Source organism: Saccharospirillum salsuginis (assembly GCF_014651855.1).
In the GTDB taxonomy this organism is placed as follows: domain Bacteria; phylum Pseudomonadota; class Gammaproteobacteria; order Pseudomonadales; family Natronospirillaceae; genus Saccharospirillum; species Saccharospirillum salsuginis.
In genome coordinates this window covers 402890-604630 of record NZ_BMXR01000001.1, presented here as the reverse complement: position 1 = coordinate 604630, position 201741 = coordinate 402890, and the positions used below count along the sequence as shown (strand labels likewise).

Annotated in this window: 166 protein-coding genes, 1 tRNA gene and 1 riboswitch (1 of these 168 running past the window's edge); of the genes, 100 read left to right on the top strand and 67 right to left on the bottom strand. The window is 60.3% G+C overall.

Going from position 1 to position 201741, the window contains the following annotated elements:
* From IE111_RS02565 to IE111_RS02545, 5 genes are all read left to right on the top strand, one after another.
* On the top strand, positions 1 to 879 hold an 879-nt coding region (locus IE111_RS02565), incomplete at its 5' end, for an amino acid ABC transporter substrate-binding protein (RefSeq protein ID WP_229805153.1).
* Between the two features lie 135 nt (positions 880 to 1014).
* Positions 1015 to 2205 carry an amino acid ABC transporter permease gene (locus IE111_RS02560; RefSeq protein WP_189606910.1) on the top strand — a complete coding sequence of 397 codons (1191 nt, stop codon included), beginning with the start codon at positions 1015 to 1017 and terminating at the stop codon, positions 2203 to 2205.
* A 1-nt stretch (position 2206) separates the two neighbouring features.
* Positions 2207 to 3295: an amino acid ABC transporter permease gene (locus tag IE111_RS02555; protein ID WP_189606909.1), complete on the top strand. Its 1089-nt coding sequence runs from the start codon at positions 2207 to 2209 to the stop codon at positions 3293 to 3295.
* 15 nt (positions 3296 to 3310) lie between these two features.
* Complete coding sequence (locus tag IE111_RS02550; protein ID WP_189606908.1) at positions 3311 to 4075, top strand: amino acid ABC transporter ATP-binding protein; 765 nt, start codon at positions 3311 to 3313, stop codon at positions 4073 to 4075.
* A gap of 61 nt (positions 4076 to 4136) precedes the next feature.
* Positions 4137 to 4910, top strand: coding sequence for a fructosamine kinase family protein (locus IE111_RS02545; protein WP_189606907.1), 774 nt, complete (start codon positions 4137 to 4139; stop codon positions 4908 to 4910).
* Positions 4911 to 4949: 39 nt separating this feature from the next.
* Here IE111_RS02545 and IE111_RS02540 read toward each other — a convergent pair whose 3' ends face one another.
* Positions 4950 to 5948 (bottom strand): D-cysteine desulfhydrase family protein, encoded by a 999-nt coding sequence (locus IE111_RS02540; protein ID WP_189606906.1) that lies wholly within the window; start codon positions 5946 to 5948, stop codon positions 4950 to 4952.
* A gap of 275 nt (positions 5949 to 6223) precedes the next feature.
* On the opposite strand from IE111_RS02540, the gene IE111_RS02535 reads away from it, so the two are divergent.
* Complete coding sequence (locus IE111_RS02535; RefSeq protein WP_189606905.1) at positions 6224 to 6988, top strand: substrate-binding periplasmic protein; 765 nt, start codon at positions 6224 to 6226, stop codon at positions 6986 to 6988.
* 181 nt (positions 6989 to 7169) lie between these two features.
* Here IE111_RS02535 and IE111_RS02530 read toward each other — a convergent pair whose 3' ends face one another.
* A complete protein-coding gene (locus IE111_RS02530) occupies positions 7170 to 7736 on the bottom strand; it encodes a DJ-1 family glyoxalase III (protein WP_189606904.1) in 567 nt (188 codons plus the stop codon).
* Positions 7737 to 8175: 439 nt separating this feature from the next.
* Here IE111_RS02530 and leuS point away from each other — a divergent pair, with 439 nt between their 5' ends.
* From leuS to holA, 3 genes are all read left to right on the top strand, one after another.
* On the top strand, positions 8176 to 10758 hold the full coding sequence (leuS, locus tag IE111_RS02525) for a leucine--tRNA ligase (RefSeq protein ID WP_189606903.1): 2583 nt from the start codon (positions 8176 to 8178) through the stop codon (positions 10756 to 10758).
* A 112-nt stretch (positions 10759 to 10870) separates the two neighbouring features.
* The gene (locus IE111_RS02520; RefSeq protein ID WP_189606902.1) at positions 10871 to 11416 is read left to right on the top strand and encodes an LPS-assembly lipoprotein LptE; all 546 of its coding nucleotides are present in this window, start codon (positions 10871 to 10873) and stop codon (positions 11414 to 11416) included.
* Positions 11413 to 12441 (top strand): DNA polymerase III subunit delta, encoded by a 1029-nt coding sequence (holA, locus tag IE111_RS02515; protein WP_189606901.1) that lies wholly within the window; start codon positions 11413 to 11415, stop codon positions 12439 to 12441. The genes IE111_RS02520 and holA overlap by 4 nt, the downstream gene beginning before the upstream one ends.
* Here the strand turns inward: holA and IE111_RS02510 are convergent, their stop codons facing one another.
* A complete protein-coding gene (locus IE111_RS02510) occupies positions 12442 to 13323 on the bottom strand; it encodes an energy transducer TonB (RefSeq protein ID WP_189606900.1) in 882 nt (293 codons plus the stop codon).
* 50 nt (positions 13324 to 13373) lie between these two features.
* Positions 13374 to 13602: riboswitch (cobalamin riboswitch) on the top strand.
* A gap of 116 nt (positions 13603 to 13718) precedes the next feature.
* On the opposite strand from IE111_RS02510, the gene IE111_RS02505 reads away from it, so the two are divergent.
* Together IE111_RS02505 and IE111_RS02500 are read left to right on the top strand one after the other, a co-directional pair.
* Positions 13719 to 15569 carry a TonB-dependent receptor plug domain-containing protein gene (locus IE111_RS02505; RefSeq protein WP_189606899.1) on the top strand — a complete coding sequence of 617 codons (1851 nt, stop codon included), beginning with the start codon at positions 13719 to 13721 and terminating at the stop codon, positions 15567 to 15569.
* A gap of 8 nt (positions 15570 to 15577) precedes the next feature.
* Positions 15578 to 16837 (top strand): hypothetical protein, encoded by a 1260-nt coding sequence (locus IE111_RS02500; RefSeq protein WP_189606898.1) that lies wholly within the window; start codon positions 15578 to 15580, stop codon positions 16835 to 16837.
* 41 nt (positions 16838 to 16878) lie between these two features.
* Here the strand turns inward: IE111_RS02500 and IE111_RS02495 are convergent, their stop codons facing one another.
* The 3 genes from IE111_RS02495 to IE111_RS02485 all read right to left on the bottom strand — a co-directional run bounded on the left by IE111_RS02495 (position 16879) and on the right by IE111_RS02485 (position 18991).
* Positions 16879 to 17406 carry a GrpB family protein gene (locus IE111_RS02495; protein ID WP_189606897.1) on the bottom strand — a complete coding sequence of 176 codons (528 nt, stop codon included), beginning with the start codon at positions 17404 to 17406 and terminating at the stop codon, positions 16879 to 16881.
* Between the two features lie 94 nt (positions 17407 to 17500).
* On the bottom strand, positions 17501 to 17974 hold the full coding sequence (locus IE111_RS02490; RefSeq protein ID WP_189606896.1) for a Dps family protein: 474 nt from the start codon (positions 17972 to 17974) through the stop codon (positions 17501 to 17503).
* Between the two features lie 138 nt (positions 17975 to 18112).
* Positions 18113 to 18991, bottom strand: a complete 879-nt coding sequence (locus IE111_RS02485) for a LysR family transcriptional regulator ArgP (protein ID WP_189606895.1) — start codon at positions 18989 to 18991, stop codon at positions 18113 to 18115.
* A gap of 95 nt (positions 18992 to 19086) precedes the next feature.
* Here IE111_RS02485 and IE111_RS02480 point away from each other — a divergent pair, with 95 nt between their 5' ends.
* Positions 19087 to 19683, top strand: coding sequence for a LysE/ArgO family amino acid transporter (locus IE111_RS02480; protein WP_189606894.1), 597 nt, complete (start codon positions 19087 to 19089; stop codon positions 19681 to 19683).
* Positions 19684 to 19705: 22 nt separating this feature from the next.
* Here the strand turns inward: IE111_RS02480 and IE111_RS02475 are convergent, their stop codons facing one another.
* The 3 genes from IE111_RS02475 to IE111_RS02465 form a co-directional block, all read right to left on the bottom strand.
* Positions 19706 to 19969 carry a hypothetical protein gene (locus tag IE111_RS02475; RefSeq protein ID WP_189606893.1) on the bottom strand — a complete coding sequence of 88 codons (264 nt, stop codon included), beginning with the start codon at positions 19967 to 19969 and terminating at the stop codon, positions 19706 to 19708.
* A gap of 272 nt (positions 19970 to 20241) precedes the next feature.
* Positions 20242 to 22992: an aconitate hydratase AcnA gene (gene acnA, locus IE111_RS02470; protein ID WP_189606892.1), complete on the bottom strand. Its 2751-nt coding sequence runs from the start codon at positions 22990 to 22992 to the stop codon at positions 20242 to 20244.
* A gap of 94 nt (positions 22993 to 23086) precedes the next feature.
* The gene (locus tag IE111_RS02465) at positions 23087 to 24346 is read right to left on the bottom strand and encodes a glycosyltransferase (RefSeq protein WP_229805151.1); all 1260 of its coding nucleotides are present in this window, start codon (positions 24344 to 24346) and stop codon (positions 23087 to 23089) included.
* Positions 24347 to 24453: 107 nt separating this feature from the next.
* Between IE111_RS02465 and IE111_RS02460 the strand changes: the two genes are divergently transcribed.
* Positions 24454 to 24954 carry a hypothetical protein gene (locus IE111_RS02460; RefSeq protein WP_189606891.1) on the top strand — a complete coding sequence of 167 codons (501 nt, stop codon included), beginning with the start codon at positions 24454 to 24456 and terminating at the stop codon, positions 24952 to 24954.
* Between the two features lie 39 nt (positions 24955 to 24993).
* Here IE111_RS02460 and IE111_RS02455 read toward each other — a convergent pair whose 3' ends face one another.
* The 7 genes from IE111_RS02455 to queA all read right to left on the bottom strand — a co-directional run bounded on the left by IE111_RS02455 (position 24994) and on the right by queA (position 33637).
* A complete protein-coding gene (locus tag IE111_RS02455; protein ID WP_189606890.1) occupies positions 24994 to 26394 on the bottom strand; it encodes an MATE family efflux transporter in 1401 nt (466 codons plus the stop codon).
* Between the two features lie 123 nt (positions 26395 to 26517).
* The gene (locus tag IE111_RS02450) at positions 26518 to 27531 is read right to left on the bottom strand and encodes a tryptophan--tRNA ligase (protein ID WP_189606889.1); all 1014 of its coding nucleotides are present in this window, start codon (positions 27529 to 27531) and stop codon (positions 26518 to 26520) included.
* A 511-nt stretch (positions 27532 to 28042) separates the two neighbouring features.
* Entirely contained in the window at positions 28043 to 29005 is a 963-nt protein-coding gene (gene secF / locus IE111_RS02445; protein WP_189606888.1) for a protein translocase subunit SecF, read from the bottom strand.
* A 10-nt stretch (positions 29006 to 29015) separates the two neighbouring features.
* A complete protein-coding gene (gene secD, locus IE111_RS02440; protein WP_189606887.1) occupies positions 29016 to 30869 on the bottom strand; it encodes a protein translocase subunit SecD in 1854 nt (617 codons plus the stop codon).
* An 89-nt stretch (positions 30870 to 30958) separates the two neighbouring features.
* Positions 30959 to 31306 carry a preprotein translocase subunit YajC gene (gene yajC, locus IE111_RS02435; RefSeq protein ID WP_189606886.1) on the bottom strand — a complete coding sequence of 116 codons (348 nt, stop codon included), beginning with the start codon at positions 31304 to 31306 and terminating at the stop codon, positions 30959 to 30961.
* A gap of 142 nt (positions 31307 to 31448) precedes the next feature.
* The gene (gene tgt, locus IE111_RS02430; RefSeq protein ID WP_189607048.1) at positions 31449 to 32567 is read right to left on the bottom strand and encodes a tRNA guanosine(34) transglycosylase Tgt; all 1119 of its coding nucleotides are present in this window, start codon (positions 32565 to 32567) and stop codon (positions 31449 to 31451) included.
* A 14-nt stretch (positions 32568 to 32581) separates the two neighbouring features.
* Positions 32582 to 33637, bottom strand: coding sequence for a tRNA preQ1(34) S-adenosylmethionine ribosyltransferase-isomerase QueA (gene queA, locus IE111_RS02425; protein WP_189606885.1), 1056 nt, complete (start codon positions 33635 to 33637; stop codon positions 32582 to 32584).
* A gap of 198 nt (positions 33638 to 33835) precedes the next feature.
* Here queA and pyrC point away from each other — a divergent pair, with 198 nt between their 5' ends.
* Both pyrC and IE111_RS02415 read left to right on the top strand, forming a co-directional pair.
* Positions 33836 to 34867: a dihydroorotase gene (gene pyrC, locus IE111_RS02420; protein ID WP_189606884.1), complete on the top strand. Its 1032-nt coding sequence runs from the start codon at positions 33836 to 33838 to the stop codon at positions 34865 to 34867.
* Positions 34868 to 34953: 86 nt separating this feature from the next.
* Positions 34954 to 35040: transfer RNA gene (locus tag IE111_RS02415), tRNA-Leu, on the top strand.
* 393 nt (positions 35041 to 35433) lie between these two features.
* Here the strand turns inward: IE111_RS02415 and IE111_RS02410 are convergent.
* The 4 genes from IE111_RS02410 to IE111_RS02395 all read right to left on the bottom strand — a co-directional run bounded on the left by IE111_RS02410 (position 35434) and on the right by IE111_RS02395 (position 37925).
* Positions 35434 to 36186 (bottom strand): hypothetical protein, encoded by a 753-nt coding sequence (locus IE111_RS02410; protein ID WP_189606883.1) that lies wholly within the window; start codon positions 36184 to 36186, stop codon positions 35434 to 35436.
* Positions 36187 to 36192: 6 nt separating this feature from the next.
* Entirely contained in the window at positions 36193 to 36588 is a 396-nt protein-coding gene (locus IE111_RS02405) for a hypothetical protein (RefSeq protein ID WP_189606882.1), read from the bottom strand.
* Positions 36585 to 37394, bottom strand: coding sequence for a ParA family protein (locus IE111_RS02400; protein WP_189606881.1), 810 nt, complete (start codon positions 37392 to 37394; stop codon positions 36585 to 36587). The genes IE111_RS02405 and IE111_RS02400 overlap by 4 nt, the downstream gene beginning before the upstream one ends.
* Positions 37395 to 37622: 228 nt before the next feature.
* A complete protein-coding gene (locus IE111_RS02395; protein WP_189606880.1) occupies positions 37623 to 37925 on the bottom strand; it encodes a hypothetical protein in 303 nt (100 codons plus the stop codon).
* 524 nt (positions 37926 to 38449) lie between these two features.
* Between IE111_RS02395 and IE111_RS02390 the strand changes: the two genes are divergently transcribed.
* The 10 genes from IE111_RS02390 (at position 38450) to IE111_RS02345 (ending at position 53497) form a co-directional block, all read left to right on the top strand.
* Entirely contained in the window at positions 38450 to 43561 is a 5112-nt protein-coding gene (locus IE111_RS02390) for a DUF6531 domain-containing protein (RefSeq protein ID WP_189606879.1), read from the top strand.
* Between the two features lie 14 nt (positions 43562 to 43575).
* Complete coding sequence (locus IE111_RS02385; RefSeq protein ID WP_189606878.1) at positions 43576 to 43956, top strand: hypothetical protein; 381 nt, start codon at positions 43576 to 43578, stop codon at positions 43954 to 43956.
* A 230-nt stretch (positions 43957 to 44186) separates the two neighbouring features.
* Entirely contained in the window at positions 44187 to 44783 is a 597-nt protein-coding gene (locus tag IE111_RS02380; protein WP_189606877.1) for a hypothetical protein, read from the top strand.
* 114 nt (positions 44784 to 44897) lie between these two features.
* Complete coding sequence (locus IE111_RS02375; RefSeq protein ID WP_189606876.1) at positions 44898 to 46706, top strand: hypothetical protein; 1809 nt, start codon at positions 44898 to 44900, stop codon at positions 46704 to 46706.
* Positions 46707 to 46950: 244 nt separating this feature from the next.
* The gene (locus tag IE111_RS02370) at positions 46951 to 47550 is read left to right on the top strand and encodes a GbsR/MarR family transcriptional regulator (protein WP_189606875.1); all 600 of its coding nucleotides are present in this window, start codon (positions 46951 to 46953) and stop codon (positions 47548 to 47550) included.
* 38 nt (positions 47551 to 47588) lie between these two features.
* Positions 47589 to 48350: an HAD family hydrolase gene (locus IE111_RS02365; RefSeq protein ID WP_189606874.1), complete on the top strand. Its 762-nt coding sequence runs from the start codon at positions 47589 to 47591 to the stop codon at positions 48348 to 48350.
* 112 nt (positions 48351 to 48462) lie between these two features.
* On the top strand, positions 48463 to 50055 hold the full coding sequence (locus tag IE111_RS02360; protein WP_189606873.1) for an ABC transporter substrate-binding protein: 1593 nt from the start codon (positions 48463 to 48465) through the stop codon (positions 50053 to 50055).
* A gap of 17 nt (positions 50056 to 50072) precedes the next feature.
* Positions 50073 to 51032 carry an ABC transporter permease gene (locus tag IE111_RS02355; protein ID WP_189606872.1) on the top strand — a complete coding sequence of 320 codons (960 nt, stop codon included), beginning with the start codon at positions 50073 to 50075 and terminating at the stop codon, positions 51030 to 51032.
* 10 nt (positions 51033 to 51042) lie between these two features.
* The gene (locus IE111_RS02350) at positions 51043 to 51867 is read left to right on the top strand and encodes an ABC transporter permease (RefSeq protein WP_189606871.1); all 825 of its coding nucleotides are present in this window, start codon (positions 51043 to 51045) and stop codon (positions 51865 to 51867) included.
* Positions 51860 to 53497: an ABC transporter ATP-binding protein gene (locus IE111_RS02345; protein ID WP_189606870.1), complete on the top strand. Its 1638-nt coding sequence runs from the start codon at positions 51860 to 51862 to the stop codon at positions 53495 to 53497. Before IE111_RS02350 ends, IE111_RS02345 begins: the two co-directional genes overlap by 8 nt.
* Before the next feature lie 68 nt (positions 53498 to 53565).
* On the opposite strand, the gene IE111_RS02340 is transcribed toward IE111_RS02345, so the two are convergent.
* From IE111_RS02340 to IE111_RS02330, 3 genes are all read right to left on the bottom strand, one after another.
* Positions 53566 to 54468 (bottom strand): helix-turn-helix transcriptional regulator, encoded by a 903-nt coding sequence (locus IE111_RS02340; RefSeq protein ID WP_189606869.1) that lies wholly within the window; start codon positions 54466 to 54468, stop codon positions 53566 to 53568.
* A 100-nt stretch (positions 54469 to 54568) separates the two neighbouring features.
* Complete coding sequence (locus IE111_RS02335; RefSeq protein ID WP_189606868.1) at positions 54569 to 56776, bottom strand: sensor histidine kinase; 2208 nt, start codon at positions 56774 to 56776, stop codon at positions 54569 to 54571.
* Positions 56769 to 57431, bottom strand: a complete 663-nt coding sequence (locus IE111_RS02330) for a response regulator (protein WP_189606867.1) — start codon at positions 57429 to 57431, stop codon at positions 56769 to 56771. The genes IE111_RS02335 and IE111_RS02330 overlap by 8 nt, the downstream gene beginning before the upstream one ends.
* Before the next feature lie 279 nt (positions 57432 to 57710).
* Between IE111_RS02330 and IE111_RS02325 the strand changes: the two genes are divergently transcribed.
* The 5 genes from IE111_RS02325 to IE111_RS02305 all read left to right on the top strand — a co-directional run bounded on the left by IE111_RS02325 (position 57711) and on the right by IE111_RS02305 (position 62747).
* The gene (locus IE111_RS02325) at positions 57711 to 58694 is read left to right on the top strand and encodes an SIS domain-containing protein (protein ID WP_189606866.1); all 984 of its coding nucleotides are present in this window, start codon (positions 57711 to 57713) and stop codon (positions 58692 to 58694) included.
* A 63-nt stretch (positions 58695 to 58757) separates the two neighbouring features.
* The gene (locus IE111_RS02320) at positions 58758 to 60029 is read left to right on the top strand and encodes an ABC transporter substrate-binding protein (protein ID WP_189606865.1); all 1272 of its coding nucleotides are present in this window, start codon (positions 58758 to 58760) and stop codon (positions 60027 to 60029) included.
* Positions 60030 to 60083: 54 nt separating this feature from the next.
* Positions 60084 to 60971 (top strand): carbohydrate ABC transporter permease, encoded by an 888-nt coding sequence (locus IE111_RS02315; RefSeq protein WP_229805147.1) that lies wholly within the window; start codon positions 60084 to 60086, stop codon positions 60969 to 60971.
* Positions 60968 to 61879, top strand: coding sequence for a carbohydrate ABC transporter permease (locus IE111_RS02310; protein WP_189606864.1), 912 nt, complete (start codon positions 60968 to 60970; stop codon positions 61877 to 61879). Before IE111_RS02315 ends, IE111_RS02310 begins: the two co-directional genes overlap by 4 nt.
* Before the next feature lie 4 nt (positions 61880 to 61883).
* Complete coding sequence (locus IE111_RS02305) at positions 61884 to 62747, top strand: PfkB family carbohydrate kinase (RefSeq protein WP_189606863.1); 864 nt, start codon at positions 61884 to 61886, stop codon at positions 62745 to 62747.
* Between the two features lie 25 nt (positions 62748 to 62772).
* On the opposite strand, the gene IE111_RS02300 is transcribed toward IE111_RS02305, so the two are convergent.
* From IE111_RS02300 to IE111_RS02280, 5 genes are all read right to left on the bottom strand, one after another.
* A complete protein-coding gene (locus IE111_RS02300) occupies positions 62773 to 63537 on the bottom strand; it encodes a GntR family transcriptional regulator (protein WP_189606862.1) in 765 nt (254 codons plus the stop codon).
* A 254-nt stretch (positions 63538 to 63791) separates the two neighbouring features.
* On the bottom strand, positions 63792 to 64787 hold the full coding sequence (locus IE111_RS02295) for a cellulase family glycosylhydrolase (RefSeq protein WP_189606861.1): 996 nt from the start codon (positions 64785 to 64787) through the stop codon (positions 63792 to 63794).
* A gap of 60 nt (positions 64788 to 64847) precedes the next feature.
* The gene (locus IE111_RS02290) at positions 64848 to 66137 is read right to left on the bottom strand and encodes an extracellular solute-binding protein (protein ID WP_189606860.1); all 1290 of its coding nucleotides are present in this window, start codon (positions 66135 to 66137) and stop codon (positions 64848 to 64850) included.
* A 52-nt stretch (positions 66138 to 66189) separates the two neighbouring features.
* Positions 66190 to 67029, bottom strand: a complete 840-nt coding sequence (locus IE111_RS02285) for a carbohydrate ABC transporter permease (protein ID WP_189606859.1) — start codon at positions 67027 to 67029, stop codon at positions 66190 to 66192.
* 2 nt (positions 67030 to 67031) lie between these two features.
* Complete coding sequence (locus IE111_RS02280) at positions 67032 to 68102, bottom strand: carbohydrate ABC transporter permease (protein ID WP_229805145.1); 1071 nt, start codon at positions 68100 to 68102, stop codon at positions 67032 to 67034.
* Between the two features lie 174 nt (positions 68103 to 68276).
* Here IE111_RS02280 and IE111_RS02275 point away from each other — a divergent pair, with 174 nt between their 5' ends.
* Positions 68277 to 69242: an ArsR/SmtB family transcription factor gene (locus IE111_RS02275; protein ID WP_189606857.1), complete on the top strand. Its 966-nt coding sequence runs from the start codon at positions 68277 to 68279 to the stop codon at positions 69240 to 69242.
* A 99-nt stretch (positions 69243 to 69341) separates the two neighbouring features.
* Positions 69342 to 69932, top strand: coding sequence for a carboxymuconolactone decarboxylase family protein (locus tag IE111_RS02270; protein WP_189606856.1), 591 nt, complete (start codon positions 69342 to 69344; stop codon positions 69930 to 69932).
* Between the two features lie 3 nt (positions 69933 to 69935).
* Here the strand turns inward: IE111_RS02270 and IE111_RS02265 are convergent, their stop codons facing one another.
* Positions 69936 to 70718, bottom strand: a complete 783-nt coding sequence (locus IE111_RS02265; protein WP_189606855.1) for a methyltransferase domain-containing protein — start codon at positions 70716 to 70718, stop codon at positions 69936 to 69938.
* Positions 70719 to 70912: 194 nt separating this feature from the next.
* Here IE111_RS02265 and IE111_RS02260 point away from each other — a divergent pair, with 194 nt between their 5' ends.
* Entirely contained in the window at positions 70913 to 71941 is a 1029-nt protein-coding gene (locus IE111_RS02260; protein WP_189606854.1) for an AraC family transcriptional regulator, read from the top strand.
* 128 nt (positions 71942 to 72069) lie between these two features.
* Here IE111_RS02260 and IE111_RS02255 read toward each other — a convergent pair whose 3' ends face one another.
* Positions 72070 to 72450 (bottom strand): DUF2237 family protein, encoded by a 381-nt coding sequence (locus tag IE111_RS02255; RefSeq protein WP_189606853.1) that lies wholly within the window; start codon positions 72448 to 72450, stop codon positions 72070 to 72072.
* Between the two features lie 103 nt (positions 72451 to 72553).
* On the opposite strand from IE111_RS02255, the gene IE111_RS02250 reads away from it, so the two are divergent.
* Positions 72554 to 73171, top strand: a complete 618-nt coding sequence (locus IE111_RS02250) for a hypothetical protein (RefSeq protein ID WP_189606852.1) — start codon at positions 72554 to 72556, stop codon at positions 73169 to 73171.
* A 9-nt stretch (positions 73172 to 73180) separates the two neighbouring features.
* Here the strand turns inward: IE111_RS02250 and IE111_RS02245 are convergent, their stop codons facing one another.
* Positions 73181 to 74512: an MATE family efflux transporter gene (locus IE111_RS02245; RefSeq protein ID WP_189606851.1), complete on the bottom strand. Its 1332-nt coding sequence runs from the start codon at positions 74510 to 74512 to the stop codon at positions 73181 to 73183.
* 22 nt (positions 74513 to 74534) lie between these two features.
* A complete protein-coding gene (locus IE111_RS02240) occupies positions 74535 to 75110 on the bottom strand; it encodes a PsbP-related protein (RefSeq protein ID WP_189606850.1) in 576 nt (191 codons plus the stop codon).
* A gap of 280 nt (positions 75111 to 75390) precedes the next feature.
* On the opposite strand from IE111_RS02240, the gene corA reads away from it, so the two are divergent.
* Positions 75391 to 76350: a magnesium/cobalt transporter CorA gene (gene corA / locus IE111_RS02235; protein WP_189606849.1), complete on the top strand. Its 960-nt coding sequence runs from the start codon at positions 75391 to 75393 to the stop codon at positions 76348 to 76350.
* A 19-nt stretch (positions 76351 to 76369) separates the two neighbouring features.
* On the opposite strand, the gene IE111_RS02230 is transcribed toward corA, so the two are convergent.
* Positions 76370 to 77236 (bottom strand): ion transporter, encoded by an 867-nt coding sequence (locus tag IE111_RS02230; protein ID WP_189606848.1) that lies wholly within the window; start codon positions 77234 to 77236, stop codon positions 76370 to 76372.
* A gap of 3 nt (positions 77237 to 77239) precedes the next feature.
* Positions 77240 to 78304: a BamA/TamA family outer membrane protein gene (locus tag IE111_RS02225; protein WP_189606847.1), complete on the bottom strand. Its 1065-nt coding sequence runs from the start codon at positions 78302 to 78304 to the stop codon at positions 77240 to 77242.
* Positions 78305 to 78451: 147 nt separating this feature from the next.
* Between IE111_RS02225 and IE111_RS02220 the strand changes: the two genes are divergently transcribed.
* Positions 78452 to 79039, top strand: a complete 588-nt coding sequence (locus tag IE111_RS02220) for a GDSL-type esterase/lipase family protein (protein WP_189606846.1) — start codon at positions 78452 to 78454, stop codon at positions 79037 to 79039.
* Positions 79036 to 79644, top strand: coding sequence for an IMPACT family protein (locus IE111_RS02215; RefSeq protein WP_189606845.1), 609 nt, complete (start codon positions 79036 to 79038; stop codon positions 79642 to 79644). The genes IE111_RS02220 and IE111_RS02215 overlap by 4 nt, the downstream gene beginning before the upstream one ends.
* On the opposite strand, the gene IE111_RS02210 is transcribed toward IE111_RS02215, so the two are convergent.
* Positions 79568 to 80350, bottom strand: a complete 783-nt coding sequence (locus tag IE111_RS02210) for a lysophospholipid acyltransferase family protein (RefSeq protein WP_229805186.1) — start codon at positions 80348 to 80350, stop codon at positions 79568 to 79570. The genes IE111_RS02215 and IE111_RS02210 overlap by 77 nt on opposite strands.
* 99 nt (positions 80351 to 80449) lie before the next feature.
* Complete coding sequence (gene queG, locus IE111_RS02205; protein ID WP_189606843.1) at positions 80450 to 81541, bottom strand: tRNA epoxyqueuosine(34) reductase QueG; 1092 nt, start codon at positions 81539 to 81541, stop codon at positions 80450 to 80452.
* A gap of 149 nt (positions 81542 to 81690) precedes the next feature.
* Between queG and tsaE the strand changes: the two genes are divergently transcribed.
* The 15 genes from tsaE to IE111_RS02130 all read left to right on the top strand — a co-directional run bounded on the left by tsaE (position 81691) and on the right by IE111_RS02130 (position 101656).
* The gene (gene tsaE, locus IE111_RS02200; protein WP_229805142.1) at positions 81691 to 82164 is read left to right on the top strand and encodes a tRNA (adenosine(37)-N6)-threonylcarbamoyltransferase complex ATPase subunit type 1 TsaE; all 474 of its coding nucleotides are present in this window, start codon (positions 81691 to 81693) and stop codon (positions 82162 to 82164) included.
* Complete coding sequence (locus IE111_RS02195; RefSeq protein ID WP_229805140.1) at positions 82161 to 83498, top strand: N-acetylmuramoyl-L-alanine amidase; 1338 nt, start codon at positions 82161 to 82163, stop codon at positions 83496 to 83498. Before tsaE ends, IE111_RS02195 begins: the two co-directional genes overlap by 4 nt.
* Before the next feature lie 50 nt (positions 83499 to 83548).
* Positions 83549 to 85402, top strand: coding sequence for a DNA mismatch repair endonuclease MutL (gene mutL / locus IE111_RS02190; protein ID WP_189606841.1), 1854 nt, complete (start codon positions 83549 to 83551; stop codon positions 85400 to 85402).
* Positions 85403 to 86374, top strand: a complete 972-nt coding sequence (gene miaA / locus IE111_RS02185; protein WP_189606840.1) for a tRNA (adenosine(37)-N6)-dimethylallyltransferase MiaA — start codon at positions 85403 to 85405, stop codon at positions 86372 to 86374.
* 320 nt (positions 86375 to 86694) lie between these two features.
* Entirely contained in the window at positions 86695 to 86937 is a 243-nt protein-coding gene (gene hfq / locus IE111_RS02180) for an RNA chaperone Hfq (RefSeq protein ID WP_189606839.1), read from the top strand.
* A 58-nt stretch (positions 86938 to 86995) separates the two neighbouring features.
* Complete coding sequence (gene hflX / locus IE111_RS02175) at positions 86996 to 88309, top strand: ribosome rescue GTPase HflX (RefSeq protein WP_189606838.1); 1314 nt, start codon at positions 86996 to 86998, stop codon at positions 88307 to 88309.
* A 56-nt stretch (positions 88310 to 88365) separates the two neighbouring features.
* The gene (hflK, locus tag IE111_RS02170; protein ID WP_189606837.1) at positions 88366 to 89568 is read left to right on the top strand and encodes an FtsH protease activity modulator HflK; all 1203 of its coding nucleotides are present in this window, start codon (positions 88366 to 88368) and stop codon (positions 89566 to 89568) included.
* An 11-nt stretch (positions 89569 to 89579) separates the two neighbouring features.
* Entirely contained in the window at positions 89580 to 90539 is a 960-nt protein-coding gene (gene hflC, locus IE111_RS02165) for a protease modulator HflC (RefSeq protein WP_189606836.1), read from the top strand.
* Positions 90540 to 90723: 184 nt separating this feature from the next.
* A complete protein-coding gene (locus IE111_RS02160; protein WP_189606835.1) occupies positions 90724 to 91908 on the top strand; it encodes an ATP phosphoribosyltransferase regulatory subunit in 1185 nt (394 codons plus the stop codon).
* 20 nt (positions 91909 to 91928) lie between these two features.
* Positions 91929 to 93224 (top strand): adenylosuccinate synthase, encoded by a 1296-nt coding sequence (locus tag IE111_RS02155; RefSeq protein ID WP_189606834.1) that lies wholly within the window; start codon positions 91929 to 91931, stop codon positions 93222 to 93224.
* 315 nt (positions 93225 to 93539) lie between these two features.
* Positions 93540 to 95228 (top strand): methyl-accepting chemotaxis protein, encoded by a 1689-nt coding sequence (locus IE111_RS02150; RefSeq protein WP_189606833.1) that lies wholly within the window; start codon positions 93540 to 93542, stop codon positions 95226 to 95228.
* Between the two features lie 265 nt (positions 95229 to 95493).
* Complete coding sequence (rnr, locus tag IE111_RS02145) at positions 95494 to 97902, top strand: ribonuclease R (RefSeq protein WP_189607045.1); 2409 nt, start codon at positions 95494 to 95496, stop codon at positions 97900 to 97902.
* A gap of 29 nt (positions 97903 to 97931) precedes the next feature.
* Positions 97932 to 98696 carry a 23S rRNA (guanosine(2251)-2'-O)-methyltransferase RlmB gene (gene rlmB / locus IE111_RS02140; RefSeq protein ID WP_229805139.1) on the top strand — a complete coding sequence of 255 codons (765 nt, stop codon included), beginning with the start codon at positions 97932 to 97934 and terminating at the stop codon, positions 98694 to 98696.
* Between the two features lie 889 nt (positions 98697 to 99585).
* Positions 99586 to 100506 carry a DegV family protein gene (locus IE111_RS02135; protein WP_189606832.1) on the top strand — a complete coding sequence of 307 codons (921 nt, stop codon included), beginning with the start codon at positions 99586 to 99588 and terminating at the stop codon, positions 100504 to 100506.
* A 310-nt stretch (positions 100507 to 100816) separates the two neighbouring features.
* Positions 100817 to 101656: an alpha/beta fold hydrolase gene (locus IE111_RS02130; RefSeq protein ID WP_189606831.1), complete on the top strand. Its 840-nt coding sequence runs from the start codon at positions 100817 to 100819 to the stop codon at positions 101654 to 101656.
* A gap of 305 nt (positions 101657 to 101961) precedes the next feature.
* Here IE111_RS02130 and IE111_RS02125 read toward each other — a convergent pair whose 3' ends face one another.
* Genes IE111_RS02125 through deoC form a run of 3 tightly spaced genes read right to left on the bottom strand, consistent with a single transcriptional unit; the run spans position 101962 to position 105317 of the window.
* Positions 101962 to 103197, bottom strand: a complete 1236-nt coding sequence (locus IE111_RS02125; protein ID WP_189606830.1) for a phosphopentomutase — start codon at positions 103195 to 103197, stop codon at positions 101962 to 101964.
* 25 nt (positions 103198 to 103222) lie between these two features.
* Positions 103223 to 104542: a thymidine phosphorylase gene (gene deoA / locus IE111_RS02120; RefSeq protein ID WP_189606829.1), complete on the bottom strand. Its 1320-nt coding sequence runs from the start codon at positions 104540 to 104542 to the stop codon at positions 103223 to 103225.
* 1 nt (position 104543) lies between these two features.
* Positions 104544 to 105317, bottom strand: a complete 774-nt coding sequence (gene deoC / locus IE111_RS02115; RefSeq protein WP_189606828.1) for a deoxyribose-phosphate aldolase — start codon at positions 105315 to 105317, stop codon at positions 104544 to 104546.
* A 708-nt stretch (positions 105318 to 106025) separates the two neighbouring features.
* Between deoC and IE111_RS02110 the strand changes: the two genes are divergently transcribed.
* On the top strand, positions 106026 to 107042 hold the full coding sequence (locus tag IE111_RS02110) for a sensor histidine kinase (protein WP_189606827.1): 1017 nt from the start codon (positions 106026 to 106028) through the stop codon (positions 107040 to 107042).
* 68 nt (positions 107043 to 107110) lie between these two features.
* Here the strand turns inward: IE111_RS02110 and IE111_RS02105 are convergent, their stop codons facing one another.
* Positions 107111 to 110023, bottom strand: a complete 2913-nt coding sequence (locus IE111_RS02105) for an insulinase family protein (RefSeq protein ID WP_189606826.1) — start codon at positions 110021 to 110023, stop codon at positions 107111 to 107113.
* 153 nt (positions 110024 to 110176) lie between these two features.
* On the opposite strand from IE111_RS02105, the gene trxA reads away from it, so the two are divergent.
* From trxA to IE111_RS02090, 3 genes are all read left to right on the top strand, one after another.
* Positions 110177 to 111043 carry a thioredoxin gene (gene trxA, locus IE111_RS02100; RefSeq protein ID WP_189606825.1) on the top strand — a complete coding sequence of 289 codons (867 nt, stop codon included), beginning with the start codon at positions 110177 to 110179 and terminating at the stop codon, positions 111041 to 111043.
* 61 nt (positions 111044 to 111104) lie between these two features.
* A complete protein-coding gene (locus IE111_RS02095) occupies positions 111105 to 112568 on the top strand; it encodes a TrkH family potassium uptake protein (protein ID WP_229805138.1) in 1464 nt (487 codons plus the stop codon).
* Positions 112565 to 113230 carry a potassium channel family protein gene (locus IE111_RS02090; RefSeq protein WP_189606824.1) on the top strand — a complete coding sequence of 222 codons (666 nt, stop codon included), beginning with the start codon at positions 112565 to 112567 and terminating at the stop codon, positions 113228 to 113230. Before IE111_RS02095 ends, IE111_RS02090 begins: the two co-directional genes overlap by 4 nt.
* 49 nt (positions 113231 to 113279) lie before the next feature.
* On the opposite strand, the gene IE111_RS02085 is transcribed toward IE111_RS02090, so the two are convergent.
* Positions 113280 to 114419, bottom strand: coding sequence for a beta-ketoacyl-ACP synthase III (locus IE111_RS02085; protein WP_189606823.1), 1140 nt, complete (start codon positions 114417 to 114419; stop codon positions 113280 to 113282).
* 290 nt (positions 114420 to 114709) lie between these two features.
* Between IE111_RS02085 and IE111_RS02080 the strand changes: the two genes are divergently transcribed.
* Entirely contained in the window at positions 114710 to 115186 is a 477-nt protein-coding gene (locus IE111_RS02080; RefSeq protein WP_189606822.1) for an MbcA/ParS/Xre antitoxin family protein, read from the top strand.
* Here the strand turns inward: IE111_RS02080 and IE111_RS02075 are convergent.
* The 3 genes from IE111_RS02075 to IE111_RS02065 all read right to left on the bottom strand — a co-directional run bounded on the left by IE111_RS02075 (position 115183) and on the right by IE111_RS02065 (position 119835).
* Positions 115183 to 116748: a cation:proton antiporter domain-containing protein gene (locus IE111_RS02075; RefSeq protein WP_189606821.1), complete on the bottom strand. Its 1566-nt coding sequence runs from the start codon at positions 116746 to 116748 to the stop codon at positions 115183 to 115185. The genes IE111_RS02080 and IE111_RS02075 overlap by 4 nt on opposite strands.
* A 130-nt stretch (positions 116749 to 116878) precedes the next feature.
* Entirely contained in the window at positions 116879 to 118261 is a 1383-nt protein-coding gene (gene pntB / locus IE111_RS02070) for a Re/Si-specific NAD(P)(+) transhydrogenase subunit beta (protein WP_229805136.1), read from the bottom strand.
* Positions 118261 to 119835, bottom strand: coding sequence for a Re/Si-specific NAD(P)(+) transhydrogenase subunit alpha (locus tag IE111_RS02065; RefSeq protein ID WP_189606820.1), 1575 nt, complete (start codon positions 119833 to 119835; stop codon positions 118261 to 118263). The genes pntB and IE111_RS02065 overlap by 1 nt, the downstream gene beginning before the upstream one ends.
* Positions 119836 to 120493: 658 nt before the next feature.
* Here IE111_RS02065 and IE111_RS02060 point away from each other — a divergent pair.
* The 6 genes from IE111_RS02060 (at position 120494) to IE111_RS02035 (ending at position 129974) form a co-directional block, all read left to right on the top strand.
* Positions 120494 to 121588 carry a TRAP transporter substrate-binding protein gene (locus IE111_RS02060; RefSeq protein WP_189606819.1) on the top strand — a complete coding sequence of 365 codons (1095 nt, stop codon included), beginning with the start codon at positions 120494 to 120496 and terminating at the stop codon, positions 121586 to 121588.
* Between the two features lie 263 nt (positions 121589 to 121851).
* A complete protein-coding gene (locus IE111_RS02055; RefSeq protein ID WP_229805134.1) occupies positions 121852 to 122817 on the top strand; it encodes a TRAP transporter small permease subunit in 966 nt (321 codons plus the stop codon).
* 3 nt (positions 122818 to 122820) lie between these two features.
* The gene (locus IE111_RS02050) at positions 122821 to 125481 is read left to right on the top strand and encodes a TRAP transporter large permease (RefSeq protein ID WP_189606818.1); all 2661 of its coding nucleotides are present in this window, start codon (positions 122821 to 122823) and stop codon (positions 125479 to 125481) included.
* 314 nt (positions 125482 to 125795) lie between these two features.
* Entirely contained in the window at positions 125796 to 127802 is a 2007-nt protein-coding gene (locus IE111_RS02045) for a methyl-accepting chemotaxis protein (protein ID WP_189606817.1), read from the top strand.
* Entirely contained in the window at positions 127802 to 128401 is a 600-nt protein-coding gene (locus IE111_RS02040) for a 1-acyl-sn-glycerol-3-phosphate acyltransferase (RefSeq protein WP_189606816.1), read from the top strand. Before IE111_RS02045 ends, IE111_RS02040 begins: the two co-directional genes overlap by 1 nt.
* 235 nt (positions 128402 to 128636) lie before the next feature.
* Positions 128637 to 129974, top strand: a complete 1338-nt coding sequence (locus IE111_RS02035; protein WP_229805132.1) for an MFS transporter — start codon at positions 128637 to 128639, stop codon at positions 129972 to 129974.
* A 99-nt stretch (positions 129975 to 130073) separates the two neighbouring features.
* Here the strand turns inward: IE111_RS02035 and IE111_RS02030 are convergent, their stop codons facing one another.
* A complete protein-coding gene (locus tag IE111_RS02030; RefSeq protein WP_189606815.1) occupies positions 130074 to 130259 on the bottom strand; it encodes a hypothetical protein in 186 nt (61 codons plus the stop codon).
* A gap of 679 nt (positions 130260 to 130938) precedes the next feature.
* Between IE111_RS02030 and IE111_RS02025 the strand changes: the two genes are divergently transcribed.
* The 3 genes from IE111_RS02025 (at position 130939) to tdh (ending at position 133807) form a co-directional block, all read left to right on the top strand.
* On the top strand, positions 130939 to 131460 hold the full coding sequence (locus IE111_RS02025) for a DinB family protein (protein WP_189606814.1): 522 nt from the start codon (positions 130939 to 130941) through the stop codon (positions 131458 to 131460).
* A 137-nt stretch (positions 131461 to 131597) separates the two neighbouring features.
* Positions 131598 to 132785 carry a glycine C-acetyltransferase gene (locus IE111_RS02020; protein ID WP_189606813.1) on the top strand — a complete coding sequence of 396 codons (1188 nt, stop codon included), beginning with the start codon at positions 131598 to 131600 and terminating at the stop codon, positions 132783 to 132785.
* Positions 132782 to 133807, top strand: coding sequence for an L-threonine 3-dehydrogenase (tdh, locus tag IE111_RS02015; RefSeq protein ID WP_189606812.1), 1026 nt, complete (start codon positions 132782 to 132784; stop codon positions 133805 to 133807). The genes IE111_RS02020 and tdh overlap by 4 nt, the downstream gene beginning before the upstream one ends.
* A 32-nt stretch (positions 133808 to 133839) precedes the next feature.
* On the opposite strand, the gene IE111_RS02010 is transcribed toward tdh, so the two are convergent.
* Entirely contained in the window at positions 133840 to 134355 is a 516-nt protein-coding gene (locus tag IE111_RS02010; protein WP_189606811.1) for a hypothetical protein, read from the bottom strand.
* Between the two features lie 230 nt (positions 134356 to 134585).
* Here IE111_RS02010 and IE111_RS02005 point away from each other — a divergent pair, with 230 nt between their 5' ends.
* The 4 genes from IE111_RS02005 to IE111_RS01990 all read left to right on the top strand — a co-directional run bounded on the left by IE111_RS02005 (position 134586) and on the right by IE111_RS01990 (position 136962).
* Positions 134586 to 134990, top strand: coding sequence for a VOC family protein (locus IE111_RS02005; protein ID WP_229805130.1), 405 nt, complete (start codon positions 134586 to 134588; stop codon positions 134988 to 134990).
* A gap of 27 nt (positions 134991 to 135017) precedes the next feature.
* A complete protein-coding gene (locus IE111_RS02000; RefSeq protein WP_189606810.1) occupies positions 135018 to 135269 on the top strand; it encodes a hypothetical protein in 252 nt (83 codons plus the stop codon).
* Positions 135266 to 136264 carry a questin oxidase family protein gene (locus IE111_RS01995; protein WP_189606809.1) on the top strand — a complete coding sequence of 333 codons (999 nt, stop codon included), beginning with the start codon at positions 135266 to 135268 and terminating at the stop codon, positions 136262 to 136264. The genes IE111_RS02000 and IE111_RS01995 overlap by 4 nt, the downstream gene beginning before the upstream one ends.
* Positions 136265 to 136398: 134 nt before the next feature.
* Positions 136399 to 136962 carry a hypothetical protein gene (locus tag IE111_RS01990; RefSeq protein WP_229805122.1) on the top strand — a complete coding sequence of 188 codons (564 nt, stop codon included), beginning with the start codon at positions 136399 to 136401 and terminating at the stop codon, positions 136960 to 136962.
* 89 nt (positions 136963 to 137051) lie between these two features.
* On the opposite strand, the gene IE111_RS01985 is transcribed toward IE111_RS01990, so the two are convergent.
* A complete protein-coding gene (locus IE111_RS01985; protein ID WP_189606808.1) occupies positions 137052 to 137504 on the bottom strand; it encodes an Lrp/AsnC family transcriptional regulator in 453 nt (150 codons plus the stop codon).
* Positions 137505 to 137642: 138 nt separating this feature from the next.
* Between IE111_RS01985 and IE111_RS01980 the strand changes: the two genes are divergently transcribed.
* Positions 137643 to 139049 (top strand): aminotransferase class V-fold PLP-dependent enzyme, encoded by a 1407-nt coding sequence (locus tag IE111_RS01980; RefSeq protein WP_229805119.1) that lies wholly within the window; start codon positions 137643 to 137645, stop codon positions 139047 to 139049.
* On the opposite strand, the gene IE111_RS01975 is transcribed toward IE111_RS01980, so the two are convergent.
* Together IE111_RS01975 and IE111_RS01970 are read right to left on the bottom strand one after the other, a co-directional pair.
* Complete coding sequence (locus IE111_RS01975; protein WP_189606807.1) at positions 139046 to 140161, bottom strand: aminotransferase-like domain-containing protein; 1116 nt, start codon at positions 140159 to 140161, stop codon at positions 139046 to 139048. The two genes, IE111_RS01980 and IE111_RS01975, sit on opposite strands and share 4 nt — an antisense overlap.
* A 70-nt stretch (positions 140162 to 140231) precedes the next feature.
* On the bottom strand, positions 140232 to 141452 hold the full coding sequence (locus tag IE111_RS01970) for a multidrug effflux MFS transporter (protein WP_189606806.1): 1221 nt from the start codon (positions 141450 to 141452) through the stop codon (positions 140232 to 140234).
* Positions 141453 to 141760: 308 nt separating this feature from the next.
* Between IE111_RS01970 and IE111_RS01965 the strand changes: the two genes are divergently transcribed.
* The 10 genes from IE111_RS01965 (at position 141761) to IE111_RS01920 (ending at position 153233) form a co-directional block, all read left to right on the top strand.
* The gene (locus IE111_RS01965; protein ID WP_189606805.1) at positions 141761 to 143056 is read left to right on the top strand and encodes a ferredoxin reductase family protein; all 1296 of its coding nucleotides are present in this window, start codon (positions 141761 to 141763) and stop codon (positions 143054 to 143056) included.
* The gene (locus IE111_RS01960; RefSeq protein ID WP_189606804.1) at positions 143053 to 143826 is read left to right on the top strand and encodes a cytochrome b5 domain-containing protein; all 774 of its coding nucleotides are present in this window, start codon (positions 143053 to 143055) and stop codon (positions 143824 to 143826) included. The genes IE111_RS01965 and IE111_RS01960 overlap by 4 nt, the downstream gene beginning before the upstream one ends.
* A gap of 155 nt (positions 143827 to 143981) precedes the next feature.
* On the top strand, positions 143982 to 145940 hold the full coding sequence (locus tag IE111_RS01955) for a methyl-accepting chemotaxis protein (RefSeq protein ID WP_189606803.1): 1959 nt from the start codon (positions 143982 to 143984) through the stop codon (positions 145938 to 145940).
* A 45-nt stretch (positions 145941 to 145985) separates the two neighbouring features.
* Positions 145986 to 146942 carry a DMT family transporter gene (locus tag IE111_RS01950; protein WP_189606802.1) on the top strand — a complete coding sequence of 319 codons (957 nt, stop codon included), beginning with the start codon at positions 145986 to 145988 and terminating at the stop codon, positions 146940 to 146942.
* Between the two features lie 17 nt (positions 146943 to 146959).
* Positions 146960 to 149536: an EAL domain-containing protein gene (locus IE111_RS01945; RefSeq protein WP_189606801.1), complete on the top strand. Its 2577-nt coding sequence runs from the start codon at positions 146960 to 146962 to the stop codon at positions 149534 to 149536.
* Positions 149537 to 149657: 121 nt separating this feature from the next.
* The gene (locus tag IE111_RS01940; RefSeq protein ID WP_189606800.1) at positions 149658 to 150221 is read left to right on the top strand and encodes a DJ-1/PfpI family protein; all 564 of its coding nucleotides are present in this window, start codon (positions 149658 to 149660) and stop codon (positions 150219 to 150221) included.
* 370 nt (positions 150222 to 150591) lie between these two features.
* Positions 150592 to 150951, top strand: a complete 360-nt coding sequence (locus tag IE111_RS01935) for a ribbon-helix-helix domain-containing protein (protein WP_189606799.1) — start codon at positions 150592 to 150594, stop codon at positions 150949 to 150951.
* 80 nt (positions 150952 to 151031) lie between these two features.
* Complete coding sequence (locus IE111_RS01930) at positions 151032 to 151427, top strand: hypothetical protein (protein WP_189606798.1); 396 nt, start codon at positions 151032 to 151034, stop codon at positions 151425 to 151427.
* A gap of 67 nt (positions 151428 to 151494) precedes the next feature.
* On the top strand, positions 151495 to 151917 hold the full coding sequence (gene arfB, locus IE111_RS01925) for an alternative ribosome rescue aminoacyl-tRNA hydrolase ArfB (RefSeq protein ID WP_189606797.1): 423 nt from the start codon (positions 151495 to 151497) through the stop codon (positions 151915 to 151917).
* A gap of 110 nt (positions 151918 to 152027) precedes the next feature.
* Positions 152028 to 153233, top strand: coding sequence for a BaiN/RdsA family NAD(P)/FAD-dependent oxidoreductase (locus IE111_RS01920; protein ID WP_189606796.1), 1206 nt, complete (start codon positions 152028 to 152030; stop codon positions 153231 to 153233).
* Positions 153234 to 153284: 51 nt separating this feature from the next.
* Here the strand turns inward: IE111_RS01920 and IE111_RS01915 are convergent, their stop codons facing one another.
* The gene (locus IE111_RS01915) at positions 153285 to 153866 is read right to left on the bottom strand and encodes a class I SAM-dependent methyltransferase (protein WP_189606795.1); all 582 of its coding nucleotides are present in this window, start codon (positions 153864 to 153866) and stop codon (positions 153285 to 153287) included.
* 128 nt (positions 153867 to 153994) lie between these two features.
* On the opposite strand from IE111_RS01915, the gene IE111_RS01910 reads away from it, so the two are divergent.
* Positions 153995 to 154828: a helix-turn-helix domain-containing protein gene (locus tag IE111_RS01910; RefSeq protein ID WP_189606794.1), complete on the top strand. Its 834-nt coding sequence runs from the start codon at positions 153995 to 153997 to the stop codon at positions 154826 to 154828.
* A 42-nt stretch (positions 154829 to 154870) separates the two neighbouring features.
* Here the strand turns inward: IE111_RS01910 and rimO are convergent, their stop codons facing one another.
* Entirely contained in the window at positions 154871 to 156226 is a 1356-nt protein-coding gene (rimO, locus tag IE111_RS01905) for a 30S ribosomal protein S12 methylthiotransferase RimO (RefSeq protein WP_189606793.1), read from the bottom strand.
* 894 nt (positions 156227 to 157120) lie between these two features.
* On the opposite strand from rimO, the gene IE111_RS01900 reads away from it, so the two are divergent.
* Genes IE111_RS01900 through IE111_RS01890 form a run of 3 tightly spaced genes read left to right on the top strand, consistent with a single transcriptional unit; the run spans position 157121 to position 160204 of the window.
* The gene (locus IE111_RS01900) at positions 157121 to 158179 is read left to right on the top strand and encodes a TRAP transporter substrate-binding protein (RefSeq protein ID WP_189606792.1); all 1059 of its coding nucleotides are present in this window, start codon (positions 157121 to 157123) and stop codon (positions 158177 to 158179) included.
* A gap of 3 nt (positions 158180 to 158182) precedes the next feature.
* Positions 158183 to 158788, top strand: coding sequence for a TRAP transporter small permease subunit (locus IE111_RS01895; protein WP_189606791.1), 606 nt, complete (start codon positions 158183 to 158185; stop codon positions 158786 to 158788).
* Positions 158789 to 158842: 54 nt separating this feature from the next.
* Entirely contained in the window at positions 158843 to 160204 is a 1362-nt protein-coding gene (locus IE111_RS01890; RefSeq protein WP_189606790.1) for a TRAP transporter large permease, read from the top strand.
* Positions 160205 to 160445: 241 nt separating this feature from the next.
* On the opposite strand, the gene srmL is transcribed toward IE111_RS01890, so the two are convergent.
* Positions 160446 to 161564 (bottom strand): PheS-related mystery ligase SrmL, encoded by a 1119-nt coding sequence (srmL, locus tag IE111_RS01885; protein WP_189606789.1) that lies wholly within the window; start codon positions 161562 to 161564, stop codon positions 160446 to 160448.
* Positions 161565 to 161788: 224 nt separating this feature from the next.
* Positions 161789 to 164299, bottom strand: a complete 2511-nt coding sequence (locus IE111_RS01880; protein ID WP_229805185.1) for an EAL domain-containing protein — start codon at positions 164297 to 164299, stop codon at positions 161789 to 161791.
* 265 nt (positions 164300 to 164564) lie between these two features.
* On the opposite strand from IE111_RS01880, the gene IE111_RS01875 reads away from it, so the two are divergent.
* Positions 164565 to 164996, top strand: coding sequence for an oxidoreductase (locus tag IE111_RS01875; protein WP_189606787.1), 432 nt, complete (start codon positions 164565 to 164567; stop codon positions 164994 to 164996).
* A gap of 67 nt (positions 164997 to 165063) precedes the next feature.
* On the opposite strand, the gene IE111_RS01870 is transcribed toward IE111_RS01875, so the two are convergent.
* Positions 165064 to 166092 carry an AraC family transcriptional regulator gene (locus IE111_RS01870; RefSeq protein WP_189606786.1) on the bottom strand — a complete coding sequence of 343 codons (1029 nt, stop codon included), beginning with the start codon at positions 166090 to 166092 and terminating at the stop codon, positions 165064 to 165066.
* Positions 166093 to 166230: 138 nt separating this feature from the next.
* Between IE111_RS01870 and IE111_RS01865 the strand changes: the two genes are divergently transcribed.
* The 3 genes from IE111_RS01865 to IE111_RS01855 are packed head-to-tail and all read left to right on the top strand — an operon-like array spanning position 166231 to position 170992.
* The gene (locus tag IE111_RS01865) at positions 166231 to 167841 is read left to right on the top strand and encodes an FAD-binding oxidoreductase (RefSeq protein ID WP_189606785.1); all 1611 of its coding nucleotides are present in this window, start codon (positions 166231 to 166233) and stop codon (positions 167839 to 167841) included.
* A complete protein-coding gene (locus tag IE111_RS01860) occupies positions 167838 to 169439 on the top strand; it encodes a glycerol-3-phosphate dehydrogenase/oxidase (protein ID WP_189606784.1) in 1602 nt (533 codons plus the stop codon). Before IE111_RS01865 ends, IE111_RS01860 begins: the two co-directional genes overlap by 4 nt.
* Positions 169436 to 170992 carry an FGGY-family carbohydrate kinase gene (locus tag IE111_RS01855; protein WP_189606783.1) on the top strand — a complete coding sequence of 519 codons (1557 nt, stop codon included), beginning with the start codon at positions 169436 to 169438 and terminating at the stop codon, positions 170990 to 170992. The genes IE111_RS01860 and IE111_RS01855 overlap by 4 nt, the downstream gene beginning before the upstream one ends.
* A gap of 32 nt (positions 170993 to 171024) precedes the next feature.
* On the opposite strand, the gene IE111_RS01850 is transcribed toward IE111_RS01855, so the two are convergent.
* The 4 genes from IE111_RS01850 to IE111_RS01835 form a co-directional block, all read right to left on the bottom strand.
* On the bottom strand, positions 171025 to 171876 hold the full coding sequence (locus IE111_RS01850) for an HDOD domain-containing protein (protein WP_189606782.1): 852 nt from the start codon (positions 171874 to 171876) through the stop codon (positions 171025 to 171027).
* A gap of 94 nt (positions 171877 to 171970) precedes the next feature.
* The gene (locus IE111_RS01845; RefSeq protein WP_189606781.1) at positions 171971 to 172771 is read right to left on the bottom strand and encodes a response regulator; all 801 of its coding nucleotides are present in this window, start codon (positions 172769 to 172771) and stop codon (positions 171971 to 171973) included.
* Positions 172772 to 172785: 14 nt separating this feature from the next.
* Entirely contained in the window at positions 172786 to 174543 is a 1758-nt protein-coding gene (locus tag IE111_RS24705; RefSeq protein WP_189606780.1) for a sensor histidine kinase, read from the bottom strand.
* 150 nt (positions 174544 to 174693) lie between these two features.
* Positions 174694 to 176580: a putative bifunctional diguanylate cyclase/phosphodiesterase gene (locus IE111_RS01835; RefSeq protein ID WP_189606779.1), complete on the bottom strand. Its 1887-nt coding sequence runs from the start codon at positions 176578 to 176580 to the stop codon at positions 174694 to 174696.
* 296 nt (positions 176581 to 176876) lie between these two features.
* Here IE111_RS01835 and IE111_RS01830 point away from each other — a divergent pair, with 296 nt between their 5' ends.
* The 7 genes from IE111_RS01830 (at position 176877) to IE111_RS01800 (ending at position 187085) form a co-directional block, all read left to right on the top strand.
* Positions 176877 to 178634 carry an IucA/IucC family protein gene (locus IE111_RS01830; RefSeq protein WP_189606778.1) on the top strand — a complete coding sequence of 586 codons (1758 nt, stop codon included), beginning with the start codon at positions 176877 to 176879 and terminating at the stop codon, positions 178632 to 178634.
* Positions 178635 to 178644: 10 nt separating this feature from the next.
* Positions 178645 to 179889, top strand: a complete 1245-nt coding sequence (locus tag IE111_RS01825; RefSeq protein ID WP_189606777.1) for a type III PLP-dependent enzyme — start codon at positions 178645 to 178647, stop codon at positions 179887 to 179889.
* The gene (locus tag IE111_RS01820) at positions 179886 to 181310 is read left to right on the top strand and encodes a DHA2 family efflux MFS transporter permease subunit (protein ID WP_189606776.1); all 1425 of its coding nucleotides are present in this window, start codon (positions 179886 to 179888) and stop codon (positions 181308 to 181310) included. The genes IE111_RS01825 and IE111_RS01820 overlap by 4 nt, the downstream gene beginning before the upstream one ends.
* Positions 181311 to 181527: 217 nt before the next feature.
* On the top strand, positions 181528 to 183390 hold the full coding sequence (locus tag IE111_RS01815; protein WP_189606775.1) for an IucA/IucC family protein: 1863 nt from the start codon (positions 181528 to 181530) through the stop codon (positions 183388 to 183390).
* The gene (locus IE111_RS01810; protein WP_189606774.1) at positions 183387 to 185300 is read left to right on the top strand and encodes an IucA/IucC family protein; all 1914 of its coding nucleotides are present in this window, start codon (positions 183387 to 183389) and stop codon (positions 185298 to 185300) included. Before IE111_RS01815 ends, IE111_RS01810 begins: the two co-directional genes overlap by 4 nt.
* A 77-nt stretch (positions 185301 to 185377) precedes the next feature.
* The gene (locus IE111_RS01805; RefSeq protein WP_189606773.1) at positions 185378 to 186325 is read left to right on the top strand and encodes an ABC transporter substrate-binding protein; all 948 of its coding nucleotides are present in this window, start codon (positions 185378 to 185380) and stop codon (positions 186323 to 186325) included.
* Between the two features lie 169 nt (positions 186326 to 186494).
* Entirely contained in the window at positions 186495 to 187085 is a 591-nt protein-coding gene (locus IE111_RS01800) for an RraA family protein (protein WP_229805117.1), read from the top strand.
* A gap of 26 nt (positions 187086 to 187111) precedes the next feature.
* Here IE111_RS01800 and IE111_RS01795 read toward each other — a convergent pair whose 3' ends face one another.
* Positions 187112 to 188110, bottom strand: coding sequence for an NADP-dependent oxidoreductase (locus tag IE111_RS01795; RefSeq protein WP_189606771.1), 999 nt, complete (start codon positions 188108 to 188110; stop codon positions 187112 to 187114).
* Positions 188111 to 188161: 51 nt separating this feature from the next.
* On the opposite strand from IE111_RS01795, the gene IE111_RS01790 reads away from it, so the two are divergent.
* Positions 188162 to 188629 (top strand): MarR family winged helix-turn-helix transcriptional regulator, encoded by a 468-nt coding sequence (locus tag IE111_RS01790; RefSeq protein WP_189606770.1) that lies wholly within the window; start codon positions 188162 to 188164, stop codon positions 188627 to 188629.
* Between the two features lie 112 nt (positions 188630 to 188741).
* Here IE111_RS01790 and IE111_RS01785 read toward each other — a convergent pair whose 3' ends face one another.
* Positions 188742 to 189182 (bottom strand): YtoQ family protein, encoded by a 441-nt coding sequence (locus IE111_RS01785; protein ID WP_189606769.1) that lies wholly within the window; start codon positions 189180 to 189182, stop codon positions 188742 to 188744.
* Positions 189183 to 189383: 201 nt separating this feature from the next.
* On the opposite strand from IE111_RS01785, the gene IE111_RS01780 reads away from it, so the two are divergent.
* Both IE111_RS01780 and IE111_RS01775 read left to right on the top strand, forming a co-directional pair.
* Positions 189384 to 189752, top strand: coding sequence for a cupin domain-containing protein (locus tag IE111_RS01780; protein WP_229805116.1), 369 nt, complete (start codon positions 189384 to 189386; stop codon positions 189750 to 189752).
* Positions 189753 to 189797: 45 nt separating this feature from the next.
* Positions 189798 to 190421, top strand: coding sequence for a LysE family translocator (locus tag IE111_RS01775; protein WP_189606768.1), 624 nt, complete (start codon positions 189798 to 189800; stop codon positions 190419 to 190421).
* Positions 190422 to 190591: 170 nt separating this feature from the next.
* Here the strand turns inward: IE111_RS01775 and IE111_RS01770 are convergent, their stop codons facing one another.
* The 5 genes from IE111_RS01770 to aceA all read right to left on the bottom strand — a co-directional run bounded on the left by IE111_RS01770 (position 190592) and on the right by aceA (position 197405).
* Positions 190592 to 191671 carry a lipase family protein gene (locus tag IE111_RS01770; RefSeq protein ID WP_189606767.1) on the bottom strand — a complete coding sequence of 360 codons (1080 nt, stop codon included), beginning with the start codon at positions 191669 to 191671 and terminating at the stop codon, positions 190592 to 190594.
* A gap of 132 nt (positions 191672 to 191803) precedes the next feature.
* Positions 191804 to 193000 (bottom strand): hypothetical protein, encoded by a 1197-nt coding sequence (locus tag IE111_RS01765; RefSeq protein ID WP_189606766.1) that lies wholly within the window; start codon positions 192998 to 193000, stop codon positions 191804 to 191806.
* 174 nt (positions 193001 to 193174) lie between these two features.
* The gene (locus IE111_RS01760; protein WP_189606765.1) at positions 193175 to 194368 is read right to left on the bottom strand and encodes a M24 family metallopeptidase; all 1194 of its coding nucleotides are present in this window, start codon (positions 194366 to 194368) and stop codon (positions 193175 to 193177) included.
* A 228-nt stretch (positions 194369 to 194596) separates the two neighbouring features.
* Positions 194597 to 195736: a HupE/UreJ family protein gene (locus IE111_RS01755; RefSeq protein WP_229805108.1), complete on the bottom strand. Its 1140-nt coding sequence runs from the start codon at positions 195734 to 195736 to the stop codon at positions 194597 to 194599.
* Positions 195737 to 196070: 334 nt separating this feature from the next.
* Positions 196071 to 197405, bottom strand: coding sequence for an isocitrate lyase (aceA, locus tag IE111_RS01750; RefSeq protein ID WP_189606764.1), 1335 nt, complete (start codon positions 197403 to 197405; stop codon positions 196071 to 196073).
* Between the two features lie 201 nt (positions 197406 to 197606).
* Here aceA and IE111_RS01745 point away from each other — a divergent pair, with 201 nt between their 5' ends.
* Positions 197607 to 198557, top strand: coding sequence for a LysR family transcriptional regulator (locus tag IE111_RS01745; RefSeq protein ID WP_189606763.1), 951 nt, complete (start codon positions 197607 to 197609; stop codon positions 198555 to 198557).
* Here the strand turns inward: IE111_RS01745 and IE111_RS01740 are convergent.
* A complete protein-coding gene (locus IE111_RS01740; RefSeq protein ID WP_189606762.1) occupies positions 198554 to 200275 on the bottom strand; it encodes a bifunctional protein-serine/threonine kinase/phosphatase in 1722 nt (573 codons plus the stop codon). The genes IE111_RS01745 and IE111_RS01740 overlap by 4 nt on opposite strands.
* A gap of 5 nt (positions 200276 to 200280) precedes the next feature.
* Positions 200281 to 201741, bottom strand: partial view of a NarK family nitrate/nitrite MFS transporter gene (locus IE111_RS01735; RefSeq protein ID WP_189606761.1) — the 3' portion only. The gene runs 12 nt beyond the window's last position; only the last 1461 of its 1473 coding nucleotides appear in the window; its start codon lies beyond the right edge, outside the window; its stop codon occupies positions 200281 to 200283.

The following is a 201741-nucleotide window of genomic DNA, read 5'->3' as shown; positions in this document are numbered from 1 at the left end:
GGCTTCTCCGCCGCCACCGGCGGTGAATGGGAAGGTCTGGACGTGGACGTCTGCCGCGCCGTGGCCGCCGCCATGTTCGGCGACGCCGACGCCGTTCGCTTCACTCCGCTGACCGCCGCCCAGCGCTTTACCGCGTTGCAGTCCGGCGAAGTCGACGTGCTGTCCCGGAACACCACCTGGACCACCACGCGCGACACCAGCCTGGGCCTGAACTTCGCCGGTATCAACTACTACGACGGTCAGGGCTTCATGGTGCGTAAGGACCTGGGTGTCACCAGCGCCAAGCAGTTGAGCGGTGCCGCCATCTGCGTCGAGCCGGGTACCACCACCGAGCTGAACCTGGCGGACTACTTCCGCGCCAACAACATGGACTTCGAGCCGGTGGTTATCGAAAACACCACCGAAGTGACCGCGGCCTTCTTCTCCGGTCGTTGCGACGTCTACACCACGGATGCCTCCGGTCTGGCGTCGGCGCGTAACGTCTCCGCCGAGAACCCGGAAGACTACGTGATCCTGCCGGAAATCATCTCCAAGGAACCGCTGGGCCCTGTGGTCCGTCACGGTGACGACGAGTGGCTGGACATCGTCAAATGGTCGCACATCGCCATGATCCAGGCTGAAGAGTTCGGCATCACGTCCGACAATGTCGACGACATGATGGACACCGACAACCCGGGCATCAAGCGCTTCCTGGGCGTCACGCCGGGCATGGGTGAAGCTCTGGGTCTGGACGAGAAGTGGGCTTACAACATCGTTAAGCAGGTGGGTAACTACGGTGAATCCTACCAGCGTAACGTCACCGAGAAGCTGGGTCTGGAGCGTGGTCTGAACGCGCTGTGGACCGACGGTGGCCTGATGTACGCCTTCCCGATCCGTTAAAGACGGGCAGCAAACGGAAAGGCCCTTCGGGGCCTTTCCCCTTCGCCCGGTCTTTGGATTGCGTGACATCACAGCGGTGCCATCGTGCATCGACCCGGGCGGTACTGTGGCTAAACTTTCACGGAGATCCGGGGAATGAGTTCAACACAGTCTTCCTCCAGCGGTACCCAACCTTTACTGGCACTGATCTACGATAAAACCTTCCGCTCCATTCTCTATCAGGTTCTGGTGTTCGGCGGCGTCTTTCTGCTGGGCTGGTATCTGGTCAACAACACCCTAACCAACCTCGAACAACAGGACATCGCCACCGGTTTCGGCTTTCTCGAACGCGAGGCCTCCTTCGGCATCAGCGAAAGTGTCATCGAATACTCTCCGGCGGACACCTACGGTCGCGCCCTGGTGGTCGGCATCCTCAATACCGTCAAAGTCTCCGCCCTGGGTATTTTCCTCGCCACCATCCTGGGCACCCTGATCGGTATCGGGCTGGTGTCGCCGAACTGGTTATTGCGCTTTATGGGCAAAACCTACATCGAAACCTTCCGCAACGTCCCCTTGTTGCTGCAACTGTTCTTTTGGTATTCCGTCGTCACCAATGCGTTTCCGGGCCCCCGACAGGCGTTGAACCCTATGGCCGGTGTCTTCGCGTCCAATCGTGGGCTTTATCTTCCGGTACCGGCGGACCATCCCGCCTGGACGGCGGCGCTGATCGCCTTGATTCTGGGGTTGATCGGCGCTTTTCTGGTCCGCAAATGGGCGCTGAAACGACTGGAAGCCACCGGCGAGGTTTTCCCCTACCTCAGCGCCGGCATCGGTGTCGCCATCGGTCTGCCGATCCTGGCCTGGCTGGTATTCGGTGCGCCGACAGAGATGAACACACCCTCGTTGCAAGGGTTCAACTTCCAAGGCGGTATCAGTCTCTCGCCCGAATTCTTCACCTTGTTGCTGGGGCTGACGATCTACACCGCGACCTACATCGCCGAGATCGTACGTTCCGGTATTCAGTCGGTGCCCAAGGGGCAGAGCGAAGCCGCCACCTCCCTGGGCCTGAAGCCGAGTTGGGTCATGCGCCTGATCATCCTGCCGCAGGCCTTGCGCGTCATCATTCCACCGATGACCAACCAGTACCTCAACCTGACCAAGAACAGTTCACTGGCGGTGGCCATCGGGTATCCGGATCTGGTCTCGATCTCCAACACCACGATGAACCAGACCGGCCAGGCGGTCGAAGCGGTGACGATCTTCATGACCATCTATCTCAGCATCAGTCTGCTGATCTCGTTCTTCATGAACTGGTACAACAAGCGCATGGCGCTGGTGGAGCGTTGAGATGACGAATTTGATCCCGAACCAGAACCGTCCCACCACCGGCTCCGCCACGCATCGCAGTTGGCGCTGGGTGCGCGAGAATCTGTTCTCCACGCCGTTGAATTCGGTCATCACCATATTCTGCCTCTACATCATCTGGCAGGTGTTGAGTACCGTCGTGGGCTGGGCGCTGATCAATGCCAGTTTTGCCTCAACCAAAGACGCCTGCGAAGCCGTCAGCGGTGCCTGCTGGGCCTATGTCCATCAAAACTATCGCTTCGTGCTCTTCGGCACCTACCCGCTCGATGAACAATGGCGCTCCGTCCTGGGGTCCGTGATGCTGATCGTGGGGATGCTGGTCAGCATGAACCGCCGGTTCTGGAGCCCCTGGCTCGCGCTGGCCTGGCTGGTCTGGCTGGCGCTGCTCTACATCATTCTGGCGGGCGACGTCTTCGGTCTGACCCGGGTCGACAGCGCGCAATGGGGCGGTTTGACCCTGACGCTGCTGCTGGCCGTGGTCGGCATCGGTTTCGCGGCACCCCTGGCTCTGTTGCTGGCACTGGGGCGGCGTTCCGAGATGCCTTTCGTTAAAGTGGTGTGTGTGGTCTTCATCGAAGTCTTCCGCGGCGTACCGCTGATTTCGGTGCTGATCATGGCCTCGGTCATGTTCCCGCTGTTCCTGCCTGAAGGCGTGACCATCAACAAGCTCCTGCGCGCCCAGGTCGGCATCATCTTCTTCCAGGCGGCTTACCTCGCCGAGGTGTTTCGCGGCGGGATGCAGGCCATCCCGTCCGGGCAATATGAAGCGGCCGATTCGCTCGGGCTCGGTTATTGGCAGAAGATGGGCAAGATCATTCTGCCCCAGGCGTTGCGACTGGTGATTCCGCCGACCATGAGCACCTTTATTTCCCTGCTCAAGGACACCTCGCTGGTGGTCATTATCGGCCTGTTCGATCTGCTGGGGGCAACCAAGTCCGCGATCAACGACCCGGCCTGGCGCCAGCAATTCATCGAGGGCTATGTGTTCATCGCCCTGATCTTTTTCTGTTTCTGTTTCTTCATGTCTCGCTACAGCCTGCACCTGGATCGCGAACTGAAGAGAGGCATGTAACCCGAGGAGTTCAGCATGAGTGAACAAAACCGACTGTCCGACCGTGAATCGGTGATCCAGGTCACCAACATGAACAAATGGTTCGGCGACTTTCACGTCCTGCGCGACATCAACCTGGACGTGAAACAGGGCGAACGCATCGTGATTTGCGGGCCTTCCGGGTCCGGCAAATCGACCATGATCCGCTGTTTCAACCGACTGGAGGAACACCAGCAGGGCAACGTCATCGTCAACGGTGTCGAGCTGACCGACAACGTCAAGAACATCGAAGTGATCCGCAAGGATGTCGGCATGGTGTTCCAGCACTTCAATCTGTTCCCGCACCTGACGGTGATCCAGAACCTGACACTGGCGCCGATGTTCGTGCTCAAACATCCGAAGAGGGAAGCCGAGGAAACGGCGATGAAGTACCTGGAACGGGTCAAAATCGCCGAGCAGGCGCAGAAATATCCGGGCCAACTCTCCGGCGGCCAGCAACAGCGTGTCGCCATTGCCCGCTCCCTGTGCATGAACCCCAAGGTCATGTTGTTCGACGAACCGACCTCGGCACTCGACCCGGAAATGATCAAGGAAGTGCTCGATGTCATGGTCGAACTGGCCGAAGAGGGCATGACCATGTTGTGCGTGACGCACGAGATGGGCTTTGCCAAACTGGTCGCCGACCGCGTGATCTTCATGGACGCCGGTCAGATCATCGAGCAGAACGAGCCGAATGAATTCTTCGACAATCCGAAGAACGACCGGACCAAACTCTTCCTCAGTCAGATTCTGGGGCATTGATCTTCAAGGAGGCCCCGCGACGGTCCGCCGACCGTTCCGGGGCGTGTCGGCCCAACCTGTTATGAATTCAACCCAGACATTGACCTTGCCGGACGGGCGCAAGGCACTTCAAAAGACCAACCACACCGCACCGGCCGGTTTCTTCGAAGCCGAGGCGGCGGGGCTGAGTGCGCTCGCGGACAGCGATTTTCGGATACCGGAGGTCATCGACGTAACCGACCGGAGCATTGTAATGGAGTACATCGAATCCGGTCGTCCCGACGCCGCGGCCTGGGAGGCCGCCGGCGAGGCGCTGGCGCGGTTGCATCGGCACTCACGGGATGAGTTCGGTTTTCACTGCGATACTTACTGCGGCGATTCCCACCAGGATAACCGCTGCCAGCGGGACGGTTTCCGGTTCTACCGCGAGCAGCGCTACGGACCGCAAATCCGTCGGGCCCGCGACGCCGGTCTGGTCGACCGGCACGAGGTCACGCAATTGGAGCGCATCGCCGAGCGCTTGCGGGACTGGGTGCCGGAGCAGGAACCGGCTCTGCTTCACGGTGACTTGTGGTCGGGGAACCTGATGTTCGACGAGCGGAAACGCCCGGTTCTAATCGACCCGGCGAGCTACCAGGGCTGGCCCGAGGCGGACCTGGCCATGACGCACGCGTTCGGTGGGTTCGATAAGCGGTTTTACCAAGCCTATGAGTCCGTGAACCCATTACCGGCCGGGTTCAGCGAACGGGTAGAGTTGTACAACCTGTACCACTGGCTGAACCACCTGAATCTGTTCGGTGGGATGTACCACGGCCAGGTGGCGGAGGGTATCCGTAGATTTGGCTCAGCATCCTGAATAAGTAGGGTGGGCACTGCCCACCATTAACGACCCGACCTACCCGACCAATACCGATTCATACGCAAACAACGCCGGCGCCCCACCGGTGTGTAAAAACAACACCCGCTCATCCGGGCTGATTTTTCCCAACCGGTAGTAATCGATCAATCCATTCATCGCCTTCCCGGTATACACCGGATCCAGCAAAATCCCCTCCTGTTCGGCCACCACCCGAACCGCCTGGCGCATGCCATCGGTGGCGACCCCGTAACCCGGGCCGACATAGCCGCCATCGGTCACGACCCGATCGCGGTAATCCAGCGGTGAACGATCCAGGGACTGATGCAGCCGCTGCGTCAGATCCAGCACCAGGGTGTGCTGGTCTTCCGTACTGCGGCTGACGCAAAAACCGAGAATCTCCGCGTTCACGTCATACAGCCGGGCGCCAACCAACAAACCGGCCTGGGTACCGGCACTGCCGGTGGCGAGCACGATGCGGTCGAATTCCACATCGGCGTCGTACTGCCACTGGGCGATTTCCTCCATGCAGCGCACATACCCCAGCGAACCGATCTCGTTGGAACCGCCGACGGGCACCACATAGGGCACCTCGCCCGCGTCCCGGTGCGCCTGGGCGCGTTGTTGCAGCAGCGCGTCCAGATCCTCGCCGGCCTGGGCCCGCGTGACGGCGGCGCCGAACAAATGATCCAGCAACACGTTGCCGCTGTGGTCGTACAGGGACTCGGGCGTACCGGCCACCGGTTCCAGCACCAGTTCGCACTGCAGCCCCAGCCGGGCCGCCGCAGCGGCCGTCTGGCGCGCGTGATTACTTTGCAGACCGCCCACCGTCAGCACCACGGTGGCGCCCTGATTCCGGGCATCCGCCATCAGGTATTCCAGCTTGCGGGTCTTGTTACCGCCCAGCCCCAGACCGGTGCAGTCATCGCGTTTGATGTAGAGATGCCGGGTACCCACCTGTTCACCCAGGCGATCCATCCGCTCAATGGGTGTCGGCGCATGCGCCAGAGAGAGACGGGGAATATCAGCTATGGCCATGTAACTATCGAACTATATTGCGAGCGTTAACGAAACTCTGTCGGATTTTCGCCAACAGGGCAAGCGTGTCCGCCCGCCGTCGACGGTTTACCGGCGCATATCGCGGCTGAGGGAGTTCAATTGAGAACTGGTCGACATAAATAGTGAGAAACGGCTACCGGTTGGGTAGCGATGCAGGCAGAATGCGTCGTCTTAAAAATAAGTCGATCGGTGACCCCGGGGCGCCCGAACCGCCTCCGAAACGGTCACACTACTGTCAGAGGAGATGTCCCACCATGCGATCCCGGGTGTTGAAATGGGTTCTGTTGTTGACCGTAAGTACCGCCGCCCTGGCCGAGAACCCATCGATGCGAATCGGCTGGGAAGACTGGCTGCCCTACCAATACCGTGACACCGCCGGCGAACTCACCGGGCTCGACATCGAACTAATGAACGCCATCGCCGAACGCGCCGGCTACAACCTCTTCTGGCACAAACTGGCCTGGAAAAAACACCTTTGGGAAGTCGCCGCCGGCAGCATCGACATCGCCCCCGGCGCCTCCAAAACGCCCGAGCGCGAAGAATACGCCCACTTCTCCGTACCCTACCGCACCGAACCGGTCAGCCTGATCACCGTCAAGGAAGCCAGCATCTCCGACCTGAACCGCGACACCCTGCTCTCGCTGCTCGACCGCGGCTTCACCATCGGCTACGTCACCGGCTACTCCTACGCCCCCTGGGTCAACGAACTGATCGACGCCGGCACCCCCGGCCTCAAAGCCGCCAAGAGCGAAGAATACCTCTCCGGCGCCCTGCTCGACGGCATCTTCGACGGCTTCTTCGCCGACGCCTTCTCCGCCGTCGCCAACCTCAAGGAAGCCCGCGAACAGCGCGGCGGCGACCAACTGATCTACACCTACACCCTCGAAGAAGCCGACATATACATGATGTTCAGCAAATTCGCCGTCGGCACCGACGTCGTCGACCGCTTCAACCAGACCATCACCGCCATGCACAACGACGGCAGTATCGACCGCATCGTCGCAGGTTACCTACAGTAGGGCAGATTCCCTCGGGGCTCGTCGGCATCGCGAGTCCCAGGTAGGGTGGGTCGGTCCGACGTTTCGGCTGCCCACCAAGAATGGTGCGTGTCGGCCTCCCTTTCATGGTGGGCGATGCCCACCCTACGAGTTCCAATGCGGGCTGATAGCATAGAATCACCAACCGTTATAATGCCTGAGCCTACCGGCCGCCAATCCCCGGCCGCTGCAGCGGGCCCTCCACCTCCTTGCGATGCGCCTTATTCCACAACGTCTCGATCAGCAGCAGTGTGAAATCCATCGCCACACCCGGCCCCTTCGCCGTAATCAGATGCCCGTCCACCTCCATCGGATTCTCCGTCACCGTCGTACTGGCCGGCGCCAACCCATCCAGCGCCGACGGAAAACACGTCACCGTCCGGTTCTCCAACACACCGGCCGCCGCCAACGCACGCGGCGCCGCACAGATCGCCGCCACCCAGCGACCGGCCTCAAACTGATTCTTCACCATATCCCGCAACACCGCGCTTTCCGCCAGATGATCCGCCCCCGGCCGGCCACCGGGCAACGCAATCATATCGAAGGTATCGTTCTTCACACACTCCAACACCGTATCCGGCAACATCCGCGCACCCCGACCGGCGGTCACCTCGCCCGGTTTCAACCCGGCGCGAACCACCTCGGCTCCGGCACGGACCAGCAGATCGGTAATGGTGATGGCTTCCAGATCCTCGCAGCCATCGGCGAGGGGGACGAGTACGCGTTTCATTGAAGCCTCCTATTGTTAAGAAACGGAATACAATGACCGGGAGCGGTATCCGGTTGTCAGATTACGCGCTGACGCGCTAATTCGACCTACTCATTCAGGAATAGGAAATGACGCCAAGCCACCGTTGGCCAGCGCCGGGTGCCGGGTAGACCTATTCGGGGATGTCGGCCGCCAGGACGGCGGCCGTCAAGCCCCCATGGACGGGTTCATGGCGACCCCGAATAGGTCTACCCGGCAGCCGGTGCGGGTTCCCGCCGCCATAGAATTTAGCCCAGGATCCAAATTACGCCTCTGTCCCAAGGCTTTGGGTGCAGTCGTTCAAATTCAACGCCCTGGCAGGATAGTCGAAATCCAGTCGCCGGTCGGTTATCCTGTGTCACCCGGGCTCCGCCCGGCACCCGTGACCTTTTCACCACTCTCACAACCGAACAGGAAACCGATGGACGCTACGTATTCCCCGGCCGCCATTGAGCGCCAAGTGCAGGACACCTGGAACGAAAAGCAGGTCTTCAAGGCCAAAGTCGACCCCGGTAAAGAGAAATTCTACTGCCTGTCGATGCTACCGTACCCCAGCGGCCGACTGCACATGGGCCACGTGCGTAACTACACCATCGGCGACGTCATCAGCCGCTACCAGCGCATGCTCGGCAAAAACGTCCTTCAACCCATGGGCTGGGACGCCTTCGGCATGCCCGCCGAAAACGCCGCCATCCAGAACGGCGTCGCCCCGGCCAAATGGACGTTCGAAAACATCGACTACATGCGCCAGCAGCTGAAAATGCTGGGCTTCGCCTACGACTGGGACCGCGAAGTCACCACCTGTACGCCCGAATACTACAAATGGGAACAGTGGTTCTTCACCCGCCTGGTCGAGAAAGACCTCGCCTACAAGAAAACCTCCGCCGTCAACTGGTGCCCGGTCGACCAGACCGTCCTCGCCAACGAACAGGTTCACGACGGCTGCTGCTGGCGCTGCGACACCCCGGTCGAGCGCAAGGAAATGGACCAGTGGTTCATCAAAACCACCGCCTACGCCAAAGAACTGCTCGAATCGCTCGACAACCTGCCCGGCTGGCCGGACGAAGTGAAGGCCATGCAGCGCAACTGGATCGGCCGCAGCCAGGGCGTGAACCTGACCTTCCGGGTCAAGGACAGCGACGAGGTCCTCGAGGTCTACACCACCCGTCCGGACACCCTCTACGGCGTCACCTACGTCGCCGTGGCGCCCCAGCACCCGCTGGCTGCCCAGGCCGCCAAAAGCGATACCGCTTTGGCCGCCTTCATCGAAGAATGCAACCACATGACCACCAGCGAAGCCGACATGGCGGTTATGGAGAAGAAGGGGCAACCGACCGGATTCACCGCCATCCACCCGCTGACCGGCGAGGAAATCCCCGTCTGGTCCGCCAACTTCGTACTCATGGACTACGGCCACGGCGCCGTCATGGCCGTGCCCGGCCACGACCAGCGCGACTGGGAATTCGCCACCAAATACAAACTGCCGATCCAGCAGGTGATCAAGCCGACCGACGACAGCGAGACCGAGCTCGACCTGGCCAAAGAAGCCTTCGTCGAAAAAGGCATTGTGGTCAACTCCGGGGAATTCGACGGCCTGAGTTCCGAAGAAGCCTTCATCAAAATCGCCGAGCGCCTGAACAAAGAAGGCAAGGGCGAAGTGACCACCAACTACCGCCTGCGTGACTGGGGCGTCAGCCGCCAGCGCTATTGGGGCGCACCGGTACCCATGGTCTACGTCGACGGCGAAGCCCGACCGGCGCCGGAATTCCCGGTGGTGTTGCCGACCGATGTCACTTTCGACGGCATCAGCTCGCCGATCAAGAACAACCCCGAATTTGAAGACATCACCGTCGACGGCAAGCCGGCCAAGCGCGATACCGACACCTTCGATACCTTCATGGAGTCGAGCTGGTACTACGCCCGCTACACCACGCCACATCATGACGACGGCATGCTGGAACCGAAAGAGGCCAACTACTGGCTGCCGGTCGACCAGTACATCGGCGGCATCGAGCACGCCACCATGCACCTGATGTACTCGCGCTTCTTCCACAAGGCGATGCGCGACGAAGGTCTGGTCGATTCCGATGAGCCCTTCACCAACCTGCTGTGTCAGGGCATGGTGCTGGCTGAAACCTGGTACAAGGAAGTCGGCGAACATGGCCGGGAGTGGATTTCGCCCACGGACGTCGAAGCCGAGCGCGACGACAAGGGCAAGGTGATTGGCGGCCGCCAGATCTCGACCGGCGAACCGGTCATCTACGCCGGTATGGCCAAGATGTCCAAGTCCAAGAACAACGGCAAAGACCCGCAACAGGCGATCGAGGAATACGGCGCCGACACCGTGCGACTGTTCTCCATGTTCGCCGCACCGCCGGAGCAGACGCTCGAGTGGACCGAATCCGGTGTCCAGGGCGCGCAGAAGTTCCTGCAGCGTCTGTGGCGGGCGGTTCACACCCTGGTGGACGGCGGCGACATTCCGCTGCTGGACGTCGATACACTGAACGACGACCAGAAAGCCCTGCGCCGCAAGACGCACGAAACCATCGTCGGCGTCACCGCCGATTTCGGCGAGCGCAAAACCTTCAACACCGCCATCGCCAAGGTGATGGAACTGCTGAATGCCGTGAACCGCTTCGAGGGCGACGACGCCCAGGACCGCGCCGTGGTCAAGGAAGCCTTGCAAACCGCCGTTCTGGTACTGGCACCCATCGCCCCGCACGTCACCCAGGCGCTGTGGAACGAACTGGGCCACGACGGCCTGGTGCTGGATGTCGCCTGGCCGAAGGCGGACGAATCCGCTCTGGTCAAGGACACCCTGGAATACGTCGTTCAGGTCAACGGTAAGGTGCGTGGCCGGGTCACCGTGCCGGCCGGTGCCGACAAGGAGACCGTCGAAGCCGCCGCCCGGGGCGACGAGAACGTTCAGCGCTTCATCGCCGACGCCCCCATTCGCAAGGTGATCGTCGTGCCCAACAAGCTGGTGAACATCGTTGCCAAGTAACGGGATGAATCTGCGTTACAGGTTAGCGCTGGCTGCCGGGTTGATCCAGGCGGGGATGTCGGCGCGCAGGACGCGCGCCGTCAAGCCCCCAGGGAAGGGTTCATGGCGAGCGATGTGTCGCACCACCCGACTGGATCAACCCGGTGGCCAGTGCGGGTTCTGGCTACTGCGCCTTGGGAGCCTGATGGTCGCCGTCGGCTTGCTGGCCGGCTGTGGCTACCAGTTGAAAGGCCAGTTCAGTTTCGCCGAAGGGCTCAGCCCGATGGTCTGGCAGGAAGACGTGGATGCCGAAGATCTCTACTACACCATGCGGGACACCTTCGCCCTCTATGGTCTGGTGCTCGGTACCCGTCCGGCCGACACTCTGGTGCGCGTCCACAGCCTGCAAACCAGTGACGTCGAACTGAGCGATGCGAACGTACTCGGCCTGGAAGTCACCTGGAGTCTGGTCAACGCCTATGGCGTGTCGGTGATCTCCTATCGCAGCACCCGGGTCGAAACGCGTTTGTCACTGAGCCCGGAAGTCGACGAGGACGAGGCCCGCGCCGAGCGCTTCGGCTATCTGCGCAACCGCATCGCCCTGCGCGTTCTCGACCAGCTCGAAGCCTTGAGCGACGAAGAACTGAACCGCACGCCCGAGGACACCCCGGCCGAATGAAACTCTCGCTGCAGCAATTGGATAAACAACTGTCACAGGGTTTGCCGTCCATCATCTGGATCAGCGGCGACGAACCCCTGTTGGTGCTTGAAGCCGCCGACCGGGTGCGGGCCGCCGCCCGTAACGCCGGCATCTCGGAGCGTCAGGTGTTCCACGCCGACAATCAGTTCGACTGGAACCAGCTGACCGACGCCAACCAGTCGATGTCCCTGTTCGGCGACCGGGAGATCCTCGAATTGCGCCTGCCCGGCAAGCTGAACGACGAAGGCCGCAAGACCCTGGTCGCCTACGCCGAGTCCGCCAACCCGGACAACCTGCTGATGATCGTTTCCGATCGCATCGAAGCGGCCCAGTCCAAAGCCAAGTGGTTCGGCAAGGTCACCGACGCCGGTTGGTGGGTCCCGGTCTGGCCGATCGAACGCCATCAGTTGCCCGCCTGGCTGCGCCAGCGCCTGCAACAACAGGGCTTGACCATCGACGACGATGCCCTGGCCTTGCTCGCCGACCGGGTCGACGGCAACCTCCTGGCCGCGCGTCAGGAAATCGACAAACTGTTGTTGATGAACGAAGGCGACAACACCGCCATCAGTCTCGATACCGTTATCCAGTCCGTCGCCGACAGCGCCCGTTTCGACATCTTCGATCTATCCGACGCCTTCCTGAGTGGCGACCTGGCCCGCAGCCAGCGCGTCCTCTCCGGTCTCGCCGCCGAGGGCATCGAAGCACCCATCGTGCTTTGGGTGCTGGCGCGGGAACTGCGCCACCTGGTGCAACTGTCCGAAGCTCAGGCTCAAGGCCAGATCCTGGCCGGTGTATTCAAGCGGCTGCGCATCTTCGACAAACGGCAGGGGCCCTATCAAACCGCCCTGAGGCGCGCACCGGGCGCGCACTGGCAACGCTGCCTGATCCGCTGCGGCGAGATCGACGCCACCATCAAGGGACGCCGCGAAGGCAACCCCTGGCACAAGTTGAGTGTGTTGGTGAGCGAAGTGGCGCAGCCGGGGTTGGTGCCGGCGGAGTTCTGATCAACGCAGGCGGAACTGCACCGGTATTCGCACCCACTCTTCCCGATTACCGGGTGCGCGGTACTGCCATTCCAGGGCCTGGCTCAACGCGCTTTCATCCAGCGACGCATGGCCCGAGCTCTCCAGGATCTCGGCGTTGTCCAACCTTCCCTGTTCATTGACCCGACCACGAATGATCACTGTTCCCTGTTGGCGACGCCGTTTGGCCAGCGCTGGATAATCAAGATCCGGCGCGTTCAGCGGCTGAACCAGTGGGAGGGCCTGCGTCGCCTGGACTTCCCCGGTGGGCATTGGATTCCCGGTCGATGTCGACTCCGGATCCGGTTCGATGGCTGTATCCGAAGGGGTCGACTCCGGGTCGGGCTCGGATACTTCTGGTTCGGTCATCACTTGGGATGCCGGTTCGGAAGAGGTCGATTCGGGCACCGGTTCCTCTGCGCGATGGCTCAGACTTTCCGCTTGCCGATCCGTTTGAGCGTGCGGAGAAGGAGTCGGTTCGGAATCGCTCGTTGTCGATGGTTCCACCGCCGTATCGGTTTCGGTCGATACCACATCCCGATTATCGGTGACCGGTTCTGGCTTGGGCTCTGGTGCGGATGATGACATCGTTTCGGGCTCGGGCTCGGGCTCGGGCTCGGGCTCGGGTTCGGGTTCGGGTTCGGGTTTCGGAGCCGGGTCAGGCGGTGTCGGCGCCTCCGCTGCATCCGTGGCGTTAGCTGATTCGGGACGACTGCGTCCCTGATGGGTTAATTGAAACGGTACCGATGTCGGTGCCGAAGATGTCTGACGTTCCGGCCAGTGCGCTGTCAGCCAAAGCACCAACACCGCGTGGATCAATAACGATAAAACGACACTGAATGACAGTGGCAGGGCGTTTTTCATGGTGGCCTTATTCGGGGAGGTCCGCTTGACTCGCTCGGTGAAACTCATTAGGTTGTACGGCCTGTTCAGGTGACCGTCAAGGTTTAAACGGGAAATTGGTGGTTCGGGTAAGTCCGATCAGTCCAATGCTGCCCCCGCAACGGTGATCAGAGGCGGCCTAATAGGCCGAGAAGCCGTGTCGAATACCCACTGAGTCAAAGGCTCGGGAAGGGGACCGGTATTCAGCAACGTCCTTGCTCCTCTGTCAGCCCGGATACCGGCCTGAAGTAATTTGCTGTGCACGGTGGGTGCTGTTCCGAATGCGATATCGACCTTGTTTCAGGCTGTTGCCGTTATCCCTGTTGGCTGCCAGTGTTGTCTCTCTTGCCGAAGAGAACACGGGTTCGGAAACAGTATTGTCGCCCGTTCTCGTCGAAGACACCCTACCTCCCGCCTTTCAAACCTATCCCGAGTTGTCCACCGGTCAGGTCACCGTCATCGGGCGTGATGCCTTTCAGGCCGACCATCACAGCGTCGCCGACGTTTTGGAAATTACGCCCGGTGTGCAGATTCAATCGACCGGCGAGTTGGGCAGTTACTCGACACTGTCGGTACGCGGAGCGACCGGACAACAATCCCTGGTTTTTGTCGATGGTATTTTACTGACCGGTTCGGGCGGCGGTTCGGCGGACCTGGGCCAGATTCCGCTGGATCAGGTCGAATCCATCGAGATTTACCGAACCGCCGCCCCGCCTCAGTTTTCTCAGGATGCCATGGGCGGTGTGATCAACATTGTCACGCGCGAGGACTCGCAGGATGGATCCCGAACCCAAATGGGAGTAAAGCTCGGCAGCTTCGGCTTGCGTGAAGCGCGCGGCGCTCACCATTGGACATGGGGCGGTGCTCGACTGAACATCCGTGCGTCGGCATTGAGTGCCGAAAATGACTTTCCGTTTCTCTACGATGCCGGTACGCCCGATGTATCCGAAGATGATGTCGAACAGCGTCGCAACAACGCCGATTACGAACGTTACTCGGCATCGGCCGATGTGACACGACAGGTCGGCCATCATCAATGGCTGGCTGCCGTCAATGGACAATGGTCGACCAAATCGCTACCCGCCTGGAACAACAATGACGTTCAGGATACCTATTACCGGGAACGGAAAATGGGAGGCAGTTTGGCGTGGTCGGCCACTGGAATGGCGGACGGCCGCCTGGATCAATCGATTCGGTATCGGGCTAACTCTCATGAAGGGCATCTGAACGACCCCGCTTCCATCATCGGTCTGAACCAAAACGACAGCTATGACTCTATGACCGATCAGCGTTTGCAGCATTTGGGTGCCTGGTACTGGGGGACGCACATCACAACCCTGGTCAATGAAGCATCCCATGCAGACCTGAGCTTTAAGGACAAGATTACTGATCGTGGGTATCAGTACGATGAATGGACCTGGCTGACCTCTTTGACTGATGAATGGGTTTTGATGTCGGACCGTCTCAGCCTGACAGGAACGGTGAGAAGTCTGTCCAATCTGGACGATACCCAATTATGGGGTGGGTTGTTGGGGGTTCGATATCAATTAACCGATGAATGGACCCTGAAAGCCAATGTCAGCCAGACATTTCGGCAACCGTCGCTGTTTGAGCGATATGGAGATCAGGGATATTTTCAAGGCAACGAAGAGCTGGTGCCCGAGACCGGACAATTGGTGGAAGGTTCGATTGAATACCAGCGCAGCGATCTTGAAGGCGCACTAACGGTCTATAACCGTTATGCCTTCGACAACATCGCACCGGTATACGATTCACAAGGTGTCGGACGCTACGTCAATATCGGCCAGGTTCAGTATCAGGGTGTGGAATGGGATCTCAAATGGCGAATCCACAGTTGGACCCTGTCACAGCAAGGCGCCTATCAGCCGAGCCTGATTACATCGCCCGTCGTCTCCTACGATGGAAACCAGGCACCCGGGTATTACCGCTGGTCCCATCAGTCCCGGATCACGGCCGATTGGAACCCCTGGCGACTTCATGGCGAATGGCGCTTTGAAAACGGGCTTTTCTACGATCGCGCCAACTCCACCCAGGCACCGCAACGTTCAGAGTTCGACATCGGCTTGAGGCGATTCTGGCAGTGGCGATCTTTACAGCAAACCGTCGAAGTGAGCGTGATCAATGCGTTTGACAACCGCTCGATGGACATCAGCCGAAAACCCCTGCCGGGACGTCAATTTGTAGCCGGCTATTCCCTGACCTTTTAGGAGTTACCATGAATAAGCTTGCACTGAGTGTGCCTTTTGCCGCTTTGTCTCTCGCCGGATGCATCAATGGCGCGGATGGCGAGTCCGACATCTCCACTAATACGTTCGATGTAGGAGAAATGATTGCCGATACGGATCGCACTGTCGTGGTCGCAACGGCAAGTCCGGACTACTCCACCTCGGACGTGGCGTTCATTCGAAGCGCAACCGATGGTTCCGCTTATGTGTCCGAAAATGCACTGGCGACAACCTCTCCTAACGATATTGGCATTTCAGTCTATAGCGATTCCCTGTATCGCTCAGGGCGTTTTGGATTCGACAATTTGACCAAGTACAGTCTCAGCTTCGGTTTTGTTCCGACCCAAGAATGGCAATACTCAGTTACTGAAGGCGATGCCTCCGCGAATCCATACAAGGTGGTTTTTGAGAGCGAAAGTCGAGCCTTTATCGTTCAGTATGGTCTGCCCAATATGTGGGTTATCGATCCATCCGTCAGTGACAGCGGAGAAACCGGCTTTAAACTGGGAGAAATCGATCTGTCAGCCTATGCTCACGCCGATACCAACGGCACACCGGGCATGACGGACGCGCTGATCGCTGACGGCAAACTCTATGTCTTGATGGATCGTCTTAATGCCGACTTCAGTGCGACCGAGCATTCCTATCTGGCGGTGATCGATCTGGCTACGCTGGAAGAAATCGATACCGGGAAGGGTGCGGGTGACCTGAAAGGGATTGATCTGGGGATAAAAAATGCGGGCAATATCGACTTGCACGACAACACCCTGTATATCGCCGGCCAGGGTAATTCGGCCTTTGGCGCGACAGCGGGCAAATATGACGGCGGCATTGTCACGGTCGATACGTCAAGCTATGCGACATCCATGTTGGTCGATGACGGTGATGACGCCAGTCACCCCTATGGACAAATCCAGAAAGTGGAAGTGGTCAACGACAACCAGGCCTTTTTCGTAGGCCGTGCAAATTGGGGGGACGATACGCTGTACCACTTCAATCCGACTCAAGCCAATCCGGCGGGTTCAGCGGTCAGCGATATTCAGCACCTGAACATTGCCGATATTCAACACGAGGCATTGGATGACAGCGCCGCACGGTACAGTGATCTCGTCTATGTGGCTGTTCAATCCGCCACATCGGATCCGGAATCCCGTGGTCGGATCGACGTGGTCAATGTAGCGGACCAGTCTCTGATTGGAACCCTGGAGTTGATTTATAACCCTACCGATATTGAAGTCATGGATCGGTAAGGTGTTTGTAGCTCCCGATGATTGCGATCATCGGGAGCTCATCACAAGGTGTGTGTTCGATTGGAAAACCAAGCAAGCGCCAGGTATTCATGATGAACGACAAAGTCATTCTTTGCACCGCAATACCCGTCTGAATCAGTGCGGTATTCGTCCGCAATCTTCCGCTTCAGTCGGTCGTACTCATCCGCCACCTCCGGATGCGCGATCAGATAATCCCGAAACGCCAAATGCCGCGTGACATGTTCATCTCCCGCGGGAAAGGCATGCACATGATGGGTTCGCTGGTCACCGCCTTTGCGGTAAAAGCGGCGCCGTTCAATGCCGAATTCGCCCATGACCTCATAGCCCAGCCTTGCCATGGCGCTATCGTACGTGTCCAGCTCCTCCAGATCCCGCACTTCCAGCAAGATATCGATGACTGGCTTCGCCGCTAATCCCGGAACCGAGGTGCTGCCGATGTGATGGACCGCCACCAGGCATTCGCCCAATGTGGACGTCAGTCGTCCTTCCTCATGCCGATACTCGTTTGGCCATTCCGGCCGATAGTCCACCACGTCGATGCGTCTCACAATCCGTCCCTCTAACGTAAAAAAGCCCGGTCTGGGTTCAGACCGGGCGGTTAGGATAGTACAACTGGGAGGGAGGGTTAATCCCGCCGGGCGATTACTCGCCCAGGTAGGACCGATACATCCAAACGGCTTTTTCCTGCTCGCGAATGTAATCGCTCATCAAGGCGGCTGTGCCTTCGTCTTCGGCTTCGGACGCCAGGGCCAGCAGGGAGCGCTGCTTGCCGATCAGCGCCTGGAAGTCTTCCAGGATGTGGCCGATGGCGACGCGGCCGTCGCGGACCTTGGTCTTTTCCTCGATGGACGCCAGCTTGATGTACTCGCTGTAGCTGTGAATCGGCTCGTGGCCGAGCGTCTGAATGCGTTCGGCGACTTCGTCGATCTTGGTCAACAGGTCGGTGTACAACTCCTCGAATTTCACGTGCAGCTCGAAGAAATTGGCGCCCTTGATGTTCCAGTGGAAGCCGCGCGCGTTCATGTAAAACAGTTGATAGTTCGCCAGCAAATCGTTCAGGCCCTTGGCCAACCGTTCAGCACTGGCTGTGTTCAAACCGATCGCATTGGTACTCATGGATGTGCCTCCTTTCGTAGGCATCAATGAATGATGGCTTTATCTTCGTACACTACAGACGTGTGGTCGAATGAAGGGATTTAAACTCCCTCATAGCTTCCCTGTATTGACCTGGATCAAACCATTATCGTTTGCTATTTAATCAGCCGGGCGAAGAATGCGCCGGGCATGACGGGTGACGGACTCGCGCAAGGCGGCCATCGCCGGACTTTCGGTCTGCCAGTAGTGCCAGTACAACGGCACATCCAGGTGATAGCCGGGCTGGATGTCGATCAGATGACCGTCTGCCAGCGCCTCCTCGACCTGAAGTTCCGGCATCATGCCGTAGCCCAAACCAGCCTGCGCCATGAACATGAACCCCGATGATGACGGGCAACGATGCGTACGCCCCGGTTCGGTCAGACCCAGGTCTTTCAGGAATCGATGCTGCAGTCGATCGTCGTGGTTGAAGATCAAACAGGGGGCGTGCAGCAAGGCGTCCCGATGTCGACGCAGGTTGTGGCGCTCGATAAACGCCGGGCTGGCGAGGGCGCGATAGCGCAGCAGGCCTAACGGAATAGCCAGGCTGCCGTTGACCGGTTGTGACTCCGCGCAGATGCAGGCCATGACCTCACCGTTCTTCATGCGGCGCAGACCGATTTCCTGATCCTCCACCACCAGATCGAAATCCATACGCTCGCTCAACGGGCAGTCGGCCAGGGCGCTGGCGAGCCAGGTGTCCATGGTGTCGGCGTTTACGGTCAGCCGGACCGCCATGGATGAATCAGAATCGGTGTCGTCGATCAGCCCGTGTTCCAGTTGCCGGACCTGTTGCAGGTGGTTGAGCAATCGGCGTCCCAGGTCCGTCGCCCGCGGCGGGGTGGTGCGCAGCAACACCGGCTGACCCAGACGGTGTTCCAACTGCCGGATGCGTTGGCTCACCGCGCTCTGGGTCAGATAAAGCCGGTTCGCGGCGCGTTCGAACCCGCCGGTCTCGATGACGGCGGACAGGGCTTCCAGCAAACGATAGTCGAGCATAAGAATCTCTAATGAAGCATGAAAGTTATTCGTTGGATTAATGATAGCGCCGCACTTTAAGGTAACGCCACTGTTTGATTTGGGGAGAAAACAACATGTGGTCGTTCCTGACCGGATTTGGCGTCGCCATCGGCCTGATCGTGGCCATTGGCGCGCAAAACGCCTGGGTGTTGAGCAAGAGCCTGCGTGGCGAGCACCCGGCGGTCATCGCCGTGGTCTGCTTCAGTATCGATGCGGTGTTGATCACGCTCGGCGTATTCGGCCTCAGCACCGTCCAGGCCTGGATTCCGGGACTGGTACCGCTGCTGACTTGGCTGGGTGTCGGCCTGCTGTGTTGGCTGGCGGCCCAGTCTTACTGGCGTGCGTGGCAGGGCAATGGCGGGTTACAGGCCGCTGAAGAGGGAGGTCGAGGCAGTGCCTGGCGCATGGCGGGGCAGGCGATGGTCATTTCGCTGGTCAATCCCCACGTCTATCTCGATACCGTGGTCCTGATCGGCAGTGTCGGCGCCCAACAGGCGGTGCCGGCGTACTACGCTCTCGGCGCCTCGCTGGCGTCGGTGGTCTGGTTTTCCAGCCTGGCGGGGCTGGGCCGACACCTCGGGGGGTGGTTGCGGTCACCGCTGCATTGGCGGGTATTCGATGCGGGAATCGGGTCGGTGATGTTATTGGTGGCGGTGTCGCTGGTGGCGTGAGCGAGGACGTCGGCGGTGGACCTCAGGCGAGGTTCTTGCCGGCGCGGGTGCGGGGTTCGTCGTAGGCGAGCCCAGGGCCTACCCGCTGCTTGCCGTAGAGGGATTCGATGGCGAGATCCAACACCTTGAGGTATTTGAGATCGATGGGGTGTATGTCCAGTCCCCGTCGTTCACATTGAGCGGCCGCATGGGCATGCTTGATGACCATGAAGGGGGTGTGTTCCTGCTCCCGCAGGTACTGGGCGAGGTTGTGTTTCTCGCTGTCGGATAAGCCGTCTATGAACATTGATGTGCGTAAGGACCTGAATGGATGAGAACAGCCTATTATGGGGGAGGAGCGATCCCAAACTCTGTGATGGAATCGTAGTGCAAAGTGTGACGTAGTTCAAATTATTGGCAAAAGTACGTCAAATAAATGACTGCTCGTCACTGGATTAGACGTTTTTGCGGGGGTGATGTCAAAAGTTTTGGTCTGATTTGCGGCGCAGTTCCGGTACGGGAGGTGTGGAAACACGGTCGAACCCCCGCAATTGAACCGGGGTTCGACCGTCCAGGCGGTCAAGCCGCCTCGCCGCCAGCCAGCTCGCGCAGCACATAGTGGAGGATGCCGCCGTGGCGGAAGTACTCCCATTCCACGGCAGTGTCGATGCGGACCTTGACGTCGAACCGGGTCTGTTTGCCGTTGTCGTCGGTCGCGGTCACGCCAAGCGTTTCGGGTTCGCCCTGGACCGGCTCGATGTCGAACGTCTCCTGTCCGGTCAGGCCCAGGCTGTCGATGCTGTCGCCGTCCTTGAACTGCAACGGCAGGACGCCGAAGCCGACCAGGTTGGAGCGGTGAATGCGTTCAAAGCTCTCGGCGATCACCGCTTTCACACCCAGCAGGTTGGTGCCCTTGGCGGCCCAGTCGCGCGACGAGCCGGTGCCGTATTCCTTGCCGGCCAGGACGACCAGCGGTACGCCCTCGTCTTTATACTGCATGGCGGCGTCGAAAATGCTGGTCTGCTTGCCGCTCGGGAAATGCGTGGTCCAGCCGCCTTCGGTGCCCGGCGCCAGCTGGTTGCGCAGGCGCACGTTGGCGAAGGTGCCGCGCAGCATCACTTCGTGGTTGCCCCGGCGCGAGCCATAACTGTTGAAGTCTTTCGGGTCCACGCCCTGGTCCTGCAGGTATTGCCCGGCCGGGCTGTCCGGTTTGATGGCCCCGGCGGGTGAGATGTGGTCCGTGGTGATGGAATCGCCCACCTTGACCAGGCAACGGGCTTTCTCGATCGGCTCCGGATCGTGCGTCGCCATCGTCATGCCGTCGAAATAGGGCGGCTTCTTGACGTAGGTGGAATCCGGCCAGGAGTAGATCTCGTCTTCCGGAACCGGCAGCTTGCGCCAGGCGTCGGTGCCGGAGAAAACGTCCTTGTACTTGTCCTGGTAGAGGCCGGACGACAACGCCTTGGTGACGTGATCGGCGATGGTCTTCTGGCTCGGCCAGATGTCTTTCAGGTAGACCGGTTTGCCGTTTTTATCCTCGCCCAGCGGTTCGTTGATCAGATCGACGCACATGGAGCCGGCCAGGGCATAGGCGACAACCAGCGGTGGCGACGCCAGGTAGTTGGTCGGCACGTCCTGGTGGATGCGGCCTTCGAAGTTCCGGTTGCCGGAGAGCACCGAGGCGACTTTCAGACCGCCGGCACGGATGGCGTTCTGGATCGACGGATGCAACGGGCCGGAGTTGCCGATGCAGGTGGTGCAGCCGAAGCCGACGATGTTGAAACCGAGCGATTCCAGGTCGCCCAACACGCCGGCGTTCTTCAGGTAGGCCGGCACGACTTGTGAACCCGGTGCCAGCGACGTCTTCACCCAGGGTTTGACCGTGAGCCCGAGTTCGTTGGCTTTTTGCGCCATCAGGCCGGCGGCCATCATGACGTCCGGGTTGGAGGTGTTGGTGCAACTGGTGATGGCGGCGATGACCACATCGCCGTGATTGAGAAAGTGCTTCTCGCCGTCCATCTCGAATTCCACGGCACCGCGCTCGTGCAGGTTGGTGTTGTTGACCGCCGTCTGGCCGCCCTCACCGGCGAAGCGCTCCTCGTCCTTCTGAATGCCGTCCCGGGCGAGGATCTGCTCGTCCTCTTCCAGCAGCTTGTAGAATTCGGCTTTGGCGTTTTTCAGCGCGACCCGGTCCTGCGGGCGTTTTGGCCCCGCCAAGCTGGGCTCGACCGTGCCGAGGTCCAGCTCCAGATGGTCGCTGTAATCCGCTTCCACCGCGCCGGTATCCCGCCACAGGCCTTGCTGGCGGGCATAGGCTTCGACCAGATCCAGGTTCTGCTGGTCTCGGCCGCTCAATTCCATGTAGCGCAGGGTTTCCTTGTCGATCGGGAAAATCCCGCAGGTGGCGCCGTATTCCGGCGACATGTTGGCGATGGTGGCCCGGTCCGCCAGCGGCAAATCATCCAGGCCGTCGCCGTAAAACTCGACGAACTTGCCGACCACGCCTTTCTGGCGCAGCATCTGGGTGACTGTCAACACCAGGTCGGTGGCGGTCGCGCCCTCGGGCAGCTTGCCGGTGAATTTGAAGCCTACGACCTGCGGTATCAGCATGGTGATCGCCTGGCCGAGCATGGCCGCTTCGGCCTCGATGCCGCCGACGCCCCAGCCGAGCACGCCCAGGCCGTTGATCATGGTAGTGTGGGAGTCCGTACCCACCAGGGTATCCGGCAGGGCCCAGGTTTCGCCGTCTTTCTCGTACGCCATGACCACTTCGGCCAGATACTCGAGGTTCACCTGGTGCACGATGCCGGTGCCCGGCGGCACCACACGGAAATTGGAGAAGGCCTGCTGACCCCAGCGCAGAAACTGGTAGCGCTCGCTGTTGCGTTCGAATTCCTTGTCGGTGTTTTTCTTCAGTGAGTCGGCATGACCGTAGTAGTCGACCATCACCGAGTGGTCGATGACCAGGTCCACCTGCGAACGCGGGTTGATCAGAGACGGGTCGCTGTCGAGGTTGCGCATGGCCGCGCGCATGGCGGCCAGGTCGACCACGGCCGGTACGCCGGTGAAGTCCTGCAGTACGACGCGCGCTGGTGAAAAGCCGACCTGGTGATGCGGCTTGGCCTTGGGTTGCCATTGGCACAGCGCCTTGATGTCGTCCGCCGTCACGTTCTTGCCGTCTTCCTTACGCAGCAGGTTTTCCAGCAGAATCTTCAGCGAAAACGGCAGTCGGTTCAGATCGTATTGGTCGGCCAGGGCTTGGAGGTTGTAGTAGCGGTAGGATTGCCCCCCTACGTCCAGGGTGTCCAGGGCGTTGAAACTGTTGCTCATAGGTCCTCCTTCTCGAAGCGAATCTGTCGGATAACCTTGGCACAGCCCGGGTCAATGTCCACTCGACTTTCGATTGGATTTTACTATGAGCGGATCACGCGTTCCGGTTCTTGGCCTCGATCCAGCGGCTCATGTATTCAGTGGCCCGGTATTGATTGTGCCAAAGGAGTCGCCCCCAGATGTTGCGGTGCCGATGCTCGGATAACCGGCCAGCCACCGTCCGCAGGCGTTGAATGAATCCTCCGGAATGATGTTGATGCGAAAAGCCGCTTTTCAATGCATCCAGCCCTCGTCCCTGTACCTCAGTCCAGCGTTGTTTGTCCCGATAGAGCGACACCAGGGTCTCGGCCATGCGGTCCGGACGGTCGCTGATCGGGTATCCCCAGTCACCCGGCGGGGCCATGGCCTCGGCGCCGATCGGCGTCGTCACCGTCGGTGTGCCACTCAGCCAGCCCTCCAGTATCTTGCCTTTCTGGCCGGCGCCGAAACGCAACGGCGCCAGGTTGATGCGGTAGCGGGACAGGGTCTCCAGCGCATCCGCAGCGCGGCCCTTGATCAGAAAGCCGGTTTTCGGGCTGTGCCATTGCTGCACGGCGTGGTCGGCGTAGGCGCCGTAGACATGGCACTCCACTTCCGGCAGTTGTTTACGAACCCGGGGCCAGACCGCCCGCTGGAACCACTGCACGGCATCCCGATTGGGGGCGTGTTTGAAACCGCCGATCATCACCAGATGCGTTCGGTCCTCGAACCGTTGCCAGTCGGCCGGTTCCGGCAGTGTCCTGACCAGAAAAGGCAGATAGAGCAGGCGGTCCGTCGGGATCTGGAATTCGCGTTGCAGTAACTCGATCTCGACCCGGGAAATCATCAGCACCAGATCGCACCGGGCCATGGCGGCCACTTCGCGCAGCGCCGTGTCGTTGAACAGGTCGAGCGGTTGTCCGGTTTTGAGCGCCCGGTGCCGGGCTTCGCGCAGGCTGTGGAAATCGCTGGTGTCGAGCAGCGTCATCGCCTCCGGGCATTCGGCGCGAACCCGCCAACCGAACTGTTCCTCCATGACGAAACGGTCGTAGATGACCAGAGCCGGATCGAGTGCACGCACCCAGGCATCGAAGCCGTCGTCGTTCACCTCGATGGAATGAGTCGGATAACCCAGGGCGTTCAGATCGGCCTGGAACGGTGTCGATTCGGCGGGGCTTGCGATCTCGACCCGGTAACCGCTTTCCCGGATCAGGTCGAGCACATCCAGGGTTCGACGCCCGGCCGCGGTTGACGCGGGCTCCGGCCAATTCTTGGCGATCAGCAGGGCGGTCGGCGCTGTTTTAGGGGTGGCGCTATCGGTAATCAATGGTGACATTCGCTAACGTTTTATAACGGATTCGCAAGCTTAAAGAGGGTATAGATGGAGGTCCAGATTTTCGGGGGTCACTTCCGCACTCCCGGACAATCGACCGGAGGGCCGCGATGAAACGACTTTATTATCTCACCGATGATATTGATCGAGCCGAGCACATCGCCAGGGAATTGGAACACAACGACATTCAGGACCGTCACATACACGTACTCAGCCAGGACGAAGTCGGCCTGATGACCCGCCATTTGCACGGCGCCACCTATCTTGAACGCCTGGACATCCTGCGACGAGGGTTGCAGGGCCTGATCACCGGTTTGATAGCCGGCCTGGTCATGCTCTACATCATGGCGTTCGCCTTCAACTACACCCTGGCCCCCTCGGGGCAGGTCGCTCTGGTCGCCCTCACGACCCTGCTCGGCAGTTGGGTCGGCGGTCTGGTGGGGTTCGCCCACGAGAACCACCGCCTGGAGCGCTTCCACGAGCAGGTCGAGAACGGCCAGCACCTGATTATGATCGATGTGCCGCCCCAGGAGGTGAACCGGGTGCGCGCCATTCTGGACATCCTGGACGAAGCCATTTACATGGGCGAGGAACGCCGCGTCGCTTTTTGAGGTCAGACACGGAGCACCTCCACCATGTTCAAAGCAGGTTTAGGCCGTCTCAGCCACCGGCTGGGCCGGGGCGGGTTCCGCCAGCGACCGCACCCAACGGTCGCGACGCTGAACGATCAGCATGATGATCGACTTGGCGACTTCGTCGGCCAGAAAGCCGGCGAAAACGCCCCAGACGCCCAGATCCAGCACCAAGGTCGCGATCAAGGCCGTCGGCGCCCCGACCAGGGCGAAGCCGGCGGCGGTAATGGCTAATACTGCGCGGGTTTCACCGCCCGCGCGCAGGATCCCCGGCACCGAGACCGTCACCGCACCGCTGGCACTGAACACAAAGAAACTCACCACCATGACAATGACCAGGTGCCGGGTGGTGTCCGAGATGTCGTAGAGCGACAGGATCAACGGTGTGAGCAGGGCGATGATCAGCCCGATGGCCGGCAACACCACCAGCACCAGTTTCAACCCCTCCCGCCGCAACACGCGCGCCCGCTTGAACGCATTGCGTCCCAGGGCCTGACCGAGCGCGATCGCCAATGCTTGCTGAATGCCCACACCCGGCACGATGAAAAACGCCCGCAACGTCATGGTGATGACAAAGGCCGCGTACGCTTCGGTGCCGGCGAAGTTGAACATCATCACGTAAAACAGGGTGGCGCTCTGCCAGAGCAACCCGTCCAGCGACAGCGGATAGCCCAGCCGCACGATCTTGCCCAACCGGTGCCAGACCGGTCGGAACAGATCCCTAAAGCTCAACCGGATAGCCGAATGCGCCAGCAGGCGACGCAACATCAGAACCGCCATGAATGCCCAGGCGAAGGCGGTGGCTATGGCGGCGCCCTTCAGACCCAGGGGAGTGAACAGCGGTTCGGTGACGTTGGGAATGGCGCCGCCGAAAATCAGAATGAAATTGCCGATGGCATTGAGCACCACACCGGCCAGGGTGATCTGCATCGGTCCGCGTGTGTCGCCCAGGCTTTGCAGTATGCTCTGGGAAATGAAGCTGGGCACCTGCATGATCAACAAGGGCCCGACGATGCCGAGGTAAACCGCCGCCAGTTCCGGAACCCCGCTGGACGTCTCGCGGATGACATCCAGCGTGATCAGCGAGACGAAAAACCCGCCGAAGCGATGCAAGCCGAACCCCAGGATGGCCCCGACCAGAACGCCCACCAGCAGCAGCGAGGCGATGCTTTCCCGCAGCGCCACATATTGCCGGGCCCCGAAATACTGGGCGACGACGATGCCGCCGCCCTGGCTGAGCATCGAATAGGTCAGCACCAGAAAGAACAGCAACTGCATGGAGTTGCCCATGGCGGCGATCGTGGTTTCGCCCAACTGACCGACCATCAGGTTGTCGGTGAAGCTGGTCAGGGTGAAACCGAGCGATTGCAGGATCATCGGCCAGGCCAGGCCGAGCAGGCGTTGATGAGCAGCGCGCATCCGGGCTCCGACACGGGAATGAATGCTGCAAGTTTAGGGGAGGCGGCTGTCGCTGGGGAGCACTAAAGGTGGGGGAGGTGGAGTTGGGAGCCCGAAGACCGGGCTCCCGAAACCGATCGACGATTAACCGGCGATGGGGCCGATGCCGACCTTTTTACGGATGTCCGCCATCAGCGGCGCGGCGTAATCGCGGGCTTTTTCGGCACCCTGTTTCAGGATGGCGTCGAGCTGGGCCGGGTCGTCCATCAGGGTGTTGTAGGTTTCGCGCTTTTCGCGCAGCTCTTCGTTCAGGAACTCGAACAACACCTTTTTCATTTCGCCCCAGGCGATGCCGTTTTCGTATTGCTTGCGCATGTCGGCGATCTGTTCAGGCGAGGCGAAGGCCGAATAGATGTCGAACAGGGCGGAGTCGTCCGGGTCTTTCGGGTCGCCGGGTTCCAGCAGGTTGGTCTTGATCTTGTTGATCAGCTTGCGGAACTTCTTCTCGCCCTCGAACAACGGAATGGTGTTGTTGTAGCTCTTCGACATCTTGCGACCGTCGAGACCGGGCAGGATCATGCCGGACTCCTCGATCACCGCTTCGGGCAGGGTGAAGGTGTCGCCGAACAGATAATTAAAGCGCTGTCCGATGTCGCGCGCCATCTCGATGTGCTGGATCTGGTCCTTGCCGACCGGGATTTTCTCGCCATTGAACATCAGGATGTCGGCGGCCATCAGGATGGGGTAGGAGAACAACCCCATGGTGATGCCCCGGTCCGGATCGGCGTTGTCGTCATCGATGTTTTCCTGCACCGCTGCCTTGTAGGCGTGGGCCCGGTTCATCAGACCCTTGGCGGTGACCGTGGTCAGCACCCAGGTCAGTTCGGTGATCTCAGGGATATCGGTCTGGCGGTAGAAAGTCACCCGTTCCGGGTCCAACCCGCAGGCTAGCCAGGTCGCCGCGATGGCGCGCACGGATTCACGAACGCGTTCCGGTTCCTGGCACTTGATCAACGCATGGTAATCGGCCAGGAAGAAAAAGGATTCGGTGTTCGGGTTCTGGCTGGCGGTGATGGCCGGGCGGATTGCGCCGGCGTAGTTGCCGAGATGGGGGATGCCAGTGGTGGTAATGCCGGTCAGTACGCGCGTCGTGCTCATGGTTTCCGTGGGCTGCTGTCGAATCGAAAGCGAACCTTACCGAAAAGGCGGGGGAAAATCGAGGGATGGTGGTGGGGGAGGGTGTTGGATTACGCGCTGACGCGCTAATCCAACCTACTGTAAACTCGGACTTCCCCGAATGGGCATCCCGGTCATCCGGCGCTGACCATCGGCGTTAACACTCGTAGGGTGGGCACCGCCCACCATGGAATTCACCATCGTTCCGGGTGCAAACGACGGGCAACCAACGCCACGTTATCCTCCCATGGTGGGCGGTGCCCACCCTACGGGGCTCAACATTGTTCCGGGATGAAACATGGGCAACCAACGCCACGTTATCCTCCCATGGTGGGCGGTGCCCACCCTACGGGGCTCAACATTGTTCCGGGATGAAACATGGGCAACCAACGCCGCGTTATCCTTCCATGGTGGGCGGTGCCCACCCTACGGGGCCACAGTCCGTAGGTTGGATTAGGCCGAAGGCCGTAATCCAACAATTCAACCCAGGGGCCTACTTCTTCTCGTTCTCTTCTTCCTCGGGATCCGTCAACCACGCCGGAATCTCTTCGGTATCGACGTCGTCTTTCTTCTCCGGCGGCATGAGGTCCTCTTTGGACAACTTCATTGCCAACAACACATTGGCGGCCACATAGATGGAGGAGTAGGTCCCGATCAGAACACCCACGGTCAACGCAACCGAGAAACCGCGAATCAATTCACCGCCGAACACACCCAGGGCGATCAACACCAACAGGGTGGTCAATGAGGTGATCAGCGTCCGCGCCAGGGTTTGCGTCAGCGACACATTGACCAGGTACACCGGGTCATCCCGACGAATGGTGCGGAAACTTTCCCGGATCCGGTCGGATACAACGATGGTGTCGTTCAACGAGTAACCGATCACCGCCAGCACGGCCGCGAGAACGGTCAGGTCGAACGCCATCTGGGTCACGGAGAAGAAACCGATGACGATGACGACGTCGTGGGCCAGGGCGGCGACGGCGCCGACGGCGAACTTGAACTGGAAGCGTACGGCGATGTAAACCATCACCAGACCCAGCGCCACCAGCATGCCGATGCCGCCTTTCTCGCGCAGTTCCTCGCCGACCTGCGGGCCGACGAATTCGTTGCGGCGCAGGGTGACGTCGCTGCGTTCCTCGGACAACAACGCCAGTACCTCGTCACCGAGGCGCGGGTTGTTGTCTTCCTGCATGCGGATCAGCACGTCGGTGTTGTTGCCGAAATACTGAACCACGACGTCGCGATAACCGGCTTCGGTCAGCGTTTGCCGAATGTCTGAGACATCGGCCGGGTCTTCGTAGCCGACTTCGATCTGGGCACCGCCGGTGAAATCGAGGCCGAAGTTCAGGCCCTGCACGGCCAGCGAGCCGATCGAGATGACCAACAGCACAATGGAGATGGCCGCCGCGATGCGGCGGGCGCCCATGAAGTCGTAAATTTTCGGTTCGGACATGATGGGCTCCTTAAATGGGTAGCTTCTTCAGCTGCTTGCCACCAAACGTCAGGTTGGCCAGCGCTCGGGTCAGCATGATGGCGGTGAACATCGAGGTCAGAATGCCCACCGAGAGTGTGACCGCGAAGCCCTTGACCGGACCGGTGCCGATGGCGAACAGGATCACCGCCACGATCAGCGTGGTGATGTTGGCGTCCATGATGGTCACGAAAGCGCGGCCGTAGCCGGCGTCGATCGCCGCCTGCGGGGGTCGGCCTTCGGCCAGCTCCTCGCGTATTCGGCTGTAGATCAGCACGTTGGCGTCCACGGCCATACCCACGGTCAGTACGATACCGGCAATGCCGGGCAGGGTAAGCGTGGCGCTGAGCATGGACATCACGGCGACGATCAGCACCAGGTTGGCGGTCAGGGCGACGCTCGCGAACACGCCGAACACCTTGTACCAGGCCACCATGAACAGGATGACCAGGGCGAAACCGATGATCACGCTGTTCACGCCCAGGCGAATGTTCTCCGCCCCCAGGCTTGGGCCGATGGTGCGTTCCTCGACGAACTGCATCGGCGCCGCCAGTGCACCGGCGCGCAGCAGCAACGCCAGGTCGGAGGCTTCCTGGGCACTGTCGAGACCGGTAATCACGAAGTTGTTGGAGAAGGCGCCGCGAATGGTCGCCAGCGAGATGATCTCTTTCTCTTCGACGGTGTCGTAGATCGGTACCGGCTCGCCGTTCACGTCTTCGTAACCCTGCAGCAGGGATTTCTGCTCGATGAACAGCACGCCCATCGGCCGGCCGATGCTGCGCCGGGTCACCTGACCCATGCGCGAACCGCCTTCGCCGTCGAGGCTGACGGCCACCTGCGGCAGGCCGTTTTCGTCGTAGGAGACGCGGGCGTCGGTGACGTTGTCGCCGGTGACGATGATGTCGTCTTCCAGCATGGCCGTGCCGCGTCCACCCTGGCGATTGCGCAGCGGGAAGACTTCGCCTTCGTTGCCCCGCGCTTCCAGACGGAATTCCAGGTTGGCGGCCTTACCGAGAATGTTCTTGGCCTGGGCGGTGTCCTGCACACCCGGCAGTTCCACCACGATGCGATTGGCGCCCTGGCGCTGAACCAGCGGCTCGGCCACACCCAGCTCGTTGACCCGGTTGTTCAGCGTCGTCTGGTTCTGGCTGATGGCGTAGTCCTGCAGCTCGGCCCGACGCTGCTCGCTCAACGTCAGCTTCAGGCCCGGCAGGCCGCGCTGCTCGACGTCTTCGGTCAGGAATTCGCCCTGAAGGTTGCGGCGCAGCCAGGTTTCGGCGGCGTCGCGCGTGTCTTCGTCGGCCAGCAACATCTGGATGGAGTTGTCGTCCATCACATCGATACTGCGATAGCGGATGTTCTCTTCACGGAAGTTACGCTTGAAATTGGACGAGTAGCTGTCCAGCCGGCTTTCGATGAAGCGCTCCATGTCCACTTCCAGCAGGAAGTGCACACCGCCGGACAGGTCCAGGCCGAGCGACATGGGCTGCGCGCCCAGTGAACTGAGCCAGTCCGGTGTGGTCGGCGCCAGATTCAGCGCGACGATGTAGTCCGTTCCGAGACCGCGTTGAACCGCCGCCTTGGCACGCAGTTGGGCTTCGTTGCTGGGCAGGCGGATCAGGGCGGACTGGCCGATGATCTCGGCGCCGAAATAATCAATGTTTTCGGCTTCGAGCAGATCGGTGGCGCGGTTCAGCGTGGTCTGGTTCATTTCCAGGCCGGCGTTGGCGCCGCGAATCTGGATGGCGGAATCGGCCGGGAACAGATTGGGCAGGCTGTAGATAACGCCAAATAACATCACCACGACGATGAGGGCGTATTTCCACAGGGGATATTTATTGAGCATGAGGCAATCCTGAGCGTGATGCAGCGAAGGTCCGGGCGGTCTGGCGGTGCGGGATGCCGCCGATCACCCGGCGGCACCCACCGTCCCGATCAGATGGCCTTCAGGGTTCCTTTGGGCAGGGTGGCGGTAATGGCCGTCTTCTGGAACGTCAGTTCGACGTTGTTGGACACTTCCACCTGAACGTAATCGTCGGTCACCTTGGTGACCTTGCCGGTGATGCCGGCGGCGGTGACGACTTCGTCGCCCTTGCTCAGGTTGGAAATCAAGTTCTTGTGCTCTTTGGCGCGCTTGCTCTGCGGGCGCCAGACCATCAGCCAGAAAATCAGGAAGAAGATACCGAGCATGATCGGCAACTGCCAGGGGCTCGGCTGGCCGGCCGGAGCGGCCAGGGACAAGGCCGGGGTCAGGGCCAGCAGGGCGATAAACAGCTTTTTCATGGTGTTACTCCAAACTATAGATGATGAGGTTGCGAATTCGATAACCCTGCCGTGATGGGGCCAGTTGCCGGAGCCTCAAGCCCCGGTGTGACGTTTTTTCCTGGCCGGCACAGTGACGACGGGTCCGGGTTATTCATTGTATTTATGCGGCCAGCGGGGGCGTTGGCAGGCCGCGCCGCTGGTAGAAGTCGTCCACAAAGGCCGACAATTTACCCGCTTCAATAGCCTCACGCAAACCGGCCATCAGGTTCTGGTAGAAGCGCAGGTTGTGCAGCGTATTGAGCTGGGCGCCGAGCATCTCGCCGCATTTGTCGAGATGGTGTAAATAGGCGCGGCTGAAGTTCCGGCAGGTGTAGCAGTCGCACTCGGCGTCCAGCGGGCCGGTGTCGTGCCGGTGGCGGGCGTTGCGGATCTTGATCACACCGTCGTTGACGAACAGATGCCCGTTGCGGCCGTTGCGGGTCGGCATCACGCAATCGAACATGTCGACGCCGCGACGCACGCCTTCGACCAGATCTTCCGGCGTACCGACGCCCATCAGGTAACGCGGCCGGTCATCCGGCATCTGCGGGGTCAGGTGCTCCATGATGCGCATCATGTCTTCCTTCGGCTCGCCGACGCTCAGCCCGCCGATGGCGTAACCATCAAAGCCGATGTCGGTCAGGCCCTTCAGGCTGACATCGCGCAGGTCCTCGAACATGCCGCCCTGGATGATGCCGAACAGGGCCGAGGGGCTGTCGCCGTGCGCGTCTTTCGAGCGCTTGGCCCAGCGCAGGCTCATCTCCATCGATTTGCGGGCCTGGTCATGGGTAGCCGGGTGGGGCGTGCACTCATCGAAAATCATCACAACGTCGGAACCGAGGGCGCGTTGTACTTCCATGCTGCGTTCCGGCGTCAGCTCCACCTTGGCGCCGTCGACCGGCGAGCGGAAGGTCACGCCCTGTTCGGTGATCTTGCGCATCTTGCCGAGCGAGAACACCTGGAAGCCGCCGGAGTCGGTCAGGATCGGCTTATCCCAACCCGCAAAGCCGTGCAGGCCGCCGTGTTCTTCCACCACCTGGGTGCCGGGTCGCAACATCAAGTGGAAGGTATTGCCGAGAATAATATGCGCGCCGATCTCCTCGACCTGCTGAGGCGTCATGCCCTTGACCGTGCCGTAGGTGCCGACCGGCATAAAAGCCGGTGTTTCCACCGCGCCGCGCGGGAAGTTCAGAGTACCGCGCCGGGCCTGGCCGTCGGTGGCCTTCAATTCGAAATTCATGAAACAGGTGCGGCTCATTCGGCCTCCTCTTGGCTCGTGACTGCGTCGTTACGGGTGATGAACATGGCGTCGCCGTAACTGAAAAAACGATAGCGGTGTTCGATGGCGGACTGGTACGCCGCCATGACGTGATCTTTCCCGGCGAAGGCGCTGACCAGCATGATCAGCGTCGACTGCGGCAGGTGGAAGTTGGTCACCAGCGCGTCCACCACCCGGTAGCGATAACCGGGGTAAATGAAGATGTTGGTGTCGCCGGTGAACGGTTGCAGCTCGCCGGACTGGGCGGCGGTTTCCAGCGAGCGCACACTGGTGGTGCCCACCGCGACGACCCGGCCGCCCCGGGCGCGGGTGCGCTCGACGGCCTCGACCACGGCGGGCGGCACCTCGATCCACTCCGAATGCATGATGTGGTCTTCAATGCGGTCCGCCTTCACCGGCTGGAAGGTGCCGGCGCCGACGTGCAGGGTGACGTAGGCGGTTTCGACCCCCTTGTCCGCCACCTTCTGCAACAAAGCCTCATCGAAATGCAGCCCGGCTGTCGGCGCCGCCACGGCGCCTTTGCGCTGGGCGTAGACCGTCTGGTAGCGCTCGCGGTCGCTGGCATCGTCCGCCCGCTCGATGTAAGGCGGCAATGGCATGTGGCCATGCTCTTCCAGCAGATCGACCAGGGGCCGGTCGTTGTGACTGCGGATCTTGAACAGATTCTCCTCGCGCCCGGTCACCTCCAGCTCGATGCCGCCTTCCATCGACAGCACCGTACCCGGCTTCGGGCTCTTGTTCGCCCGCACATGCGCCAGGGCTTCATGGTCCCCGGTCATCCGCTCGACCAGCACCTCGACCTTGCCGCCGCTGGTCTTCTGACCGAACAACCGCGCCGGGATCACCCGCGTGTTGTTGAACACCAGCAGATCGCCGGGTTCGAGCAGATCCAGAATGTCCGGAAACTGCCGGTGGGCGAGGGCGCCGGACGGCCCGTCCAGGTGCAACAGACGGCTGCCCGTACGCTCGGCGGCCGGGTGACGGGCAATCAACTCTTCGGGGAGTTCAAAATCGAAATCGCGGACGTGCATGCAGGTTCAAGGGTTCCAATAAAGGGCGCGACATTCTACCGGAAACCCCACGCCACCTCCATTCCGCCGTTACCTGTAGGGCGGAAGAGCGAAGCGACATCCGCCGAGCGGGCGAAGCCCGCCTAACCTCTCCAACCCACACTTGCCATTTCTGTTAAAATCGCCTCAAACGATCCCCTTCATAATCAAGAGGCCCGCATGAACGAACTCACCCTGCGCACCCCGGACGACTGGCACCTCCACTTCCGCGACGGCGACCTCCTGCAAGAGACCGTCCCCGCCACCGCCCGGTGCTTCCAGCGCGCCATCGTCATGCCCAACCTCGTCCCGCCGGTCACCACAGCCGAGATGGCCGTCGCCTACCGCGAGCGCATTCTCGCCGCCCGCCCCGACGGCAACACCTTCGAACCGCTGATGACCCTCTACCTGACTGACCGGACCAGCGCCGAAGACATCAAAGCCGCCAAGGCCGCCGGCGTGGTCGCCGCCAAACTCTACCCGGCCGGCGCCACCACCAACTCCGCCTCGGCCGTCTCCGCCGTGGACGCGCTCGACCCCGTCTTCGAAGCCCTGGCCGAGAACGGCCTGCTGCTGCTGGTGCACGGCGAAGTGACCCGCGCCGAAATCGACATCTTCGACCGCGAAAAAGCCTTCATCGACGAACACCTGAGCCGCATTGTCGAGCGCCACCCGAGCCTCAAGGTCGTGTTCGAACACATCACCACGATGGAAGCCGCCCAGTTCGTCACCGAAGCCCCGGACCGCGTGGCCGCCACCATCACCCCCCAGCACCTGATGCTGAACCGCAACGACCTGCTGGTGGGCGGCATCCGCCCGCACAACTACTGCCTGCCCGTGCTCAAGCGCCGTACCCACCAGGAAGCCCTGCGCGCCGCCGTCGCCACCGGTTCGCCCAAATTCTTCCTCGGCACCGACTCCGCCCCGCACGAGCGCCACAAGAAAGAAACCGCCTGCGGCTGCGCCGGCTGCTACAGTGCCTGGAGCGCCATCGAACTCTACGCCCAGGTGTTTGACGAACTCGACGCCCTCGACAAACTGCCCGCCTTCGCCAGCGAACACGGCGCCGACTTCTACGGCCTGCCGCGCAACGAGGGCACCATCACCCTGAAGCGTGAACCCTGGCAGGTGCCGGAAGTGATTAAACTGCCGAACGGCGACGACATCGTGCCCTTCCACGGCGGCGAGACGGTCAACTGGAAGCTGGCCTAACGGCCATAAGGCGAGAGAAAAACACCGTTCAGGGCACGGAAGCCATTGACGAACAAGGATTTTTCGATAAAATGCCGCACCACTGAGCCAGAGTGGCGAAATTGGTAGACGCAGGGGATTCAAAATCCCCCGGTGGCGACACCGTGCCGGTTCGAGTCCGGCCTCTGGTACCAAGATTTAGAGAAAGCCCGATCACGAGAGTGGTTGGGCTTTTTTGTTGTCTGCGGTGCCGGTTCGCGAGCCGGACTCGAATCGACAGTCGACCACTATGCTAGTCCAGTAGATTCAGTCTCTGCTAGCAAGTTTCAAATTTCGCTCAGTTGCCGAAGGGTAGTGAACTGCCACATGGAGCTCTGAGGCTTAGCTAACACAGAGTTTTGAACACTCTCAACTTTTTTGTTGTATATTAAGAACGCTATTTAAATATTGATGCCCATAAGAAATTTAAAAACAATGACATATGAAAAATATACAATTGGTCCTGGCTGAAACTAGTTAGTGTGGTTTCAATGTTCTAGTTGCTCGAGTAGGTCTTTTTTGCAATGGCGCTGTATCAAATGAAGTTGTTAGTGTTGGCTTGGGATTTTAACTCCAGTTAGAGATTTGATGTTCTCTGATTTCTTAGTGTTGGTGGTAAGTCCTATCGATTTTCTGAGATTTCGCTTCGCGGCTCCTTGCAGAAGGTTTCTGAAGAAAAATAAAAGGATTAAATTAAGTGCACAAATAGTTATTCGCTCTCTTGTATTCCAAGCACCAAGTTCCTGTTCTGTGAAAGAGTTTAGTCCACTTATGGTGCCTCCCTTTGTCATTCTGAAGGACTTAGTAGAGCCGTGTACGGCCTTAGAAAGGGTTTCGTACTCACGCTTCAGTTCTGAGAGTCCATTTTCTGTTTCCTTTGTGCCCTCGAAATTGGGATGTGCAGCCAAGTACTTGACCAAATCGGAGAATCCAAGTCGATGTTTGCCCTTTGACCATTGATTAAATTCTACAGGATGATCGATATAGTAGAGCGTTAGTAAAGTATTTTCTATGCAACTTCTCAGTGACATTAAAGATGGCCGCCACGCTCCTTGTCTTGCTAGCGAGTGCGAAATTAAAGCATCATTTTGAGCTTCTTTAAAGAACTGGCATGCCCCATCGGGTGAGTTTTGTTCAACTATTTCTGTTCGCCAAGCTTGGATTGAAATAATTCTTTTAAAGCTTTCTGAAAATACTTCTTTAGACTTCTCGCTTTCTTTCATCGAATCATTTATATCAATAAGTAACTTATCAAAAAAAATATCAAAGTTATAGTCGATCTCTTCAAGGTATCCACTCATTTGCCGTTACCTTAGCAATAGACTGAGAGCATCAGCTAGTTCTGAAGATTTATTGCTCTTTTTGATGACTTTTTTACCACTAAGTTTCTCTCTCTCATCTGGGTTTTCAGATAAATACTTAAGTAGTTTTCCTATAATATCTCTGTTGGCATCTCGAGGTCTGGTAGGGACATCGAAATCATATTCACTTATGAGCGATAGCCATTGGTTTTTGCTTACTTGATTTAGCTCTACCATCATGCTTAATGCTTTCGGGAGTTCTTTTTCATCAAGATAATTGGTGTTTTCTGTAGAGTTTTTTGAAAGATTCGAGAAATTCAAGTTCTCCAGCTCTACATTTGGTCCAGACCTTAAAATGTTAGCCATTGCGACTAAGTTTTTTGCAAAGTCATGTGATTTCATAATAAACCTACCCTCTTCATCAGTTCTTGGCAAACATTTTCAAACTGTTCTTTAGCATCTCTGTCATTGGTTTCAAATATCGAATTTCCCTGTTGAGCTGCATTGCTAACGGAAACACGCTCTTTGATTGTATGCTCTACTATAGCATCTCCAAATTGTTCACGCAGTGTGGCTTCAGTTTCCTCTCGATGAATAGCAGGTCTACCTACGCGAGTAATTACAATCCCAGCTTGGATGAGCTCATGATCCAGGTCACTGCTAAATTCCTCTACTCTTTTAACAAGCAGCCCAACGCCGATTGCAGATAGAAAGTCTAGCGTAACTGGAACAATATAGTGTGTGCTAAATGCAAGTGCATTTTGAGTTGGAATAGTTAGGTTTGGTGGGCAATCACAAATGATAGCGTCATATTCATCTTGAATGGGTTTTAAGGATTTTCTTAGTCTGGTTTCTCTGAAGCTAGCTGAAGCTAAGTCTAAATCTACAGTAAATAAGTCAATGTGTGACGGTATTAGGTCTACATTTGTAAAGACATTTTTAACAATTACTGATTGAGCATCTTTGTTTGATCCTGTTGCATTTGAATGGTTTCTCGCACCAAGTAAATCTGCTACAGTGCCTTTGGCTGTTGTTTCTTTTGTCCAGCGGCTAACTCCCATTGTAGAAAATGTAGCATTTGTTTGTGGATCCAAGTCGATTAATAGAGTTTTGAAACCCCTTTGTCCACAGTAGGCGGCCAAGTTGACAGCTAGTGCTGTCTTTCCTACGCCACCCTTTAAATTGATGCAGGAGATTACTTCAGGCATTTTCCTCTCCTTTTCGGAAAAAAGTGTATGTCTGGTTACCCGTTTTAGTTGCTTACACTTAGCATATTTTTTTTGTTATTTCTAATCGAATGTTGCGTTTAATACACGATTTAAAAGCCCACAATGTAAGGTGCGACTCTGGAACAGTCAGTTTTGTCAGAACGTGATTGTTAACTTGCATTTGCTACTTATAATTATGGGCCTATCTTGTTGTGATCGAACCGATTATTATTTGCAGGGCCAGCCCCTATCAGGTGAATTGTCCGCGTGGTTGACTATTATCATGTTTATGAGATCAGAGTTTCCTCTGAGTTGCCAGACAAGATTGGCAAGCGTCACGTCTTTTAGGATAAAAGGCCGCTCGTTCGCGGGTGTAGAAAAGTAACCGGTCAGAACATCCAGCAACGCATTGGAACGGTTGACGATGGCCTCAAGCATATCTGAGTTCATGGGTTCAGCATCTGGACGGATCATCAAGCCCTCTTCTGGGCTGGATGGGGCGAAGGTCTTTTTTTGAGGGTTGGTTGTCATATTGGCGTGTCCTATGTGTTCGAGATAAACAGCCACCAGCTTGAGAGGCAGGTAGCCGGGCGTCACTCTCCGCACATAGACGGCTGGGCTTATTCCCCTTGCGGGTGTTGTATTCGGCCCTATCCACCCGGCCATAACGATCATGTCCGCACGAAGGTACGAACATGTATCGGCTTGATAGGCCGGTTTTGTGACCCACGCATGAGCTTGAGAGGCCCAAGCGACAGGCACAAAAAAACCGCAAATCTGACGGGTGCGGATACCGCTATGTGTTTTGAGAGTGGGGTGGAGAATACCTGCAGTGCGCCCACCACGCAATGACGGTAAGAAATGATCAAAGCCGATGGTGACGGGTCACAGGGGTGTATCTTCGCTCGTTCCATGTGAGAACCATCACAAAAGCAGCCACAAAACCCCCAACCACCTTGCCTTCTGAACGCCAGTCGATATCGTTCGGCCCCAACAACCACTAATCACCCCGCAGAAAGCAGTCGCAAGGAAACCATCAGAAGGACGCTGCCCCGATGTGTGCGCACACCGTCGGTGCCGATGCATGGCACCCAGAATCTCCCCAGCATTCCGATCACGCTGTCTCCCGCTCACCCGCACCCGCATCGGATGAGACAACCACAACCGCAAGAGGAGACCGGGAAGCCGTAGGTCGCCTGCCGGTCTCCCTCCGCAACCGGCTGCTGCCTCACTGGCGGGACTGGGCCTTGCTGAGCGCGGAGGAAGCCCGCTATGTGGTGGCGGATGAGCGCCACCGGTTCTTCGCCTTGAACCGGCGCGGGGAATGGGAGGCCACGCGCGGGCCCGTGGTCGGGTCGAGCCGGTGGATCTGTCTGGAACGGGTCGATGCGTCAGTGCGGTCGTCCTCGGTCCGCGCTGGCGGTGCGGGTCGGCCGGGCGCCGCGCAGGCGGCGGCTTCGGTGTCGGAAGAGATGCCGCCGGAAGTCGCCGAGTCCTTGAACCGTTATCAACCGGAAGGCACCCGTACGGAGCACAGCCTGACGCTGGAATACCTGGACGACCAGGGTGAGCCGGTGCCGGATATCCGGTACACCCTCACCGTCGCCGGGGATACCCGAACGGGCCGTTTGAACGAGTCCGGCCGGGCCACGGAACAGTATCTGCCGGCGGGCGACGCCAGTGTGACGTACGAGGCGGACCACACCCGGTTGCCGCAGTTGCGCGATGAACTGCGCACCCTGCTCGATAGCATCATCAACGAGCGGATGGACCGGAAAGACCGGCTGGATGATCTGCTCGCCGAGAGCGATTTCGTGGAGCAGGGGCTCATCCTCACCGGCGCGGTCATGGTGTCCATCTGGGACAGCGCCAGGGATTTGGTCTCCAGCACGGCGGACGCCATTACCGGTGCCGCCACCGGCCTCACCGCCGCCAGCAGCGCCCTCTACGAAAAACTCGCCGATGGCTATTCGCTGTCGGAACTGGAAGAGGATTTCGCCTACGTCGCCCAGGAAGCCGGCCACGCCTGGGACCAGGCGCAACGCGCCTACACCGTGCTCAGTTGGCTGGCGACGGACGAAGACACCTGGTCGCTGTTGGTCGACTTTCCGAAACGCTTTTTCGACTCGATGAGCACCGTCGAAAAAGCCGAAGCCCTGGGGGCGTTGGCGTTCGACATCTTGTTCGCCATCGCCCTGGCCGTCGCCACCGCCTTGACGGCGGGTGCAGCGGCGGCGGTGGCCGGTTCGGCCGCCGCCATCAAATATTCCCGCTATTTCGCGGAAACCATCGGCACCCTACGTCGCATTTACCGCGTGCTGCCGACCGGCGCCATCGAAAAACGATACGACCGGGTGCGAATCGGCCGTCGCGAGCAAAGCCATACCGGTCAATACCAGACGCCGGCGGCGGAACTGCGCCGCCGCGAGGCGGACCGAACCGAGTCCGAAAGCACCACCGATAACGGCCGCTGCACGCAGAGCGAAGCGCACAGCACCACCTGCGGCGACCCGATCAACATGCTGACCGGGGAAGAGCTGTTCTCTCAGGTCGATTTCGAATTGGGCGGCCCGCTGCCGCTGGTCTGGAAGCGCCTCTACCGTAGCACCGCCAGCGCCCGTCGCTCGTTACTGGGCCACGGCTGGAGCCACCCGTTCGATCAGAGCCTGGTCCTGCGTGACGGGCAGTTAATCCACTGCGATGCCGAAGGCGCGTCCATCACCTATCCGCTGCCCGCCAGCGGCCGACGGGTGCGGAACCAGTTCGGCGTTGTGTTGAGCCGCTACGAGGACTGGTTCAGCCTGCAACAGGACGGTCTGGTCTGGCATTTCGAGCCGGACCTGGGCCAAGCCGAGCGCTGGCGTCTCAGTCAGTTGAGCACGCCGGACCGTCGCCACCACTGGCAACTGTGGTATGAGCGTTCCGACCGGGTGGATGTGAGTGAACCCGAACGGCTGACCCACGCCACCAGCAGTTGGGGCGCGGAGGTGCGCTTTGAACCCGGCGTTCATGGCTGGCGTGTCATTCGCGGCAAAGCAAAGCCGCACCAGCCCGAACGCACCCTGGCTCACTACCGGGTCAACCGCGACGGGGACCTGATCGCCGCGCGGGACCAGAGCGGCGGCCTTGAGCAATACCGCTACACCCGTCACCTCTTTCATCGCCGCCGCACCGCCACCGGCCTGGTGTTCGGGTTCGAGTGGGACGGTACCGGGCCGGACGCCCGCTGCACGCGGCAATTCGAGGCCTCGGGACACTACGATTATCGTTTTGAATGGGACCCGGCCAAGAACACCAGCCGCGCCACCGACGGCCGGGGCCATGTCGAGAGCTTTGTCTTCGACGCCGCCGGTCATCTGACCGAACGCACCCGACCGGACGGCGGCCGGGAGCACTGGGAATACGACAGTCAGGGGCGCCTGCGTGCCCACACCGACGGCGCTGGCCACATCACCCGGTACGACTACGACCACAACGATCGCCTGGTGCGCCGAACCGATGCCCTCGGGCAGACATTCGAGCTGCACTACTGGCAGGACAGCGACCAACCGAGCCAGGTCATCGACCCGCTCGGCCAGCGCACCCAATACGACTACACGCCGGAAGGGCAACTCAGCGCCTGCCGCCACCCGGACGGTACCGAGGAGCGTTGGACCTGGCACGGCGACCGCCTGAGTCACCATCGGGATCGTCAGGGGCGGGTTCACCGTTACCACTGGGACGACACCCTGGGCACCCTGAGCCGCTACGAATGCCTCACCGAAGCCGATGCCGAACCGGACAGCCTGGTGACACTCACCGACCTGCGGTTCGATTACGACGACCAGGGTCGCCTGCACCGTCAGGTCGATCAGCATGGCCAGGAACAGCATTACCACTACGACGACCTGGGTCGGCTGACGACCCAGTTGAATGAACACGGCCAGGCCTGGAAGTTCGAATACGACCGAGCCGGACGCCTGATCGCCCAGACCGACCCGGGCGGGCGCACCACACAGCTGCGCTACGGTGCCTTCGCCCAGCCGGAGGCTCGCATCCTGCCGAATGGCCAGACGATCGGTTACGAGTACGACGCCGAACGCAACCTGACGGCGGTGGTTAACGGCAACGGCCAGGCGCACCGGTTCGAGTACGACGGCTGCGAGCGACTGACCCGGGAAGTCGGCGTCGATGGCCGCACCACGGATTACCGCTACAACGAAGCCGGCCACCTGACCGGCCTGACCGAAGGCCCGATCCGCGCGACCTTCGAACGGGACCCGCTCGGTCGCCTGATTCGGGAGCACTACGACCACGCCGACCGCGCGGAGGCCGTCACCTGGACCGAGTTCGGTTACGACCCGCTGGGCCGTCTGACCCGGGCGCGCAACGAACACGCCGAACACGAACTGCAATACGACTCCGGCGGCCGTTTGCTCGAAGACCGCATCCGTCAGGACTTCCCTGGCTGGATGAACCGCGTCCGCCCCTACGATCACCGACAGCAGTTTGCATACGACTCGCAAGGCCGCCTGCGCGGTGTCCGCCACAGTGCCATCATCGCCCGGCCGCCGAACCAGAAATGGCCCAGCCTGCACCACGATTTCCACCAACCGGGCTGGACCCACAGCTACGACTGGTACCCGAACGACACCCTGAAACGCATCGGCATGGGCCTGCCCGACGACCGGGACCCGTGGAACGTGCTCGATACCCCGGTGCTGGAACAACACCTCAACGCCAGGGGCCAACTGCAGCAACGCCAACAGGGACAGCACACCAGCCAGTGGGAATACGACCCGCAAAACCGACTGCAACACTACCGCCGTCTGAACCGGCATGACCCGGACCGGCCGCTGCAGGAACGCCACTACGGCTACGACACCCAAGGCCGCATCAACCACATCCGCGACCTCAAACACGGCGAGCGCCACTACCGATACGACGCGCTGGATCAACTGGTCGAAACCCAAACCCGACACCCCGGCCAACCGACCGCGGACATCGAAACCCATCGACAGGACGCCGCCGGCAACCGGCTACCCGATGGCCTCGAGCAATTACTCGACAACCGTCTGCCATTCCACGGCGACCGCCATTTCGACTACGACGACCACGGTAACCTCGTGCGTATTCGAAAGGGCAAGGACAAGAAACTCGAACAACACCTCGTCTACAACGCCAAACACCAACTGATCCGGCTGGACGAGCGCAAGAACGGCAACCTGACACAACGCCTAACCTTCCGTTACGACGCCTTCGGCCGCCGCATCGACAAGGTGGTGTTCAAGCCGGAGCCGACGGAAGAGGGCACCGAGGCTCTGAAACGACAGTACGCCGAAGCCTACGTCTGGCAGGGTCATACCCTCGTTCAGGTACGGCACCTCGACGCGAAGTACCAGCCCAAGAACCGCCGTGTGTACGTGTATGAGCCCGGTACGCATGTGCCGGTGGCGCTGTGGGATCAGGCGTTGGGGTTGATGCAGTTTGATACGGATCATGCTGGGACGCCAAAGGCACTTTATCAACATGAATCCGGCGACTTAGTGTGGAGTATTGACCACGAGGTATATGGTAAAACGAAGGACAATTGGGCGGCTATTGTTCATCCGGTGACGGGGTTGGCATTTGATGCAGGACTTCGGCTGCAAGGTCAGTATGAAGATCTTGAAACTGGTCTACATCAAAACTTGTGCCGATACTATGAACCTTCGAGTGGTCGTTTCGTGACGCAAGACCCCTTGGGTATCCGGGGTGGGCTAAATGTTTACCAATATTGTCCCAATCCTGTACTCTTTGTTGATCCTCTGGGTCTTCAGGCCAAAGAATGTGTGCCATGGAGCAATGCCACAGTAAAAAGTGCGGCAGAAGCTCTATTAAGAGGTGATACGAGTGTAACAGTGAACAGTCGTTCGGAAGCCGAGGAACTTTTTCTCGGGCTGTTTGCAGGCCAAGGTTATCGAAATGCAGAGGCATTTAATTCGGTTACGGCTAAAGACTATTTTAGAACTGTGAATGGAAAAGAGCCATACTACCATTGGGATGACACGCCAATAAGTGATATTGAAACTAGAAAGGTGTATATGGCAAACCATAGTCCCGAAGATCCGCATGCAGCAAGTCCTCACTTGCAACTTCATCCTGTTGCGGGGAACGTCACTCGAATATATTGGCCAGGTAACTATTAGAAGAAGGGTAAGTGATGAGTGAATTCTCGCCAAGTGTTTGGAACGGAATCAAGCATGGCTCCTATTTGGTTGTGGCTCAAGAGGTTGGGCCTTCTTCAATCAATTTTCGAAGATGGATTGCGATCTACCCTATATTCAAGCTGCCAAAAGATCCCATGTTCGTAGCTACTGCTTTTAGTTTTTTAAAGAGTTCATTGGAGCACAAGTACTGTATCGTGGACTTTGAAGTAGACAAAAAGGTTTTGGAGGTGTCTGATGGTGTTAATGAGAATGACCTTATAAATGTGAATCATTGGAGTGCTTCATCTGACGAAGACCTGTTTAGACAACTAAAGTCAATGGGCATAGATATGGCTCTATTTGTTCCGGACTGGAAGTGTGAGTTTCCCCTGTAGCTTGAACCTATTGAGGCGACTTGGAGGCATGTACAGAAACGTGTCGATTGTTGCCGTGGGGAACGATTTGACATTTTGAGTCGCATGGCTGCTGAGCTTCGGAAATCATCACCCTCATAATGGACCATACGTATAGACCAGCTTGAACTATAGTGACCTCCAATTAACCGCTCAGACCACCAGGTGTCGGTTTGAACGGTGGTCTGTGAATCCACTGGAGGGAAACTACCATGACCAGGACGATCATCCTCTTTCTGCTCACGCTCAGCGCCGCCTGGGCCCACCAACCCGTCCACGACAAAAACACCACCGACTGGACGTTCGACAACCCCTACGTCATCGAAAAGCCCGAAGTCTCCAAGGCCATATACGCGGAACTCAATGGCGCGCCCGATGTGTACCGCATTACCATCGACCGGGCTTTTGATTTCTATGCCGGCATCACCCAACCCAAATGGGAGGGGTGCGCGCGGGCGCACTGGTTCTCGGTCGATATTCTCGATGAAAACCGCGATCTCATTTCCTCGCTGGATGGCGAGCGTTTCGAGTGGTGGGCCTGGTACGAGGAGTATGGCAAACAGTGGTATTGGATCGGCCCGGAATCCGGCGAGGATTTTCTCAGTACGGACCGCTTTCCCGCCGGTACCTATTACCTGAAAGTGTACAACCAGGCCCAGCAAGGCCTCTACGTGCTGGCCGTGGGCGATGACGAGCAATTCGGACCCATCACCATAACCCGAACCCTGATCTCGTTGCCCGGTATCGAAAAGCGCTTCTGGGAAGAGCCGGAGGCGCGGTGTCGGGCCGAACAGGAAACCTCCCGATAGTGCATTTGCACCATTCTCTTTGCGAACCAGGGCTCATAGAGTCATAACTCGATTCATGTTTCGTTCCCGGGCTCGGTTATCCCTCCCGGGCTCGGGTTGAGCAAAGAGGTGTGCATGGCGGTTTTAACGTCCGAATTCAAAGCGTACAGTCTGGCGCTGGTAGTGGCTCTTGCCGCAGGTTGTAACAGCAGTGGCGGGGGAGGCGATGACGGAGAAGACGGAAATGACGGTGGCAACGGCAGTGACGGTGGCGGCTCGAGCTCCGTCGGCGGCGATACTCTGCCCAAACTGAACGGTTTGACGGGCGTGCCGGACAACGACAACTGGTTGTACTTCACCTCGGACGCGGACGGTAACTCGGGGCTTTTCGCCTACAACCCTCAATTGCCGGACGATGGTGCGGTACTGGTGGATGGCGATGCCTATCTTGAAGGCGCCATCTATCTGTTTCGGCCCATCGCACAGGCCAGCATCACCGGCAACGATCTGACGGATTACCGGGCGCAACACCTGTTTTATCGATCCCAGAAGGAGCGCACCATTACTGGGTCGGACGTCACCTATATGGTACCGGATGCCTTTCAGCGGGTAGAGGCGACCCAGAGTGTCACGCCACCTGCGCCGCAGCAGGTGTCTTCGGAAGCGGACAACAGCAATCTGAACAGTACCCGACTGTATTTCCAATACGATCTGGATCAACCGGCCAACACGGCCGTCGCCTATCTGGGCGGGACGACCGGATGGCAACAACTTCGAATCGGCGATTCAGTCAGCCAGGCGCCGCTGGCATTCAGTAACGATCACAATCCCGTAGTGCCCCTCGGCGACGGTAATCCGAATGGCTGGCTAGTGATCGATGAAAGCAACAACAACCGCCTGGCCCAGGTCGACCTGAACCTCGCATCCGAAGGCGCCGTCCTGGATGCCCAGGGTAATCCGGTCGAGAATGTTCGCTTTGTGGATATGTTCAGTCACCTGGGGCGGGACCAGCAACTGCTGGTGCTCACCTTCGAGGACCTGGATACCAGCGACGAGGAAGTGCCACCTTCGGAACTTTGGCTCTACAGCGCGGGCAACCCCGGTACAATCAAACCGTTGCTGAATGACCAGGGCGAAAAGCTGACCTTCCTCCAGAACCTGTTGGGCACCGGGGCCATGCTGCCTACGGCCGATCAGCTGGCCATTCGCGACCAGACGCTGTATTTCGCCTTTCACGAACGCAGTGAATTTTCCATTCTAGGCGCCTTCAACCCGATGCTGTACCGCGTCGACAGCAACGGCTGGTCGCTGGAGATCGACTACGCCAGCCGTAACCCAGACAGCGTGGCCCAAACACTCGCCAGCCCCTTCCTGATCGATGGCGGCAATGAATTGATCTGGCTGATCGACGACACCCTGACATCGGTGGATCTGTCGGATTACTCCGAATCCGCCTTGTACGAAGGCAGCATCGAGACGCCCGTCGTCGATAGCGTCAACGGCTGGTTCTTCTACAACGATACGCGGAACATCGACACGGCCGTCGCTGCCCGCGTGGACGGCAGCGAGCAAATCCGGCTCGAACAGGCGCAATGGATCGGCGCTTCAGGAACGGGCGAGGGCAATGTCGCCATCCGCCTGGCCAGGGCCAACATCAGCGAGGTCTTTCTGCTGAAGGACGACAGCACTCTGGCGGCGGTCAGTGCGGGGTCGCCGGACCAGGGGCTGGTCGAACTGGGTCGGTTGGACCCGGCGCCGGAGACGGTGCGCGTGTTCGGTATTCGTTCCGGTCCGCACCAGTTGCTGCGGGTCGGGTATGAAGACGACAGCTATGAGGTCGTTTACGTGAATACGGAAGAGGCCGATTCCCTGAAACACCTGATGGCGGCACCCTCATCGCAAGCCAACGCGGCGGCTTGGACCCGCCCGGTGTACGGGCGGTGATACGCCCGTAAACCTCCCTCCCTTACCCTTCTCTCCCCACCGCCCCATGCCGCCACAGCGGCATTTGGGGCGGTATCCAGCCCCGTTTTTAATGCCCATTCGCTGAACAAAGCCCCTTTTAACCACCGTTACAAGACAATCACAGCCATTCACTTCTGCCCCCAATCTGGTAAGGTACAAAACGTTTAAAAAATACTAAATATTCGATACACGCTAAAAACAGACCCGTTCGCAGACTGAACCGATGCCTTCAAGCCAGAACAAATACCGGCCAGACGCGCCGACAACCGAGCCCTCAGACGCCGAGGATGCACTGCGACAGGTGCGCTCGCTGGTGGTCAATTCCATTGCCCAGACCATGGACCACTACGGGGTCAATTCGACCACCGGCCTGCTCTACGGGCTGATGTACTTCCACAACGACCCGATCACGCTCGATGAAATGTGCGCCAAGATGGGGATGAGCAAAGGCAGCATGAGCACCGGGGTGCGCAAGCTTCAGGAAAACAAGATGGTGCATCGCATCTTCCGGCCGGGCTCGCGCAAGGACCTGTATCGCGCCGAAGAAGACTTCCACAAGAACTTCATCAACTTTTTCTGCCGGCGCTGGGAAGACGAGGTCACCATCAACATGAAGGCCATCGAGGCCGCCGAAACCGAGTACCAGGCGCTGCTCGAGCGAGACGATTTGCCCGCGGACATTGCGCGGGAAATCGAGATCGATCTGGCCAAGATCGACGAATCGAAAGACTACTACCGGTTTCTGGAAAAGCTGATCGCACGCTGCGAATCCGGCGAGCTGTTTCGCTGGCTGGCCGACGACAACGACGACTCAACGCCATAAACCGGACAAGGAGAGGGTGAAGCACCCGGTATGACGCCATGACGACAATAACAATAAATCAGCAGTCCTATGACGTGGACGCCATCCTGTTCGACAAGGACGGCACGCTGCTCAATTTCGGGGATCTCTGGCTCGGCTGGCTCAGTGCGCTGCTGCGGCAGGTCAACGGTCGACTGGAGCCCAACCGACACATTCCACCGCACGACATCGCCGGCGCCCTGGGCGTCAGCCCGGATTTTCAACAGTGGGACCCGACCGGCCCGCTGACCATCGGATCGATGGACGACATCGTCAGCATCCTGTCCCTGCATCTGTACCAGCACGCCGACCAAGCCTGGAACGACGCCAGCCGGCTGGTGCGCGACAGCATGGCGAATCTGGAATCCGAAACGGACCCGGCGCTGCGCGTCACCGCCGTGGCCGGCCTGACCGAGTTTCTGGTCCGCGCCCGGGAGCAGGGGGTGGTGATGGCCGTCGTCACCTCGGACGACACCTCGAGCGCGCACCAGCATCTCCGGCGGCTGGAGATCGACGGCTATTTCCCGGTGGTGCTCGGCCACGACCAGGTCGCCCGGGGCAAACCCTACCCCGATATGGCGCTGACCGCCTGCGACAAACTGGGTGTGGCCCCGCACCGAACACTGCTGTTCGGGGATTCCAACGGCGACATGAAAATGGCCCGCGAAGCCGGGCTGGTGGCCGGTATCGGCCTTACGCCCGCCCCGCACCTGGGAACGCGGCATCTGGCCGATGCCGATCAGATCATTCGGCACTACGGTGAGGTCAGCTTCCCGACCTGACCCGCTCGACCCACGACTTTAACATCGCGGCCCACCGAGGACCGCCTTATGCCGCTCGTCAGGCGCTGTTCAGCCACGAGTGCGCTCATAAAAAGAAAGAGGAGAACGACCCATGTCCAACGAGTTTCAGTTTCTAACCGACCAGGCACGCAAAGGCCAAATTTCCCGACGCGACTTTCTCGGCCGTGCGTTGGCGCTGGGCATTGCCTTGCCCTTCGCCAGCTCTGTCTTTGCCAGTGCCGTAACCTCGGGCCAGCCGCGCAAGGGTGGCGTACTGAAGGCCGGCATGCAGGGTGGCAGCTCCACCGACAGCATGGACCCGGCGACCTGGACCAGCCAGGTACAGCACTCCTTCGGCCAGTCCTGGGGTGAGCCGCTGACCAATGTGGCGCCCAACGGCGACCTGGTGCCGCGCCTGGCCGAGGAAATCGGCTCCAGCAGCGACGCCAAGACCTGGACCTTCAAGCTGCGCCGGGGAATCCTGTTCCACAACGGCAAGGAAATGACCGCCGACGATGTGGTGGCCACCCTGGAGCGTCACTCCGATGAGGACTCCGAATCCGGCGCGCTGGGTATCATGCGCGGCATCGAATCGGTCAAGGCAACGGGCAAATACGAAGTGGTGGTCACCACCACCGAAGCCAACGCCGACCTGCCGTACCTGATGTCCGACTACCACCTGATCATCCAGCCGAACGGCGGCAAGGATGCACCCGACGCCGGTATCGGGACCGGTCCGTACAAGGTTACCGAGTTCCAGCCGGGTGTGCGCCAGAGAGCCGAGCGTTTCGAAGAGTACTGGAACCTGGAGGAGTTCGGTCACGCCGACGAGATCGAAATCACCGTCATCAACGATCCGACCGCCCGTACCGCCGCGCTGCAATCCGGCCAGATCCACATGGCCAACCGCATTGAGCCGCGTGTCGTCGACATGGTCAAACGCTTGCCCAATGTCCAGGTGCGCAACGTCTCCGGTCAGGCGCATTATGTGTTCCTGATGCACTGCGATACCGCTCCGTTCAGCGACAACGACCTGCGCCTGGCTCTGAAATACGCCATGGACCGTGAAGACATGGTCGAGCGCATCCTGCGCGGCTACGGCTCGGTGGGCAACGACTACCCGATCAACTCCGCCTACCCGCTGCACCCGACCGACATCCCGCAGCGTGAGTTCGATCCGGAGAAAGCGGCTTACCACTACAAGAAATCCGGTCACGATGGCCCCATAGTGCTGCGCACCTCGGATGTCGCCTTCCCCGGCGCCGTCGACGCCGCTCAGTTGTATCAGCAGAGCTGCGCCCAGGCCGGCATCAACATAGAAGTTCGGCGTGAACCCGGCGACGGTTACTGGTCCGAAGTCTGGAACAACCAGCCGTTCTGCACCTCCTACTGGAGCGGACGCCCGACCCAGGACCAGATGTATTCCACGGCCTACATCTCCAACGCCGACTGGAACGACACCAACTTCTACCGTGACGATTTCGACAAGCTGGCCCGCCAGGCGCGCGGTGAGCTGAACGATGAGAAACGGGCCTCGCTGTACCGCCAAATGGCGATGATGGTGCGCGACGAAGGCGGTCTGATCCTGCCCATGTTCAACGATTACATCGAAGCCCACACCAACGAAGTACAGGGTTGGAGCGATCACCCCATGGGTGAAATGATGTCCGGCTTCGCCCTGTCGCGGTGCTGGCTCAGCGCCTGATCGCTCGGGGTCATGTAATGAACACGATTGTTGTCAAACTGATTGCCCAGCGCCTTGCGCTGGGCATTCTGCTGTTATTGGCGGTATCCGTACTGATTTTCGCCGGTACCCAGATCCTGCCCGGCGATGTCGCCCAGTCCATTCTCGGCCAGTCGGCCACGCCGGAAGCACTGGCCAATCTGCGCCGCGAGATGGGGTTGAACGACCCGGCCTGGCAGCGCTACCTGAGCTGGTTGGGCGGCCTGCTGCAAGGGGACCTGGGCACAGCCTTGTCGAACGGCCAGGACATTGCCGATTCGCTCGGCGGGCGTGTCGCCAATACCTTTTTCCTCGCCTTTTGGACCGCCGTGGTGGCGGTGCCGTTGGCGATTCTGCTTGGCCTGGTCGCGGTCCGCTATCAGAACCGCTGGCCGGACAAGGTCATTTCAGGGTCGACGCTGACCGCAATATCGCTGCCGGAGTTTTTCATCGGTTATCTGCTGATCTACCTGTTCGCGGTCAAGCTCGGCTGGTTGCCCAGCGTCTCCACGGTCTACGACGGCATGCCCTTTATCGACCGGATGCGCGCCATCGCACTGCCGGGCGCGACCCTGACGCTGATCATCCTGGCCCACATGATGCGCATGACCCGGGCCGCCATTTTGAATGTCATGCAATCGGCCTACATCGAGACCGCCGAGCTCAAGGGTCTGGGCGGGCTGAAAATCATCTGGCGTCATGCCTTTCCCAACTCGGTCGCGCCGGTGGTCAATGTGGTCATGCTCAACCTGGCGTTTCTGGTGGTCGGGGTCGTGGTGGTCGAGGTGATCTTTGTCTACCCGGGTATGGGGCAGTATCTGATCGATCACGTCGCCAAGCGCGATGTGCCCGTGGTGCAGGCCTGCGGCCTGATCTTCGCGGCGGTCTACATCGGTCTGAACATCGTCGCCGATGTGGTGTCCATTCTGTCCAACCCGCGTTTGCGACATCCGAAGTGAGGGAGTTTCGATGAAGTTACGCAACATACCGGTCACGGCCCTGATCGGGCTGGCTTTGACCACCTTCTTCGTCATCGCCGCCGTGTTCGCCCCCTGGATCGCCCCCTACAGCATGTCCGAAACCGTCGGCGAAATGTGGGCGTCCAGTTCCGCCACCCATCTGATGGGCACCGACAACCTCGGTCGCGATCTCTTTTCGCGCATGCTCTTCGGTGCGCGCACCACCATGATGATTGCTTCGCTGGCGACGGTGGTGGCGTTCACGCTGGGCTCGGTGCTGGGCATCCTCGCTGCCGTGCTGGGCGGTTGGGTCGACCAGCTGATGTCACGAGGCATAGACCTGCTGATGTCGATTCCGACGCTGATTTTCGCCCTGGTCGTGCTGTCGGTCATGCCCAGTACCATCACCGTGTTGATTCTGGTGATGGGCATTCTCGATTCCACCCGGGTGTACCGCCTTGCCCGCGCCGTCGCCGTGGACATCAACGTCCAGGACTTTGTCGAGGCCGCCCGACTGCGCGGCGAAGGCCGGGCCTGGATCGTGTTCCGCGAAGTCCTGCCCAACGCCCTGTCGCCTTTGGTGGCCGAACTCGGGCTGCGCTTTATCTTCGCGGTCCTGTTCCTGTCGTCGCTGTCCTTCCTCGGTCTGGGTGTACAGCCTCCGGAAGCCGACTGGGGCAGCATGGTGCGCGAGAACCGCCAGGGCATCGTCTTCGGTGTGCCGGCGGCCCTGATTCCGGCGGCGGCCATCGCGCTTCTGGCGATATCCGTCAACCTGGTCGCGGACTGGATCCTGCGCCGCACCACCGATCTCAAAGGAGGCCGAGGTGGCTGATAACCTGCTGGATATTCACAACCTCAAAATCGAGGCCACCGTCCGCCCGCCGGGCGAAAAGCCCCGCGACATCACCATCGTCGAAGACATCAATCTGTCGCTGGAAAAAGGCAAGGTGCTGGGTCTGATCGGTGAATCGGGCGCTGGCAAATCGACCATTGGCTTGTCGCCGGCCGGCTATGGCCGGGGCGGGGTGCGCATCACCGGTGGAGAAGTCCGGGTCAACGGGCGCGACATTCTCCAGTCCGGCGCCCGGGGTTTGCGCCAGTTGCGCGGCAAGGAGGTGTGCTACGTGGCCCAATCGGCTGCGGCGGCCTTCAACCCGGCCCATCGGCTGATGGATCAGGTGATCGAAACCACGCTTGAACACAAGCTGGCGACCCGCGAGGAGGCCGAGGCGCGTGCCGTGGCCCTGTTTCGAACGCTCGGTCTGCCGGACCCCGAGCACTTCGGCGACCGCTACCCGCATCAGGTGTCCGGTGGCCAGTTGCAACGGGCGATGACGGCCATGGCGCTGTGCCCCCAGCCGGACCTGATCATATTCGACGAACCGACCACGGCGCTCGACGTCACCACGCAAATCGATGTGCTGGCGGCCATCAAGGATGCCATCCGGGAGACCGGAGTGGGTGCGCTCTACATCACCCACGACCTGGCGGTGGTCGCCCAGATCGCCGACGAGATCATGGTGCTGCGCGATGGTGCCATGGTCGAGTATGGCGAGACCCGACAGATCATCGAATCGCCACAGCAGCCCTATACTCAGGCGTTGGTGTCGGTGCGCTCCATTCAACATCGACAGCAAACACCGGCCGAGTCGCCGTTGTTGTCCGCCCGCAACATCACCGCCGCCTACGCCACAGGGTTGCCCGATGTGCTGTCCGACGTATCGATCGGGCTGTCCGAAGGGCAGACGCTGGCCGTGGTGGGCGAGTCCGGTTCCGGCAAATCGACCCTGGCGCGGGTGATCACCGGTCTGTTGCCGCCGCGAGAGGGCGACATTGAGTTCGACGGTCGTACCCTGTCCGCCGCCCTGAAAGGGCGCAGCAAGGAAGACCGGCGCCAGTTGCAGATGATCTACCAGATGGCGGATGTCGCCATGAACCCGCGTCATACCGTCGCCACCATTATCGGTCGACCGCTGACGTTTTATTTCGGCCTGCGCGGCGAGGCACGGCGCAAGCGCGTGCTGGAATTGCTCGATGAAATCGAGATGGGTCCGGAATTCTACGACCGCTACCCAGCCGAGCTCTCCGGCGGCCAGAAGCAGCGCGTCTGCATCGCCCGGGCGCTCGCCGCCGAACCCAAGCTGATTATCTGCGACGAAGTCACCAGCGCCCTCGACCCATTGGTAGCCGACGGCATTCTCAAACTGCTGTTGCGATTGCAGCAAACCGAGAAGGTGGCCTACCTCTTCATCACGCACGATCTGGCCACAGTCAAGGCGATCGCCGACTCCATCGCCGTGATGTACCAGGGGCGGGTGGTGCGCTACGGCACCAAATCGGAGGTGCTGACGCCGCCGTTCGACGACTATACCGACTTGCTGCTGTCCTCGGTTCCGCAAATGAAGGTGGGCTGGCTGGAAGAGGCCATCGACAGCCGACGGATGGCGAGCCAGGGCCATTGAAGCCATAAAGCGGCGTTGACTTCAGCGGACAACGCCGCCGTGCTGACAATCCGCCTGTGGACCTTCAGTCAGCCGGCGAGCAACAAGGACAGGGCGACCTTGTTGCGCACCTCGGTCTTGCTATAGATGCGGGCGATGTGATTGCGCACGGTGGCCGGGGAAATGGAGAGTCGCAGCGCCACTTCCTTGTAGCTGTAGCCCTGGGTGAACAGGTGCGCGATGTCCTGCTCGCGAGGGGTAAGCTGCTCTAGGGCATTGACCGGAGTGGACTGCAGGACGAAGAACGGCCCCAATGGCTTGGCCGAATACTGAACCCGGGCACCGCGCCATTCCCCCTGCTTCGCCAGAGACGTGGTTACCGTGCCGGTCAGGCGGTGGCTTTGATGGTCCGAACCGTCGCTGAGCGCATCGGGCGAGCCGACCCGGGCCCACACCAGGCCGTTGCGGTCGACCAGGGCGACCGTCTCTTCGGCCTGTTGCAGGCGTTTGAGGTAGTGGTTCTGGTTCAGACGCAGCGCCTGAACGACATGCGGCATCCAGCAACGCAGGCCGTCGATGGCTGCGTCGTTCAACCCCCGGGGGCCGGCCGGGCCCGAGACCATCAGGCTGAACTCGGCCTGCTCCGCGTAGCAGCGCAGTTCGTCCAGGCTGTCGTGGTCTTCGGTGCGGGTGGTCAGGTGCCCATCGCCATTCGTGGAGAGCCATTCGGCGTTGTTCGGTTCGCGTACGGCTTTCAGGTGCCGAATCGAGGAGGCCAGGGAAGAGCAGCTTGCCTGCGGTCGGTTGTGGGGCGGGTGCGCAACGCAGGTGCGTTTGAGCTTCAGGCGGGTCGGCTCAACCCCCAGCCAGTGGGCGGCCCGGTCAATCGCCTGGGCCAGAAACCGGTCCGGTCGTTCGGTTTGGGCGTCGTCGTACAGAGCCAGTAAAACCGCGTTTAATTCATCCAGTGATTCGCTGAGTTGTTGTGTCATCCATCTCCACCTGTTCGGTCTCTCGACTGCAAGTGGAGAATCAGTGTAAAGCGTGGGTGACTTTCGACCAGACCCCGGTCGGGGCCCCCCAAACGGGGGGTTAGGCCAGAAAGGTGGACCGCGTTGACAAGACGTCGGATTTGGGGTGGATCGGGACCCGGATCTCCACGCCGTACCAGGACGCCTCGCCGTCCATGAACGGGCCGGTCGTGATCGTGCCGTCGATCTCCTCCAGACGCGTGCGCATGTTGTGCAACCCCCGGCCCGAAGAGGGCTCCAGAGGGGCGTCGTCGCACAAACCGTCATTGCGCAGGGTCAGAATCAGATGGTCCGCCTCGGATCGGATGCGGGCCTTCACCACCGTGGGACGGGCATGCTTCAGGGCGTTGGTGGTGGCTTCGTCGATAACGCGCTGGATATTGATGAACTGGCGGGGGCTCAGTGTCGGATCGGCGTCCTCGATTTCATCTTCCCAGCGCAGCGCGACGCCGGATACGTCCAGTCGTTCCTCCAGATGGGCGCGGCAGCGGTCCAGCAGGTCGGCCAGGGTATAGCGCTGATTATCGTCGAGCGCATTGGTGACCTCGCGCAGGGCGGCCATCGCCATGCGGGCCTGGGTGCGCTGTCGGTCGTCGTCGGTGCTGTGAATCAGCGTCAGCAGGCGTCCGCCGACATCGTCGTGCAGGTCGCGCTGGATGCGTTGCCGTTCCTGGCGGGCGCCGGCCTGTTGCGCTTGTCGCACACTGCCGATGCGCTGGGCGATGGTGACCAGGGCGGCGGCGATTTCCCGGTCGCGGTTGGAAAACAGCCGGCGGCCGGCCTGGCTGTAATGCAGGCGCAGACCGGGTCCGTCGAGCGTGAACGCCGGCACGTCCATACGCGAACCGTTGGTGTGCAGGCGCGCCTCGGAGACCGGAGCCGTCGTGTCGATCGCCAGCGGCTGGTAGATGCGCTGCAACAGGTTCTTCCACACCGCTTCCAGGTTTTCTTCCCGTTCGGTGTACATGGTCTGCACGAATTCCGGCAGGTACTGCTCCATGCGAATCTCGACCGATGCCGTCAGTTTGCGCCACAACCACTGGCGGATCGGGAAATACACCCAGCCGACCAGAATCAGGGCGATGCCCAGGGCATAGAGGGTGTCCATGCCGAACAGGGAGATCACCAGCCAATCGACCAGGATGACCACCAGGCCGCCCAGAAACCAGGCCCAAGCCATGAACCACCAGCGTTCCAGATCGAACAACCGGTAGCGCAATACGCCTAATACGAACCCCAAGTACATCAAGGTAGCGAGGCCGACCATGGTGGTGATGCCGGTGAACGGTGGTACCTCGAACAGCAGGGGCAGGAAATAACTGGTCATGCCCGCGCCCATCGCCAGCAGGATGGACAGCAGTACCCAGCGCAGGGCGCCCCGGTCGAGCGGGCTGTAGCGGGCCCGGCGCCACTGGATGACGGCCAGTGCGATGCCGATCAGGTAGTACACCAGCAAGGGCGTATAAAAACTGTGGCCGGGCCAGTCAAGCCATTGCAGGTTCTCGTTCAATTGCACCAGCGCCACGAAGACCGCCACGCCGCTGGCCGTCCAGCGTCCGACCTGTTGCGGGTATGTCGCGATCAGCATGGCCAGGGTGGACAACATCAGGTGCAGGCCCAGGTGATTCCCCCGCAGCATGACATCCAGCCAGGGGGCCGGTACGGCCCACTCGCGGACGTGCCAGATGCTGTGGAACCAGGTCGCGACATAAAAACCGAGACCGGAGAGGGCCAGCAGCCCGGTCGCCTTCTGGGTTTGCTGAAACGCCCAGACGGCGACACCGACCGTGGCCGCCAGAAAACCGAAGGTGTGCAACAACCAGAAACCGCTGGGAATGGTGTGCCAGGGGCGCCGCTTGGCCGGTTCCAGGGCGATGCGCCGGCCGTCGTCCAGTTGCACCCGGAATGCGTCGGCATACACCAGTCGGGCCAGGCGGTCCTCGAAGGCCAGATAGGCGTTCAGCGAGGCATAGGTGGGGTGTTCGTGCGGGTTGGTGTATCGGGCCTGGCCGGCAAGCGTCACGGTATCGCCGTCGGCGTGGACCGACCGGACCACATCGCCGATGGCCAGAAGCCCGTCGGCGGGCGAGCCGGACTGAACCGACACCACCTGCCAGCCGGCCTCATGCGTGACCAGTTCGACCCCGGTCCAGGGTTCGTGGATCTTGATCCAGACCGACATCACGATCGACAACAGCAAGGTCAGCGCCACCGACAGCAGGATCTGCAGCGGCGCCCATTGCCGACCGGTGGTCACAACATCAGTCATCCCGGTCGATCAGCCCCATTTTCACGGCTTGAAGCGTGGCTTCCGAACGCCCGGAGATATTGAGTTTGCGGTAAATGGTTTTCACGTAGCCGGCGACGGTGTTGGCGGTGATGCCCAGCCGCTCGGCGATCTCGTTGCGTTTCAGCCCCCGCGCCAGCAATCGCAGCACCTCGGTTTCCCGATTTGTGAGGTGGTTCTCGTTTTGAGCGTTTTCTTCCAGAGATGAACCGGTCGATGGCTGGAAATACCGAAGGATGCGTCGGGCCACGCTGGGGGACAATGGCGGTTCGCCCCGGCTGATGCCCTTCAACTGGTCGCACAGTCGCTCGCGCGGCTGGTCCTTCAACAGATACCCCTTGGCGCCGGCTTCCAGTGCCGAAAACAGGTGCTGGTCGTCGTCGTAGATGGTGGTAACGACCGGATAACACTCCGGTTCGGTCTGCGTCGCCAACTCCCGAATCAGATCGATGCCGTTGCCGTCGGGCAGGCCGATATCGACCAACGCCAGGCTGAAACGCCGGGTTTCGAGGTGCTTGCGCGCCTGGCCCAGGGTGCTGGCTGTGACGACCTCTGCGTCGTGGAAGGCCATTTCAGCGACTTCACGCAGCCAAGCCTGCATCTGCTCATGGTCTTCAACGACCAGTATCGTCTCCATTCCGTGTGAACCTGCGAAGCGTCGAGTGGGTGTTCGGGGGTAATCCGAAAGAGAGATTGAGTGTATCGGCTGGTCAGCGTTCAAACAAGCGAGCCTAAGTATCGGGGCTGGAACCGTGTTCAAGCATCAAGAAAAGCTGTCTTTGAAATCTGCAACGAACAAAAAACACAATAAGACGTATTGACACGTTATATTTTGAAGATTATGGTTTCAGCAGCTCTGGAGCCAAAAAATTTTTATTTACAGATATGACGTTATATAACGTCACTTGGAGAAGCTATGAGTACCTCGGAAATCGACCAACAAATCGAGCAGGCCATTGGTGCCATTCAGGCCATAGAAGGCCTGAAGGACATCTACTTTGTCGCCTGCGGCGGATCTTACGCCCTGATGACCCCAAACAAATACCTGATCGACCGGGAATCCACGACTTTAACGTCCGACGCCTACAATTCAGCCGAGTTCGTGCAACGGGCGCCGGCCCGGCTGGGTAAAGACAGTCTCGTTGTGGTGTCTTCCATGTCCGGTAACACACCCGAAACCGTGGCCGCCGCTGAATTCGCCCAGTCGAAGGGCGCCTTGACGGTCGGTCTGACCACGGATCCCTCATCTCCTCTGGGAACAACGGTGGATCACTGCATTGAGTACGAACTGGCACCGAGCGAAGCCAATGACCGCGCCGCCGCCTGCGTGTTCAATAAACTGCTGTTCAAATTATTGGAAACCCGGGAAGGGAACAGCAAGTATCCCGCCATTGTCTCGGCGCAGAAGAACATTGCCGGAGTGGTGGAGCGAGTCATTCGATCCCATGCGGAACGCATCGTGTCATTCGGGCAGGCCTACAAGCGGGAGCCGGTGATTTACACTATGGCCAGTGGCTCCAACTACGGGCCGGCTTACTCATTCGCAATCTGCATTCTCATGGAAATGCAGTGGATTCATTCGAACGCCATTCATGCGGGAGAGTACTTTCACGGCCCCTTCGAGGTGACGGATTTCGATACGCCCATCATTACTCTTCTGGGTCTGGACTCGACTCGCCCCCAGGAAGAGCGTGCTCTGGCGTTCAGCAAGAAGTTCTCCCAGAAAAATATTGTGCTGGATGCGAAGGAGTTCGACTTCAGCGATGTTCCCGAACAAGCGCGGGAATATATCACTCAAATCGTATTCGGCTATCTGTTGCGCGCGTATGCCAACCGATTGGCGGAAGACCGCGGTCACCCTCTGACGGTGCGGCGGTACATGTGGAAAATGGATTATTGATTGGTAGCCCGGCCGGGTAATTCCGGCCATCAACCCTATTCGACAAATCATGAGGTAAGCAGGATGTTTAAGCGTACAACAATAAGCAATGCGATCCTGGTCATGGCCGTCACCGGATCCAGTATCGCCAATGCGGAAACCATCGAGCTGGATCTGTTCCACCGCTGGCCCAACGAACCGATACGGTCCTTCATCGAAGCGCGTGTCGAGGCTTTTGAGCGTCAAAATCCAAACATCGAAGTCAATATCGATCAGGTACTGAACGATTCCTACAAGGACAAGTTGCGTGTCATTCTTGGCAGTTCCAATGCGCCGGATGTCTTTTTCTCCTGGAGCGGGGAGTTCGGCGACAATCTGGCTCGAAACGGCAATGTGCTGAGCCTGGAGAGCTTTATCGACAGCGACCGGAACTGGTTGGAAGACAATATCCTCCTGTCCCAGGTCGAACCGTTCCGATACGACGGAGAGGTTTACGGTTTGCCCTGGCAAATGAACGGAAAGGCATTGTTCTACAATGTGGATCTTTACGAACAGGCCGGATTAGCGCCTCCACAAACGTTCGACGACTTGCTGGCATCCTGCGAAACCTTCAAGGACATGGGTGCCATTCCCGTGGTGTTCAGTTCCAAGGAGCATTGGGCTATCAGTCATTGGGTCGGTACGTTCAATGAACGCATTGTCGAACCGAGTGTCATCGAATCCGACTACCAGCGTTCATCCGGTCGTTTCACCGATCCGGCTTACGTAACAGCCCTCGAGGAGCTGAAGCGCATGGTCGACAGTTGTTCGAACCAGTTTACGAACGCAACGGATCACTCCACCGAACGCAGCATGTTCATCGCCGGCCGTGCCGCCATGAACTATCTTGAGTACGGTGAAATTCGTTATCTGGAAGAAGACGCTGGTTTCGACTGGGCGTCAACCAACTTCCCGGTCTTTGAGAATGGCGATGGTCAGCAGCGGACCATGCAAGGCGCTCCTGAAGGTTACATGGTGTCGGCCAAAACTCAGCACCCGGAGGCGTCCTATCGACTGATCAAATTTCTGGTCGCGGGTGAGACGGCCGAGCAACTGACCGCCACCACCGGATTCATCAGCTCCGCTGTCGGGGCGGTGACCGATGAAACCGCGAGTTCGAGTCAGGTGGCAGCCGCGGAACAAATCGCAGACGCCGACGGCATGTACCTGTGGCTCGACAACGCTTTGGATATCCGCATCGTGAATGCTTACATGAACGGCGTGCAGTTGATGCTGGAAGGATCCAAGACGGCCGAGCAGGTTATGCGGGACGTTCAGCGGGTAGCCGCGGAAGTTCGTCAGGACGCGACGAGCTAAGTATTGAAAGCCGGCCGGGGTATGCCGGTCGGCTTTCAATCTGTTGGAGGCTTGATGATGACCCGATCAAATCGATACAGTCCATTGATTTTCGTGGTACCGGCTGCGGCCTTGACGGTTGTGTTCGTGTACTACCCATTGATTCTGAATTTCGTTTACAGTTTCTATGAGTTTTCGGCTATTTCTCCTGGAAAGGTATATGTCGGATGGGAGAACTTCAAAGAGCTGATTCAGGATGAAGCCGTCCGGATATCACTGATCAATAACCTGAAGTATGCCGCTATTTCGGTGTTTTTTCAGGTGATCTGCAGTTTTATCATAGCGGCGATACTGGAAGATCGCTTTTTCCGGAAGATCGCTCCCTTGTTGCGTGTCTTGTATTTTGTGCCGGTGTTGCTCTCTGTCACCATCGTCGCCTTTGTATTTCAGTTTTTCTATGATCCGATCACCGGATTGTTCAACCAGATACTGGCCGGTATCGGACTCGAGCATTTACGTCAGCCTTGGCTCGGCAGCTCCGACACCGCCATCTATGCGGTGATCGCGATATCTCAATGGCAGAGCATGGGCTATACCGCACTGTTGTTCATTGTTTCCATCCAGACCATATCGAAGGATCTCTATGAAGCGAGCTCTCTGGATGGCGCTTCGAAGATTCAGCAGTTCATCCATGTCACCTTGCCTCAGTCGAAAGAGATCCTGCTGGTGGTCTTCATTGTTACGGTAGCCCAATCGTTCACCGTGTTTGGAGAACCCTACATCCTGACCGGTGGTGGCCCGGGTTATTCCAGCTCGGTATTGGCGACCTATCTTTACGAGTCGGCATTCAATCAGGATCGGATGGGATATGCCTCTGCGATCGCGGTGGTTGTGTTCGCCATGACTATGACCGTGTTGGCTGTGCAGCTGCGGATGTCCAAAACCGGGAGGCAATCACGATGACATCACATGAGAATACGTTGGCGCGGACCGCATCCGAACACGATCGGTCGACTTCGAATACGCGATTCAAACCCCTTCTTGGACGGGCACTGAGTGTAACCGGCTATTCGGTCAGCTCGATAGTCCTTCTGGTGTACGTGCTGGTGGTGACTTATCCGTTGTTCTGGACGGTGATCAACTCATTGAAGTCCACCCAGGAAATCTATACGTCAAGCTGGTCGCTCCCGTCCGAATGGATGTTCAGCAATTATGTCGACGCATGGAACGGCGGTGTCTCCAGCTACTTTCTAAACAGTTTTATTGTCTCCGCCAGTTCGGTCGGTCTCACGGTCTACATATCGGCTCTGTGTGCCTATGGGCTGATTCGGTACAAGGGGCCGGCCGGCAACGCCTTGCTGTTGTTCCTGATCGGAGGTTTGCTGGTGTCGCCCGAGGTCAGCCTGGTGCCTCTGTATGAACTGATGCAGGTCACCCGTTTCCACGACAGCTACCTGGCGTTGATCGTCCCTTACGTCGCCTATCGTCTGCCCATCACCATTTTATTGGTCAGGGCGTATTTCCTGACGATTCCTTCGGAACTGGACGAGGCCGCCTACATTGACGGGTACAGCTCCTGGAAAATATTTCACAAGATCTATTTGCCGCTCAGCAAGACCATCCTGATCACCGCCGGGGTTCTTACCGCCTACTATACGTGGAACGAGTTCCTCTTCGCGATCATCTTTATCGACTCCGACTCGTTAAAAACTATCCCGTCGGGCCTTATGGCGTTTCGGGACGCCCTGCAAACCAATTGGGGTGTATTACTGGCGGGCTTGGTCATTTCCGCCATTCCACTGATTGTCGCGTTTATTTTCCTGCAGAAAAGCTTCATTCGAGGCATGATTTCCGGATCTGTAAAGGGGTAACCAGATGAAAGATTTGAACGGTTCGAAGTACACGCTCATCGGCGTGGGTGACAATGTCGTCGACAACTATGTCGATCAGAATCTTTTTTACCCGGGCGGGAATGCCCTGAATGTAGCGGTTCTGGCGAAACGGTACGGACTCGATCGCGTGGGCTACATGGGTATCATCGGAAATGATAGGGAAGGAGAGCACATCCAGGCATCGCTGATCAAAGAAAGCCTTGACGTCTCCCGGTTAAGAGTGGCCCACGGAGACAGCGGTAAGGCCTATGTCAGTTTGAACGAATCTGGAGACCGAGTATTTGGCCAATCCAATAAGGGGGGCGTTCAGTCCCAGCTGAAACTGAACTTCAATCAGTCCGATCTCGACTATATCGAGCGATTCGGCTTGCTGCATACCAGTGCCTACAGTTATCTGGATTCGGAACTTGAAGTACTCAGCCGATGCATTTCACTGTCTTACGATTTTTCGACGTTCAAGGATGTTGACCGTCTCGACCGTGTATGTCCCTTTATCACATATGGATTCTTTTCCTGTTCGGAGATGTCTCATTCGCAGGCGATTCGTTTCGCGGAGCATATTCGTGATCGGGGAGTCGCACACATATTACTGACCCGGGGCGATCAAGGGGCCATCTATTTGGGTGATGAGGGTGTTTTGACTCAAAGCATCGAAGCCGTCAATGCACTGGATACCCTGGGTGCCGGCGATTCCTACATCGCTGGCTTTCTGGCATCCAGGATCATGGGCGCGTCGGCGGCCGAGAGCATGGCATTTGGTGCGAAAGCGGCTGCCACCACATGTTTGCACTACGGTGCCTTCGGCTATCCTCATGAGATGACCGATTACGCCGCTTCATGTGGCTAGCCTTGGGCATGACGCGAAGTGGCATTTACATTCTCAGTTTCAGGCTGACGCGGCTGCTGGGGGTCAGAAGTACGGATCGATGTAGTGGTTCGTCGTCATCCAGTACCAGTTTCTCCATCTTGAACAAGGGTTCGGTCATGTCGCACTCCAATAGCTGACATTCCCGTTCGGTCGGAGTCGCGATGGTAATGGTCCGATCGGCGTGAAGGGGTGATATATGAAAGTGTTTCTTCATGATGTCGTAAAGTGAATCGTCCTCCTTGAGAAACTCGAACAATCCAGGGAACTTCGACTCCGGAAAGTATGAGGTGTCCAGGCTGAACGGGCTTTCGTCCAGATAGTGAAGCCGCACAATTTTCAGTACCTTCTCGGATTTTTCGATTTGCAGTTGTTTGCGGGTGACGAGGTCGGCGGGTTCGATGCTCTCTTCTATGATGTGGTGACTGACCCGGATGCCTTTCTTGCCAAAGGCTTCGGTAAAGCCACTTAAATTCAACAATTCTTGTTCGAAGCGGCGATATTTGACGAACGTCCCTTTCCCATGAACTTTCTCCAGGAAACCGTCGTCGACCAGTTCGCTGATGGCCCTTCGGATGGTGATACGGCTTACGTCATATTCTTCACACAGCTTGGTTTCAGAAGGAAGTGCGCTGCCGTAGGTGTACAAGCCATCCTGAATACTGGCTTTGATCTGGCGGGCTATCTTTTCGTAAGCAGGAACGCTGCCATTCGACGTAATGCGCAAAGAGGGGCCTCCAAGGAAAGTGGTTATGATGTTATAGGATGTCATTCTAATGGATCTGAGCAGGAATAAAACCCTGTAGTTGAATAACCAGTCAAGTACCCCTAATACGCTGTTCGCTATTCTCAGCCGCTCGGGCTGAGGAGGTAACGACCTGAAAGCTAATAGATTAGGGCAATCGTCCATCGACCGTGTGATGGTGGATACAACGGGTAAACGTCTTTTGCGGCTAAAAAAGCGGCCCCCGAAAGGGCCGCGAACTTGCCACGAGGTATGGCCTGAAGAAAGGGTGATTGAAGGTGTTACCGCCCGGTCAATGAACGAATCAGTTCGACTTCTTCCGATCGATAGGGCGTGTGGTCACTCCGGAATATGTCGTGAAACCACAGCGGCGGCTCACCGGCGCCCGGGTGGGCTTCCCAGGCGAAGTTGGTCTGGATGCGGCCGGCCACCAGGCCCCAGTTGAACGCGCCGATGCCCTGGTCCTTGAAATACGGCAGGTGGCTTTGGAAGGTGCAGTCGGCGGTACGCGCCATGTATTCGGTGCACAGCAGCGGGCGACCGAGCGGCTTCAGCCGGTCCACGACGGTTTGCGTGCTGGGCAATGGTTCGTAATCGTGAAAACTGATCAGGTCCGCGTTGTTGAGGTGGATCTCGTTGATGGTGTCGAACGGTTCGGTCCAGCGGAACGGTGCCGTGGTGAGCGGCTGGCTCGGGTTCACAGCGCGGGCCCAGTCATAGACGGCGCTGAGCAGGTCGGCCGAGTTGCCGAGCAGGCCTTCATTGCCGGGTTCGTTGTACAGGTCCCAGCCGAAAATGCGCGTGTCGTCCCGGAAGTGGTCGAGCACGCTTTTAACGTAGGTTTCCAGCCTCGGCCATACGGCCGGATTGATGACGTGCCGTGCGCCGGGCGATTGCAACCACTGGGAGTTGTGCACGCCGGGGCGGGGTTCGGGCTGTGGCCCGGGAAAGGCGTAGTTGTTCCAGCAGTCGTCGAAGAAGACGAACAACACTTTGATATCGCGCGCGTCGGACCAACCCAGGAAGCGGTCCATCCGATCCAGCAAGCCGTCCGCATCCGTTTCCCAGAGCAGATCGTGCAGGTAGACCCGCAGCACGTTGAATCCCAGTCCGGCGGCGAGGTCCAGCTCGGCGGTGAGCGTCGCTGGATCGAAACTGTCGGCCTGCCAGAATTCCAGTTGGTTGCAAGCGGAACTGGGGGTGAAGTTGCATCCCACCGGCCAGCCGAACTGGTTGATCCAGTCCCAGGCGGCCTCGGGGCTCCATCGGTTCGACATGAATGTACCTTCTGTCTGGGTGAAAAGGGCGGGGGCGCAGCAGCGACCCCGCTGGATGACTTACAACAAGCGATCGATTTCGCGCTCGGCGTCGGCCAGGGCGTCGTCGATGGACTTGCCTTGCAGCCAGATGGACTGCAGTTCCCGGTTCAACACGTCCTGGATCGCGCTGTAGCGAACGCTCGGCGGGTTGTCCCGGGCGATGTTGACCGTGTTAGCGTATTCATCGCGGTGCGGCAGGTTTTCATACTCGGCCGAGTTCAATACGGACTCGCGAACCGCGAGGTGGCCGGTGCGCGCCCAGTCGACGTTGTGGTTGTTCAGCCAGGCCAGGAAGTCGAGGGCGGCTTCGTATTTTTCCGGTTCGCTTTGCAGGGTGACCGGCAACGCCCACAGGTGGGAGTCGGCCCAGGTTGCCGGTTGCTCGAACAGGGTCGGGAAGTCGGCCGTGTAGTAGCGCTTGAGTGCGACGTTCTCGTCTTTGGCCTGGTTGTCGTAGAAGTCGACCACCCAGGTGCCGTTGATCTGGATCACGGCCTCCCCGGCGAGAAACGCCTGCTGGGAATCGCTGTAGTTCAGGTTCGGGTCGGCGTAGTCGCCGTCGAACAGAGCGACGATGGCCTCGACAGCGCGTTTGGCTTCCGGCGTGTTGACCGTGGCTTCGTCACCGGAGAAGACATTGCTGTCCTGCTGCCACAGCATGGCGAGTACGAGACGAACGCCAATGGGGAACTGGGCGAAGTCGGCGGTCAGGTAGTCCTTACCGGTGGCCTCTTTCACTTGTTTGGCGTGGGCCAGCATTTCTTCGGGCGAGCCGGGCAGGATGGGTTGGCCGTTTTCGTCGACCAGGCCGGCTTCGGACAGAATGTCCAGATTGACGTGCCAGAGGTTGGCGTGGAAATCCATCGGCACGCCGTAGTACTGACCGTTGTAGCTGACGGCTTCGCGGGCCCGCGGTACCCAGTCGGCCGGGTCGATGCCGGCGGCTTTCAGGTCCGCTTCGGGCAGCGGCAGCAGGGCGCCGAGGGAGGCGAATTCGGCGATGCGGTGCTTGTGAATCACATGTACATCGGGGGCGTTGCGACCGGCGTACATCGCCTTCAACTGGTCGTAATAGTTGCCCCAGTCGGTCGGCAGGGTCTTGACGGTGACGTCGTTGTCCTCGGCCGAATAGGCGTTGATGATGGTCTGGATGATGCAGGCTTCGCCGACAGCGGTGTCGATGTCGGTGCCGGCATCGGCGCAGTCGCCGAAGAAGCGGGCCAGTTCCAGTTCGGTTTCGGCGTGTGCGGTGCCGAGACTGGCACAGGCGGCCAGGGTGCCTGCGGTGATGAGTTTGAACAGTTTCATGAGTCTCTCCGTCTTGTTGTTGTAGGGCTCGGTGGCGGCCTTGGCCGCCGGTTTATTTATCCGTCGACAGGGCAATGCCGCGGAGGATGTATTTCTGGAAGATCAGGAACAGGGCGATCACCGGCAACGAGGCCAGAACACCCGAGGCCATCAGTTGGCCCAGGCCCTGGGATTGGGCGAAATTGCCCTGAATCTTGGCCAGACCGACGGTGATGGTGAACACTTCGCGCTGCTGGGCGGACACCAGCGGCCAGAGGTAGTCGTTCCAGCTGTACAGGAAGGTGATGATCGCCAGCGTCATCAGCATCGGGCCGGCCAGCGGCAGCATGATCGACCAGAAAATCCGGCCGTGGCCGCAGCCTTCCAGCCGCGCCGCTTCTTCAAGCGACATCGGGATGTCCTTGAAGAATTGTGTCATCAGGAACACGCCGATCGGTAACGCGACCCGTGGCAGGGCCAGGGTGGGCAGGGTGTTGTGGGCGCCCAGGTCCGAGAAGAAGACGTAGAGCGGGATGAACACCACCTGTTCCGGCACCATCAGACCGGCCAGCACCAGGGGGTACACAATATTGCGGCCCCGGAACGGCACCCGGGCAAAGGCATAGCCGGCCAGCGTGGATGTCACCAGCACCAGGGCGGTGGACAGGCCGGCGACGATCATGGAATTCAGGAACCAGCGCGGGGTATCCCCGATCGCCAGAATCGCCTGGAAGTTCTCCAGCGTGAACGGCCAGGGCACCAGGCCCAGCAGGGTATTGGCCGTGGTGCGGCTGAGCAGTTCGTTCGGCTGCAGCGACAGTGAAAACATCCAGATCACCGGGATCAGCCAGACAAAGGCGGCCAGGGTGACGGTGATCAGAATCCATAACGGGGTTTTGCGATCGGATTGCATGCTCAGGCCTCCTGGCGCTTGGTGACGGCGTACTGGACGATGGAAAACATCAGCATGAAGACAAACAACAGGGTCGCCATGGCCGAGGCGTAGCCGACTTCCGAATCGCGGAAGGCCGACTGGTAGATGTAACGCACCCAGACATTGGTGGAGTCGCCCGGCCCGCCCTGGGTCATCAGGTGGGATTGGCCAAAGACCTGAAAGTGCAGCACGATCTGCATGATCATCACGAACTGCACGGTGCGGATGATCGACGGCACGATGATGTGCACCACCTTGCGCCAGCCGGTGGCGCCATCCAGGGTCGCGGCTTCGAGCCGGTCGCCCGGAATCTGCTGCAGGCCGGCCAGGAACAGAATCAGCGCGAAGCCGACCGACCACCAGACGGTGGCGACCACGATGGCGCCCATGGCCAACTGGTCGTCCGTCAACCAGTTGGGCGATTCCAGGCCGAACGGAGTCAGCAGGTTGGCGATGAAACCGTTGCGCACGCCGTAGACCAACTGCCAGATCAAGGTGACCACCGTGACCGAGAGAATCTGTGAAAAGAAGAAGACAGTGCGCATGATCGCGGCCCAGCGACCTTGGCGGTTCAGCGCGATGGCCAGCAGCAATGCGGTCAGCGTGGTCAGCGGCACCACCCAGGCGACGAAAACCACGGTGTTGCGCACGACGATCCAGAAGCGCGGGTCGTACCAGTCGCCCCGAATGCCGAGCAGCAACCACAGAGTGGCCAGCCCGGCCAGTGTCCAGACATAGCCCCGGTCAAAACGGTTGTGGCGACGAGCACGCAGGAACATCGTCACGCCGCCGACCAGCAACACGGTGCGGAACGGCCAGAACTGACTCAGAGACCAGCTCAGATTATCCCCGCCGATCAATTGGGCGTAATTGCTCAGGCCGATGAACTGCTTGGCGTCCGGGTTGAAGGTGACCGCCAGCAGGTTCCAGTCGTGCAGGCTCATCCAGAGGCCCTGAAAGAAGGGCCAAAGCAGGAGCGGTATGAAGGCGATCAGATAAGGACTGATGAACGCCCAACCGGAGAAGGTGTCGCTTTGCCAGAAGGAACTCATGCGCATCGTGCTTGCCTTGGTTGTTATTTTTGTAAAATAATGGCTCAGGGATTGGATTCCGGCAAGTGGGTGTTGAAATCCGAATAATGCTCGTAAGCTACTGAAAATAAAGGATTTTAATAAAAGATAGCTTCGTCAAATCCAGTGCTTTGACTTAATAAAGGTTTCAATAATATGGAAGTAAATGCGCGAGACCAGTCCGACCCCACCCATGTATCGCCGACATTGGTACTCCGATCGGACCGTGGGCGGGATCTGGCGATCATCAAAGCGCTGGCCAACGAGACCCGGGTTCAGATCCTCAGCGAGCTGGCTGAGGGGCTGCACAGCGTGGGCGATCTGGCGCAGTCACTGGCGTTGCCGCTGTCCACCGTCTCCCAGCACGTCAAGAAACTGGAACACTGCGGGTTGATTCACATCGAAGAGAAGCCGGGCGAGCGGGGCACCCAACGCATATGCCAGCGGGTATACGACCGAATCGTGATCGACCTGCCGACACACGAGGCACCGTCGCACGAACACCCGATCTGGGAGTTCACCTGGCCGGTGGGGGCCTACAGCGATTTCGAGGTTACGCCGACCTGCGGGCTGACCAGTGAGCTCGGCCTGATCGGGCTGACCGACGACCCCAGTTCCTTTTACGAGCCCAATCATCCCCAGGCGCAGTTGATCTGGTTCAAATGCGGCTATCTGGAATACAGAATTCCCAACCGACTGCCGGCTCGAGTCAGCCCGCGCAACCTCTGGCTGACGATGGAAATCTGTTCCGAGGCGCCGATGTATCATCCGGACTGGCCATCCGACATCACGCTCTGGATCAACGGCATCGAAATCGGCACCTGGACCTCCCCGGCCGACTTCGGCGACCAGCGCGGTCTGCTCAACCCGTCCTGGTGGGAAGACCGGAACACCCAGCACGGTTTGCTGAAAGGGTGGCGGGTCACCGAACGCGGCAGCTATATGGACGGCATTCATCTATCCGGTATTACCTGCAAGGATCTGAACCTGATGGACCATCCATACATCAGTGTGCGTATCGGTGTGAAATCGGATGCGCGGCACGTTGGCGGCATCAATCTGTTCGGGCGGAAATTCGGGAATTACGAGCAGGATATCGTGTTGCGGGTGGAGTACATCTAACGCAACACCTGGCAGGGGTAAAAAGAATGATCGAAGCCATCCCGGCTGCTTCCGAGTTACAGTAGGGTATCGGGGTTCAAACAACAAAAAGGAAAGACCATGCCATTGGTATCACCACTCGATCCCAATCACGATTCCGAAGTCGCCGAGCTCGCGGCCTTCTTCAACGAAACCCTGGGCTTTTGCCCCAACAGCGTGCTCACCATGCAGCGCCGCCCGGCCATCGCCAAGGCGTTCATCGAACTCAACAAAGCCGTGATGGAGAACCAGGGTCAGGTCACCAGCGAACAAAAACGCCTGATCGGCTACCTGACCAGCGCCAACACCGGCTGCAATTACTGCCAGGCTCACACCATTTTAGCCGCCCATCGCTACGGCGGGAGTGATGAACGGTTGAACGCCATCTGGGAATTCCGCAGCAGTGATTTGTTCACACCGGCCGAAAAAGCCGCCTTTGAATTCGCTTTGGCGGCTTCATCGGTTCCCAACGCCGTGGACGAGACGATTCAATCCGAATTAAGAGCTCATTGGGACGAAGACGATATCGTCGAGATCCTCGGTGTGGTCTCGCTGTTCGGTTACTTGAATCGTTGGAACGACAGCATGGGCACGACGATGGAATCCGGCGCGGTCGATGCGGGTGAAACCTATCTTTCCAATACGGAGTGGTCGGTGGGTAAACACCGATAGGGGTTATTGTTTTCGAGCCGTGACCAACAGGGACGGCATCGTGAAGGTTACCTGGCCGTTTGCATCGATAAAGGGGGCAAGTGATTCCCCAGCGGCCAGCTTGAGTCGGTCGAACTGGGCATCGTTCAATAAGCCACCGAGTGTCCAGGCACAGGCTCGTTCAGTGGCGACCAGATCGTCAACGGAGTCGAAGTGGACACGGCCGTCCTGTCGACGAAGGGTTGCGTCGGGGATGTCGGCTTTATTGAACCAATCTCGAAGTTGGTCCCGGTCCCCGCAACTGAATGGCGCCCGAAACGCATTGGCGATGTCGTGTCCGAACAGTCGGTGCAACAGCTCGGTCAGAACAGCGTATCCCGGTGAATGATCCAGGCCGTCGCATACCGCCAGCGCGAGACGGCCACCCGGTTTCAGCACCCGCATCATTTCCCGCAGTGCGACCTCTTTGTTGTCGAAGAACATAAAACCGAACTGGCTGACAACAGCATCGAAGGTGGCGTCGTCAAATGGCAGTTCTTCAGCAGCGCCTTCTTGCCACTCAATGTCCGGTTGTTTGCTCCTGGCTACGGTCAACATCTCATCGTTCGGGTCGAGACCGGTCACCGAGCCTTCCGGGCCGACGCGTTCATTTACCGCACAGGCCAGTGCGCCGGTGCCGCAGGCGACATCCAGGACTTTGTGCCCGGCGTCGACCTGGGCGGCTGCAGCGACAATGGGGCCCCATTGCCCGAACAGGGCCGGGACGAAGCGGCGATCATATATTTCCGCATTGGACAGTGTGGTCATGGTATCGGCCTCCTTGGACGGTGGGTCTGTGATTGGCTTGGAGCGGCCTGGAGGTTTGGGCTATTCTCAAACCAATGACGAGCCCCTTGCGTCTGCTTGATTGAAGATTGTAGGTAGGTGGCGTGTTGTGTCGCCATGTCCGAGCGTCCGAATCGCTTGTCACAACGTCCATCATTTCCAAGAGCGGAATGTTCATGGAGGCTGATACCGAGTCAGTGCATCTTCCGTCGGATGGGGATCCATTGTCCGATGTGTTGGAAGCCGTGCGTCTGCGCGGCGCCGTCTTTTTTCTGTGGGAACCTGGCTGGCCCTACGCCACCACGGTGACCGACGGTCGGCGGTTTGCACCTATGATCGTGCCCGGTGCGGATCAGATCATTTCCTACCACATTGTCACCGAAGGGCCCTGCTGGGGGGCGGTGTCGGGTGAGGAACCCGTTCGACTGGAAACCGGTGATATTCTGTTGATTCCCCGGGGCGATGCTTATGTCATCTCCGACCGACCCTGTCCGGTGACAACGGGGCAGGACGCCGATTCCATCGAGTTTTTCAACCAGATGGCTGCCGGAACCATACCTTCCGTGATTGCCGATGGCGGTCCCGGCCCAGGGGGCAACGCCTTCATTTGCGGTTTTCTGGGCTGCAGTCTGCATCCGTTTAATCCGCTGTTGAATACCCTGCCACGATTGATTCGCCTGCCGGCAATGGTCGGTTGTCAGGACCCGCTGTCGTCGCTGATCGAATTCGCACTCACCGAATCCCGGCTATCCCGGGGCGGTGAACGAGCCTTGTTGTTGCGACTGAGCGAGTTGATGTTCGTCGAAGTGTTACGTCGCTATTTGCGTACGAAGTCCGAAGAATCGACCGTCGGTTGGTTGGGTGGTTTGAAGGACCCCATGGTCGGCAAAGCACTCTCGATCCTGCATCAGCGACTGGTCGAACCCTGGACACTGGAGGCGTTGGCGGGGGAAGTGGGGGCTTCCCGTTCGGTACTGGCCGAACGGTTCACCCGATTGGTTGGCGAGCCACCGATGCATTACCTGACCCTGTGGCGAATGCAGGTGGCGGCCCGCCAGTTGATGGAGCATCGAGCCAAAGTCTATGCCGTCGCCCGCGGCGTCGGCTATGAGTCCGAAGCGGCGTTCAGCAAAGCATTCAAACGCACCGTGGGCATGACGCCCGCAGCCTGGCGTGAACGGAGTGGTTTGGTTTCCGGGTCCTGATCCGGATAGCCGAGACACAGTCCGAATACCGGGAAGGTCAGGAGCAGTTTGACAACGTCATTCATTAACCAGTCTCCGGTATGAGGCGGACAGTATGCGGGCCCATCGATAAAGCCCGCCGGATGTGTTCAATTCCAGTTGGCGTGGAGTTTCAACGATTCCAGATCCACGGTTTCCAGAGCCTTGATGTGGCAGGAAGACAACACGACCGGCGGCGCCTTGTGCTGTTTCATAGCGTCCGCCCACCGGCTGACGCACAGGCACCACTTGTCGCCCGGTTTCAGGCCGGGAAAACCGAATTCGGGATTGGCGGCGGACAAGTCGTTACCTTGTTCGGCGGAAAAACTCAGAAACTCGTCGGTCATGATGGCACACACGGTATGGGAGCCAGCGTCCATTGAGCCCGTATGACAGAAACCATCCCGGTAGAAGCCGGTCTTGGGTTCGAAACAACAGGGTTGAAGGGGCTCGCCGAGGACGTTCAGGGCATCCTTCGATGCGTCTGACATGGTGCTGTCTCCTGTTACAGGGATGTAGGATGCGAAAGCCGGTCAGGCTCGCGACACGGTGCTATTCTAAAGCGTCAGTCAACCACAACACAGGCCCTTTCTTATGAACGCCATGTTGGGGATTTCACTCTGGGTGGCACTGGTCACCGTGGTGCCGGGGTTGGTGACGGTCGCTACGCTCTATGGTGCCGTTCGCATCGCTGCGCCTGATGCATTGGTTCTTATTCTGGGAGGCGGTACCACGGTCACGACCTGGGTCTGGACCGGTGTATTGGTCACGGTGATGGTACTGACCCAGGCGCTGGGGATCCTGCTGGAAGAAGGCCTGGTCCGGTTGGGCTGGCTGGGGACCACCTTTAAACCGCACCGTGAAAGTGGCCAATCCAAACCGGTGAGCGTTTACGACCAATACCGTCAGCTCTATTACCTGTTGGCTGAATTGCGGCCCGATGACGACGCCCAGGGCCACCTGCAACGCACGGTAGCCCAGTTCTTCCTGACCAATAACACGCTGGTGAGTTTTATAACGGGCTTATTGGTGACGGTTATGCTGGCGTTCAGCGCGTACGGGGTTGGTGGGTCGATGGCGGTGTTCGGATACGCGGTTTTCCTGATACTGTGCCTGGTCGTCAGCTACCGGGTCGCGGTGATCCGGTTTCGGGAGATGGCGAAGTCCATCTGGGCGGCTCGGCAGGTGAGGGCGAAGGCCGCCGCCGAATAGCTTGCCGGTTCACCGGTCATCCAATCGATCAATCCAGCGACGGCAGCGGTTCAATCCCCACAGGGCGACGAGGACGCTGCCGACAGTCTGGCCCACCAGAACACCCGGAGCATCCAGCCAGATCGCCCCGACCCAGACGAACGGTATGGTGAAGACGGTGGCTTTCATCACGTTGAACAGCGTCGACGTCTTGGGTGCTCCCAGGTTGTTGAACAGCGCGTTGGTGACAAAGGTGATGCCGTTGAACACGAAGATGGTGCTCAACCCATAGGTAAACCAGCGAATCAGGTCGGCGGCTTCCGGGGACGCCTGGAAGGCCCACAGCAGGGGTTGAGTCAGTGCGGCTAGGGCCAGGCAGACGATCAGGCAGTACCAGAGTATGAATTTGAGCGAATCGGTCAGTACGACCCGAACCCGATCGAAATAACCCGCGCCCCAGTTTTGTCCGGCGATGGGGCCGACCACGCCGGACAGGGCGAACAGCGCGACGAAGGCGACCTGCTGCAAGCGGGTGATGATGGCGAACCCGGCGACGGCCGAATCTCCGAATTGCGCCATCGCCGCGGTCACATAGGCCAGGCCCACTGGAGTGGCGAGGTTGGTCAGAACCGAAGGCACGGCGATGGCGCTGATCGTGGGCAAGTCCCGACGCACCTGACGCACTTCCGGCCGGATGAGCATCCGATACTGGTGCAGCTTGTAGAGGCCGTAGCCGAACATGGTCATCCGCGCCATGGCGCTGGCGATGGCGGCACCGGCCAGGTCGAGGTTCAGACCGAAGATCAGAATTGGGTCGAGCGCGGCATTGACCAGTGCCCCGCTGAGTGTCACCCAGAGCGCCCCCTTGGCGTCGCCCCGTGCACGCATGACACCGCCGGCGGCCATGCCGATGGAGACGAACGCGAAGGACGGCAGGATGATGGCCAGGTACATCGAGGCCTGGTCGCGCGTATAGCCCTCGGCGCCGAGCAACCCCAGAATCCAGTCGCGACCCAGCCAGACACTGGTGGCGACCACGGCTCCGGTGGTGAAGGTCAACACGAAACCGCTGCCGATCAGGGCCTTGGCCCGATCCAGGTCGTTCGCGCCGATGGCACGTGAGACCGTGGCGCCGACGGCGATGGCAAGACCGATGCTCAGCGATTGGCAAAAGAACAGCACCGAGCCGGCGAAGCCGATGGCCGCGGCCAGTTCCCGCTCGCCCAGCAAGGAAATGAAGAACAGGTCGACGAAATCGACGGCGAACAGGGCCATCAGGCCCAACCCGCCGGACAAGGTCATGCGTTGAATGTGACCCATGATGGGGCCGGACAGGTAGCCTGGGGCGGTGTTGGACGTCATCGCATCTCGGTGTCAGTTAGCGTCATTGCCCCAGACGGAAGGCCTCCAGCATCGGTTGGGCCGTCTCCAGGGCGTCTTCCCACTCCGATTCCGGGGCTTCGAAGTAGATCAGGAACAGTTCGTCGGTCGCCGCGCGGCCTACGGTGATGTAGTGAACGATGGTCGCGGGGTCTTTCGTCAGCCTGACCCGGGCGATGTATCGGGGCTCGACACTTTCGCTGTTCGTGTTCGACATCAACACATCGTGTTTCACCATCAATTGCTTGATAAAGCTCTCGGCGTATTCGGTGGCCGGGACGGAGGTGGTTTGCGAGAAATTGGGAACACGGTTGACCGTCATCCCGACCTGGTACCGGCCTTGCTGGTCGATGTTTTCGCGGCTGATGAACAGGGCATCGGTGCCGTTGCGGGTTTCTTCCTTGACGTGCCAGCCGTCGGGAACCAGAAAAGTGCCAACGCCGTTGTCGGCGGTGTACCAGCGGTACCCGTCCGGTGTGGCCGCTGTGTTGGCCCGGGTTTCAGGGCCGGTCGACAGGTTGCTGCAGGCGGTAAGCAGGAGAGCAAGCAGAATCGAACCGCAATGGACCGCTTTGTTCATGACGAACCTCGACGTAGTCTGGATCGGGCGTATCCCTGATCCGGGATGATGGAGCCGACTACCGTATGGACTCTCGCGACGGATGTGAACCGGGCGGATTGTCAACGACTTGGCAGTGCGTTGTAAAGTTACGCCTGTCGGGGTTTGGAAATCGATCAGGGCGCCCTCGATTGGAGGTGAGGGTACCCGGACCGGCGGAGTCGGTTAATGCTTGTTGGGTATGCCGGTCTGGGTCACACTGTTTGAAGGTAACGGCTAACCTGCCAAGTTGGAGCCCCACATGCTGCGTCTGTTTTCGTTAAAGGATCACACCATTCGTCAGACCGCCGAATCAGGGGCGGAGCCTTTCAGTTACGAGCAGTTGCATCATTCGGATTGGCTCGACGCGCGCGATCCCGACTCGGGGGAGCGTGAGCAGATCAACGCCTTGTTGCGGTCCGAGTTGCCGCAATCGGCCGACGTCGCCGAGATCGAAGCCTCGAGTCGGTACTTCGTCGATGCCGAAGGCTTGCACGTCCACTCGCTTTTCCTCAGCCACGGCGAAGGTCGGCACAGCACGGCCACGGTCGCCTTTATTCTTCAGCCCAACCGACTGATCACGGTGCGTGAAGGCAAGCTCGCCGATTTCCGGCTGTTGCGCTTGCGCGCCCGACGGGGGCAGGTTGAAGCCGACACGCCGGCCGACCTGATGGTCACGATCTTCGATCAGAAGGTCGAAAACCTGGCCGATTTTCTGGAGGACATTCATCGGGATCTGGAAGCGGTCAGCAAGGTGGTGCTCGAAGAAGAGGATTCGGATCTGGAATGGGCGATCGACCGCCTCGCCAAGCTGGAAGACAGCAATGGCAAGATTCGCCTGTGCCTGATGGACACCCAGCGCTCGATCGCGTTCATGCAGCGTCATCTGAGGTCGCTTCCTACGGTCAGTGAAACCTGTGCGGAGGTGCTGCACGATGTCGAAACGCTGCTGACGCACACCTCCTTTATTTTCGAGAAGATCAACTTTCTGATGAATTCGACCCAGGGGTTCATCAGCATCAAGCAGAACCAGATCATCAAGACCTTTTCGATTGCGGCTGTGGTGTTTCTGCCGCCGACCCTGGTCGCGAGCATCTACGGGATGAACTTCCGGTTCATGCCAGAGCTGGATTGGGTCGGGGGTTATCCGATGGCCCTGGGGGCGATGATCGCCTCCGGCATCGCGCCCTATCTGTTGTTCAAATACAAGGGATGGTTGTAAGGAATTGTCAACACTATCGTCAGGTTGACAGTTCTTCACCACAAAACCGGCAGTAATCGGCATCGCTTTCGTGGCCGGTTTTGCCACAGCCGGGGCAGCCTCGGGCGTCGCGCTTGATCCGGATCTGGTTGGCCAGTTCCGCTGTGTAGATGCCGGTAGGCACGGCAATAATGGCGTAACCGGTGATCATCACCCCGGAGGCAATGAATTGCCCGATGGGCGTCGACGGCGAGATGTCGCCGTAGCCGACCGTGGTCAGCGTCACGATGGCCCAGTAGATGCTTTTCGGAATGGACGTATAGCCATTCGCCGGCCCTTCAATCAGGTACATGATGGAACCGAATACAACCACGATGGTGATCACCGAATACAGAAACACCAGGACCTTGCGCCGACCCGAGCGCAGTGCCTGCATCAGCATTTCCGCTTCGTTCATATAACGGAACAGCTTCAGCACCCGGAAGACGCGCAGAATGCGAAGAATGCGGATGACCAGCAGCGAGTTGATGCCGGGGATCAGGACACTCAGGTAAGTCGGGATGATCGAGAGCAGATCGACCACACCGTAAAAACTGGTCGCGTACCGCATCGGATGTCGCACCGACATCAACCGCAACCCGTATTCGACCGTGAAGGCAATGGTGAAAAACCATTCGGCGCCGACCAGCCAGACTCCGAAGTGATTTTTCACATACGCGACGCTCTCCAGCATGACCGCCGTCACACTGAGCAGGATGGCGATAATCAACAGGACGTCAAACCCTTTGCCCGCCGGTGACTCGGCGCCGAAGATGATGTCGTTCATCTTCAGGCGCCAGGGCGCGAGCGGAGGTGGCTCTTCCGGGCTCGGGGCAATGTGGAAACGGTCGGTCCGGCGTTCGCTCATGTCTTAGAAGGCTTCTCCAACGCGCAGTGCGATGCCGACGCTTTCCATATCGACCCAGCCGACGTCGAAGCGGATGTTGAATCGCGAGTCGGCGATGGTCGACCAGCGTACACCGCCCCCCAGACTGGTGTGAACGGCATCCAGCCCCAGATCGTCGAGCGACTCGCCGACCTGGGCGGTATCGAAGAAACCGGTCACGGCCCAGCGCGGTGTCAGTGTCATGCGGTACTCGACCTGGGTGCCCAGCAATTGATGGTCGATCCAGCGGTTGCCGTTGGCGCCACGCAGCGTGGAGGCGCCGGTGGGGCGGGGCAGACGGGTAAACGGAGTCGTGCTGCTGCTCCATTGATAATTGGCGCCGAGGGCGAGGACATCGTCACCGAGGGTCACAAAGTGGCTCGCTTTGGAATACAGAATGCCGAAGTCGTAGTCGCTGCCGAGCATGGGCGCGTACTGACGCAATTCAGCGCTCACCCGCGAGCCCCGTGTCGGCCAGTCACGGTCGTTTCGGGTGTCCCAGGCCGCGCTTAGCCCGATGCCGCTGTACAGGCCGCCTTCGAAACCGTTGATCGTGTCGTTCAACAAGGCATCGTCGTCGTCATCGGTGATGTCTTCGTATTCGAGGAAAACCAGGCTGCCCAGCCAGATACTGGGTGTGACCCGATAGGCCGCTTCCACGTCGCTCTCGAAAGCGGTCAGTTCGTAGTTTTCCGGTTCCGCGTCCAGGGAAACGTCGTTACCCTGACCGAAATAGGGGGTGGGCCAGTACTTGCCGCCAATCTCGCCGGACAGGTTCCAGTTGCCGCCCGCCACATAGAAGTCGGGCCATATAAACGCCTGAAACTGGCTCTTGGTGGTACCCTGAACCACGAATTCGGTCCTGTCCTGGGGTTCGTCGATGCTGGTTTGCGCAAACTGACGCATCGCATAGAGGCCGTATTCGAACCCGGTCTCCGCAGAGGAGCCAATGGCCGGTAACAGCACCCAGTTGGCGGGTTTCAACTCTTCAGCCTGGGCGGCACCGAGCGTTGCCGCCAGGCCCAACACTACGTTCACGGGTGTTTTCATTGTTATTCCTTGTTAAGACGCTGTCGGCAGTTTACCGACTGTCGCAACGCTTGGAAACGGATCTAGGTGTACGGTTGGGTCAAGTGACTTGGCGACATATCGCGGCCTGCCGATATACTGTCGGGTACCGAATGGATTGAGAGCTGTATGACCGATCTGAATATCTGTGTGCTGGGCGATGGCCTGGCGAAGGGCGTCGGCGGCCCCGCTGGCAAAGGCTGGGCCGGTTACCTGATCGAGCAAGTCATGGCCGGGCATGGGCCGGTGACCTACTACAACCTGGGCATACCCGGGCAATCCAGCGCCGAGGTGGTTCAACGTCTGGGCGAGCTGGACCCGCGTTTGCCCGTCGGCGACGATAATCGGCTGATACTGGCGTTTGGCCTGATGGACGCCATCGGCACGGCGACCACCGAGCCGTTGCCGGCCAAAACATCGCTGACCCATTTGCGCGAGATCCTCGCCAAGGTGCACAGCCGCTACAAGTTGCTGATGGTGGGGCCGTCGCCGGTCTACGACCCCGGCATGAATGCCCGTGTGAAGCGGGTGAATCAGATTTTTCGCGAGTTCTGCCAGAAAGCCCGGGTACCTTACATCGACATCTACACACCGCTGATGGACGACGTTCAGTATCGCCGTGAACTGGTCCATAGCGACCGCATTCATCCGGGTGAATGGGGGCATTCCAAAATATTCGATCTGGTCAGCAACGATCGCAGTTGGTGGTTCGGATGAGTTGGACATTGAACACCGTCGTTCACGCTGAGCTGGAGGTCAAAAAAAGCCGCTTTCTCGCCTGGGTCGAACCCGTATCGAGTCGTGAGGAGGCTCAGGCGCGGATCGAGGCCTATCGACAGGCCTACCCGGATGCGCGCCACGTCTGTTTCGCCTTTCATGCCGGTGGGGACAGCGGCATGAGCGATGACGGTGAGCCGTCCGGTACGGCCGGTAAACCCATATTCAGCGTGATTAACCATAAATCCCTGGTCAATGTGCTGGGCGTGGTGGTGCGGTATTTCGGCGGCGTAAAGCTCGGCGCCGGCGGGCTGGTTCGCGCTTACAGCGGTGCGGTGTCCCAGGCGCTCGAGACCGCCGAACGGGTACCAGTCGAGACCTGGTGCCGCCTTGAACTGGAATGCTCATTCGCGCGCGAGAGCGATGTCCGCCGCCTGCTGGCGGATTACGACCTGAACCCGGATAACGTCGAATACGGCCAGGGCGTGTATATGACCGTGGTGTTACCCGAGAGCCGGCTGGTGTCGTTCAGGTCAGACTTTCAGGCGTTGGCGCCGGGCGATCCGGCACTCGCGGTTCGCTCGGCAGACGAAGCGACCGGATGATGGCGCTTCGCGCCTGATCCGCCAGGGCCCGGCGCGGCATCCCGGCGCTTTCCAGCGCCGGCAGGACCCGCACTTCCACGTCCGTGCGCCAGATGCCGAGCACCCGCCAGATGTTGGTGAAGAACGCTTCCTGTTCGAACGGAATTTTCGGGTCTTGCGGGTCGTCGCTGCGATAGTGGATGGCGATCGGCACGACCGGGACGCCGGTTTCGATGGCCGCGGCGAACAGCCGGGGGTGAAATGGCCGCAATCGGTCGCCACGCCCGGTGGTGCCTTCCGGGAACAGCGTCAGGAAATGACCGTCGCCAAGCCGGGATTGCATGCGATCGCGCACTTCCTCCTGTTCGTGACGGCCACGATGAATGAACAGTGTGCCGCCGCTGTCGGCGAGCCAGCCCACCAGGGGCATGTCGCGCACTTCGGCCTTGGACAGGAAATAGGTGGGCAGCACGGCGCCGAGCACCGGAATGTCGAGCCAACTGGTGTGGTTGGCGGCGATCAGTCCCCGGTGTTCCAGTACTCCGGCGTCCAGCCGGACCCGGACGTTCAGCACCCACAACAGGCTGCGGAACCAGAGACGGGCGTAGGCATGGATGGCACCCGGGCTCGACAGCCCCAGGCGACACAGCAGACGATGGCTGCCGGCCAGTAACAGTCCCTGTAACACGCAGAACACCAGCGCCAGCAGGCGCGTCAAACGAAGCATCAGCACGGGATGCATCCCGGTTTCAAAGTGATCGGCAAAGTATAGTCTTCCCAGACGTTAATTCGATGCCGGGTATCGTATCGTTAAACTTCGATGGGCTCAAGATTTCTCGGAGTAGCCATGCTGGGCCAGCGCCCAGTCGATGTGCTCCCGAACCAGGTCGCCGGCCCGGGTGCGTGCCCGACGCAGTGCCTCCACCACCTCGTTCGTGGTCGGCGCGTTGCCGAGGGCCACGGCAAGGTTGCGCTGCCACTGTTCGTGGCCAATGCGACGGATGGCCGACCCTTCGGTCTTGCTCAGGAATTCGGCTTCATTCCAGTCGATCAGGGTGGTCAACGGCATGTGATCCAGTGCCTGGCGCGGCTCGAAATCCGCCTCGCGGGTCGTTTCGCTGAAGCGATTGAAGGGGCAGTACAACTGACAATCGTCGCATCCGTAGATGCGGTTGCCCATGGGTTTGCGCAGGTGTTCGGGAATCGGACCCGCGTGTTCGATGGTCAGGTAACTGATGCAGCGACGGGCGTCGACCACGCCGTCGGCGACGATGGCATCGGTCGGGCAGACGGTTTGGCAGCTTGTGCAACTGCCACAGTGATCGGTCTCGAACGGCGGGTCGACCGGCAACGGCAGGTCGGTGAACAACTCTCCCAGAAAGAACCAACTGCCGGCTTTCGGATTCAGCAGCAGGCTGTGCTTGCCGCGCCAGCCCATTCCGCTTTGTTCGGCCAACTGGCGCTCCATGACCGGGGCACTGTCGACGAAGGCCCGGAAATTGTGCTCACCGACCCAGTCCCCGATGGTGCGGCCGAGCTGGGTCAGGCGTTTGCGCATCAGCTTGTGGTAGTCGCGACCGAGGGCGTAGCGGGAAACATAGCCGATGGACGGATCCTCCAGCGTGGCTTCCATGTCGGCGGCGTTCACCGGCAAGTAGTCCAATCGGACCGAAATCGCCCGCAGGGTACCCGGGTGCAGTTCCGCGCCGTCAAACCGCTTGTCCATATTGCGCGTCATCCAGTCCATGGTGCCGTGGTGGCCGGTGGCCAGCCAGGCTTCATAGTCGGCACGGTGCGACTCGGTATCGGCCATGCCGATGTGCGCCGCCTGAAAGCCCAGTCGAAGCGCTTCATCTTTGATGCGGCGGGCCAGATCGGTCAGATCGAGTGTCTGGATGCGGTCGGTGGTTCGGGTCATGGCGTTAATGGGAATGCAGGACTAAACGGGCGCGAAGTGTGAGCGCTCACTCGCAATATGGCAAGGTAAGCGATCGTTGCTGTCCCACTGAAGGGTAGACCAATGGTACACTTCGCGCGTTTAACGACCGTGAATGGGAGCCCGACCGCTTGTATCGTCTGACTGTGACCGAAGAACAGATGTCCGCACTGGGAAAACAATTGGCGGAAGCCCTGATGGCGGGCGAGGGAGCCATTGTGTATCTGGACGGGACCCTGGGCATGGGAAAAACGACCCTGAGCCAGGCCGTGGTGCACGGTTGTGGCTGGTCAGGTCGCGTTAAGAGTCCCACCTATACACTGGTCGAACCTTATGACTGCGGAGCCCTCCAGGTAGTGCATTTCGACCTGTACCGACTGGCGGATCCGGAAGAACTGGAATTCATCGGCATTCGGGACTACCTGCAACCCCACACGGCCTGGCTGGTGGAATGGCCGGAACGTGGCGCTGGAGTCTTGCCCGAAGCGGATGTCGTGATACATTTTACCGAAGCTGGAGCCGCACGGCAGTTGACCGTGGAGCCCCGGACCGAACGGGGGCGGTTGGTGAGCGACCGGTTGCAGCACGTATGGGAGCACGAATGATCGTTCGGAAGTATTGGCTGATTCTGGCCCTCCTTTTTATGGCCCCACTGAACTGGGCGGCCGACATCGACAGTGCCCGGCTGTGGCCGGCGCCGGACAATACCCGTCTGGTGCTGGACCTGAGCGGGCCGGTCGAACACCGGGTCTTTACCCTGGCCAACCCGAGCCGGGTCGTGGTCGACATCGACAGCGCCCGACTGGATGCCGATCTGGGTGCTCTGGACCTGAACGACAGCGGCATTTCCCGGATTCGCAGCGGCGTACGCAATGGCGGTGATATCCGCATCGTGCTCGACCTGTCCGCCCGGTTGAATCCGCGCAGTTTCACCCTGCGACCCAACGAACAATACGGTCATCGCCTGGTGCTCGATCTGGAGCGGCCGCCGGGTCTGGCCATGGAGCCGCAGGAGCGGCAGGTCAGCAAAACCGTCAATGACCTGTCCAATCAGCAGCGCAACATCATCGTCGCCATCGATGCCGGTCATGGCGGGGAGGACCCCGGCGCGATCGGGGGCAAGGGCACGCTGGAAAAACACGTCGTCATGGCGATCGCGCGCGAATTGTACGATCAGCTCAACGCCGTCAAGGGCTACGAGCCGTTTCTGGTGCGCACCGGGGACTATTATGTGCCGCTGCAGCGTCGTCGTCAGATTGCCCGCCAGAAAAACGCCGACCTGTTCGTCTCCATCCACGCCGACGCCTTCACCAGCCCGCAAGCGTCGGGCGCTTCGGTGTTCGCGTTGTCCTCGAACGGCGCGACGTCCGCCATGGCCCGCTACCTGGCGGATCAGGAAAACGCCTCGGACGTCATCGGCGGCATCAACGGCGTCAGCCTGGAAGACAAGGACGAGGTGCTGCGGTCGGTACTGGTCGATTTGTCGATGACCGCCACCCTGCGCTCCAGTCTGGACGTCGGTTCGTCCATCCTCGGCGAGATGCGCGATGTGGCGAGAATGCACAAGAACACGGTCGAACAGGCCGGTTTCGCGGTGCTGAAATCGCCCGATGTGCCCTCCATCCTGGTCGAGACCGGTTTCATTTCCAACCCGACCGAAGAGGCCAATCTCGGCAGCCGTGCTTATCGCCGGAAACTGGCGACCGCCATTCGCCAGGGTGTGACAGCTTGGTTCGAGCGGAATCCGCCGCCGGGGACCTGGGTGGCCTGGCAGCAGCGCAACGCCGGTGAATTGCGTCGCTATGTGGTGGTGCGCGGCGATACCCTCTCCGCCATCGCGTCGCGTAACGGTACCTCGGTGGCACGGCTCAAGGAGGTCAACCAGTTGAACGATGCCGACATCCGCATCGGACAGGTTCTCCTGATTCCCGGCGCCTGAGGGCGCCGTTTCGGTTTCAATCCATTTTCTGAACAGGCAGCACATCGAGCATGCGTCGAATTGAAATCCTGTCGCCCCGTCTGGCCAACCAGATCGCCGCCGGCGAAGTGGTAGAACGGCCCGCCTCGGTCATCAAGGAACTGGTGGAAAACAGCCTGGACTCCGGGGCCAGTCGGGTCGATGTCGAAGTGGAGCAGGGCGGTATCAAACTGATGCGGGTGCGCGACAACGGCGGCGGCATCCTGAAGGACGACCTGGCCATGGCGCTCAGTCGCCATGCGACCTCGAAAATTCACAACCTGGACGAACTCGAAGCCGTCGCCTCCCTCGGCTTTCGTGGCGAAGCGCTGGCCAGTGTGGCCTCGGTCTCGCGGCTGTTGCTGACCTCCAAACCGTCGGAACAGTCGGAAGCCTGGCAGGTGAACACGCACGGTCAGGACATGAGTACCGAGTTGTTACCGGCGGCGCACACCGACGGCACCAGCGTCGAAGTGCGTGACCTGTTTTTCAACACGCCGGCACGGCGCAAATTCCTGCGCACCGAAAAAACCGAATTCAATCACCTGGACGAGGTGATCAAGCGTCAGGCCCTGGCCCGTTTCGATGTCGGGTTCAGTCTGCGTCACAACAACCGCACCATTCATTCGCTGCGTCCCGCGGCCAGCCAGGCGGAGCAGGAACGCCGCGTGGCCCAGTTGCTCAGCCCGGACTTCATGCAGAACGCCCTGGTGATCGATGCCGAGGCGGTCGGGCTGCGCCTGACCGGCTGGGTGGGCCTGCCCACGTTTTCCCGCTCGATGCCCGACATGCAGTATTTCTTCGTCAACGGGCGGGTGGTGAAAGACAAGGTGATCGGTCACGCGGTCAAACAGGCGTATCGCGATGTGCTCTACCATGGCCGTCACCCCTGCTTCGTGCTCTATCTGACGCTGGACCCGAGCGGTGTCGACGTCAACGTTCACCCGACCAAGCACGAAGTCCGTTTCCGCGACCAGCGGCTGGTGCACGACTTTCTGTTTCGCCAACTGCATCGCGCCCTGGCCGAGGTGCGACCGGACACCCAGCCGGACTCGGTCAGCGCGGCACCGGCACAGCCCCAGGCGACCGGTATCGACGCCGGCGTATTCGGTGGCCAGCAGCGCATGGATATGTCCCCCCGGCCTTATCCGAACCGTCCGGCGGCGCCGGAAACGCCGGTGGCGGATCAGGTGGCGTTTTACGAGACGCTGCAGCGGCCGTCGATGCCCAGTGCTCCGGCGGGGGATGCGGCTGCGACCCAAGCGGCCGCCCCGACTCCTTTGCCGGAAACCGAAGCGGACATTCCGCCACTGGGTTTCGCCGTGGCCCAGTTGAAGGGCATCTACATTCTGTCCGAAAGCCAGGCCGGCATGATCATCGTCGACATGCACGCCGCTCATGAACGCATCACCTATGAGCGCCTCAAGACCCAGTACGATCAGCAGGGCATTCAGGCGCAGCCGGTGCTGGTGCCGCAGAAGCTGTCGGTCAGCGAGCGCGAGGCCGACGCGGCCGAAGAGTTCAGCGGCTTGCTGGAGCAGTTCGGCCTGGTGGTCGAACGCATTGGCCCCGAGAGCCTGATCGTGCGGCAGACCCCGGTGTTTCTGCAACAAGCGGAGGTCGAGCCTCTGGTGCGTTCGGTGCTGGCGGACTTCCAGGTGCACGAGACGTCGGACGCCATCATCGCGCGGCGGGATGAAATTCTTTCCACCATGGCCTGCCACGGCTCGGTGCGCGCCAATCGCAAGCTGACCATCCCGGAAATGAATGCCCTGCTCCGGGACATGGAGCGGACCGAGCGCAGTGGCCAATGCAACCATGGCCGGCCCACCTTTACCCAGTTGACGGTCGAAGAGCTGGACAAGCTCTTTCTGAGGGGGCGCTGAGTGAGTGCTGACAAACCCCTGGCGGTCTTCCTGATGGGGCCGACGGCGGCCGGCAAGACGGATCTGGCGCTGGAACTGGTCGAGAAGGGGCGGGGCGAGATCGTCAGCGTCGATTCCGCCCAGGTCTACCGCGGTATGGACATCGGCACCGCCAAACCGGACCGGGCCACGCTCGAACGGGCACCGCATCACCTGATCGACCTGCGGGATCCGTCCGAGTCCTATTCGGCGGCCGATTTCCGCAACGATGCCCTGGCCGTCATGAAGCGGATTACCGAGCGTGGCAAAGTGCCTGTTCTGGCCGGTGGCACCATGCTCTATTACAAGGCGCTGGTGGAGCCGCTGGCCGAGATGCCGCCGGCCGACGCCGGCGTGCGTGAGGCCTTGCAGGCCGAATGGGACTTGGAGGGGCTGGACGCCCTGGTGGCCGAACTGCACCGGGTCGACCCGGACGCCTGGGCCGTCATCGACCGACAAAACCCGCAACGCGTGTTACGGGCGTTGGAAGTGTATCGCATAAGCGGTAAGCCGATTTCCGCGTATTGGGCCGAATCGGTCAACGACGGGCGCGGGCGTCTGTCCGAAGCCGCGATCGAGGCTTTCCCCTGGCGGCTGCTGCAACTGGCGGTTAATCCGGACGACCGGGCCGTGCTGCACGAGCGCATTGCCCTTCGCTTTCACCAAATGCTGGAGCTGGGCTTCGAAGCCGAAGTGCGGGCCTTGTTCGAGCGCGGGGACCTGCACCCCGATCTGCCGTCGATCCGGGCGGTCGGTTACCGTCAGATGTGGCAGTACCTGGCGGGCGATATCGACTACGATCGCATGATCGAGACCGGCATTGTCGCCACGCGTCAGCTCGCCAAGCGACAATTGACCTGGCTGCGGAACTGGCCACAACTTGAACAATTGGCGCCGGACCGTCACGACATCCTGCCACTGGCGTGGAAAAAGTTGCGTAAAGCGGGTTTTTAATCACGACTCCCCATCCACAACCCGATGATTTTCGCCTACAATTCACAAAAAGCAGGCCCGCGCCTGCGTATGATTCGTGGTTGCAAGGTCTGCCAGACTTTTTGTCGCCCAACTGCCCGCCGGCTCAGGCTCGAACGGGCAGCCACTGGCGACGCTGGCGCAAACCACAGCAGGTAACCACCCGATGCCGGGTGTGCCGATCGCGACCGGGACCGGGGCGATCGATTTCCGCACCGGCATCCCGGGCAAGGGGAGCGTAAAGTTCCGGGTCAGTGGTGCCGATAAACGATTACTATAATCCTTCATTAAAGGAGTCCATCATGTCAAAAGGGCACTCGTTACAAGACCCTTTCCTCAATGCACTGCGCAAAGAGCGTATCCCTGTATCCATCTTCCTGGTCAACGGCATCAAGTTGCAGGGGCAGATCGAGAGTTTTGACCAGTTCGTCATTTTGCTGAAGAACACCGTCAGCCAGATGGTGTACAAGCATGCTATCTCGACCGTCGTCCCGGCGCGCAATGTCAAAATTCCGCACGAAGGCGAAGAGGCGACGGCTGAATAAGCCCGTCCCTCGCCCTCGGCCGGGCGGCTCGTCATTGACCGGGCATCGGAGAGACTGATTGTTTTTTGAACGCGTAGAAGGCGGGGACCGTGCTGTATTGGTCCACGTCGAATTTCCCGAGTCCGACAATCGGGAAGACCCACAGGAATTCGAAGAACTGGTGGTATCGGCCGGCGGAGACCCGGCCGTTTTCATCGGCGGGTCCCGAACCACGCCTCACCCGAAATTTTTCGTCGGTCCCGGCAAGCTGGAGGAAATCAAGGCGGCGGTGAAGTCCAGCGGAGCCGAGCTCGTGCTGTTCAACCATACCTTGTCGCCCTCCCAGGAACGCAACATCGAGCGGACCGTCGAATGCCGGGTGCTGGATCGTACCGGTCTGATCCTCGATATTTTCGCCCAGCGCGCCCGTACGCATGAAGGCAAGCTGCAGGTGGAACTGGCGCAACTGCAATACCAGAGCACGCGCCTGGTGCGCGGCTGGACCCACCTGGAGCGGCAGAAGGGCGGCATCGGTTTGCGCGGTCCGGGTGAGACCCAGCTGGAAACCGACCGGCGTCTGTTGCAGGCCCGCATCACCTCCATCCACCGTCGACTGGCAAAAGTCGAACGTCAGCGTAACCAGGGCCGCCGGGCCCGCGCACGGTCGGACACCCCGACGGTCTCGCTGGTCGGGTACACCAATGCCGGCAAGTCCACGCTGTTCAACGCCCTGACCCGGGCCGAGGTCTACGCGGCCGACCAGTTGTTCGCGACGCTGGATCCGACGCTGCGGCGGCTCAGCATTCCGGATATGGGAGATGTCGTTCTCGCCGACACGGTTGGATTTATCCGGCATCTGCCCCATAAACTGGTGCAGGCTTTCAAAGCGACCTTGCAGGAGACGGCCGAAGCCGATTTACTGCTTCATGTCATCGACTCGGCCGATGAGAACCGTATAGAAAACAAAGAGCAGGTTGAAAGTGTCCTGGAAGAGATCGGCTCGCTCGATATTCCGCGCCTGGAGGTGTTCAACAAGATCGACCTGTTGGACGATTTCGAGCCGGTCATCGAGCGGGACGAACAGGGCCTGCCCGAGCGAGTCTGGGTCTCGGCGCAAACCGGAGCCGGCATGGCGCTGATCGAACAGGCCATCACCGAACGGCTGGGGGACGACATCATCGCCCGTCAGTTGGCTCTAAAGCCTTCCGAAGCGGCTTTGCGTGCGGCACTCTATCAATACAATGCCGTCCTGGGAGAAGATTACGACTCGCACGGCAATCTCCTGCTGGATGTCCGTATTCAGAAAAAAGACCTGCGGCAGTTGGTTAAAAAGAACGGACTGGACCCGGACCGCTTCGGCGTGTCCGCGGAGAAAGAGTTTTTCGAGCATTGAATCCCTTCGGGGGCTCAAGGCAAGATGCACCATCCTTTTTAGAAACGGAGACGACCATGGCGTGGAACGAACCACCAAATGGCAACAACAACGATCAGGATCCCTGGGGCAACCGCGGTCGTCGCGGCGGTCGTAACGACGGTCCCCCGGACCTGGACGAGCTGTTCAAGCAATTCAACGACAAACTGAACAAATGGCTGGGCGGCAAGAAAGGCGGCGGCAGCGGTTCCGGAGGCTCCGGTGGTACCGGCGGTAGCCTGGCGGCCATCTTCGGCATCCTGCTGGTGCTGGTGGTGGTCTATGCCGTGTACGACTCCATCTATACCGTCGACGAATCCGAGCGCGCCGTGGTGCTTCGCCTGGGTAAATTCAATTCGCTGGAAGCCCCGGGTCTGCACTTCAAAATTCCGTTCATCGATGTTATTGATCAAAAAGTGAACGTAACCGAGGTGAGGAACTATCGTCACCAGTCCAGCATGCTGACCGGTGACGAGAACATCGTCTCGATCTCCATGTCCGTGGAATATCGGGCGGTGGACGCGCAGAAATTCGCACTGAATGTCCAGCAGCCGGAAACCTCGATGGCCAACGCCGCCGAATCCGCGCTGCGTCACGTCATCGGCAGTGCGACCCTGGAGCAGGCCCTGACCGTCGGGCGTGACCAGATCCAGGCCGCAGTGAAAGAGCGCCTGCAGCAGTATCTGAACTCCTATGACGTCGGCATCGAGCTGGCCCAGTTGAACATCAACGACACCTCCCCACCGAACCAGGTGCAGGATGCGTTCGACGACGTGATCAAGGCCCGCGAGGACGAGCAGCGACTGATCAACGAAGCCCAGGCATACGCGAACCAGATTCTGCCGGTCGCCGAAGGTCGTGCCCGTCGCCAACTGGAAGAAGCCCAGGGTTACAAAGAGCAGGTCGTGGCACGGTCCACGGGTGAAGCGCGTCGCTTCTCCAGCGTCCTGTCGGCCTACAACGAAGCGCCGGAAGTGACCCGTCAGCGCCTGTATCTGGAAACCGTGTCCAAGATATACGGCGGCAACAACAAGGTGCTGGTCGATGTCGAAGGCGGCAACAACATGATGTATCTGCCGCTGGATCAACTGCGTAACCGGGCCACCGGTTCCGGTGGCGGCAGCGCCGGCAGTGGTGGCAGCGGCGGCTCGGACATCAATAACCTGTCCGCGGATGAAATCAGCAATCTGACCGATCAGATTCTGCGAGAATTCGATCGCCGTCGTGGCACTGGAAACTGAGGAGCGCACCCATGAGTAATCGAAATATATTTTTGTTGGCGCTGCTGGCTCTGGTGGTCTTTGTCGGTCTTCAGAGCGTCTATGTGGTCAACGAGAAACAGCGCGCCATCAAGCTGCGATTCGGCGAAGTCGTCGTCGACAATGTGCCGGTTGGTCTGAACTTCAAGATCCCTTTCATCGAGGAAGTACGCAAGTTCGATGGCCGGATCATCACCCTGGACAGCGATGCCGAGCGTTTCATCACCAGCGAACAGAAAGGGTTGGAAGTGGATGCCTATGTCCAGTGGCGCATTTCCGACACGCGCGATTTCTACACCGCGACCAGTGGCGGCGACATGTTCCGCGCCAACTCCATTCTGGAAAGCCGGATCAATTCCGGGTTGCGGGACGCTTTCGGTCTGCGCACCCTGCGCGAAGTGGTTTCCGGTCGCTCGGCGGACGAACCTTTGTCCACCGGTGGTCGTATCGAAGATGAAGGCGAGCGCGATCGTCTGATGCGCGAGGTCACCGAACGCATCGACCAGTTCGCCCAATCCGAACTCGGCATCGAGGTGATCGACATTCGCGTCAAGGCGATCGACCTGCCGCAGGAAGTGTCGGCTGAGGTATTCAGCCGGATGCGCTCCGAGCGTGAGCAGGAAGCCCGCCGTTTCCGCTCCAACGGTGAAAAGCTCGCAGAAGAGATTCGAGCCTCCGCCGATCGTCAGCGCACCGTTATCCTGGCCGAAGCCTTCCGGGAAGCCGAGGAGCTGCGCGGTGAGGGTGATGCCGAAGCGGCCCGCATCTACGCGGAAGCCTTCTCCGAGGACGAAGAGTTCTACGCCTTCTACCGCAGTTTGCGGGCCTATGAAGACAGCTTCAACGAAGGCAGCGACATCCTGCTGCTGGAGCCGGATGACGACTTCTTCCAGTATCTGACCTCCAAGACCGGTTTGGGAGCTTCGGTGCCGGACACTCTGGGCGCCCAATGACACAAAATTGAAAAAAGTGTTGGGGGGCGAGCGCTCCCCAGTGTAGAATCGGTTAACCGGGCCCAACGCCCGGTTTTTTTGTGCCTAAAATCGGCCTCGGAGCCGGTTTGACCCGCCGCGGACCGCGCCGTGACGGGCTTTGGGGCAGAACCCATTCGCTGACACCATGGGAAAGTCATCTGGCATGACCATAGCAGAACGCTGGCTGTTGCCCGACGGCATCGAAGAAATCCTGCCGCCGGAAGCCGCCCGGATTGAGGCCTTGCGCCGCCTCCTACTCGATGAATACCGCGCCTGGGGATACGATCTGGTGATTCCGCCGAGTGCCGAATACCTGGAATCCCTGCTCACCGGCGTCGGTCACGATCTGGACTTGCTGACCTACAAGATCACCGACCAGACCAGCGGTCGGCTGATGGGGCTGTCCGCCGACAACACCCAACAGGTGGCGCGGATGGACGCGCATTCGTTGCCGCGCGACGGCGTCGCCCGGTACTGCTACTCCAGCAACGTACTGCACGCCAAGGCGACCCATTTGTTGTCGACCCGCAGTCCGATTCAGATCGGCGCCGAGTTGTATGGCTATTCCGGGCCGGAGAGCGACATCGAGATCGTCTCCCTGATGCTGACCTCCCTGGCCAAGGCGGATCTGCAGAACATCTCGCTGGACCTCGGTCACATCGGTATCTATCAGGCCCTGGTCGAAGCGTCCGGACTGCCGGAGGCCGCCCAGAACGAGTTGTTCCGCCTGCTGCGCCAGCGCGCGCTGCCCGAGCTCGATACCTGGTTGGCCCAGGCTCCGCTGACGGACACCTTCAAGCACTGGTTCTCGATTTTACCCCAGTGCCACGGTTCGCTGGATCGCCTCGACGACTGGCGCGACCGATTCAAGGATGCGCCGGAGACGGTCTTTACCGCCCTGGACACCCTGAACACCATTGCCCAGGCGATTCGTGCCCGCTTCCCGGATTTGAAACTGCACCTCGACCTGGCCGAACTGCGCGACTTCAACTACCACACCGGTCTGGTGTTCTCCGCCTTTGTGCCGGGCTTCGGCCAGGCGGTGGCCCGCGGCGGCCGTTACGATTCGACCGGTCGGGTCTTCGGCCGTTCCCGACCGGCCACAGGGTTCTCCAGCGACCTGAAAATCCTCGCCTCGCAAAGCGACGGGCGCTGGCGCGAAGCGGCCGGCGTTCGCGCTCCGGCGTCGACCGACCCGGCACTGGCCGAGGCGGTGCAACAACTGCGCGCCAAAGGCGAGCGGGTGATTCAGGTTTTTTCCGGTCAGACCCACCTCGACGAACTGGGCTGCGACCGTGAGCTGGTGCTGGAAGGCGACCAATGGGTTGTCAAATCTCTTTCTAATTGAAACGAACGGACAAAGTGACGATGGGTAAAAATGTTGTCGTACTGGGCACCCAATGGGGTGACGAAGGCAAGGGCAAGATCGTTGACCTGCTGACCGAGAAAGCCTCGGCGGTGGTGCGTTTTCAGGGTGGCCACAACGCCGGACACACCCTGGTGATCGACGGCGTCAAGACGGCGCTGCACCTGATTCCCTCCGGCATTCTGCGCCAGGGCGTGAACTGCATCATCGGCAACGGCGTGGTGCTGTCCATCGAAGCGCTGCTGACCGAAATGCAGATGCTGGAAGAGCGGGGCGTTCCGGTGCGCGAACGTCTGCGCATCAGCCAGGGCTGCCCGTTGATCCTGCCGGTGCACGTGGCCCTGGATCTGGCCCGTGAGCAGCGTCGCGGCAATGACAAGATCGGCACCACCGGTCGCGGCATCGGCCCGGCCTACGAAGACAAGGTCAGTCGTCGCGGCGTCCGGCTGGGCGATGTGTTCCAGCCCGGTTTCAGTGAAAAAATGACCGAGATCCTGGACTACCACAACTTCGTGCTGACCCAGTACTACAAGGTCGACCCGGTCGACGTTCAGGCGACCATCGACGAGACCGTCGCCCAGGCGGAAAAGATCCGGGATCTGATGGTTAATTCCGTTGGCCTGATCCACGGCATCCGCGAGCAGGGCGGGGACATCATGTTCGAAGGTGCCCAGGGCTCGCTGCTCGACATCGACCACGGCACCTACCCGTACGTCACCTCCTCCAACACCACCGCCGGGGGTGTCGCCACCGGTTCAGGTGTCGGCCCGCTGTATCTGGACCAGATCATGGGCATCACCAAGGCCTACACCACCCGCGTCGGCGCCGGTCCCTTCCCGACCGAACTGTTCGACGACGACGGCGCCCACCTGGCCAAGAAAGGCAACGAATTCGGCACCACCACCGGCCGTGCCCGTCGTTGCGGCTGGTTCGACGCCGTTCTGGTCAAGCACAGCATCCGCATCAACTCCATCAATGCCATCTGCCTGACCAAGCTGGACGTGCTGGATGGCCTGGAGACGGTCAAGGTCTGTGTCGGCTACCGTGACGAAAACGGCAACGACGTCGACTGGCCCGAATCCGCCGAGGCGTTCGGTCGGGTAACGCCGGTGTACGAAGAACTGCCGGGCTGGAGCGACAGCACCTTCGGCGCCCAATCGATCGACGACCTGCCCCAACAGGCGCGCGACTACATCGCCTACCTGGAAAAGGCCATCGGCGCGCCGATCGACATCGTCTCCACCGGCCCGGACCGCACCGAAACGATCGTCCTGCGGCACTCGTTCGATATAAAGTAATCGTTACCCGGTAGGGTGGGCAATGCCCACCATCGTACGCGATTCAATCTCCGGCCATGTCCTCCGGTAATCTGGCGATGCCGGTGGGCGGTTATGCTTCCATGGTGGGCTGTGCCCACCCTACTCGGACTGCCGTTCGGAGCATAAGGTGCCGGAATCTAGTGGATCGGCATCGCCCGAAACGGCAGATAACGCCCTTCGGGCCCGATGCCGGGATGCCGGACCATTCGTACCACTTCTGCCCTACAGAACCCCTGACATCTCCCTGTCACATCAACGTCATACGATGGCTCCGCATTGTCTCGGAGCGTCATCATGCTTTCCTCCCTGAAACTCAAAACCCTGATCAACCTCTACGGCGCTTTTCTGTTGCTGGCCATGGTGGGGATCGGCGGATTCGCCCTGTATCAGATTCAACAGTTGGGTAGCCGAACCGCCGTGCTGGTGGAAGAGGATGTCCCGATAACCCTGGCGATGGAAGACCTGCTCAATCTCTATCAACGCCAGGAAACCTTATACCAACAGGCCTTCGCCTATGCCTGGAAGGACAACTACAGTTCGGAGGCCGACGTGAACGCCGCCTACCAGTCTTTCAGCGAGGTCAACGAACAGTATTTCCGGCGGCTGGATGAATTCGAGGCCTTACTCAACACCTGCCTCGCCTCGGCCGGAGACGGCGAGCGCGGCCAACTGTGCCAATCCATGCTCGAGCAGGTGCCGGACCTGAAAACCGGACACGCCGCCTACCTGGAACAAGCCGAAAAAGTCATGGCCCAGCTGCGGGACCTGGAGCCGAAACAGGCGGACTACATGTCCAACCGCGCCCAGGCCGAAGTGGACCTGATGAAAGAGCAACTCAAGGCCATGGAAACCTTGGGCATGCAGGCTGTAACCTCCGCCTCCACCGCCGTGCGGTCCGCCCAGAACTGGACGCAGCAGGTCGTGCTCAGCGTCATCGTCGCCATCCTGGTGCTCAGCCTGATTCTAAGCTGGGTGATTCTGCGCCATTTCGCCCATTCGATTCATCGCGCCGTCTACCTCACCGAGGAACTGGCCACCGGCGACCTGACCCGCACCCGGGTCGTCACCACCAAGGGCCGCTCCGAAGTCGGCCAGGTCATCCGCGGCATCGTCGGCATGGTCGAGCGCATTCGCGACGTCATTCGCCAGATCGACCAACTGGCCATCGACAACGACCAGGCCGTGCAACGGTTGAGCGACGTCACCGACTCCCTGCGCCGCTCCAGCGACCACCAGAACGACGCCGTCACCACCATCGACCAGAGCCTCGCCTCCGCCAACGACATCGTCGGCCAATCCACCGACCTCACCCATCGCCTCGTACACTCCATGGACGCCGCCTACACCACCGCCGGCGAACTGGCCGAAACCGGCCGCACCGCCAGCGACATCATCGAACATGCCCAGACCGACGTGAACCAGGCGCAAACCCGCATCCTCGAACTGGACGAAACCTGCCACAACATCGAAAGCATCATCGAGGTGATTCAGGGCATCTCCGAACAAACCAACCTGCTCGCCCTCAACGCCGCCATCGAAGCCGCGCGTGCCGGCGAACAGGGACGCGGCTTCGCCGTCGTCGCCGACGAAGTACGCTCCCTGGCGCAACGCACCCGCGCCAGCACCGAAGAAATCGAAGGCATGATCACCACCCTCATGACCAAAGTCCGCGCCGCCGTCGACGGCATCCAACGCGGCCAGCAACAGATCCAGCAGGCCAGCACCCACATGACCTCCATGTCTGACCAACTCGTCACCATGCGCGAAGGCTCCAACACCCTGCGCGGCGACGTCGACGCCATCGAGCAGGCCACCGAATCCCTGGTCAGCGTCTTCGAACAAATGCGCTCGATCAGCGCCACAGTGGGGTCGGCCAGCCAACAGGTCGGCGAAGACGCCAAAGCCTGTTACCACGCCGGCCAGCAAATCGCCGGTTCGGCCAGCCGACTGCGCGAGCAGGTGTCGGTATTCAAGGTGGAATAGCCACTCAGGAACATGAGTCTGGAAGCTGGCTAGTGGCGGATGTCGGGTAGATGTATTCGGGGATGTGGGCCGCCAGGACGGCGGCCGTCAAGCCCCCATGGACGGGTTCACGGCGACCCCGAATACATCTACCCGACAGCCGGTGCGGGTTCAACCACCAAACAAACCCCAAGGCATAGAATGCCAATACCCCCTGACGTTATCCCACCCAGGATAATTGCGTTATACTGCGCGCAAATTCAACTCCAGTTAAGGACACACGCTTATCAGCCGTCGGAAACCCGCTGACCCGAACCGCGAACGGGAAGCCCAGAAATACGAACATCCCATCCCCAGCCGGGACTTCATCCTGTCGCACCTGGAAACGCGTCAGGGACCGGCCACCCACCCCGAACTCTGCCAGGAGTTGGGGTTGACCGACGAACGGGATGTCGAAGCCCTGCGCCGCCGCCTGATCGCCATGGTCCGCGACGGCCAACTGCTGTGTTCGCGCAAAGGCGCCTTCGGCCTGATCAACAAGATGGACCTGATCAAAGGCCGCGTCCAGGGTCACCCGGACGGCTTTGGCTTCCTGATCCCCGAATCCGGCGGCAAGGACTTCGTTCTTAATGGTCGGCAGATGAGCTGCTGCTTCGACGGCGACGTCGTCCTGGCCCGCAAGGGCGGTCGTGATCATCGCGGCCGGACCGAAGCTATCATCACCGAAATCCTCGAGCGTAATACCCAGAACCTGGTCGGGCGCTTTCACATCGAAGGCGGCATCGGCTGCGTTGTTCCGGAAAACCGTCGCATCGCCCAGGACATCCTGATTCCGCCCGGCGACGAAGCCGGAGCCAACGAAGGCGACATCGTCGAAGTCAACATCGTCGAGCAGCCGCGTTTCCGCCGCCAACCGGTCGGACGCGTCAGCGAAGTGCTCGGCGAACACATGGCGCCGGGCATGGAAATCGACATCGCCTTGCGCACCCACGACATTCCCCACGAATGGCCGTTCGAAGTGCAGGAACAGATCGCCGGTATGAGCGACCAGGTCCACGAGGCGGACAAAGCCAACCGGGTCGACCTGCGCAGCAAGCCCTTCGTCACCATCGACGACGAAACGGCCCGCGATTTCGACGACGCCGTACTGGCCGAGCCGGTGCGCGGTGGCGGCTACCGGCTGTACGTCGCCATCGCCGACGTCTCTCACTACGTCGAAGTCAGCGCGCCGCTGGACGTCGAAGCCCGCGGCCGGGGCACCTCGGTGTATTTCCCCGAGCGCGTCATCCCGATGTTGCCGGAAATCCTCTCCAACGGCCTGTGTTCCCTGAACCCCGAGGTCGATCGCCTGACCCTGGTGTGCGAGATGACCGTCAACGCCCGCGGCGAGATCGAAAGCTACCGTTTCATGGAAGGGTTGATCCATTCGCACGCCCGATTGACCTACAACCGGGTCGCCGAACTGCTCGATCCTGAAACCGCCGGCGATGCGCGCAAAGGCTTCACCGAAGACTTCGGCAACAAGGTGGTGAAGAACATCTCCACCCTGCGCGAACTGTTCAAACTGTTTCTCTATCAGCGCCGCAGGCGTGGTGCCATCGAATTCGAAACGGTCGAAACCAAGATTCTCTTCGACGACAACCGCAAGATCGACCGCATCGTTCCGAGCGAACGCAACGATGCCCACCGGCTGATCGAAGAATGCATGCTCGCCGCCAACGTCTGCACCGCAAACTTTCTGGAAGAACTGGAAATACCCTGTCTGTATCGGGTGCACGATACGCCGTCGTTCGAGCGGCTGGAAAACCTGCGCCAGTACCTGGGTCAACTGGGCCTGGAATTGAAAGGCGGCATGAAACCCCATGCCAGCGACTACCAGGAACTGCTGAATACCATCAAGGGTCGGGAAGACTTCCAACTGATCCAGACCATGATGCTGCGCTCGATGAACCAGGCGGTGTACCAGCCCGATAACATCGGCCACTTCGGTCTCGCGTTCGAAGCCTATACGCACTTCACCTCACCGATCCGCCGTTATCCGGATCTGCTCGTGCATCGCGCCATTCGCAGCGTGATCCGCTCCGGCAAGCGCACCTCGCTCGTGCGCCGGGTGAAGGATGCGCCGCGCATCAGGAAAAACGACATCTACCCCTACGACTACAAGGCGATGCTGGAGCTCGGCGAGCACTGCTCGCTGACCGAGCGCCGTGCCGACGAAGCCACCTGGGACGTCGTCGCCTGGCTCAAGTGTGAATACATGAGCGACCACGTCGGCGAAGAGTACTGGGGCACCGTCTCCTCCGTCACCAACTTCGGCCTGTTCGTTCAGCTGGACGACGTCTATGTCGACGGCCTGGTGCATGTCTCGTCGCTGCAGAGCGACTACTACCAGTTCGACGAAGCCTCCTACCAGCTCAGGGGTGAACGCACCCGGGTCAGCTACGGGCTCGGTGACCGGTTGCAGGTCAAGGTCGTGCGCGTGAACCTCGACGACCGCAAGATCGATTTCGAACTGAGCGGCGAATGGGTGCACAAACCGGCGCGTCCGGGGAATGTCCGTGGCTCGAAAGCACGTGCTCGCAAACCGCAAAAAACCGGCGTAAATGCAGGCGATAAAAGCTCGCCGAAGAAAAAATCGGCCAAGAAAAGCGGCAAGAAGAGCGGCGCGAAAAAGAGCCGCAAGCCTAAATCCTGAACGCGACGCCAACTCGGAGAATTTACTGAGTGACTCACGGAACCGCCCAATGGGTGTACGGCATTCACGCCTGCCAGAGCGCCCTGGAACACCACCCGGACCGCATCCGCGAAATCATTTTCCTGAAGGGCCGCCAGGACCAGCGCATACAACGATTGCTGGAATTGGCCAAGGCCTCGGGCATGAAATTCCGCTGGCAGTCGCGCGAGGAATTCGATCGTCTGCTGAACCGTCAGGGACTCTCCGACGCCCGTCATCAGGGCGTCCTGGTGCAGACCCTGGCCGCGCCGGTACTGAGCGAGAACGACCTGGATGAGCTCATCACCGGGCTCGACCATCCCGCCTTATTGCTCGTACTCGACGGCGTTACCGACCCGCACAACATCGGTGCCTGCCTGCGCAGTGCCGACGCCGCCGGTGCCGATGCCGTCATCGTCCCCAAGGATAAATCCGGCACCCTGACCCCCACGGCAGTCAAGATCGCCTCCGGCGCGGCCGACAGCGTACCGTTCGTTATGGTCACCAATCTGGCGCGCACGCTGGATCACCTCAAGTCAGCCGGTATTTGGGTTCTGGGCGCCGCCGGCGAGGCGAAAGCCAATCTCTATCAGTGCGACTTCAAGGTACCGTCGGCCATCGTCATGGGCGCCGAAGGCAAAGGCCTGCGCCGCCTCACCCGGCAGACCTGCGACGACCTCTTCCAGATCCCCATGGCCGGCGACGTCAGCAGCCTCAACGTCTCCGTCGCCGCCGGCGTCAGCTTATTCGAGGCGGTTCGGCAGCGGTTGGGTTAGAGCCTGTAGTAGTTTCTGTGGCCCATTTCGAAACGGCTCGTTATTGTGCAGTGCCCGAAACCCGTCTGCCGGGGAGTGGGTAAGGCTCTCCTGGGCGGTCCGACGCTTCGGCGCCGTGAATACGTCCATGTAGGCCAGACGGCGACATCCATGTCGCCCACTCCCCTGGAGCACCTCACCCACTCCCCGGCGGACTGGTCTGTTGTGCCGAATTAATAACCCCCCCCAGGTTCTAGGTTTGGTAGGTTGGATTAGCCCGAAGGGCGTAATCCAACAATACAAAGGTGCCTTAGGCTTACCGATAGGCGCGTTGCCAATGTTGGATTACGCGCTACGCGCTACCGAAGCCGGAATGCCGGACCAGACGTACCGATCCAACCTACGTGCTACGGACCTTGGGAATAGGTAATGAACATAGGCACGGATGCGAGCGACGGATGTCGGGGTGACGTCTGCGGGGATGTCTGAGGCATGGATGCCGAAGCCAAGCCCCCATGGACGGGTTGACGGCGGCCCCGCAGATGTCACCCCGACAGCCGGCGCGGACCCAGGCACATATCCGGAGTAACCCCATTAACAAGCCATCACCTCTATATCGCCATCAGCTAATTTAGACAACCCAGGAACTTGTCAAATTCGTTAACTGGTTCACAAGCGGAATTCTAAAGTTGTGCTGGACTTAGGTTTCGGACCTTTTGGCCGATGGAGTCGATGGCCGGCCCAGCCCACCTTCAGTATCGGCTTGAATCCTGCCCCTCGATTCCCCATGAGGTGTTTTTCGGCCCACAAGATGACAGACTGTCATACATTGGCGCCTGGCTGGCCATCAGTAGTGCAAGGGAGCGACCCTCGTGTCCCTGTGATAACGACCAACAAGAGCGAGATAAAGATGACAGAACGCATTCGACTGGTAGTGGATTCCGGATGTGATATCCCCAAAGCCACACTGGACCGTTACAACATCGGCCTGATACCCGGGTTGGTGGTGATTAACGGCGAAAAACAACCGGACCGGCGCGATCCGGAAGTCACCCAGGCGATTTACGAAGCGAATGCGCTCAGTCTGAAAAACGAATGCAACACCGACACCCCACCGGTCGCGGATATACGCGAGTGGCTGAATGATATGGGTGAAGGCTATGACGCCCTGTTGATTCAAACCATCAGCCGCACCACCAGTCCGTTTTTCGAAACCGTGAACCAGGCCACCAATGGCGTTAACGACGTCAAGTGCCGTCTCGTCGATACCAAGACGACACTGACCGGCCAGGCCGTTTTGGCACTGCATACCGCCGGTTTATTGAAGCACGACCCGCCGATGGGCAAGTTGGCGCGTACGATCGAGCAATTGACCCATCAGGTATACAGCTATGCCATTCCAGCGGATCTGGTGTATGTGCGGGAACGTGCCGCCAAGAAAGGGGTCGAGCAGATTCCCTGGTTCAAGGCGAATCTGGGCAAATGGCTGGGCATGACCCCCATCGTGGAGAGTCATCAGGACAAACAGTGGATCCTGGGCACCAACAAGGGCATCAACCGCTCGCTGCAACGCATCGTCGACCGCCTGGAAGAGCTGCTGAAACAGGACAAGCTGTCCTCGCCCTTTATTTGTGCTTCGATCGCGGCCGGCAGTGTCGCCGAACTCGGCGAATTCTCGCAAATCGAGCGACTGGCGGAATTGGCGCGGCAGTACAACAAAAAGTTCGTTCGCTCGGCGATGTCGCTTGCGGGCGGCGTGAACCTGGGGCCGGGCAGTGTGACACTGGCGTTCGCCAGTCAAGTGAACCCCTTCACGGATAAGGATCTTTGATCCGGGTCGGATCAATCCTTTGAGCGAAGAAGGTTGACCGGAGCCTGGGAATCTGGTCATTTAACAACGGAAGCATTCAACAAGAAGATCGCTCAGCTAAACGGAAGACGACTGAACAAGTAAGCCGGTGGAAGAGCCAATGACGGGCCACCGGCTTTCTATGCATTTGGGACGGAAAGACATTATCGATCAACGGCACAACGAGAGGGAGACACCATAAAAGAAATTGATACTGCCATGGGGGGATAAAACGGTGCCCCTCTAGGGATTCAGGGAACGCAGTGTCATCTGTATCGGGAAGGTGAGTTCCATGATCGATAATGTACGTACTATTGTGGCCGGCACGGGTCTTGAGGCCCGCTATTTAACCCTGGGCGACCGACAGGCGGGAACACTGCCTCTGGTGTATCTGGGGGGCGCGTTTCAGACCTGCATGAATGTTGAGCGCACGTTGCGGCAGATCTATGCCGAGCGCCAGGTCATCATCATCGAAATGCCGGGCTTTGGAGAAACACCGGTGGTCGATCGCAGTGTGGATTGCAAGACGATTTCCGACAGCGTCGGCCTGGTGGTGGATCATTTGGATATCGGTCGCTTCGATCTGATCGGCTGCAGCTATGGCGGCATATTCGCGCTGGAAGTCGCGCGTCGCCGTAGCGAGCAGGTGCGCCGCATCATCCTGGCGGGTACCAGCCCGTTCCCGCAACCCACCGAGCGGGGCTTGCGGTTGAGCCTCAACCTGCTCGACCACGGCCATCACGAACCGTTCGCCGAACTGTTCGCCCAGTTGGCGATCTCCCTTCCGCATCCGACCAAGCGCGAACTGTTGCGCAAACGGTTGCTCACCTCCCTGGTCGGACAACCCGAGGAGGTGTATCACCGGTTCCGCGAGAATACTCATCGCCTGTTCCTGATGAAAACGGTGCCCGCCTTCACCGGCCATCCGACCCTGTTGCTCGATGGCGAGAGCGACACCTTTACCGACCCGGTCTGGATGAAGCAGCAGGCTGCTCTTCACGATAATGTGTCGGTGGAGTTGCTGCCGGGGTGCGATCATTTTTTCCACATCGAAGATAAGGTGGCGACGGCCCGGTCGGTGAATGAATACCTCGATCAGGCCTGGATTCAGGAGGAGCGTCGTTTGGCTTGACTGGGTGTGTCGGATTACGGGCTCACGCCCTAATCCGACCTACGGTTTTTTTATACCTTGGCAGATAAGCCTTGTAGGGTGGGCACCGCCCACCATGATCGTGCCGAGGCACCGCTTTGTCCATGGTGGGCGGTGCCCACCCTACGCGGTAGGTGTCCTACCAACCTACGTTTTTTATACTTTGGCAGTCTAGTAGGTTGGATTAGGCCGAAGGCCGTAATCCAACATCCAAACTGTACATCCCTGCATAAAAAAAACCGGGCGCGAAGCCCGGTAAGGAAGCAATGACAGGTGAAGGGGTTGGGTTAGCCCGCTTTTAACTCGGGCAGGAAGCTGGTGCCGTAGTCCATCGCGGACACGTCCAGGAAATCCGCCAGGGTTTGACCGATATCGGCGAAGGTTTCCCGTTCGCCCAGGTTCACGGCGTTCATGTTCTTGCCATAGACCAGTACCGGAATGTGTTCCCGGGTGTGGTCGGTGCCTTTCCAGGTCGGGTCGCAACCGTGGTCGGCGGTCATGACCAAAACATCGTCGTCTTTCATTGCCTCCAGCAATTCCGGCAGCCGCCGGTCGAACAACTCGAGTGCGGCCGCATAACCGGCGACGTCGCGGCGATGGCCGTAGGAGGAATCGAAGTCGACGAAGTTGGTGAAGACGATGCTGCGGTCCGGCGCCTTGCCTGTGTGTTCCAGTGTGGCGTCGAACAGGGCTTCCAGGCCGTTGGCCTTGTATTTCTGGGTGATGCCGACCTGGGCGTAGATGTCCGCGATCTTGCCGATGGAGATGACTTCGCCACCGTCTTCGGCCAGCTTCTGCAGCACGGTCGGGCTCGGCGGCGGTACGGCGATGTCCTTGCGGTTGCCGGTTCGCTTGAAGTCGTCGGCGTTCGAGCCGATGAAAGGGCGTGCGATGACGCGGCCGATGTTGTATTCATCGACCAGTTCGCGCGCGACGGCGCAGAGCTCGTAAAGCCGGTCCAGGCCGAAGGTCTCTTCGTGACAGGCGATCTGGAAGACGCTGTCCGCCGAGGTGTAGACGATCGGCTTGCCCGTCTTCATGTGCTCTTCACCCAGGCGCGCGATGATTTCGGTGCCGGAGGCGTGGCAGTTGCCGAGCACGCCCGGCAGATCGCAGCGCTCGATCAGGTCGTCGAGCAGGGTCTGCGGGAATGAATTGTCCAGGTCGGAGAAATAGCCCCAGTCGTAGAGCACCGGTACGCCGGCGATCTCCCAGTGGCCGCTCGGGGTGTCCTTGCCGCTGGACAGTTCGCGGGCATAGCCGTAGCTGCCTTCCGGGGCCGGGTGCGGTTCCATGCCGGCCGGAACCTCGCCGCCGGCGCTTTCGGTAGCGGCGTTGACCAGGCCCAACCGGGTCAGGTTGGGCAGCATCAGCGGGCCGTGGCGGTTCTTGTCCGCCTTGCCCTCGGCACACCATTGGGCGATGTGGCCCAGGGTGTTGGCGCCCACATCGCCAAAGCGGTCGGCATCCGCGCTGGCGCCGATGCCGAATGAATCCAATACCAGTACGATGGCGCGTCCCATGGTTCCTCCAGTGTCCCGCTTAGGGTCAATCATCGGTAATGCGTTCATACACCGGCTGCAGTGCCGGTGCTTCGCCATCCGCGATCGGGATGGCCTTGTTCAGTCGTTCGCGCACGTCGGTCAGTTGGTCGTCGTCTCGTACATGCGCCATTGCCAGGGTGTCGCCGGCTTTGACCCGGGTGCCGGGCTTGATCAGGTCGGTCAGGCCGACGGCGTGGTCGATCTTCTGGTCGGCCCGGGTGCGGCCGCCGCCGAGGGCCACCACGGCCAGGCCGATGTCGCGCACCTGCATGGCCTGGACGATGCCGTCGCGCTCGGCCTTGATGGGTTCCATCATGGGGGCGGTCGGTAAATATTCATCGGGCTTGTCGGCGAAATCCGCCGGGCCGCCCAGGGCGCTGACCATTTGGCCGAAGCGCTCAAGGGCTTCGCCGGAGTCCAGCGAGGCTTGAAGCTTGTCGCGCGCCTGATCGATGGTGTCGGCCAGTTTGCCGGAAACCAGCATTTCGGCGCACAGGGCCAGCGTCACTTCGTGCAGCACCGGGTCGCGTTCATCGCCCTTGAGGTAGGCCACCGCCTCGCGCATTTCCACGGCGTTGCCGGCCGAGCGGGCCAGCACCTGGTTCATGTCGGTCAGTAGGGCGGTGGTGGTCACGCCCGCGCCGTTGGCGACCTTGACGATGCTTTCGGCCAGCGCGCGGCTCTTTTCCGGTGTCGGCATGAAGGCACCGCTGCCGACTTTGACGTCCATGACCAGAGCGTCGAGCCCCTCGGCCAGTTTCTTGGACAGGATGGACGCTGTGATCAGGTCGATGCTTTCTACGGTCGCGGTGACGTCGCGGATGCCATAGAAACGTTTGTCGGCTGGGGCCAGATTGCCGGTCTGGCCGATAATGGCGACACCGGTTTCGCGTACGGTCTTGTCGAACAGGGCGTTGTCCGGGTAGGTGTTGTAGCCCGGAATGCTTTCGAATTTGTCCAGAGTGCCGCCGGTGTGGCCCAGGCCGCGTCCGGAGATCATCGGCACGTAGCCGCCGCAGGCGGCGACCATGGGGCCGAGCATCAGACTGACGACATCGCCGACGCCGCCGGTGCTGTGTTTATCGAGTACCGGGCCCGGCATGTCCGGCCAGTGCATCACGTCGCCGGAGTCGCGCATGGCGGTGGTCAGGGCGACGCGTTCGTCCAGGTTCATGCCCTGGAAAAACACGGCCATGGCGAAGGCGCCGACCTGGCCTTCGCTGATGCTCTCGTCTTTGATGCCCTGGACAAACCAGCGGATTTCCTCGGCGGACAGTACGTCGCCGTTGCGTTTACGACGAATGATTTCCTGTGGCAGATACATCTCAGTAACCTCCCTGACCGGTCTCGCCAGAGGCGTGGCCCAGTGTTTTCAGCAAGTCGTTCAACAGGCTGCTGGCGCCGAACCGGAAATGGGCCGGTGTGATCCAGTCCGCGCCCATCAGACGCTCGGCCAGTTGCAGGTAGGCCTGGGCGTCACCGGCGGTGCGAATGCCGCCGGCGGCCTTGAAGCCGACGTCCTTGCCGCTGTCGCGAATGGCGGTCAGCATGATCTCGGCCGCGTCCAGGGTGGCGTTGACGGGGACCTTGCCGGTGCTGGTCTTGATGAAGTCGGCACCGGCGGCGATGGCGATGTCACTGGCCTGGCGAATCAATTCGGGTGTGCCCAGTTCGCCGCTTTCGATGATGACTTTCAGTTGCACCGAGTCGCCGCAGGCGGCTTTGCTTTCGGCTACCAGACGGTGGCCGGTGTCGCTGTCGCCGGCCATCAGGGCACGATAGGGGAACACGACGTCCACTTCGTGGGCTCCGGCCGCGATGGCGCTGCGTGTCTCGGAAACGGCGCGATCGATATCGGTGGAGCCGTCCGGGAAGTTGGTGACGGTGGCTACGCGGACCGCGGACAGACCGGCGGCAGCCAGGGCCTTGCGGGCAGTGGCGATGAACGCGGGGTAGACACAGACCGCTGCCGGGTGGCCGGCCGGGGTGTTGGCCTGTTGGCACAGGGCGGTGATGATGTCGTCCGTGTCGGTGTCGTTCAGACTGGTGAGGTCCATCAGGCTGAGGGCCTGCTTGGCCGAAGCGTGTAGCGCGTTCATTGTTTTGTTGTCCAAGTGGTCAGCTTTTGGTCAAGTGTATGAGGTTCATCGGGGAAATACAATATGGTGGCTTTGTGTGTGAGTGCCAATGGTCCGCGTCAGGTGGCGGGGTAGGCCCATCCGGGGTCGCCGTGAATCCCTCCATGGAGGCTTGACCGCAGCATCCATGCTGCGCACATCCCCGGCTGGACCTACCCCGCCTCCAGACGCTTACTTCGGTGGTAGCTCAACCGCAGCATCCATGCTGCGCACATCCCTGGCTGGACCTACCCGGCCACCCGACGCTAACCTCGGTGGTAGCTCAGCCACAGCATCCCTGCTGCGCACATCCCCGGCTGGACCTACCCCGCCACCCGACGCTAACCTCGGTGGTCGCTCAACCTCGGCGTTTCGTAGGGTGGGCACTGCCCACCACTGGAAGAATATTCAACCACCGAAAAATGAACCTTTGCCACTCGTCGCTCGTCCGGTCTAATCATTGGTGGGCGGTGCCCACCCTACGAAACTCATCGGCCATTGCGGTTAAACCATTGGTGGGCCGTGCCCACCCTACGTAACCTCACTTGGTAGGTTGGATCGGTCCGGCGCTCCGGTAGCGCGAAGCGCGTAATCCAACAAACCAACCAACCCCCGAACCCAGTTAAATAATTCCCAACTTTAATGCAAACTGTCGTTAACCGTTCGATGACTCAACCCGAGGAGATCCGAGTGATCAAAAGTTCCCATCTGGCCACGTTGTTGGTGGTCTCGTTGATTCTGTGGCTGGCCAGTCTGGCGGGCATTGTAGTAGTCGGCCGGGAGGCGTTGCCGGTTCGGGATTTGGCAACCTTGATCGTGTTGGTCGGGGTGGCCGGTGTGGTGTCGGTGTTGGCGCTGAATCGGGCTCAGCAGCGGGCGAACGAGGCGTTTCGGGAGACGAGCCGGGTAAAGCGGTCGTTGCAGGAGAGCCATCTGAAGATTGAGCGGTATGAGTATGAGGGCAAGCAGGGGGCGGAGTTGCGCCGCCTGGTGTTGACCTCGGCGCAGGAGAAGGATCTGGCGCTGGAGAAGATGGCGACGGCGCTGAATACGGCGATGGCGGAGGTGATGTCGCTGACGAAGTCGAATCAGGCGGATGTGATGACCCGCATTCAGGAGAAGGCGGAGTTGATGCAGCGCTACGCGGACGATTTGAAGGCGTTGGCGAAGCTGGAATTGAAATCGCAGTTGCCGCGCCACGACAATCTGGACTTTCTGTCGGTGATCGAGGGGTTTGTCGATGAGTGGAGCCGCTATGGACGCTCGCGCAAGGTCAAGGTGAAGCTGGAGCATCAGGAGGACCAGTTGCCCCTGGTGTCGGATGTGGATTGGCTGCACAACCTGTTGACCCGGGTGGTGCAGGCATTGATCCGCATGAATGAGGACACCCGGGTCGTGGTGCATCTGATCGCCTACATCGATGCCCATCGCGGTGAAGCGCTGCAGTTGAGCATCTCGGCCAAGGGGCGGCGCCTGGGAACGGATCAACTGGCGACGGCGCTGACCGATTACACCAGTATTCCGGATCGCGGCAAGGATGTGGGGCCGGGCCTGACGTTTGTCGTCGCCCGCCGTCTGGCGCAGATGCTGCAAGGGTCGCTGGAGCTGAACGATACCGGGGACGGCACCGAGGTGGTGATCGTTTTGCCACGTCATGTAGGTGGTCAGGGGGACAGTGACCTGACGTCGGCCCAGTTGGAGGAATAAGCCGGTTCCTGCCGTCCTGTAACCCGCCCCGGTATCCGAGGCGGGTTATTGAGTATCGGTTTCTCTCTTCAAAGGTTGTTGAAGGTCGGGACGATCCAGCTTGATTCCTCGTGGACAACGGCGGGATCGTCGGCCGGGTAAAAGCCGACCAGGCCACTGCCGTGTTCGGCGTAGTCCTCACTCATTTCCCGTCCGACCTGGTGCATCATCAGCCGTTTGGCTTCGGTGTCGAGCACCTGGGTCTCGTAAGCGCGTGTCAGGCCGTCCAGGCTGATGGTCTTCACGGCCTGGGCCAGGCGGATGCGGGTATTGAAGTGCGGGTTACCGTCCAGTATGGCTTGCCAATACCGCCGGCTGAGCTGATACAGGTTGTCTTCCTGCTGGGTCAGTTCGTTGATCAGCCCCTGTTTGTATTGCTCGAACGTGTCCTGGTCCATGCTTTGCAGCCGCTGCAGGAACTGGTCCAGGAAGCGGTCGCTGTACAGTTGCAACAGGGCCGGGTCGGTGGACGGGGATTGCACATAGAGGATCAGGCCGGGCAGGTCTTTCACCTCATAGTCCCGGGCGAAGACGATGTAGCCGAGTTGCAGCTCGGTGCGCAATTCGGCGAAGTAGGGCGCATTGATCAACTGGGCCATCAGCCGGTAGAGGGCGCGTTCGCGCAGGCCGCTGTTTTCACCCTGATAGTAGCCGAGCAGGGCGGCGTCGTTGTGGTCGATCTGCATTTCGTGACGGTAGCGGCGCTCCGGCAGGGAGGCGACCGATGGTCGCACGCTTGGCGCATCCGCGCTGGGCGGGAGCATGGTGCGGGCCCGGCTGCCCAGTTCGCGGGCGTTGGACTCGGTGATATTGCCGTGAACCAACATGGTCAGGCGCAATTGCTCCACCCAACGATCGCGCAATTCGATCAGGCTTTCCGGTGTGACGTTTTCCAGTGCCGCCAGCATTTCATCCGGCGTGTGGGAGCTACGGACCAGGAATTCGCCGAGACGTCGGAACATCTGGTTCAGCACCGGATCCTCGCGGGTATTGCGCAGCCGGCGTTCCAGGTCCGATTTCAACAGGGTAAACCGTTCCGGGTCGATCTGGTGTTCGGTCAGTTCCACCAGCAGGGTGTCGAGCAGGACCGGCAGGCGATCGCTGTAGCCATAGAGTCGCAGTTGCAGGCCCCGGTCGGTCTGGGAGAGCCCATAGCCGGAACCGGCGAGACCGGCCTGGTAGCGGATCTCACTGAGGGCATCGTCGACCAGGTCCAGATACAGACGGGTCTGGATCTCGGCCTGGGCGGTGTCGGCGATGACCGGGGTCTCGGCCAGCAGGGTCAGGTCCAGCTTGGGTGTCCGGAAGGAATCATCCTGTTCATACCAGAGCGTGAAACCCGGCTGAATTTCGATTTTCTGCGGCAGGTTGTTGTACAGGTCGCTGGTGGGTGTCGCCATCGGCAACACCGACAGGTCCTTGGGGATGAACGGGTTGGACGCCGGCAACGACAGATCGTCGCTGGGTTCGGGCGTGCGCCATTCGGCGACCTGATTGCCCGACAGCGGCGTCAGGCTGTAGGGCGTCTCGTACCACTGGCTTTGCGTCTCGGTGGTGGCCTCCGGATGCATCAGGGTGACCAGGGCGTTGTCCGGACGCAGGTGCCCCAGCCACTGGCGGACCGTTTCGGGGTCGAAGTTCTCCAGCATATACGGCCCACGCAGCACGTTGGGCGCGTCGTACACCGCCAACCGTTCAGCCAGCCGCTGCACGGTGGTAACCGGCGCGACCTGTTCGGCGAAACGGAAGTTGATGGTGTTGATGGTGCGCAGCTCTTCATAGCGCCAGGGTTCCAGCCCCTTGGATTCGATGCGATCGAGGTAGTCGAACATCAGGGTCGCCACCGCCTGCCAGTTCGCCAGGCCTTCCGGGGTCAGTTGGATGTTGACCTCGAAACTGTGCGTGCTGGCCGTCAGGCCGCCGCTGCGGGTGTGCAGGGCATCGGCCCAGCCGCGTTCCTTGAGCGCCGAAATCAGGCTGCCGGAGGACTGATGGCCGAGCAGATGGGCGATGTAGGCATGCGGTTTGGACTGGCGCAGGTCCAGTGTACCCGGCACCGGAAAGCGAAATGACAATTGGCGCGTCTCGCGGCGCGGTTCGACTTCCATCAGCATGGGCAACTGAGTGGTCTCGAACAGCGACTGATCGTAGACCGGGCTTGTGGATTCGACCGAGCGTACACCGTTGAAGCGGTCGTTCACCCAGGATTTCAGCGTCTCGATATCCTGGGGGCCATAGACGGCCAGGCTGAGTCGGTCCGCCACATAATGTTGGCGATAGAACTCGATCAGGCGGTCCCGCAGGTTCGGGTGCTGCAGCGTCTCCCGGTTGCCGATGGCCAGGCGCGAGGCCGGGTGATCGGGACGCACCACCTCACGCACCGCGTCTTCGAGGCGGCGGCTGTCGTTCTGCAAACTGGCGGTGAATTCGGAATGGACGGCGTTGATCTCCCGCTCGACATAGTCCGGGTTGAACAGCGGCGCGATGAAGAACTGGGCGAAACGGTCCAGCGCCGGTTCCAGTTGCTGGGCGTCGATATCGAAGTAATACAGGGTGTTTTCGTCCGCGGTATAGGCGTTGTCGCTGCCCCCGTTTTGCTCGATAAACCGGTGGTAGCCGTCCACTTCCGGGTACTTCTCGGTTCCCAGGAAGAGCATGTGCTCCAGGAAATGCGCCAACCCCGGAATGTCCTCCGGGTTGCTCCAGGAGCCGACAGACACATTCAGGGCCGCCGCCGCCTTTTCGCTTTCCGGGTCGGACACCAGCAGCACCTTGAGCCCGTTGTCGAGCTGGTAGGTCTGAAAGTTCCGGGTCTCGAAATCGCTGACTGCGATGTTGGACGGATTCTCGTCGGCCGAGGCGGTAGGGTAAAACCACAGACCGGCACTGGCCAGAGCGGCCACGATGCCTACGGACAGGGCCACTAGGACACCACGCTTCATCTTCGATTCCTGGTTGATTCATGAAGGGGCCGATTGTAGCGGGGCCGGGCGGCTCTGTCAGGCGTTGCGAAATGCGCGAAAGGCCCAATAATGGGGGCAGATGCATTCTTACGCCGGGGATCGACCGGCCCGCGGACCGAACACGAGGTGAATATGACCCAGCAAGCCGCCAACGTTATTACTGTAACGGAGCAGAATTTTCAGCAGGTGATGGTGGAGGAATCCCGGACACGCCTGGTTGTCATGGATTTCTGGGCTGACTGGTGCGCGCCCTGCAAGGCGCTGATGCCGGTTCTGGAGAAGCTGGCGGCCGAGTACCCGGATCAGCTTCTGCTCGCCAAGGTCAACGCTGACGAACAGCAGAACATCGTCGCCCAGTTCGGTGTGCGCAGCCTGCCCACCGTGGCTTTTATCCAGAACGGACAGCCGGTGGATGCCTTTATGGGCGCCGAACCGGAAAGCGCCATTCGCGAGCGGCTGGAAAAGTACCTTCCCAAACCCTGGGACGCTTTGATGCAGGAAGCCATCGCGCTCAAGGCCGATGGCGACCTTGAAGGCGCCCTGCCACTGATGCGCGAAGCCTATAAGCTGAGCCATGAGGACACCCAGATCGCGTTCATGCTGGCCGATCTCTACATCAGCATGAACCGCGCCACCGAGGCGGAGGCGATTCTGGACAACATGACCATGACCCAGCAGACCGAACCGGAGTACAAGGAACTGCGCTCACGGTTGCAACTGGTCAGTCAGGCGGCCGAGACGCCGGAAATCCAGGAACTGCAGGCCAAGCTCGAGAGCGACCCGGACAACCTCGAAACGGCTTTTGAACTGGCGCTGCAATACAGTCAGGTGAACCGATATGAGGAAGCGCTGGAAACCCTGGTCGGCATCCTGCGCAAGGACAGGAACTTCCGCGACGGCGAAGCCAAGAAGACCTTTCTGGACGTCATCAACAGCCTCGGCAAGGGCGACCCCATCGCCGCCAGGTTCCAACGCCAGCTGTTCACCCTGTTGTACTGATCCCCGTCATGGCCGCCGTTTCATCGGCGGCCATGGCAGGGCTGAACCGGAGGGATAATCGGTGCCGGATACATCCGCGCTCGCCTTGATGCGCCCGGTTCGTGTGCGGGTGGTGTTCAAATATCTGGGGCAGTTGCTGGCATTGCTCGCCGTGCTGTCCATCGTTCCGGCCCTTGTGGCTCTGGCCACCGGTGAATGGGGCGTGGCACTGCGATACCTGGCCGTGATTGTCGCCCTGCTCCTGGTTTCGCTCCCCCTGGCGCGCCTGCCCGAACCGCATCGCATCGAACGCAACGAAGCCCTAAGCATTACAGCCCTGGTCTTTCTGATTGCCCCGGCGGTCATGAGTTACCCGCTGATGGCCGATGGTGTGCCCTGGCTCGACGCCTGGTTCGAGGCGGTGTCCGGTATGACGACGACGGGGCTGAGCACACTGGCCTCGGTGGAGGATCGGTCGGCGGCGTTCTTGTTCGGCCGCGCCTGGATGCAATGGTACGGCGGCCTCGGCATTGCTGTCCTGGCGGTCGGTATGCTGATGGGCCACCGGGTCGTCAGCAAGCAATTACTCTCGACGGCGGGCGAAGAAGGACAGAGCACAACGGCGCGCACCTATGCCCGGCGGGTCGTTTGGGTCTATCTGGGCTTCAGCCTGTTCGCCTTCGGATTGATCCTGGTGGCCGGCACCGATCCGTTCACAGCGGTCGTTCATGCTCTGGCGGCCGTATCCACCGGCGGGTTTTCCAGTTTTGACGCCAGCCTGGCGGCCATGCCCCAGGCGGCCCGCTGGGCGGTGTCTCTGGTATCGCTGGCCGGTGCCGTCAGTCTGCCGCTGTATTATCTGGCGGTGACGCGGCGAAAACCGACCGTGCTGCTCGACAACGAGTCCCGGATGTTGCTCGGGGCGGTCCTGGTCATCAGTCTGGGGCTGGTTTTGACCCATTGGGTATCCCGGTCGTCGCTCGGGTTGGGGGATATCGACCAGTCGGTGTTGCTGGCCATATCGGCGCAATCGACCGCCGGGTTCAGCAGTGCGGATCTCTCCGATCAGGAGCCGGCCTCCCGCCTGTTGGTGATCCTGGCCATGCTGATGGGGGGAAGCGCCGGTTCCACGGCCGGCGGTTTCAAGTTGATCCGGATATTGATCGTGGCACGTCTGGTGCAATTGATCGTGCAGCGTATCAACGCACCATCGCGGGCGGTGCTGTCCCCTCGACTCGGAGGGCTGCGCATCGAGGCTGATGACATCGAAAATGTTCTGGTGCTGGCCGGTTTGTGGTTCGCCGTGACTCTGTTGTCCTGGTGGTTGTTTCTGCTCGCCGGTGAGCCCGCGATGGATTCCCTGTTCGAAGTTGTATCGGCGGTGGGCACGGTGGGCCTGTCGTCCGGCGTGACACGACCGGATCTGGACGCCGGCCTGAAAGTCCTGCTGTGTGTTGATATGCTGCTCGGACGACTGGAAATCATCGCCTTGCTGGTTCTGTTATACCCCAGGAGCTGGTTCGACGGGAGGCATGTTGAACGATGAGATTCGTATTGATTGGCAGTAATGCTCTGACACTGGCCACGGCCCGTATGTTGCTCGACGAGGGGTTCGAAGTCGTTCTGATCGAACGGGACATGGAACGGATCGATGTGTTATCCGAACAGCTGGCGTGTGGTTTCCTGCACGGCGACGGTGGCGCGCCCGATGTGCTCGAGCAGGCGGACCCTCACAACACTGACGCGTTGTTTTCGTTGCTCGACAACGAACAGACCAACATCATCGTAGCCCTGGTGGCGCGTTCCCTGAAGTTCAGGCGCGTGATTCCCCTGGTCACCGAGGATGTGTTCGAACGCATCGCCACCGAGTTGGGATTGGAGGATACCGTGGCGCCTAACCGGGCTGTGGCACGCCATTTGGCCAATCTGATGAAGGGGGAGCAGAGTCTGGAAATGTCCTCACTCATCCATGCCGATGCCCGGGTCTACTCGTTTATCGTTACCGATTCGCAAGCCGGCCCACTGGAAGAGTTCGCCCTGCCCAAGGGCGTCGGCTTCATCTGTATCTATCGGGACAGCAAGTTGGTTTTGCCGGACGAGACCGACCGGTTGGAGCAGGACGACGAGGTGGTGTTGATCAGCCGCAGTGATCGCTTGCCGGAACTCAAGAAACGTTACGGACACCCTCCGAACGGCAATGGGGGCTAGGGCGACCAGGGGCCGTCAATTCAACGACCCCCGGCATGCGGGACAGAGATCAACGCTTGCGCAGGACCAGACTGCCAATGGAGTAGCCGGCGCCGAAAGAACAAATGACGCCCAGGTCACCCGAACCCAGATCTTTGTGGTACAGATTGAAGGCGATGATGGAGCCGGCCGACGCCGTATTGGCGTATTGGTCGAGCACGATCGGCGCCTCGTCCTGGCTGGCTTCATGACCGAGCAACCGTTTGGTGATCAACTGGTTCATGTTGATGTTGGCCTGGTGCAACCACCAGCGGCGGATGTCTTTCACGTCCACACCGACGGTTTCGACCTGTTCGGCCAGGTGCTGCGCGGCCATGGGGCAGACTTCCTTGAACACCTTGCGACCTTCCTGATGAAACAGCTTGTCCGGCGCGAACGGATCGGATTCGAAGGCGTGCGACACATAGCCGAAGTTGGAACGGATGTTGTTCGAATAGACCGTCTTGGCCTGGGTGCCCAGAATGTCGTAAACGTGTTCGGCGTTCGCCTGGTCACCGCGCTCGACCACCATGGCGGTGGCGACGTCGCCGAAGATGAAGTGGCTGTCCCGGTCGCGGTAGTTGACCTGGGGCGAGGTCAGTTCCGGGTTGATGACCAGTACGGCGCGGGCCGTGCCGGAGCGAACCATTTCGTTGGCGCGGTGCAGGGCGAAGGTGGCGGCGGAGCAGGCGACGAGCATGTCGAAACCGAAGCCGTCGATGCCGAGCTGAGCCTGAACCTCGATGGCGATGGCCGGGTAGGCGCGTTGGGTGTAGGCGCAGCTGACGATGACGGCGTCGATGTCCTGCCCGGTCTTGTTGGCGGCGGCCAGGGCTTTGCGAGCGGCATTCAGGGCCATTTCGGCCTGGTGGCTGAGCTCGTCGTCGGCACGCTCGGGGATACGCGGACGCATGCGGTCGACGTCCAGAATGCCATCCTTGACGTAGACATAGCGCTGGCGGATGCCGCTGGCTTTGGCGATAAAGTCGGGGTCGGATTTGGCGACCGGTTCGAGTTCGCCCGCGTCGATCTCGGCCTGGTGTTCGGTGTTGTATTGGTCGGCGTAGCGGTTGAGGACGTCGACCAGTTCTTCGTTGGTGAGTACGTGGTCCGGGTTCCAGAGGCCGGCACCACTGATGACAACCTCGCTGGTGGGGGTCAGGTTGGGCATCGAGCAGATCCTGTTGTTATGTCGTGTCGGGGAGTTTATCAGTGATGGTCGAATTTGGGGAAATCCCGGTGTGGTGGCTGTAACCCGGTCCAGGTGGGGGTATGGTCATTTGGGGACCGCTGTGAACCCGTCCATGGGAGCTTGGCCTCGTCATCCATGACTCGGACATCCCCAAATGACCATACCCCCACCCGGACCTGGCCTTCTGTGTCATTATTAATTCGAACCCGGTTTTCCTTTTGTAAACCAACTTCGTTATCCTTGCTCAAAACCGAATGACGACAGGCCCTATGCTGCACCACTTCACCTTGACCTTCAGCCTGCCCGAGGCGTCCGGGATGGACGCCCATTCCGTGGCGAACGAGATTCCGGGCGCGGACTTCACCGTCGAACGACTCGGCTTTAACCCGGCCGGTGAATTCACCATTCATTTCAGTCGCGAGGGGGCGAGCGTGATGGATGTGCTGGAATATGCGAAGGCGCAGGTGCAGCAGGCGTTTCCGAAGGCCCAGCTGGTCAGTATGGAATTGGCGGAGGAACCACCGGCCCAGGGCATGGTGGACGATATTTCCAAGCTGGTGCTTCATGCCTGCAAGGTGCTGGGCAGTGTCGATGCAGCCCAGGCGTGGCTTTCGACGCCGAATGCGGAATTGGACAGTTTAACCCCCAAGGCGTTGATGGTGGACGCCGAGGGCCGGATGCGGGTGTCCCGTCTGTTGACCAAGAAAATGGGTATTTCCAAACAGGCCGGTGAAGGCGGCGCTTAACGCGCCGCCCGGTCGATCATTTGCAAGCTTTCCTCGGCGAAGCCGGTACCGGCTTCGGTGAAGAAGTTGAAGACTTTGTCGATGCCGCGACCGATCAGCGCCTGTCGTTCGTCTTCGTACCGGGCGATGGCGGCGATCTGACCCGAGTACCCGGCGTGTTTCAATTGCGTGGTAATGTGGCTGATGTCTTCGATGGACGGCAGCGCGAGCAGCACCAGTTTGACCGTCGACAGGACGAGGTTCTCCCATAAATCGGCGTCTTCGCCGTCGCCGACGAAGGCTTTGTAGCCGTGTTCGGTCATCCGATCGATGCGAACCGGGTCGGCGTCCATCCCCCAGACCCGATGACCCACCAGATTGTACAGGGCCACGTAGGCCCCCTTGCCGACACGACCGAGCCCCACCACCAGGATTTCGGCGTCCCTGGGTTGCTCCAGAATATCCTCGGACAGTCGTTCGGGCCGTTCGAACCGGGTCAGGCTGGTTTTGTAGCGGCTGTAGACGGCGTGAGCGTTTCGGTAGAGCACGCTGGTCACGATGAAGGAGAAGGATACGGACAGCGCCAGGATCACCAGCCATTCGGCGGCCAGCCAGCCTGCGTCGACGCTCAGCGCCGCGACGATCAAACCGAACTCGCTGTAATTGGCCAGGGCCAGGGCGCTCAGATAGGCGGTGCGACCGCGCAACTTCATGGCGAGGAAGAGGCTGTAGAACAACAGGAATTTCACGGGTAACAACACCGTCAGCGCCAGCGCGATGCCGACCATGTTCCAGGTGGGCAGGGCAGTGAAACCGATGGAGAGGAAAAAGCCGATCAGGAAGATGTCCTTGAAGCTGAGCAGGGCCTTGGACAACTCGGTCGCCTTTTTGCTGGAGCTGAGCAGAATGCCGATCACCAGCGCACCCAGGTCTCCCTTGATGTGAACCAGATCGAACAGTTCGTAACCACCCAGTGCCAGAAAGAATCCGGCCAGTGGCAGCAGTTCACCGTGTCCGGCCTTGGCGAGAATGACATCCAGCACGGGTCGGATCAGCGGCAGCGCCAGCAAACCGACCGCCCACAGACTCGGCACCTTGCCGGTCGCCAGTGCCAGAAACAGCACGGCGATGATGTCCTGCATCACCAGAACCCCGATGGCGAGTTTGCCGTGCCGGGTGCGCATTTCACCGCTTTCTTCGAGCAGTTTCACGATGCAGACGGTACTGCTGAAGCTGAGCGCGAAGGCGAGCAGGGCGGTGGAGGCCGGATCCAGCCCCAGGGCGAAGGGCACGGCGATCACCGACAATACGGCGATCAGCACCGGCGTCCAGATGCCCATGTGAGACATGCTGCCCGCCCAGACTTCCCGTTTGGCCAGGTCGCGTATGTTCAGTTTCAGACCCACGGTGAACAGCATCAAGGTGATGCCGAGATCGGCCAGGGTCGTCAAACTGTCGTCGGGCGTCACGCCCAGGAAGTGGAGCAGAAAGCCGGCCAGCAAATAACCGAGCAGGGGTGGGAAGCCCACCAGTTTGATGACCAGGCCACAGAGAAAGGCGAAGCCGATCAGCAGGAAATCCATAGTGTTGATTGTCAGAAGATCATTTGTGAGGAGTTTATCACAGAGAGTTGGAGGGCCCTTACCGCAACCTCTGAAATAAAAAAGGGCCGCGAACGCGGCCCTTGATCCGAATCATTGATTCACCGAAATGTCACACTTTGGACACCAGTTGCTGAACGCTTTCTTTCGCATCCCCGAACAACATGGCGCTGTTATCGCGGAAGAACAGCGGGTTGGCGACGCCGGCGTAGCCGGTGGCCATGGAGCGTTTGAGGATGACGACCTGTTTGGCCTCCCAGACTTCCAGGACCGGCATGCCGGCGATCGGCGAGCCGGGCTTTTCCTTGGCGTCCGGGTTGACGATGTCGTTGGCGCCAATGACCAGAACGACATCGGTGTCCGGGAAGTCGTCGTTGATCTCGTCCATTTCCAGCACGATGTCGTACGGCACGTTGGCTTCGGCCAACAGGACGTTCATGTGACCGGGCAGGCGACCGGCGACCGGGTGGATGGCGAAGCGGACGTTCTTGCCGGCCTTGCGCAATTTGTCGGTCATTTCGGCCACGGCCTGTTGGGCGTGGGCGACGGCCATGCCGAAACCGGGCGCGATGATGATGTTGTCGGCGTCCTTCAGCCATTGCGCCACGTCATCATGGCTGGCACTGGTGGCCTCGCCGTATTCCTCGTCGTCGGCGGTGGCGGATTCCGCCCCGAAGCCGCCGAGGATCACGCTGATGAAGGATCGGTTCATCGCCCGGCACATGATGTAGCTGAGGATGGCACCGGAGGAGCCCACCAGGGCGCCGGTGATGATCAGCAAGTCGTTGCCCAGCATGAAACCGGTTGCCGCCGCGGCCCAGCCGGAGTAGCTGTTCAGCATGGAGATCACCACCGGCATGTCGGCGCCGCCGATGGCGGCGACCAGGTGGCCGCCGAGAAGCAGGGCGATGACGGTCATGATAGTCAGCATGGTCAGGTCGCTGGCGCTATGGTCACCGGGTGCGAACATCACCAGCATGGCCAGGGAAACCAGAATCGCCAGAGCGTTCAGACCGTTTCGGAACGGCAGCGTCAGCGGCTTACTGGAAATCACGCCCTGCAGCTTGCCGTAGGCGACCCAGGAACCGGTCAGGGTCACCGCCCCGATGAAGATGCCCAGATAAATCTCGGTGTTGTGGATGATCTTCTCGGCGCCTTCCAGGTGATTGCGCGGGTCCAGATAAGCCCCCCAGCCGATCATCACGGCTGCCAGGCCGACGAAGCTGTGCAGCATAGCCACCAGCTGTGGCATGGCGGTCATCTCGACCCGATGGGCGAGCCACAGGCCGATCACGGCGCCGACGACCATCGCCGAGATAAGCAGGGTATAGGCCTCGACGGCGGCGGAGGCGACGGTCGCCACAATGGCGATGATCATCCCTGCGATGCCGTAGACATTACCGCGTCGTGCTTTTTCCTGGGAGCTCAAGCCACCCAGCGATAAAATGAAGAATACACCGGCCAACAAGTAGGCCATGGACAACATGGTGCTCATTATTGGCCCTCCTTGCGGAACATGTTCAGCATGCGGCGGGTCACGTAGAAACCGCCGGCGATGTTAATGCTGGTCACCAGAATGCCGATGCCGGCGAGGATCGTCACCACCGTCGAACCGCTGCCGCTGACCTGCAGCAACGAACCGATGATGATGATGCTGGAAATGGCGTTGGTGACACTCATCAATGGCGTGTGCAGGGAGTGACTGACGTTCCAGATCACCTGCCAGCCGACGAAGACGGCCAACACGAAAACGGTGAAGTGGCTGACGAAATCCGGCGGAGCCACCGAGCCCAGACCCAGCAGGGCGGCGCCGGCGATCAGCCAATAGAGGGCGATCGGTTGGGCGCGTTTGGCGGCCTTGGGCGCTTCGGATTGCTCGGCCTTGGGTTCCGCCTTGGGTTTCGGCGCGGCCGAGATCTTCGGCGGCGGTGGCGGCCAGAGCACGTCGCCCTGGTGCACCACGGTGCAACCCCGGGTGATCTCATCGTCGAGGTCGAACACCAGTTCACCGTTCTTCTCCGGGCAGAGGTGTTCGATCAAGCGCAACAGGTTATTGGCGAGCAGTTGGCTGGCCTGAGTGGCGGCGCGGGCAGCCAGATTGGTGAAGCCGATGATCTTGACGCCGTGGCGCTCGACGATCTCGTCTTTCACCGTGCATTCGCAGTTGCCGCCGTTGGGCGCGGCCAGGTCGACCACGACACCGCCGGGTTGCATGGCCTTGACCATCTCTTCGGTGATCAGCTTGGGCGCGGGTTTGCCCGGAATCAACGCCGTGGTGATGATGATGTCCACGTCTTTCGCCTGTTCCATGAACAGGGCCATTTCGGCTTCGATGAATTCCTTCGACATTTCCTTGGCGTAACCGCCACTGCCCGAGCCTTCTTCTTCCATTTCGACGGTCAAAAATTCACCGCCCATGGATTCCACCTGTTCCTTCACTTCCAGGCGGGTATCGAAGGCACGTACCACGGCGCCGAGGCTCTTGGCCGCGCCGATGGCCGCGAGGCCGGCAACGCCGGCACCGATGACCATCACCTTCGCGGGCGGGATCTTGCCGGCGGCCGTGATCTGGCCGGTGAAAAAACGCCCGAACTGGTTGGCCGCCTCGATGACGGAACGGTAGCCGGCGATGTTGGCCATGGAACTGAGCACGTCCATTTTCTGGGCGCGTGAAATGCGGGGAATGGCATCCAGCGAGCAGGCGGTGACGCCTTTTTGCTTGAACTGCTCCAGCAGGTCCGGATTCTGGCCCGGTCCGAGAAAGGATATCCAGGTCTTGCCCTTGTCCAGGGCGTCCATTTCCGAGCCGCTGAGCGCATCGTGTTCGCTTTGCGGGCCATTGATCTTGAGCAGGACATCCGATTCGCGGTACAGCTTGGCGACGTCGGTTTCAATGGTGACGCCGGCGTCGCGGTACAGGTCGTCCGCGAACTGGGCGGCGTCGCCGGCACCCGATTCCAGGGTGACGGTAAAGCCCAGATCGATCAGTTTCTTCGCCGTATCCGGCGTTACCGGGACCCGGGTTTCGCCCGGTAGTCTGTCCCTGGGCACTGCGATGTTGAGTGGCATGGTGACTCCCATATTGGTCTAGTGGGTAGTTGTGTGTCTTTTTATTAGTGAAGACCGACCCTGGTTATTTGTCATTTTATGGATCGATCCACATGCCTCAGTGAGCCGAGTTCTCCCAAGGGAGCCTCGTAGCAGCCGCGTCATCTTGACCCGACTGGGTGTTTATATCAACCAAAGGTCGTATTGAACCCGACTACCGGGCCGATAGGGGAGACCTTTTGACGGAATTGTCGTTCCCGGTTCTCGACAAGGCCCCGGGTGTCGTCTAGAACTAAAGGAGGAGGCCGATCCGGCGTATTTCGCAGGCCCAAGGTTTGAGGTTTCGAAAACGCCGGGGTATTCTCTGAAGTGGATGGTCAGACAACATCCGGAAGCCCCCAAAAAACCATAAATCAGGGCTTCGACTCGCTCGGGAATGGGACTTTTAGCATTCAACTGGAAGGTTGCCTCACTGTTGATCATGGCCGCGTGTTTCATCGACGCAAGCCGCGCGGGATACCCCCGCCGTGCCTTCCAAAGCAGTGCGAAAAGACCCCTGTATAAGCAACAACAATAATTTGGTTTCTAACGGAGCAGGGTCGATTGTGACTGAAAGGTCAACTTTTGGTCGAAGTCATCGACGACTGCTTGTGTAATGAGCCCAAACAGGAGAGTCAGAATGAAAAGACGTGACGTCATCAAGAAGGGTCTGATCGGCGCCGGTGGTGTAGCCGCGGCTACGACGATTTCCGCTCCGGCCATCGCCGAGGATCGTGTCGAAATCACCATGGTGTCCACCTGGCCGCGGGACTTCCCGGGTCTGGGTACCGGTGCCCAGCGGTTCGCCGAGCGTGTCGGCAACATGACCAACGGCCGCATCAAGGTGAACTACTTCGCCGCCGGCGAGCGCGTCGGTGCCTTCGACGCCTTCGACGAAGTCGCCTCCGGCAATGCTCAAATCTATCACGGTGCCGAATACTACTGGACCGGTAAACACCCGGCTTACGGGTTCTTCACAGCGGTTCCCGTGGGCCTGACGGCAACCGAAATGAACGCCTGGATCCGTTTTGGTGGCGGTCAGGAACTGTGGGACGAACTGGCGGGCGAGTTCGGTCTGAAAGGCCTGATGTGTGGTAACACCGGTGTTCAGATGGGCGGCTGGTTCCGTGAGGAAATCAACTCCATCGACGATTTCAAAGGCCTGAAAATGCGTATGCCGGGTCTGGGTGGCACCGTGCTGTCCAAAATCGGCGCGTCTCCGGTCTCCCTGCCCGGTGGCCAGATTTATGAAAACCTCATCTCCGGCGCCATTGACGCCACCGAGTGGGTCGGGCCCTGGAACGACGAAATTCTCAAGCTCTACGAAGCCGCCAAATACTACTACTATCCGGGGTATCACGAACCGGGTTCCATGCTGAGCATCGGCATGAACAAGAAGTGGTTCGACGGCCTGTCCAAATCCGACCAACTGATCATCGAAGCCGCGGCCTCTATGGAAAACGACGTCATGCTCGCGGAATACAACGCCAAAAACGGTGCCGCTCTGCAGCGTCTGATCTCCCAGCAAGGCGTTCGTCTGCGCAAGTTCAGCGACGACATTTTCGATGCTTTCGGCGAAGCGGCCCAGGAAGTGTTCGAGGAAACCCGCGATCACAGTGCCCTGGCCAACCGCGTCGTGGACAGCTTCGATAAAGCCCGGACCGAGATCGGTGCCTGGACCGAGATCTCCGACGTGGAATACATCAACCAGCGCAACCGCGTCCTGGGCGGCTGATCCGGATCGGACACCCGGTCAAACGACCCATGACCCGACGGTTCGAGTCAGTCGTCCGTACCGCCGGGCGCATGGGTCCGCTGATTTCATGGACCGCCGGTTATTCACATTGAAAACCGGTGGTCTTGATCGTGTCCGTATCCCCTTCCGGCAGAGACGTTTCAACGCAGTTCCCTTTTCATTCAGGTGGTGTCCCTGTGAATTCACCGACAGTTTCCCCGGCGGCAGGTGGCCTGGTTCCAAAGCTTGCCCGTAGTTTCTCATTGGCTGTTGTTCTACTGACGGTCTATTTCCTGATCAGCAACTATCTCAATCTTTGGCAAGGCTGGCCCGGTGCGTCGACGTTGCCGGCGAGTTGGTTCGGAGATGCCACCGCGAATGCACAAGCCTGGATCCAGGGTTTGTTGTATCCGGTTCTGGTCGTCGTTGCCGTGATTATTACCTGGCGCCTGCCTCATCGATCCCTGATGGACGATTCACAATTGTGGGACGCGACCGCCGCTTATGTCGTACGCATCGCCTTCTGGGGTGTTCTGCTGGTAGGCATGGTAGACAGTCTCATTTCCTTTTTGCGGGTCGAGGAAATGTTGGCCAGTCTGGTGGGCGAGGAGTTGGCCGGCAATCTGGGCCGGGCCACCTTCCGCGGCACCTATGTACACTATCCGTTATTGATCCTGGCGACGGTCGTGGCCGCCCTGGTACGGACCATCAGTGTCAGCTGGCTGGCGTTATTGGTCGTATTCGCTGAATTTCTGATCGTAATCGCCCGCTTTGTGTTTTCCTACGAACAAACCTTCATGGGCGACCTGGTGCGCTTCTGGTATGCCGGCCTGTTCCTGTTCGCCAGTGCCTACACCTTGCGGGAAGAAGGCCATGTACGCGTCGATGTCCTCTATTCTCACCTCAGTCATGCCATTCAGGCGCGACTGAATATCATCGGCATTCTGGTGCTCGCATTGCCGCTGTGCTGGATCATCCTGTCTCTGGGTATGTGGGATCGGACCAGCAGCCTGAACAGTCCTCTCGTGAGTTTCGAGATTTCCCAGAGTGGCTATGGCCTGTTCGTGAAGTACCTGATGGCCGGTTTTCTGATCGTGTTCGCGGTGTCGATGATGTTCCAGTTTTGCAGTTACCTGCTTCGCAATCTGGCCATTGTGCTCGGTGAATATGTTCCGGAAGACGAAGAAGAACACCACGACGTACAGCCGATGTTTGAAGATAAGGTGTAAACAATGGAGCTTTTATTTCTCGCCATTCTGGTGTTGACGATGGTGGTGGCCCTGTCCTCGGGTTTCCCCGTTGCATTCGCGTTGCCGGGGTCGGCCATCCTGACGATCTCGCTGGCCGCATTTTGCGGGTACTTCTTCGCCGGCAGTGCCGATGCCTTCTTCGTGGAAGGGGGGCCGGTGCAATGGTTGAATGCCGGTATCACGAACTTCCGAAGTGTGTACTGGAATGTCGAACGGGACACCCTGATCGCCATTCCCCTGTTTATTTTCATGGGCATCATGCTGCAGCGGTCCAAGATCGCCGAGGACCTGCTGGTTACCATGGCGCAGATGTTCGGACCGGTTCCGGGCGGTCTGGGCATTTCCGTGGTACTGGTCGGTGCCTTGTTGGCGGCCACGACCGGTATTGTCGGTGCCACTGTCATCGCCATGGGCATGATTTCGTTGCCGGCGATGTTGCGTAACAACTATTCCCACTCGCTGGCGACCGGGACCATCTGCGCGTCCGGGACACTGGGACAGATCATTCCTCCGTCCATCGTACTGATTATTCTGGCCGACCAATTGGCCAGCGCGGCCGACCAGGCCAGCAATATCCGCGCGGCCGACTATAAAGCGGCGACGGGTGAATTCTCCATGCCTTCAACGCTGGATGTTACCTCGACCAGCGCGGGTGACATGTTCATGGGGGCCATCATTCCCGGTCTGCTGCTGGTAAGCCTGTATATACTTTATATTCTGATCACAGCTCTGATCAGTCCCAGAAAGGCGCCTCCGGTACACTACGACGGTGCCTTCAACCGCACCTTTTTTATCGGTGTCTTCAAAGCCCTGTTCCCGCCACTGGCACTGATCATCCTGGTACTGGGGTCCATTCTTCTCGGTGTGGCCACCGTGAATCAGGCCGGTTCCGTGGGGGCCATCGGTGCCATCCTGATGGGAGGCTACCGTCTCTATGAGGGTCGACACCGTTACCTTCCCGTTCTGTTGACCGGCATAGGCCTTCTTGTTCTCACCGTGTGTTTGTCGATCTGGGATCTGAACGTCAAGAGCATTGGTAGCGCGAATGAAATGGCCGGTATTGTGATCGCAGCCTTCGCCGTTGTGATTCTGATGGTCGGTATTCTATGGAGTCTTGTACGAGTACACCGCATCGATGAAACCTTGCTGGGCGTCATGCGCGAGACGGTGAAAACCTCCAGTATGGTATTCATCATCCTGATCGGGGCCGCCATGCTGACCGCCGCCTTCCGGGCGTTCGGCGGCGAAGAACTGGTGCGTCACTTCCTGACCGGGTTGCCGGGCGGGTTCTGGACCCAGTTTATCGTGGTGATGATCGTGATTTTCGTACTCGGGTTCTTCCTCGATTTCATCGAAATCGCGGTGGTCATTGTGCCGCTGGTCGCTCCCATCCTCCTGGCCGCACCGGATGCCAACGTAACGGCCGTCTGGCTGGGTGTCATGGTCGGCATGAACCTGCAAACCTCTTTCCTGACGCCGCCGTTCGGTTTCGCGTTGTTCTATTTAAGGGGTGTGGCACCGAAAATCGTCAAGACGCTGGCCATCTATCGCGGCGTGATTCCGTTCATCGGCTTGCAGCTGTTGGCTCTGCTGATTGTGGGTCTGATGCCGCCGCTGGTGAACTACCTGCCCAACCGCAATTTCCTGTTGTCGGAAAACGCCCCGCCCCCGATGAACCCGAAACTGCAAATGTGCATCGAGGACGAGTTGTTCGACTATTACGAGGACAACGAAGACGAGCTGCGCCGCGCGGTCTCCGATCTGCGCTCGGCGAATCTGGCGTTACTGCCGCAGGAGTACCGTGAGGATCTCGACGAGAGTTTCGGCAAGGTATTGGGTGTCTTCGGTCAGGTGGAGGAGATTCAAAGCGCCGAGGAAAGCATTGACGAACAGGCTGACAGTTATCGGCCCGTGCACACCGAAGTGCGCAATATCGAGCGTGACATCGCCCGTCTGGAAGCCGAAATGGAGGAGAAGAACGAGGCCATCCTGAACGAGCGGTATTCGGACAATCCGAGCGAGCGCCGCATGGAGAACCTGCGTGAGGACATTGCGCACCTGGAAGAGGTTGTGGTGGCACTGCGTGAGGAGATCCCCGATGATTGGCGCTCCACCCGGTCGGCCTTCCAGGAGGTCCAGCGTTCGGCCCAGACGCTGCGCTTCCAGTACCGCAACGCGGTCGATCAGGCGTATGAGCCGGTTCGCGAGGTGTTGGATATGCTTCAGGCGACCGAATCACTGGCGGGCGAAGAGCAGGCTTTGATGGCTCTGGAGTCGGTCCTGCAGGGCGGTGACGCCGAAGCGGCCATGGCTGAAGTCGAGGCTGTGGAGGATCGGATGAACGAGATCGCCGGTGCCGGCGACATTCGCTCCAGTTTGGCCCGGGCGCGTCGTGCCTTGCGCGGGGACGCCCCGGAGTGGACCGAGGCGCGCGAGTATTATGCCGAAGCCCGATCCCTGTATGCCGGGGAACTGAGCTGGCGTCGTGAGGCCAGTGCCGACCTGCTGCCGGCGCTGCGCGAGTATCACGATACCATCCGGTATTCGATCGGCCTGCGCCAACAGGATCGGATGCCGAAAGACCTGGCTGTCTCCGTAGCCGGCTGTTTGTCGCATCATGAGGATATTTCGCTATCCTTCTAAATAAGGGTTGCGGGTCGAACTGGATAAAGTGCCAGTCGCCCGCACCGGGTACCGGGTCAGACCCTGCTGGGTCGCCGTGAATACACCGATACGTCGGACCGCCCTGTAGGCTAGGCGGCGGCAGCCGACCGCCATGGATGGCGGAAGTGCCGGTTTTGCAGGAGCAAAAACCGGCCATGCCGCCGACTACCCTGCAGTGTCTAACCCGGTACCCGGCGCTCGTAACGATCTCGATGTCGTACGGGTAGGGCATATGCATAACCGCACGGATATTCAACAACAAGAACAAGCCGTGCTCGCATGAGGGTCTGCTCATGAAACTCAGTCTGGTACAACGGGTGGGTCTTGGTTTTGGCCTGCTGATTCTTCTGGTCTTCCTGATTTCCGGCGCGTCCGTTCGCGGACAGCGATCCGTGGGTGAACAGATGGCGCAGGTGGGGGGCTTTTACGGCCAACTGCTGGCGTTGTCCGGTCAGACGATGAACGGTATCCAGAACATCAACCGGTTCAGCGGGGAGTTCATCAATACGCGGGATCCGTCCCGACTGGAGGCGCTTGCGGCGGATATCGAGGCCGAGGTGACCCAGTTTCGCCGCAATCTCGGGGAACTGACCCGATTGACGGAGTCGGATGCGTCGGCACAGGACCAGTTGGAGCAGGCGCGGACCGCGGCGGAGGACAGCATCGCGGCGGCCGAGGCCCTGGTCGGTCAGCATCAGGCCTGGCTGTCGACCCTGGCGCATGAGAACGAGCGATTCGAGGCCTGGCAGCCCCGCTTCGAGCAGCTCCGCGATGCGCTGTTCGAGGTCAAGCGTCGATTGGGGTTCTCGCAGGCCGATGTGTCGTTCAATGAGGCGCTGAATCTGGTTCAGGAGCGCGGCGAGTCGGCGGATCGGACGTTGAAGCAGGTGCCGGGGACCAATGACATCGAGCAACAGATGCGGCCCATGGGCGAACAGCTCCAGGCGGATCTGGAGGTCATGCGAGCCCAGCTCGACGAATACGCCGAGGATCGTGCGGAGGCTGTCGAACAGTTGCGTCCGGTGGTGGCTCCGTTCGAGGTGGCCATCGAGAGCGATGAGGGCTTGTATCGGACGCATTTGTCGTTGTTGCAACTCGACCGCGAACGGCAGGCGGCGGTGGGGCAGCTCACCAACCGGGTTGATGATGCGGTGGTGACGCTCGAGTCGCTGAACGATGCCCTGGTGGCCGCTTCCGAGGATGCCGTGGCGCAATCGCAAACCTCCATTAACCGGAATCTGCAGATGACGCTGGCTATGGCGGCCGTGGCCGTGGTGTTGGCGGTGCTGCTGGGGTGGGGCACGTACCGCTCGATCCGCCGGTCGATGTCACCTGTCTTGAATGGCCTGGGGCATCTGTCCGAGGGAGACCTGACGGTCGATCCCCTGTGCGAGGACGGTACCGAGCTGGGTCGCATCGGCACCGGTGTGAACCGGTTGGCGTCGACCATGCGCAGTATCCTGACCTCGATTCAGCAAAACGCGGACGAACTCAAGGGTGTCGCCGGAAACTCGGACGAAGCCGGCAATCTGATGCGGGATTTCGCCGAGCGCCAGGCCGATCGGGTCAACGAAATGGCCGAAGCGATGCGCGAATTCCAGCAGGCCGTGGGCTCGGTGGCGGCTTCGGCCGAGGAGACGCGGGCGCAGGTGGACGAATTGAACGAGGTCAGTCAGGAAAGCGCTCACAGCGTGCGCACCAGCAGCGACATGATTGGCGAACTGAACCAGGAACTGGATGAAGCCACGCAATCGATCCGTCAGTTGGCCGACGCTTCGGATAACATCGGTACCATTGTCGCCACCATCCAGGGCATTGCCGAACAGACCAATCTGTTGGCGCTGAATGCGGCGATCGAGGCGGCCCGTGCCGGCGAGCAGGGGCGAGGCTTCGCTGTGGTGGCCGACGAGGTGCGCAGTCTGGCCAATCGTACCCAGCAGAGCACGGACGAAATCAATCACATGATCGAGGCGGTGCAAAAACAGGCCGAGGCGGTCAGCCAACTGGTGGAGCGCAATCAGTCGAAGGCGGTCTCCTGTGTCGACCGGACCCGGGAGGCGGTGGAGGCCATCGACAGTTTTACCGCCAAGTTGCAGCGGGTGACCGAGATGACCGAAACCATCGCCTCGGCTGCGACCGAGCAGGCGCATTCCACCGAGAGTGTGATGGGCGATATCGACGGTCTGCAGGACGACAGCGGTCGCTTGCTGGAACAAAGCAAGGGGCTGCAGGATCAGACCCATCGCCTGAATGACATTTCCACTCGCCAACACGAGCAATTGAGCCGGTTCAAGACCTGATGTCCGACGTTCGTACACGAACCCCCGAGCGTCCGGCGCATTGGCCGACCCTGGGTAACGGCTTGACCCGCTGGCTGGGCCGGACCGGTTTGGCCTGTCTGGGCTGGCGTGTTCAGGGCCGTTTGCCGGACAACGATAAGCTGGTCATCGCGGTGGCGCCACACACCTCGAATTGGGATTTCTTTGTCGGCGTTTTCGCGTTACTGGCGATCGGTGCGCGCATTCAGTGGTTGGGCAAGCACAGTATTTTTCGCTGGCCGGTGAACGGTCTGTTGCGGTCGCTGGGCGGTATTCCGGTGGTGCGGCATGCGGCCAAGGATGTGGTGGCGCAGGCGGCGGAGCAGTTCGACGTTCAGCCCCGGTTGTTGCTGGCGTTGTCTCCGGAGGGGACGCGGCGGCATTTGGGACGGTTGAAAACGGGGTTCTTGCGGATTGCCAAGCAGGCGGGGGTGCCGGTGTTGCCGGTGGGGCTGGATTATCCGTCGCGCACCATCGAGATTGGTGAGCCCTGGGTGCCGGATGGGACGCTGGATGAAGACGAACGGGCCTTCTACCATTATTTCCAGGCCTACCGGGGACGCCACCCGGACCAATACTGAACTCCATGTGCTCTGGCAACGTACCGTTTACGTGCGAAATACGGTGCCGGGAATCCGCCTCCGCTACCAGGTACACTCTTCCAGGGTCGCCGTGAACCCATCCATGGGGGCTTGACCTCGGCATCCATGCCTCACACACCCCTTCCAGAGCATACCTGGCATCGAAGGCTAACCAAGCTCGGACTCTCCCACACTACATTTAACCAAAGACATCAAACCGCAGGAGTCACGACACATGACTGAACAGACCACACATCCAGGCGAGGACGACAGCCGCATGCTGGGCTGGTTGTACGACCGGGCCGTGGGGGAAGAGGACGCCCGGGTGTGCAAGGACATTCCGGAGTCGGCCTGTCGTCATTTGCCGCGCAATTTCTTTGGTTATCTGGTGGCCAATACCCTGAGTAAGGTGGCGGATGAGTTGAGCAGTGCCCGTTTGATCCTGCCCTGGCTGATGGGCGCTCTGGGGGCGCCGGCGGCGATGGTGGGGTTTCTGGTGCCGATTCGCGAGGCGGGGGTGCTGGTGCCGCAGTTGATGGTGGCGGCATGGGTTCGGGGGATGTCCCGGCGCAAGGGTGTGTGGTTACTGGGCGCGGCGTTGTCGGCGCTGGCGTTGTTGGGGATGGGCTGGGCGGCCTGGCGTTTGTCCGGGGCGTCGGCCGGTTGGGCGTTGATCGGGTTGCTGGTGGTGTACAGTCTGGCTCGCGGTCTGTGTTCGGTCTCGGCGAAGGATGTGTTGGGCAAGACGGTGTCGAAGGCGCGGCGCGGGACGGTGATGGGCTATGCCTCGGGGATCTCGGGTGTGGTTGTGTTCGGTCTGGGGATTGCGCTGGTGGCTCTGCCGGGTCTGGTGGAGGATGCGACGCTTCTGGCGGGGCTGTTGGTGGTGGCGGCTGTGTGCTGGGGGCTGGGATTGTTGGCGTTCGCCCGGATTCGGGAGGAGGCGGGCGCCACGGAGGGTGGTGGCAATGCGTTGTCGGTGGCGTTGCGGCAGTTGTCCATAGTGCGTACGGATGCGGCCTTTCGGCGCTTTGTCTGGGCCCGGGCGTTGTTGTTGAGTGTGGCCCTGGTGCCGCCGTTTTATGTTCTGTTGGTACAGCAGAGTGGTGGCGGGGCCCTGGGGCTGGGCGGTTTGATCATCGCCAGTGGTCTGGCTTCCAGTGTGAGCGCGCCGATCTGGGGGCGTCTGAGTGATCGCTCGAGCCGGTCGGTGATGATGGCGGCGGCGGGCATCGTCGGTGTTCTGGGCGTTGTTGTGTGGCTGGTTGCTCTGCTGGGGGGCGATCTGGCGCGTAATGCCTGGGTGGGTGGAGCGCTCTACGCGGTGGTGATGGTGTGTCACGGGGGTGTGCGTCTCGGGCGCAAGGCGTATCTGGTGGATATGGCGACCCAACAGGATCGGGCGACCTATGTCGCGGTCAGCAATACGCTGATCGGTGGGCTGATGCTGGTCGGCGGACTGGTGGGTGTGCTCGGCGATGTCTGGGGCACGATGTCGGTGATCGGTGTACTGGGTGTTGTGGCTTTGGTGGCAGTGCTCCAGATACGCCGGCTGGATGACGTTCAGTCATAATTCGGGTGTCGAGAAGTACGAGCCAGTGCCGGAATCAACACGGACAAGCCGGTAAAGCGAGCCGGCGCGCCCGCAATCAAGCAGGCGTGGCGCGCGGTATCACAGCAGGTGGGGGTTCATTCGTTTGTATTCGCGCAGGGCTTTACGAGCACGTTCCACCTCGTTGTAGAGGCGCATGCGCTCTTGCTTGTCACCCGTGCCATTGGGGTTCTCTTTGACGAACTGGCGCTTGGCCTCTTCGGCTTCGACGATCGCCTGTTCGAGCTCTTGTAACTTCTCGTCCATAGTATCCCTCGTTGTCACACGGCGGCCTCCAATGGGTTGGATGGCCACGGAATGTCCCGATTGCAATGTACCTCTCGTTCAAAGGTTAGAACACTGCAACCATTTACGCTATCGGCCGGGGGCCGGCCAGGTTTCGCCAGGCTCCCCAGGGTAGTTCGTCACGGTTGTACGGCTCCGGGCGGAGGTTGGAGCCATATCGGTCGGATGCGGGCGCAAAAGTGTATGATTCGTGAAGCTTTTTCAAGCTTTTATTGCGGGCGCATCGTTCGATCAAACCCTGTTTCAACGATATGGTGTCGTTGTGCCAACTTTCGACTCCCGTCCCCACGGAAACGTTCAAAAGCTGATCGGAGAATCCGGCTACCGTCCCTGTACGAGTGTTGTAACAAACCTCGATCACTGGACGATAGCATCGGACATTGACCTATATCGCAAAATACTTGCCAATGGTGCCTATTGTTTAGATTTTTGTGATTGAATTCAAACCTTTAGCGCATCGGAACGCCGGTCGAAGTCATTATTTTTGATTTTTCTAATCAATAAGACGCTTATTGACGGGTATGACGGGTCTCGTCGGTCCTCCATGCGATTGTCGGATCGACCCTCTTCGCCTACAGTAACGGCGTGCGATGGCCTAAAAAGCGAGTCATTCGCACCCACCTGCTTCCGGGAGCGACCGATGACGTCACAAACTGGCTTGCAGCGGCATCTGGCCGCCATGACCCACTTTCACCATCTGGCCTACGAGCGACTGTTCGGTGTGTTGGAGACGCTCACCGATGAACAGTATCGAGGCGAGCAGGCACTGTTCTTCGGCAGCATTCACGGCACCGTCAATCATCTGCACCTGGTCGATTGTCTCTGGCACTGGCGCATTCAGGGGGTCAAACCCGAATTTTGGGTGACCGGTCTGGACATGGAAGTGGAAGCCGATCGGAACCCACTGTTCCAGCGAACCCTTCAGCGTTCCGAATCGTTCCGGCGACTGGTCGCGTCCATGAGCGAAGCCGATCTGCTGACCAACATCTCCGCCCGGACGATGAGCGGCGGCACCATTGAACGCCCCGGTCACCTGATGGTGATGACGGTGGTCAACCACGGCACCCATCACCGGGGTCAGATATGCGCCGCCCTGACCCGGATGGGCATTGAGTACCCACCCCTGGATATTCCGTTCTTCGAGGAACTGGTTCAGCACTGACCCTTGTCCAGTCTCCCTTACAGCCCCATTTGCCTCCTGACAATGCCAGCCCTTGCTTTTAAGCCCGTGAATATTAAGGCTTGGGGGTTTTTCCAAGGGCCGACAGAGATGGGGCCCACCCTGCCAGGAGATCGTGAATGTCCCGTAAGTTACTCGAAGCACTCCCCGACCAGCTGGAAGTTCTCAAACAGGAAGGTCTGTACAAGGAAGAACGCGTCATTCAATCCCCGCAGTCCGCCATGGTGCGTACCGACGATGGCGAAGTCATCAACCTGTGTGCCAACAACTACCTGGGGCTGGCCAACGACCCGGCGTTGATCGAGGCGGCCAAGCAAGGGCTCGATCAGTTCGGGTTCGGTGTGGCGTCGGTGCGGTTCATTTGCGGCACCCAGTCCGTGCATAAGGCATTGGAGGCGCGCATCAGCGACTTCCTGGGCATGGAAGACACCATCCTGTATTCCAGTTGTTTCGATGCCAACACCGGCCTGTTCGAGACCCTGCTCGGACCGGAAGACGCGATCATTTCCGATGCCCTCAATCACGCTTCCATCATCGACGGTGTGCGGCTGTGCAAGGCGCGTCGTTATCGCTATGCCAACAATGACCTGGCCGAACTGGAGCAGCACCTCAAGGACAGCCAGGATGCCCGTTACCGGCTGATCGTCACCGACGGCGTCTTTTCCATGGACGGCGTCGTCGCCAACCTGCCCGGCATCTGCGACCTGGCCGAGCAGTACGACGCCCTGGTCATGGTCGACGACAGCCATGCCGTCGGCTTTATGGGCGACCACGGCCGGGGCACGCCGGAGTTCCATCAGGTGATGGATCGGGTACACATCATCACCGGCACCCTGGGCAAGGCGCTCGGCGGTGCCAGTGGCGGTTATACATCGGCCGCCAAACCCATCGTCGACTGGTTGCGCCAGCGTTCGCGGCCTTACCTGTTCTCCAATTCCCTGTCGCCGAGCATCGCGGCCGCGAGTCTGGCCGTGCTGGACCGGATCGAGAACAGCGATCAATTACGCGCCAAACTGTGGGAGAATACCACCTACTTCCGCGAGCGGTTGCAGGCGGCCGGATTCGAACTGGCCGGCCGGGACCATCCCATCATCCCGGTCATGGTGGGCGACGCGGCCCTCGCCACCGAAATGGCGACCCAGCTGCTGGCGCGGGGCATTTATGTCATCGGCTTCAGCTACCCGGTGGTGCCCAAAGGACAGGCGCGTATCCGCACCCAGATGAGCGCGGCCCTGACGCGCGATCAACTCGATGTCGCCATCGCCGCTTTTATCGAGGTCGGCCGCGAACTGGAGATCATTTCATGAAAGCACTGGCCAAACTCAAGCCCGAACCGGGCATCTGGATGACCGACGTACCCGAGCCCGAGGTCGGCCATAACGATCTGCTGATCAAAATCCACAAGACCGCCATCTGCGGCACCGATGTGCACATCTACAACTGGGACCACTGGTCACAGCAGACAGTGCCGGTCGGCCTGGTCACCGGGCACGAATACGTCGGCGAAGTCGTCGGCATGGGCATTGAGGTGACCGGCTTCGAGGTGGGTGACCGGGTCAGTGGCGAAGGTCACATCACCTGCGGTTACTGCCGCAACTGCCGGGCCGGTCGGCGTCATCTGTGCCGCAACAGCATTGGCGTCGGTGTGCAGCGGTCCGGCGCCTTCGCCGAGTATCTGGTGATTCCCGCCTTCAACGCCTTCAAGCTGCCGGACGAAGTCACCGACGACATCGCGGCCATCTTCGACCCGTTCGGCAACGCCGTTCACACGGCGCTGAGCTTTCCGCTGGTCGGCGAGGATGTGCTGATCACCGGTGCCGGTCCGATCGGCATCATGGCGGCCGCGGTGGCCCGCCACGCCGGCGCGCGTCATGTGGTGGTAACCGACATCAACGATTATCGCCTGGAATTGGCGGCTAAAATGGGCGCGACCCGTACGGTCAATGTCGCCCGTGAGTCCCTGGACGAGGTGACCCGCGCCATCGGCATGACCGAAGGCTACGATGTGGGGCTGGAAATGTCCGGTGTGCCGAGCGCGTTCCGCTCGATGCTGACGGCGATGAACCACGGCGGCAAGGTCGCCCTGCTGGGCATTCCGCCCGAGGAAATGGGCATCGACTGGAGCCAGGTCATCTTCAAGGGGCTGGAACTGAAGGGCATCTATGGACGTGAAATGTTCGAGACCTGGTACAAGATGGCCAGTCTGATCCAGTCCGGCCTGGATCTGACGCCGATGATCACGCACCACCTGCCGGTCGACGACTTCCAGGATGGCTTCGAGATCATGCGCAGCGGTCAGTCCGGCAAGGTGATCCTGGACTGGACCTGAGGTATACGGCCGGCGGGGCGAGCCCTGTCGGCCTAAAAATCCGTTCCCACCGATATCAGCGGGCCGATGCCGTGCTGGTAGCCCATTCCCACCGTCAGTTCCCCCATGGTGAATAACGCGCCCACGCCCGGAATCAGCTCCAGGTTGGCGTCTGCGTTGTCGCAAAAACGATTACCGGAAATGTTGCTCTCCACCACATCGCAACGGCTGGAAATCAGCATGCCCAGCGAGGTGTAGAAGGCGATGCGGTTATTGGGGGCATAGCCTTTCAGAATCGACAGGTAGACGGGAAAACCGACCAGGGTGTCTTCCGATACCAGCGTCATATCCGAGTGTGGCGGTTCATAGTGATGAAAATCGTTCGGCTGTTCCGATCGGGCCACCAGGCCGAATTCCCCGCCCCAGGTATCGGCCATGAAGCCGAACCCGAAATAGGGTGCATCGAAATAACCCATTCCGCCGCCGTAACTGCCCCAGACAAAGTCGTCATTGGCCAGGACCTGCTGGCCGGCCAACAGGGCCATTGCCACCATTAAAGTTCGCCACACAGTGATGCCCTCGGATCTTATCGGTGAATCCAGTGTGCCATTGTCCGGCTGAACCTCGGATGAAGCCAGTGTCTTCGGTCACTTGATTGCGATCGGTCACGGCCTGATAGGTCGGGCCAACGGCCGGTATAGATTTATTAAATAAACTAAAGTGTTTATTTAATAAAAATCCCGAGTATCCTTTTAGTCATCGCTGCAGACGCAGCCGGACAACAAAAAGGAGAATCGCTATGTACCTCGAACACGCCAACATCACCGTACCCGACATCGACGCCGCCACGCATTTCCTGCTTACCGCCTTTCCGGAGTTCCGCATTCGCGGCGGTGGCGATCGGGAAACAGGTCGCTGGCAGCATGTCGGTACCGACATCACCTACCTGGCCCTCCAACAGGAAAACGATCATCGGCCCGACCCTCGGACCCGCTACGTTCACGATGGCGTCCACCATCTCGGGCTCGTGGTCGAGGATGTGAAAGGACTGGAGCAGCGTCTGCTGGAAGCCGGCTATCGTCAGAACCCGATGAGCGAGGATCATCCCGCCCGTTTGCGCCGCTACTTTTTCGACGACGCCGGCATGGAATGGGAGTTCATCGAATACCTGACCGACGACCTTCAAGCCCGTAACGAATACTGATGATCGAACCCGAGGGAGGGTATGGCCATGAACGCCACCGTCACACTGATCCGCCGCCTGAACGAGCGCCGTGAACTGAACCGCTGGCTGCGCGAGGAGCGTCGCCACCGCTACGAACGTCTGCCGGTCTCCGACTGGATCGAGCGGGACATCAACCCGAATGGTCCCCGGCACCCGGTCCCCCGTGGACCGGTCGATACACCGGCCCCCGCACCGGACCGTCAGCGTAAATTGTTGCACTGGCCGGTGTTTATCGGACACAGCGGGGCAGCCTTATGACAACGCTGCAGACGTTGCTCGCCGAGGGCCGGCAATACGCCCCCACGTTCCGGAACGGCTTGGCCAATCACCTGCCAATGGCGTTGATCGCTCTGGATCGGCTGGGCGCGACGGACGACCGGTTGGAGGGGTATTACCAGCACTATCGCACACGGCTGGAGCCGTTTTCGGCTCTCGATCCCGACATCTGGCCGGAATGGTCGCTCGCCCTGGGACGGGCCGAGGCCTTTCCCCGGTTTCTGGCCCATTTCGAGGCGATCCTGGCTCGGGATGGCCGTGACCGGGTACTGCGCGACGCACTGCCACACCTGATGCCGGGTGTCTGCGCGTCCGCGTTCCATGCCCTGATCCGCCTTGCTTACGGTATCCGCCAGGGCGACGAGGCCGAGATCGCGCATGCGCTGGCCTATTGGGCGGCGGATTGGCAGGACCTGGGACCGGTTCAGACTCCGAGCGACCGAACCCCCGATCAACTGCTGACCGAACGATCCGCGCCGTTTGCGGACTACCGGTTCGGTGCCGGCATCATCGTCGACCGGATGCACGAAGTGAGCCGTCATCCGGATTTCGTGCTCGGGCTGCAGCAGCCTAATAGATTGGATTGGGATGACCTGGTCCGCCTGGCGCGTCGGGCTTTTCGCGACAGTGGCAACTTCACCATCCTGCACGGACTGACCAGCCTGCATGCGATGTGGATCATCCGCCCCTGGCTGGAGCAGGACGACGTCGCGCTGCGCTATTACTGGTTGGCGTATCTGGTCGCTTTCATCTCGACTCGCAAGCCGGCGCCCCGGCCGGAACCGGAGGCGCAGCCGACGATCGACCCGAACCAGGCCCGGGACTGGGCGATGACGCGCGACGACGATCACGACATCAAGCTCGTCTATACCTGCCTGGATTTCCATGAGAACGCCGATGAGGCACAGAAACCGTATTGGCTGGCCACCATCGAACGTCGCATCGCCGATCAGACCGCCGACGGTACCCGGATCTGATCGGGACGCAGGTCCGGGCCGAGTGACGGCTGCGTCACGTAATAACAATCCACCAACCTGGCTTTACACGATGCCGATTGATGGTCTCCGTGGAAGGGCGAACAATCGCCCGACATTCTCAAGGAAAGGCCTCAATGACTGTAGCAAGCCCGGAATATTCACTTGAAGACATCGACTACACGGCGGAAAACCAGCCGCCGGAAACCGCTCCGATCCCGCGGGAACCCGCCCGGCCCGAGGCAGGCATCGGCTGGCAACGAATCTACAAGAAATGGATGGCCGCGCTTTTTTCCACGCTTTTTTTTGGTTTGGCGCTCATCCTGTCGCTCTATGGCACCTATCACCTTGTTGTCGACCTGCTGACGTCCGAGCGCGAAGTCATCTCGACCGCCGTCCGTTCGATCAACACCCTGGTCATCGCGCTGGCCATGTTCGAACTCGGCGCGGGGATCAGCAAGGAATACAGCGGTAATGGCGATGAGGAAAATGTGTTCATCGATATCCGCCGAACCATTACCCGCTTCGTCGGCACCGTCTGCATCGCCCTGGTGCTGGAGGCTTTGATCATGATCATCAAGTACAGCCAACTGGAACTGGCGGGGAATCTGTATTACCCGGTGGCGATCCTGGTCGGCGCGGGGATACTGCTGATTTCACTGGGCGGTTTTCTGGCGCTTACCCGGGGGCAGACGGAGTAGGGCGGAAGCGCCTCAAGGGATTTCCGCCGTAAGAAGGGGAAGTGCCTGTTTCGGCCATCGGCGGACAACGCCCTTCGGGCTCTTCCGCCCTACACGGGGAGCTCGGTTGTGTATTTCAGCTGTTCCATGGCGAAGCTGCTGCTGACGTCGGCCAGTTTCACCCGGCTGACCAGTTGTTTGTAGAAGCGGTCGTAGGCGTCGATGTCGCGCACGACGACCCGCAGCAGGTAATCCACATCGCCGCTCATCCGGTAGGCTTCCATGACCTCGGGCATGGCCAGCACGGCCTCGGTGAAGTCGTTCAGCCAGCGGTCGTTGTGCTGATTGGTCTTGATGAAGACAAAGACATCGACCCCCAACTCCAGAGGCTGGCGACTGAGCAGGGCAACCCGGCGGCGGATGTAGCCCTGGTCTTCCAGCGCCTGAATGCGCCGCCAGCACGGGCTGGTGGTCAGGTTCACCTGTTCGGCCACGGCCTGAACGGACAGGGTGGCGTCGTGCTGCAACAGTCTTAAAATGGCGCGGTCGATGGCATCGAGCAAAATTTTTACCTCGAATGGCGATTATCGGCAAAAAACTATTAAAATTTAATCATTCCAGGGCATGGAATGGAATTCTTTTCGGCCCGAATCACGGCACACTGGCCTGAAACCCGATTCGACACACAAGGAATGCACCGCATGACCGCCCAACCCCGACCAACCCCGTCCCCCGACTGGCAACACCTGCGCGCCAACACCATCGGGCAGGACGATGACCGGCTCTACGCCGACTGGACCGCCAGTGGCCGGCTCTACCGGCCGATCGAGCGACGTCTGACCGAGGTCGCCGGTCCCATGATGGCCAATACCCACACCGAGGACAGCGTCACCGGCCAATACATGACCCGGGCTCTGCATGAGGCGGAGGAAGTCATCCGCGCGCATGTGAACGCCGACGCCAACGATGTCGTTCTGTTGACCGGAACCGGCATGACCGGCGCGCTTGCTAAATTGATCCGGTTGCTCGGGTTCTGGGTGCATGAACGCCATCGCGACGCGCTGATGCCGGACCGGGATCGGCGACCGTTGGTCTATGTCACCCATATGGAACACCACAGCAACCACACGCTCTGGCTGGAAACGCTGGCCGAGGTGTGCGTGATTCCACCGACCGAAAGCGGCGGGGTGGACCTGGATTGGCTGGCCGAATCACTGGATCGCCAACCCTCCGGTCGCCCCGTCTTCGCATCCGTCACCGCCGCCAGCAATGTCACCGGTGTCGCCGCGCCTTATCGGTCGATTGCCCGTCTGCTGCATCGGGCCGGCGGTTATTGCTTCGTCGATTTCGCCTGCGCCGCGCCCTATGTCGACATCGACCTGCACCCGGCCGACGATGAACCGCTCGATGCCGTCTTTTTCTCGCCGCATAAATGCCTGGGCGGTCCGGGGTCGGCTGGTGTGCTGGTGTTCAACCGGCATCTTTACCGCAATCGGGTACCCGACCAGCCCGGTGGCGGCACTGTGTTGTGGACCAACCCCTGGGGCGAACACCGGTTCCTGGACGACATCGTCCAGCGCGAGAGCGGTGGCACCCCCGGTATTCTCCAGGGGCTCAAGGCGGCGATGGCATTGCAGTTGAAAGAAACGATCGGAACCCGGGCCATGGGTGAACGTGAGCGGCAGTTGAACCGGCGGTTTTTCGACCGGCTGGATGCGATGTCGGGGGTGCGTCTACTGGCGGGCGACCAGCGCGATCGTCTCAGTGTGTTCTCGCTGATCTTCGAGCGGCTGCCCTACACCCGGGCGGTCCAACGGCTCAGCCTCGACTTTGGTGTCGAAGCCCGGGGCGGCTGTGCCTGCGCCGGTACCTACGGCCACTATCTGCTCGACATCGACCGAACCACCAGCCGGCGCATCACCGAACGGCTCGACCGGGGCGAACTGGATGCCAAACCCGGCTGGGTCCGGTTGAGTTTCCATCCGATGATGACGTTTGCCGAGGTGGACCGGGTGGCGGATGCCGTCGAAGCCGTCGCCACAGGCCCGGACAGCCCCGTGCACCGATCGTCGATCGACACGTCGGCGCTCTGGGGCGATTGGCTTTAACCGAATACCTGACCGAGCCGCCGACCGGCCTCGGCCAGTTGTGTTTCGTTGTAGAAGGCGAAGCACAGCCGCAGGCAGCGGGCCTGCTCGGGCGAGTCCGAGAACCGGTCTCCGGGGAGAAAACCGACACCCAGCTCCCGGGCGCGGGGCAGGCGTTGGGCTGTATCCGACGCCTCGGTCCAGCGTCCCCAGAGGAAGTAGCCGCCGCCCGGGATGGTGAATTCGAGTCGCCCGTCCAGATGCTCGGTCAGGCTGTCGGCCAGAACCGTCAGTCGCTTCCGGTAGGTCTCGCGCAATAAGTCCAGATAGGATTCGAGCCGTCCGTCTTCGATCAGGGGCCGGACCAAAGACGAGGTGACCGGCGCCAGGCCGCCGCCGCTGGCCAAAAGGGCGCCCTCCAGCAGGTGTTCGAGCGTGGCCGGGGTGCCCTGGATCCAGCCAAGGCGCAACCCCGGCGCCAGGATCTTGGAAAAGGAACCGACGGAAAACACCGTCGCCCGCTCATCGTAGCTGGCCAGCGGCGGTGGTGTTCGGTCGTTGAAATGCAGCAAGGGATAGACTTCATCGGCGACGATGGGACAGCCGGTCTCCCGACCCAGCCGAACCAGGGCGGCGCGGCGTTCGTCCGACTGGGTGATGCCGGTCGGGTTGTGAAAGGTCGGGATGGTGTAGAAGAACGCCGGACGGTGGGTGTGGATCAGCCGTTCCAGCGCCGCCAGGTCGACACCCCCGTCGTCCATGGGCACGGCCGTGACGGTGAAGCCGTGATCCGCCAGTTGGCGCCGGGCGATGAAATAGGTCGGGTCCTCGACCAGGACGGTTTTGTTGGTCTGGCCCAGTCGGGTGCAGATCATATCCAGCGCATTGGACGAGCCGTTGGTGATCATCAGCGACTCGGGTGCCACCTGTACGCTGTAGTGACGGCCGAGCCAGGCGGCCAGGCTTTCACGAAAACGCCCGTCGCCGGCTTCAAAGCCGTAAGCGAGGTTCTGCGTGTCCACGTGGTTCGATTCGAACAGGGCGGCGGGCAGCAACGCCGGGTCGGGTTGTCCGATGCCGAGTTCGATCCGGTCGTCCGGCGGTGTCAATTGGGTGATGGGTAGCGCGGTCATGCCAGTCCTCCTGCGTTCCCATCCAGTGTGGGCGAGAAGTGGTGCGGCATCAAATCCGGCCGGTCCGGTGTCAGCTCCGTTCCGCGACCGTCTCGGCGGTGTCGTCGTACTCCGCCATCCGGGTTCTCGGCAAACTCATCGCGGCGGCAAACCCGGGTATACAGACGAACAGCATGGCCAGGGTAATGCGCTGGATCGAGCCGTCCACCACCAGGGTCGACAGCGTCGCCAGACTCCCGGCGACGATGAATTGCATGGCGCCGATCAGGGCGCTCGCGGTCCCGCTCAGTTTGCCGAAATGCTCGAGGTAGGCCGCCTGGTTGTTCGGAGCGATGGCACCGATGGTGCCCCCGACCAGGATCATCATCGGCAGGAAGGCCACCAGGTGTCCGTTATCCACGGCCAGGAAGACATTCATCAGAATCAGCGCCGCCAACTGAACGGCGATGGCGATTTTCAGTAAATGCACAGGCGTGTGCTTCAGCAGCAAGCGCCGGTTGAGGGTGCCGAACACGCCCATCAGGACCACCCCCGAGGCGAACGCGGCCGAGAATTGCGGGTTGCTCAGGCCGAACCAGCCCTGGTACATGAAGGACGCGTGGGTGACATAGAGCATCACCACACTGAACCCCAGCGATTGAATGGCGATGTGACGCCAGGCCATCGGATGGCGCAGTACGGTCATGTAGTTGGTCAACAGGCGTGCCACCGGTTCCCGTTGATGGGGGCGCTCGGGCAGGTGACGCAGCAGGGTGACCCACAACAACATCGCCACGACCGCACTGTAGATGGCCAGAAAAATGAAGATCAGGGGCCAGTCGGCGAGCCACAACAGGGTCGAACCCAGGGACGGCGCTATGGCCGGGGCAATGAACATGATCAGGGCGATCAATGAGAACAAACGGGCCGCCTCGCGGCCATGGGCATTGTCCCGGACCAGGGCCGGGATGCTGACGGCGATCCAGCCACCGCCGAACGCCTGGATCAACCGCCAGGCGATCATCCAGCCCAGGTCGTCACTGGTGGCGATGGCCAGGGCGCTGACCAGGTAGACCGCCAACCCGGTCAGCAGGATCGGGCTGCGCCCGTACCGGTCCGACAGGGGGCCGCCCACCAGCAGACCGCCCGCCAGGCCGAATACATAGAGACTCAGTGTCAGCGCCACCTGGGTCTGGGTCACGCCGAGATCCTCGGCGATGACCGGAAAGGCGGGTAAATAGGCGTCGATGGCCAGCGGGCCGAGGGCCATGGTGGCGGCCATCAGTATCGAAAACTGCAGTGTGTTATTCATGAACATCCGGACATTTGGGTCGGTTCCGATGCGATCGGACCCGAAGCCAGGCGTATAGAGGCAAGGCCTGACCGATTGGACTGGTAATGGATCTATGATACAGGATTCCAAGCGCCGTTTCCGGGTACGCAGGGGATCTTTCACGCTGGCCGGGCGTCAAGTCCGGGCTACGGCCTGGCCGGATTCGCCTGGCGCGCGCGACCGGCTTGACGCACGTCAACATGGCGTTCGATTGCCTCGACCGGTGATTGTCGGGCAGGTCGAACAATGGCAATCTGGCATCAGGGAATCGCACATTGGAGCATTGGATGACCCTCTCCCGTTTCAAACCGGGCGACGTTCTGATTGTCGCCATCCTCGCTGTGTTGTTGGGTTGGCACTGGTCGTTGTGGCCGGAACTCGCCTCGGGCAGCAGCGCCCGGGTGCTCGATGCCCTGGGGCGTCTCGCCGGCGTGCTGGGTTTGGGGCTGATGTTGCTGGCCGGCATCGGCAGTGTGCGTCTGCCCGGCCTGGATCGTTGGTTCGGTGGTTTGCCCCGCCTGTGGACACTGCACCGCTTGATGGGGTTCGGTGGTTTCATTCTGATTCTGCTGCACGTCTGGAGTATGGCGTTTTCCGGCGTGGCCCAGTCGTTGGCGGTCGCGCTGGCGACGTTATTCCCGCCGATCAGTGACTGGGCCATCTGGTCCGGCTGGCTGGCTCTGGTGCTGACGGTCCTGTTTCTGGCGCCCACCTTCCAGTTTTTCGGACGGCTGCATTACCAGCGCTGGAAACGCCTGCATTTGCTTTCCGCGCCGGCGCTCGCGTTCGCCCTGGTCCATACGCTGTCACTGAGTCGGTGGTGGCCTCTGTGGCTGGTGCTTGGCTTGCTCGCCTTCGCCGCCATTGGCTGGCGCAAACTGCTGTCGCCTCACCTGGGACGTTCCGACTGGACAGTGGCCGAGGTTCAAACCCTGGTGCCCGGCGTCGTCGAACTGGTTCTGGATCCGGTGGACCGGCCATTGCGCTACGAGGCCGGCCAGTTCGTTTACCTGACGCCCTGGGATGAGCGGCTCGCGGCCGGATGCGGCGAAGAACATCCCTATACCCTGTCGTCCGCGCCCGACGATCCTCAGCTGCGACTGGGCATCAAGGATCTCGGCGACGCGACTCACGCGTTGCAAACCCTGACGCCGGGCAGCCGGGTTCAGATCGAAGGCCCCTACGGCGATTTCTACGAGCGCCATCGGCCGGGCACGGGGCAGTTATGGCTCGGCGGCGGTATTGGCATCACGCCCTTCGTCAGCGGTGCCCGGGCGTTGCGTGCGGACGGTCGGGAGGACATCCAGTTGTTCTACCTGGCACTGGACAGCAGCCGTGCCTACTATCTGGATGAATTGAAGTCCCACGCGGAGCGTTGCCCGGCATTCCGGGTCGAGGCGCATTATTTTCGTCAGGAAGGACCCATGACGCTCGCTTTCCTGAAACAACATTGCCCCGATTTCGCGCAGCGCGAAGTCTATCTGTGTGGTCCGCCGGGTATGGTGAACCACCTGAAGCCGTTGCTGCTTTCGGCCGGCGTTCCCCACTCGGCGCTCCACAGCGAGGTCTTTGATTTCCTATGAACCAGATCGCATACACCCTGTTCATCGCTTTCGTCAGCAGCGTGTTGACGCTGGCCGGCGTGGTCTGGCTGTCGCCTGGCCAGGCGATGGCTGAGACAACCCCGAACACGGTCTCGCTGCAGGAACTGGCGAGCCACGACAGCGCCGACAGTTGCTGGAAAGCCATCGACGGTCGGGTCTACGACATCACCGACTACATCAATTTCCATCCCACCGACCCGGAGGTGGTGACGGAGTGGTGCGGCAAGGTCGCCACCGACGCCTGGTATGACAAGGGCAATGGCCGGGCGCACAGTGCCCGGGCAACGGCGATGCTGGCGGAGTATTACGTCGGCGTGCTCGAAGGCGCCCAGGTGTCGGGTCCGCTCGAAGCCGTCGAACCCGAACCGGCCTCGAAACCGGCGTTGCCCTCGACCGGTGAGTATAAAGACGGAAGCTATTACGCCGAGTCCGAACCGAGCAGCCGCGGCTGGATCTCCATGGTTGAGATCAGTGTCATGAACGGTCGCATCATCGCCGTCTATTACGACGAGATTCAACGCGACGAAGAGGGCAACGTGACCACGCGCAAATCCGCCGACATGAATTACGCGCAACGGTGGCGGGGCGTCAGTGGCGGCGTTACCCAGCTGACCGCTTTCCCCGCCTATGCCCGGCAACTGGTGAACACCGGGGTACCGGAGGGCGTGGATGCGCTGAGCGGGGCGACCGGCGCCTACGACGGGTTTCAGGCCGTGGTGCGTGATGCCTTGTCGCAAGCGACGCCTTAGATCAACAACGCAAAGCGGACAGATGTGACACAGGGCGGACGGATTCCATTGCGAAACCGTCCGCCCGGATCTAGTCTTCAGGGATGTGGTGGGCGCGCGGGATGTGACGCAGCCACAAGGACTCGATCCCTGTAGTATCCACAAAGGAACCGACGATGACGTTCTGGAACCGACTTGCGTTGCGAACCCGCCTGTTCGCGGCCACTTCCCTGATATTGGCGACCGTTCTGATCCTGGTCGTTGTCCTGCAATCCAACCTGTCCGCCCGCGACCGTTTGACGCGTCTGCAAACCGAGGAGCTGCCCACCGCCCTGAACGGCATGGCGGCGTCCATCCAGGGGCGGTTGAATCTGGCACTGGCCGGCTCCGGAGCCCTGGCCAACAACACCTTCATCGCCGACTGGATACGCGCGGGTGCACCCGAAGGCCGTCTCGACGAGATCGGTGACGCCATGGCGCAAACCCAGTCGTCATTGGAGGCCTCGGCCGTATTCATGTCCATTCGCGTGGGCGACGAATTGCGCATTCTGTTTTATGAAGACGGCTCGCTGAACGCGCGCGTCATGTCCCGCGACAACCCGGACGACGCCTGGTATTTTCAGTTCGTCGAGCGGAGTCAATCGTACGAACTGAACCTCGATACCAACGCGTTCAGCGGTGACCAGTTGCTGATGTTCGTCAATTACCGCAGCGAGTTCGAAGACCGCCAGGGGCGACCACTCAATGTCGCCGGCGGTGCGATGAACATGGAACAGCTGGCGGCCATGATCCGCGACTACCGCATCGGCGACAGTGGCCAGGTCATGCTGGTGCAACCCGGCGGACTGGTCGATGTGCATCCGGATGCCGATCAGGCCGGGTCGCTGAACCTGACCGGCCGGGAACAGGCCGGCCAACTGCTCGACAATCGCGGCGGCGATGCCCGGGTCTTCGAGACCCGCTGGCAAGGCCGGGAAGCCTTCGTCGGTTCGGTCTGGCTCCCCAGCCTGCAACGGTATCTGGTCGCCGAAGTGCCGACGACGGACATTCGGGCCGACATCGCCGACAACCAAAAAGTTACCTTGATGGTGGCGGCGGTGCTGTTGCTGCTCGGTCTGGCGTTGTTGTACCCCATGGCCCGCGCTCTGGTGTCGCCGTTGACGGCGTTGCGCAATCAGGTCATGGCGGTGACCGAGTCGCTGGATTTACGGCAACGATTCACCACCTCCGACCGGGCCGAAATCGGCGAACTGTGCTCGCAGTTGAACCACTTGCTGACCCGCCTGGGGGACACCCTGGGCGAAGTGCGCGAAGGGTGCGACCATGCCGAAAGCATCGCCTCCGAACTCAGCTCCGGCGCCCGCCACACCACCGAGGCGTTCGAGCAACACCGGACCGAACTGGCTACGGTGGCGTCCACCATGGACGGCATCGCCGGCAAGGTGTCGGAAGTGGCGTCCAACGCCGTCGAGGCCGGGCAACGCTCGGAAGGCGGCAGCGAGGCGCTGCGTTCGGCCAGTCAGCAACTGGAAAGCAGTCACACCGCTATCGGCAAACTGGAACAGGACATGCTGACGGCGCGGGAACGCATGGACGAACTGCTCAAGCACAGCGATGAAGTGCTGCATGTGCTGGATGTGATTCAGGGCGTTTCCGAGCAGACCAATCTTTTGGCGCTCAATGCCGCCATCGAAGCGGCGCGGGCCGGTGAGCACGGCCGCGGTTTCGCCGTCGTCGCCGACGAAGTGCGCAAACTGGCGCAACGCACCCAGGATTCGACCAATGAAATCCAGGGCATCATCGACAATCTGCGCACCGCCAGTAATCAGGTCGCGGACCAGTTGCAGGTCAGTGCCGGCAGCAGCCAGGCCGGGCTCGAAAGCCTGGACCGCACCCGCGAGGAGCTCGAGGCCCTGAGTCAGCGCTTCCTGGAAGTACTCGACATGAACCGGGCGATCGCCCGCGACACCGCCGTACAACAGGATTCGATCCAGTCCGTGCACGAGGGGTTGCGGCATTTCTCCGAGCAGGGTGGGCAGGCCAGCACGCTGGCCGAACAGGCTCGGGCGGCGAGCGAACACCTGACCGGTCGCATGGCGCAGTTGAAAACCAAGGTTCAGGCCTTTCTGTGTTAGCGTCGGGCACCGAACACATCAGTCACCAGGCAAGGAACTGAACGCATGGCGGAAACCGACAAGTCACGTGGATTGTCCGATCGGGCCGTGCGCCGTCTGGCGGTACTCAGCGGATTGGTCGTGGTGCTGATCTGGTCCGGGTGGATCGTGCTGTCGCGTCTGGGCGTGCACACCCAACTGACGCCGGCGGACATCACCCTGTTGCGCTTCGCCACGGCGGCGGTGTGCACCTTGCCCTGGTCGCTGCGCTACAACTGGCGTCGATTGCCGCTGGGGCGAGCGCTGGTTGTGGCATTGGGCTGCGGTTTCCCCTATACCCTGTTCAGTTTCTACGGCATGAAAGCGAGCCCGGCCGCCAATGTCGGCGTACTGGTGAACGGCACTCTGCCCATCATCAGCGGTTTGCTGGCGGTCTGGTTGTTGCGCCAGCGGTTACGCTGGTGGGCCTGGATCGCCGTGGCGATGATCGTGGCCGCCAATGCGCTGATGGTCGTCCCCGACCTGATGCGACAACAGGTACCCTGGACCGCCATTGCTCTGCTGTTCGGCGCGGCCTGGGTCATGTCCGTCTACATGACGGCGGTGAAATACTGGCAGGTCACGCTCAAGGAAATCCTGGCCTGGGTGCCGTTGATCAACGCCGTGTTGTGTGTGCCGTTGTGGTGGTGGCTGCCCCACAATCTCTCGAACGCTCTCTGGACCGACATCGGATTGCAGATGGCCTACCAGGGGGTGGTGGTCAGCGTACTGGCGTTGTTCCTGCTCGGCTTTACCATCCGCGAACTGGGATCGATCAGCAGCGCCCTGTTCATGGCCTTCGTACCGACGGTCACCGCCTTGCTGGCGATACCCTTGCTGGGCGAACTGCCCACCGCCGTGCAGTGGCTGGCTATCATCGGTTGCTCTTTCGGATTATTGCTCTACGGTTATTCTCAACGACCGAAACCGCCCGCACCTTGGACGGAGCAACAGGTACTGTCGATGCCGGTGAAAGAATTCTGAAATACGAGGGGGCTGTCATGCCGCTCCAACGACATTGGCTCTTTTCTCTGCTCCTGATGACCATGCTGGTCGTCCAGGTGGCCGCTGCCCGGACCCTGACCGTCGGCGTCTACCAGAACGAACCAAAAATATTCTTCGATGAACAGGGCCGTCCGTCCGGGCTGTTCGTCGATCTGCTGACGGCGATCGCACGCGAACAGGGCTGGTCCCTGGAATTTCAGTCGTGTAACTGGACCCGCTGTCTGCGCATGCTGAACCGCGGCGAGCTCGATCTGATGCCCGATGTCGCCTACAGCGATGCCCGTGCCGATGTCTATGATTTTCACCGTCAGCCCGCCCTGAACAGTTGGTCGCAACTCTATGCCCGGGCGGATGCGTCCCTGGTTTCCATCTTTCAACTCGAAAACAGGCGCGTGGCCGTTCTCGATGAATCCATACAGGAAGCGGGTTTTACCGACCTGTTGGACGGGTTCGGCGTCAACGTGACACTGGTGGGCGTCGACAGTTACCCCGAAGCGTTCCGACGGGTTCAGGTTGGCGAAGTGGACGCCGCCATCACCAACCATCAATATGGGGCTCTGTTTGCCAGCCGGTTCGAACTGGTGGCGACGCCGATCGTGTTCCAGCCGGTTCCGTTGTATTTCGCCACCGGACAAGGTCTTAACCCCGAAGTTCTGTCCGCCATCGATATGCAGCTGTCGCAATGGCGTCTCGACCCGGACTCGGTGTACTTCGACATTCTCGATCGTTGGCAAACCCTGCCGCCCAAACCCCTGGTCTCGCCCCGGCTGATCGGCATGCTGGTGGCGGCTCTGGTGCTCCTGTTCATTGCCGTCGGGGTCGTATTCTGGCTCAGGCGCGTGGTCGCGGACCGAACCCGGGATTTGCGGCAAAGTGAACAGAAGCTGGCCACCATTCTCGACAGCGTCGGCGCCTTTATTTACATCAAGGACCGCGATGGCCGCTATGTTTACGCCAACAAGAAAGTGCTCGACAATTTTAAGCTGACCGAAAACGAACTGATCGGCAAGGACGACAGCGACGTGCTCGATGCGGAGACGGCCCGGGAATTGTTGACCAACGACCGCAAAGTCATCGCCGACGGTCAGCCACTTTCCGTAGAAGAACAGATGCGCTACGGTCAGATTCAAGGAACCTACGTGTCCGTCAAAATTCCCTTGCGGGACAGCGATGGCCAGGTTTATGCCCTGTGCGGTATCTCGACCGATATCACCGAGCAAAAACAACGCGAACAGAAAATACACCAACTGGCCTACTACGACTCCCAGACCGGACTGCCCAACAGGGCCTATCTGTTCGACCATCTCGAACACCGGGTTCGGGATCGACAGTCGGACCAGGGCGTGGCCTTGCTGGTGATCGACATCGACCACTTCAAGAACATCAATGATTACCACGGTCACGAGTACGGTGACGACCTGTTGCGGGAAGTGAGTCGGCGACTGCAGTCGTTATTATCGGGCGACAGCCATCTTATCCATTTGGGCGCCGATGAATTCGTCATTCTGGCGACCGGCCTTGAGTCCGCCACCCTGAATGAAACGACACAACGCCTGTGCGACCAGGTACTCACTCTTCTGCGCAAGCATTATGCCTGGGATGACTTCACGTACCACTGCACAGCCAGTGTTGGTGCCGCCTTGTCGGACGATGCGTCCGATTACAGCCTCGACACCTTAATGAAACAGGCCGAGCTGGCCATGCACCAGGCCAAGAAAACCGGCCGGGGCCGGGTTTGTTTCTATTCGTCCGACATGCAGACCGTGCTTCAGTCCCGCATGGAGCTTGAAGCCGACATGCGCGTCAGCATACATAGGGAAGACTTCTTTCTGGTCTACCAGCCTCAGGTGGACGCCAATGGACGCATCATCGGCGCCGAAGCCCTGTTGCGCTGGCAGCATCCGCAGCGGGGTGTCGTCTCACCGGGCGAATTCATACCGGTCGCCGAATCCAGTGGTTTGATTCAACCCCTGGGTCGATGGGTATTGAAAACGGCCTGTTCCCAGTTGCATGCGTGGTCGAAAGATTCCACGACCGAAGCGCTGACCCTGTCGGTCAATGTCAGTGCCTGGCAATTCCGCTCCGACGATTTCGTCGCCTCGATCGAGGCTGTGTTGCACCTGACCGGTGCCCGGCCCGAGCGACTCAAAATCGAACTGACCGAATCCATGTTGATCGACGACCTGGACGATGCCATCGACAAGATCACCGCTCTGAAGGACATCGGTGTTCAGGTAGCACTCGATGATTTCGGTACCGGCTATTCCTCCCTGGCGTACCTGAAACGCTTGCCCCTGGCTCAGTTGAAAATCGACCAGTCGTTCGTAGCCGACATCCTGACCAACTCCGTCGCCGGCGCCATCGCCCGCACCATCATCGGCCTGGGTCACAGCCTGGAGGTGGATGTCATCGCCGAAGGCGTGGAGACCGAGGCCCAGAAAGATTGGCTCGCCGCCGCCGGTTGCCTGGCCTACCAGGGCTACCTGTTCGGTCGACCGGATTCGGCCGACGCCCTGTTGCGCCAGTTGAGCGACGACTCGGCGGGCGAGACGGATTATCCCAGTGTCGGCTGACCACCGTTTCGTAGTATCCCGTTAATACCCGCCGCTCGAACTTCCCTGCTAACCTTCCTGTGCTGTATCTATCCTGTCCCCAAACGCTGTCCATCCGGACTGAACAAGAAGGAGAATCGAGATGGCCAAGATACTGATGATCACCGGTGACTTCACCGAAGACTACGAGACCATGGTACCGTTCCAGACGCTGCAGGCTTGTGGCCACGAAGTACACGCTGTATGCCCGGAGAAGAAAGCCGGCGATACGGTCGCCACCGCCATTCACGATTTCGAAGGCGACCAGACCTACACAGAAAAACCGGGGCACCGCTTCGCGTTGAACGCCGATTTCGACACCATCAACGTGTCCGACTACGATGCCTTGGTTGTTCCGGGTGGTCGCGCACCGGAATACCTGCGTCTGAACGACCGGGTACTGACCATGGTTCAGCACTTTTTCGACAACGACAAACCGGTGGCGGCCATTTGCCACGGTGCCCAGTTACTGGCCGCGGCCGGTGTCTTGCGCGGTCGTCATTGCTCAGCCTATCCGGCCTGTCGCCCAGAAGTCGAGCAAGCCGGTGCTGACTACGCTGACATTTCCGTGGACGACGCCATCACCGACGGCAAACTGGTTACCGCACCCGCCTGGCCTGCCCACCCAGCTTGGTTGAAGCAGTTTATGGTTGTCCTGGGAGGCTGAATAAAGTTGGATATGTGCCAGGGTTCGCGCCGGCTACCCGGGTTGCTCATTCGGGGTCGCCGTGAACCCATCCATGGGGGCTTGACCTCGGCATCCATGCCTCGCACATCCCCGAATGAGCAACCCGGGCATCCGTCGCTGACAGTGGTGCCAGATACTCCAATAACACTCTGATGTTGTAGGTGGTATTTGGCATGATAGCGAGTGGTCGGTGTCGGGTATGCTCTGGAAGGGGCATCTGAGGCATGGATGCCGAAGTTAAGCGCCCATGGATGGGTTCACAGCGGCCCCTGGAAGAGCATACCCGACATCGAGCACGGACCCTGGCACTGTACCAACAAACCACAGAATCAAACCGGAGCGCACCACCATGTGTAAGTTGTTTGTTAATGCGGACCCTGACCTTTGGGTCAGTTGTACTCATTCGTTGCGAATCGATGGCATGGTGACCAGTGTCCGGCTGGAAAATTGTTTCTGGAAGATACTGGAAGAAATCGCCGCGCGCGATGACATGAACGTGCCGCAAATGATCACCCGGTTGTATCATGAATCCATCGACGCTGGTCATGATTTAGGCAACTTTACTTCCTTTCTTCGCGTGTGTGCCATGCGGTATCTTGCGCTGCAACTGAGTGGTGATATTCCGACTCGCACCGACATTCCAATCGGTACACTCGATGCTGAACGCATTCTGGCCCAGGAAGCCGAACAACGAAAAGACGTTCATTAACAGTTGCCGAAGACAAGCCTCTACAAGAGTGCCGTGAGTTTGTTACCCTAACGGCGAACCACAAACAGAGGGAATTGACGATGAAACGACTGGGACTGCCGTTTGTACTGACCTGTACTGTGTTCTCCAGCCTTATATTGTCAAACGCGATCGCCCAGAGCGATCAAACCTATCCGGATGTTGTTGATGTGACCGTCGAGCAAAGCGGCGCGCATCGATATGACTTCAGTGTCACATTGTCGTCACCTTACGATTCACCGCAGCGGTATGCGGATGCATTTCGGGTGATGAGTGAAGACGGCACCGTCTTTGGTGTGCGTCAGTTGTTGCACCACCATGCCAACGAACAACCTTTTACCCGAGGTCTGTATGGCATTTCCATTCCCGAAGACTATCAACGCGTGGTCGTTCAGGGGCGGGATCTTGAGCACGGCTGGGGCGGTGGCCAGCAGGTGGTTGAACTGCCGGACGATTGACAGCCGCTTGAACCCGGGCCGGTCTTATGGTGTGATCCGGCCTCTTTCTTAACCGAACCGCTGTATCATGCTGCGCATTTCCAACACCGTTACCCTGGGCGACTGGGAGCTGGATTTCTCCCAGATCCGGGCCCAGGGCGCCGGTGGCCAGAACGTGAACAAGGTGGCGACCGCCGTTCACCTTCGTTTCGATATTCCCAATTCCAGCCTGCCGGCCGTCTACAAGGAGCGTTTGTTGCGCCTGTCCGATCAGCGCATCTCGAAGGAGGGCGTGGTGGTGATCAAGGCGCAACAGTTCCGAACGCTGGAAAAGAACAAGGAGGATGCGCTCGAACGGCTGAAACAGTTGATTCAGAGCGCCATGGTGACCCAGAAAAAGCGCCGACCGACCAAGCCGACCAAGGGATCCCAGCGCCGGCGCATGGACCGGAAATCGCAGCGCGGCCAGACCAAAGCATTGCGCGGCAAGGTCAAGGGCGCCGCTGAATAGCCCTCACTGAGCCTCACGCTTGTTATCCGGCGGCATTCGCCGTCTGATTCTGCGACAATCCCATCCCGATCACGTATCATTCGCGCCGTTTGACGGTTGGGGTAGCGTTCATGCAGCAGTTCGACAGCATTATCATCGGCGGTGGCGCGGCGGGCCTGATGTGCGCGGCCGTGGCCGGCCAGCGCGGTCGGCGTGTGGCGGTGCTGGACCACGCCAACAAGGTCGGCAAGAAAATTCTGATGTCCGGCGGCGGCCGCTGCAATTTCACCAACACTTTCGTCGAACCGGATAACTTCGTCTCCGATAATCCGCATTTCTGTGTGTCGGCGCTCAGTCGTTACACGCCCTTCGATTTTATCGCTCTGGTGCAGAGTTACGATCTGGCGTATCACGAGAAAACGTTGGGTCAGCTGTTCTGTGATCACAAATCCAAGGATATCCTGAACATCCTGCTGGCCGAATGCGAGGCTGGCGGTGTGGATATCCGGACCCGATGCAGCGTCGAGTCCGTTGAGCGTCTGACGGGTGAGGGCCCGGTTCGGTTCAAGCTGGCGACCAGTCAGGGGACCTTCGGCTGCGAGTCTCTGGTCATCGCAACCGGCGGGCCGTCGATTCCGACGATGGGCGCTACCGGGTATGGCTACCAACTGGCCGAACAATTCGGGCTTGCCTTGACCGAACGTCGAGCCTCCCTGGTGCCCTACACCTTATCCGGGAAACGCCTGGAACTGGCTCAGTCGCTGGCCGGGGTTTCCCTACCGGTGCGCGTCTCCACCGATCGACAAAGCTTCAGCGAGGCACTGCTGTTCACCCACCGTGGCCTCAGTGGCCCTGCGATTCTGCAAATCACCAATTACTGGCAGCCGGGGGAGGGTGTCGAGATCGACTTTCTACCGTCGGAGTCCATCGGAGCCCGAATTCTGCAATGGCGCGAATCCGGTGAAAAGGCCGAACTCAAGACGTTGCTGGCCCGGCTACTGCCCAAACGTTTCGTGCAGGCCTGGCTCGCGATCAACCCGGAACTGGAACAGATTCAGGCGAAACCGATCGCCGAAATGAGCAAGCGGGACCTGGCGGCGCTGGAACAAGCCTTTCACCATTGGTCGTGCGTACCCGCTGGCACCGAAGGGTACCGCACCGCCGAAGTGACGCTGGGCGGTGTCAGTACCGATGAGGTCTCGTCCAAAACGTTCGAGACCAAACAGGTACCCGGCCTGTATTTTATCGGCGAGGTACTGGACGTGACCGGCTGGCTCGGCGGATACAACTTCCAATGGGCCTGGGCCAGCGGTTGGTGTGCGGGCCAGTACGTCTAGAGGCTGAGATGACGCCCGAGTCGTACTGTCCGTCTCGCGGTTGAATATGATTCAGGCGGGCCAGGCCGCTACGATGAGGTCGCATTCCGCCGGGGCTTCGCGCAGCCGCTGTGTCCCGACGATCGACATTCCGGCTCGATTCAAGCGGGTTTCGATCTCAGCCAGGGTGAAGCCGTGCATGTTCAATATCTCGGGTTCTTCCGAGAGCAACAAGCGCCCGCCCGGTTTGAGTACGCGGGTGATCTCCGTCAGGCTGGCGTCGATGTCCTGCCAATGGTGATAGGTGCTGAACGCCAGAACGGTATCGACACAACGGTCGGCTACCGGGATGGCTTCGGCAGCCCCGGCTTGATAGTCGATGCGATCGGATAGCCCCGCTTCATCGGTTTGTTTGCGCGCAATCGCGAGCATGGCCGGTGTGGGTTCGATACCGATCAGCCGCCCGGAAGGGCACAGTGTCGTCAGGTGGCGCAGGCTGCTGCCTGTGCCACAGCCCAGATCGACCACTGTTTCGTCTCCGTGCCACTCGACCGCATTCAACGGCATCCGGGTTGTCGGCCAATCTCCGTAGTTGTCGGCGTACCACTGCGCCTCGGTGTCCGTCCAACGCTCGGTCTGTTCAGTGTGCGACATCTGTAATGCTCCGCTGTAGGGTGTACATACAGGTTAAGCGGGCCTGGGGGATTGCGGGAGAGGGCGTCTTCGGTAAAAATCGGCGTATCTTTCGATTCTGCAGCGCGAAGCCTGAAGGGAGTGAAACCTTGGATCTCAACCCGCCACTGACCGTTGCCCGGTACCGGATGCCGACGCTTGCGCCCCACGATCAGGCGCACCATGCCGAGCACATTGTCTCGTTTCTGTTGTCCGGCGAGTTATCGATGGAGCAAGGTGACACCTTGTCGATGGGCGCCGGTACGGCGATCGTGATCCCGGCGGGGGCCCCGCATCGGTTGTTGACGGGGCGAGACCTGGAATTGTGGCATCTGTCCTTCTGCCCGCACTGTCTGGGCTGGACCCGGGAGGATCCGCAGATGGCGCCGTTCCGGGCCGTCAAACTGGGCGCTTTTCCCGCTGTGACGATTCCAGTGGAACGACGGCCGATTTTGAGCGCCTACTTCGAGGAGATCGATCGACTGGGACAAACCGTGTCGACGTCCAATCTGGATCGGCAGAGTAGCTTGCTGAGTCTGATCATGGCCGAACTTTCGGATGTCATGCGGCCCAGTCATCGCATGGGTGAAGGGCTGGTCGAGCGTGTGCTGGACTATGTGCAGCAGCATTGCTGCGAGCCTTTGAGTTTATCCGACGTGGCGGCGGTCGTGCATCGAAGCCCCGCCTACGTAACCGATCGGGTCAAGAAAGCTACCGGTGCCAGCGTGGGGGAGTGGATCATCGCCAATCGTCTGCAGCAAGCCAGTCTCCGCTTGCTTCATACTCGAATGCCCGTGGCGGACATCGCCGAGCAGGTCGGGTGGCAGGACGTGACCCATTTCATTCGGCAGTTCAAAAAGCACTATGGGTCGACGCCGGGCCAGTGGCGAAAGGCACAAAGAGCCGGGCACAATCATGAGTCCGCTGAACGGACGACCGGTTGACCGTGAGTAGCGCGGTTTTGCGCGGCATCGGTCGTACCGATATCACGCCACCGGGTGCGCCCAGAGGTCGTATTCGTCGGCTTCTTCGACCTCGACCCACAACCGGTCGCCCGGTTTCAGGTGAGTCTGGTTATCCAGGAACACCTGGCCGTCGATGTCCGGGGCATCCGCCTTGGAACGGGCGACGGCCCCTTCCTCGACGACTTCGTCGACGATCACCTCGATACGGGTGCCCACCTTCGCCTGCAACTTGGCGGCACTGATGCGCTGCTGCACGGCCATGAAGCGATTCAGTCGCTCCTGCTTGACGGCTTCGTCCACCTGATCCGGCAGCTCTTTCGAGGCGGCGCCGTCGACATTGGAGTATTTGAAGGCGCCGACGCGATCGAGTTGGGCTTCCTCCAGGAAGTCGAGCAGCATCTGGAAATCTTCCTCAGTCTCGCCCGGGAAACCGACGATGAAGGTGGAACGCAGCGTAATGTCCGGGCAAATCTCCCGCCAGCGGTGAATCCGTTCCAGTACCTTTTCCGAATGGGCCGGGCGTTTCATCGCTTTCAACACCTTGGGGCTCGCGTGCTGGAACGGGATATCCAGATACGGAAGAATGCCATTCTCCGCCATCAGCGGGATGATCTCGTCCACATGCGGGTAAGGGTAGACGTAGTGCAACCGCACCCAGGCATCCAGCTTGCCCAGTTCCTGGCACAGCTCCTTCATCCGGGTTTTTACCGGCTTGCCGTTCCAGAAATCGGTACGGTACTTGAGGTCCACGCCGTAGGCGCTGGTGTCCTGCGAGATCACCAGCAGTTCCTTGGTGCCGTTGTTCACCAGCCGCTCGGCTTCGCTCAACACCTGACCTACGGGCCGGCTGACCAGATCGCCCCGGAACGAGGGAATAATGCAGAAACTGCAGCGGTGGTTGCAGCCCTCGGAAATCTTCAGATAGGCGTAATGCTTGGGCGTCAGCTTGATGCCGGTATCCGGCACCAGCGAAATAAAGGGGTCGTGTTTCGGCGGCACCACATCATGCACCTGGCCGACCACGGCCTCGTAAGCGTGCGGACCGGTCACCGACAGCACATTGGGATGCACTTCGCGAATGTCGTCTTCCTTGGCACCGAGGCAGCCCGTCACCAGCACCTTGCCGTTCTCGCGCAGGGCTTCGCCGATGGTGTCCAGCGACTCCTGCACGGCGGAATTGATAAAACCGCAGGTATTGACGATGACGACATCGGCGTCGTGGTAGGACGGCACGATGTCGTAGCCCTCGGCCCGCAACTGGGTGAGGATGCGCTCGGAGTCGACGGTGTTCTTGGGGCAACCCAGGCTGACAAAACCAATGCGGCCATGGCTGCCGGTGGACTGGCCTTCGCGGGGGTTGAACGTCTGCGTCGACATGGGATGAGTGCCTCGATGCTGGTGCGGATGAAAAGGGGCCGTATTGTAGCTTTATGGGTAACGGCTTCAAGCTGGAGGTGGTAAATGTTTGTACCCGTGTTGGGTTGGTAGGCACTGGTACGCGCAGGGTGCCGGGGGTGGCCCTGTCGGGGTCGCCATAAACCCGTCCATGGGGGCTTGACGGCTGCCATCCGGGCGGCCGATATCCCGACAGGGCCACCCCCGGCACCCTGCGCTTGCAACGGAACCACCGTCGTATAGTCGTAGGGCAGAAGTGGTCCGACACATCGGGCCGTAGGCGTTATCTGCCGTGTTGTGTGGTGGCAGGTGCTTCCTATTTGCCACGTTTGGAATGGCGGATAACGCTTCGCTCTTCCGCCCTACATGACTACCGACATCCCTGGCAGGGCTATCCCCCGCGACTTGTGCTTGTTGCGGTGGCACGGCACTAAACGGCAGATATCGCTTTGAGCTCTTCTGCCCTACCTATGGGAGAACGAAATAAAAGGGAAATGGAAGAATAATGTGGTACGGCTGTAAGCGAACGGTGTCGGGGGTAGCCTATTCGAGGATATCTGAGGCAGGGATTGCCGAAGTTAAGCCCCCATGGATGGGTTGAGTGGGCGGCATCCCGCGCGGCCTCGAATTGGCTACCCCCGACACCGGTTGCGGACCAAAGGCACCAGAGCCAACCCAGCAAAGTCAGACGACTGGCACCAAAAAAAATAAGCCTCCTACCAAAGCAGGACCACCCACCAACCCCGCAACCAAGCCTCATAGCCAACCCTCCTACCAAGGTACGACAGCCAAGGATCTTACTCCACGCCTAGGATGCAAGCGCCTGGCACGGAAACACCCCGTGCCCACAACAACGATAACAAGTGGAGTAATCTCATGAAGAAGACCGTATCCACCCTGCTGCTCGCCGGTACCATAACCGCCGCGCCCGTGGCCATGGCCGATTTCGATCGCATTCGCTGGCAAGTGCCGATGGCCTTTTCCTCTTCCCTGACCGCACTCGGCGACACCATGCCGCTGGTGTCCGAAATGGTTTCCAACGTCAGTGACGGCCGCGTCACCCTGCAGGCCTTCGAACCCGGCAAGCTGGTTCCCGCGCTGTCGATTTTCGACAACGTCAGCTCCGGTAACATTCCGGCCGGCTATTCCTGGATGGGGTATGAGTGGGGTCAGATTCCCGCGTCCGCCTTGTTCGGCGCCACGCCGTTCGGTCTGGAATCCCAGGAATTCCTGGCCTGGATGAACCACCACGGCGGTAAGGAACTGCTCGAAGAACTGTACGAACCCTACAACGTACACCCCATTCTGTGCGGCACCATCAGCCCGGAATCCGCCGGTTGGTTTACCGAGGAAATGAATGGCGTTGAAGACTTCAAGGGTCTGAAATTCCGCGCGGCCGGTCTCGGCGGTGAAATCATGTCCGAATTCGGTATGTCTGTGAACGTTCTGCCGGGTGGTGAGTTGTACCAGGCGCTGGAAACCGGTGTTCTCGATGCGACCGAATTCTCCCTGCCGATCATCGACAAGCAACTCGGTTTCTATCAGGTCGCCAAGCACTACTACCTGCCGGGCTGGCACCAGCCGTCCACCAACCAGTACCTCTACGTGAACCTGGACAAGTGGAACGACCTGAACGCCCAGACCCAGAGCCTGATCGAGACCGCCTGCATGGCCGGTAACGCCGCCGCCATCGCCAAGGCCGAAGCCTTGCAGGGTGCAGCCCTGAACGAATTCGAAGAGCTGGGTGTCAACCTGCACCAGTACGACGAATCGGTTCTGAAAGAATTCGAAGCGGCCACCGAAAAGGTCATGCAGAAGTACTCCGAGCAGGACGAAATGTTCGCCCGGGTCTACTCCTCGATGAAGGAATTCCAGGCCGAACACGCCATCTGGAAGACTTACGGCTACCTGCCGCGCGACTATCACCTGGATTAATCCATGAGCCAGTTCGATTTTGATCCCGACAAAATCGAGGAGGCGGTGGGGCATGGCCCCACCGTTGTCTCGTATCCGCATACGCGGATTTCCAATGTCCTTGAAGCCATTGTCGATGCGTTCGGCCGTTTTTTTTCCTGGAGTTGGATCATCCTGCTGGCGCTGGTCGTGGCCAACGTCTTTCTGCGTTATTTCTTCGACACCACCTTCGTGGCGCTCGAAGAACTGCAATGGCACCTGTACTCGATCGGTTTCATGATCGCGTTGTCCTACGCCGTGGTGAAAGACGGACACGTCCGCGTGGATGTGCTGGCGGAACAATTGTCAGCGCGCAAGCGCGCCTGGATTGAACTGCTGGGCATGATGTTGTTGCTGGCGCCGTTCTGCGTACTGATCCTGATCTACGCCTATCCGTTCGTGGAGCGCAGTTACCTGATCAATGAAGTCTCCGGCGCGCCGGGTGGTTTGCCGATGCGCTGGTTGATCAAGTCCGTCATCCTGGTCGGCTTCAGCCTGCTGCTCATGTCCGCCGTCGCGCGGGCGTTGCGGGCGCTGTCGCTGCTGACCGGATTCCCCAAGGCCATACCGGCCGGTAAACGTCGCGGTTGATGTGCTCGATCCGGCTGGCAGTACGGGCCGTTCCGGCCGTGGAGTGATGCAGTTTTGGAAACTTACGAATTTATAGTCTTAGCCATGCTGGGCAGCTTCATGCTGCTCATCTTCACCGGCTTTCCCGTCGCCTGGGTACTGGCCGGGGTGTCGGTGTTTTTCAGTGTCGGTGCGATCTTCGCGTTTGAATATCTCGACGTGGATACCTACTACCTCACCGACTGGAACATCTTCGGTATCATCGTGCAACGCATCTACGCTCAGATGACCAAATGGGTCCTGGTCGCCTTGCCGATGTTCATATTCATGGGGCTCATGCTGGAGCGATCCGGCGTCGCCGAACGACTGATGACCAACTTCGTCAACGTCTTCGGCCGTTTCCGGGGCGGCATGGGTGTCGCCGTGATCCTGATCGGTATCCTGTTGGCGGCCTCCACCGGCATCGTCGGCGCCTCCGTCGTGTTGTTGGCCATGTTGTCCCTGCCGGTCATGCTGCGTCAGCAATACTCGCCCGCGTTCGCCAGCGGCATCGTCGCCTCCAGCGGCACCCTGGGCATCCTGATTCCGCCCAGCATCATGCTGATCATCATGGCCGACCAATTGTCGCTGTCCGTCGGCGACCTGTTCATGGGCGCCCTGATTCCCGGCGTCATGCTGGGCTGTCTGTACATCGCCTACGTCGTCATCGCCGCCTGGCTCAAGCCCGACCTGTCGCCGTCGAGAACCGACCTGCCCCCCATTACCGCCAAGGTGATCCTCGCCACCCTGTGGGCCGTGGTACCGCCACTCGGACTGATCCTGGCCGTACTGGGCTCGATCTTCTTCGGCATCGCCACACCTACCGAAGCTTCCGGCGTCGGCGCACTCGGCGCGTCCATACTGGCCGCCATGAACGGCAAGCTGAACTGGGACGTGATCAAGGACGTCTCGCGCAAGACATCGGTCACCACCGCCTTCGTCTTCGGCATCTTTCTCGGCGCGACCGCCTTCGCCGTCGTGCTGCGGTCACTCGGCGGCGACGAATTCATCGCCGGCCTGCTGACCGGTATTCCGCTCTCGCCTGGCGGCATTGTCCTGGTGATCCTGTTCGTCGCCTTCCTCGCCGGTTTCTTCCTGGACTGGCTGGAAATCAGCTTGATCCTCTTGCCCCTGGTCGGACCGGTTGTGGCGTCCATGGGCTTCGACCTGACCTGGTTTGTTGTCCTGTTCGCGTTGACGTTGCAGACCTCCTTTCTGACACCGCCGGTCGGTTTCTCGTTGTTTTATTTGAAAGGCGTGGCACCGCCCGAAGTGAAGACGACCGATATTTATAAAGGGGTGATTCCGTTTATTTTGTTGCAGGTGTTGGCGGTGACGTTGGTGTTTTTCTTTGAGGAATTGGTGCTTTGGTTGCCTGAGTTGAGGTATGGGGCTTGAGGTAGAGTATTTGGTGTTGGTTCGAGGTGGTGGTAGTTTCTAGCGTCTCGGTTAAATACCTTTGGTGGGCGGTGCCCACCCTACGTTTTGGGCGGCGATACTGCTGTAAGTGCCAGGGGGCGGGGTAGGCTCCACCGGGGATGTCGGCAGCATGGATGCTGCCGCCAAGCCTACAGGGACGTATTTACGGCGACCCCGGGGGAGCCTACCCCGCCCCCTGGCACGGACCAATGGCACACTGTCATGCGAGCATCAGGTTTGAGCCCTCGTGGATGGCGGAGTAAACCCGGTTGCGCAGGTCGTTGGCCTCGTCCCGTGTAATGCTGCGGGTCGGATGGCGGATGGTCAGTCGTACCAGCACATTTTTCTGCCCCGGTTGCATACCGATGCGCTCCCGAGCCACCTCCGGCAACGACTCATAGGGCGTCTCGTTCAACACCCGGACCGCCTCCAGCCAACTCAGCCGATCCGGCAACGCCTCCCGTATTCGATCACCCAGCACCTCCTCATCCATCTGCGCATCGGTCGCGATCGACAGATCGCGTTCAATGGTCGGTTGATACGACACCGGTCGCCACCGGTTGAGCGTTTGCATCTGTTCCACCACCCTCGGATCCTGCTGACGCAACAGACGGATATCGGGCAGGTGTTTACGCAGCATCAGCAATCGATCGAGACCCAGCCCCATGGCGATGCCGGTGACCTTGTCCGGATCCCAACCGGTGCGAGTCAGTAAACCCGGGTCGATGCGGCCGCATTCGCCGATCTCGATCAGCTCATCTCGGTCCGACAGGGCATCGATTTGCAACCCCCCTTCAGTGTAGGGATGCGGCGAATCACTGAGATTGATGGCGTGGTCGGGCAGGACCGCGTGCAAAACCGTATCGATCGCCTTGCGCAGCATCCGGTCCGGATCGGTCACCTCCGATCGCGGGATCAACACCCAGAGATCCAACTGGTGGGGTTCGCCGGTGTGCAACCGATCGATGCTGTCGCGGCGATAGACCAGACCACAGGTGATCAGCCCGAGCCGGCGCGGCGTCTTGTCCGTCCAGCCACGCAGCCAACCGGGGACCAGGGTCGAGGTCTGGGTGCGCAACATCCAGCCGGGCGCGACATAGCGACTGTATCGCGCTTCGCGGGCAGGCCCGTCGGCGGGGTAGCCGAGTGCATCGTAATTGTCCCGCACCGGCACCAGAGGTGAAGTGCGCAATTGTTGCAACGGGCATGAATAGTGCGTCAGCACAGCGCTCTGAATATCGGTGATCAGACGCTGCATGGCGTGCGGGCCCTGGCCGGGGTCGCTCAGATCGCGCAAGGACAGGGCATGGATCAGTTGATCGAGATTGAGATGGGGCATGACAGTCTCCGAAAAGCCGGACCAGAACCTTGGCTCTGGTCGAAGATTCCAAACAAAAGGTGATGTTTCAGGGGAATCCACCTCCGAGCCCGGGGCCCGGAGTTGGCTTTTCAGACAGGAAAAGTCAGACCGCCGTGCCCTGGTGCAGGACTCGGAGGTCAGTAAATCGATGTGCGCTATACCAATCAGTCATGCCATTGATGCTACGTTTGCCCGAAAGAAAGTCAAGACCGTTCACGTTCGGACTGATGCCGGTAGCTGGACAGCCAGGCCCGAAAGTCGTGCAGCGGCATGGGCCGGGCGATCAGATACCCCTGAATGCGGTCGCATTCCAGTTCCCGGCAAGCGTTCAGATTGGACATGTCCTCCACCCCCTCGGCAACGATGCAGGCGCCCATGTTGTGCGCCAGCCGGACAATGGCGGCAACAATGTCCCGGTCGATGGTCGACGACTCCAGCGCGGTGACGAAACTGCGGTCTATCTTGATCTCATCCGGGCGAATCCGGCTGAGATAGGCGAGTGAGCAATAGCCGGTGCCGAAATCGTCGATGCTGATCCGGCAACCCAGCCGCCGCAATTGATCGAGCGTCTGTTGGCATTGGTCCGGCTGCTCCATCAGGACAGTTTCGGTAACCTCCACTTTCAGGCGGTGGGCCGGCAACCCCATCGACTCGATGCGCAAAGGTAGGTCGGCGCCGTCGTCCTGGACAATCAGGTCGAGCACCGACAGATTGATCGACAGCATCAAATCCAGCTCCGGGGTGTTATTCAGCCAGCGCGCGGCTTCATCCAGCACGAAGCGGGTCAACTCCGGTTGCCAGCGCATCTCCTCGGCCAGTGGGATGAACTCGCTTGGCGGGATCGGACCGAGTTCGGGGTGGGTCCAGCGCAGCAGCAGCTCACCGCCGATGATGCGATGGGACTTCAGATCCAGTATGGGTTGGACATGGGCATTGAGTTGCTTGTGCGTCGCCGCCGTTCGCAGGTCGCGGCTCAGTCGGTTCTGGCGTCTGAAATAGCGATCCTGTTGAGCGTCGTAGGGCTGTACAAAACGGTTGTGTCGACGCGCCGTGACCATGGCCACACTCAGTTCGCGCATCAGTTCGTCCAGCGGCATGTCCCGCGCGGCTTCGTGCATGGCGATGCGCGACTCGACGCCGAAGACCTGGCCTTCACAATCCACGTCCAGATTACGCATGGCCTCAAAGGCGGTCTGGCATCGATGATCCGGGTGGATGTCGATCAGTGCGAGCATCGTATCCCGATTGATGATCACCAGTTTGTCGCTGGGCGCCAACGTGGGCAGAGACTGAACCCATTTGTGCCGTGAGAGGAAGTCGTTCCATTGTTGAATGACATTTGACCAGACTTTCAGGCTGGTCCTGGGCCCCATGATATGGGTGATCTCGTTAAAACCGCGCAGTTCGATCAGTATGGCGCCGTTCGAGGGAATGTCTGTTTCCGGGTTCGACCACCAGGGCTCGAGAATCTGGTTCAGATACGCCTCGTTGGGTAATTGCGTGGTCGACTCCCGAAGCAGCAGGTTGCGTTGACGACGTTCCAGAAACCGAATCCGCGCGGAGAGCGCGTACGACATGATCAGCAGCTCGATAACCGTGGTGATGAAAAAGGCATAGAGGGTCAGTGAGTTGGCGGGCACCCAGCCGGCAAATGTCGACAGGCCGACACTGCCGCCAATGGTCTGCACCAGAATCGAGAGGAACAGAAAGTAGGCCGGCGCATAACCCGACCGCGCCTGGCGCCAGGCAAACATCAGCACAGGAACGATCGTCAGAACCTGTACCGCCAGGAAGGGCGCCAGCAGATAAAAGTCGGCCGCGACCAGACTGATCAGGAAACCGATACCCTGAACGGCCGGCAGGCCCCAACGGTACCAGGGCTTGCGAATGTCGTTGAGACGTCGTTCCTGGCTGAGAAAATGCAGAGAGAACTCGTACAGCAGGAACAGCAACAGAAAATTGAGCGCCATGATGTGATCGGCGAGGAAGCGGATCACGACCAGGGGCAAATACAGATGTCCGAAACCGGTCAGGGCGGAAAAGTAGACGATGGTGAAGCCGTGAAAGCCGAGAAACCATCGATAGGCCGAATCACGATAGCCCAGTGACAGCACCGCATTGAACAGGAAGATGGCCAGGACGGTGACCAGCATGGCCCAGTAACGGGCATAGCGTTGGCGGTTTTCCTCGTCGATGAGCGGGGCCGCCGTCACCTTGGTGGCCAACGCCAGAGGCGTATCGCTTTTCAGGCGGAACAACAAAAAATAGCGCTGTCGGGCGTCGAGGCGCAAAGCGTCCTGGTGTCGCAGGGCAACGTGTTTCGCACCGAGCCCGGGCTGCGACAGTCCCAGTTGAATCTGTTGTCGCACCTGGCCGGTGTCGGCATCGAGCAGGAAGGCGTCGAGACGGTCCAGCAGGGCGTTCTCGTTGGTCAGGTGCACCGTCAAAGGTTGCTCCGACGGGTTGACCAGACGGTACAGCATCCACACATCGTCCCGGCTGACGCTGGGCGGTCCTGGTCGTGCGTCCGGGCTCCGAAGTTTCGACAGCGCCTGTTCGGGGGTTAAGCCCGCATCGGACTCCCAGTAGGCATCCGCCCGTGGAAACCAGTGATCGCTGTTGTCACTCAGCCGGATTTCAGCCCGAGCGGCCCCTGCCAAGACCGTCACAGCCAGCAAGAGAAACAGATATGTCCATCGTCGCGTTAAAAACATCAAGGGCGGAGTATCCATGGGTCGCCTTACTTCTTTACGCGGAGCCCCGGGGATTGGATTCGAGGCTCAGTGTCCGTTCACTGTGAATCAATGGTGTCTATATTGACAGCGTAGACTCTGGAACCCCGTTCGCAATAAATGGGAGTCACGGTTTGATCGATTGACCGGGATCAAGAGAGTCTTGAAAGGGCAAACCGTCTTCGTGCACAGAGTCTATACTGTACTGACGAAGCCCCGTTTTAACCCCAAGGTGTGCAGGCTGGTTGTGAGTGATCCGTCCTTCGATTCCGAATACCAACTCTTCGCCGATCTGAAGGCCCTGTCCGACAGTGCTTTTCCCAAGCAATGCGCGAGCTGCGGGCGGGTTTACCGGTCGCCCGAGGATTTCTTCCGGCATTCAAGCGCTCCGACCAGGGGCAGTGGCTTGAAGGGCAGCTGGGACGACGACGATCGCGACATCGTCGAGCTCTACCGCAACTGCGAATGTGGTTCCACGCTGATGGATTTTTTCATGGATCGGCGCGACACGTCCGAGCGCGGCTTGAAACGACGGGCGGTCTTTGGCCGCCTGCTGGAAACGCTGGAAGGGAAAGGTCTGCCTCGGGAAGTCGCCCGACAGGAATTGCTGAATGTGATGAACGGGGACCGCAGCGAGCGCCTGGAATCCTTGGGTATCCGCCTGAAGGCCAAGGGGTGACTGTCCCGGATTCGAGCCCGGCTCTGCATACATCGTATGACCACGGGGCGCTAACGAAGGCCGCAGTCTATTCGAGTTCCCGATATTGCCCCGGTGTCTTGCCGGTCCACGCCTTGAAGCGTCGATGGAACGAACGCACTTCACTGAAACCCAGGCGCAGCGCAATGTCCTGAATCGTCAGGCCGGTGTTTTTCAGGTAGTCCCGCGCCAGTTCATCGCGTATCTCATCCAACAACCGCTGATAGGACAGGCCTTCCTCACCCAGGCGTCGCTGCAAGGTACGTGGTGTCATGGCCAAATGCTCGGACACCACATCCTGGCGTGTCACACCCTGGCGCAATTGCCGGTGGATGGCATGGCGCACGCGGGCGGCCAGGCTGTCCGGGTCGCTGAGGCTTTCCATGCGGGCGCGGGCGTGTTCTTCCAGGGTCTGGCGCAGCTCCGGATCCGGTTGCCGCAGTGGCATGTCGAGCAGAGAGCGGTGGCAGCGGATGCGGTTCACCGGTTGATCGAAGTGCACCGGGCATTTCCAGCGGCTCACGTATTCCCCCTCCAGGTCCGGTCCCGGCGAGGGGTGCGCCAGGTCGACCCGCAGGGGCGCCGGCGGTTCCCTGCACGCCAGCCAACGGGCGTATTCGATCCAGGAGGCGAAGACGTTGTCGATCATGTGCGGGCTTACGACCGGGTCGGTGTAGGCACAGGACCAGACCAGGGAAATTTCGTCTTCCCGGGCCAGTACCCGGGTCACCCCCATATCCCCCACCAGCTTTTCGTAGGGTGCGATGCAGTCGATGGCCTCGCCCAGTGTGGCGCAGCTCATGGTGATGTGGCCGAGCACGTTGTAGGAGCCGGGCTGGACATGGTCACCGCTGCGCAGCCCCAGGATCGGGTCTCCGGTGTGTTCCACCATGGCATGGATCAAACGCTGAAAAGCCGATCCCGGTACGTGACTCCGGGTGCTCCCGTCCAGGTCGCCGGGCAGTCCGGCCACTGCGCGCAGCCGGTCGACGTCCAGGCCATCCGCTTCGGCCAGGCGCAGATACTGTTGAAGGGCGTTGACCGAGGCTCGGCCCAGGCTGTCGTTGTTTGTCGTCATAGGATCATTCGATTGTCGTCGTTCGACAGTGACAGGATTGATGCAACGCCTAAGATTCTACACCGTCATACTGTTAAACATCGGTGGGGTAAGCCCCTTTATCACAGTGTAACGTCATCTCGGGAAGAAGGAGTAGCTATGCGACGTTGGAACGGTTGGGGTGACGAACACTTCAGCCTGGAATTACCGGCGAACGGTGCCGCCTTCCTCAACGAGCGGATCGGCTCGGCTCGGCCACTGCGTGACGCCGAACTGGAGGAGGTGACCGCCAGAGTCCCGGAGAGCCGCCTGCCACCGCACGACAGGGTGCTGACCGACGCCGAGACCCGCGTCCGCCATGCCCGGGGCCAGAGCCTGCCCGACTGGCTGGCGATGCGCAGCGGCGATTTCGGTGTCTTTCCCGATGGAGTCGCCTTTCCGGAAAGCTCCGACGAGGCTCGGGATATCCTGCACTGGGCCGAAGAGGTCGGGGCGATTGTGATTCCCTACGGCGGCGGCACCAGCGTGGCCGGGCACATCAACCCCGACCCATCCGACACGCCGGTCCTGACCATCAGCCTCGGACGCATGAACCGTTTGCTGGATATCGATCACGAGAGCCACATCGCCACCTTCGGTGCCGGCACTCCCGGGCCGCTGCTGGAAGCGCAACTGAAGGTGGAAGGCTATACTCTGGGCCACTTCCCTCAGTCGTTCGAACTGTCCACGGTCGGCGGTTGGGTGGCCAGTCGATCCAGCGGCCAGCAATCCTTGCGCTATGGGCGTATCGAGCAGTTGTTCGCCGGTGGCCGGTTGGAAACGCCGCGTGGCACCCTGGAAATCCCCACCATTCCGGCATCCTCCGCCGGCCCCGATGTGCGCGAGATGATCCTCGGCTCGGAGGGGCGCATGGGGCTGATCACCGAGGTCAAGGTGCGCGTCACGCCGGTGCCGGAACGGGAGAGTTTTCATACGCTGTTTTTTCCCGACTGGAACGCGGCCCGCAGCGCCTCCCGCGCCCTGGTGCAGTCCCGGGTGCCCTTGTCCATGGTCCGGGTCAGCAACGCCGGGGAAACCGAGACGCAACTGGCCCTGGCCGGTCATGAGGCATTGATCGGGGCTCTGGAACGATTCCTGGCCTGGCGCGGCGCGGGAGCAGGCAAATGCATGATGACCGTCGGCGTGACCGGTACCCGACGTCAGTGCCGGAGCGCGCTGAGGGAGCTCAGGCACATCGTCAAACGCCACCACGGTGTCTATACCGGCACCTACATGGGCCGCCAGTGGGCCCGAAAGCGTTTCACCATGCCCTACCTGCGCCAGGCCCTGTGGGATCGGGGGTATGTGGTGGATACCCTGGAGACAGCCACGGACTGGGACAATGTCGACACCCTGACCGACAAGGTGGAGTCCAACCTGCGCGACGGGCTCGCGGGCGAGGGTGAGGCGGTGCACGTCTTCACCCACCTGTCGCACCTCTATACCCAGGGGTGCAGCATCTACACCACCTATGTCTTCCGCACCGCGGACGATTACGACCGGACGCTGGCCCGCTGGCGGACGCTCAAAGACTCCACGTCCAGAATCATCGTCGATAATCGCGGCACCATCAGTCACCAGCATGGCGTCGGCAAGGATCACGCCCCGTTCCTGCCGGTGGAAAAAGGTGAACTGGGCATGGAGGCCATCCGCGCGCTTTGCCAAATGTTCGATCCGGGGCAACGACTCAATCCCGGCACCCTGTTGTCGCGGGAGGATGAGACCTCATGAGTCGGCACGGCGCATCGGCCTGGTCCCGCCGGACGATCCTGGAAAAACTTCGCCAGGGTGATGGCCATTACGATCTGGTGATCATCGGTGGCGGCATCACCGGAGCGGGCATTCTGCGGGAAGCGGCGCGTATTGGCTTGCGGGTGTTACTGGTGGAACAGCGCGACTTCGCCTGGGGAGCTTCCAGCCGTTCCTCCAAAATGGTGCACGGCGGCCTGCGCTACCTGGGCAGCGGTCACGTTGGCCTGACCCGGGATGCGGTGCGTGAGCGCCAGCGGCTTCTGGACGAAGCCCCGGGGCTGGTGGAACCGCTGCCGTTCGTCTGGCCGCACTACCGCAAACAGTTCCCATGGCCTCGGATCTTCGGTGCCCTGTTGACGGTGTACGACTGGATGGCGGGCCGGCGCAATCACGAATACCTCAAGGGCGAGCGCGTTCTGGATTGGGTACCGGGCCTCAACCGCGCGGGACTCTATGGCGGAACCCGGTTCGGGGATGCGGTGACCGATGATGCCCGGCTGGTTTTGCGGGTGCTGCATGAAGGTGTCGAAGACGGAGGCGACGTTCTTAATTACGTCCGCGCCGAGCGGGTGATCCGCGAAGAAGGGAGGGTGACGGGCCTGGACATTTGGGATGTCGCCGGTGACAGCCGGGTCTCGATAAAGACCGACCTGGTGATCAACGCCACCGGCGCCTGGACCGATGAGTTGCGCGCCCAATGCGGAGCGTCCCGGACCCTGCGCCCGCTGCGTGGCAGCCACCTTGTGTTTCCCTTCTGGCGGCTGCCGGTGGCCTGCACCGTATCCCTGTTCCACCCGGACGATGGCCGGCCGGTTTTCGTCTTCCCCTGGGAGGGCGTGACTGTGGTGGGCACCACCGACCTGGATCACCAGGCCGACCCCCAGGACGAGGCCCGGATCATGCCGCAAGAAGTGGACTACTTGCTGGCCATCGTGGATCGGGTTTTTCCGTACAGCGGCGTCGGCCGCTCCGATGTTCTGGCCTGCTGGGCCGGTGTCCGCCCGGTGGTGGGCGGTCATAGCCGGGACCCGTCCCGCGAGAATCGCGAACATGCCATTTGGGACGATGGGGGCCTGATCAGTGTGGCCGGCGGTAAGTTGACCACCTTCCGTCCGATCGCGCTGGAAGTACTGGAGCAGAGCCTGCCCTATCTCGACACCGATGTGAGCGCCCCCACCGGCGGTCCGGTCTTTGACCCGGTCCCACCCACTTCGCATCGCCCCAAGGGCATCTCCGCCCGCCAGTGGCGACGGTTGCAGGGGCACTACGGCGGTCGACTTTCGGAGGTGCTGGCGGCCGGGCCGTTAGAACCGGTGGCGAGCACCGGGACCCTCTGGGCGGAACTGGTCTGGAGCGCCCGGAACGAAAACGTGGAGCACCTGGATGATCTGCTGCTGCGCCGTACCCGGCTGGGTTTGATATTGCCCCGGGGCGCCGAGGCTATACTGGATCGGGTGCAGGCCCTGTGTGAGCCGGTGCTGGACTGGTCTTCCCGGCGCTGGGGCGAGGAACGCCGGCGCTATCTCGATTTATGGCGTCGGGCCTACAGCCTGCCGCAAGCGGGAGACCGGACATGAATTCACCGCTGATCCTGGCCATCGACAACGGCACCCAGAGTGTCCGTGCATTGCTGTTCAACCTGGATGGCGAACTGGTGGGCAAGGGCAAGGAAGAGATCGAACCCTATTTTTCGGAGATGCCCGGCTGGGCCGAGCAGCACCCGGACGTTTATTGGCAAAGCCTGGGCCGGGTGTGCACTCAACTGTGGGACACCACCGACGCCAAACCCGAGGATGTGACGGCGGTAACGGTCACCACTCAGCGTGGCACCGTCGTCAACCTCGACGACCGGGGTCAACCCCTGCGCCCGGCGATCATCTGGCTCGACCAACGCCATGCCCGGATCGAAGGCCCGGTGCGCGGGCCCTGGGGCTGGGCGTTCAAGTGCCTGGGGTTGCAGGACACCATTCAGCGCTTCCGGGAAAACTGCCAGGCCAACTGGATCGCCCAGAACCAGCCGGATATCTGGACGCGGACCGACAAATTCGTATTGCTCTCCGGCTACCTCAACTACCGCCTGACCGGCAGGATGATCGACTCAACAGGCAGCCAGGTCGGCTACATACCGTTCGACTACAAGCGCCACGCCTGGGCCGGCCCTCGCGACTACAAGTGGCGGTTGATGCCGGTTAAACCCGCTATGCTGCCGGACCTGGTCGAGCCCGGTGAGCGGATGGGAACATTGCAACCTGACGCGGCCCGTCATATGGGATTGCCGGCCGGCCTGCCGGTGATCGCGGCGGCCTCCGACAAGGCCTGCGAGATCCTGGGTTCGGGCGGGAATGCTCCCGACATCGGCTGTATGAGCTATGGCACCACCGCCACCATCAACGCCAACAGCGACCGCTACGTGGAGCCGATCCGCTTTATGCCGCCCTATCCGTCCGCGATCCCCCGTCACTATTGCACCGAGGTGATGATCTATCGCGGTTTCTGGATGGTCAGCTGGTTCAAGCACGAATTCGGCCTGCGCGAGCAGCAGATCGCCGAGCAGCGCGGTATCCAGCCGGAAGTGTTGTATGACGAGTTGGTCCGCGAGGTGCCGCCGGGGTCCATGGGGCTGACACTGCAGCCGTACTGGTCACCGGGCGTACGCCAGCCGGGACCGGAAGCCAAGGGCGCCATCATCGGTTTCGGCGACGTTCACACTCGTGCCCACATCTATCGGGCCATTCTCGAGGGGCTGGCCTATGCCCTGCGCGAGGGCAAGGAGCGGATCGAGAGACGCACCGGTGTCCCCATGACACGACTGCGGGTGGCCGGCGGCGGCTCCCAGAGCGATGTGGCCATGCAATTGACGGCGGATATCTTCGGTTTGCCGGCGGAGCGACCTCATACGTATGAAACCTCGGGATTGGGTGCGGCCATCGATGCGGCGGTGGGCATGGGGTACCACAAGGACTTCGACACCGCGGTGGAACGCATGACTCGGGTAGGACAGGTTTTCGAGCCGGATCCGAAGACCCGGGCTTTGTACGATCGTCTCTACAAAGAGGTGTACCGGCCTATGTACGGGCGGCTGCAGCCGCTCTATGAGCGGATCCGGCGGATAACCGGGTATCCGCGCTGACAGGCGGCGACCTGAAGGACGGGAGACCCCGGTTACAACAGGTTCGACCGGAATTCCCCGTACATCGCATAGCCCCGGTGCAAGTCCGGCAGCAGGGCCGACATATCCTTGTCCAGATACCCTTCCGACACATTCTCCGGCAGTGCCAGCGGTACGTTCTCCAGATAGGACTCGCCCATGCCATGAGCTATCAACGCGCAAAACCGCACCCAGTTGAGGCTGGTGGAGCAGCGCGGTCCGTCGTCTCCCTTGTCGGTCGACTGCCGAAATGGAGTGATGATGGACTCGGGAATGTTCCAGACTTCCAGTGTCGTCGCCGCCACCGCCAGATGAGACGGTGCGCCTGTTTCCGCCGTGGTGGTTTCCAGTGTGCAGTGATGCGTGCGGGCATGATTGATCTGTTGCTGCAGTAACTTCGGTTGCAGTAAATCCATGATCAACAGACCGATGTTGTGAAACAGGCCGGTGGTGAACATGGCCAGACTGTTGAGTCGGGAGTGTTCGGTCAGGGCGCCGGCCAGGCTGGCGGTGAGCAGGCTGTGGCGCCACACCTTCGCGTAGTCGATGACGCTGTCCTGATGCGGCTGATTGAGTCGTTGCATCAGGGCCATGGTGTACACCAGGTTCTTCAGGGTATGGATACCCAGGATGGAACAGGCCTGGCCGATGGAGACGACCTGTTGGCGTAGACCGTAAAACGAACTGTTGGCAATTTGAAGGATGCGTCCGGTGAGCACCGGATCGGTCAGGATCTGCTTTTCGACCTGTTTCATGTCGTCCGATTGCTCGTCGTCCTCCAGCATTTCCAGCAGTCGGGAGGTCGCGGGCGGCAGCGGGGGGAGTTGCTTGATTCTGGCTCGCAAACTCTGACGGTTGTTGCTCATACGGGATTCCTCCCCTGGGTAAAGGTGTTCAATGAAAGACCGCATCCTGCGGCATGACGATTTTTGTATGGTTTTGTAACACGCCGGGTAATTTTCATTCGATGTCCGGACAGCCGACCAGAATCAGCCCCTGGGCGTTGCCGGGCCCTTTGAAACGCGAATACCAGAAACGAAAGGGTTCGTCCTGGTAGTTCATGTTGAACTGCCCGTCGGGGCCGCCCGTGGGGCGGTCACTCAACAAGGTATTCAGTTTTTCGACCAGAGGCCCGGGCAGGGCCATGTCCATCGGCAATCCGATCACGGCGTCGTTCGGCAACTGCTGTCGGGCAACGGCGTTGGCCGAAACCAGAGTCCCCTGATCGTCGAGGCCCAGAATCATGACCGGCACATGCTCCAGGATGGATTGCGCCAGCTTCATGCCCTGCAGATAAAGGTCCGATTCCTCTTTCTGGTAGCGCAGGTCGAAATCCAGGGATCGGTTTTGAGCTTTCAACGTCAGGCGCTGGCGTTCTTTCTGGACCAGGAATTCGTGAATGTCGAAAGCTTCGCGAATATGTTCGATCAGTTTGTCGTCTTCCCAGGGTTTGACCAGAAACTTGAACACCGCGCCGTCGTTGATGGCCGAGGTCACGCTTTCCAGTTCGGTATAGCCACTCATGATAAGCCGAATGGTTTGCGGATGGGTGGTCTTTACCTGTTTCAACAATTCGGAACCGGTCATGCCCGGCATACGCTGGTCCGAGAGAATCACCGATACATCCTCATGACGCAGCAGGTCCAGTGCCTCCGGTCCGGAGCGGGCCGTCAGCACCCGGTAGGGTTCACGCCGAAACAGCCGCTTGAGCGAACGCAGAATGTTGTCTTCGTCGTCGATCAGTAACAGGGTGGAGGTCATTCGGGATTCTCCGCTCAGGCGCTGGCTTCGAGTTCGGCTTCCACCCGCAGGGGCAGGCGCAATGTGAAAACCGTTCCGCGGCCGACTTCGCTCTCGACACCGATGTGGCCTTGGTGTTTGTTGACTATGATGTCCCAGGAAATGTTCATGCCCAGTCCCGTGCCCTGGCCGACCGGCTTGGTGGTGAAGAACGGATCGAAGACCTTGGCGAGGGTGTCTTCCGACATGCCGCACCCGGTATCCTCGACCTCGATCCAGGCGTCCTGGTCGTCCGCCCAGGTCCGGATGTGAATGGAACCGTGTTTTTCGGTTGAACGAATGGCGTGACTGGCATTGATCAGCAGGTTGGACACCACTTGTCCGATCTGACCGACATTGACCGGCACCCGGGGTACGTCACCTTCGTCGAACTGGACGTCACAGTCGTACTTCAACTCGTTCCAGACCAGTTTCAGGGCGCGGGTGATCAGGTCGTTCAAGTCGGCGTCGGTCTTGCGCGTGCCGTTGTCGGTGCGGGAATAGTCTTTCAGGTTCTGGACAATGTCCCGTACCCGGTCGCTGCCTTCGCGACAATCGTTCAACAGATCCGGCAGGTCTTCCATCAGGAATTCGTAGTCCAGCTCCGCTTTGACGGCATCGAGCCGGGCGATGGCTTCGCTTTGCTCCTCGGGTGGCAGGCCCGCGATGATGTCCTGTTCGATCCGGTTTAACAACGTCTGGATATCCGCGAAATACTCCTGCAGCCGATTGAGATTGCTGCCGATGTAACCGATGGGGTTGTTGATTTCGTGCGCGACCCCGGCGGCCAATTGGCCAATCGAGGCCAGCTTTTCCTGTTGCACCAGAGTGGCCTGTGTCTGCTTCAGCACACGCAGCGAAGACGACAGGGCCTTGTTGGAAGACTGGAGTTCCCGGGTACGCTCGTCGATGCGTTCTTCCAGCGATTCGTTCATTTCGCGGATTACACGCGCGTGCTGCGAAAGTTCCGTCAACAGGATGGAAAAAGTGTTCACCATGGTGACGAACGAACGCGTGAAGTCGCCGACTTCGTCTTTTCTGACTTCCTTTATGCCTTTCTGGCGCAACAAGGCATCGGTATCCGGCAGGAGTTCGGGATCGAGTTCCCGGCCCTGTTCGAAACGGGACTGGATGGTGGTGAAGGTATCGAGAAAAGCCAGCGCCAGACTGTGCACACGGTGAAAAGGTCGTTTGAAATAGCGGTTAAGCATCCAGAATACCGTTGCCAGATAGGACAGGATGAACAAGCCCGCCAGGCCCACCAGAGCTTTGGCTTCCTGGGCGAGTTGATTCCGGATTTCCTGGTCCCGGAAATAGAAGTGAGCCGTGCCCAGAGGACGGCCGTGCATGTTGACCTCTCGTGTCAGCAAGTGGCTGTATTCGGTCGTATCGGGTTCGATCTCGGCGAGCGTGCGACCCTCTTCGATGATATTGGAACGACCGGGCAGGGACCCGACCACCAGAAAGGATTCAGACGACGCGTCGGCACCGCTGGCGTAGAGATTAAATAAAACCCCCGCCACACGACTGTCCTCCGACAAGGAATTGGTGGCATCCAGCAGGGTCGGATAATCCAGGTTCCAGATCACGGCCGTGGTCGACTGGGCCGTGATCGTGGCCAGGCTGTTGGCGTACTGCTCAAATTCCTGGTGCGCCGCTTCACGCGACCGGTACATCTCGGTCAGGATATAGGCGGTATACAGCACCAGGAACGGAACCAGGATGACCAGGGATAAACGGGTGACCAGCGACATGGTGGCACAAGTCTCATGGTTAGTATCAAGGCCTTGTGTTCAGTGTAGCAGGGGTTTTTCAACGAGCCCGGTCCAGGGCGGACAGGTTCGACACCTTGACGGCGTACGGGCAGGGCGGCGACTTAAAACCGTCGTTGTGTGACCAAGTGTTCAGCGCGAGTGTTCGAAGTATCCCTGTCCGTTGTCGCGCATCAGTCGAGTGGCCTGTTCGGCCGGCATCGGCTTGCCGATGAGATATCCCTGAACCTCGTCGCAGCCGTGGAGTTCCAGAAACGCCAGCTGTTCGGTCGTTTCCACACCTTCGGCGATGATGTTCATGCCCAGGCTTTGGCCCATGGAAATGATGGCGGCGGCGATGGCGTAGTTGTCGGTGTCGAACGGTATGTCTTTCAGGAAAACCGGGTCGATCTTCAGGGCGTCGACCGGCAGGTCTTTCAGGTGACGGAGCGACGAGTAACCGGAGCCGAAATCGTCGATGGTGATGTTCGCCCCCCAGGCGCGTAAGCGACGCAGCGTTTTCAGTACATCGTCACCGGCCTGCAACATGTTCTCGGTGATGTCCAGCCCGAACCGGACCTCGCTGGGTTCCAGTTCATGAACCAACAGGGAGCTTTGCAACGTTTCCAGCAGGTGACCGTTGATCAACTGGTGGCCCGACACATTGACCGATAAGCGAAGCGGCTTGCCTCCCATGCGATGCCACTCGGCCAACTGGGCACAGGCGGTATTGATCACCCAGTCACCGAGCCCGTCGATCAGGCCGGTTTCCTCGGCGATTTCGATGAACTGATCGGGCAGCAGCAGCCCCCATTGCGGATGATGCCACCGCACCAGCGCCTCCAGACCCACAATTTCACGGCGGTTCAAATTGTATAGGGGCTGGTAATACAGCGACAGTTCGTTCTGTTCCAGGGCATGGCGCAAGGCGCTTTCGATGGCCAGTCGCCATTGGGAGTGTGTGACCATCTCCGGTGTGAAGAATTCATAGCTGTTACGGCCATGGGACTTGGCCCGATACATAGCGGTATCGGCCGCTTGCGCCAGTGCGTCGGCTTCGGACGCGTCGTCCGGATAGATGGCGATGCCGATGCTGGTGCTCATGGCGATCTCGTGTTCGCCGAGCCACATGGGTTCGTTCACAGTACGAGTGATTTTCTGGGCCAGGGTACCGGCCGACTCGCCGTGCGAAATGCCTTCCAGGACAATGGTGAATTCGTCGCCCCCCAGCCGGGCGACCATATCCTCGCCGCGTACACAGCGACGCAGTCGTTCGGCAATGGTGGTCAACACCAAATCCCCGGTCGCGTGCCCCAGGGTGTCGTTAATGTGCTTGAACCGATCCAGGTCCAGCAGCAACAGGGCGACCTTGGTAGCGTGTCGTTTCGCCCGTTCCAGGGCACTTTCCAGGTGGGAGGTGTAAGCCAGTCGATTATGCAATTCGGTCAGAGGGTCGTGATGCGCCAGGTGATTGAGCCGCTCCTCGACCTGCTTGATGGCGCTGATGTCCGACATGAGCGAAACGTAGTGGGTGATGGTGCCGTGCGAGTTTCGAACCGAGGAGACGTTTTCCCAGGCCGGAAACAATTCACCATTTTTGCGCCGGTTCCAGATCTCACCTTGCCAGTGGTCGGTTTTTCGAATGCAGCTCCAGATGTGCTCATAGAACCGTTCATCGTATTGGCCGGAACGGTGAAATCGGGGCTGGCGACCGACAACTTCTTCCAGACTGAAGCCGGTAATCTCGCTGAAGGCCGGGTTGACGGTGATGATGTTCAGATACCGGTCGGTAATCAGGATCGCTTCCTGGGTGCTTTGAAAAACCGTGGCGGCCAATTGGGCGTAATTTTCCGGATGGGTCTGGAGCAGCGTCTGCTGGCGGTTGACGAGCCAGGCCAGAGCGGCGGCGAGCAAGGCGACGGGTAACGCCAGTGCCAACAACACCATGGGCTTCGTCTGGACGGCCTGCCAGGCGGTGCAGGCTGATGCCTGTTCAGGTGTAAGGCAGGGATAGGGCAGTGCGACCAGTACAATGGCCATGGCCCCACAACCAACCGAGAAGAAGATCAGGCCGTTGGCCCAGGGGGAGCGAGGAAACACGGGGTTGTCTGAGCTGTCCATAGCTTACTGCCTTCGGGATTTCTCCCGGATTACCGCCAATTTATAAGTGTAGTGCACCCGTGCCGATAGGTGGTTTTTCTACCGACGTTCCGGATGCATGGATGTGAACCATGTCACACCTGGGTGGTTTCGCACGCCGATTTAAAAATTGCTATTGATAATCATTATCATCAAGTTTAAGGTGGCCGCTCTTTTCGGACAAGGGGATCTTTCCGATGGTGAGTCATCACACCCAGGCGGACATTCTGTCCATCGAAGCCTTGCTTAATTGTTATCTCAGGGAAGTGGCGCTGCCCAACCAGTGGTTGTCTTTCATACCGACACCCCGCTCGGGGTATCGGGCGGAACTGACACTGACAGCCCAGGCCTGCTCTCTGTATTTTTACGTACACTCGGTCTCCGCGACCGCCAACTACCATTATTTGCGGCTACCGTCGCAAAGCCCGACCGGGCCTGAGCTCGATCCGGATCGGTTGGCGGTGTTGCTGTTGACCGAACTCTGTCACCTGGAAGACCAGGATGACTGTGTCGAATTGCTGGAGCAGATCCGCTGCAGCCGGACCGTCATGACCCGCATCCTTGAACACAAGTCTCATGCCCGGCCGCTCCCGAATGGCGTGGTCGATGCGTTCGTCGAAAGCGAGCGGGCAATGACGGTGGGGCATCGTTATCACCCGACACCCAAGGCGCGCCAGGGCATGAGCGAACAAGAGTTGTTCGACTTCTCACCCGAACACGACGCCCGGTTTCAATGGCGGTGTTTCTCGATACCGCGCGAGTGGTATCGGTCGCGTGGCGATGTCGATTTGCAGACGTTTATTCGCACGCAATGGATGCCCGAGTTGGACCTGGATGAAGACCGCGCGCTGCTGCCGGTGCACCCCTGGCAGGCGCGGTTTCTGGCCGAGCAGGATGAAATTCGGGACTGGCTGCGCACCGGCGCGTTGCTCGACCACGGCAGTGCCGGACAAAAGCTGTACGCGACGTCCTCCCTGCGCAGTTGCTACCACCCGGATCTGGATTACTTCGTCAAAGGCTCGCTGAACGTGCGGCTGACCAATTGCGTACGCAAGAACGCCATCTACGAGTTGGATACGGCGGTGGCGCTCAGCGACGCGATCCGGCCGCTGGCCGAGCCGATGCGGGATCAGGGGTTCACCCTGATGTATGAGCCGGCCTATCAGAGCCTGGACAGCGACCGGGGCATCGCACGCGACTGGGTCGAAGGCTTTTCGTTCATCGCCCGCGAAAACCGGTTCCGCGATGAACAACTCGGCCATCGCCCGGTCATGGCCGGGGCGCTGTTCGCCCCGCAACCCGGTGGCGAATCATTAATCCGGGCGGAAATCGCCGCCGCCGGTGGTGTCCTCAAAACCGGCTATTTCAATGCCGCCTTGTTGTGGTTCAACGCATTACTCGACGTCATGGTCGAGCCGACGATGCGGCTGTACTTCGAACACGGCGTGGTGCTGGAACCCCACTTGCAAAACGGCCTGATCGGATTGAAACGGCATCTGCCGGTGCACTACTACTACCGCGACATGGAAGGCACCAAGCTCGTGCCCGAGCAATGGCCGGCCGCCCTGTTGCCCGAACTGTCGGAACAGGCGCTGAGCAGTGTCTACTACGACGCCGACAAGGGATGGAACCGGGTGTGCTATTGCCTCTTCCTGAATACCCTGGCCCAGGCGGTATTTTACATCGGCGGCGGTGACGAATTACTCGAACGCAGCCTCTGGCGAGCCGTGGCGGATTATCTGGATGAATTGAGCGTTCGACTGCCCGCGGGCCGTGAGCGGCTGCAGGCGCTGTTGAGTTCCGCGTACCTGCCCAACAAAGCCAACCTGTTGGTGCGTTTCCGCAAGCAGGCGGATCGTCAGGCGGGCTACGTGATGACCGCCAATCCGATCCGGCGCGCCCACACCGACACTCGGCCCGTCAGGCCACAGGAGCCCCTCGATGCGGCCGTTTGAGGACTCAACGATGATTCAGTGTGAACCGAACCGGATTCCGCCGGCCATCCAGGCGTTTTGCCATCGCCTGGCGGACTCGGCGGAGGACCCGGTCGCCGCCTTCATTCACGACCTCGATGCCCTGCGGGACCGGGTGCGCTGGTTGCGCAGTCATCTGCCGGATGGCGTGGAGCTCTATTACGCGATCAAGGCGAACAGCGAGGCGGCCATCCTGAATACGGTGGCCCCCTGGGTGGACGGCTTCGATCTTTCATCGGGCGGCGAAGTGCGCAAGGTGATCCAGCACGACCTGAACAGGCCGTTTGTGTTGTCCGGTCCGGGCAAGCTGGACAGCGATTTGCGACTGGCGATCGAGGCGGGCGTCGAGCGGGTGCACATCGAGAGTCTGGATGAGATCCGTCGCCTGAACGGCATCGCCGGCGACTGCGGTATCCGGCAGCGGGTGTTGCTGCGGGTCAACCCTCTGCTGCCGGAACCCTTGTCGACCAAGCTGTCGATGGCCGGCCAGCCGACACCGTTCGGCATCGAGGAACGCCAGTTGTCCGAGGCGGTGATGCGGGTGGATGCCTGCGAACATCTGGAACTCGGCGGTTTCCACGTTCACGCCATGTCGCATCAGATGGATGTAGAGCGCCACCGGACCCTGCTCGACGGTCTGCTGGATAAATGGCCCGTCTGGCAGGCACTGGCCGAACGGCCGGAACGGGTGACGGAGCTCAACGTTGGCGGCGGCATGGGCGTGAATTATCTGGGCGCGGAGCAATTCGACTGGCCGGCCCTGTGTCGTCACCTGCGTCAGCGGCTCGCCTGGCTGCCGAATCCACCGCTGCTGCGTTTCGAACCGGGGCGTTTCATCACCGCCTATTGCGGCTATTACCTGATGCAGATTCTCGATTTGAAACACAACCACGGCGAGGATTTCGCGGTCTGTCGGGGCGGCACCCACCACTTCCGACTGCCCGCCGCCCAGGGCCACGACCACCCCGTGGTGCACCTGCCCCGGGGCGCGGGCCGAGGGAATACGGAAAGGCGTGTAACCGTGGTCGGTCAGCTGTGCACACCCAAGGATGTGCTCGCGCGCGGCGTGCGACTGACCGAGCCCCGGCGTGGAGATTTGCTGGTGCTGCCGCTCGCCGGTGCCTACGGCTACAACATCTCGCACGCGGATTTTCTGTGCCATCCGCGACCGGCCCTGCATTTTATACGCACCGGTGCCGGGCGGCATAACGCAGCGGTCGGGGAGGGCACCGCATGAGCGAACCGGTCGCCCGTCACCCCGGTTGGGTGGTGTTCACCGTCATGCTCGGTACCGTCACCGTTAGCCTGAACAACAGCGCCCTGAACCCGGCCATTCCGGTGTTCATGCAGACGTTCGACATCGGTCCGCTGTGGGCCGGCTGGCTGATCACCGGGTTTATGCTGAGCATGGGCATGACCATGCCGGTCACCGGCTTTCTCGGCGCCCGGGTCGGCAAGCGGCGGCTCTACCTGTTCGGTCTGGCCGGTTTTGTCTGCGGCTCCCTGCTGGGCGCGCTGGCGCCCACCATGGCCTGGGTCATTGTGGCGCGGTGTGTTCAGGGCGTGGCCGGTGGCCTGATGATTCCCCTGTCGCTGGCGCTGATCTTCGAGGCCTACCCGAAGGACCGGCGTGGCCGGGCGACCGGCTGGTGGGGCACCGTGGTCATGCTAGCCCCGGCCGTCGGGCCGGCCGTCGGCGGCCTGCTGCTCGAAGTGTTTGACTGGCCGGCGCTGTTCCTGATGAACGTCCCGGTCGGTGTACTCGGCTGGATCGTCGGATACGCCTGCCTGCATTCGCCGCCGGATGAAGCAGTCCCCCGTTTCGACGGGCAAGGCTTCGTACTCGCCAGCCTGGGCGTCGGCAGTCTGCTGTTCGCGCTGAGTCTGCTGACCGGGTTTCATTCGCCGGGCGTAGCCCTGGTGCTGGGTGTAACTGCCGTGCTCTGCCTCGGGGCGTTTGTTCGCCACGAACTGACATGCGACCAGCCGTTGCTGAACCTACGCTTGTTCGCGGAACCGGCCTATCGGCTCAGTGTCGTCATCGTCGTGGTGCAGTCGGTCGGCATCTTCGGCAGCCTGCTGTTGTTGCCTCTGCTGATGCAGACGGTACTGGCGTTCAGCGTGCTGGAAACGGCCCTGGTGTTGGTCGCGACGGCGGTCGCCTCGAGTTTATTCGTCAACCTGGGCGGAAAGCGGTTGGACGCGCGCGGACCCCGCGGTGTGGTCAGTCTCGGGTTGATCATCACAGCACTGTCGACTCTGGCACTGGGTCAGTTGGACGCCTCGGTTACGTTGTACGGACTTCTCGCCTGGACAATGCTGCGTGGAGTCGGAATGGGACTGTCCTACATGCCGGTCACCACAGCCGGACTCAACGCCATTCCCGAACACTGGGTTGCCCAGGGCGCGGCCATGAACAACATCCTGCGACGCGTGACAGCGGCGCTGGTAATCGTGTTGATCTCGCTGTTCTTTGAAGCCCGCCGATCGATGCTGGTCGGCGACGGCATGGTACCGGACATGGCAGGGCTTACCGCCATCAAGGAGCTGTTCACCGTCATCGGGATCCTATTGCTGTTTACAGTGCCTCTGGCGCTCAGATTGCCCAATCGACCTATCGAAACCGAATCGAACCCATCGGCAGAAGCCGCCCGTTGAAACCAGTAGTACAAGTTTCGGAGTTTCCACGTGGGCTAGCGCCGGATGCCGGGTATACCCATCCGGGGATGTGGACAGCATGGATGCTGTCGTCAAGCCTACATGGATGTATTCACGGCGACCCTGGATGGGTATACCCGGTAGCCGGTGCGGGTTCGGGCACCAAAAATGTTAACTCCGAAGCCGGCGTACTTATTTATTTCACAAAGGTAATGTTATGACTGTATTGGATCGCAAGGACACCCGATCCCTGAGTCGTTCTCAGGGAAATCAAACTGACTGGATTGCGACTCTGCAATCACCTCGTTTTCATCGCGTGGAGCAGCGATTGCTGCGGCAACTGATCGAAGCGCTGGTCTTTGAACAGGTGCTGCCGTTCGAAGACCAGACCCGGCAGAGCGACCCTAGTCTGGTGGCGTTGTTAGGCACGACCGACGACGGTCGGCCGGTGCGTTACTTGGCCGAAGGTTGCTTCAAGGACAGCTATGGCCTGTTGCGACTGAGCCGCCAGCCGGTGATGCGCATCCTGCCCGGCGAGGAACCGACCGAAGCGACACTGCCGTTGTTCGCCGGCGAGGTTCTGACCCGTCTGCCGGACACGACCCGTCTCGACGGGTTTCTGAACGAACTCGAACATACCCTGCTGAAGGATATTCAGGCGCAGGTGACCGCCGAAGCCGGTCGGTTGAGCGATGAACAACGTCAGTACGATGCCCTGGAAGGGCATCTGATGGACGCGCATTCCTATCACCCCTGCTACAAATCCCGCCTAGGGTTCACGTTGGCCGACAACCGGGCTTTCGGTCCCGAGTTCCGGCAACCCGTGCGGTTGCAGTGGGTCGCGCTGCACAAGGACAAGGCGCGGATGAACGCGTCCGCGCGGGTCGATTACGAAGCCTATGTGCGCTACATCCTGGGCGATGCCGATTGCCGTCGTTTCGAGGCCACCCTTACCGAATTGGGCAGATCACCGGAGGACTATTGGTGGTTGCCGGTGCATCCCTGGCAATGGCGGGAGAAGGTCGCGTTGGCCTTTTACCCCGAACTGGCCGACGGGGATCTGATCTGGCTGGGCGAAAGCCGGGACGACTATCGCGCTCAGCAATCGATCCGGACCCTGGCCAATGCCCGCCATCCGAAAAAGCCGTACGCGAAAGTGTCGCTCGGCATCACCAACACGTCGACAAGCCGCATTATGGCCGCCCACACCTGTCTGAATGGCCCGGTGATTACAGACTGGTTGCAGGGGTTGATCGAAAACGACCCGATCGCGCGCGATATGGATTTCGTCATTCTCGGCGAAGTGCTGGGGCTGACCTGCGATTACGAAGCTTTGCCGCAGGCACGTCGCCTGCCCGCCTACGGCCACCTCGGTGTAGTCTGGCGTGAAAGTCTGCACAAGTATGCGCGTCCCGGTGAACAAGCCGTGCCCTTCAATGGCCTGAGCCATGTGCAGGGCAACGACGAACCCCTGATTGACGACTGGATCCAGCATTACGGCGTGAACAACTGGACCCGCCAGGTGCTGAAGGTCGCCGTCGGACCGATCATCCACCTGCTGTATGGTCACGGCATCGGCCTGGAATCGCACGGGCAAAACATCGTCCTGTTGCATGAAAACGGCTGGCCGACCCGTATCGCCCTGAAGGATTTTCACGACGGTGTGCGTTATTCGCAGTCGCATTTAACACACCCGGAGCGGGCACCGGAACTCTTTTCGGTACCGCCGACCCATGCGCGCATCAATCCCAATTCCTACATCCTGACCGATGATCTGGATGAGGTGCGCGACTACTCGCTGGACGCTTTCTTTTTCATCGCCCTGTCGGACCTGTGCCTCTTTCTGAACGAACGTTACGACGTTGCGGAAGGCGACTTCTGGCGCGATGTGGCCGAGGTGATTCACGACTATCAGCAGGCGCACCCAGAACACGAGGAACGCTTCCGCCGCTTCGATGTGTTTACGCCCACGTTCGAGATCGAGGAACTGACCAAGCGGCGCCTGTTGGGCGACGACGAACCGCGCATCAAAACCGTGACCAATCCATTGGCCGCGTTTAAAAAGGAGATCGCCCAATGAACCGATTCGAACAACAGGCCCGGGTGCAGGTCATGCAGGATCTGGTGGATTGTCTGTGGGCGGAAGCGTTCTTCGCCGATGAAACCACCGGCCTTGAACCGGCTGAACGATGGAGTCGGCTGCACGCCCAGGACGCACACGCCGGGGACGACTTCGCGAAACCGAATCAGGTCTGGCGCTGGCAACCCCGGCACCCGGAGATTCGAACTGTGTTGATACCGGCTCGCCCCGGCATCGCCCAACCGTTGCTGAGCATTCCGGGTGCGCCGGTCTATGCCATCACCCGGCGCGACCGGATCAAGCGATTGGATCCGGTCGATCTGTTGCGCCTGGTGACCGAAGCCCTGGGTACGCGTATGCCCGGCAGTCCAAAAGGGGCTAAGCTGTTGATCGATGCGCTGGCGGTCACTCTGGAACAGACCGCCTGGTCGTATCGACACGCCATTCGCACGCACGCCTTACTGGATGTCCCGCCAGCCCGCTTCTTTCAGGTGATGGAGCAATGGGGCGCCCTGCGCGACCGACCCTATCATCCGGTGGCGAAAGCCAAGCTGGGTCTGAATCGGGACGACTATCACCACTACGTCGCCGAATTCGACCAGCCCATCGCCCTGCAATGGGTCGCCTTTCCGCGTGACCGCATGGTGGTGGGCAAGGGCGTGATCGACCGTGACGAGCCGGCCGATTACATCCTCGATGTCGCGCAACACCATCAATTACGTGATGAAATGACGCAGCGCGGGCTGAACAACCACATCGCCATTCCCGTCCTGACCTGGCAACTGGAACACGGCTTTCCCGAGGCCCTGCAACGGGATGGCATCGAAGGGCATTGGATTCGGCTCGAACTCCAGGGGCCTGCGATGAAGTCCACCTCGTCGGTGCGTTCGCTGGCGCCGCTGGACGACAGCCCGAACTACCTGAAGCTGCCGATGAGTGTGAATTCGCTCGGCTCCTCTCGGTATCTGCCGGCGGTGAAAATGATGAACGGCGTCATCGCCGAAAATCTGCTGCGCCGGGCGTTGCCGAAAGACCCGGAATTGCACGAGCGGATATTCCTCTGCGACGAGACCCGTTGGTGGGCCTATATGCCGCCCGAGGCCAGTCTGTTCGACGACTATCCCCGGCATTTGTCCGCCATGGTCCGCCGCTACCCGTCCGAACTGTTACACGACCCGGACCGGCGGCTGATCCCGATGTCCGCCCTTGGGACCACCTTGCCCGATACCCGGGCCCATTTCTTCGACGACTGGCTGGCCCATCGGCGCTTGCCGGCCGACGAAGCCTCGGTGCTGACCCTGTTCAGGGAAGTGTGCGACGGATTTCTGGAGTGGAACCTGCGCCTGTTCCGGCTTGGCATTTTGCCGGAAATTCACGGTCAGAATGCCGTGCTGGTGTGGCGCGATGGCCGGGTGGACGGCTTGTTGCTGCGCGACCACGACTCCCTGCGGCTCTATGTGCCCTGGCTTGAACAGGCCGGATTGGAAGACCCGGTGTTCCGCTTGAAAAAAGGTGTAGCCAATACCCTCTATCACGACCGGCCCGAAGATTTGCTGTTCTACCTGCTGACACTCGGTATTCAGGTAAACCTGCGCGCCATTCTGGACGCCCTGGCCACCCGCTACGACCTGGACGAGAGCCGGTTGTGGCGCGTTCTGCGCGACAGCCTGGAGCGAACCATCGATCAGGTCCCGTTCGATGAGCGGGCCCGGGCACTGTTGCGGCGCGAATGTTTCGAGGCCGACCGCTGGCCGCTGAAACTACTGATCCGGCCCATGCTGGAGCGGGCCGGCGGGCCCGGCAGCATGCCCTTCGGCAAGGGTGGGGTGGCGAACCCGCTCAAGCGACTGGGTGGTTCACCGGAAACGAAGCTACTGAATGCGACATCGGCCCGGGAAACTCTGGCCTGATTGGGCATATGCATTTGATAAATAAAATGAAAATCATTATTGTTCGCGTAATTTCAAGCAACGCAAAGGAAAAACCGATGCAAGCAAACTCGAACCGTTCACTCTGGCTGACTCTGATCACCGCCTGTCTGATGTGTCTATCCGTTCTCGCGCCGGTCCAGGCGGCCGACGATGTCCGTCGCATCGAGCACGCCCTCGGTGTCACCGAAATTCAGGGGACACCGCAGCGCATTGTCACCCTGTACCAGGGCGCCAACGACACCGCCGTCGCACTGGGCGTCATGCCGGTCGGCGTGGTCGATTCCTGGGTTCAGAAACCCATGTATCACTATCTGCGGGACGACCTGGCCGATGTGCCGCATGTCGGTCTGGAGACCCAGCCGAACCTGGAGGAGATCGCCAAGCTGAACCCGGACCTGATCATCGCCAACAAGGCCCGGCACCAGGAAGTGTATTCCCAACTGTCGCAGATCGCGCCGACCGTGGCCGAAGCAACCGTCTTCGACTTCAAAGGCACGGTGAAATTGATGGGCGAAGCGCTCAACAAACAGGCCGAAGCCGATCAACTGCTGAACGACTGGGATCAACGCGTCGCCACACTGCAAAACGAGTTGAAAGCAAGCATGGGTGACAACTGGCCGGTCAGCGTGGCCGTGACCAACATCCGCAACGACCACCTGCGGGTGTATCTGGAAGAGAGCTTCGCCGGCACCGTACTGCACGATCTCGGATTCGAGTTCCCGAACCTGTCCTCGCAACGCACCTGGGGCGTGAAACTGAACAGCAAGGAAACCATCCCGAGCATGAACGCCGATGTCATGTTCATCATCTTCCAGTCCCAGGACGGCTCCGTGCACGAGAATTTCGAAGCCTGGTCCAGCCATCCGCTGTGGCAGAACCTCGACGCCGCCAAGAACGAACGCATCTACGACGTCGACCTGGTGGCCTGGCTCATGTCCGGCGGCATCATCGGCGCCAACAACATGATGGACCAGCTCTATACCCACTTCGATATCCAGGGCTGATCCGTAGGGTGGGCATTGCCCTCCATCGGACGGAATGTAACCACCAAGCGATTCCACCGGCACCGGCGACCGGTTTCGATGGATGGTTTCGTGGGTGATTATCCTTCCATGGTGGGCGGTGCCCACCCTACGGCTGTTTCCATAATTCGAATAAATGGCGTGCCTCTTAATGCCCACCAACACCGACTCCCTTATCGCATCCTACGAATCCATCGCCACCTCAACCCTCGGCCACCTGACCGATGACGGCTACCTCGCCGGCATCACCGCCCAAACCCGAACACAGCGACTGCTCGGTCGCGCGCGTACGGTCCGACTTCCGCCGGGCGACGGCACGCCCATTCGACAGGCACTGATCCAGTCGCAACCGGGCGACGTGCTTGTCATCGATATGGGGGATGAAACCCACCGCGCGTGTTGGGGTGAACTGCGTACCCTGGCGGCATTGAATAAAGGCTTGGCCGGCATCGTGACCAACGGCTGCGTGACGGATATCCAGGCGGTGAATGACCTGTCGTTCCCGGCATTCGCATCGGGCATCAGCCCGATTACGACTCGGGCATTGGGCGGGGAGGGCAGTCTGGACGAACCGATCGTTCTGGCCGGTGTGACGGTATCTTCAGGCGATGTGATCCTGGGGGATGAAGATGGCCTGTTTGCCTGTTCACCCCGGTCCGCTGAGCATTGGATAAATGCCTTGCTCGAACGACAGGAATGGGAAGCCGGACGGCGCCACGAACTGGGGCTGATAAAGGCGTAAGCGACCGGCGGCCGCCCTTACCGACTTCAACAATGCGTCAGAACAACCTTGCCGAACGGGCTGGACTGCTCCTGATAGTGACAGGCCTGCTGCACCAGTTGCCAGGGGAATATCCGATCAACCACAGGCTCAAGGTCACCCTGTTCGACACGGGTCGTGAGTCGGGCCAGTTCATCCGCCTCGGGTCGCACAAAGGTGTAGTCGTGACGGACACCGGACAGGGTTCGGCCTCCGGTAAACCGATGGCACACGCCGCGCACTGACACCAGGTTATCGATCACGCGACCACCTGTGCGCACCAAGGTCCGCTTTTCAGGCCAAGTCAGACGGTTGGCGACGTCAAATACGGCATCGAATTCGGTCGGCCAGTGCCGAACCGGTATCTCGGCATAGTCTATTACGTTGTCCGCGCCTAAGTGCTTCAAGTGGCCATGATGTTTTCGACTGGCCGTCGCTGTCACTCTGATGCCCTGGTGCACAGCCATCTGAACAGCCAGGCTGCCGACCCCGCCACTCGCACCATTGATGAGCATCGACATACCCCGGCTTAAACGGGCCTTGGACACCCCCTGCCAGGCGGTCAATCCGGCGACCGGCAAGGCAGCCGCCTGCTCGAACGACAAAATACTCGGTTTTCGAACCAGAGTGTCGGCCCGGGTCACCGCATACTCGGCCCAGGTGCCGCAGGCCGTAAAGCCATGCCATGCGGGCCGGGAAGCGGCGTCGAAAAAACCGAATACCTCTTCTCCCTCGGACCAGCCTTCAACCCCGGGACCGACCCGATCAATCACACCGGCGGCATCATTGCCAGGAACCAGTGGTTGGCGCCGAATGGACATCGCTTTCAATTGTCCTTCCCGAGTGGCCTGATCCAGCGGGTTTAAAGCACTTGCCATTACCCTGACCCGAACCTGCCCTACATCCGGCTCGGGCCTGGGAAGATCGTCTTTCCAGACCAGGCGTTCCGGTCCGCCATATCCCTGTAATTCAATTCCCTGCATGCGTAATTCATTTCCAGTGACCATTTCAGGCTCCATGTGTACACTTGGTTGACATAGTTCCGGTTAATCTCTTTTATGTCAACCAAGTTTACAAGTGAAAGCCTGTCGCTCCCCCTGGCCCGTGAAACCGCGGCACTGACCGAGCGGATCATGGCTCGTCTGTGTCACCAGCTGTCCGACCAGGGGTTTGAAATGATTACTCCGTCTGCGCTGATCTTTCTCAGCAAGCTCGATTGCTCGGATGCCATCGCCTCCGTGCTCGCGCGGGAACTGGGCGTGTCCCGGCAACGCATTGCCAAAACGGTCAAAGACATGAAACAGGCCGGTTATGTTGAACAGGAGGTCGGTATCGGCAAACGAAAGAGTCTGAGCCTGACGGAAAAAGGACGCCGGGTAACGCTCAGCGCACGACGCCTGTTTTCGGAGCTGGATCAGGCCATTGTCAGCACCGATCCATCCATCCGGCTTAGCGAAACACTGGAAAGCGTTCGCCAGTTGGACGCAGTAATGGCTGACCTGAATGCCAAAGACCAGATCAGTTGAGACACCAAGGGCGGGATAGCGTTTCGGTTATCGCGTCCAGAGCCGCCTCAACCGAAACGCATTGCCAGAGACAGGAAGAAGGCGGGGGAACACCGCGTATTCAATTGCTCCGTTAAGCGGTCGTCACATATTTCAACACCTCCACCACCTGGGCCGGTGTTTGCGCCCAGGCCATGGCCGCCGCGTCCACTTCTTTCAACGGGTGAACAATGTCCTCGTCGTGCAGGGTGATGTAGGGCGTGCCCAGGGCGGCGCAATAACCGGCGTCGAAGGCCGCGTTCCACTGCTTGTACTTGTCGCCGAAGCGGATGACGGCGATGTCGCACTGCTCAATGTAGGTCTGGATCCGAATGGCATTCACCTTGGCGGACTGATGGTCGCGCCAGAAATTGTTCTCCGGCTTGCCCAGTACATCGCCCGCAGCGTCGCTGGATTCGTGGTGGGTGACCGGCGAGACGAACTCCACTGGCAGATTGGCTTCCTCGGCGGCGCTTTGAATCTGTTCGCGCCAGTCGGTGTGAATTTCACCGGACAAATAAACGGTCCACAGCATGATTTGGACTCCCTGGAAGAGGATGGGGGACGACCGCACGGGGTCGTCGTTTCGATGTTCTGTCATTGTCCACCTTTGACAGCCGGCCGCAAGGGGCGTATTCCTACCCATCCTCGGCGCTGACCGATAGGACGTTTGAGTTGTTTCAAGACAATCCAAGGCCAGGCGGGTGAGACTTGTACTGTTACAAAGGAGATCGCTGTGAAACCCAAAGTTATTAATTTTTCGGACAAACTGGGCTTGTTCAATGAACATTGGTCGCCCAAGGTCATCGCGGAGATGAACGACTATCAATTCAAGGTCGTCAAGCTGGAAGGGGACTTTGTTTGGCACAGCCATGACGATACCGACGAGACTTTTGTCGTGTTGGATGGCCAGCTGCGCATTGATTTCCGGGACGGACCGGTCTTTCTGTCGGAAGGTGAAATGTGCGTGATTCCCAAGGGCGTGGAGCACAAGCCATTCGCCGAACATGAAGTGAAGGCTTTATTAATTGAACCAAAAGGCGTCGCCAACACCGGTGACGAAGAAGTAACCGAATTGACGGCGGAAGACGATGTCTGGATATAGCCCGGTTCAAGGCTCACCGTCGCCCCGGTAACCCTGGAGGAAACCATGTTCGATGCCCAGACAATGGCTTTTCTGGCCGTGGCCGCCGCCCTGGCGATAACCCCGGGCGCCGATACGTTATTGGTGATCAAAAACAGTGTCCGGGCGGGCAGTCGGGCCGGCTGGGCGACCACCTGGGGAATACTGGCCGGTGTCATGGCGCATGCGCTTCTGTCGGCATTGGGGTTGTCGGTCATCCTGGCTCAGTCGGATCGACTGTTCTTTGTGATCAAGAGCCTGGGAGCTGTCTATCTGGTCTGGTTGGGGTGCAAGGCATTGTGGCAGTCGTCCCGGCCGTTACCGCATGCTGATCCCAATTCCGTACAGCTACCGGCGACAGCGGCCTTTCGGGAAGGGTTACTGACCAACGTACTGAACCCCAAAGTGGCGATTTTCTACATCGCCTTCCTGCCCCAATTCATCAGCGTGGGCGACCCGGTATTGGCGAAGTCGATTCTGCTGGCCAGCATTCACAATGGCTTCAGCCTGATCTGGCTGGGCGGATTGGTGTGGGCCTTGTCGCGCGGCCAACACTGGTTTCAACGGTCCGGAGTGCAGAAGGCGCTTGCGCGCGTGTCGGGAACGCTATTGGTTGGTATGGGCGTGAAGCTGTTTCTGACAGAACGTTGAGTTCTCATTGGTGGCGTTGTCTGTAGGCTAGCGCCGGCGGCCGGGTAGTCCTATACGGGGATGTGGGCCGCCAGGACGGCGGCCGTCAAGCCCCCATGGACGGGTTCACGGCGACCCCGAATAGGACTACCCGGCCGCCGGTGCGGGTTTAGCCACAATAGTGCAATTTCTTACCAGTTCAAAGTGTCGAACACATTGGCCGACATGCTCTTGCCGTCACCGCCTCGGATGACTTTCATGTCGTCCCAGTACCACCAGCTCCAATAGTTGTTCTCCGCGAAATCCACGGTCAAACCATTGAAATTCCGGTTGTTCACCACCGGCACCATCGTGCCCGAGGTCTGGTTGGACATGGTGTCGGAATGGTTGCTGTCCTCGCCCATGATGATCGGGAAATGATTGTACAGCAGACCCGAGGGCGACTTCGCAACGTAATCGATCTCGCCGGACATCTCGATGTTCGACGAACACGAATCCAGCGACTCCTGCAACACCGAACCGCAGGCACTGTGCAACGGCACGACACTGTCATCCTTGCCCAGAATAAACGGCTTGCTGGCACCCAGGTATTCAGAGCCGGCACCGACCATGCGCAGTCGCGGCACAGCGCTGTTATCGGTCGCGATGCTCCGCGCCACCGCCGGCTGCAAATCACGTACCACACCCAGTTCGCTCGGGCTGACATTCGTGTCGAGGAACCAGTTCACCACCGACGTGGCCGCGTTGCTGAAAATGTTGTCGCTCTCCACAACTGAAACGCCCAAGTCCGCCAGTTCCGTACCGCCACCGGCACCGGCGATGTCGAGTACCGTCAGCACCTTAACCCGGTCCGGACCGTAACCCCACTGCCACAGCCAACCGTTCAGATTGCGCAGCATGTACCGCGTCACCAGATCGCCGGTCGAGTGAGTGACGAAGACGCAACCGTTCAGGCAGGTACCGTTGTCGGCGAGGCTCTTCACCTGGTTGCGAATGTCATCGGCGATGCCGTCGCGTATGCGCTCGCCGCTGGACCAGTGCATCACCACTTCCGCGCGGTGCAGCCAGTATTCCTGCCAATACTCGGTGGCGTTCTGTTGCAGTGTCGACGTATCGGGATAAGTGCCCAGATGCTGGTATTGAAAACCGTGCACCAACACAACCGGTTTGCCGTTCAGCGTCGCCTGGGCGGCCAGGCTGAACAAACCGATCAGCAGCATCAGAGCGGTCCGACGCATCGGTAAGTGGGTCAGAGTCTTTCTGAATGTCATGATTCATTGCCCTTTGTTTTGTTGTTGTTGTCGTCACCCGACTCTATGCATCGGGTGTCCACGGGCGCTATCCCTGCGCGTTGCACCCACCGTTTGGCCGGTGGGGATTGGCGAACCGGTAAATCGGCTCGCTCAATTCGGGGAATCGGTACCGCCCAGACTCTCCAGAAAATCGAGTCGTTGTTGGGCCAGAGTGTCGGTCCAGGTGCTGTCGGCGTAGTCATTCAGCGGAAAACCGGTTACCGCGTACTCCGACCGTCGTGCCTGGCCGAATCGATCCGGCAGCGCATCGCCGCCCAGCCGTTCCACCTGAACATCACGCAGAACATAAGGGCCCGCATCGTTCAGATGCCGAAAGATCGCGCCCGAGGCGCGCAGTGTGAGCGGCGGGTGGTTCGGCGTCAGTGGCCCTTCGGTTTGCAAGTGGATCAACGGGGATCCGTCCTTGCTGTAGAGGTTGGCCTGAACGAAGTAGTAACCCGGAAAGTCGGTTTCGATCGCGAGCGGGATGGTCAGGAATTCACCCTCGACCCGAGAGGCACCGACACCTTCCAACACCGCGACCGGCGTCTCGTAACGAAAGGGCGCCACCACGGACAAGCGCTGTTCACCCACACGCGCTCGTACGGTCCATTGCAGCTCCATCGGCCAGTCTTGCCAGGCGTCGCTCAGGTCCACAGTTTGCGAGTGGTCGATGCGCGTGCCCGGGCCCACATGCAAGGGCAGTCGATACAGCTCATCGCCTTCGACGGTGGTCACCGTGGCCTGAACGTCGCTGATGAATGTGCCGCCACTGGTGGACAGATCCAGCGTCAATTGTTGACGGTCGCCCTTGAAGTACCGGTACTGGTCCAAGGTCACATTGGCCTGGTAGGTGCCGCCGTTTGGCGTCGGGAACGGCAGGCTGACGGTCTGGGGTTGATGCGGTTTATAACGCAGCAACTCGGCCGGGGATTCAATCGGTTGCGAAAAGGTGGGGAAACGATTTTGTTCGGCATAGGCCGCCGCGACCTGTTGCAAGGGTTGCTGCAGCATCTGCTCGAAATCGGGCTCATTGGCCGGCGCTGTGTCCGTCGAGGACGAACCGTCACGGTCCGCGCGAGTCAGCGGCTGTGACTCACGATCATCGGCCACAGGCTCGGGTGAAGCAGCCGGAGAGCGGGACGATGATCGACTTGTACGAACCGTTTCTTCGGGGTCGGCATCGACGGCCCTATTCGACACTTGCAACGTCGGGTCGCTCTCGGGTGTCGGGCGCAGAGCCGCCAGGCCGAGCACAGCGGTGGATATGACCACGGCTGAAGCCAGCAGTATCAATAGACGTTTCATGGCACTCGTTGTTGTTTTTGTTTGAGTAATTTTTGTACGTCGCGAGTCAATCTAGGGGAGGGTCAAGCGGGCGTCCATGTGAACCGGTGGTTAGCACCGCTTTGTGTCTTTGTCGTCAGCAGTGATCGGGAGGGGAGATGATTCTTGAGGGGCCTTCAAAAGTGGTGGGGCGATTCAACCCTCGCCCCGGATAAACGCCAGCCGCCCGTTGTTGTCGGTGATCGGCCGGGCGCCGTTGTCGGTCACGACCACGGTATCGCTCAGGCCAATGCCCCAGTGTCCCGGCCAGCGCAGGCACAACGGCAGGTGGAATACCATGCCCGGCTCAAAACACCGGTCCTGATCGAGAGCGATGTATCCGGTACCCTCGACCCAGCTGGGCGGAAAGCCCGCACCCACGGCGTAGCCGTAAACGCCCGAGAAAAACAGCCGGTCCCTGTGCTCGTCCAGAAGGGCAACGGCCGCCTTGGCGGCTTCGGCGAACGACTGACCGGGTTGCATCTCGCGCGTCAGAGTCTCGAACAAGCGGCGACACAGATCGGCCACGTCCATCATCGCCCGGCTGGGCGTGCCGACCACGGCGGTTTTCATCATCGGGGCCGTATAGCGCAGATAGGCCGCGCCGAATTCGAGGAACACCGGATCGCCTTCCTCAATGACATAACGTTGATGGTTCATGTGGATCACGCTGCTGCGCTGACCGGCGGTAACAATCGGCTGTATGCTCATAAACTCGCTGCCGGCATTGAGCATGGCCTCGGCGCCCGCCGCCGCGACGGCGTTATCGGTGATGCCGGGACCCAACACATCGAGCGCGGCCTGGATGCCCGCAGCCGTGATGCGGGCACTCACCTCCAGGCAATCGAGTTCCGACGCTGTCTTGATCAGCCGAACTCCATCGATCACGTCGCCGGCCGGTTGAAAACGCCCGGTACCGAGTCGCTGTTGCAACTCGTTCCACAACCCGGGCCGCACCGTCGGGCTCCACAAATCGATGCCGATGGTGTTGAACGGCGCCAATGCATCACACAGCGGTTCGACAACCGTGCCGACCCCTTCCCACCGGTAACCGATCACCTCGTCGACCCAGGCGGTGACCACAGCCGGACCGGTTTCGATCGAGGGCACTTGCAGAACCGTGCCTTGAGGGGAAAACACGAGGGCGACGTGAACGGAGACCTCGAAGGTGTTGTAACCGGTCAGGTAGTAGACATCACCCGGATCGGTGACCAGCAGGGCATCGACCCCGACCGATTCCATGGCCGCCAGGACGCGAGCGCGTCGCTGCCGGTATTCCTCGGGCGGAAATGCCAGTTCTTCGGCGTGGAGGGTTTGGTCGAGAGCGTGGCGATAGGCTTCGTGATCCATGGCGACGTCCTTTTCTCAGGATGACCGGGGTCGCGCACGGCGTGCGCTCCTACAAGGTAGCACACGCCACCCCACCCGTAGGAGCGCACGCCGTGCGCGACCCACAACGTTCAAACCAACACCGTCAGCCCCACCCGTAGGAGCACACGCCGTGCGCGACCCACAACGTTCAGGCCAACACCGTCCGCCTCACCTGTAGGAGCGCACTCCGTGCGCGACAAATAACACTCAGGCCAGCACCGTCCGCTCAACCACCCAATACGCCGCGATCACCGCAATCACCAACGACGCCGGATTGGTAATGTACGACCGATACCAGGTCTTGTTCCGGAACCAGATGCCCACCGCCAGGAAGCACAAAGCAATGACACTGAGCTGACCCAGTTCCACACCCACATTGAACGCCACCAGGCCGGTCACGAAATGCGATGGACTGAGGCCGATCTCGGTCAGCACACCGGCGAAGCCGAGGCCGTGCAACAGTCCGAAGCCGAACACCACGAACGGTCGCCATTTCGTCATGTCCTTCGACCAGATGTTTTCCACGGCGACGTAGACAATCGACAGGGCGATCAGCGGTTCGACGATGGACGGCGACAGGTTGACGATGCCCAGCATGCCGAGCGCGAGTGTCACAGTATGCGCCAGCGTGAAACTGGTGATTTGCCACAACAGCGGTGAAAGGCGGGTGCTCAGCAGGAAGAGGCCGACCACGAACAGGATGTGGTCCAGCCCCTTGGGCAGAATGTGTTCGTAACCGATGACCAGGTAATTGACGAAAATCTCGCCGGCACTCTGGGTGGCCCCGGTGATGTCGATCGACTCGGCCCGGTCCCCGGCCTGCAGATAGACGGTGTGGATTTCCTCACCTTGCGGACCGTTCACACGCAGGGCGTTGGCGCCGTAGGATTCGGCCCAGAACCAGCTCAGTTGGGCCGTGCCGGCCGGTATCTGGCCACTCAACCGAATCACCGAGTCCCGGGCCAGGTCCAGATCGCCCACCGGCGGGATATCGGCGCCCTCGACATTCGGAGTGAGGCGTTCACCGTCGGCCCTCAGGTCGATGTTCCGGACCAGGGTCGGTGCGAAGTCGTTGAACCGGGTGCTCAGTTCGGCCGGTGGCAGTGCGCGCAATTCGTTGTAGGTCGCCGCGTTCGGCGATTCGTCTGTGTCCGAATGTTCCGGGCTGATGTCGGCCATCAAGGCTTCCAGATTGACGCGAAGTTGCAGGTTATAAGTCTCGTCCTCCTGCACGGTCAGATCGATGATGGCCGGGCGGATTTCATGGGCCTGAGCCGGCAAGAAGAGTAACAGGGCGGTCAGCGCCAGCAAGCCTTGAATGAACCCGGGTCGGATACGGAGATTCATGAATCGGTCCTTGTCGTTTGTTCTGAGGGATCCAGGCATGATTCCACAGTGCGGAGCCCGGATAAAGCGGTTGGATACGGGACAGGAGTTCGAAAGGATCACCGGGCATGCCCGGTAGTCCAGTAGGGTGGGCACCGCCCACCATGAATCAGCCACCACGAATACCGATACAGTGTCGATGGATCCGTCTGGCGGTCGAAAAACCGGCGCTGGTGGGCGGTGCCCACCCTACGAGGCAGGGTTCGCAGGCAAAAAAAGGGCGCCAAAGGCGCCCAAAGTGACTTGCTTACGTCAGTCGGGAATGTGACTGAAAGGCGGAAGCCTCTCGGGCTCCTCAGGCAAACTGCTCTTCCTCAGTAGAGCCGGTCAGGGCGGTCACGGAGGACGAGCCGCCTTGAATCACATTGGTCATGTCGTCGAAGTAGCCGGTGCCGACTTCCTGCTGGTGCGCGACAAAGGTGTAACCCTTCTCGGCATCGCGGAATTCCTGCTCCTGCAGTTCGACGTAGGCGCTCATGTCCTTGCGGGCATAGGCGTGCGCCAGGTTGAACATGGAGTTCCACATGTTGTGGATACCCGCCAGGGTGATGAACTGGAACTTGTAACCCATGGCCGACAGTTCGGTCTGGAACTTGGCGATGGTGGCGTCGTCCAGGTTCTTCTTCCAGTTGAAGGACGGGGAGCAGTTGTAGGCCAACAACTGATCCGGGTATTCCTTGCGGATGGCTTCGGCGAATTTACGGGCCTCGTCCAGATCCGGCTTGGCGGTTTCACACCACAGCAGGTCGGCGTAGGGCGCGTAGGCCAGACCGCGGGCGATGGCCTGGTCGATGCCGGCCTTGACCCGGTAGAAGCCTTCGGCCGTGCGCTCACCGGTCAGGAAGGGCGCGTCGTACGGGTCGTGGTCCGAGGTCATCAGGTCCGCCGCGTTGGCGTCGGTGCGGGCCAGCAGAATGGTCGGCACGCCTTCGACGTCCGCCGCCAGACGGGCCGCGGCCAGTTTCTGTACCGCTTCCTGGGTCGGCACCAGCACCTTGCCGCCCATGTGGCCGCACTTCTTAACGGAAGCCAACTGGTCTTCGAAGTGCACACCGGAGGCGCCGGCGCGGATCATGTTCTTCATCAGTTCGTAGGCGTTCAGCACGCCGCCGAAACCGGCTTCGGCGTCCGCGACGATGGGCGCGTAGTAGTCGATGTAGCCTTCATCTTCCGGGTTCTTGCCGGTTTTCCATTGGATCTGGTCGGCACGCTCGAAAGCATTGTTGATGCGGCGAACGACTGTCGGTACGGAGTCGACGGCGTAGAGCGACTGGTCCGGGTACATGGTCTCTGAGCTGTTGGCGTCCGCTGCGACCTGCCAGCCGGACAGGTAGATGGCCTGGATACCGGCCTTGACCTGCTGAACGGCCTGGCCGCCGGTCAGGGCGCCCATGGCGTTGACGAAATCTTTCTCCGGGCGGAACGCCGGGCGACCGCCTTCGTTGATCAGTTGCCACAGCTTCTCGGCGCCGCGGGTGGCGATGGTGTTATCGCGCTTCAGCGAGCCGCGCAGACGAACAACGTCTTCAGCGCTGTATTCGCGCTTGACGTTCTGCCAGCGCGGATTGATGTCCCAGTCTTTCTGGATGGCTTCGATTTCGGCCTGGCGATTGTATTGTCCGGTAGTCATGGCTCGTTCCTCTTATTGTGGTGGCGGTAGTCCGCTGTTGTTCTAATGGGCCGCCTTCGTGTTGTGCGCTGTGCGACCATGACTTCACCTTAATTCCGGACTCTGGATTTGACCAATTTATAGTTCTTATTTTCAGTATTCATTTGGTGAATGTAGCCTCGATCGGTATCATGGCGCCGAAAAGGCACTTGAGGACCCCGGATGCAACTGAGCCGAATCGACATGAACCTGCTGGTGTACCTGGACGTGCTGCTGCGCGAGCGCAGCGTGACGCGGGCGGCGGACCAGCTGGGCATCAGCCAGCCGGCGATGAGCAACGGCCTGCGCCGGTTGCGAACCCTGTTCGACGACCCGCTGCTGATCCGCACCAGCGAGGGCATGACGCCGACCGAACGGGCCCAGCAACTCGAACCCATGTTGCGCACCGTGCTGCAGGACATCGAACGCGCCATCCAGCCGCGTACCGATTTCGACGCGGTCGGCAGCAGCCGGGTGTTCCGCATCATGGTCAGCGACTACGCCGAATCGACGCTGATCCCGCCGCTGTTGCGCCGGCTGCGGGAAATGGCGCCGAACATCATTCTGGACCTGATGACGCCTTCGGACGTGAGCTTCCTGGACGTGGAACAGGGCAAGGTCGACATGGTCATCAACCGGTTCGACGACATCCCCCAATCCTTCCACCAGACCACCGTCTGGCGCGATGATTTCTGCTGCATGGTGAGTGTCGATAACCCCATCCTCGATAACTTCAGTCTGAAGAACTACCTCAAGGCCCAGCACGTCTGGGTGAGCAAGACCGGTTACGGCGTCGGGGTCGGCGTCAACCCGTCGGACGTGCAGCGCCTCGGCTGGGTCGACGAAGTACTCGGCCAGTTGGGCAGCAAACGGCGCATCACCGTGTTCACCCGGCATTATCAGGCCGCCATGTTGCTGGCGGAGCAGAACGACCTGGTGGTGACCATCCCGTCGCGGGCGGCCTTGTTGCAGTCGCACAATGACCGGTTGGCGGTGAAAGCGCCGCCGTTCGAGATTCCGCCCATTCAGTTGAAGATGGTGTGGAGCCCGCTGTTGCATCACGACCCCGCGCACCGGTGGATGCGGAGGTTGATTAATGAAGTGGCGGAGGAGGTGCCGGCGCCGGAGTTTTAGTAGGACCACACCAAACTCGCGACCAACGCCATCAACAAAATCGCACTGATGCCCTGCCACAAGAGCACCGGGTTCCGCTCCGCCAGCGGCAAACTCTGATCCGGCATTAACCTCGGGTTGGGCGTTTTCAAATCGCCCACCCATTCGGAAAAACTCTCGTACCGCCGCCGTGGGTCCAATTGCAGCGCCTTCCGTAACGCCCCATCCAGCCAAACCGGCACCAGCGGGTTGAGCTCGTAGGCCGGCGTGTAGGTCAATCGGGCGAACGACGCCGGCGACGCGGCGTTTTCATACTTCTCACCGTAAGGGTGCTTCCCGGTCAACATTTCATAGGCCACCAGGGCCACGGAAAACTGCTCCGACCGTTCCGACCCCCTACCGGTCAACGCGTATTCCGGAGCGCTGTAGCGCGCCGTCCCCAAAGCGCGTTCGCGTTCGATCGGTACCTGGATTTCTTGAATCCCCGGAATCCAGCACGAGCCGAAATCGACCAGGGTGACGTGGTCGTCGTTGTCGATCAGCAGGTTGTCCGGCTTGATGTCCTGGTGCAGCGTTTCCTTGCGGTGCAACGCCCGCACGGCTTTGACGATGTGCTCGACGATGGCGACCACGCGGTTGATGTCCGGTCGGGTGTGGTCGCGAATCCACTGCGACAGCGGCACGCCGGGCACGTATTCGGTCAGGTAGTAGAGGCGGGACGGCGCCTGCTCCGGGTCGACCTTGCGCACCACATTCGGGCTTTGAATGCGCGCGGCGATCCACTCTTCGAGCAGGAAGCGTTCGATGTAGGCCGGGTCGTCGTCGAAATTGACCGAAGGGGTTTTCATCACCAGATCCCGGTCCGGCCGGTCGGCATGGCGCACCCGATAGGTTTGACTGCGGGTGCTTTCGTGCAGGATCTGCTCGACGGTGTAGCCATCGATCGATTGCCCCACCGACAGCGGTGGGGGAAAAGGCAGGCGACTGAGCGATTCGAATTGAGACCGGTCATCGAGCCCGAGGCTGTCGACCCGAATCAATTGGCAACTGAGGTTATCATCGCTGCCGCGAGTCAGTGCGGTCTGCATCAGTTCGGACGCGCAGCCGTGCAGGGGTTCCGGAAGGCCCGCCAGCCAGTCGGTTAACTCGGTGTGCGCGATCACATCGTGAATGCCGTCCGTGGTCAGCAGGAACAGATCCCCGGCTTCCAGATCGAGCACGCGGTAGTCGATTTCCAGGTTCATCGTCATGCCCATGGCGCGGGCCAGATAGGTAAGGTCCCTGCGGACCCGAACCTGGTGGTCGGTCGTCAGTTGTTCCAGCGAACCCTGGCGCAGCCGGTACACCCGGCTGTCGCCGACATGGAACAAATGCGCCTGGGTGGACTTCAAAATCAGCGTCGACAGGGTGGTGATGTAACCGCCCTCGTCGGCCGAGCGTTGGCCCTGGCTGCACAGCCATTGGTTCAACGCCATCAGCACCTTATGGGCCGAGTGTTTGACGGTCCAGGAATCCGGCGTGCAGTAGTAGTCGCTGAGAAAACCGGTGACGCAGGCTTCGCTCGCCTCTTTGCCGGCGGTCGCGGCGCTGACCCCGTCGGCGATAACGGCGCAAGCCCCTTTCAGGGCAAGCGCATCGTCGTCCGGAATGCGGATGCCGATGCAGTCCTCGTTGCGCGGTTTCACGCCCCGGTTCGACGCCTGGTCGACCGACAGCCGCAAACGGTTCCCCAGTACCATGAAATTCAGCCAACCTCGATCAGTTGCACGCGCCCGTCTTCGGTGACCTCGGTCATGTGGCCCTTGGGTTCCTCCAGGAACTGAACCGCCACCAGACACAGCGCCGCCGCACCGGCGATGGCGAGGAAAAAGGTCGAGGCGTCGACGAACGAATACATGGTCAGGAACATCACACCCCCGACATTACCATAGGCGCCGACCATACCGGCGATTTGCCCGGTCATGCGGCGCTGAATCAGCGGCACCATGGCGAACACGGCGCCTTCACCGGCCTGCACGCAAAACGAGCAGCACATGACCGCCAGCACCGCCACCGGAATCGCCCAGGCGGTATCGATCTGACTCAGCACACAATAACCGATGGCCAGACCGCCGATCAGAATGGTCAGCGTTTTCTTGCGCCCGAACTTGTCTGACAGCAAACCGCCGCCGGGACGCGCCAGCAGATTCATCACCGCGAACGCACCGCCGAGTAGACCGGCCAGTACGGGCGAGACTGCAAAGGTTTCCATAAAGAACGCCGGCAGCATGGAAACCACAGCCAGTTCGGAACCGAAGGTCACGAAATAGGCCCAGTCGAGCACGGCTACCTGCTTGAACCGATAGCGCTGCATCTCGGGCACACCGTCGCGCAGCGAATCCTTGTTGACGCGATAGATCTGGCTGAGCTGCAGACCGAACAACGCCACCAAACCAAGATACAGCCAGATCGCCGTGGTCTGGGTCAGCAGGCCGACACTGGCGGAAGACAGCTTCCAGGTCAGCAACGACAACGCGACGTACATCGGCAGGTTCATGGCGATGTAGAACCAGAAATCCTTCCAGGTCGAGACTTCCAGCCCACCGCTTTTCTTCGGCTTGAAATAGGTCGACCCCTTCGGCGTGTTGCGCACCTGCCTGTAGAACACGACGCTGTAAATCAGCGCGATCACGCCGGTGGTGGCGATGGCGTAACGCCAACCCTCGTCACCGCCGTACACGTAAGCGGCGAGCGCCGGCACCGTCCAGGCCGCGGCCGCGGAACCGAAGTTCCCCCAGCCGCCGTACACGCCCTCGGCCACACCGACCGTCTTGGCCGGAAACCACTCGCCGACCAGGCGAATACCGATGACAAACCCGGCCCCGATAAACCCGCACAAAAAGCGGAACAAGGCCAACTGCTCGTAACTGGTCGAGAACGCAAACCCCCAACACAGCAATGCCGACACGGCCAATAACAAACTGAACACCGCACGCGGACCGAACCGGTCGACCAGCATGCCAATGACAATGCGCGCCGGAATGGTCAAGGCCACATTCAGGGTCAGCAGCGCTTTCCATTGATCGTTGGTGAGATTGAACGCCTCGACGATGAACGGCTTCATCGGCGCGTGGGAAAACCACATCACAAAGGTCAGGAAAAAGGCGAACCAGGTGAAATGCAATGTACGTATGGGCGCTTGCGACAACGCAAACACATTCATCCG

Bases quoted from the DNA above. Each gene is read 5' to 3' on its own strand.
- IE111_RS02460 (WP_189606891.1), top strand. From the start codon at position 24,454: ATGAAACGACTTTATTATCTCACCGATGATATTGATCGAGCCGAGCAC.
- trxA (WP_189606825.1), top strand. From the start codon at position 110,177: ATGACCCAGCAAGCCGCCAACGTTATTACTGTAACGGAGCAGAATTTT.
- IE111_RS02040 (WP_189606816.1), top strand. From the start codon at position 127,802: ATGTCCGACGTTCGTACACGAACCCCCGAGCGTCCGGCGCATTGGCCG.
- leuS (WP_189606903.1), top strand. From the start codon at position 8,176: ATGGACGCTACGTATTCCCCGGCCGCCATTGAGCGCCAAGTGCAGGAC.
- IE111_RS02375 (WP_189606876.1), top strand. From the start codon at position 44,898: ATGGCGGTTTTAACGTCCGAATTCAAAGCGTACAGTCTGGCGCTGGTA.
- IE111_RS01830 (WP_189606778.1), top strand. From the start codon at position 176,877: ATGGTGAGTCATCACACCCAGGCGGACATTCTGTCCATCGAAGCCTTG.
- IE111_RS01995 (WP_189606809.1), top strand. From the start codon at position 135,266: ATGACAACGCTGCAGACGTTGCTCGCCGAGGGCCGGCAATACGCCCCC.
- IE111_RS01815 (WP_189606775.1), top strand. From the start codon at position 181,528: ATGACTGTATTGGATCGCAAGGACACCCGATCCCTGAGTCGTTCTCAG.
- IE111_RS02310 (WP_189606864.1), top strand. From the start codon at position 60,968: ATGACATCACATGAGAATACGTTGGCGCGGACCGCATCCGAACACGAT.
- IE111_RS01805 (WP_189606773.1), top strand. From the start codon at position 185,378: ATGCAAGCAAACTCGAACCGTTCACTCTGGCTGACTCTGATCACCGCC.
- IE111_RS02305 (WP_189606863.1), top strand. From the start codon at position 61,884: ATGAAAGATTTGAACGGTTCGAAGTACACGCTCATCGGCGTGGGTGAC.
- srmL (WP_189606789.1), bottom strand. From the start codon at position 161,564: ATGCCCCATCTCAATCTCGATCAACTGATCCATGCCCTGTCCTTGCGC.
- IE111_RS02135 (WP_189606832.1), top strand. From the start codon at position 99,586: ATGACAGAACGCATTCGACTGGTAGTGGATTCCGGATGTGATATCCCC.
- IE111_RS02540 (WP_189606906.1), bottom strand. From the start codon at position 5,948: ATGGCCATAGCTGATATTCCCCGTCTCTCTCTGGCGCATGCGCCGACA.
- IE111_RS02075 (WP_189606821.1), bottom strand. From the start codon at position 116,748: ATGGATTTCCTGCTGATCGGCTTCGCCTTTCTCTGTGGCCTGGTCATC.
- IE111_RS01765 (WP_189606766.1), bottom strand. From the start codon at position 193,000: ATGAAACGTCTATTGATACTGCTGGCTTCAGCCGTGGTCATATCCACC.
- acnA (WP_189606892.1), bottom strand. From the start codon at position 22,992: ATGAGCAACAGTTTCAACGCCCTGGACACCCTGGACGTAGGGGGGCAA.
- IE111_RS02510 (WP_189606900.1), bottom strand. From the start codon at position 13,323: ATGAAAAACGCCCTGCCACTGTCATTCAGTGTCGTTTTATCGTTATTG.
- IE111_RS02395 (WP_189606880.1), bottom strand. From the start codon at position 37,925: ATGACAACCAACCCTCAAAAAAAGACCTTCGCCCCATCCAGCCCAGAA.
- IE111_RS01900 (WP_189606792.1), top strand. From the start codon at position 157,121: ATGAAGAAGACCGTATCCACCCTGCTGCTCGCCGGTACCATAACCGCC.
- IE111_RS02295 (WP_189606861.1), bottom strand. From the start codon at position 64,787: ATGTCGAACCGATGGAGCCCCGAGGCCGCCTGGGACTGGATCAACCAG.
- IE111_RS02065 (WP_189606820.1), bottom strand. From the start codon at position 119,835: ATGCCACTCAACATCGCAGTGCCCAGGGACAGACTACCGGGCGAAACC.
- IE111_RS01790 (WP_189606770.1), top strand. From the start codon at position 188,162: ATGTCAACCAAGTTTACAAGTGAAAGCCTGTCGCTCCCCCTGGCCCGT.
- IE111_RS02465 (WP_229805151.1), bottom strand. From the start codon at position 24,346: ATGTCACCATTGATTACCGATAGCGCCACCCCTAAAACAGCGCCGACC.
- IE111_RS02080 (WP_189606822.1), top strand. From the start codon at position 114,710: ATGCTGCACCACTTCACCTTGACCTTCAGCCTGCCCGAGGCGTCCGGG.
- IE111_RS01935 (WP_189606799.1), top strand. From the start codon at position 150,592: ATGTGTAAGTTGTTTGTTAATGCGGACCCTGACCTTTGGGTCAGTTGT.
- IE111_RS02480 (WP_189606894.1), top strand. From the start codon at position 19,087: ATGTGGTCGTTCCTGACCGGATTTGGCGTCGCCATCGGCCTGATCGTG.
- IE111_RS02550 (WP_189606908.1), top strand. From the start codon at position 3,311: ATGAGTGAACAAAACCGACTGTCCGACCGTGAATCGGTGATCCAGGTC.
- rimO (WP_189606793.1), bottom strand. From the start codon at position 156,226: ATGTCGACGCAGACGTTCAACCCCCGCGAAGGCCAGTCCACCGGCAGC.
- holA (WP_189606901.1), top strand. From the start codon at position 11,413: ATGAAACTCTCGCTGCAGCAATTGGATAAACAACTGTCACAGGGTTTG.
- IE111_RS02370 (WP_189606875.1), top strand. From the start codon at position 46,951: ATGCCTTCAAGCCAGAACAAATACCGGCCAGACGCGCCGACAACCGAG.
- IE111_RS02050 (WP_189606818.1), top strand. From the start codon at position 122,821: ATGGAGCTTTTATTTCTCGCCATTCTGGTGTTGACGATGGTGGTGGCC.
- mutL (WP_189606841.1), top strand. From the start codon at position 83,549: ATGCGTCGAATTGAAATCCTGTCGCCCCGTCTGGCCAACCAGATCGCC.
- IE111_RS02280 (WP_229805145.1), bottom strand. From the start codon at position 68,102: ATGAGTTCCTTCTGGCAAAGCGACACCTTCTCCGGTTGGGCGTTCATC.
- IE111_RS01835 (WP_189606779.1), bottom strand. From the start codon at position 176,580: ATGGCCATTGTACTGGTCGCACTGCCCTATCCCTGCCTTACACCTGAA.
- IE111_RS02270 (WP_189606856.1), top strand. From the start codon at position 69,342: ATGCCATTGGTATCACCACTCGATCCCAATCACGATTCCGAAGTCGCC.
- IE111_RS02210 (WP_229805186.1), bottom strand. From the start codon at position 80,350: ATGCTTCGTTTGACGCGCCTGCTGGCGCTGGTGTTCTGCGTGTTACAG.
- IE111_RS02150 (WP_189606833.1), top strand. From the start codon at position 93,540: ATGCTTTCCTCCCTGAAACTCAAAACCCTGATCAACCTCTACGGCGCT.
- IE111_RS02335 (WP_189606868.1), bottom strand. From the start codon at position 56,776: ATGACTGATGTTGTGACCACCGGTCGGCAATGGGCGCCGCTGCAGATC.
- IE111_RS01825 (WP_189606777.1), top strand. From the start codon at position 178,645: ATGATTCAGTGTGAACCGAACCGGATTCCGCCGGCCATCCAGGCGTTT.
- corA (WP_189606849.1), top strand. From the start codon at position 75,391: ATGCTGCGTCTGTTTTCGTTAAAGGATCACACCATTCGTCAGACCGCC.
- IE111_RS01975 (WP_189606807.1), bottom strand. From the start codon at position 140,161: ATGACCGCGCTACCCATCACCCAATTGACACCGCCGGACGACCGGATC.
- IE111_RS02300 (WP_189606862.1), bottom strand. From the start codon at position 63,537: ATGACATCCTATAACATCATAACCACTTTCCTTGGAGGCCCCTCTTTG.
- IE111_RS02325 (WP_189606866.1), top strand. From the start codon at position 57,711: ATGAGTACCTCGGAAATCGACCAACAAATCGAGCAGGCCATTGGTGCC.
- IE111_RS02260 (WP_189606854.1), top strand. From the start codon at position 70,913: ATGGAGGCTGATACCGAGTCAGTGCATCTTCCGTCGGATGGGGATCCA.
- IE111_RS01800 (WP_229805117.1), top strand. From the start codon at position 186,495: ATGCCCACCAACACCGACTCCCTTATCGCATCCTACGAATCCATCGCC.
- IE111_RS01930 (WP_189606798.1), top strand. From the start codon at position 151,032: ATGAAACGACTGGGACTGCCGTTTGTACTGACCTGTACTGTGTTCTCC.
- IE111_RS02155 (WP_189606834.1), top strand. From the start codon at position 91,929: ATGGGTAAAAATGTTGTCGTACTGGGCACCCAATGGGGTGACGAAGGC.
- IE111_RS01850 (WP_189606782.1), bottom strand. From the start codon at position 171,876: ATGAGCAACAACCGTCAGAGTTTGCGAGCCAGAATCAAGCAACTCCCC.
- IE111_RS02450 (WP_189606889.1), bottom strand. From the start codon at position 27,531: ATGAGCACGACGCGCGTACTGACCGGCATTACCACCACTGGCATCCCC.
- IE111_RS02530 (WP_189606904.1), bottom strand. From the start codon at position 7,736: ATGAAACGCGTACTCGTCCCCCTCGCCGATGGCTGCGAGGATCTGGAA.
- IE111_RS02020 (WP_189606813.1), top strand. From the start codon at position 131,598: ATGTCCCGTAAGTTACTCGAAGCACTCCCCGACCAGCTGGAAGTTCTC.
- IE111_RS01860 (WP_189606784.1), top strand. From the start codon at position 167,838: ATGAGTCGGCACGGCGCATCGGCCTGGTCCCGCCGGACGATCCTGGAA.
- IE111_RS01915 (WP_189606795.1), bottom strand. From the start codon at position 153,866: ATGTCGCACACTGAACAGACCGAGCGTTGGACGGACACCGAGGCGCAG.
- IE111_RS02085 (WP_189606823.1), bottom strand. From the start codon at position 114,419: ATGCCCAACCTGACCCCCACCAGCGAGGTTGTCATCAGTGGTGCCGGC.
- pyrC (WP_189606884.1), top strand. From the start codon at position 33,836: ATGAACGAACTCACCCTGCGCACCCCGGACGACTGGCACCTCCACTTC.
- IE111_RS02365 (WP_189606874.1), top strand. From the start codon at position 47,589: ATGACGACAATAACAATAAATCAGCAGTCCTATGACGTGGACGCCATC.
- IE111_RS02405 (WP_189606882.1), bottom strand. From the start codon at position 36,588: ATGAAATCACATGACTTTGCAAAAAACTTAGTCGCAATGGCTAACATT.
- tdh (WP_189606812.1), top strand. From the start codon at position 132,782: ATGAAAGCACTGGCCAAACTCAAGCCCGAACCGGGCATCTGGATGACC.
- IE111_RS02315 (WP_229805147.1), top strand. From the start codon at position 60,084: ATGATGACCCGATCAAATCGATACAGTCCATTGATTTTCGTGGTACCG.
- IE111_RS02400 (WP_189606881.1), bottom strand. From the start codon at position 37,394: ATGCCTGAAGTAATCTCCTGCATCAATTTAAAGGGTGGCGTAGGAAAG.
- IE111_RS02340 (WP_189606869.1), bottom strand. From the start codon at position 54,468: ATGACACAACAACTCAGCGAATCACTGGATGAATTAAACGCGGTTTTA.
- IE111_RS02240 (WP_189606850.1), bottom strand. From the start codon at position 75,110: ATGAACAAAGCGGTCCATTGCGGTTCGATTCTGCTTGCTCTCCTGCTT.
- IE111_RS02520 (WP_189606902.1), top strand. From the start codon at position 10,871: ATGTGTCGCACCACCCGACTGGATCAACCCGGTGGCCAGTGCGGGTTC.
- IE111_RS02105 (WP_189606826.1), bottom strand. From the start codon at position 110,023: ATGAAGCGTGGTGTCCTAGTGGCCCTGTCCGTAGGCATCGTGGCCGCT.
- IE111_RS01760 (WP_189606765.1), bottom strand. From the start codon at position 194,368: ATGGATCACGAAGCCTATCGCCACGCTCTCGACCAAACCCTCCACGCC.
- IE111_RS02320 (WP_189606865.1), top strand. From the start codon at position 58,758: ATGTTTAAGCGTACAACAATAAGCAATGCGATCCTGGTCATGGCCGTC.
- secF (WP_189606888.1), bottom strand. From the start codon at position 29,005: ATGTCCGAACCGAAAATTTACGACTTCATGGGCGCCCGCCGCATCGCG.
- IE111_RS02025 (WP_189606814.1), top strand. From the start codon at position 130,939: ATGACGTCACAAACTGGCTTGCAGCGGCATCTGGCCGCCATGACCCAC.
- queA (WP_189606885.1), bottom strand. From the start codon at position 33,637: ATGCACGTCCGCGATTTCGATTTTGAACTCCCCGAAGAGTTGATTGCC.
- IE111_RS02195 (WP_229805140.1), top strand. From the start codon at position 82,161: ATGATCGTTCGGAAGTATTGGCTGATTCTGGCCCTCCTTTTTATGGCC.
- pntB (WP_229805136.1), bottom strand. From the start codon at position 118,261: ATGAGCACCATGTTGTCCATGGCCTACTTGTTGGCCGGTGTATTCTTC.
- IE111_RS02275 (WP_189606857.1), top strand. From the start codon at position 68,277: ATGGAAGTAAATGCGCGAGACCAGTCCGACCCCACCCATGTATCGCCG.
- IE111_RS01865 (WP_189606785.1), top strand. From the start codon at position 166,231: ATGCGACGTTGGAACGGTTGGGGTGACGAACACTTCAGCCTGGAATTA.
- IE111_RS02410 (WP_189606883.1), bottom strand. From the start codon at position 36,186: ATGAGTGGATACCTTGAAGAGATCGACTATAACTTTGATATTTTTTTT.
- IE111_RS01845 (WP_189606781.1), bottom strand. From the start codon at position 172,771: ATGACCTCCACCCTGTTACTGATCGACGACGAAGACAACATTCTGCGT.
- IE111_RS02360 (WP_189606873.1), top strand. From the start codon at position 48,463: ATGTCCAACGAGTTTCAGTTTCTAACCGACCAGGCACGCAAAGGCCAA.
- IE111_RS02045 (WP_189606817.1), top strand. From the start codon at position 125,796: ATGAAACTCAGTCTGGTACAACGGGTGGGTCTTGGTTTTGGCCTGCTG.
- IE111_RS01795 (WP_189606771.1), bottom strand. From the start codon at position 188,110: ATGGTCACTGGAAATGAATTACGCATGCAGGGAATTGAATTACAGGGA.
- secD (WP_189606887.1), bottom strand. From the start codon at position 30,869: ATGCTCAATAAATATCCCCTGTGGAAATACGCCCTCATCGTCGTGGTG.
- arfB (WP_189606797.1), top strand. From the start codon at position 151,495: ATGCTGCGCATTTCCAACACCGTTACCCTGGGCGACTGGGAGCTGGAT.
- IE111_RS01770 (WP_189606767.1), bottom strand. From the start codon at position 191,671: ATGACATTCAGAAAGACTCTGACCCACTTACCGATGCGTCGGACCGCT.
- IE111_RS02475 (WP_189606893.1), bottom strand. From the start codon at position 19,969: ATGTTCATAGACGGCTTATCCGACAGCGAGAAACACAACCTCGCCCAG.
- IE111_RS01810 (WP_189606774.1), top strand. From the start codon at position 183,387: ATGAACCGATTCGAACAACAGGCCCGGGTGCAGGTCATGCAGGATCTG.
- IE111_RS02290 (WP_189606860.1), bottom strand. From the start codon at position 66,137: ATGAAACTGTTCAAACTCATCACCGCAGGCACCCTGGCCGCCTGTGCC.
- IE111_RS01820 (WP_189606776.1), top strand. From the start codon at position 179,886: ATGAGCGAACCGGTCGCCCGTCACCCCGGTTGGGTGGTGTTCACCGTC.
- IE111_RS01740 (WP_189606762.1), bottom strand. From the start codon at position 200,275: ATGGTACTGGGGAACCGTTTGCGGCTGTCGGTCGACCAGGCGTCGAAC.
- hflK (WP_189606837.1), top strand. From the start codon at position 88,366: ATGGCGTGGAACGAACCACCAAATGGCAACAACAACGATCAGGATCCC.
- IE111_RS01855 (WP_189606783.1), top strand. From the start codon at position 169,436: ATGAATTCACCGCTGATCCTGGCCATCGACAACGGCACCCAGAGTGTC.
- IE111_RS01785 (WP_189606769.1), bottom strand. From the start codon at position 189,182: ATGCTGTGGACCGTTTATTTGTCCGGTGAAATTCACACCGACTGGCGC.
- IE111_RS01870 (WP_189606786.1), bottom strand. From the start codon at position 166,092: ATGACGACAAACAACGACAGCCTGGGCCGAGCCTCGGTCAACGCCCTT.
- hflC (WP_189606836.1), top strand. From the start codon at position 89,580: ATGAGTAATCGAAATATATTTTTGTTGGCGCTGCTGGCTCTGGTGGTC.
- IE111_RS02125 (WP_189606830.1), bottom strand. From the start codon at position 103,197: ATGGGACGCGCCATCGTACTGGTATTGGATTCATTCGGCATCGGCGCC.
- IE111_RS02265 (WP_189606855.1), bottom strand. From the start codon at position 70,718: ATGACCACACTGTCCAATGCGGAAATATATGATCGCCGCTTCGTCCCG.
- IE111_RS02555 (WP_189606909.1), top strand. From the start codon at position 2,207: ATGACGAATTTGATCCCGAACCAGAACCGTCCCACCACCGGCTCCGCC.
- IE111_RS02485 (WP_189606895.1), bottom strand. From the start codon at position 18,991: ATGCTCGACTATCGTTTGCTGGAAGCCCTGTCCGCCGTCATCGAGACC.
- IE111_RS02130 (WP_189606831.1), top strand. From the start codon at position 100,817: ATGATCGATAATGTACGTACTATTGTGGCCGGCACGGGTCTTGAGGCC.
- IE111_RS02355 (WP_189606872.1), top strand. From the start codon at position 50,073: ATGAACACGATTGTTGTCAAACTGATTGCCCAGCGCCTTGCGCTGGGC.
- IE111_RS02000 (WP_189606810.1), top strand. From the start codon at position 135,018: ATGAACGCCACCGTCACACTGATCCGCCGCCTGAACGAGCGCCGTGAA.
- IE111_RS01965 (WP_189606805.1), top strand. From the start codon at position 141,761: ATGACCCTCTCCCGTTTCAAACCGGGCGACGTTCTGATTGTCGCCATC.
- IE111_RS02500 (WP_189606898.1), top strand. From the start codon at position 15,578: ATGAATAAGCTTGCACTGAGTGTGCCTTTTGCCGCTTTGTCTCTCGCC.
- IE111_RS02385 (WP_189606878.1), top strand. From the start codon at position 43,576: ATGAGTGAATTCTCGCCAAGTGTTTGGAACGGAATCAAGCATGGCTCC.
- IE111_RS02005 (WP_229805130.1), top strand. From the start codon at position 134,586: ATGTACCTCGAACACGCCAACATCACCGTACCCGACATCGACGCCGCC.
- IE111_RS01955 (WP_189606803.1), top strand. From the start codon at position 143,982: ATGACGTTCTGGAACCGACTTGCGTTGCGAACCCGCCTGTTCGCGGCC.
- IE111_RS01755 (WP_229805108.1), bottom strand. From the start codon at position 195,736: ATGAATCTCCGTATCCGACCCGGGTTCATTCAAGGCTTGCTGGCGCTG.
- deoA (WP_189606829.1), bottom strand. From the start codon at position 104,542: ATGTATCTGCCACAGGAAATCATTCGTCGTAAACGCAACGGCGACGTA.
- deoC (WP_189606828.1), bottom strand. From the start codon at position 105,317: ATGAACGCGCTACACGCTTCGGCCAAGCAGGCCCTCAGCCTGATGGAC.
- IE111_RS01895 (WP_189606791.1), top strand. From the start codon at position 158,183: ATGAGCCAGTTCGATTTTGATCCCGACAAAATCGAGGAGGCGGTGGGG.
- IE111_RS02215 (WP_189606845.1), top strand. From the start codon at position 79,036: ATGAGTTGGACATTGAACACCGTCGTTCACGCTGAGCTGGAGGTCAAA.
- IE111_RS02030 (WP_189606815.1), bottom strand. From the start codon at position 130,259: ATGGACGAGAAGTTACAAGAGCTCGAACAGGCGATCGTCGAAGCCGAA.
- IE111_RS02250 (WP_189606852.1), top strand. From the start codon at position 72,554: ATGAACGCCATGTTGGGGATTTCACTCTGGGTGGCACTGGTCACCGTG.
- IE111_RS02255 (WP_189606853.1), bottom strand. From the start codon at position 72,450: ATGTCAGACGCATCGAAGGATGCCCTGAACGTCCTCGGCGAGCCCCTT.
- IE111_RS02455 (WP_189606890.1), bottom strand. From the start codon at position 26,394: ATGCGCGCTGCTCATCAACGCCTGCTCGGCCTGGCCTGGCCGATGATC.
- IE111_RS02350 (WP_189606871.1), top strand. From the start codon at position 51,043: ATGAAGTTACGCAACATACCGGTCACGGCCCTGATCGGGCTGGCTTTG.
- IE111_RS01945 (WP_189606801.1), top strand. From the start codon at position 146,960: ATGCCGCTCCAACGACATTGGCTCTTTTCTCTGCTCCTGATGACCATG.
- IE111_RS01920 (WP_189606796.1), top strand. From the start codon at position 152,028: ATGCAGCAGTTCGACAGCATTATCATCGGCGGTGGCGCGGCGGGCCTG.
- IE111_RS01980 (WP_229805119.1), top strand. From the start codon at position 137,643: ATGACCGCCCAACCCCGACCAACCCCGTCCCCCGACTGGCAACACCTG.
- IE111_RS02560 (WP_189606910.1), top strand. From the start codon at position 1,015: ATGAGTTCAACACAGTCTTCCTCCAGCGGTACCCAACCTTTACTGGCA.
- IE111_RS02230 (WP_189606848.1), bottom strand. From the start codon at position 77,236: ATGAGCGAACGCCGGACCGACCGTTTCCACATTGCCCCGAGCCCGGAA.
- hfq (WP_189606839.1), top strand. From the start codon at position 86,695: ATGTCAAAAGGGCACTCGTTACAAGACCCTTTCCTCAATGCACTGCGC.
- IE111_RS02225 (WP_189606847.1), bottom strand. From the start codon at position 78,304: ATGAAAACACCCGTGAACGTAGTGTTGGGCCTGGCGGCAACGCTCGGT.
- IE111_RS02245 (WP_189606851.1), bottom strand. From the start codon at position 74,512: ATGACGTCCAACACCGCCCCAGGCTACCTGTCCGGCCCCATCATGGGT.
- IE111_RS01940 (WP_189606800.1), top strand. From the start codon at position 149,658: ATGGCCAAGATACTGATGATCACCGGTGACTTCACCGAAGACTACGAG.
- IE111_RS24705 (WP_189606780.1), bottom strand. From the start codon at position 174,543: ATGTCGCTGGTCACCCGTTTATCCCTGGTCATCCTGGTTCCGTTCCTG.
- yajC (WP_189606886.1), bottom strand. From the start codon at position 31,306: ATGAAAAAGCTGTTTATCGCCCTGCTGGCCCTGACCCCGGCCTTGTCC.
- IE111_RS02490 (WP_189606896.1), bottom strand. From the start codon at position 17,974: ATGAGTACCAATGCGATCGGTTTGAACACAGCCAGTGCTGAACGGTTG.
- IE111_RS01775 (WP_189606768.1), top strand. From the start codon at position 189,798: ATGTTCGATGCCCAGACAATGGCTTTTCTGGCCGTGGCCGCCGCCCTG.
- IE111_RS01960 (WP_189606804.1), top strand. From the start codon at position 143,053: ATGAACCAGATCGCATACACCCTGTTCATCGCTTTCGTCAGCAGCGTG.
- IE111_RS02060 (WP_189606819.1), top strand. From the start codon at position 120,494: ATGAAAAGACGTGACGTCATCAAGAAGGGTCTGATCGGCGCCGGTGGT.
- IE111_RS01880 (WP_229805185.1), bottom strand. From the start codon at position 164,299: ATGTTTTTAACGCGACGATGGACATATCTGTTTCTCTTGCTGGCTGTG.
- IE111_RS01990 (WP_229805122.1), top strand. From the start codon at position 136,399: ATGACTGTAGCAAGCCCGGAATATTCACTTGAAGACATCGACTACACG.
- IE111_RS01970 (WP_189606806.1), bottom strand. From the start codon at position 141,452: ATGAATAACACACTGCAGTTTTCGATACTGATGGCCGCCACCATGGCC.
- IE111_RS02035 (WP_229805132.1), top strand. From the start codon at position 128,637: ATGACTGAACAGACCACACATCCAGGCGAGGACGACAGCCGCATGCTG.
- IE111_RS02090 (WP_189606824.1), top strand. From the start codon at position 112,565: ATGAGATTCGTATTGATTGGCAGTAATGCTCTGACACTGGCCACGGCC.
- aceA (WP_189606764.1), bottom strand. From the start codon at position 197,405: ATGACTACCGGACAATACAATCGCCAGGCCGAAATCGAAGCCATCCAG.
- IE111_RS02285 (WP_189606859.1), bottom strand. From the start codon at position 67,029: ATGCAATCCGATCGCAAAACCCCGTTATGGATTCTGATCACCGTCACC.
- IE111_RS01950 (WP_189606802.1), top strand. From the start codon at position 145,986: ATGGCGGAAACCGACAAGTCACGTGGATTGTCCGATCGGGCCGTGCGC.
- IE111_RS02330 (WP_189606867.1), bottom strand. From the start codon at position 57,431: ATGGAGACGATACTGGTCGTTGAAGACCATGAGCAGATGCAGGCTTGG.
- queG (WP_189606843.1), bottom strand. From the start codon at position 81,541: ATGACCCGAACCACCGACCGCATCCAGACACTCGATCTGACCGATCTG.
- IE111_RS02160 (WP_189606835.1), top strand. From the start codon at position 90,724: ATGACCATAGCAGAACGCTGGCTGTTGCCCGACGGCATCGAAGAAATC.
- IE111_RS01745 (WP_189606763.1), top strand. From the start codon at position 197,607: ATGCAACTGAGCCGAATCGACATGAACCTGCTGGTGTACCTGGACGTG.
- IE111_RS02220 (WP_189606846.1), top strand. From the start codon at position 78,452: ATGACCGATCTGAATATCTGTGTGCTGGGCGATGGCCTGGCGAAGGGC.
- IE111_RS02390 (WP_189606879.1), top strand. From the start codon at position 38,450: ATGTGTGCGCACACCGTCGGTGCCGATGCATGGCACCCAGAATCTCCC.
- IE111_RS02535 (WP_189606905.1), top strand. From the start codon at position 6,224: ATGCGATCCCGGGTGTTGAAATGGGTTCTGTTGTTGACCGTAAGTACC.
- IE111_RS02380 (WP_189606877.1), top strand. From the start codon at position 44,187: ATGACCAGGACGATCATCCTCTTTCTGCTCACGCTCAGCGCCGCCTGG.
- tgt (WP_189607048.1), bottom strand. From the start codon at position 32,567: ATGAATTTCGAATTGAAGGCCACCGACGGCCAGGCCCGGCGCGGTACT.
- IE111_RS02545 (WP_189606907.1), top strand. From the start codon at position 4,137: ATGAATTCAACCCAGACATTGACCTTGCCGGACGGGCGCAAGGCACTT.